This is a genomic window from Lactobacillus sp. W8172, assembly GCF_016102055.1.
GTDB lineage: Bacteria > Bacillota > Bacilli > Lactobacillales > Lactobacillaceae > Lactobacillus > Lactobacillus apis_A.
Map to the genome: position 1 here is coordinate 403,701 of NZ_JACFPG010000001.1, position 230,686 is coordinate 634,386.

Below are 230,686 nucleotides of genomic sequence, written 5' to 3' on the forward strand. Positions count from 1 at the left end.
CTCAAACTTGTACAACCCAAAGCTCAGCCATTTCAGTAAATGACTGAACTTTTTTACATTAAATTTGCTTCCCGAAGTTAAGATTAAGAAGGCTCCTCCGTCATCAACTAGATAATTAGAAGTCTGCCTAAACCCATTTTTTTCATAAAAAGATAATCTCTTTAAGCGTTGTCTATAATTGACCGCTTTTTCATTCACCGGTTCAATGTCAATAATGATAGTCTTGGGTGCAAAACGCTTTTTTAACTGAGTTAAAATTTTTGAGCCATACCCTTGATTTCTTTTGTTCGAAACTGTTGCCAAAAACATCAAATAAACTGCTTCACTGCTCTCTGCAAGAAATACTAAGCCAATAAAGTCGTGCTTGTCATAAACCGCTTCGAAATGAACTTGGCGGTGAAGTGACATTAAAACTAATTGCCATATTGAAAAGCGCTCATTTTTTGGAAAAGCTGTTAAATATAATTTTCTTACGGCAAAATAATTCTTTGTTCCCCAAACAACATTCTTAAATTCTAAAATAATATTCTAACTTCCTTTAATGCATGAGCTACTCTATTAAGCATAATAAAAGCAGTTAACATCTTTTCATGAATATCAAACTGCTCTATTTTATATTAAGTTTTATTTTAAAAAGCGTCAAATGAACCATTTTTTCGTTCATACTTAATGCTATAGGAAAAAACAATTATTCCAGCAATTAACCAAGCTGCATTGACCAATAAAAAGATTAAAAACTGATGCATAACAAACCCCTGACCCAATACTATGTTTCTTACAAGCTCAACGCCGCACACATAAGGGATAATTTCTTGAATACCAAGAAAAGCTGGAGAAAAAACATTAGAAAACATCATTAAAAGTGATGATATAATTACTGACCACTGCCCCATTTTCTTAAATCGAATAGAACCTGACGCTAAGAACATCCCCATGCCAAACATTCCTAAGTTTGAAATTTGCGAAAAAACAAAAGTAAGAAGCAAAGAAGAAATTAAGTCATTGAAAGTAAAGTGCGACAAAAAACATGTGACTATGCTTATGACTAATAACTCAAGCCAAACAATAATGTTTTCTCCAAGAATTTGAAATAGGTAAATTAACCACAAAGGGTATGCAGATTGCATTTCACTTTCTAAGGTTCCTTCCCGCTCATCTATTTCAACTGCATTACTGCACGATTGAAAAGAAGAAATTCCGATACTCCAAAACAAATAGCCGATCATTGCAACTAGTACCCCTGCATTAGAATTATAATATCGAGCCATTTTGGAAGTATCTGTTACAAATAAAACAATTAAGAAAGCACCCGCATACAAAAACATTTGACTAACTGTAGAATTTAAGTATCTTATATTTAACTTTATGACAGATTCCAATTGAACAATAAACAACATCCAAAGCTGCTTTATTTTCTTCATTTTTTCCACCCACTTTAGCGATATACATTTTGGTAAGTTCTAATTAGTTCTTCTTCACTAAAATGGTGATTTACTTGTTTTACAATCTGGCCATTTTTAAAAAACAGATAGCAGTTAACCACACCAGACAGCATTTGTGTATCATGTGAAGAAACAAAAATCATCTTGTGATATAGATCTTTCAGCTTCACAATGAACCTAGCTAAATCATCCTGAGCATTAATGTCTAAGCCATTCGATGGCTCATCAAGTAGCAAAACACTGGTTTCCAGTGAGGCACCTACTAAAATTGCTGCTTTCTTCTTTTGTCCTGTCGATAATTCTTGAAATTTTTTATCCAATAATTCCGAAAAGTCTAATGATTCAGCCAAAGATCTCAGTACCTTTTCTGCTTTGTGTAGATTAATTCCTTTAAAAGATGCAAAATATCGCAAGTTTTCAATTGTAGTTAAACGATATATCAAGCCTCTTTCACCTGAGGGGACAAAAGTGCTGTGGACACATGCCCACTTGTAATATGTTTCTTTAACTTTGTCATTTAAAATCTCACCATCAGTTGGAATCAGCACTCCCGCCAATAATCTAAGCATGGTCGACTTTCCTACTCCATTGGGGCCAATTAGACCAACAATAGTAGGCTGCTCAGGAATTTCGAAACTGATATCATGTAGAACTTGTTTTTTACCATAGTTCTTAGAAAGATTTTTTGCTATGATTGCCATGCTATACCGCCTATATCTACATATAATTTAATCGAGTTTTAATCATTTAAGCATAATCTCAGCGCGATGACAAGAAGAATTACTTACTGTATTAACCTAGGTAAGATACGGCAACTACTAATTGGGTTAGCTTCATAATCGTTGCAATGACATTAGCTCGACTTACTTCTTTCCAAATTTCTCCAGTATTGTAATCAAAATCAAAGCCTGCAGACTTAGCAACTTCCTCCGTCATAGCATACAATTCTTCATCACTTGCACTTGGGTCAATTTTAAACAATGTTCTACTGTCATCACCTATCCGATACACATCATTACTTTTCTGGATAAAGCAGTATATTGTTTCTCCCAAAGAGTCTTTTTCACTAGTTGCAATTTCAAGTGTATCATCACTAATAAAGCAAACCTGAGTGTGATTAACTACCCAGTTTCCAATTTGATCTTTTATGATTTGCTCAATTTCTTTACTCATTATTTTTCTCCAAGCTATTTTGCTTATTGTTGAACACCTAATTTAATTCCTTGCATGCCAATCATTGGATCTATTTGACCTGAATAAATTAATTCTGAAGTTAAAACGTAATCTTCATCTTTTGGCAAGTCAGTGGTGCTACTTGCAAGATTACTATCTTCTTTTTCATCAACCACTTCTGTATTAACTTTCTTACCTAGCTGTTCACACAGTTTGGCGCTTAAGCCAGTTTTACGGTCATTTCCTGGTGTATTAAAAGCCATTGCGTATGCACGCGGGTCTCCAATTAACACAAGATTTTTCTCCGCTCGGGTAACGGCTGTATATAAAAGATTTCGTTTCAACATGACATAGTTTTGCATGGTCAAGCTTAAAATAACCAAGGGAAATTCAGAACCTTGTGCTTTGTGAATCGTAATCGCATAAGCTCTAGTAAGGTCAAACAGATCTTTCTTACTAAAGTTAATTTCACGTCCATCAAAATCAGCTGTCATACACTTTTGCGGATTTTTTTCATCGATGGAGATTATTTTTCCTATTTGTCCATTGTAAATATCTTTTTCAGGGTTATTTTGCAGTTGTAGCACCCTGTCGCCAATTCGAAAAATTTCATCATGAGCTTCGAGAATTTTACTATTAGGTTTAGCTGGATTCATAATTTCCTGAATCACATTATTTAGGTTAGTTACGCCACCAGAACCTTGATACATTGCGCCCAATACTTGAATATCATCCTGATCAAAACCACGTTTAAGAGCACGCTCAACAATTTGACTAACTACGTGATCAACTTCATGTGGCGGACATGAAATGAAAGAATAATTCTTAGTTTTATTAAATAATGCGTCTTGATCCTGTCCCTCATTTATATCGTGGGCAAGTGTAATAATACTTGAATCGTCACCCTGACGGTGAATTTGCTTTAGAACAGTCGTTGGAAAAACATCTGCACTAATTAAGTCACTAAAAACATTTCCAGCACCAACTGATGGCAGCTGATCCTTGTCTCCAACAAATACAACGTGTCGTGTTTCAGCTATGCAAGAAACTAGTTCTTTAAAAAGAAACATATCAACCATCGACATTTCATCAATGATTAGAATTTCGCCATTAAGTTCGTTGAGGTCAAGAGTATCACTATCGCCAATTCCTAGGCCCAGCATGCGGTGAATTGTTTTTGCTGTAATACCAGTTATTTCTTCCATGCGCTTTGCTGCTCGGCCAGTTGGAGCTGCCAGTAAGAATGGCGGATCACTACTATAAAGTGCTGATGCAGGAATATCAGCAAGTTCACGTAAAGCTAACAAGATACCATTAATAATAGTTGTTTTACCGGTTCCGGGTCCACCCGTTAAAATCGATATTGGATTAGTTAGAGCATTTTTTATTGCAAGCTTTTGCGTTTGGTCATATTTAATTTTTAGCTTTTTCTCAGCATTTTTTATTGCTTTGTCGATTGCCTTATCTTCAAAATGCTCACTTTCATCTTTACGATCAACTAAGTTTTTCATCATTAAAGCAATGTCGTTTTCTGTTGCATAAATGTTTTGTAGTGCAGCATTCTCACCAGAAACCACAACTTTGCCTTCATGCTGCAATTCATTGACTGCATTGGCAATTGGATCAAAATGCTTAAATTGCAATAATTCGCTAGCTGACGTTAGAAGCTGTTCTAACTTGATATAGGTATTTCCAGCTTGGCTAAGCTCATCCATTAGAACCTGAAAAACTGCACCCTTAATTCTGCGGGGATCATCAACCTCTATCCCCAACTTATTTCCTATTTGATCCGCACTTTTAAAAGCATAACCTGTCACTTCTGAAATTGCAGCATAGGGATCATTCTCTAATTTAGTTAAAGTATCACCATGATAAAGTTGATAAAGCCGGCCAGCAACCTTTTTATTTAAGCCAAATTGGGCAAGCTTTAGAACAATCTCTGAATATGAATCCATTGACTGAACCCCATTTAATAGACTATCCTTTTGCTTCTTAGTTAACGGTAAAACTGAAACTTTTTCAGGTTTTTCTTTTAAAACTGATAATGCATCAACACCTAAAACCGAAATAATAGAGTCTGCTGCCTTTTTACCAATTCCGGGGAATTTATTTGAACTCAAATAGCGCGTTAAACTACCCTTTTCGTGTGGAACTGATTGCTTATAGCTATCGCATCGAAATTGTAAACCAAACTTATTGTGAACAACGAGCTTCCCTTCAAAGCTATAAATAGTATTTTCTTGAATTTCGCCAAAACTACCAGTTACTTTAATTTCCTCGCGATCATAGTCTTCCAATTTGCCAATGATTGTTACATCAAGGATTTTATATAAATCTTGATCGTTTTCGAAAACGATTCTGTTCACTTTTCCAACAAACTTAGTCATTTTTCTTTTCCGCTTCGTTAACCATTTTTAAAATTGCACCATATTGTTCCTGGGCTTGCTTAAAATATTTAGGATCTTTTTCTTTTGCATTTTTAAGATAACTAGTTGCTTTTTTACGGTCACTATCCAAAATACTAATCCCAAGCATAAAATAAACTTTTGCCGTCCTTTTGTTAGGAGAAATCTTTTCATAACAGGTACGAGCTTCGCTTAATTCACCAAGACTTAGCCAGATATCACCTAATAATTCTAGAACCTTATCATCAACTTGCTTAATCGTTAACGCATGAGCTAATGCCTTTTGTCCTTGACCAAGTTTTAAAAAAACTAGTGCTTTCTGGTATAAAACTAAATCATCATTAGGAATTTGATTAAGTAAGGTAAGAGACTTATCAAAATCACCTTGCATGTAGTAGCAAACTGCTAAATTATAGTCTAAGTCCTGTGGGTGCTTAACAAGATGTTTAGCTTGCTCAAGAAGTTGAGTTGCTTGAGCAAAACTTCCCTGCTCAATTAATTCTGTCGCTAGTTTTAGATAATTTTCTGTTTTTTGTGGATACTGATCTATTTTCTCGATTAACTTGTGTACACGCTGATTAACTGCAGCGTCCTCTTTCATACTTTTACTTTGTTTATCTGTCATAATGCATCAGTTCCTGAAGTATCCCTTTCCAAAAAGCTTGTATCATTCCACACAATTAACTTAAAGGTTGCACCTTGATCAAGTGTTTCCAAAATCGTCAAACTAGTATTACTTAATGGACCATTACACCTAACATCTTTTAATGGATATCCTAGTAATCCCCCCATAATAGCACCCAAAGCAGCACCATGACTAACAGCAAGCACTTTATCGTCAACACCAGTAAATTGTCTGGCTTTTTCAGTAGCAAAGCTCTTTCCACGCGAAATTACATCTGGATAGTTTTCACCTTGAATGCTTTGACCATCATATTTATCAGGTCTATTCCAGATATCGTCAACCTGTTTAGGAAATTTTGCGCTCGCTTCATCAAACTTTAAGCCTTCCATTAGCCCCATGTCAAATTCACGTAGACGCTCATCTTTTTTGACACTTAAATCCGAAGATATAGCTTTTTTCACGCCATTAGCTGTATCAAAAGCACGTTTTAATGGACTAGAATAGATTCCATTGAAATTAGTTCCTTTTAAGTGATCGCCAAGTTTTTCTATATCATTTAAGCTTTCTGCTAACAATGGAGAATCACCATGTGCGCCCTGGAAACGACGCTCCAAATTCCACTCGGTTTTTCCATGTCTTACAAAATAAATCTGCATCTATTACTAGTCCTATTCTTTATTAGCATTACTTTTCTAGTTTATCATTTAATTAATATAAATGAAAAAGCAGAATCAACGGCCTGTAAATATATTTCAGAGTATAAAAAAAGAAAGAACTAAGTCTTTCTTTATAGCTATTCTAAACTAATTGTAATTTCCGCTCTTCCTGGTATGCACAATCAATGTTGCCACCACCTAGACATTCTTCACCGTTATATAAAACTAGAGCCTGTCCGGGTGTTACTGCACGAGCTGGCTCATCGAAGTAAACAGTAGCTGAATTATTAGCGGCATGATATTCAACAGTAACTGCAACATCAGGCTGGCGATATCGGAATTTTGCACTACAACGAATCTTGAAGTCACGGTCAGGCTGACCAGTGAAAAATGACATGCCGCTTGCTTCAAGCTTAGTAGCGTAAAGCAATTCACTATCATATCCTTGCTCAACAATTAATTCGTTCTTTTTCAAGTCCTTACCAACAACAAACCATGGAGCAGTCGATTGCTTAGTAGAACCTAGACCCAAGCCAGAACGCTGGCCAATAGTATAGTACATTAATCCGGCATGCTCACCGATAACGTTTCCATCAGGTGTGACCATTTTACCAGACTTTGCCGGTAAAAACTCACTTAGAAACTTGCGGAAGTTTCTCTCTCCAATAAAGCAAATTCCAGTGGAGTCCTTCTTTTTTGCGTTAACTAAATTATTTTCAATTGCAATTTCACGCACCTGTGGCTTAGTCAAATTAGCCAATGGAAAAATCACCTTACTGATTTGTTTTTGGCTCAGTTGACTCAAAAAGTAAGTTTGGTCTTTATTGCCATCTTTTGGCCGCATCATATGCGTAATGCCATTTTTATCAGTAATCGTTTTTGCATAATGTCCCATTGCAATATAATCTGCATCTAAGTCCATTGCGAAATCCAAAAATGATTTAAATTTAATTTGGCTATTACACATTACGTCGGGATTAGGTGTGCGCCCCTTTTTGTATTCACTTAAAAAATATTCAAAAACACGGTGCCAATATTCTTTTTCAAAATTGATTGAATAATATGGAATACCAATTTGATCAGCTACCTTTTTGACGTCTTCATAATCTTCTGTTGCGGTACAAACACCTGCATCATCAGTGTCATCCCAGTTTTTCATAAAAACGCCAATTACATCATAGCCTTGCTTCTTAAGTAGTAATGCAGAAACAGAGGAATCAACTCCACCACTCATACCTACTACTACTCGACCCTTTTTTGCCAATTAACTCAGTCCTTTACAGCAACAATAATATTTCGCTCTTCTAAGTCTTTTAGAATATAATCTAACAGCTCCACCGTAGGTGCTAATTGTTGGTTTTTAAAAATATTAACCTTCTTAAGACCATTGCGGTCAGTCACAACCATTGTTAAATGACTCATTTCTTTGTCAATCGTCATTTTCAATTTGGTAGGAGCATTATATGGTGAATCATTATAAAGTGGATGTTCGTAATTAAAATTACCTTTAGCCGTTTTAACAAAGCCAGCGTCAATAAGCGCGTACAGCTTCAAGTCAGGACTAAGTGTAAACTTACGCGTATCACCATTAATTTCTACAGTATTTGCCATAATTATACCTCACGCTTACTAATAATAAGTTAAATTAAATTAAAAAGCAACTATTTTTCTTTTTTCTGGACTTTCTGAGCAATTTTCACTAGTTGTTGAGCAAAGCTAGTAATTTCTTCATCAGTCGTATATCTACCAAATGAAATTCTAATTGACTCTAGAACACGCGCAGACTTTTTACCAAAGCATGCACATAAAACATGTGACGGTTCGAGTGAACCTGCTGTACAAGCTGAGCCACCTGAAACGGCAAAACCAGCTAAATCAAGATTTGCTTGTAAAAGTGTTGTAGATATACCATCAATGCGCAAGTTCAAAATATGATGCGAAACATTTTCACCTAAGCCTCCATTAACCTGATAAGCAATTTTTGCTTGATCAAGTTCAGTCAAAATTATTTTTTGGAAGTGATGATACTTTTCTTGCAATTTTTGCTTGTCTATTTCAGCAATTTCGCTTACAGCTTCGCCCAAACCAGCAATTCCAGGAACGTTTTCAGTACCTGCCCGTCGCTTCGTTTCCTGCTCTCCACCATAGACTAATGGTGGTAATTTCACATCAGTTTTTTCATACAAAAAGCCAAGAAACTTTGGCCCATTTATTTTATGAGCAGATGAAGATAGTAAATCGATTTTCATTTTAGCAACATCAATGTCAATGTTCCCTAATCCCTGAACCGCGTCAACATGGAAATATGCGTTACTCTTTGCGACAATTTCACCTATTTCAGCAATCGGATTAATTGTTCCTATTTCATTATTGACTGCCATGATCGAAACTAAAATTGTTTCAGGAGCTAAGTTCTTTTTCAACTCTTCAAGTGAAATATGGCCTGTTTCATCAACATTAAGATAAACTACATCGAAGCCCTCACGTTCGAGTTGCATCATTGGCTGTAAAACAGATGGATGCTCAATCTTAGTAGTTATAATGCGCTTGCCTATATCAGATCTACTATGAGCGGTACCGAAAATTGCCGTATTGTTACTTTCCGAACCACCAGAAGTAAAAATTATCTCGTTATCCTTAGCATTAATTGCTTTAGCAACCTTTGAGCGCGCTTGGTCGACTACATGACGCGCTTTTCTTCCCAGCTCATAAGTACTAGAAGCATTACCAAAATCGTTCTTCATTTCTTCAGTAACCACATCAATTACTTTTGGAGACATTGGAGTAGTCGCTGCATTGTCTAAATAAATTTCTTCCATAAGCTATTTCACTTTGTCTAGATAGGCACAAATTAACTTTGCAGCTTTAGCGCCAACTTTTTTGGCAAACTGATCAAAATCTTCGTTTGCATTATCATTTCCATTATCCGAAATCGCACGTAATGCAATAAGAGGTTTAGCAAAATGATAAGCTACTTGAGCAAAAGCCGCACCTTCCATTTCAACACCAAGAGCATTCGCAAAATTGCGTTTAATTTCGTCCTTCTGCTTATCAGAACCGATGAAGGAATCACCAGTGACTACTAATCCTTCTTGATACGATACTTCCTCTTTATTTAAGAAGCTAATAAATTCATTTCTAGCAGATGAATCTAGTTCAAATACTGCTGGTTCACCGGGAATTTGTCCCTCTACGTAGTCCCCAGCAAGCGTATTATGAGCATCATGGTAAGCAAAAGAACTAGCTAAAACTAAATCACCTTTATGAACAGTTTGCTGTAAAGAACCTGCTGTTCCCGTCATAAAAATCAAATCAATATCTACACTGCTCAGCAAACTTGCTAAGTTCATCGCAGCTTGTACTTTACCTATTCCACTCAATCCAATGTAAATTTCATTGCCGTTAACGCAAAAATGCTCGAACTGTGTAGATCCGAACATTTCTGTGCTACCAGAGTGAAAATACTTACGATAATATTCTGCCTCAATTTCCATTGGGACAATAATTGCTATCTTCATTTTCCCCTCGATTATTTATAAATGAAATAACGCTAATAATACCAAAACAATCAATACAATCACAATTAATATTGCAATGTTTAAACGCCTTTTTAGTCTTAAACCTTTCTCTATCCAAGTCTTAGGTTGAGCTTTCTGCTTATTTTGATACTTGGAATTATTCTCATCACTAGAAGTTTGCGCTTCCCTTTGAGATTCTCTTCTAGTTTTTAAGCTTGGCTCATCATTAAAAGGACGGTCAGTTGAGTCACGTGTAAATTCTGGATTTACATCTACTTCTTCCTCGTTATCAAAAGCCGATTTAATTGTCTTAAAAAAGCTGTTTTTCTTTTTTCGTTGATTCTTTTTTCGGTAATCAGATCGCTTTTCAGTCATTTTATTCCTTTGCGCTTGCGCCAGTTAACAACATGTTTTCCCAAACACTCATTGCGTACAACGTTTTTGCGTCAACAAGTTTACCTTGAGCAAAAAGACGCTTTAGTTCTTCCAAATTATACCAATGACTAGTCAAAAATTCATCTGAATCTAATGGTCTTTTATCATCAAGCTTTGTCAAAGTGTCACAATAAAATAAATGTAGTTTCTCATCAGTAAAGCCAGGTGAAGAATAAAATTCGGTAATTTTTTCCCAATAATCGGCATGATAACCACCTTCTTCATTCAGCTCGCGTTTCATTGCATCCAATGGACTCGCATCGGTCTCATCAATTAAACCAGCTGGAATTTCCAAGGTTAATTCTTTAATTGGTTCGCGCCATTGTTCAACTAGCAGCATTTCTTGCTTATCATTTACTGCAATCGCTGCAGCAGCAGGTTGATGTTTAACTACTTCTCTTGTTGCAGTTTCACCATTAGGCAATTTAATTGTTCTAACAGAGAGATCAACAATTCGCCCCGAAAAAATCTGTTTTGAAGAAATTTCAGTTTCTGTTAAATCCATTTATTCACTTTCCTATTAATTAGCTAGATATACATTCACACATTGCAAGCCATTTTTTCCTTGAGCAAGTTGGTATTTGACTTTTTGACCAACTTGAAGGCGACGATATCCTTCTTCTTTAATTGCAGTGTAAAAAACAAAATAAGATTTGTGGTTTTCGTCATCTTCAATGAATCCAAAACTGCTTTTTGGATCAAATTGCTTTACTGTACCTAAACGCATTATTCTTCTAGTCCTTCTTGAGCTGTTTCTGGATAATCAGCCTTGACTATCTCAGCACAGCGTCCACAAAGCATTGGAAGGTCGTTATCCTGACCAATGTCATTTCTAATCATTCGGCATCGTGGACAAACTTCACCTTCAGCTCGTTCAACAATGAAAGCACCATTTTGTAGTTTCTCAGCATTTTCAGGAGCTGGACCATCAGCGATAGTTAATTTAGAGACAATTAAAATCTGTCTGAAATTGGCATCTAGTGAATCTAAAACCGACTTCATTTCTTCAGTAGGATAAATAGTCACAGCTGCCTCAAATGATTTACCAATTAGCTTCTTGTCACGTGCTTCTTCTAGGACCTTTAAGACATCATCTCTTAATGACATGAACTTTTGCCATTTAGCAAGTAGCTCTCCACTATTTTCATATTCTTCAACTTTAGGCATATTCGTCAATTGGATGTAGTCTTCTTTTTCTTTTAAGAATGACCAGATTTCTTCCATTGTGTGCGGAAGGATAGGTGTCAAAACCTTGGCTAATTTAACCGCAGCATCGTAAATGACCGTTTGCATTGAACGTCTTGCATGACTATTCTTGCCTTCAATGTATAAAACATCTTTTGCAAAGTCCAAGTAAAATGCTGATAAATCGTTAGAAATAAACGAAAAGATCTTTTTATAGACGTTATTGAAATCATATTTTTCATAACTTTCCAAACAGGTCTTAACAAGTTCATTCAAACGAACTTCAAGATATTGATCAATCGAATTAAGACCTTCATATGCAATACGGTCTTTTTCTGGATCAAAATCTGAAGTGTTAGCCAACATATAACGGAAAGTGTTTCTTATTTTACGGTAGCTTTCAGAAGTTTGCTGCAAAATGTCTTGGGAAACTGCTACATCTGAAGTTGCATCAACTGAAGCAACCCATAAACGAATTATCTCAGCACCCATCTTTTTAATTATATCGTTTGGTGCAATGATGTTACCAAGCGATTTAGACATTTTATGACCTTTATCATCTAAAACGAACCCTTGAGATAGGATGTTGCGATATGGGGCCTGACCAGTTGTTGCAACTGAAGTAATCAAACTAGAATTGAACCAACCACGATATTGATCACTCCCCTCAAGGTACATGTCTGCTGGAAAACGTAAATCTTCTCTTGCAGCCATTACTGCTCGATGTGAAGACCCAGAATCAAACCAAACATCTAAAATATCTGTTTCTTTTCTGAATTCTCCATTAGGAGAATGTGGAGAAGTAAATCCATCTGGTAAAAGTTCTTTAGCAGTGCGTTTATACCAAGCATTTGAACCTTCCTTGGCAAAAATCTGCGCAATGTGTTCAATTGTTTCTGGAGTAACAATTGGAGTATCATCTTCTGCGTAAAAAATTGGTAGAGGAACACCCCAAGCACGTTGACGTGAAATTACCCAGTCGCCACGATCTTTGATCATGTTGTGCAAACGAACTTTACCCCATTCTGGCATAAAGTTAACCTGATCAATTTGTTCAAGAATTTGTTTACGACATTTTTCGATTGATGCAAACCATTGGGTTGTTGCACGATAGATAACTGGCTTCTTAGTTCTCCAGTCATGTGGGTATGAGTGCGTGAAAAAGCTTAGTTTCAATAAGTTACCAGAATGCTTTAATTTTTCGCTGACAACTTTATTAGCATCATCATAAAACATGCCAACTAATTCAGGGTCAGGAACTTCATCTGTATAACAACCCTTATTATCCAAGGGACTAAAGACTGGCAAGTCATAACGTTGAGCAACATTATAGTCGTCTTCACCAAAGCCAGAAGCAGTGTGAACTAAACCCGTACCGTCAGCAGCAGTAACATGCATCGCATTCATTACCAAAACATCTTGTCCATATAGTGGATGTGAAGCAAGCATGCGATCCATCTCAGAGCCTTTTACATGTTGTACAACTTCATAATTTTCCCAATCAAGTGCTTCTGCTACTGCTTCAAGTCGATCAGTACCTACCACATATCTTTTATCGCCAACTTTGACTACTGAATAGTCAAAGCCTGGGTTAACTGTAATCCCTTGATTAGCCGGTATAGTCCAAGGTGTTGTAGTCCAGATTACGAAATAAGTATCCTTTGGGTCAATGATGCCCTTACCATCCTTAACAGGAAAGGCAACATAAATTGAAGGAGACTTTACATCGTGATATTCAACCTCGGCTTCAGCCAACGTTGACTCACTAGAAGGTGACCAGTAGACTGGCTTCTTACCCTTGTAAATGTATCCTTGTTCATACATTTTACCAAACACACGAATTTCTTCTGCTTCGTATTCAGGCTGTAAAGTAATGTATGGATGATCCCAGTCACCCATCACTCCTAAACGCTTAAAATCAGCTTTTTGTTTACTGATTTCTTTTTTAGCATAGTCTTCACACAATTGACGGTATTCCGCACGATTCATTTTTTTACGGTCAACGCCTTGTTTTGCTAATTGTTGCTCAATTGGCAAGCCGTGTGTATCCCATCCGGGAACATAAGGTGCGTAATAGCCATCCATATTTTTAAAGCGAACAATAATATCTTTAGAAATCTTGTTTAACGCATGTCCCATGTGAATATTACCGTTGGCAAATGGAGGACCATCATGCAAGTCAAAACGAGGTTTACCCTCATTTAGTTTTAGTCTTTGTTCATATAATTTATTTTCATCCCATTCTTTTTGCCATTCTGCTTCTCTAACGGGAAGATTTCCACGCATTTTAAATTTAGTTTTTCCTAAATTTAGCGTATCCTTTACTCTCATTATTTATTCCTTTCTGCAAAAAAACCTCGTCCTTATTAGGGCGAGGTTTAATATCGTGGTACCACCTAAATTGAGCCAATTAAGCTCCACTTAAAGATTGCGTAACGTGCAATTGACGAAATAAACTGTATCGCGATAGCTGATCAACCATCAAGCACTTAATACTAGTCTCACACCACCACTAGATCGCTGAATTGTCTTTCGGTTTTACTATCCGTTTATTAATTTCTTTTTTTATAATCCTCTGGAAAAACGATTGAAGTTCCCGAAACTTGTACTTCAGGTCCTTCTTCATTATTCAGATCAATTGTTTCAGAATTTGAATTGTCACCAGTCATTGGCTGTGGATCATCTTCTTCATCAAAGTTTACTTCATAGTCATCATCTTTGTCAACTATTCCCGTATCCTCTTCATCGTCATCAACAATTTCTTCTTCGTCGGTTAAAGTAATTGGCTCTGCACCGTCTGGTGGATAAAAGCGCTCTGTCCCAAAGTACTTATCAAGCGCCTTTTGCCAATCTTCATCATTGAGGTTTTCAATTGCTTTTTGCAGCAATTCTTGAATATATGTACGATAGCCAGCGACCTCTTTCTTAACTCGCTCGTAATCATCTTTGATCGTATCCAATTGCTGCTTTTGGTAGTCAACATCTACTCTTGCTTGAGCAGTTTCGTTATGCGCTTGCTCTGTTGCCGTATTGATTATCTCTTGTGCACGAACATGTGCATCAGCAAGTTGATGCTTAGCTGCTTCTTCGTTCTGCTCATATTTCGTAACTTTAGCTTGTAAGTCATTAACTTGCGTTTTTAGCCGAGCTACTTCATTTTTTAAATCAATTGTTTCATCAAGTGCATCACCATAGTCATCCACAACACGATCTAAAAAAGAATCAACTTCGCGACGATCATAGCCACTAAGTCCACGTTTTTTAAATTCCTCATTATGAATATCCATTGGCGTTAATTTCTTTGTTTGTGTTTTTTTGTCTGCCAAAGTTTCAGCACCACCTTATATTTGCCTTTTCTCGTTGTTCTAATATCCTCAACTTTGCATCGACCAAAATGCCTTAAGCTGAGAACATCATCTACTTTTACTATTATATTAGAATCTTTGATACCATGCCAATTTAATTTAACCAAATTTGTCGAAATACTATTTTGAATTTGGCTACGGCTTTGGTTGCTAATTCCTGATAAAATTGCATCAACTCGAAGTGAAGTTACAATAATCGAAGTTTCACTACTATCATCTTCTGGGACTATGACATTTCTAAAGTCTACAGGTTCAACTTTAACTTTGACTCGCCCTATTCTAGTAATTTCTTTTTGAAAAAAATCAGTTAGTTCACTTTTTCCAAAAAACTGCCATTGCCCATTTCCGTCAGTAATGATATCACCAAATGTTTCAGTCTCAATTCCTGAATTTGCTAAGCTACCCAAAATGGCACTATGAGATAATTTTTCAAACTTATTCGGATAGTTAATTGAAAATGCAGTTACACCATAATCGGATAAATCAAAATTAGTCCAGTCTTCGGTTAGATAAACTCTTTTCTTCTCAGCAGCTTGATAACCACCAAAATCCTGCATAAAAAGATCATTTCCTGCAATTGTGCGTAAAATATCTCTTTGAGCAGGATCCAAGAACTCAGTAAGCAATGGTTGCTGCTTAAAAACCACACTATTGAAAAAACCGGTCATTTTATCAATGACCGATTTTTCTTCAACGTCAAAATACGGATAAAACTTACTTGCTTGTCTCTTTTCCATTACGCAAAGATCCTAAACAAAATATTGTATAGCCATCCTATAGCATATTCTTGCACAAAATACAGCAATAACAAGGCTAAAAGAAATGAAAAATCTATGCCAGTAGAATTTGATAGCTGTTCGATAGGTCCTTTACGAAAAATACTCACATATGGATCAATTATGCGATTAATTATTTGTCCAATAGCTGAATCACGTAAAAAAGGTATCCAACTCATAATCGCATCGATAACCATCACAATACTGTATAACCAAATAATCCAATTTAGAATATTTATTATATAACGAATTGCTTCAAACATTAACTCAAGTTATCTTTCTTATCGACTAAATCGCTGATTTTTCCATCAGTGACAAATTTAGGTGGCGTAGCGAGAAAAATTTTGTCACCTATACGTTGTATTTCACCATTTAATGCATAAACCGTACCGGTAATAAAATCAACAATTCTTCTCGAAGAAGCATCTTCCATTCGACTAAAATTAATAATTACTGCTTTATTATTTAGTAAATTTTGAGCAACATCTTTTGCATCCGAATATACACGAGGTTCATATAAAACAATATTGCTTTTAGCAGAACTGCTTCCTGATTTAATTGAAACTATTTTATCATGGTCAATTGAACCACTGGGAATACTGTTTTCAAGTTCGTCTTGAGATTCAAGATATTCTTCGTTATCTAACATCTCATTTTCTTCATCTGAGATACCGAAAAACTTACCTATTTTACTAAAAGCCATTTCTTTTACCTCCTATTAGTTTTCGCCACGGTGCCTAAAGAATGGAATGTCATCTGTATTGTCATCATCAAAAGCACTAGTTTCAATCTGTGAAATATTGCTTTGATCATCATCAAATGAACTTGGTTGTTCATTTTGCTCAGCCTCGCTTGGAGTTGAACGACGGTTAACTTGATCATCGCTGTCTAAACCCCAAACACTTGTTGGATCAACCATTGTTCGATGCTTAGGTGCAGGCTCAACATCAGAAGCTTGATCAACAACTTGTGCTTCGCCAACTGGTTCAGAAACATTTTGATCAGCTGATTGACTAGGTGCCTGCTTGTTCTGATTTGCCTTGACTTGATGACTTTGACCAGGTAATTGCTTTGAGGCCTCTTCTTCTGCTAAAGAACTAATCCCAGTCGCAATCACAGTAACAACAACTTCATCGCCTAAGTTAGGGTTAATGGATGTACCAAAGATAATGTTGACGTCATCGCCAGCAGCCTTTGAAACAATTTCAGAAGCATCTTGAGCTTCAAACAATGTTAAGTCTGGTCCACCAGTAATGTTTAGTAAAACTTGTTTTGCACCATCAATTGAAACTTCAAGAAGTGGCGAAGAAATTGCCAATTTTGTAGCTTCAACAGTTCTGTTTTCACCACTAGCACGTCCGATTCCCATCAAGGCAGCACCTTGATTTGCCATTACAGTTTTAACATCCGCAAAGTCTAAGTTTACGTAGTCAGTAGAAGTAATTAAATCAGAAATTCCCTGAACACCTTGCTTCAGGACATTATCAGCCTCTTTGAAAGCATCCATCATTGGAGTCTTCTTATCAACCATTTCCAATAAACGATTATTAGCAATGATAACTAGCGTATCAACATATTGCTTTAATTGAGCGATTCCTTCAGTTGCATTTTTCGAACGCTTAGGTCCTTCAAATGTAAATGGTCTAGTAACAACACCAACTGTTAATGCTCCTGTCTCACGAGCAATTTTAGCAACAACAGAAGCTGCACCAGTACCTGTACCACCACCCATTCCAGCAGTGATAAAAATCATGTCAGCACCCTTAAGTGCATCTTCTATTGTTTGCTCACTTTCTTCAGCAGCCTTTTGACCAACTTCAGGATGAGAACCCGCTCCTAACCCTCTTGTTAGTTTTGGCCCAAGCTGAATTTTAGTTTCTGCTTTATTACTATTTAACGCTTGAACATCTGTGTTAGCAGCAACAAAGGAAACCCCTTGAACGCCGTCATCGATCATTCGATTAACAGCATTACCACCAGCACCACCAACACCAATCACTTTGATGACAGCATTTTTATTGTCGTCTGAATCGAATGTGAAATCCATTTAATTAACCACCCTTTAATCAAAGAATTTTTTAAAGAAATTCTTTATTCCTTTTTCTTTATTTTTCATATCTTTATTTGATTTACTTTGCGTTCTTCGTTCCCGCTTCAGTAACTCAGTTCTATTATATTCTTCTTTACCCTTTGCTTCATTACTGGTACCTGTTCTTTTTGACTTCTTATTATTTTTTTCAGGCATCTCAGTTTTTTCTCCAAGTGTATTCTTGCCATAAATTGCACTTATTACTAAAAAGTCAATATCAGACATCTTATACGCATAGTTGACAATGCCATATGCAGCTGAATAAACAGGATTACGCATCCCAATTTGATCTGGTTGATAAATGCGGGTTTTAATATTTAATTTTGTTGCAATAATATCGTCAATTCCCTGTAGTAAACTGCTACCACCAGTAATAATAACACCACCAGGAAGTTTTAAAGCGTCATGCTTAATTAGTCCCTTCTCAATCCGGTTAACTATTTGCATAATACGCGCATTAATAATCTGACTTAAGTAAACTTCATCCACCATCTGTTGACCATTTGAGCCAACACTATTAATGGCAAACTCATTCTTCCCAGAAGCAAGCTTAGGCTCGGCATAACCGTAATCAAGTTTAAGTTGCTCGGCATCTTTTTTGGAGGTACTCAAGACGGTTGAAATATCATTTGTAATGTCGCTACCACCTTCAAAATCAATGTTGGCATACTTAATCTGACCATTATGAATAACAGTTGCAGTAGTTATGCCTCCGCCCAAATCTAAAATAATAGAGCCAAATGTCCGTTCACTTTCATTTAGGGCAACACTTGAAATTGCTAGTGGCGTTGGAATAAAGAAATTATTTTGATAGCCAGCACGTTCAATTGCCTTTTTTATATTGTGCAATGGGCTTGCAGGAGCAGTCAGTACTATACCTTGGACAGCTAACGAGTGCGCAATCATCTTTCGCGGATCGTCAACTTCATTTCTACCATCAATTAAAAAACGGCTCGGTAAAAAAGCAATCGGTTCACGCTCGCTTTTTACAGCAGATCTAATTGCAGCTCCTACAACGCGCCTAACGTCATTATTGCCAACTTCTTGACCATTATCACTAACATTGATTAAATCACTTGCAGTTTCCAGCTGCAACATTCCAACTGGAATACCAGTTACAACCCGATAAATGTTAGCGTTAGTCTTTTTACTTATTTCTTTTAGCGCATAACTGATTGCACTTGCAGTCTCATCAATATCAACGATATTACCGTGACGCATTCCCTTATTTGGAACTGCGACAGCTCCAATAACTTTTCCGGAATCAGCTACAACTGCTTTTACACTTGTAGTACCTATGTCAAGTCCCACCAGTAAATTTGTGTTGTCCAAGATTAACCCCCCGTCGATGCCTTTTTGAAAATTTTAACATAAAACAATTATAAATACAGCTTATATTAAGCCATAAGCCCTCTTTTCACTTGATGTCAGCGGGCGACTATATGCACCCACTTCTAAGTCAATCAAGCTATTTCTCTTCACTTTATTATTTATTTTATTATAGTACTTTAATTTCTTTTTGATTGTGGAAATGTTGCCAATTACTACATTTCCATTTTTCATTACAAAAATGACCTGTGATTTTCGACGAGTATTTCCACTCAAGAGTTTTATTTGATTCTGAAACTCTTCAGGTAGACTATTAAATAACTGTAAATTATTTTTCAAAGAAACCTCATGATTATAACCAATAAAAACAGGCTTATCCTGATCTATTTTATTCCAAGAAATAAGCTGTGTCCCTAGTTTACCATTTGATAGAATTTTACAATAGCCTTTTTCTTTTTTTATATAACCAATTGTTTTAAATTCAACAATATTTAAGTTTAATTGATTGAAATGATTTACTTTTATATCAACATTTTTAACTTCTGTGTATCTATTAGCTAGATCTTCATCTACATCGTTCCAATGTAGCAAATAGTCGATTACTCTATCGCTTGCCTTAATATCAGCAGTTTTAACCACTTCTTCAGCAGGTAAATCATCCGCTCCCTCAACCCTAACACTGCGAACATTTGCAAGGGGGGAAATGTAATAGCCAAGGCAAATTAAGCAAATTATTGAGATAGTTATTATTAAGCCAAGCCGTTTAACCAACGCAGACTTACGCTCACTATGCAAATTAGAAAGTGAAGCAGAAATTTTATTTTGACTTTTTCTTTTTTTCTGATTAGATTGATGGTCTAAGTAGTGCGATAATTTCTCTTCCGGATCAATCTTAGTTATGCGTTTCTTGGTCAACTACCTCACCTGCTTTTATTTTTTGGCTATTTCTTCCATCACTTTAATAACCTGATCTGACGCATCTGGTACGCCCAATTTCTTAGACGCTGAACTCATTTCATCAGCATATTTCTGATCTAGTAAAATGTGATCAATTGAAGAAATAAAATTGTTAGGATTTAAATCATCTTCAGCAATAACCGTTGCTGCTCCAGCTTTTTCAAGGTCAAGAGCGTTTTTCATTTGATGATTATGGGTAACATTGGGACTAGGAATCAAAATTGCTGGTACGCCCAATGCCGTAAATTCTGCGATACTAGTCGCCCCAGATCTTGAAACAACACAAGTCATCTTGGGTAAGAGAGCTGGCATGTCCTCAACATAAGCCAGTACTTTGATGCTTGGACCATAGTTAAAGTCGGCTAATTTCTTTTGAATTTCATCATAGTAGTATGTACCTGTCACCCAGATCACTTGATACGGTTTTTTCATTAACTTAGTCAGTGATTTTAGCATAATCCGATTCAGAGCTAAAGCACCTCTAGAACCACCGAAAACTAGTACCGTTGGGGTGTCAGGATTAAGTGCCAATTTGCTTTGCAAGTCAACTTTTGTCGAAGCAAGACCTAACACCTGCTGCGAACGAGGGTTACCAGTTTTTACCAGCTTTTTCTTTTCGGTAAACTGGGCAGCTGCATCATCAAAGGTATAACAAATTTTATCAACATAATGACCTAAAAACTTATTTGCGACACCAACAACGGAATTAGATTCATGAATCATCGTGGGAATATTCATTTTGGCAGCAGCGTAGACCATTGCTCCACTCACATAGCCACCCGTGCCTACAACAACATCTGGCTTAAAATCATCAATTATCGTTCTAGCCTTTTTAGTCGCCTTAATGAATAAGTTGACCGTTGTAAAGTTACTTAGTAAGTGCTTTCTAGTAAAACCCTGCAATTCAAGTGTCTTAAAGTTTACTCCAGCCGCAGGAACGATTTTTGCTTCAAGCCCTTTTTGCGTTCCGACAAACAAAATCTCATCATCGGTTGCTAAATTACGCTCTTTAAGTCGTTCTATTAATGCCATTATTGGATAAATGTGGCCACCCGTGCCACCACCTGTAAAAATAATTCTCATTTTATTTAGTTTTCAGTTCCTTAACAAAATTTATAAAACAGTCGCCACGTTCTTCAAAAGTACGGAATTGATCCCACGAGGCACATGCTGGTGAAAATAGTAAAACATCGCCCGGTTGGGTTAACTCATATGCTTTGGGCACCGCCTCTTGTAAGCTGTTTTCAATCACAATATCAGTGATACCAGCCTTACGAGCAGCGTCTGCTAACAAGTATCTTGTTTCACCATAAAGAACAACTGCTTTTACGTGCTTTTTTAATAATGGTACTAAGTCATCAAATGTAAATCCACGATCTAAACCTCCTGCAATCAAAACTTCTGGTTCTTGAAAAGATGGGATAGCAACTGATGCAGCCTCTATATTAGTGGATTTAGAATCATTATAAATCTTTCGACCATCAAGTGTCATGACATACTGTAAGCGGTGTTTAGCACCGGTAAAAGTTGCCAAGACTGCTTGAATGTCTTCATTTTCTGCCCCCATGATCTTAGCGATAGCAATTGCCACTAAGGCATTTTGTTGGTTATGGATTCCTGGCAGCTTCATTTGCTTAGTTGCCATAATCTTTTCGTTTTGATCTTGCAAATATCCGTCAGCGATAAAGTAATCTGCTATTTGATCTTTTTCTGAAAAAGTTTGTATTTTGGCCTTGGTAATTGCCTTTTCCTTTTCTAAGATGTCTTTTTGATCAGAATTAGCTAAAAAATAGTTATCTGCTGATTGTGTCTTTGTAACATTTAACTTAGCAGCTACGTAATTCGCAAAGGTTTTATGATAATCAAGGTGAACATTATCATAAATGTCAATAATTGCTGCAACGCGTGGATTTATATCAGTCACACCCATCAATTGGAAGCTTGACATTTCAACAACCAGGACATCATCCTTAGTAGCCTCAGTAACAGCTTCTGCAATTGGTCGTCCAATATTGCCTACCGCGTATGCATGATGTCCACTTTTTACTAAATGATGCTCCAAAATTTGTTGAGTCAACATTACCGTTGTTGTTTTACCATTAGAACCGGTAACACAGATATATGGAGCATCACTGACACTTAAAGCAACCTCCGGCTCGGTGATAATTGGTAAGTCTAGTTTGGTTGCTTCCTTTACCATTGGGTTGTCATATGGAATACCTGGGTTTTTAACCAAATAATCAAAGTGCTCTTTTGAAAGCAAACCAACTGGATGTTGGCCACCAATAACCCTTACACCAAGCTTCTTTAATTCTTGTGCATGAGGATTTTGATCGAGATCAGCCTTATCGTTTAAAGTTAATTTTGCACCAAGTTTAAGCAACAATTCACTTACAGCAAAGCCACTTTTTCCTAATCCTAAGACTAAAATATTTTTATTTTTATATGTCTCAATCTGCCTCATTTTGTTTTATCCCCAAATAACTAAATATAAAATACTGCCAATTAAACCAGTTAGCCAGAAAATAATATCAACTTTCCATTCAGAATAGCCTAACATTTCAAAATGATGATGAATAGGTGTCATTTTAAAAATTCTCTTACCAGTTGTTTGGAAAGAAATTACTTGTAAGATTACACTTGCCGTTTCGCAGACAAACACGATTCCAACTAGTAACAACGACCATGGTCTATTTAAAAAGATACTTACGGCAGCTAAACCACCACCTAGAGCGAGTGAACCAGCATCACCCATAAAAATTTTGGCTGGTTTGTGGTTAAAAATAAAGAAAGAAATAAGTCCACCCATTACACTCATGCAAAAAATTAGTACAGCAAAGTTCTTTTGCTTTAGTGCTAAATACGCATACGTACCGTAGGCGATAATTGATAAACCGGTAGCTAAACCGTCCAGCCCGTCAGACAGGTTAACTGCATTTGAAAAACCAACCAACCAGAAAATAACAAAGATTGTAAACAGAATTGCGCTTGTCACAATGCCAAAAAATGGAATATAAAGACCAAATTTAAAATTATCAGTTGCTGCAATTAGTACAATTAAAGCCGCAATTAAGATTTGCAAAGTGAACTTTTGCCAAGCCTTTAAACCTAAGTTTCGCTTATAAAACAGTTTAATTCCATCATCTAAAAAACCAATAATACCGTAACCTAATAAACTAATTACCAAAATCCAAATTAACTTATTCAACTGGTTTTGCCAAGCAGCTACCCATACTGTTGAAATAACGGCAGAAAGGACAAAGATCACACCACCCATTGTCGGCGTTCCCGATTTTTTCTCATGCCATTTAGGGCCTTCATCACGAATTTCTTGTCCCTCATGGTGACTTCTCATAAAGATAATCATCCATGGAAGAAAAATTCCTGTTAATGCTAACGAACTAACTAATGCAATAATGCTAATGATAAGCATAAAAATGCTACTCCTTTAATTTGATTTTTATTTTAGTACCTGGCTTAATAGTGACACCAGGTTTCACGCTTTGCCGGCTAGCTCTACCAGCGCCCTGAATATCCAACTTCACGTCAGTTAAATTTTCAAATTGACGCAATTCTTCAACTGTCCAGCCATTCATTTTTGGACATTCTATTTTACCGGAAGTTAAAACAAAGATTTTGTTACCTGCTTCTTGTTTTTGTCCTTTGGCAATTGACTGCCCGCTTATTTTATCACCACTGCCTACCTTAGCAAGCTTCAGTCCTATTTGACGTGCCTTTTTCTCAGCTTCTGAATATGACATTCCTTTAAAATCAGGTGTCTTAATGATAGTTGTGTCATTTACCTCGTTTTTTGACATTAAAATGACGCGTTTCATCATCGGCTTGAAAATTGAAGCTAAGATAACTTCTGCAGGTTTGCTCATCCGCCGAGGCTGTTTCACAGTTATATAAATACAATAACGTGGGTGTTTGGCTGGGGTGACGCCAACAACAGAAAAAGTATAGTTATTGTCGCCCTTAAGGTAGCCTCCACCCTTGGTATTTGCAATTTGAGCAGTTCCAGTCTTGACCGCAATACTTTCGCCTTTAATGCGGTAAACAGAACCTGTGCCTATTTTCTTATTTAATACACGTTGCATATTTTCAAGAACTACTTGCGCAGTTTCTTTCGAATAAATTGGTTCACCAACGTTTTTGATTTGATAATTGGTAATTGTCTTACCTTCAGAATCCGTTACTTTCTCAACAAACTGTGGCTTTACCATTTGACCGCCATTAGCCAAACTACTAAAGGCTTGCATCATCTGCATAACATTAACATTTACGCCTTGACCAAAACTTGTAACAGCTTGATCAATTGGTGATTTAAAAGCAATCATTCCTGGTTGCTCACCTGGCAAAGTTACGCCAGTATTTTGCCCAATATGAAATTCATTCAAATACTTACGCCAAGTTTTTGCACCCATTTGTTGTTCAAGATGAACAAAACCAGTATTACTTGATCGAGGAAAAGCTTGAGAAAATGGGATACTTCCCCACCCATGAATTTCCCAGTCATGAATTACTGAACCACTAACTGTTACCGAACCAGAATTGTAGTATTGATTTGGGTGATAATTTCCACTATTAACTGCCGCAGATAAAGTTAATACCTTAAATACAGAGCCTGGTTCATATGTATCTTGTACCAAAATGTTCCGGTATGACTTTTCCATTCCCTTTTTTGTTTGCGGGTTAAAAGTAGGTCTTTGTGAAGCGGCCAGGACTTTACCAGTTTTCATATCTTCTACAACGGCAGTAATTGAAACTGGATTAAAATTGCTTTGAACATACGACAAGCGATTTTCAAGATACTCTTGCAATTGTGAATCAATGGTCAAATAAATGTTATTACCATCTTTTGGTGCCTGATAATTTTGAACACTATTAGGTGTTTGAAAGTTTGAAGCATCAACTGACGAAATTTGGTATCCATCCTTGCCTGATAAAACATCATTATACCAAGCTTCAAGTCCCATGGTTCCAATCAGGTCTTGGGTCTTAGTTTTTTTGTTATACTCTGGCGTAGCCAAACCAACAATGTGAGAAGCAAAATTACCATTAGGATAGAGTCTCGATTGAGTTTCAAAAAACTTAATTCCTGGTAACTTCATCTTTTCAATTCGTTCTTTTTCTTTTCGGGTCAATCCAACACCAGCAGTTCCAAATTGAACCTGAAAGGCCGGATGACTCGGATTTAAATACTGCAAAACCTTGTCAGCAGAAAGCGGTAGGACCTTCGCTAATTTTTCTGCAGTTTCTGCTTTATTTACAACGTATTCGGGCTTATTTTTATAATTGATCGAAGATTTATCCAAAATTGCATAAATTGTATATAGGTGAGAATCCTGAGCAACCGCAAGACCATTACGATCATAAATTGTCCCACGAGTTGCTTTTAAAATTTGATTTCTCATGTATAACTGCTCAGTTTTTTTAGTCAAGTCTTGACCGCTAACTGTTTTAGATATTCCTATATATAAAAATCTGCCCGTAAATACAAGAAAAACCAAAGCTACAGCTACCTGAAGGAATCTTCCTACAGTAAAACGATATTTGTGAGCTTTGGATTTCTGTAAATTTAAATTACTAATGTGTTTTTTCATTAGTGAATAGTCCTAATATTTTTTTCAATCAAAGCTAACCCCTTATCTTTGGCAATCTTGTTAAGTCTTGCACTTGAGGTTAACTCGCCTAATTCTTGGTGTAAATCACTTACTTGACTTTGCTTTTTAGCAACTGCACGTTGCACACTAGTAAGTTCATGTTGAGCTGAAGTAGCGGAAATGCTTGAAGACACTAACATTGTCATCAAGCCAATTGTGATTAAGGTGCCCACGGCAAGTAAAGTTCGCTCTAACCAATTCCAAGCAACATGGCGATGGTCAAGAACTTGTCTTTTTCTTTTTTGGGGCTCTTCTTGATTATTAGGATTAAATTCTATTTTTCTTGCTAAACTATCAGCCATTGCTATTTCCTCTTCACAATTTTTCTGCAACTCGCAACTTTGCACTGTGTGAGCGGTTATTGTTTTCCAACTCTTCTTTTGAAGCAACAATTGGTTTCCGATTGACCAGGCGAAGTGTTGGCTTCATACTATCTGGTATCATTGGCATTCCTCTTGGTACTTCAACTTCAGAATACTTTCTAAAAATATTCTTTACGATTTTGTCTTCATCAGACTGAAAGGTAATTACACTAATTCTGCCACCGGGCTTTAAGAGCTCAATAGCTTCCTCAAGTGACTCCCGCAACACATCAAGCTCATGGTTAACAGCCACGCGTAATGCTTGAAATGTCTTTTTAGCAGGATGTCCCCCAGTTCGACGTGCAAACGCAGGAATTGCTTCCTTAATAACCTCTACCAATTCAAAAGTTGTTTCTATTGGTCTGTTTTGTCTTCTTTCAACGATTTTGCGAGCAATTTGTCGTGAATATTTTTCATCACCAAACTTGTACAAAATATCTGCTAGCTCTTTTTGGCTGGAGTTGTTCACTAACTGGTATGCATCAAGACTTTGACTTTGATCCATACGCATATCCAATCTAGCATCAAAACGGTAAGAGAAACCGCGTCCTGCCTGATCAAATTGCGGGGATGAAACACCCAAATCATAGTATATGCCGTCAATGCCATTTTGATAACCTAGCTCAACCAGATTCTTCTTTAAATGACTAAAATTGTCGTGTACCAACTGTAACTTAGGGTCACTATTAGGATCTAATAAACTAGCAAAGTTTAACTGTGCTGATTTTATTGCATATTCATCTTGATCGAAACCAATAAGCGTTCCATTTTCAAGCTTGCTTAGCAAATATTTTGCATGTCCGCCACCGCCAAAAGTTGCGTCTACGTATAGACCACCGTTTTGGGGATTTAAATTTTCAATTGTTTCATGTAAGAGTACACTGGTGTGTTTGAATTCCATAGTCATTTTTATAGTTCAATATCATCCAAATCTTCTGCGATATCATCATAGTTTCCATTAGCATCTTCACTAAATTCTTCCCAGCGTTCCTTGGCCCAAATTTCGATTCGGTCAGATACACCAACGATGACACATTCTTTAACCAAGGAAGCGTGTTCCTTCAATGTTGTGGTCAGATTAACACGTCCTTGTTTATCAAACTCGCATTCCATTGCACCAGAGTAAAACAATCGCGTAAAACTACGCGCGTTCCTCTTAGTTAATGGAAGTTTTGCTAGCTTAGCTTCAATTTTTTGCCACTCATCAAGTGTGTAGCCAAAAATGCAGCCTTCCATCCCACGAGTAAATACCATCTTATCACCAATTTGAGTACGCAAACGAGCGGGAATAATTAAACGCCCTTTGCTGTCAAGATTGTGATGGAATTCACCCATGAACATGGTCTAGCCCCCTTCCAGATAATAATTTACCACATTCCACCACTTTCTACCACCTTTTAGTACACTTTTCTACTTTTTTATTTTTTCACGTTTAAAAATAAAAAAAGATTGAAATCTTTTTGCAAGATTTCAATCTTTTAAGCTTATTTCGCTGGTGGTGAATTATGCCCACTTAAATCATCAAAAATAATAAACCAACATACCAAAAAATGGTATTCATAGTTAAAAAATCCCAAATTTCTCTCATTGTTCTACCCAATGAAATGTTTTTATTTTTTATTGCCTCACTAACTGCAACAATTATTACTAAAATAAAAAACATGAAAAAGCCATATGGCAAAAAATCTGGTCTCTCTTCTTGAACGACTATCAAATGACAAGCTGCAATTAAAAAAAACGGCAAAATATCGTAGCCTCTAAATTTTGCTTTTGGAAAAAGCTTATTTAGTAAGGCAGCTATTACTATTCCAATAACTGGTAACATAAAGATTAAAAGCATATTTGTTCTTCCTCTACTTACTTTGTTTCTATTTTATCCTATTAGCCGTTTGAAAAAAATAATTAAGTAGAATAAAATATTGTTCAAACAGGAGGTCAACAAATGACGCGAAGACGTAAAAAGAAAAAATCAGGCTTTGAAAAGTTAACTATTTTTATGGCATGGCTAATGGCTATTATTACTTTAGCAGCTGTTGTCGTTCAGGCATTAAGTCAAATCGGCTTTTTCGAATAAAAAACGTGAGAAACAATCTCACGTTTTTTTATTTACCCAAAATTTAAGAACGATAATTCTCTTGTTTCACCATAAATGGAAACTTTACAGCTAACCAATTCCAAATCCAGTACGTTAGTATAATGAAAACAGCTGACCATAAAAGAGTTGGTAGCAATCCTTTTACTAACATCCCTAGTGATACTCTAATGATACCAGTTAGGTTAAAGAACAACCAGTTATAAACAATCAAAAAAATTGTCCCAATTAATGTAAAGACAGCTCTAGTCCAAAATAACTCTGGCAAAAAACGGGCTGCTTTTTGCAAAAGCCAGCAGACACACGGCAAACTAACTGTATATGCACCAATGGCACCAAAGAAAAAAACATCACTTACAATGCCTGTACCGAATGCTAACCAAAGTTCTCTTCGGTTAATATCATCAATTAATGCAACTAGCATCATCCCAATTGGTAGTAATAAATTAGCTCCACTATTAAAGCCAAACAACTGATGTAGATATAATGAAAGACTACCATTTAAAGCTAAGGTAATGAATAAAGCAAATGCTAGTGTATATTTCTTTAACGCGCTCATCAGTCCACCGTCCTCTTAATTACGGTTACTGTTGTTGGGTCATTCAACTCACCAGCAGGATTTACTTTTATCAAGTCAGATAAACCAAAAGAATCGTGAGTTGTAGCCGCAACTTCCCCGATTAATAAACCTTTAGGAAAATTGCCGCCCATTCCACTAGTATATATCCTAGTGCCTTGCTTTAATTTTTTACTATCAACTGCCTGAGTGAATGCCAGTGTCTTATCTCCGATAACAGTGATAATGCCATGAACCTTTTTCCCGTTGGTAGCCTCAGCTTCCACGGCGAAACGATTGGTAGACTTGTCAGTAGTTGTAATTAATTCAACCTTAGCTGATGCAACGTCTGCTTCGACAATTCGTCCGATAACACCACCGCCAGACATTACGGCCATATTTTTATGTAAGCCAGAAGTTGTCCCTTTGTTAATAACCAGGATATCTGTCCAACTATCAGGAGAACGAGCAATTACTGATGCATTAACTTGCTCAAAATCAGTAAGAGTTTTCTTAAGTTTTAAAGCTGACTTCAGCTGCTTATTTTCCGCTTCAAGGCAAGAATTACGTGCTTTCGTTTGCTCTAGTTCAGACACACGACTTTTTAAGTAATTATTCTCATTTTGTGTATTTAGCAACTCATTAACATTGTTGAATCCACCAGAAATTATACCGATTGGAAAATCGACAATTCTGGCACCTAATGCAACAATATCATTACCTAAACTTTGAATTACAAGTGGAGTATTTCTTTTGTTACGCAAACTAACAGAGCCACCAATCACTGCAAAAAGAGCAATGACAACAATGCAAACTGATAATATTTTTTTATTTTGTAGAAATTTCTTCATCTGGAATGATCCCTAAAGAAAAGCCGGCAAAAATAGCCGGCTTTTAAAATTTTATCTGCGACTTCTACGCATTATTTCAATGTTTTTGAGAGATTCACCTGTTCCAACTGCAACACAGTCCAGTGGGTCTTGAGCAATGAACACAGGAACTTTCGTAGCCTCAGAAATAACATCAGGTAAATTTTTAAGTAAGGCGCCACCACCGGTTAAGACAATACCATGGTCGATAACATCAGCAGCAATTTCTGGTGATGTTTGTTCAAGTGTTTCTTTAATAGCAACAATAATATCTTGAACAACGTCTTGAATGGCACGTGACACATCTTCTGCTTTGATATCAACAGATTTTGGTAGACCAGTAACTAAGTCTCTACCACGAATATTGACTGACTCAATTTCTTTTGCTTTTTCAACTGATGCAGATCCAATTTGAATCTTAATATCTTCAGCAGTACGTTCACCGATTAGCAGATTAAAGTTGGAATGAACATAATTTACAATAGCGGCGTTGAACTTATCGCCTGCTTGACGAATTGAGGTTGAAGATACAATTCCGCCTAGTGAAATAGTTGCAACATCTGTTGTTCCACCACCAATATCAACTACCATTGAACCGGTAGGATCCATTACTGGTAATCCAGCACCAATTGCAGCAGCAAATGGTTCTTCAATCACATAAGCTTCACGTGCACCAGCTACTCGAGCAGCATCAATTACTGCTCGTTTTTCCACTTCAGTTACACCAGATGGAACACAAATCATTACTGAAGGCTTAGAATCGCCAACGGTCTTCTCAATAAAATACTTTAACATTGAAGCAGTTGTATCGTAATCGGCAATAACACCATCTTTCATCGGTCTAATTGCAACGATGCTTGATGGGGTTCTACCAATCATTTCTCTGGCTTCTGAACCAACAGCGATTACTTTATTAGTATGAGTATTTTTAGCAACAACAGAAGGTTCTCTTAAAACTATCCCTTTACCTTCTATATAGACAAGTGTATTTGCTGTACCCAAGTCGATACCAATATTTTTTGCTCCTAATCCAAACACGAAAATCTCTCCTTATTACTGCAGTCTCTAAATCTTGAATCATTATAGCATAAACTCAGACTTAAAAAAGAAGCGCAGTATAAACTTTAAGACGAACTTAAAACAATTGATGCTCGCGCATGCTTAAATAGTGCCCTTTTCCAACGATAAAATGATCCAAAAAGTCGATATGTAGCATATCACTTGCGCTGTGCAACAACTTGGTCAACTCTAAATCGCTTTTTGATGGTACTAATTTGCCGCTTGGATGGTTATGAACAACAAAAACACCAGCACATGCATATATCAATGCCCAACGAAAAATTTCACGCGGATGGGCCACAGACTTATCTAGTGTGCCTCTGAACAAACATTTTTCAGCAATTATATGGTTGCTATTATCTATATAAATAGCCCACAGTTCCTCTTGCTTACGATTCGCCAGCTTGTCCGTTAAATACATCCCCACTTCATTACTAGAAGTCAGCACTGCATCACGATCATAGACAGCCATCCGTAAACGCTCAAGCACCATTTCGCCCATCACTGCAACTTTATCATCACATTTGAAATCAGACAAATATTCAAGTAAATCGTCAAAGCTAACAATATTCAACTGATTTAGTCTCTTAATTAACTGATCATAATCAGTTATTCCAACTTTCTTCAGCTGGTCAAACAGCTTAGTCAAAATCACAATATCAGTGTCTATCAAATAGTGTCTGGACTTAATAAATTTCATTAAATCATTCCTTTCACTATTTAATACGCAAAAAGACGTTAAACTTTTTTTAAGAAAGCGAAAAAGTCACTGCAAACTTCTACCGCAATTTTTTTATCACTCTCTCCTGCTGGAATTAAATCAGGCACCATGACGCACTTGATTCCTGCAGCAACAGCAGATTGCAAACCGGCTGATGAATCTTCAAATGCCAAAATATTATTTTGCGGTATTCCTAATTTTTTAGCAGCCAACAGATAAATATCGGGTGCTGGTTTAGGCTTTACGTGATTTTTCTTTACATCATCATAATTCAAGTGAAATTGGAAATAATTCCTAATTCCCGTCATCCATAAATTATGCTCTACCACATCCTCGGTATTACTTGTAACAACCGCCATTGGTATCTGCTTTTTCTGAAATAAATCAAGTGCTTGTTGGACACCAGGACGTAATTTCAACTTTCCTTCGTTCGTCCACTGCCATACCAGTTCATCGGTCCGCTTAATAAAACAATCACGTTGCTCATCACCAGAGAAGTACTTTTGGTAAAAATCCTGCATATCATTATTGGTTGAGCCAACAAGTTTGAGATATGTGTCGTCTGGAATGCCCAAATTTGCTTCTTTAGCGGCTTGAATGTTAGCCTTCCAATACAAATTTTCAGAATTAACGAGCAAGCCATCCATATCGAAAAGGATACCGTTAATTTCTGCATCAATACCATTAATTTTCATTTTTGGCGTTCTCCTCTAAATGTAAAATTTCTCCCACCAAATAAAACGATCCTGTTACTAATAGTATATCATTTGCTTGACTTTCAAGTTTTAATTGCTTATAGGCTGATTGCCAATTTTCTTGGTATGGATACTTCTGCACAACCCAATCTGGAAAGTCTTTTTTCTTAGCGGCACGAGGATAATCAATCGTTGTCAATTCTACTTGATCTGTTGGCTGGAATAATGAGAAAACCTCGTCTAAATCTTTATCACGCATCATCATCATTAAAATGCGAACCGTGCCATGACGAAGATGTGCTTGCTCATGAATAAAATTAAGCAAGTTCTGCATTGCTTGAATATTGTGAGCTCCATCTAAAATGATTAATGGCTCAGACTGCAATACTTGATAACGACCAGGAATAATTGTCTGATTAATCGCCTCTTCAATTTCATCAGACGCTAAAGGCAAATGTAAAAGCGAAAATGCTTGAATCGCGATAGCAATGTCAAAGCCCTCAACTTCTGGTCTAAGATTGAAAGATAACTTTTTCTTGTTATCCCTATAACGTATTTTTTGGTCACCCGAAACGAAAAAGTCCTTACCCAATTTACTTATTGGAGAACTTTTTTCGCGAGCTCTCTCCTCAATAATTGGCATTACTTCCTTAGGTAGATTACCTAGAACAACTGGACGCTTGGTTTTGATAACTCCACTTTTTTCACGAGCAATATCAAGTAGTGTGGGACCAATTACATCTTCGTGATCAAGTCCGACAGTTGTAATGATGCTAACTTCCGGGGTAATAACATTGGTTTTATCATGTTCACCACCTATTCCAACTTCAATCACGGCATAGTCACATTTAACTTGTTCAAAGTAAACAAAGGCAGCGACAACTTCATATTCAAACGTCACTAAAGCAAAATTAGGATCTTCGATTCTAATTTGGTCGAGTGCGTTTTCAACTAGATTGGCAATTCTAACCAATTCAGAATCACTAATATTCTGGCCGTTTAACTGTATTCGCTCATTAAACTCAAAAATGTACGGTGAAACAAAAAGGCCAGTCTTTTGACCAGCCTTTTGCAACAAATTACTCAAATAATAAGAAGTAGATCCTTTACCATTTGTGCCCGTAACATGAATCGTTTTCACCTGATCTTGTGGATCTCCTAATAGTTTTAAGACGTGCTTAATATAGGTTAGGTCAGCTTTTTCATGTAGTTTAGGAAGTGAATATAAGTGCTTAATCACATCTTGAGCGTTGGTAAAAAACAATTTTATTCACCCTTCTTTAATTCTTCAATTCGTTGACGTACACTTTCAAGTTGATTTTCATAGTCAGCTTTCTTAGCTTTTTCTTTAGCGATTACTTCTTCTGGCGCATGGGCAACGAAACCTTGATTGCCTAATTTCTTAGTTGAACGATCAACTTCAGTTTGAAGACTCTTTTCTTCCTTTTCCATCCGCTTAATTTCGTCATCAACATTCACTAAGTCAGCCAATGGGATAAAGACTTGTGCACCTGAAATAACAGCAGTTTTAGCAAGTTTCGGTGCAGCAATTTGGGTCGAAATAGTCAATTCCTTTGGATGCAAGAAGTTCTTAACGTAATCTTCATTATCAGTTAAAATTCTTTCATTCTTAGCGTCTTCAAGTTGAATCATAATGTCAATTGAAGATGATAATGGCGCATTTACTTCGGTACGAATATTTCTAACTGCCTTGATAATTTCAATCAAGAACGCCATATCATGACGCGCTTGCTCATTTTCAAACTCAGCATGTGCCTCAGGATACTTAGCCACCATAATTGACTCACCATCGTGTGGCATTGAGAGCCAAAGCTTTTCAGTTACAAATGGCATAATTGGGTGTAGTAAACGCAAGATTTGATCAAGAATCCAAATTAAATTATCTTGTTTTCTTGCTTTTAATTCTTCATCATTACCATTCAAAGCTACTTTGGCCATTTCGATGTACCAGTCACAGAAGTCGTTCCAAATGAAGTTGTATAATTCACGACCAGCTTCACCAAATTGATAGTCATCAAATAACCGAATAACTTCACTAACAGTATGATTTAGGCGGTCAAAAATCCAACCATCTGCTAAATCAAATTTAGCTGTATCTGGCATATGAGCAGGTTGTGCATCTTCTGGTAAATTCATAATTACGAATCTAGCAGCATTCCAAATCTTATTGATAAAGTTCCAAGCAGATGCAAGTTGCTTTGGATTGTAACGTGTGTCTTGGCCAGGAGCTGTACCATTAAGTAAGAACCAGCGTAAGGCATCGGCACCGTATTCATCAATTACATCCATTGGGTCAACACCGTTACCCAATGATTTACTCATCTTGCGCCCTTGCTCATCCCTGATTAGTCCATGAAAGACAGCATCTTTAAATGGACGTTGATGAGTGAAGTGTAAGCCTTGAAATATCATTCTGGCTACCCAAAACGGTAAAATGTCATAACCTGTAACCAAAGCATTGGTTGGGAAATAACGTTTATAATCGGCTGAATCTTCATCTGGCCAGCCCATCGTTGAAAATGGCCATAATGCGCTTGAGAACCAGGTATCTAATACATCTGGATCTTGGTTCCAGTTTTCAATGTCCTTTGGCGCTTCTTCACCAACGTACATTTCACCAGTCTTCTTGTTATACCAAGCTGGAATCTGGTGACCCCACCATAACTGACGAGAAATAACCCAATCATGGATGTTTTCCATCCATTGTTTAAAAGTACGCTCAAATCTTTCAGGAACAAAAGTAATCTTATTGTCAGTTTCCTGATTTTTTAATGCAGCTTCAGCTAATGGCTTCATCTTAACAAACCATTGCGTTGATAGACGAGGTTCTACTTGAACACCAGAACGCTCAGAGTGTCCAACCGAGTGAACGATTGGCTTAACTTTAATTAGATAGCCTTGCTTCTTTAAATCCTCAACTACTGCTTTACGGCATTCGAAACGATCCATGCCTTCATATTTACCAGCATTCTCATTCATTGTACCGTCATCGTTCATTACGTTGATTCGTTCTAAATTATGACGATTACCTACAGCAAAGTCATTAGGATCATGAGCTGGAGTGATTTTTACCAAACCTGTTCCAAATTCAGGATCAACGTGTTGATCCTCAATAATAGGAATGTGACGTCCTACTAATGGCAAAACTAATTCTTTACCAACGATGTCTTTGTAGCGTTCATCACCGTGAGCAACTGCAACAGCAGTATCACCAAACATTGTTTCAGGACGAGTAGTTGCAATTTCAACAAAACCAGAGCCGTCAGCAAATGGATATTTGATATGATAGAACGCACCTTGATCATCCTGGTGGATAACTTCGATATCACTTAAAGCCGTCTGTAATTCTGGGTCCCAGTTAATGATATATTCGCCACGGTAAATTAAGCCTTCATTATATAATTGGACAAAAACGCGACGAACAGCTTTTGACAAACCTTCATCAAGCGTAAAACGCTCACGGGAATAATCAAGTGACAAGCCTAACTTAGCCCATTGGCTCTTAATTATTCCAGCATATTCATCTTTCCAGTCCCAAACTTGCTTAACAAAGGCTTCACGTCCCATTTCATGACGATCTTTGCCTTGTTTACGTAACTTAGCTTCAACCTTAGCTTGTGTAGCAATACCAGCATGATCCATCCCTGGCAAATACAAAGTGTCATAACCTTGCATTCTCTTATACCGAATCAAAGTATCTTGAATTGCAGTATCCCAAGCGTGACCCAAATGCAGTTTTCCAGTTACATTTGGAGGTGGGATAACAATTGAATACGGATGTGCCTTTTTGTCACCCGATGGCTTAAACAAATCTTGATCTAGCCATTTTTGATATCTGCCCTCTTCAACCTCACGGGGGTCATATTTAGGTGCTAAATCTTTCATATTTTTCCTCCCAATAAAAAAAGTCCTAAACAATTTAAAAATTGTTTAGGACGATCTAATTAACCGCGGTACCACCTAAGTTAGGTAAGACTAGGTCCTACCTCTCTTAAAACATGATAACGGCAAATCACCGGACTAGCTTACTACCAGTTCAGCTAATCAGTTTTCAATCAAGCTACCAACTAATCTTCCTTCGGTCTTTCACCAACAATGGACCTTTCTCTATTTATAAGATTAATACCTCTTGATTATTACTTTGTTGCCATTATAGCATGTTTTTTACAGTAATGCAGTATCTTCCTCAGCTTTATTAGCCAGGAATTTCTCATCTGGGTAGATTGGTGTAACTTCAATACCATCAAGCGCACGTTCTATCAAACCATCGACATCCAGTCTAGCTTCATATTCACGTGCTTTATCCATTTTAGGTTTTGTCTTTGGACGTGGTGGTGCAAAAATAGTACAGCAATCTTCAAACGGTTGAATTGACAAATCAAAAGTGCCAATTTTTTCAGCTAAACTGATAATTTCTGTCTTATCCATTGTTGCAACAGGACGAAGGACAGGGGTAGTCGTCACATCATTAATTGCAGCCATTGATTCCAATGTTTGTGAAGCAACCTGACCAACAGATTCTCCGTTAAAAATCGCTAAATCTTTACGCTTCTCACGAATCAAATCAGCAAGTCTTAACATAAAACGACGTTGAACTGTCATCAAGTAACCTTCAGGAATTTTTTCTTTAATAGTTTCTTGAATCTCAGCAAATGGAACAGCGATGAAGTTAATTCGACCAGCATAATTTGCCAATATTCCAGTCAATTCTTTTGCCTTATTCAAAGCCTTCTCAGTTGTGTATGGTGGGCTATAAAAATGAACCATTTCAATGTCAACACCACGTTTTAATGCTAAGTAGGAAGCAACTGGAGAGTCAATTCCACCGGAAAGCATCATTACTGCTCTTCCACCCGTTCCAACCGGCATTCCGCCAGCACCATGAAGCAACTCATCAGAGATGTAAACTGCATCTTGACGAACTTCAATTCTCAAAACAATGTCGGGATGCTTCATTTCAACTTTTAAGTTGGACATGTGGTCAAACAAATAGTCACCAACCATTAAATTCAATTCGTTGGTATCATATGTGAAATGGTGATCACTGCGCTTAGTATTAACCTTAAAGGTCATCCCTTCATGATAGGTTTCCTTCATTAATGCTAACGCTGTTTCCTCAATATCCTTTAAAGTCTTCTCAGTCTTAATCGTTGGGGAATAGGTTTGAATACCAAAAACCTTTTTTAAGTGTTGATCAACTTGTTCAAATGGCGCACCATTTAAAACAATATGCATGCGGTCATGCTTGGGATGAATTTCGACTTGCGGAAAGTCACGCAGAACTTTAGTTACATTTCCTGCTAAGCGACCAATGAAATCCTTCCTATTCTTTCCCTTGGTTGAAAGCTCGCCGTAGCGAATCATAATTTCCGTATATTCCATTAAAAACTACTCTCCTAAATGATTTATCTGAGCGAAGTGACGATAAATTTGATCAAAAACTTTAATAAATTCATCTGCTTCATCCAGTGTGTTAGTTTCATCAAAACTCATGCGGATTGCACTTGTAGCTATTTTGTCATCAACATTCATTGCAATCAAAGTACTTGCTTCATCTACTTTAGTTGAAGCACAAGCAGACGTTGTTGAAGTATAGATATCATGATCTTCAAGCGTGTGAACAAGAGTCTCACCTCGAATGCCTTCAAGCGAAAAACAAAGAACATGTGGCGCAAAGCCTGTTGAAACTGGTGAAAAAATTGTAATACCAGGTTTATCTTGCAAGTAATTAACAATTTTCGCCTTAATTGCCTCTTCACGTGCCGCCTTTTCAGGTTCGTCAGCCAAAATCAGACGCATTGCTTTCGCCATTGCAGCAATTGCAGGCAAATTTTCAGTACCTGAACGAAGACTCTTTTCTTGTCCCCCACCATCATGGAGCGGAGCAATCATTTTGCCTTCTTTTTTATAAAAAACACCAGTACCACGAGGGCCATGAAACTTATGTGCAGATAGACTTGAAAAATCAACACGTGGCGTAAAAACACGTGACCAAATATTTTTACCTAATGCCTGCACATTATCAACATGAAACATGATATTTGGATAATTAGATAGTAAGTCACTAATCTCTTCAATTGGTTGAATAGTGCCAATTTCATTGTTAACACCCATAATCGAAACTAGAGTTGTATCAGAATCAATTGCGTTACGCAGATCATTGACATTAACTCTACCTTCTTTATCCACTGGCAGTCTTGTAACATTAAAGCCCAAGTACTCCAAAGTATTAAAAGCATTGGTAACAGAAGCATGTTCAACACTAGAAGTAATTAAATGCTTACCAAATTTACGTTTTTGAAAAGCCGTTCCTTTAATAGCCCAATTATTTGATTCAGTTCCACCAGAAGTAAAGAAAATTTCATCTGCTTGCGTACCCAATAGGTTAGCAATTTGTTTTCGCGAACTCTCCAATAATTGAAATGCCCGGTCACCTAATTTGTGCAAACTTGATGGATTACCCCAGATTGTTTGCGCAACCTGATCATAAGTCGCCAAAACTGAAGGGTCAATTTTAGTGGTGGCACTGTTGTCAAAATATATCACAAGCTTTTACTCCCTTCTAAGCCCAATTGACTTGAATGTCCATTAACTAATAAATTTTAGCTTAAATCAAATCTAGCTTCAATGCAATAATTTAAATACAAGTCGCTCATCCCTAATTCTTCCGTTTAAATTACCAAAAGAGCCTCGCTATAAAACCATTTACAAGTAAAAAGCCGTATTTAGATAAATACAGCTTTTTATTTATATCAGATTGTCTAATTGTTCTTCTTGTCAGAATAATAAAGATTCTCAAGTCGTTGATATGATCCAGGCTCGACCTTTTCAATTGCTGTTGCAATCGTATCAAGTGCATCCTTATAGTTATAATCCATACTGTAAAGTTGCATTGTTTTCTTTTGTGCCTGTTTAATTGAATCATGTTTAGAGTACTTGTTGGAATATTGCAAAGTTAATTCAACTAAGTCAGCACAATTGATAATTTCATCTGCTTCTCTTTTTAGTCGTTCAACGTCGTCTGAAATCTGAATTAACTCGTTAGAAATTTTTTCCATATTAATTCTAACTTCACTCAACTCTTTTGCAACATGACCAATTTCATTAACTACCAACGTGTACATTTGAATAAATGTATCAGGATTACCAGGTAACTTCTTACGTTCCAAACGGCGATAGACTAACGAAACTTCTTGCTTAAAGCGATTGATTGAATCATTAGCTACGTTTTCAGCATCGTAAAGCCCATCAACGTCTTGTGACATTCTCTTCTGTTCATCGCTAATTTCACGTAATCGCTCTATCATGCTGAGCCAAGAAGTCTTGATTTCGGAATAAACGCCCTTTCCATCAGCAATATTCTGAGTATCTACAGTATATTGCCGATTCATATCGTTTACTTCTTGTTCCAGTTTTCGACTTTCAGCTAGTTCGCCATGAGTTAGCTCATAGCTTTCATCGATATGCCGCAATTTTTCAACTAGCTTTTTGGATTCAACTTGTGCATGAGCAAGTAAGCGTTGAATTTTATCTTGATTCTTTTCAACAAACGGACGAGCTTTGTATTCTAGCGTTAAAACATCATATAGGCCATCTATTTCAGACTTAATTTGCTTAAGCTCCTTCTTGAGATCTGCCATTTTTAATTCAGCTAATAGCTTTTCAGCATCATCAACTTGAACACGAATTTGTTTAATTTCTTCTAAAACATTTACCTTAGTAATGCAATATTTTGAAGAAGCCATTTTTTTGTAGGTATCAGTTAGTTCACTTAACTGTTCACGAAAAACCGTGTCAAGCTCATGCTGGGCCTCGCGAACTTCAGGTAATTTTGTACCAATCGAATTAATTGCTGCTTTTATTTTGGATAAAACGCGCTTAGCTTCAACCTGATCCCCCTGCGCAGTTAAGCTTTTAGCCTCAGTAAAATCAGTTTCAATTGCACCAAGTTCAGTTTCAATTTGATCAAGCGCAACACCATATTTAAAGGAATCTGCTAAAACCTCTTTACGCATCTCCTGGTAGCTCTTGTTCAAATCATCATATTCCATTTGATTTTCGCGATTTGACTCAAGCAATTCTGTAAAAACGTCTTTTGTGTTTTTAGAATCATCATAAGTTGGCTTCATAATTTCTTGAGCCTGCTTAATATTTTTGTTTGCCTTAAAAAGCTGATAATGTGCGTTTTGTTCTGCAGCTTGCTCTAGTAACTCCTGAACTTCCGGAATTTTCTTACTAGTTGCTTGTTCATAGTTTTTACGCCATGTTGTTAAAGTTGTTAGACTTTCACCCGCAAGATCAATCTTATCAAGCTTAGCAATATCATTGCCCAAGTCCATTTTGTCAATCTTGGTAATCATATCGTCAAGCTCAATAATTTCTCGCAATTGCCTCCGATTAATGATGAGCATAAATGCTACAATAAGAATGATAATTAAAATTGCAATTATTACAATTATGGACTGAGTTGATGTCATATTTTTCCTCCAAAACTACCCTCAATTATACCAAACTTCTTTAACGGAGTGCGGATTGATTTGAAAGAAGTTAACTATCTTAATTGAATGCTAAAATCTACTATTAAATATGACCTTTTTCTAACGTTTTAATTTATCAATATAATAATTACCAAACTGGCCTAAATTTAACTTGTTTTTTTAAAAACAGCTTAGAAACATCCGGTTTTCCTTGCTTAAATAGCCCAAGGTAGCTATAATAGACTTCGTGTAAAATATTTGCAGCTATAAGTGGCAAGAACGTCAACATCTTAATACGTTTTAGTGAACGAGTAACCGACGCTGCAAGAGGCGAAAATGAAAATTAAGATGCACGAATGCTAAACTTATACGTAACTATTTTACTCCAAAAACTGTTATCAGATTTTATTGGAGGATTTTATGTCAAGATATACAGGTCCAAGCTGGAAACGTTCCAGAAGATTAGGAATTTCACTTTCAGGCACTGGTAAAGAACTTAGTCGTCGTAACTATGCACCAGGTCAACACGGTCCTAATTCACGTGGTCGTTTATCAGAATATGGTGAGCAATTACACGAAAAGCAAAAGCTACGTTGGATGTACGGCTTAAACGAACGCCAATTTAGAACTTTGTTCAAACGTGCTGGTAAGATCCGTGAAGGTGAACACGGTACTAACTTCATGATTTTACTTGAATGTCGCTTAGACAGTCTTGTTTACCGCCTAGGTTTAGCTACTACTAGAGAACAAGCTAGACAATTAGTTAACCATGGTCACATTACTGTTGATGGTAAACGTGTTGATATTCCTTCATACGATGTTAAGGTTGGCCAAGTAATCGGTCTTAGAGAAAAGTCAAAGAACTTACAACAAGTTAAAGATGCACTTGAAGCAGTTGTTTCTCGTCCATCATTTGTTACATTTGATGACAATAAACTTGAAGGTTCTCTTGTACGTCTTCCAGAACGTGATGAAATGGAACCAGAAATTAACGAAGCTTTGGTTGTTGAATACTACAACAAGTTACTTTAATTTCTTTTATTCGCAAAAGCCCTTTCCTTCTTGGGAAGGGTTTTTTGTTACTTGAAAGGGAAAATAATAACTATGTCAGACGATTTAAACACACGAGTTGCAAATGCAGCCCAGGGAATTACCCCACAAACAAAGCCTGATGAACGTAGAAGATATCTCGGTTCACTACGAGAGCGCGTCTTTGTTAGAATGAATAACACTGAAGTTAAAGACCCTGCCCTAACCCAATTATTTTTGACGCACTTCAACGATTACACTGGATTTTCAATCCTGATTAACGGTAATTTAAATGATGAATTTTTAAATCAGGTTGAGGCACAATGTGGAAAAACAAACATTCCTTTTACGATTGTTACTAACGAGACCGCTAAAACTGGTCCTGATGATACGGCAATTTTAGTAGTTTCAAACACAGCAATTAACAAAATGCGAATAGAAATAGCCCAAGTTTACCCGCCCGAAATTCCTAAAACTGAGTTAACTCATGATGCTAAAAAAGATAAAAATGGTTTTTGGCATCGCTTATTCCATGGAGATAAATAATGAAACCATTAGCTTATCGCATGCGGCCACGTACACTAGATGAGGTTGTGGGTCAACAGCACTTAATTGGCCATGGAAAAATTATTAGACGAATGGTTGAAGCCAAACTGTTGTCATCCATGATTTTATATGGCCCACCAGGCATTGGAAAAACCAGTATCGCAAGTGCAATCGCTGGTTCAACTAAATATGCTTTTCGCATGCTTAATGCTGCTACCGATAGTAAAAAGCAATTGGAACAAGTAGCTGCAGAAGGTAAATTAAGTGGAACTGTTATCCTTTTACTAGATGAAATTCATCGGTTGGATAAAACTAAGCAAGACTTTCTTTTGCCTCTGCTTGAGTCTGGCGAAATTATTCTGATTGGTGCAACAACCGAAAATCCCTATATTGCTATTTCTCCAGCGATAAGATCACGTTGCCAAATTTTTGAATTAAAACCTTTAGCTGAAGAAGATGTTAATCAAGCAATTAGCCGCGCACTTAGGGATTCAGAAAATGGCTTGGGTTCATACCATGTTGAGCTTACAGATGATGCAAGAAAATTATTAATTCAAAAAGGAAATGGTGACTTACGAACCACCTTAAACGGCTTAGAGTTAGCCGTTCGCTCAACTAAGCAAGAAAAAATTGCTGCAGGTAAAAATGAAGATGACCAACTAATAATTGACCAAGAAGAAATGGCAAATTCAATTCAGATGCGCAGCCAAAACTTTGATGCAAAAGGCGATGGACATTATGACTTAGTCTCCGCCTTTCAAAAATCAATTCGCGGTTCCGATACTGATGCTGCACTGCATTATTTGGCTCGTTTAATTGAATCTGGTGACCTTATTTCAATTTGCCGCAGACTGAGTGTAATTGCATATGAAGATATTGGCCTAGCAAATCCAGCAGCTGTGCAACACGCACAGCTTGCAATACAGGCAGCACAAAGTCTAGGCTTTCCTGAAGCGAGGATTCCCCTAGCAAACGCTGTGATTGAACTTGCACTTTCACCAAAAAGCAATAGTGCAATCAGTGCAATTGATCAAGCACTAGACGATGTGCAAAATAAAAACTACGGTCCAATTCCTGACGACCTTAAGGACACCCACTATAAAGGTGCTAAGAAACTAGGTCACGGTAAAGGATATGCATACCCTCATTCATTTGCTAATGACTGGATTGCGCAACAATATCTGCCGGACAACTTAGTTGGAACGCAGTATTTCAATCCTAAAGGCAATTCTAAAATCGAGAGTGGCCTAAAAAAGCAGTATGAAATACTGCATGAAATGCAAGAAAAAGGATTAAAAAAATAAATAAAGTGACACAATTGTTATTTCTAACAATTGTGTCACTTTTATTTTGGTCTAAAAGTTAACTTTTTAATTTAAAAATTAGCCTTTTTAACATATTTATTTTGCGCAACGATATAATACTTTTTATTCTTAATAGAAACAGGATCACCATAGGTCGAAATCGATTTCTTCTTTCTCAATACCTTTTTACCTAGACGATTACCATATTTGCTATAAAGATAAGCATTATGTCTCAGCTTTAAGTTCTTACCATCGACGTTACCTGCATTAATTAGTAAACCATTTGGCAGAATATAGTAGTTAGTTCCACTAATTGCTTTTTGCCCGGTTACGCTAATTATAGATCCAGCTAGATAAATTAATTGGTTAGCACGATGACCACTTTCATCATAAAGATACGCATTGTGCATCAACATTTTTTCAAAGGTTGTCTCAGATTCTTCTTTAGACTCATTAGCAGACATTGCTTCAACCTTTGCAGATTGATTAGAAACAACCACTGCAACATTTGTAGCTTTAACATAGCGGTTCTTATCAATGATAAAGTATTTTTCGCCACGAAGTTTAACACTATCACCATAAGTTTTAACAATGCTACCCTTCTTTAGAACACCAGCTTTCTTTACACGCTGTCCGAATTTGTTATAAACATAAGCATTATGCTTTAACTTTTGCTCAGTTGCCAATCCGTTACCAACGGCAACATAATATTTCTTATTGTTATCATGTGTGTCAATTAGTACATAGTATTCATGGCCGGCAATAGTAACAGTACCATAAGTTGAAAGAATTGAGCCAGCACCAAGTGTAACTTTGTTAGCACGTTTGCCTGAATTATCATATAGATAAGCATTATGCATTAAGGTCACGTTAGTACTTTCGCCTAAATCATTTGCTGCACCATTTTCTTTATCAGTAGTTGGTTGCTTAGCTGGATTTGCAGGGTTAGAAGTTGTATCACCATTACCGTTAGAAGTAGAATTACCTCCATTGTTGTTAGTATTATCATTGTTGCCATTATTTCCGTTATTGCTGTTGTTGGCACTATCTTTAATAATTTTATCAATGACAGTTGAATCTGATGATGCCTTATTAATCGCTTCAATACCATCGTCACGCTTACCATCAACATCGGTCAGAGTATTATTTTGATTAATCTTTTTCTGAGCATCTGTTAGAATACGATCGATTTCAGTCTTAATCACAGCTTTTTCATCATCAGTATAGTTATCACCATTTTCATGCTTTACTTTGTTATTATCAATTTTCTTCTTAGCATTAGTAGCAGCATCAGAAACAGCAGCTTTGGCAATTTCTCGTATTCCAGTTATTCTATTATTCGAAACTTCATCGTAAGAATTACCAGATATATATTTATATTTGTCATGCTCACTGTTAGTTGAATAAATCCATGCAGAATCACCAAAGTATTTTTGGTTCTGAGCAACTGCACCTTTGTATTCAGCCTCAATATCCCTATTGGCAGAACTCTTAACTGTGTACAATGCTTGTTGCATTAATTGATCAATTGCTTGCCTCGTCATGTCAATATCATGGTTCATCTGATTGGCAATACTTTCATAAGATGCATCAGCTTGAGCATCCTGGGTAAGCACATTATCTACACTTCCATGTATTCCATCAAGTCTATTTTTGAAATGATCTCTATCTGGAGGAAGAAGGCTATCTATATCATTAAGCTTATCCTTTGCCTTATTGAACATATCCTTAACTTGTTCTTTAGCCATTAGCTCATTATAAGCATTGATTCCGTTGCTATACGATTGGGTTGTAGAGCCAATGTTTGTTGAATGCTTAATTGAATCAATTGCTTCACGTATAGCTTGAATATTCCTTTGATAATCAGGATTTGCTTTTTGTTCTTCAGTTAACCCATTGTATCCAGCTTCTAGACCTGTTACTTCATTTCCAGCACCCTTTAAGGCATTAGTTTGATTATAATCAAACCATTCAGAAGTATTTTGATAAGTATCAGTTAGCTTAGTACCAATTTGATTTTCGTCAGTCGGAATTTTGTTAATATCAGTTTGCTGCTCTATGCTTGCTTTTTCATTTGCATATAGGTCATCAACTATCTTGTTTAATGCTTTCTTTTGATTGGCAGTTAGTTGAGATAACCCAATAATGTTGTGAGTTGTTGCATATTTTCTTTGTAAAATATCCTCTGCCTTTGCTTTTGCAGCAGCAAGATCAGTATCTTTTTCAACATCAGCAAATCCAGGAATGTGACTACCGGAATCACTATCAGAATATCCTTGAGTTGCGTCGCTGACAATCTGATCAACATCCTTTTGGATGTCATCAGTAGAGCGATCATTTCCGTTCTTATCTGTAGTTGGAACTGCATTAATCTTTGCTTTGCTCTGATCGTAAATATCTTGGAGCTTCTGCTTTTGCTTTTGTAAATCAGAGTTTACTAAACCAGAACTTTCAAGCTTTTTATCAGCTTCTGCTTTTTGCTCAAGAAGATTATTAATGGCATTTTGCTTGATTTGATAGATTTCTTCTTTATTTTGAGCTGTTTGATAAAGTTGATTAATTCCAGCTTCACCCAAGTTGGTTGAGTGTCCTTCGCTATCCAATCCCTTTTCAATAGACTGCAATTTCTTTTTAGCATTTTCGAGATCAGTTGTTGTCGGACTGTTTGGTAAAGCAACTTTACTAATTTCATCCTTGGTCTTTTGAACCAACTGATTAAGTTGATCCTGCAAGTCAGCCTTTTGTTGATCAGTTAAATGACTCGCAACCTGACCAATACTGCCCTTATCTTTGACATATTTATCAATAGCGGCAATTTGCTTGTTCTTTTCGCTAAGTAAATTAGCTGGAATACCGGCCTGATCTATCGCAGCTTCACCAGCTTTTTCAACTTGATCTAATTTTGCATTATCATCAGCACCATATAAGTCACTAACACCTTTTTGCATCGCGTCATTTATTGCAGCTTCATTTTTGCTTATCTCAGTTGGATCAAGACCTAAACTTGGTAATTTTGCCTTAGCAGCTTCAGCATATTCTTTCAGAGTATTAATTTGTTTGTTCTTTTCCTCGAATCTCTGAGTTAAACCAGTAATTGCATCATTACCAGCTTGTGCTGCTTGATTCATTGCACTATTTGCATCTGTTGAATTGTTTTGAGCAGCTTGAATATTTTGGGCAGCTTTGTCACGCTCTGACTTAATTCGGTCTCTCATCTGATCTGCAAGACTAGGATTATCTTTGGCGATCTTATCGGCAGATTCGTTTGCCTTATTGACTGCATCTTGCAACTTAGTCAATGCATTATTAACAGATTCTGCCTTGATAATTTCATTATTAACTTTATCCAAATCCGCATTATTCTGATCTTTAGCGTCAGCTAGTTGATCCTTATTTACAGTAGAGTTAATTCTTGACTCGCCAGATTGCCGAGCTTGATCAAGTTTGTTCTTCAAATCATTATATTGATCTTGACCTAACTTTTTATTAGCTAAATCTTGATCAATTTGTTGTTGTAATTTACCAATTGAGTCAGCCAAGTCATTCTTAGCAGAGTCTTTAGCAGCGTTCATGTTCTTATCATTGACGGTGTCAATGATTCCTTTCATAATGTCATGGCCCTCATCTTGGGCTTTTTGAACGTCATCTTGGTTTTTAGCCTTATCTACCTTGGCCTTTGCCTTATCCCGCTCGCTATTAATCATGTCCGCATCTCTAGGGTCATTTTGAATGGCTCCTTTAGCATACTCATCCAAAAATGAATTTGCCTTATTTTTAACTGATTGCAGTTTAGCATCGGCTAAAGCCTGATAAATATTGTTTAGACCAGCATTTTTCTCTGTGTCAATATTTTCTGCAATAGCACCATTAACGCTTGCAACGGCATGATTATAAGCATCTTGTGCTTGCTGTTTAAACTTAGCTAACTGATCTGAAGTTAAACTTGGTAATCCATTAATTTCTGGTAGAACACCGGTATCTGTTGAGCCCTTTCCAAGAGCTTTATCAAGTTCTTTAATTGCTTGATCTCTTTGGTTACGGATATCATCTGCATCACTCTTACTTGCATTTGTGATAACATTACTAATTCCCTGCAAAGTATTATTTTTAATCTTTTCAACTGTATCACTATCATTTGCAGCGTCAATATCTTTAAGGCCTAAATCAGCTACTTCAAAAACTGCATTTTGGTCTCGTGAATCATGTAGTTTATCGCGAGCTTCAAGTGCTGTCTTTTGAATCAAATCTTTAGCAATAACTTTATCACTAGCCAACTTTGCAGCTGATTCGACATCATTAATTTTATTTAGTGTATCTTGATAAATCCCAGTTAATTGATCTTTATTCGTTGTAGCATCAATTTTACTGTTTGCATCTGTTGGGATTGTATCAAGTTGACTAATTGCATCATTAAATTTATCTTTTACTTCATTTCTTTGGTCTGTCGATAATTTGCTATAAATGTCACTTAAACGACTCTTGGCACTGGTAGCAGCATTAGCAATACTATTCTTAATGTCGGTTTTAGATGCGTTGAAACCATTACCTGTAGCTTCTGCAGCATCAATAGCAGATTCACCTTTTTTCTCAGCTGTGTTAGCATCGGAAATGGCATCTGTAGAATCAACTACTGATTTAGCATTATCACGTGCAGCTGTAATGTTATTAATAGTGGTTGTCTTGGTATCATTAGTAATATCCGAAGAATTATTGATTCGCTCAACCGCCTTTTGAGCATAATCATCAAGCTTTTGCTTATTAAGAATCTTATTAACATTTACATCACTAATCACATTGTCAATTAATGACTTACCATTTTGAACGATTTCATTAAGCTGCCCATTAGTAGTGGTGTTCTTATTATTAATTCCATTAACACCGATATCATATGTAGCATCCACCTTTGCACGTAAGTCTGCTTTGTTGGCACTTGTAATCTGATCCATATTGCCAATTTGTTCTTTAACTTTATTTCGCTCAGCCATTAAAGTTGCTAAAGCTTGGTCTTTTGCAGACTGCAAGTTAGCAGCAGTTTGAATGCTTGCTAAATCATTTTTACCTTTAGCTAGTGCTGCATCTATATCATCTTTATTTGCACCTTGAATAGCAGTTTGAGCTTGATTAAAGACACTTGTAATCTGATTATAGTAGTCGTTCTTTTCTGTTACTCCTAAATTAGGATCATTAGTAATTTGACTATTTGCGGAATCGCGCGCATTTTTTAATTTCTCGATTGCGGAATTACGTTGCTTTTCTAGAGCTTGGGCGTTGATATCTGATGAAAGAGAATTAATAACAGAATTAATGGCATCAATTCCTGTTTGAGCATCATCATTAATATCAGTTACTGTATGGTCATTAGTAATAGCTTGAATTGCTTGATCATATCCTGCATCAATTTGATCCCGTTTAGCTTGAACTGTTGCAGGATCAAGTTGTTCATTCTGCTGAGCATTTGTAAGGGCCTCTTTAGCTTTAGTTTTGGCCTGTTGTAATCTACTAATTGCCTGAGCTCTAGTGGCTGTAATCTGAGCAGCACCTAAATCTTTTAGAATATTATTTTGACCTTCTTGTCTAGCCGAAGCAATATCAGAGATACTTTGAGCCGAAGTGATTTTTGCCTTTGCAGCCTGTGCATCTTGATCAATTTGATCTTCATAATATTTCTTATTTGAGGGACTGAGTTGACTATCATCAATGTTTTCAATTTTGGTTTTTGCATCATTAACTGCTGTATCAATGTCTTGAGCTGCCTTTGTTCTAGCTTCTTCTATCTCCTTATCTGCAGTGCCTCGAGCATCGCTTACAATATTCTCAATACTACTTTTAGCATTAGTGACTGTCTCAGCGATTTTTGAACTATCAACTTTGTTTAAGGTATCTATACTATCTTCAGCTACCTTACTGATTTGGTCATGATATGCTTTCTTTTGTTCATCAGTCAGATTGCTTGTTTGATCAATTCTTGAATTAGCGTTAGTTTGCTCTTGTCTAATCTGCTTGATAGCATCATCTAAGGAATTGTTACGCTCACCCTTAGCTTTAGCCGAAAGCAGTAGGTTATTCAAAGCAGTAATACCATCATTTCGTGCTGAGTCGATTGCGGTTAAACTATCTGCTTGGTCAATGCGTTGGTTATACCCAAGAGGAGTTGTTAAATTATTGAGTAACTTCTGTGCAGCCGCAACGCTATCATCAATATCATTTGCAGACAAGCCTGGTAAACTACGCAATTGGGTTTCAATATCGCTTTCAGATTTAGCTAGTTTAATCTTAGAAAGCTGTCTTAAAATTGACCTCTTAGTAGCCTCCTCAGTCGTTGAAACAGTTGCGGAATCGCTTGCTTTACTAATATTAGTCAGTCCATCATTTACTGTTTTCTCTATATCAGAGTTTGAAGCAATCCCTAACGAATTTTCATTAGCGCTTGCATAGCCCAAAATTTCAGCCTTTGCAGCATTTTGATCAAAAATAGTTTGTGCAGCTGCTTCTCTTTGGCTGATTACAGTATTATCAGTAGTTCCGTATATCGACTTTTGCTCATCATACATAGAACTTCCAGGTTTAGCAGTTGCAACTTGTGCAGCCTGATCAATTGCGTCTAATAGAGGAACCTGCTGATCTGAACTAATGCCTGAGTTCTGTACCCGCTTTTTAGCGGCTTCAGCTGCAGCATTAATTTTACTTGCTTCTTGATCAGCATTTATATCCTTAATAGACTCCTTACCCTTAGAACCATCAGGATCATCACCAGTGATAATGTTGTGAACTGCTTGATTATAAGAATCTTTTATTTCTGCAGTTTTATCGGCATGGTTTTTAATTTCATCTTGAGCAACAGCCTGTAAGTCCTTTAGGGCCTGAATTGTTTTGTTAACTTGATCAATTATACCTTGAGCTTCTTTTTGGTGCCCATCCACTGATACTTGATCAAGGTCTTTTTCAATGTCACCTTCCGGTTGAGCGATAGCCTGAGCGCGAGACAAACGACCAGTTAGCTTTAAGACTTCGTCCTTTTCTTCTTTACTCAAGTTAGGATCGTTTGCAAGTTTGTAAGTATCGACATAGACCTGATCAATTTTTTGCTTAAGATCGGTTTCAATACTCTTTTTATAGCCATAAGCTGCTTGATCAATCGCGTTAATACCATTCTTTTCTGCTTCTGTAATATCTTTATCTGTTTGAAAAGCTTTCACAGTATTAATTGCTTTGTCACGAGCAGCATTAATCGCATCTATCATTGTAGGAAATCGCTTTGACTGCAATGTAGCTTCATTATTTAAATTCGTTATCGCACTATCACGAGATGTTTCAATCGTTGAAGAACTTTGTGCTTGGCTTACGATGTTCTTAATCGCATCAAGGGCAGCATTCTTACGATTGTTAATCTCTGTTAATGTGTTTGAACTTGAGGAATAAACTGAAGTTTTTTCGTTATCGGCATTAATTGTTTTAGATGCAGCAGTCGCAACTTTATCTAATTGATTATTAAAGTCGCTAACTTGAGCTTCAGATAGGTTGTTAGGTCTACGAATTTTTGCATCACTAATTGCGTCAGTAATTGCCTTAGCAGCTTGATCTTGTGCATCAGACAAAGTTAAAATATCTAAGTTTTTAATAATTGGGCGACGTCCCATAGCTACACTAGATGGATCGTAGCTAACAAAGTTAGCATTTGGTGCTAGTTCTACAGAGTAACCCTTATCAAACTTAATTGTTTGGTCTGCGGGAATAGTAAAAATAAATGAACCGTCATCATTTACAATTGCCGCATACTGTGTTGGTAAAGGATTCAAAGAACTGTTGCTTGAATCTCTTATAGTGTCTTTTGTTTGCGCATATGGATTGTCAATTACGTTCTTACCATCTTGATCTTTTGGTGTCCATGCTGTCTTTCTACCCATGCTATCAATCAAATTAGCCATAATGTATGCTTTAGTTGCAACAGGTAGAATTAAACTAAATGGATTTTTCAAATTTTGTGGATCTGAATCAGGACCATCAACAGCAGAATTGTAATTAATTACGCTGCCTGGCTCACCAGAAATTGTTTGTGAACCATCAGCATTTCTAGTTATTTTAACCTTACCAGGATCAATATCCAAAAAACCGCTTGGATTGGCTGGAACAAAACTAATGTTGTTATAGCCAAAATTGTTACTATTATTAAATGCCTTTTGAATAATATCCGAAAAAATCTGATCGTAAGTCCAACCGTTTTTGATACCATCAGCCAATGAGGTTTGAACGTCTTCAGGCAATTTATCGAATGAAATATTAGCTTTAGCCGCTTGCGCCTTAATTTCTGCCAATCTATCTGCAGTTAACTTCTCTTGGCCATTAAGCAATTCGATATTATCCACTGCAATCGTGCTATCAGTTTTCCTAACAGTTAAAACGTGAAACGGTGGCAAAGTTACTTTACCTAGCCCGCTTTGAATTGAGCTCAAATCAAACTGCTGCCGAACATTAGTTAAGGTAATTGGCATTGTGCCAATGATACTGGTATTAGGATTAGTATTACCTTGGGCATTTAAAATTAATGAAGTAGGATTATTAACAACTAGTTTTCCACCTTGGACGTCTACCAATAGTATTTGACCAGTACCGCCGTTTACATATTTGCCGCTTGGATCCGGTTGACCAAGAATAATATTGAAGCCACCGTTTTCAATGTTTGCCGTACCCTTAATTTGAACTAACGTGCCAGAATAGTCACCCATATTTGAGCCGTTAATGTTTAACGAACCTCGCGGCAAGATGTTAAAGTTACCACCATCATAAATCAGGTTTCTGTTGCCCCAGTTATTGGCTATATCACCGTTAGTCGTAATATTGACTTTCGCATCGCTATTAATATTGAAAACAGAATTGCCATCATTGATAAGAATCGCACTAGACTGATCATTGTCATTTGTTCCATTATAGTGATCACTACCAACTATGATGTTTAATTCACCATCAACATTCACTGCTTCATTATTACCTAACATGGCAATAGCCAACGGAAGCCCAGTATGCTCAGCCGCATTCGAGCCTAAACCATTATTAGGAAAATAGATTCGCGGCGAAAGTGTAACCTTAGCGTCCTTAGCAATGTTAACAACGTTGTTGCTGCCTGCCATTTCGAGCACATTACCACCAACAGTTTTACCGGTAAAAGTACCGCTAAAATCGATTGAGTTATTTGAACCAGTAAATTCAAATAGTTGTTGAACGTCACCACTTGAAATTGTAATCCCTGGATACGGTGTATGCGTTACTTCACCGTAGTTAGTCCCTGTGAAATAAATTTTAGTATTATTACCACAGTGAACCATTTGCGATCCATGGAAATTAACATTATTAAAGGTGATTTTTGAAAAATGGCCGTCTTGGTTGTAATCATCAGTCATGATTACGCCCCAAATATCAGCACTCCATAAATCAAGATTATCGTAAGTAATATCCAAGTCTTTCGTACTTCCACTATTTAATTGGAGGTGATTACCTTTCAAATCAACTTTAAATCTGGTATTACCGTTACCACCAGATTTAATCAACATTTTCCTTCCGTAAAAGTAGAAGGCTTGTGATCCATTCTCTGGTCCGTCTGTAATATCGTTCATGACATCAATTTCTGAAATAGACTCATTCTGAAAAGCAGCTATAAGTTCAGTAAAGCTATGGACCTGCGCTACACTAGCATCCTTAGTTTTAATTTCTGTCTTTTTAGCAGTATCTGGAACTTTAGCCGCTGGATCACTTGGATCAACGGGTTTAGTCGTCGTACCTCCTTTACCTGAGGTGTCAGTGGTTCCACCAGTTTGATTGGTATCAGAATTACCTGTACTAGTTTGGTCCTTAGAATCAGCTGTGTCAGAACCAGGTTTTTGATTAGCACTATTTTGCTGATCAGAGCCATTTGTTGCATTGGTCTTTCCTGTCTGACTAGTTGAAGAACTTGAATTAGTAGTTGGAGGCACACTGCCATCTCTTAAAAATGAGCTTAAACCTGAATAGGTACTTACATCAACCAAGTGATTAGCATTTTGAGTGTTATCATCTTGGGAGTTAGCCTTTTGACTATCAGAAGTACTCAAACTATCTGTCTTCTTGCTAACTTCTTGAGAAGCATCTACCGTATCTGCTTTAGCAGTTTGGGTATTTAGGCCAAAAAAGGTAAAGCCCAATAGCACGGAAGCAGTACCAATTGTCAATTTTCGAATTGAAAAGTGGTCCTGCTTATCTTGCATTTCCATTTTCTTTAATCTTTCATTGTTATTATTTTTCCCTAGCATGATATTCCTTTCTCAAAATCTATGTTACAACTACATTGTATGACCACTATTAATAATTTGCTAATATAGTGCTTACACTTGATATGCATTTTATAAATAATGAGTTAAGTGATTTTTCAAAAGGGAAACTGCGATGTGCTTTCTGCAAGAAATTACTATTATATAAGGTTTTGTTGCTATACTCCAGGATTGATACCTAATACTTCAAATATAAAAAAGTGCATTTTATTTGACAATTACTCGTTTGCTTAAATTTTATTTTAACATCTTTATTATGTATAAATATTAAAATATGAATAACAGCAACAGTTCAACTCATAACATTGTGTTTTTTTTACAATACTATCTGCTAACTGTTTAAATCTTGACAAATACTGTGATGGTAGGTAGTATAATAATTGATCTGAGTTGATCGTCTAGCTTAATTGTATATAGTTGACCGGTCAAACATAAGACATGCGAGATTGTAAATAACTTTTGAATCGGAATACTATTATTTAGTTAATAGGATCCATATTCATTGCGATACGTCTCATTTTTTTGAACACTGCGGGTTCAACAAGCATTCTTTTGCTATATTCGGTCGACTCGGATTTCTTTAGAAATTTAGGAAGCGGTCTATTGACCGCTTTTTTATTTGGAGACTTTTATGATCTTAAAAATTGTTATTATTCTGTATTTAGCCGTGCTTCTTCTAACCGCCTTCTATCTTTGGCATAACCGAGATAGACACTTTTTGGTTTTTAGTAGTAAAAGTAATACGAATTTCCGCCCTATTATGTCTTGGACAGCAATTATCTTATTGTTGGAATGCATTATTGGGATCATCATCTTATTCCAAAGTAATAAGTATTTGAATTTGGTTACCCTACTTCTTAGTTCAATTACTATTCTAATTTTTAGCTTATTAATTAATCACGAAAATGATTAATTGGCCAAAAGTTTGGTAAAATGAATATATAAGAGAGGTGTTTTAAATGATGAAACAATATCACCGCATACAAGTCGCCGTTGATGGATCAAAAGAAGCAGATTTAGCTTTTAAAAAAGCAATTTTACTAGCTAAAGGTAATAATGCAGGCTTAGAAATTTTGCATGTCATTGATACTAGATCTTTCCAAAATGTTTCAAGCTTTGACTCCGAAATGGTTGAGCAAGTTTCAAATGATGCTAAGGAAAAGCTGCAAAAATATTACAATGATGCAAAAGAAGCGGGAATTGACGATGTTCACTTTTCAATTGAATTCGGTTCTCCTAAGGCAATTATTGCACACGACTTTCCTAAAAAGCATCAAATTGATTTAATCGTAGTTGGTGCAACTGGCTTAAATGCTGTAGAACGAATTTTAGTCGGTAGCGTAACCGAGTATGTAACCAGAACAGCAGATTGCGATGTACTAGTTTGTCGTACCGCCGAAAATCAAAATTAAAATAAACTGGGCATACAAAAAAGGCACTTCTTTGAAAAGAAGTGTCTTTTATTTTTAATTAAAAGTCGCCTGCCTGGCTAAACATATAATCTTTATTATGAAACTTCATCGATAAAATCATACCAATACCAATCATATTCCCAATTAAGGCTGAACCACCTTGGGAAATAAATGGCAATGGTATACCTGTCAACGGCAAGAGATCAATACTCATTCCTATATTTTCAAAAACATGGAACAAGATCATCATAATGACCCCAGTCGATACATATGAGTAAAATGCATTTTTGGTATCAAATGTGATACGCACCATCTGAATAATCAGGTATAAGTAAAGCAAGATAACTGCTACACTACCAACAAAACCAAATGATTCACCAATTACTGAATAAACCATATCCGAACCACGAACTGGTACGTAAACACTTAGATTTCCAAACCCATTACCCAAAATCTGTCCAGATCCAATCGCTTGCATACTCTGCCACAACTGATATGCTGCTTTAGATGTATCTGTAGATGGATTCAGCCAAGACATGATACGAGCAAATTGGTACGGTTGAAAAGAATGGCTTAGAATAACTTGGCCGCCTGGTGTAGTGACCATAAAAATCACTACCACACCTATAATTGCAACTATGATAAACATTGGTGTTATTATCTTCCAAGATATTCCTGAAACAATAATTACTCCACCAACTATAGCAAAGAAGACAAGCATCGTACCAAAGTCATTTTGTAATTTCAGTAGAACTGCAATTGGTAGCATCCAACCAACTATTTTACCAATTAAAACCCAGTCATTTCGAATTGTGTGTGCGAACTTCTGATTGTGCTCTCTAACTACTCTAGCTAACATTAGAATAAACGCTGGTTTCATTACCTCGGATGGCTGAAAGGAAATTGGCCCTAGCTTAAACCAATTTTTGGCACCAGCATCAGCAGCTAAACTTCGATTATAAAAGAATAAAACTGCAATCAAAAGGACAATTCCTAGACCGTAGGCATATGGTGCAATTCGAAATAACTGTTCTGCATCAAATTGAATTACAAAAACAACTATTACTAAAGAAATCAAATACCAAAGCCCTTGCATTAAAACTGCTTTTACTGGGCTTCCCATATGACTTGGATCATCTATTGCAGCAAAGTAAATCGAGTATAAACCAACAGCAGCCAGAAGCAGCACTGGAACAACAATATTCCAGGCTATTTGATCATACAAATCAGTTTTATTTTGTACTTTTACCATTAATCATCACTGTCCACTATTTTTCATGTAAAGCAAAGTACGATAGCAAGTCATTGATGCTACTTTCTAACGTCTTTGCATATAGAACACTATTAGTTTTATTAGTAGTTGCACGATAACGTCCATCAATTTTTTCAATTAAACCAATAGGTTTTTTCTTCTGTGGAATGACTACTTCCCAAGTCGGATTATCTTTTCCGTTGATTTCATTAATTTCAATATTAATATTCTCTGGTTTCTTTGACATAAATACTCCTATTTCACATCAGGATGAAATTTTTTAGCAATAATTTCATCTTCATATCTCTCTGGGTGGGGGTTACGGAAAATAGTAAACTTATCAGGTACCGGATCAACCCCTCCGCGAACAAAGGGATTGCACCGCAAAATCCTGCTAATACCCATAATTAATCCTAAAAAAGGACCAAATTTGGTCAATGCATCAATCATGTAAGTTGAGCAAGTAGGATAATAACGGCAAGACTTAGGTAAAGCCGGCGAAATAAATTTCTGATAAATTCTAACTAGATAAATTAAAATCTTACGCAAACCACACCTCCAGTTGAATTAATGACGTTGATGCTTTTCGATATTTTTAAGCAAAATGCCTGTTCCCAATGCAACAGCTTCAAGAGGATGATCAGCAGTCAAAACTGGAACCTTAAGATAGTACGAAATTAGTTTATCCATGTTCTTTAACATCGCACCACCACCAGTTAGCATAATACCACGATCAATAATGTCGGCAGATAACTCAGGCGGAGTCTTCTCTAAAACATCTTTAGTTGCTGCAATAATTGTCATTAAACCATCATGCAAAGCTTCTTGAATTTCAGGAGCAGAAACAGTCGCCTGCTTAGGAAGACCATCCACTACATCACGTCCACGAACAGTGATCGTCTGATCCTTATCCGGTTCAAACGCACTACCAATTTCAATTTTAATTTGTTCAGCTGTTCTTGAACCAATAAGCAAATTATGCTTGTTTTTAATGTAAGAAACAACAGCTTGGTTCATATGGTCTCCAGCATAGCGAAGAGATTGGCTAGTAACAATTTCACCCATTGATAAAACAGCAATATCAGTAGTACCACCACCAATATCGATAACAATGTTACCTTGTGGCTTAAAAATATCTAGCCCTGCACCAACAGCTGCAACCTTAGGTTCAAAATCAAGGTAAACCTTACCACCACCTGATTTTTCAGCTGCTTGAATAATTGCTTTCTGTTCAATTGAAGTTACTCCAGTTGGAGCACAAATCAAAATGTTAGGTTTTGACATAAAGCCCTTAACATTTAATTTTTCAATGAAGTAAGATAGCATCGCTTCTGTAATGTCAAAATCGGCAATTACCCCATTCTTTAATGGGCGAATCACACGAATGTTACCAGGCGTTCTACCTACCATTTTGTATGCTTCAGTTCCAACAGCTACTACTTTATTTGTACTTGTATTGACAGCAACTACTGATGGTTCATTCAAAACGATTCCCTTACCAGAAACGTTAATGAGCACGTTGGCTGTCCCTAAATCAATTCCTATATCTCGTGCCACGATAATCCTCCATAAATATTCATTGTACATTTTACCATAAAGAAAGCTAGTTTGCTGCACTCTTCAGGCGTTTTAACAAGTCTTAAAAGAAATTACTTAATTGTAAAGAAGTATCTATCAGCGTAATGAAAAAGTTCCCTACTAAAAAGCCTAGCGCAATTGCCGCAAAAATCAGTAGCAATTGCGCTTCAAAAACCTTATTAGTTCTGATGATTTTTTCGATTCTGACACTCTTCATAATTTGAAATGATAGCCCTATTGTTATCAGGTAAATAATAATACTGATCAGAGCATGAACACCAAGTTGAAACATTTAATTTCCCACTTTTCTTTAGTCAAATAAAAAACGGATACACGCTTTTGTGTATCCGTTAAACTTTAATACTATTTACCTGAATTGTAAACACTAATCCGGTTGACAGCCCTTCTCAATGCAACTTGTGCTCTTTCGAGCGATCTTTGATCATGCGTTGCTTTTGCTTCCTTCAAAGCATCTTGAGCACGCTTTCGAGCTGCTTCAGCACGAGACACATCAATTTTATTTGAACGTTCCGCACTATCAGCAATAATCGTTGCTACATTATCAGAAAACTCAAAGTAACCACCGCTTACTGCTATGTGATTAACAACTTCATTCATCTCACGACTTCTTTTAACCCTAATTTCACCAATTGAAAGTGGAGTTAAAATAGGCAAGTGATTATACATGATTGAGCGTTGTCCATCGATTGCACGCATCTCAACAATACTACAATGATGAGAAAAAACTACGCCATCAGGTGTTACAACATTTACCATGAAAAGTTTTTCTGGATCTGCCATTTGACATCACCCTACTTTTCTAATAATGCTTTTGCTTCAGGATCACTGGCGGTTACACCCATATCTTGAGCTTTTTTCAAAACATCTTCGATAGGACCCACGCTACGGAAAGCATCTTCTGGTAAATCGTCTAAATGACCATCCAAAATCATCTTAAAGCCTTTAATTGTCTCTTTGATTGGAACATATGAACCAGGTACACCAGTAAATTGTTCAGCAACAAAGAAGTTTTGGGATAAAAAGAACTGAATCTTACGGGCACGACTAACAATTACCTTCTCTTCATCAGATAATTCATCCATACCCAACACTGAGATAATGTCTTGTAATTCGTGGTAGCGTTGCAAAATGTGCTGTACACGTGTAGCAACTTCGTAATGTTCTTGACCAACTACTTCAGGATCCAACGCACTAGAAGTTGATTCCAATGGATCAACGGCTGGATAAATACCCTGCTCAACTAAGCTACGTTCCAAGTTGGTTGTAGCATCAAGGTGAGCAAAAGTTGTAGCTGGGGCTGGGTCGGTATAGTCATCGGCAGGAACATAAACGGCTTGAATTGAAGTAATTGAACCCTTCTTAGTTGAAGTGATTCTTTCTTGCAATTGACCCATTTCAGTTGCAAGTGTTGGTTGATAACCAACGGCACTAGGCATTCTTCCTAACAGAGCTGAAACCTCAGAACCAGCTTGAGTAAACCGGAAAATGTTGTCGATAAAGAGCAAAACGTCTTGTCCTTCAACATCTCTAAAGTACTCAGCTAGGGTTAATCCAGTTAAAGCTACACGCATTCTGGCACCAGGCGGCTCATTCATTTGACCAAAGACCATCGCTGTTTTGCTTAAAACACCAGATGCCTTCATTTCAAAGTAAAGGTCATTACCTTCACGTGTTCTTTCACCAACACCAGTAAAGACCGAAATACCACCATGCTCTTGAGCAATATTGTGAATTAACTCTTGGATAATAGTAGTCTTACCAACTCCGGCACCACCAAACAAACCAACCTTACCACCACGAACATAAGGTTCAAGTAAATCAATAACCTTAATCCCTGTTTCCAGAATTTCTTGGCTGGTAGTTAATTCATCATATTTTGGTGCATTTCGATGGATACTGTTACGAGGATGATCCTTATCAAATTTTGGACCATTATCGATTGGTTCACCTAAAACGTTAAAAACACGTCCTAAGGTATCAGAACCAACAGGTACTGAAATAGGACCTCCAGTATCTTGGACCTTCATTCCGCGCCGGAGTCCGTTGGTAGATTCCATCGCAATTGTTCTTAATACCCCGTCACCGAGTTCAAGTGTAACTTCAAGAACAATTGATTCATCATCCGATTTAACGACGCGCAAAGCATTGTTAATATCAGGTAGGTTTTTGTCAAGTGGAAATTTCACATCGACTACAGGGCCGATTACTTGAACAACTTCACCTTCACTCAAAACATCTACCTCCTTTTCTCTTAATTATTTCAAAGCATTTGCACCACTGACAATTTCGGTAATTTCAGTAGTGATCTCAGCTTGTCTTGCACGGTTTAATTTTGTAGTTAAACTTGAAACCAAGTCATTTACGTTATCGGTTGCACTCTGCATTGCTGTCATTGAACTAGCATGTTCTGCAGTTTTTGCATCCAGAATTGCCCCATAAATAGTTGAACGGGCATATTGAGGAATTAGTGTAGTCAACACAGTATTAATGTCTGGCTCAATATCATATTCTAGATCTCGGTGTTCTTTTGCTTCTTTAAGGCCGATATCGATATCAACAATAGGAAGCATTTTTTCAACACGAAATGCTGATGATAAAGAGTTTATGTGGTGCGTATAACAAACGTATAGCTCATCATAAACTCCGTTTAAGTACATTTTGATTGCAGTTGAAACAATTGGTAAAACTTCATCAAAAGTTGGCACATCAGAAATTGCAGCATTTTCATAAACAACATTCAAATTGTTTTTCTTGAAAAATTCAGCTCCTACAGAGCCAACAGCAAGAATTTTAATGTCTTTATTTTCTGCTTTTGCATCTTCAGCTAAGCCCATCATATTTTTAATGACGGCACTATTATATGATCCAACAAGTCCTCGATCACCTGTAACTACAAGATAACCAGTAGACTTTACTTCTTTACGAGCTTGAACCATGTCTGAAATGACACCTAGGCCAAAAACATTTTCATAGTCAATCTTACTGATGCTGTCTTCATCGATTGCAACATTTTCTTTGTGCAAGTGACTAATCACTTGCGCACTCATCAAACGCGAAAGAGTTTGTCGAACATGGTCATTATAAACCGTATATCCTTCATCTCTTTTTTCTGTTTGATTTAGTTTTGATGCAGAAACCATTCTCATTGCTTCTGTGATTTTACCAGTTTGCTTAACTGAAGCAATTTTCTTCTTCAACTCAAGTAAAGATGCAGGCATAAGCTACCTCCTATTTATTACTTGGTGAAAAACTATCTGCAAATTTAGAAATTGCAGTCTTTAACTCACTTTCATCCGGCAGTTCACCTGTCTCACGGATGTGATCCAATAAGTCTGAATGTTGACTATCAAAGTTATCATACAATTCTTTTTCAAATCGACCGATATCTTCAACAGGAACAGAATCCAAATAGCCATGAGTCAGTGAGTATAGTAAGACAACTTGCTTTTCAACTGGAATTGGGTCATGTAATGGTTGCTTTAAAACTTCAACAACTCTGCGACCACGGTTTAATTTAGCCTGGGTTGCCTGATCCAAATCACTGCCAAATTGAGCGAAACTCTCTAATTCATGATAAGCTGCCAAATCAGTACGTAACGTACCGGCAACTTTTTTCATTGCTTTTATCTGAGCGCTACCACCAACACGGGAAACAGAATTACCAGCGTCAATAGCTGGACGAGTTCCTGCAAAGAACAAATCACTTTGCAAGAAAATCTGACCATCCGTAATCGAAATTACGTTGGTTGGAATATACGCTGAAATATCTCCCGCTTCAGTTTGGATAAACGGAATGGCAGTCATTGAACCTCCACCAAGTTCATCACTCAACTTCGCACTACGCTCCAACAGACGGGAATGCAGATAGAAAACGTCACCAGGATAAGCTTCACGACCAGGCGGACGACGGAGGAGCAAAGAGAGTTCACGATAAGCAACGGCTTGTTTGGATAAATCATCAAAAATGACTAAAACATCCTTACCGTTGTACATAAATTCTTCACCCATTGCTGTACCAGCATATGGCGCTATATAAAGCATTGGGGCCGGTTCACTTGGTCCAGCTTCGACAACAATTGTATAATCCATTGCGCCAAAGCGTTTCAAAGTTTCTACTTGCGTTCTAACAGTTGACTCTTTTTGACCAATAAAGACATAAATACAAATTACATCTTGTCCTTTTTGATTCAAAATAGTATCAACAGCCAAGCTTGTTTTACCAGTTTTACGGTCACCAATGATTAATTCACGCTGACCTCGACCAATTGGAACCAATGCATCGATTGCTTTAATACCAGTTTGAAGTGGTTGATTAACTGATTGTCGTTGCATAACTCCAGGTGCAGCATCTTCAATTGGACGAGTCTTAGTGGTTTTAATTTCACCAAGTCCGTCAACTGGCTGACCCAGAGGATTAACTACACGACCAATCAGTTCTTCGCCAACTGGCACACGCATGATTTCACCGGTTCTCTTTACTTGGTCACCTTCGCGAATATCATCAAAGTTACCCAAGATAATGATACCAACATCATTTGACTCAAGGTTTTGAGCAATACCATACGAACCGTTGTCAAATTCCAACAGTTCATTAGATAGAACATTGTCCAATCCGTGAGCCCGGGCGATACCATCACCTATGTAAGTTACAACCCCAACCTCATTAATGTCGAGTTTGTCATCATAGTGTTCAAGCTGTTGCTTGATTAAAGAGCTAATTTCTTCTGCTTTAATGCTCAATGGTTTCACCTCTTTTAATCTTTACTAATTAACTGCGCACGAATCTTTTTCAGTTTGTTCTTTACTGAACCGTCGATAACGCAATCGCCAACTTTTAGAATTACACCGCCGATTATCTCAGGATCAACTTTATTTTCTAGAGTAACACTAGCTAAACCAAATTTTTTAGCATAGCTATCTCCTAGAGCACTTAATTGATCTTCATCGAGTTTAACCGCAGTTATTGCAGTTCCAACCATTATTTTTTTGCTGTCATTATACAATTTATTAAAGAAATCGATAATATCAACAAGTTCAAGAAAATGATTATAATCTAGCAGCAAATTTAAAAAAGTTTGAACCTCAGTACTGAAGTCCTGTTCAATTGCTGACAACGATTTTTTCTTTTCATCACTGTTTAAAATTGGATCACTAAAAACACTAAGGATCTGTGGATTTGTACAAACGGCTTTTCTTAATTCACATAATTCTTCTTTAACAGTATCCAAAGCGTTCATGTCCTGCGCATAATTAAATAGCGCATTTCCATAACGTGCAACAATTTCTTCTCTACTTAAGGCCATTATTTATTCAGCCCCTTAATAAACTGATCAACCAAATCTTTTTGATCATCAGCAGATAGGTTTTTAGCAATTACCTTTTCAGCAATTGTAACTGATATATCAGCTACCTGCGCACGTGCTTCATCTAATGCATCTGCTTTGGCTTGTGCAGCATCTGCTTTCGCCTTTTCATGAATCGAAGCAGCGTCATCGTTTGCCTCAGCTACGATTTGACTACTTGTCTTCTGCGCATTAGCTTTTGCATCAGAGAGAATTTGTGTTGCTTCTTGTCTTGAATTTTTCAAGGCAGCTTCACGTTCATTAGCCAAAACTTCGGCTTTTTTGCGGTTGTCTGCAGCTGAATCTAAATCGCTAATTATTTTTTGCCGTCTTTTTTCCATCATTTCGGAAACTGGTCCCCAAGCATAGTGCTTAACCAAGACAAGCAAAATTGCAAAAACAATTAAATACCAAATGGTATTACCAATGTAAATATGACCTGATGAGGCTGCAAATAAAGTTTGAAATGTCATTTACTGCCCTTCTCTCTTTTCAACTTAATTACTTTTAAAAATTAAAGGAAGAGAATCAGAAAAGCAACAACAATTGCCAAAATTGGAACAGCTTCAATCAAACCAACACCGATGAACATTGTTGATCTCAAGTTACCTGCACTTTCAGGTTGACGAGCCATACTTTCGACAGTCTTAGTAATAACTTTACCGTTACCCCAAGAAGCAGCTAAAGCGGCAATACCAGCGGCTAACGCTGCAGAAATATATTTAAATGCTTGTGACATATTTAAACCTCCGAAAAATTATTCTTTTGTAACTTTCTTACCAATATAAACCATTGATAGGGTTACGAAAACATATGCCTGGATAGAGCCAATGAAGACAGAGAAACCTTGCCAAATCATCGCAAGTGGGGCAGCTAAAACCATAGTTGTAATACCAAAGCTAGGAGCTAAGCTATTTCCAATCAATGTCAATAGAACTTCCCCAGCATAAATGTTGCCGTATAAACGTAAAGACAAAGTCAAAAAGTTAGTTATTTCCTCAATCATATTGATTGGGAACAAAAAGCTAACTGGCTCTGCATAATTGCGCCAATAGCCACCCACGCCAAATTTTTGCATTCCAAATGTGAATGATAGAAGCAAGGTCATCATTGCAAACGACATCGTCGTTACTGGATCAGCTGTTGGTGACTTAACAAACATATTGTCACCAACTTTGACTTCTAAGAAGAGTCCCAATTGATTCATGCAAAAGATAAATAGGAACAAAACAAAAGCATAAAGTGATAGATGCTTACGTGCATCAGGATCACTGACATTATCTTTAACAATGCCATCAGTGAAATCCAATAAATATTCAATCACATTTTGCTTCTTGTTCGGTCTCAATTCAACTTTGCGTGAGAGCCAAATGCAGACAAATAAAACCACTGCAGCCATTAAAGTTGAGCCAATCATCCCAGTGAGATCAAAGTTTAAACCCAAAAATTTAAAAACAAATGATTTCTCCATTACTTCGTGACCTCCCTTCTTGTGCCCAGTTTATCGAACACTCCTACAATATTAACACCAAACAAACCTTTTGTGAAAAATTGTAAGCGAATTCCGTATACTATTTGTAAAACATGGCTATTTAGTGCCAAACAAGCGGTCACCGGCATCACCCAGACCTGGAGTGATATAGCCATTTGGTAATAGCTTCTCGTCTTCTGCTGCGGCATAAATGTCTACATCAGGATTTTCTTCCTGAATAGCTTTTACTCCTTCAGGTGCAGCAACTAAAACGGCAAGTTTAATATCTTTGACACCACGTTTTTTCAAGGCGCCAATAGCCATATTAGCCGAACCACCAGTTGCAAGCATTGGGTCAACCACTAAACACTCACGGTCTGCTACATCCTTAGGCATCTTGCAGAAGTACTCGTGTGGTTCTAATGTTTCTTCATCACGGTACATCCCAATAACACCAACTTTAGCTGAAGGAATCATTTCCATCACTCCATTGAGCATACCAATACCTGCGCGCAAAATAGGAACAATCGTCATCTTTTTACCAGCTATTTCCTTTTGCGTTGTTTTACCCATTGGTGTTTCGATTTCAACATCCTTTAGTGGTAAATCCCTAGTAATTTCATATGTCATCAATCCGCCAATCTCACCAACAATTTGACGAAACTCATTGGAGCTTGTTTCCTTACGTCTAATGATTGTTAACTTGTGTTGAATCAACGGATGATCTAACACTGTAAATTTACCCATTCTTTTCCTCCTATAAAACAAATATACTTTCTCGCTTATTTTAATCAAAAAAGCAGAGGGTTTAAAGCCCTTTGCTTTATTTTTTCACTTTACATGAAAATGGTTCTCAGCCGCAGCCTTATTTAAGCGGTTCATATATGCCAAGGTGGCCTCGCTACCACTAAAGCCTTGAACATAAATTTGATCAATTGACTGCTTATCATCAAAATAGCGCAATGCACCAAATAAGTTATGATCAGCATCTACCAGATTTTTACCCAAACTGAACTTATTTTGCTCTGGTACATTCAACCCAACTAAAACAGAATCTAAAGCTGCTACGCCAGTATGCTCATTAAACTCAATTTTTGCAAAATCACTCGTGTCATCGACAATTATTACTGGTTCACTTGGAGCATAATGACGATACTTCATCCCCGGAGCCTTTGGTACACCTTGGTCTTCTACTTGCCCACTGTTAATCAAGACCTTTTCACCAAGTACTTCGCTTAGCTCTTGTGGCGTAATTTCACCAGGCCGTAAGACAACTGGCGTTTCGACGGACAAATCAATAATGGTTGATTCCAAACCTACTCTGGTTGGCCCACCATCGATTATGCCCGCAATTTTACCATTTAAATCATGATAAACGTGCTGTGCAGTGGTTGGACTTGGTTTAGTAGAAGTATTCGCAGAAGGCCCAACTATTGGATAGCCCAGTTTAGAAATCAAATCGTGTGTCAACTTATCATCTGGGCAACGAAAAGCTACAGTATCTAACCCACCAGTAACAGCTTTTGGCAAAGCACTAGGTTTAACAAAAAGCAAAATGGTCAGCGGACCCGGCCAAAAATGCTTCATTAATTTTTGCGCACGTTCAGGAATTTCTTTCGCATAATCCGAAACCATTGCTTCATCTGAAACAGTTACAATTAATGGATTATCACTAGGTCTTCCCTTGGCGGCATAAACACTCTTCACAGCCTTTTCATTAGTTGCGATAGCGCCAAGACCATAAACTGTTTCGGTCGGAAAAGCCACTAATTTACCAGCTGCTAAAAGTTTAACGGCCTCGTCAATTTGGTCTTGCTGAAAAATTTTCGTTTCCATTACTTATTCCACTTCCCAAATATCATTCGTGGTTTATTTGCCATATCATCCTTAAATTCAATTGTAAAATCAGGTAATTCTTTGGCAAACATTTCTTGTAATTGCTGTTTTTCACTAAAGCCAAATTCTAAAAAGAATTCGCCACCTGGGTTCAAATGCTCACGTACCTGCTTGGCAAATTTTTGATAAAAGGCAATACCACTTTTACCACCAAATAATGCCTCCTTAGGTTCATTTTGTAAAACATTTTGATCCATCACATCTTTTTCGGATTCTTTGATATATGGCGGATTAGAAATTATCTTATCGAACTTTTCTAATCCAATTAAAACGTTAGCTTTGCGCACAGTGACATCTAAATCATAGACTAAGAAGTTTTCTTCCGCTGTTCTTAAAGCAGCATCTGTCACATCAGAAGCGAACAAATTTAAATCTGTAATTCCTTTTTTTGCTGCTTCTTTTGCTAAGGCTACAGTAATACAGCCTGAACCAGTACCCAAATCAAGTACAGTCTCACCGCTTTTTAGTTTTTCAAGCGTCCAAGCAACTAGTTCTTCTGTCTCAAAACGCGGAATTAAAACACCTTGCTCAACTAATATCTTATAACCATAAAACCATGAATAACCCAAAATGTACTGAGGTGAAATTCCTTTAGCAAGTTTTTTGACATCTTTTTGGGCTTGTTTAATTTGAGCGTCAGTTAGTACCATTTCTTGTTTTAACTCAAATTCGCTTGGACTTAATCCAAGTCTTTCAGCCAAAAGAAAATCAACGTCTTCTTGACGCTGTTTGGCAGCCGTTTCGGTTGCCCAAATACTTAAGTCCTTCAAAGTAGCAATTTTAGCCATTCTGATCAGCCAACTCCTCTAATTGCTTAGTTTGGTTATATAAAATCAATGCATCAATGACTTCGTCCAACTCACCATTCATAATTCGATCTAACTTGTTGAGTGTTAGACCAATTCGGTGGTCAGTTACACGGTTTTGCGGATAGTTATAGGTTCTAATTCTTTCAGAACGATCCCCAGTGCCAACCGCATTTTTCCTCTTTTCGTCATATTGATCACGATTTTCACTTTCATAGTAATCATAAACACGTGAGGTTAAAATTTGCATTGCTTTTTCCCGGTTTTGTTGCTGACTACGTTGATCCTGCATTGCCACCACAATTCCAGTAGGCAAGTGGGTCATTCTAACAGCACTTGAAGTCTTGTTAATGTGCTGACCACCAGCACCACTAGCACGGTAAACATCAACTCTGATATCTTTTGGATCAAGCTCAAAATCAACTTGCTCATATTCTGGCATTACAGCAACAGTCGCAGTTGAAGTATGTACTCGTCCTTGAGATTCAGTTACAGGAATACGTTGTACACGGTGTGCCCCATTTTCATACTTTAATTTAGAATAAACTTTGTCACCCGTAATCATAATTGCAACACGCTTATAGCCACCAACTTCAGTAGGTTCACTATCAACAATGGAGACCTGCCAATTTTGCCGTTCAGCATACTTTTCATACATTCTGAGTAAGTCACCAGCAAAAAGTGATGCTTCATCACCACCAGCAGCACCTCTGATTTCCATAATGATATCTTTATCATCGTTAGGATCTTTAGGAAGCATTAAAATTTTGATTTCATCCTCCAAATCAACTATTTCCTGCTCCAGACTACTGTTTTCTTCTTTAGCCATATCAACTAAATCAGAGTCACTTTCACTTGAAATAATTTCGTTATTATCTTTTATTTCTTTTTTATCTGCTTTGTATTTTTGATATTTTTCTACAACATCATGTAAGTCAGATGCTTCTTTGGAAATTTCCATATACCGTTTGGTATCGTTGATAACCTCTGGATCTGCCATCATTTCTTGCAATTCATCATAATGAGCCACAAGTCCTTCAAGCTGTGCCATAATTTTATCCATATTTTATCAGTCCCTCTCTATCTTTGTTCATTTGGGTGAAAATAATGAAAACGACAAACCGGATAGTAACTTTCATCACCACCAATTTGGACCTGCTCACCTTCATAAACTGGTTTCCCTTCGTGAATACGCAAGTTCATTGTAGCCTTACGTCCACAATAGTGGCAAATGGTTTTTATTTCGTTGATTTTATCAGCAACAATCAACAGGTTTTTTGAACCTTCAAATAGGTTATTCTGAAAATCATTTTTTAGTCCAAAAGCCATTACTGGTATGCCTAATTCGTCAACAATTCTAGCACACTCAAAAACATGGTGCCGCTCCAAAAACTGTGCTTCATCAACAAAAACGCAAGCAATTGGACCATCACCAAGCTCTTTTTCCTGATCATTGATTTTTTCGATATAAGCAAAAATATCCATGTCATGCTCAATTGGAATAGCCTTACGATGAAGACCTATCCTCGAAGCAACAGTTCCTACCCCACTCCGATTATCTACACCACTTGTCATCAGCACAATTTTTCGACCCTGAGCCTCATAGTTATGTGCGTCTTTCAGAATTTCAAGCGTTTTACCACTACTCATCGTGCCGTAGTGAAAAAATAATTGTGCCATTTTTGCTCCTTTGTATAATTATATCCACCTGACTTTATCTAGTATAGATGAAAATCAAAATAAGTGCAGTTAAAATAGTAGTTAAAAACTCGTTTTCGTTTGCGTGCTATGCTATAGTTGTTACAGATTTTAAAGCGAGGGATAAACATGAATCTAAAATCTGATGTTGCCAAATTTGCCGGAAAATCAAGTTACTGGTTTCTTCATAATGTACTAAAAGGTGGAACTAGTTTCCCAGGAAAAATTGCAATGAAACTTGATCCAGATATTTTGAACACACTTGCTCAAAATTACGAAACAGTTATTGTAACCGGGACAAATGGTAAGACCATGACCACTGCATTGATAGTTGAAGCCTTACGAGAAAAATACGGCGAGGTTTTGACAAATCCGTCTGGTTCTAACATGCAGCAAGGAATTGTTACTGCTTTTTTAGCAAATAAAAAGAGCAAAGCAAAGCGCCCTATTGCTGTTTTAGAAGTTGATGAAGCCAACGTCAAAATGGTTACTAAACTAGTTAAGCCGAGTGTTTTTGTTTTAACTAATATCTTTCGTGATCAAATGGATCGCTACGGCGAAATTTATACTACCTATAATAAGATTATTGAAGGTATTAAGTTAGCTCCTGATGCAACCATCATCGCGAACGGTGATGCTAGTATTTTTTCATCAGTTGATCTGCCAAACCCTAAAATTTTTTATGGCTTCAAACTTCCGAGTGATCATTCACAAAATGATGTTAAAGCTCCAGTTAATACTGACGGTGTCCTTTGCTCTGAATGCGATCATATATTACACTACCATGACCGAATTTACGCTAACTTAGGCGATTTTTTCTGCCCCAACTGTGGCTATCGCCGTCCGGAGTTAACATATTCAGTCAGTGAGATTATCGATCAGGATCCAAATCATCTTAGCTTTCGAATGGGAACCAAAGATTATCACATCAATATTGGTGGAACATATAACATTTACAATGCCTTAGCAGCCTATTCTGTCGCACGTCATTTTGATCTTGACGATGAAGAAATTGCTAGTGCCTTTGCCAAAAACAAACGCGTTTTTGGTCGCCAAGAGTTAATTCAATACGCTGATAAGGACATTGATCTCATTTTGGTTAAAAATCCAGTTGGTCTAGACGAAGTTTTACATATGCTTAACACCGAAAAGGATGACTATTCTCTAGTTACCCTACTTAATGCTAATCACGCTGATGGAATTGATACTTCATGGATTTGGGATGGTCAGTTTGAAGATTTGAATCACGAGCAAATTAAACAAATTCTAGTTGGTGGACAGCGTTGGCATGACATGGGATTTCGCTTAGAAGTTGCTGGCTTTTCACCAGAACAAATGACTACCTGTCCGGATAACGAAGCAGTAATTGAAGAAATTGCCAAGCTTCCAACTAAAAAGGTTTACATTTTATCTACCTACACTGCCCTTCTTTCACTCCGCAAGACAATGGCAGAGAAAAAGATAATTAAGGCTGGCATGTAATTGACATAATTAACAGCTAAAAACTATTTTTGTAAAGTTTTTAAAGATAGCGCTTGCAAAAAAATAATTTTTTTGTTAACTTTAAAAGAGTTAATGATAGCGCATGTTACTGGTAATGCAGGCAAGACTACATTGATAACTAACATTTTGCTTTTTTAAGTATTAGTTATTTTTGTCGTCCTGTCTGCATTTTTTGATGGGTACAAGAATGAATAAAATTAAAAAGATACTAAATGTTAATGTTGTAATTATTGATCACGATGGAAATGAATATATTGCTTTTGGTAAAGGGATTGGCTACCACGCCAAAGTTGGCAGCGAAGTGCCTGAAGAAAAAATTAGTCGGAAGTACATTCCGGTTGATGACACCAAACAAAACGAGCTCGTTCAGTCACTACAAAAAATTCCAGCAAAAATCATTGAAACAACAACTGAAATAGTTGAATATGCAGAGCGAAGTCTGCACGAAAAACTTGATGCAAGTATTTATTATGCCTTGTCCGACCATTTATATTTTGCAATTCAACGTTTGCAAAACAATTTATCGTTAGGCAACCGTATATATTTGGAAATGAAAACTTATTATCGGCCTGAGTTCAAAGTGGGATTGCATGCACTTGATATTATCGAAGACAATTTAGGCGTAAAATTGCCGCAAGAAGAAGCTGCTAACATTGCTTTTCACATTATTAATGCTTCCAGTAAGCAGGAAAGCAGTAATGTACTTGAAGTTTCTCGCCTAATTGATAATATCTTGCAAACCTTGCGCGTTCTTTGTCACGGTAATCTGGCAACTGAAGGTTTAAACTATGAACGTTTCGTTACTCATATTAAGTTTTTTGCTGAAAGATATATCAGTCATCAGATGCTCTCAGATGATCCAGAATTACTAGAACAAGTGATGAATCTCTATCCTGAGGCTAGCAAAATTGCCATGAAGCTTAAGCAAACAATTGAAATTATTTACAGTAAGCCTATTACTAAAGAAGAACTTGCTTATTTAATTATTCATATCCACCGTGTGACCGTGTATTGAAAGGAAAAGAACAAATGAGAAGTAACAAAGAAGTTACCGATATGATCGTCAAAAATGTTGGCGGTCCCGATAACATTTCTAGCTTTTATCATTGTGCAACGAGAATACGCTTCACATTAAAGGATAAAAGTAAATTTAATGCCGAATTTTTAAAGCAACAACCTGAAATCTTGGGGGCTGTTCAAGCTGGTGAAGAATCACAAGTTATCATTGGCGCAAAAGTTGGTGAGTACTTTAAACAGATTGAAACTGATTATCACATTTCTAGTGATAGTTCTTCGGAACCTTCACCTGATAAGGAAAAAGTTGGCTTTTTCAGAAACTTAATTAATGTTATCGTTACAATTATGGCCCCAATCATCACGCCTTTAATTGCTGGCGGTATGTTTAAAGTGGTTATTTCACTTTTAACTACTTTTAATCTAATTTCAGTCAAGTCCCAGAACTATGCTATTTTGAGCTTTATGGCTGATGCCGTCTTTTACTTCCTGCCGATGATGCTGGCAGTTAGTGCTGCAGAACACTTTAAGACAAATAAGTTTTTGTCAATTGCTATTGCAGGTGTGCTTTTACATCCCAACTGGGCAGCGTTAGTTGCTGCAGGCAAACCAGTAACTCTGTTTGGAGCACCAATAACTTTAGCTACATACAGTAGCACTGTTATTCCAATCATTTTATGTGTTTGGATTCAATCCTACGTTGAAAAATTCGCTGAAAAAGTCTCCCCTAACGTCATTAAAACAATGCTTAAGCCACTTTTGATTTTTATCATCATGGCTCCTCTTGCTTTAATTGTCATTGGACCAATCGGTTCATGGTTAGGTGACTTATTAGCATTATTAATCAATAGTTTGAACAAATATGCTCCTTGGCTGGTTCCAACTTTAATGGGTGCTTTCTCACCTCTTCTAGTTATGGTTGGAATGCATGTTGCCCTGATGCCAATAGCATCTTTAGGTATTGCTAGTCCCGCAAGAAGCGAGAATATTCTTGGGCCTGGTATGCTAGCTTCGAATATCGCTCAAGCTGGCTGTTCATTTGCCATTGCCTTAAAAGATAAACGTTCACAAAATCGCCAATTAGCACTTTCTGCTGGTGTAACTGCCCTATCAGGAATCACTGAACCTGCTCTTTACGGTGTTACCTTAAAATACCAACGAGCAATTTACGCTGTTATGGCAGCTGGTGGATTAGCTGGCTTTTACGCTGGTATCACTCAAGTTGTTAGATATTCATTCGGTTCACCTGGTATTTTCACCATTGTTAACTTTGTTGGTAAACCAGGTAACTTCTTAAATGCAATCATTACTGCAGTTATTGCCTTTATTTTAGGTTTTATCTTCACCTTTATACTCGCAAAAGTTGAAAAAAATGATTCAAGTGCTTCAAAAACATCAGATACATTAAATTCATCTAATACTGAAAATTACGCTGAATTTGAAGCTGTTAACGCTCCAGTTGATGGTAAAGTTATTCCTCTAGATCAAGTTAACGATGAAGTGTTCGCAAGTGGATCGCTTGGTTCAGGTCGTGGGATTGACCCTGAAACTGATCTAATTGTTTCTCCCCTAGCCGGTAAAGTTACTATGACCTATCAAACTGGGCATGCAATTGGAATCACGTCAGATAATGGTAATGAATATCTGATTCATATTGGAATTAACACAGTTAACTTAAAGGGCGAAGGTTTTGACGTCCAAGTTAAAGAACAACAAGAAGTAAAACAGGGAGATCCTTTGGTTCAAGTTGACTTTACTAAAATTAAGCAAGCAGGATATGATCCGACTGTTTTAATAATTGCACTCAATAAACCTGACAACCAGTTAAATTATGACTCAGTAGATCAAGTAACTGTTGATGATCGAATCTTCAGCACTAGAATTAAAGGACAAGATGATAATGAGTAAAACTTATTCGTTTCCTAAAGAATTTTTATGGGGCGGAGCAACAGCCGCTAATCAACTTGAGGGTGCCTATAATGAAGACGGTAAGGGGTTATCCACGATGGATTTACTTACTGGTGGTGATCATCAGACGCCGCGAAGAATCACACGTCAAATCGAAGACAACACCCCCTACCCTAATCATATGGCCGTTGATCACTATCATCATTACAAAGAAGATGTTAAGTTATTTGCCGAAATGGGTTTCAAAACATACCGCTTTTCAATTGCTTGGTCAAGAATTTACCCTAATGGTTTAGAAAGCGAGCCTAATGAAAAAGGTCTGGAATTTTATGATAACTTAATTGCTGAATTGGAAAAATATCATATTGAACCGCTAGTAACCATCTCACATTTTGAAAATCCCATTGGATTAACACAAGAGTTCAATGCTTGGGCCTCTCGTAAAATGATTCCCCAGTATGTTAAATTTGCTAAGACTGTAATCAAACGCTATCACAAAGATGTTAAATATTGGCTTACATTTAATGAAATCAACATGCTTGCCAAACCGCTTGGAGCGTATATGGGTGGCGGAATGTACTTAGGTGATTCAGAGGTCTTCAATAATACTGAGGAAGACTCTACCCAACTACGTTATCAAGCACTACATTATCAGTTCTTAGCGAGCGCCGAAATTGTTGATTGGGCACATCATTATGATTCTTCATTAAAAATGGGCTGCATGATGGCCTACCGCATGATCTATCCTCTAACAAGCCATCCTGACGATGTTCGCTATGCTCAATATATGACTGAAATCAATAATTTTTACTGTGGTGACGTGCAGGTTAAGGGAAAATATCCTTACTTTGCGCAAAAGTTCTGGAATGACCATAATCTTAAGTTAGATATCACTGACGATGATTTAAAATTGTTACAAAAAGGAAAAGTTGATTTTTATACTTTTTCTTATTATCAGTCATCTACTGTCACTGTTACCCAAGACGATGCTGAAAAAGCAGCTGGTAACTTCTTTAACGGTGTTAAAAATCCATATGTTGAACGTAGTGCTTGGGGGTGGGAAATCGATCCTGTTGGCCTTCGAACAGCACTAAATCAAATATACGAACGTTATGAAATTCCACTAATGGTTGTTGAGAATGGACTGGGAGCAGCAGATCAACTAGTTGAAAAAGATGGTCAATATACTGTCGAAGATGATTATCGGATTGATTATCTTCATGATCATATTGTTGAAATGGCTAAAGCAATTGATGACGGCGTTAACTTAGTTGGCTACACCCCTTGGGGCTGTATTGATCTTGTATCAGCAAGTACAGGTGAAATGACTAAACGCTATGGCTTTATCTATGTTGATAAAAATGACGATGGTACTGGAACTTATAACAGATACAAAAAGAAATCATTTAATTGGTATAAAAATGTTATTGCAAACAATGAAATAGACGATTAATAAAACAAAATAAAAGAGCTTCATAATAGTTGGACTTCAATCTGGCTATTTGGAGCTCTTTTTTCATGAGCAAATATGCTAATGGTTTGTGAAATCTGCTAATCCGGATGCAACATAGTAATTACATTTTTGAGCAAACTAAAATACACGATTCGGTTAAATCCAAATCGTGTATCTAAATGTTATCCAATTATACAAATATTTTGCTACTTAACAGACTAGATACGCTTTTTAAATGCTACAACCATTCCTAAGAATGAAACTGCAACGGCAGAAACACCTGCTAATAACGTCGCCAAAGAATTAGTCTTATCAGAACCAGTTTGTGGCAAAACAGCCGATTTAGCTGCTGTATTTACATTGTCACTCTTGTTCTCATCTTTTTTGGCAGTATCAGTTGAAGCTGCTGGGTCCTTCTTATCTTTGCTAGGATCCTTTTGATCAGAACTTGTACCAGGCTTTTCAATTGGGTTTTGAATTTGTCCTGAATTGTCAGTTACATTGGTCTCATTTGAACCATTGTCCTTAGTATAAATGTAGATTACCTCTTTAGGTGTGTCTTCAAAGTAACCTTCAGTTGGTCCTTGCCAATCCTTTAAAGTGTATCCAGGAATTGCCTTACGCATTGTTCCGTAGCTAACTTGTGTATGGCCGGCAATAGTTTGATCGTCAGCAATCTTATTTCCTGCTTCATCTTGATAATGAGCAACAACTGTAGCAGTTCTTCCATCGTTAACTACTGTAGCAGCAGGATTGGTAGCATCAGCTTTAACAACATTAGTTCCATTAACACCAGCAAAAGCAAATGCTGCTGCAGCTGCGGCAGTCAATAAAGCAGAGCTTTTCTTGATTTTTAAGCTTTCAATTTTCTTCATAATTACTCTCCTAATAGCGTTTTCTATTCTTTAATACAATTATAATATCACAACTTGTTCCCCATACCTAGAAATTTTCCAAGTCTAATTTAAACCAGTTATCTCCCACTTCTTTAGTTTCCAAGTATAAAAATTTTTGCTAAAGAACAAATATCATCGTTTTATTCTAAATTCCCGCTTACTGCACACAATATGATTAGAATACCTCGGGTTTAGTGATGCAAAAAATAACACCTACCAAAAGTTTAAATATACATATATAATAGCTACGGTCATGTATTTTTTATTGTCCACAACGCCAGTGACACTAAACCTATGGCATATTTTTGAAGGGAAATCTTAATGATCAAAATAAAAAAAGTACTATCAGTTGTTGGAGTCAGCTTCTTAGCAATCGCATTAGGTGGATGCTCTTCTAATAACAAGTCGAGCAATTCTAACACACTCACTAAGACTGAACTGCAGAAAAAAGCTTTTAAAGAAAAGTATGACGAAATTAAGCTTGGAGATATTTCTAAAAAGGGTGTCGGCGGTGCCTCCATTACTGAAACCACTGAACTCTTAGGGAAACCAAAGTCCACTAAAACCACTTTAGTTAACGGACTAAAAATCAAAACAATAGGTTGGACTAAAACAAGTGCAGCACTTGTTGTTCAGTTTTATAATAAAAAGGCAATAACAAAGACCATTACTAATTTCAAGTGGGAAAAAACAGCTGGTAAATTAACTCTAAAATCATATAATAAAGTTAAAGAAAATAGCTCTTATGCCAGTCTGGTTAAAAAACATGGTCAACCCGATACATTAAACGAGAACATCGTAATGGGAAAAAAGAACAAGATTGCTTTTTATCAAACTAAAACGAAATCAAAATCCGATAACAATAGTAATCGCGTTACTTTTGTTTTTTCAGACAACAAGCTCGTTTCAAAAACAAAAGCTGAGTTGAGTAAATAGTTTTAAATACTCTGCTCAAGCTACTTCTAAATTTATAATTTAACCTCTCTTAATTTATTCAATCAAAAGGGTCACATTCCAACAATTTAATTGTGGACTGTGACCTTTTAATATACTCTGATTACTTTTTATGACAACATTGCTTAGTAAGATTCACTTTTTGGGACTTACAAAGTTGCTTTCTTTAATAAAGCTGTTCACATTTACAATGTAGTATTCCTTATTCTTTATTCTAATAGGTGAGCCATAAGTCATTACCAGTTTGTTTTTCTTTATTTTTGTTTTTGTTCGGTTGCCATATTGATTATAAAGATATGCATTATGTTTCAAATTAGATTGCTTTGCGTCAATGTTTCCCGCTGCAATATACAAACCATTTGACAGTTCATAATAGCTTCTTTCATTATTTATCTTTTTACCGACAACTTTAACTATTGATCCAGCAGTAAGAATTAAACAATTAGCGCGGGTTCCATTTTTACCATATAGATAGGCATTATGCATTAGCAGTTTTCCATCAAAAATCTGCGAAGATTTTGATACAGTTTCAGAAGTAGATGCAGTTTTCTGAGTATTTACTAGTAAGTTGCTCAATTTGACATAGCGGTTTTTAGCAATAATGTAGTATTTAATGCCTCGAATACGAACAGGTGAACCATACGTTTTAATGCTTTGCCCCCTTTTGAGCTTGCCAGTATTGTTAGTTTTTTCTCCATATTGATTATAAAGGTAGGCGTTTTGCTTTAGCTTTCTAACAACAGGCTGAACATTACCAAATCGAACATAGTACTTCATATTATTGTCATTTTTATCGATTACAATATAAAAATCGCGCCCATTGATAGTCTTTTCACCATAAATTGTAATAACTGAACCGACACCCAAAATGACGCCATTAGTACGCTTGCCAGCATCGTCGTATAAATAAGCATTATGCATCAAAGTGTATTTTTGCGTGTTACTTAGATTATCTTCATTCTTGTCGGCTGCTTTATCAGTGTGATCATCAGGTGCAATCTCTGGGACTGGACTTTGACCTTGTCCTGAATTAACGGTGCTTGTATTATTACTGTCATTGCCGTTTGATGATGGTACAAATTTTTTCCAAGTATAGGTGCCAGGCTTAAGTGTGCCAGCTTGAACTTTTTGAAGTAGTTCACTGCTGGTAAGCTGCGGTTCATTGTCGTTTCCCACCATTCGCCATTTATCGATATAGTCGCTCTTGTTGGACAACTTAATAGGATCAGGCTGGCCTAAGGCCACTTCACTTTTTAACTTAGTTTTTGGGCCTAATACTATCGTTGTGATACCAGGAAGGAACTGAGTAACGACATTGCCATTATCCATAACTGCAACTTTTACCACAACATCGTTTGCCAGCATGTTTTTCATGCTAACAACATTCGTAGTATCAAATGAACTTAAATCTAAATAATCTAGACTAAGCATAAAACTTAGCATGTCATCCATATTAGTCACTTTTTCAGTATTGAAATGACTTAAATCTAATTCAGTTAAATTATAAGCACCATGAAACATATTTTTCATCGAAGTTACGGAACTAGTGTTAAGGCTTGATACTCCTTCAATTTTACTCAAACCCACACAGCCGTTGAACATGAAGGTCATATCCTGAACATTCTTTGAATTTTGTCCAAACTTACCTCCAATGTTTATCAGACCATCTTCCCCATCTGCAAACATATCAGTAAACATGTAACTCATATCTGTTACAGAAGAAGTATCCCAGCTAGACAAATCCAGTGCTTTAATTTTGCTTGCGTAGAACATCCCTCGCATATTAGTGACTTGGGAAGTATCTACTTTATCTAATCCACTTATTTCCGTGAGATTCACAAACCGCGTATCTTTTACATATCTAAACCAGTACTGAAAATCGCCGTTCAATTTTATCTGATCTGTAAACTCGATTTTTTTGACGTTTTTTAAAATGTCTTGATCAGCAAAAGCACCACTACTATCATTTTCACCGGTAATTGTACCCCCGTTAATCTTTAAGCAGTCACTGCTGTCATAGCTCCATTTTGGACCATTTTCACCCCACGTACCACTTTTAACAATAGTCGGTTCAGTTTGAGATTTTACCTGTTCACTTTGTTTTCCTAGATTATCAGTATTTTTGCTAACCTGCTCTTGCGTATTAGAAGTGGCAGAATTGCTCTTGTCTGAACTCTCTTCGCTATTTGTCTGGTTAACAGGCAAACTATCGGCTTTAATCACATTATTATTTGTAAAGAGCAATAAGCTAAGTGTAGCCACAGTTAAGCTGCTACCTAACATTGTACTTTTTCTTCTTGTACTCATATATAGCGTCCTCTGCACTAAGCATTCTTAATTATTATCTTTACACTAAACTTAGCACAAACTAGGAAAAGCACCTTAAAATTAGCTTGTGATATTAACTACTAGTAAAATATTTAATCAACGTTTTATAAAGATATCGGACTTAGAACTCAATAATATATGTATATCTAAGAACTTTATAAGACAATATTTGCTAAAAATGTCGCCTACGCACCAAACTTAATTTTTCCTGCTCTACTATTATTTATTAGAATTTGTAAGGCTAAGAAAAAACCTCTGGACATTTTTCAATCCAGAGGTAATAGATAATATTTTAGCCAATTATACTTTTTGCAGTTTTCTTCAACTATTTTATGCAAATGAACCAACAAGTATATTTTTTCCTGTTTAATGCTTTTTAAAGCAAACTTTTTGTTAATAAATCATTTAAAAAGAAACTAATTTTGCTTCTGCAAGATAGTTAATTCCATTTTTATTTTGAATTACGGCATTATTAAATATGATTTCATAGTTATCTTATCCTTATATTTTTAGCTTTTTCCTCAATTTCAAGGTCATGACTAATGATTATAACTAGATTAGTTTGTGCAATTTTTTCCAATAAACATAATAAATCTGATTGCAATTCAGGGTAAATATTAGCTAGTGGCTCGTCTAGTAAAAAGCAGTGCGCTTTCTTTTTCAAAATAGCAGAGTAAAGCTTTACTAATTGTATTTCACCCGTTGAAAGCTCAGTCATTTTCTTATCTAACACTTTTTTTATATTAAATTGAGAAGAGCTAAATACTTTTTGGAAATATTGATCACCAGAAATACAGTTTTCGTTACTCTCATTTACATACATATCTAAATATTCTCTTACAAGACAATTTGGAAGAATCGTATCTTGGAATAAACAGCTCATATTATCTTCTCTCAACTTTTCCTTATTTATTAAGTCAATATTTATATTGTTTATTAAAATTGTCCCTTTTTTTGCAGAAGTATACAGTCCAGTTATCGTCCTTAAAAAAGTAGATTTTCCTATTCCATTTTTGCCTCTAATAACATAAAAACCAGGATTATTAAAAGTACATGTAAGTTCTTTTGAAAATAAAGTATTTTGTGCCTCCAAGCTAATATTGAAATTATGAACTTGTATATTTTCAACATTAGGAATGACTATTGCTCCGTCTACTTCATTCCGGATAGACATCAATTGATCAATTCTCATGTATGCAACTCGAAAAGACTCAAAGTTAAACAAAATAGAAAAGATTTCATCCACTTGTCCTAATAATTGATTAAAGTATTGGAAAAGAACTGAAAAAGATCCAATTGTCATACTTCCTGATATTACGGCCAATCCGCCATTAATAAACAATATTATCTGGAAAATCAATTGTAAGACGATTTCACAAGTAGACATACCCAAATTAAGAAGAAAGTTTTTTCTTGTAATATTTAAAAGAGAAACTTTGGTCTTTTTCCATCTTCTGGATTCTATTTCTTCCCGTTTATTACCTTTAATTTCAACATATCTATTCAGCCATTCAGCAAATCCAGAAAAATATTCATTGTAAATTCGTCTTAATTCTAAGTTTATTTTGAATATTTTTGGTTTTAAAAAAAGGTACAAAATAATATAGGCTGGTAGCAAAATCATTACTAGCAAGAAAAAGCGAGATTTAGCTTTAATAATATAAATAAAAATTATAATTGAGGAAATAGTAATTGAAACGATTTGATTTACCGTTTGAAACAAGAAATTTAAGATTTCATTAGTATCTTCCGTAATTCTATCTGCAGTTTGAATAGGATCAAGTTTTAAGATTTCTAACGTATCTTTTGAATAAAGCTTCTTTATTATAATATCGTTTACTTCTATGTTTATTTTTCTGAACTTTAGAATTTGAATTTTGTTTATAAAAAAAGATAAAAACAATCTTATTAGGTTTAAAACTATTATCACTATTATATTACGTATAAATGATGTCCTATCAGCCTTATATACTAGTGAATTTAATAGCATACCTTCCAAAATAACATTAGATGTCTCAATGCATGTACTAACAGTACTCATTCCTAAAAAGAGAAAATACTCAAACTTGTACTTGCTATTAAGCTCTTTTAGAACAGCACGCATAAAATCACCTACATAATTTAATTAAAGGATAATATCTTCTAAGGATTGAACTTCTTTTTCTACTTTTATTTCAGGGCCACTACTGACTGAGTTACTCTTTTTATAATTTGGCAAAAAAATACCTTCCAAAAAGCACTAAACACTTTAATATTTGGTTAAAATAAAGTTAATTAAAGACTAATTGAGCGACTTTAAATTGTCAATAAATTTTTATTTATATTATGAAATCTGAAAGCACTAAAACTAGCCGGAACCCTTATAGGTTCTGGCTTTTGGTGTCTAAATCAATTAATCAACTGTACCGATTTAGCTAAATATCTAAGATTAGCCCACTTGCACGTCTACTTAAAAATATAAAGTTTTTTAACTTGTCTTGAACTAATTACAGAAAATTCGAAAAAATAAAAAGCCAGATGATTTATTCATCTAGCTTTTTTAACTTAGACACCCTGATGGGCATTTGATAGGCAAACCAGCTTTTCAATTCGTTAAAAACTTGCTGCTAAGCCATTTTTATATTGGGATATCCGGGCTCGAACCGAAACATGCAGGAACCAGAAACCTGTGCCTTACCATTTGGCTATATCCCAGTGTTAATCACCCGTACGAGAATTGAACTCGTAACTCCACCTTGAGAGGGTGGCGTCTTAACCATTTGACCAACGGGCAAAATCAACAGTAACTATTATGCTTTATACAGCCCTTGTTGTCAAGTGCTTTTGACGCATTTACACTAAAGATTTTCAGCTTAAAAATCACATATCCTCAATAGTTTTTGCTTTCTGAGTTTTGATAAACTTCTTCCTAGCATAAAAATGCAATTATTGTCTTTTCGCTACAATTTTATTACTTTAATTGTATATAATAGTAGGTAAAGTATTTTATGAAGGATTTTTTTATGCTTGATTATTCAGCCACACAAAATTTAATTGAATCAATGGTTTCCGAAAGGATTGTTCCAGGCGTTAACTACGCTTTTATTAAAGACAAGCAAATTTTTACTTCAACAATTGGTTTTGCTAGTACATACCCCAAAGTAACTCAACTCAGTCCATTTGCCCAATATGATTTGGCAAGTCTAACTAAAGTGCTAATTACTGAAAATATTTTATTAAGGCTTTATCAAAACGATGAATTAAACTTTACTGAGCCACTTCAAGATTTTATTCCAGAGTTTCAAGACCAACGAGTTCGCCTTTTTCATCTTCTCACCCATACTAGTGGAATTCGCGGTTGGATTGAGAATCGTGACCAGCTAAACCATGATGAGTTAATACATGCAATTATTAACTTACCTGTAACTGATGAATTTGAGCATAAAATGCGGTATGCCGATACCAACTTCATTCTTCTGGGCTTAGTAATTAAAAGAATCTATGGTAAGCCTGTTCAGGAAGTTGGAGTAGATGAAATTATCAGGCCAATGAAACTCACAGAAACCACTTTTTCGCCTGATAAGGATAACTGTGTTCCAACAGCAATGGTAAACGGTTCTGTCCTCCAAGGAGTGCCTCATGACCCTAAAGCAAGACAACTTGGGAGTGATTGTGGCTCTGCTGGTCTCTTTTCCACAATGTCTGATTTAATTAAAATTTCGGAAGGTTACATTGGCTTAGACGATAATATTCTTCCATATGACCAAGAGACTGTAACTAAGCTTTTTGAAAATAAAAATCCTGCCGGTGTTCAGCCACGTTCTTGGGGTTGGGACTTACGCTTTGACCCTGAATTCAATTACCCAATTATCTTACATACAGGTTTCACTGGAACACTAATTCTCCTAGATCGAGTAAAAAAATCCGGAATGATCGTTTTAACTAACCGTGTTCATCCCACGGGACACAACCAAGTTTTTCTTGCCATACGGGAAAAAATCATTCAGAGCTTTTTAAAAGAAAATGACCAGTAAAAAACAGCTTTTTATAGAAAAGCTGTTTTTTAGTATTAACACTTCTTCTTTGGCCAGAAGTGATAAATTAGATCAACTAAGGCTTGAGCAAACATACCGCCTGCCATCCAATACATAGCCATCATCATCTTATCAGTAAATGTAAAGTAAGCAGTAATGCCATAAACAATTACCCAAACAATCTTAAAAAACAAATTATCACACATCATAGGTAAAAACCCCTTTCATTTATTATCCAATTATACCTTTTTTCATAGTAAAAATGGGGCTTTTTTAGGTTATTTAATGGGCTTAACTTTAAAAACCAAAAATTTATTCTAATTAGTGTTATCATTTCAAAATGTTTACATTCGTAGGCAATAAGCAAACTTTTCAAAAATACATTTTGCTATCACAAGACATCATTTATTTCTGGAGTTATGTAATTTAATTAGTATTTAAACAGCAAAAAGGCTTGAACTAGGTTCAAGCCTTTTTAAATCATTAATTAAAAAATCCTGGAATTGTAACAAATGCACATGAATGTGGTGGCATTTCGAGTGTTAGATGTCCATCTTTAACTTCAATGTTTTCTTTCTGTAATTTAGAGCTTTCTCTTAACTGATCAATTTCTGATTGCTTAAGATATTCTGGCTTTCCAATTTCTTCCCACTTTTTCATTGGGTTGGCATGATTGGAATCAATTCGTTCTATCCAGGCATCATACGCATTATCTTTTCCTAAATCAATTTTAACTTCTTCAGTTTCAATTGGCTCACTTGGAACATTATGGTTATATGCTAAGACTTGTAGATCATTACCTTTTTGAACAGCTAAAACTTCAGCAGTACTTTCAGTATCATTTTCCACTTTGATTCGCTTTGTTCCTAGCTCATGGAAAATTTCAAATATACGGTAAACTGGCTTTTCAATACCTTGAACTGTCTGTAAACCATATCCACCATGGAAGACCCCTGGCTTTTGAGATTGTTCTTCAAAAATATCAGTAAAAGTAAAGAATGAGTAACCATCCACTAGGCCGTCATTATCTGCTAAAGTTTTTGCAACCATTGCAGCAGCATATGGTTCATCATGAATCATATCTCCTACCATTGCTGAGACGTTCCACTCAGTATAATACAGTGGATACCCTTTCGCCTGCTCGTGAGATTGAGTCGTCATTTTCTTCAAAACTCCACGGTGATAATCCATTTGTTGTTGTTCAGAATTCTTGAAAAATTCTTCAATACCTAAGCCACTCTTCCACAGCGGATCATCCGTTGGATAGTGATGAGTTGTAATAAAATCAAGTGGAACACCATTTCCTTCACAGAAATTAATCATATCAGGAATCCATGAATTAAATGAAGTTGCAGGTCCACCAACACGTAGATTTTCATCTACCCTTTTAACTGTTTTAGCTGTAATTTCATACAAATGGAAATAGTCCTCTTGCGTTCCAGCAAAGAATAATGGTAAGTTTGGTTCATTCCATACTTCAAAGAACCAAGATTCAACTTCTTTTTTACCATAGCGATCAATAATATGATTTAAAAATCGCTCAACCAAATCTTCCCAAAGTTCATCTGATTTCGGCATAGTATTATTTCCACCATATACAAAGACTCTGCCTTCACCAGAAGCTAAGCATGATGGCATAAAACTAAGTTCAACAAAAGGTTTCATACCAATACCCACAAGAAAGTCAAATACCTTATCGACATTGATAAAGTTGTACGTAATTCCTTGAGAATTGCCTTCAAAATCAAAATTTTCGATGCAAACACTCATTTCGTCATCAAAAATACCATGAAAACGAACATATTTAAATCCCAGCTCATTATGTGCTTTAATCAGCTGCTCGCGATAATCTTCTCGTAAAGCGGTATATGCATGACAGCTCCCGACACATTCTTCCCAGTAGTGTGGAAACTTAGTTTCTACTTTTCCATTAATTTTAAAATTATTCATTTTTGTCTCCTTATTTAGAACACTGCAAGCTCTCAAAAGCAATATAAGGATGCGCTTACAAAGATTAATTAAAGTATACAAGTACTTAACATCCCTTGACCATATTCAAAAAACAGAAGAGTTATAGCTATTTCCCAGTTGCTTGAAAGCGCGTTCAATATTTTTTTGTGATTGTTAAATTTAGAGCCCTAAACTTATTAATTTCTCCAACAAAAAAAGTTTTGAACCTAGTTCAAACCTTTTTATTTGAAGAATCCTGGAATTGTAACAAATGCGCATGAGTGTGGTGGCATTTTGAGCATCAGTTGTCCTTCTTTAATCTCAATGTTTTCTTTCTGCAATTTAGAGCTTTCTCTTAACTGATCAATTTCTGGTTGCTTAAGATATTCTGGCTTTCCAATTTCTTCCCACTTTTTCATTGGATTGGCATGATTGGAATCGATTCGTTCGATCCATGCATCATATGCATTATCCGTTCCTAAATCAATTTTAACTTCTTCAGTTTCAATTGGCTCACTTGGAACATTATGGTTATATACTAAGACTTGTAAGTCGTTACCCTTTTGTGCGGCTAATACCTCGGTAGTACTACTTTGACTACTTTCCACTTTGATTCTCTTTGTTCCTAACTCATGGAAAATTTCAAATATGCGATAGACCGGCTTTTCAACTCCATCAACTGTTTGTAAACCAAACCCTCCATGAAAAACACCTGGCTTTTGAGATTGCTCTTCGAAAATATCACTAAAAGTCCAAAATGAATAACCATCAACTAAACCATCATTATCTGCTAAAGTTTTTGCGACCATTGCAGCAGCATATGGTTCATCATGAATTGTATCGCCAAGCATAGCCGAGACATTCCACTCAGTATAATATAAAGGATAATTTTTCGACTCTTTCTTTGTTCTAGCAGTCATTTCTTTTAAAATGCCACGATGATAGTCTGTTTCTTTTCCACCTGTCTGCTTAAAAAACTCTTCAATATCCAATCCACTCTTCCATAATGGATCATCTGTTGGATAATGATGAGTAGAAACAAAGTCAAGTGGAACATTGTTTTTCTCACAAAAGTCAATCATTTCAGGAATCCAAGAATTGTATGAAGTTGCTGGTCCTCCAAATTTAAGTTTATTATCAATCTTTTTAGCTGTTCTTGCTGTCATCTCATATAGATGGAAATAATCTTCCTGTGAACCAGCAAAGAATAGTGGCAAATTTGGCTCATTCCAAACTTCAAAGAACCAGGTTTCTACTTCTGACTCACCATAACGATCAATGATATGCTTGATAAAACGGCTAATCAACTCTTCCCATGCTTTATCAGACTTAGGCATTGAATTATTTCCACCGTAGGCAAATATTCTACCATTGCCAGACGCAAGACATGAAGGCATAAAACCCAATTCTAAAAATGGTTTCATACCTATTTGAAGTAGAAAATCAATAATCTTGTCAATATTAATAAAATTATACGTGATTCCCTGAGAATTACCTTCAAAATCAAAGTTTTCGATGCACACACTCATTTCGTCATCAAATAAACCACGGAAACGAACATATTTAAAACCTAGTTCATTATGCGCTTTAATTAGCTGCTCGCGATAATCTTCTCGCAAAGCGGTATATGCATGACAACTCCCTACGCACACTTCCCAGTAATGTGGAAAATTAGTTTTTTCATTCTGCTCTGCTTTGAAATTTAACATGTTTTTTCTCCTCTTATTGAGCTAATATGCTCAAATTATCGATGTATCCGTTTTCAATTGTAATTTTATTATAAAGTATGAATTTAAAAGCAGACCATATCCAAAAAACAGGAAATAGCTGTTCTTTTCCCATCTTTCGGAATAATTCGTATAAACTAGAGTAGCCATTTTTTAATTCCAACTTTTAAGCTAAACAAAAAAGGTTTGAACCCAGTTCAAACCTTTTATTAACTTCTAGTATACTTTATTAACTCATTAACTGATATGCTTGATCTAATACTTTGGCTCCATCCATCATACCATATGCTTGCATATCAATTACTGCTAGTCCAATGTTTTTACCATCAACTTTTTGCTTAAATTCGTTTTCCATATAACGAACCTGAGGTCCAAGTAAAATGCAGTCAATTTTGTTTTGCGCAAGGTTGTCATCTGCTTCCGCTGCAGGACAAGCAAAAATTTCCACATCTTTTCCTTGGTCTTCAGCTGCTTTTTGCATTTTAGTAACAAGTAAACTTGTGCTCATTCCTGCAGAACAGCATAGCATAATTGTTTTTTCAGCCATATTAAAACTCCTTATTTATCTATCTCTAATTTAGTAACATTTTTAGCGTTTGTGGCAATTACTTTTTGATAAAAGTAGAAACTATCTTTTGGATAACGCTTCATATCACGTTCAGAATTATTGTCACGATTAACAAAGACTAAGCCATATCGTTTATCCATGCCATCGTTAACACTTAATAAGTCCAAAAATGACCAAGGATTAAATGAAATCACATTTACCCCATCCTTAATTGCTTCACGTAACTCATAAATATGTCCGTTAAGGTACTTAACCCTCTTTGAATCGTGAACTTTTCCATCTTCAAGCTCCTCACGTTCTGGCCAACCACATTCTGTAATAATAATTGGAATGTTTGGATAACGATCATTAACCTTTTGCAAGGCAAAGCGTAACCCAACAGGATCATATGAAAAGTCCCATTCAGAGTTCATTAAGCGGTCATCTCTAACCTTCTCCACATTAGAAATAACACCATCAAGCATTTTAGGGCTTTCTTCATCGCTTAATTTGAATATTGAAGTTGAGTACCAGTTTAAACCTAAGAAATTAGCTCTTCCTTTTTGCAATATCTCAGTATCATCTTCATGTACATCAAGTGTTATATTGCTATCCTTAAGGTAACGTAAATAATAGCTCGGTAATTCACCACGAAGAGCAACGTCCATATCAATGAAGGAAATCATATCTTCCATTGACTTACTCTTTAATGCATTAGCAGAAGTATGATCGTAAGGGAAATTGGTCATATATGATACAGCTGGACCTATTTTGGAATTGGGAAACATTTTATGACACAGTGAGTAAACTTTAGCTTGAGCTAAAAACATATTGTAGTTTGAATTCTCGCCCTTTTCCCTTAAGCGATGCATATCGGTGTCGTTAATTCCATTCATAGCTGGTACATTGGCAATTAGAGACTGTTCATTGATAGTTAACCAGTATTTTACACGGTCGCCAAATTGTTCAAAAACAGTTTTAGCATAGCGGTAGTAATCATCAATGGCTTTTCTATTAGCCCATCCACCATATTGTTTAACCAAATCTTCTGGACAATCAAAATGGAACAATGTAACTATCGGCTCAATTTTATTTTTAACCAATAAGTTGATTAGCTTATTATAAAAATCAATGCCCTTTTGGTTTGGTTCCTCATCATTACCATGAGGATAAATACGTGCCCAAGAAATTGAAAAACGGTAACTTTTTAGGCCAAGCTCAGCCATTAAGGCTACATCTTCTTCAACATGATGATAATGATCAGCTGCAACTGAAGTATCTATATACTTGCTTTTCTGTGAACGTAAATCAGCAACTGTAACGCCTTTACCGTCTTCATTAGCTGCACCTTCAACCTGAAAAGCTGAAGTACTTGCTCCCCACAAAAAGTCAGCTGGAAAATCGTCCTTGAGCTGCTTTTGAATGCTCATTTTTATTTACTTTCCTCCTCTAATGCTTGCTTGTCTGCAACCTTAAAGAATGGAAGATAGATTGCACACATTAATGCAAAGTTGATAATCCAAATAACTGCACCTTGCCAGCCCATAATCATTGCATCAGCAACTAATTTAGGCATTGTCCAAGGCATACCCATTCCTAAACTTGGATTGTAATTAGTAATGAAGCCAATTTTAACAGCTAATAAAGCTACACCACTCGATACAAAACTAGATAAAATAAATGGAATAAACATAATTGGGTTTAATACAATCGGCATACCAAAAATGATTGGCTCGTTGATGTTAAAAATGTTTGGTAAAGCTGAAACTTTGAAAAATTCCTTGTAACGCTTAGACTTACCAAAAACTAGCGCAACTAGAACTAAACTTAGTGTAGCACCAGCAGCATCATTATTTGCAAATGAAAATACAACTAGATTACTTAAATATGGGATAGTTTTCCCAGCTTGATATGCTGGAGTACTACCTACCATCATTGAAATTACAATTGGAATAATAACTGACTGAATAGCAGCTGGATGTATACCAAAGGTAAATAATAGGTTGGATAATACCATAATTAAAATTAATGTAATTGGTGAACCACCTACATGTAATAATGGAGTTGTAATTAGCTTATTAACAAAGTCAAAAACATTTCCAAATGGTGAAAAGTCAAAAATAGCTCTTACAATAAATACGCCAACAAAAATAATAATTCCAATAATTAAAGGTTCAATAGATGAACTAACCATGCTAGGAACTGAATCAGGTAGTTTAATTGTTAACTTCTTGTTTCTACTTAATTTAACATAGAAGACACCAATTAAAATTGATAGCAAAATAGCAACAATTATACCTTCACTACCTAGATAGTTAATCTTAAATGCATTAATTGGTGTTTTGCCTGGAATAACTTGCGGCATCAAAATGAAAAAGCTGGCCAAACTTAATAGACCTGACACAACACCGTTTGCCTTAGACTTTTGAGCATAGTCATAAGCAATTGTAAAGGCAATGAAAACAGCTAAAATGTTCATTGTACCGTTAACGATAGCAGTCATGGATGGTGTAATACCAACTTTAGCAAACCAATCTGCTACTGGTTTAATTGGAAAACTGGCAAAAATAGAGAAAATAGACGCACCAATTGTCACTGGCAGTGTCATAACCATTCCAGATGAAATACTTTGCAGGACCTTATTTTGTCCTAGCTTATTTGAAAATGGAACTAGATACTTTTCTAGCCACTCTTGAAATTTTTTCATTTCTTAAACTCCTTAAATAACATAAATCGCTTTCAGCAAAACAAAGTATATAAGTAAAAAAGAGGCATAACCATATTCAAAAAACAGAAAACATGTGTCCTATTCCCAGTTCTAGTATTTGTAAATATAAAAAGACCAGTTTCAAATTAAAAACTGGTCTTCTGTTTACTTAGATGTATTTTTCTTTGGAGGTGCTGAGCCATTATCAGCACTGGCATATCTAGATTTGGTAATTAAGCTTCTTTTTGTTTGTTCTTTTCTACTCTTGAACCAAAGCGAGTAATGAACAGTGCAGCAGCAGTTACAGCTGAGATTACAATTCCTGCAATATAAGAATCATGTCCTGGTGCAATTTTTACTGCTGCAAGTAACATTGGAACAATCATTCCCGCAATTGAACCAAGTAATGTATTAATTGAAATAGCCAATGGGAATTGCTTCTGGTCTGTCAAAAGTGACATTTCAAATGGAGCTGTGGCATTAACTAGAACAATCCCCATTCCTGAGAAGGCATTACCGATAATGTGAAGCACAACATTTGATGAGAATACAATACAGATGAATGATAGCGCGAATGCAACAAATCCCCAAGCAATTGTATCGCTCTTTGTGAACTTTCTAATATAAGTTAAGAAAGTAGCAGTAATAATACCACCAACGTTACCAAGTGCTGTTACCATTGCCACATATGCAGTTCCTTTTCCTTGAGCAGCCAAAACGATAGATTGGTTTGCAAGGAAAGTCATCATTGCTAATGAAAGCATGAAGTTTACAAGGTAAAGTACATAAACAAGACCACTAAAGTTCTTCAATAGCTTCCAGAAACTTGTCTTTTCGCCAGACTTCTTATCTTTGTCTGAACTTGTAAGCTTACTATCTTGTGGAATCAATAAAAGTGCCAAAATGAAGACAATTAAAGCTAATGCGTATACCCAGAAAAGATTACGCCAATTTGCACTTCCGAGAACTCCACCAAGAGCGGTAAAGATCATCATTCCGACGTTAGTAACACCTGTTGCCCAACCCATTGTTGTAGCGCGAGCTTCACCTTCAAAGTTTTCTTGTAACAGCACTGGCACAACGTTAGTAATTGTTCCTGTACCAAAACCTACTAAAACCATGCAGGCTAAAATAATATTTAAGCTACTGCTGTAGATAGCTGGAATAACTCCAGCAATTCCAACAACAGCAACTGCTAAAAGACCTAAATTCTTTCTGGTCATTTTAAATGTCAAGTAGGCAAATAAAGCAGTAGCAATAATTTGACCTAATTGAGGAATTGAACCAATTAATTGAACTTTAGATATTGGTTCAGATGGAAATGATTTTGCAATCGCAGCTATAGCTGAAGTTACAGCAGTCGAGAGCATTAACAATAGGTTCATACATAGAATACCTATCGCTTTGGATATCTGTTTTTTATTCATTAAATTCTTCTCCTTAGCTAGAATTCGCTTCCAGATTTCACTTAAAAAGTATATTAGCCAGAGCAAGAACTTGACCATATCCAAAAAACAGAAGAATTATATTCATTTCCCAGTTTTGATAAAAAATAACACGTACAAAAAAAGCTGACAAGATATTATATCAGCTATGTTTTCAACTATTTTTATTGCGATATTCGGCTGGTGAAATCCCAAAGTATTTTTTGAAAATTTTATAAAAATATGATGGATTTTCATAACCAACTCGATTTGCGATTCGTTCAATTGGAGCTGTGGTATAAGTCAAATATTCAGCAGCAACATTTATTCTTTGCAGATGAACCAGCTGAATAAAAGTTTTACCTGTTTGTTTCTTAAGATAATCAGACAAATAATTAGGATTAAAACCAAAATGCTTAGCCATTTCTTGTAAGCTTATATGACTATAGTGCTTTTCGATGTATAAAAGAAGTGACAACAGATTATTATTCTTTTTGCGATAATCTTTTACTTTTATTTCTGAATTTGCTGTCTGACGAATTAAACGCGAAAAAAGTGTGAGCATTTCCAACCTAATCAACTGGTCAGATTGAATATCAGGATGATAATATTCATCAATTACATCATAGATAAGCTCAATTATTTTTCGATCATGATTTGTTTTGAATAGACTATATCTTCCTTCACCATATTCTTCATCAGACAAAAGTGAGAAAAGGATATTCGAGATATTTGAACTATTCTTTTTGTTCTTTATATAATCTAGTTCATTTAGTGAAAAAGCTGAACTGCGCAAAGAAATATTAACTACTATGCCATTTTTGCTAATCGGCTTCACTTTATGAACCGTTCGATTGCCCATAAAAATCAAATCATCCTGATTTACCTTGACTTCTGAATGCTCTAATACCACAGTGCAATTCTCCACTAAAGGTATCATAATCTCAATGTAATTGTGAAGATGGTACGGTACGAATGATTCAGTTGGCTGTACCGCAATTGAAATTGAATTACTATTCAAAGTTAAATTATCTGAATACGTATCAAAAAAACGATAAATTGGCTCATCGTTTACTTTACCTACCCTTTTGGTCAAATTACCGCTTTTTTTAACAGTAGCAAGCACATCTTCCCAATCTCTCGGCGCATTGTTCTTCCTAAGTAAACTCAATACTTGGTCTTTCATTTTTACCTCCTTGTTATGATAATTTCCACCTCAAAGCATTTAAAAACAAAACTGTGATATCAACACAACTTTTATGACTTTTGGCAATAGCACAAAAACAAACACTAGATTAAAATAAACTCGAAATCAATTTATATTTATAGCACACGGAGGAAAAATATGACAGACTTATCGAAAAAGCCTTATAACTTGTCTGCTTCACAAATCGACTTTGTAAAGCAAAAAGTAGCAAGCATGTCAACAGAAGCAAAAATTGGACAGTTATTTTTCGTTATTGGTGAAGACGAAGAAAATACAGATTTAAAAGAATTCGTTGAAAAGTATCAACCAGGCGGAATTATGTACCGTCCTGACGCTGCCAAAAAATTGCAACATGAAATTGCCACTTCACAAGAAGTAAGTGATATTCCACTATTAATTGCCGCAAACCTTGAAGCTGGTGGTAACGGCTTGGTTAATGAAGGTACTTGGCTTGGTCGCCCTCTTCAAGTAGCAGCAACTGATAATCAGGAAAACGCATATAATCTCGGTGATGTTTCAGGTTATGAGGCAAAACAAGTTGGTGGCAACATGTCTTTTGCACCAATTGTTGACCTTGACTTAAACTTCCGCAATCCAATTATGAACTCACGTACTTTCGGTAGTGATAAGGACCGCGTAATTAAAATGTCCGATGCAGAAATCGAAGGACTTAATGCTAATCACGTTATTCCTGTTGCTAAACACTTCCCTGGTGACGGTGTTGATGAACGCGACCAACACCTTTTAAGTTCGATTAATTCACTTTCTGCTGATGAATGGATGGAATCATACGGTGAAATATACCATCACTTAATCGAAAATGGCTTGCCAAGTATTATGATTGCTCACATTATGCAACCTGCTTGGGAGCAAAAATTACAACCAGGAATTGAAGATAAAGATTTGCGTCCTGCTTCAACTTCCAAATTGTTAATTGATGGCTTGCTTCGCGACATTTTAAACTTCAACGGTTTAACAATTACGGACGCTACGCCAATGATTGGTTACAATGCAATCATGCCTCGTTCTGAAGCTTTACCAGCTACAATTAACGCAGGAATCGACATGATCTTATTCAACAAAGACATTGACGAAGATTATAAGTTCATTACTGATGCAGTAGCTAACGGCACAATTTCAATGGACAGAGTGAATGAAGCTGTTACTAGGATTATCGGAACTAAGGTGGCACAAGGTGTTATGAACACTGATTGTGAGCTTTGTGAACCTGCTTCAAGTGATATTGACTTAAAGCTTGCTGAGCATGAAAAGTTAGCTGCCAAAGTTGCAACTGAATCAGTTACGCTTGTTAAAGATCGTGACAACTTGTTGCCAATTACACCTAAAAAATACCCTCGTGTTCGCCTAGTAGTTTTAGGTGACAACGATGACGGCGGTTTTAAAGAAGGTGGCCAGGTTACTGCCAAATTTAAGGAAAAGCTTGAAGAAAAAGGCTTTGAAGTTACTGTCTTTGATCACCAACACTTAAATTTCCAAGAAGTATTTGCAGGTGGTGTTCAATACGAAAAAGACCAATTTGACTTAGCTTTTTACGTTGCTAACGTTGAAACTGCTTCTAATCAAACCACTACCCGTCTTGACTGGATTCACTTAATGGCTGCTGATGCTCCATGGTTCATGAAAGACATTCCAACTGTTTTTGTTTCAACTTGCAACCCATATCACCTCTTCGATATTCCAATGGTTTCAACTTATGTCAACGCATATACAGGTAATGACGTTACCATTGATGCATTGCTAAGAAAGATGACCGGCGAAGAAAAATTCATCGGTACTAGCCCAGTTGATCCATTCTGTGGTCGTTTTGATACACGCTTGTAAAGGGAGCTAAAAATGATCGAAATTAGTCAAATTTCAATTAACCATATGACTTCTCCCCTTGGTTTTGACTTAGATAACCATTTACATATTGAATTTAGTGTAAATAGCTCTAAACCTATGACGGAAACCAAGAAAAGAGTCATTATAAAAACCGATGAAGTTGTTTACGATTCTGATTGGCAAAACTATGATAATAACTTTTTTGATTTTGCAATCGAGTTAGAACCTCGTACCCACTATACAGTGTCAGTTTCCGTTCAAAATGCCGGTGATGAAATAACTAAGGATAGTTTTTTTGAAACTGGAAAAATAACTGAACCATTTTCAGCTAACTGGATTGGAAACAGTAACAAGGATTTGCAAAATATTTTGTTAAGAAAAGAATTTGCATTAGATAAAGAAATTACTAGTGCACGTCTTTACATGACTGGTTTAGGTGTTTACGAAGTTTACTTCAACAATGAAAAAATTGGTGACGAGTTGCTTGCTCCTGGTGTAACTGCCTACGATCAAGTAACCCAAGTTCAGACATATGATGTCACTAGCTTTTTACAAAAAACACAAAAGCATGAATTATTGATTTCTCTAGGCGACGGTTGGTATAAGGGAAACTTCGGCTTTGACGGCGGTCAAGAAAATATTTATGGTGATCGTCAAATGGCCATTGCAGAATTGCATTTAACCTTTGCTGATGGTACTGAAGAAGTAATTAACACAGATGATTCATGGCAAACAACTTCGGGAAAAGTTACTAAGTCAGCAATTTACTACGGTGAGGACTTAGATGACACGATAGAAATTACTGGTTGGGAACCAGCAGTAATCATTGATCACTCTAAAGAAATTCTGCATGATCGTTTAAGCTTGCCACTTAAAGTTGAAGAGTACTTACCAGTTAAAGAAATCATTCAAACTCCTGCTGGTGAAACTGTCTTAGATTTTGGGCAAAATCATGCAGGTTGGCCTGAGCTTTTCAACCATGAACCTGCAGGACAAACAATTGAACTTCAAGTTGGAGAAATTTTACAAAACGGTAATTTTTATCGTGACAACCTTCGTGAAGCCCGCGCTGCCTTTAAGTATACTTCTGACGGCAAAGAAAAATGGGTTCGTCCCCACTTTACTTACTATGGTTACCGCTATGCAAAAGTTACAGGTAATACCAAGCCACTTAAGAAGGAAGATTTCCGTTCAGCAGTCATCTACTCCGACATGAAAACGACTGGTGGAATTACGACAAATAATGCGAAAGTCAATCGCCTTTTGCAAAACGTAATTTGGGGCCAAAAGAGTAATTTCTTTGATGTCCCTACTGACTGTCCTCAACGTGATGAACGTCTCGGTTGGACTGGTGATGCAGATGTATTTTCAGCAACAGCCGTTTTGAACATGGATACCTATGCATTCTTTAAGAAATATGCACGTGATATGCAAATCGAACAGAATGCTCATGATGGCATGCTCACAATGTATGCTCCAGCAATGGGTAATGGTAGCGGTGGCGCTGCCATTTGGGGTGATGCTGCAACAATTATTCCATGGACTGTTTACCAAGCATATAATGATCCTGCTATTTTGCGTCAAAATTACTCAAGCATGAAAGCTTGGGTTGAATGGATTGGTAAAAATACTTCAACTAAGAACCTTTGGACAGGCTGCTTCCAATTCGGTGACTGGCTTTCACTTGATGGTGAAAATCCAGCAATGCCAACTGGTAAAACTGATGAAGACTTCATTGCTTCTGTTTACTATTACTACTCTACTTCTATTGTCGCTGAAACAGCACAAATACTTGGTTTTAACGATGATGCTGCTAAGTACTCAAAACAAGCTAAAGCAATTAAAAAAGCTATTTCTAACGAATATATTACTGCAACTGGACGTTTATCAATTGATACACAAACAGCTTATGCGTTGGCTCTAGCCTTTGATTTAGTACCTGACAAGCAAAAGCAACGTGTCGTTAAAGACCTAGTTACTCGCCTTGGTAAAGATAATAACCATCTAAAGACTGGTTTTGTTGGTACACCAATTGTTTGTCGTGTTCTTTCTGAAAACGGCGAACACAAGCTTGCAACACAAATCTTCTTAAATGAAGACTTCCCAAGTTGGCTTTATGCAGTTAATTTAGGTGCAACAACAATTTGGGAACGTTGGAATTCAGTTATGCCTGATGGCTCAATGAATCCTGAAGGAATGAACTCACTTAACCACTACTCTATTGGTGCGATTATGCAGTGGGTTTACCAGCAAGTACTTGGAATCAGTTCTCAAACAAATGGCTATCAAGAAGTCACTTTGGCACCACAATTTGATTACCGTCTCAAGCATGTTCAAGGTCATTATGAAAGTTCATACGGTAATCTTCAAATTGAATACCAACTTGAAACTGATGAACAACACACAATCAAGCTCAACCTGAATATTCCATTTGGTCAACAAGTAACAGTAAAATTACCACGTGCTACAGGTGAAGTTCAGCTTAATGGTGAAGCCACTAGTCTGCCACTTAAGCTAACCGGTGGACAATATTCCATCAGTTATGTTCCAAGTTCTAGCTATATCGAATACTACAACATTGATATGCCAGCTAAAGACCTTATGGCAGATTCTGAATTAATAGAAAAATTGTCACCACTAAATGGTGTCTTTGGTTTCTTACAAGACCAAAACAACCTTAACACATTTGGTGGAAGTTCATTAATTGAAATGAATACAATGTTACCATTTGTTAATATCTCCGATGAAGATTTCGCTAACATCAAAGCTGTTTTAGCAGAGACTCCATTGGCTAGTGAAAGGAAGTTTTTAAATGAAGGGCGTACTATTTGATCTTGATGGTGTAATTGCCGATACTTCGGTTTACCACTTTCAAGCCTGGCGAAAACTCATCAAAGACCACTTTAATCGCGAATTACCTGATGAATTAGAAGTCCAAACTAAAGGCGTAAGTCGTGCTGATTCACTTACTGCAATTCTGAACTATTTAGACATTAAAGTAACTGATTCTGAATTTAACAAAATGACTGAAGAAAAGAATGATGTTTTTCGTGAGTTATTAGCCAACTTAACCCCTACTAATATCCTACCTGGAATATCTGAACTTATTTCTGAACTTAAGGCACATAATGTTAAGCTTTCACTAGCTTCTGCAAGCTTGAACGGTCCTTATATACTAGAAAAATTAGAGCTTATTAATACTTTCGATGCAATTGCAGACCCTAGCAAAGTTGCAGCAGGAAAACCAGCGCCTGATATTTTCATCGCCGCAGCTGACGCCATTAACTTATCTCCTAAAGAATGCGTTGGCATCGAAGATTCAATCGCTGGAATTAAAGCAATAAATTCTTCAGGTGCCTTTTCAGTAGGTGTTGGTAATGAAAATGAACTTAGCGAAGCCTACTTGCTCTATCCTGATACCTCCAAATTAAGCTATGAGCAAATAGATGCCGCATGGAAAAAGCATAATTAAAATAACTTATATCTATCCTTTGAATTAAAAAACTAACTAAAAATCAAATCAAACAAAAATAGCCAATTTCCTTACCGAAATTGGCTATTTTCTTTATTTTTTATTCACCTAAATAAGCAAAAACTACTTTTTCGTCATAAATGTGAAGCACTTTTTCAAATAAAAAGCGACAAATTATTGCAACAATTGCTGGAATAACAATCCAGACAAGCAGTGCCATTATGAAATTCAAACTGTACTTACCTGCATCCATTGAAGCCAGTGGTCCAACAATACCTACAAGACCAAATCCTGCTGATGCAGGAGTACCAGATACATGGAATAATGCGACAGGTATTGCAGACACAATTGCTGTGATTAGTGAAGGCAGCAGAATAATTGGATGTCTAAATAGATTTGGCATCATCATTTTCATTGCGCCTAACGCGATTGCAATTGTTACTCCTGATTTATTTGTGCGCCAAGAATGAACAACTAGCACAATTGTCGTTGCTGCAACACCCATTGCTGCAGCACCAGCTGAAAGCCCGTTTAATTGAATTGCCATGCCAATCGCAACCGTCGAAATTGGTGAAACAATCAAAATACTAAACATGCAGGAAATCAATATACACATTAAAATTGGTTGTAAATCAGTAAATGAATTAATGACGTTTCCTAACCAAGTCGTAATTTTACTTACATAAGGTAAAATTAATAACCCAATCCAGCCTGCGCCAACTCCAATAATAATCGGAGCAGCTACAATTTTCACTGATCCAAAACGTTCCCCTACCAGTAATAGTAGGAAAACAGTTAGACCGGCAGTAATCATAGTATTAATCAAATCACCAGTTCCAGCAGAAACAAACACACCTTGTGCTTTAGTTGCTGGATTGACAATTTGCGGAACAAATTTAGTTACGCCTGATCCGACATATGCTGCTGCAGCTACAATAGCTACATCCAACGGAACCATTTTAAATTGGATTGCAATTAGTGCCCCAATCAACAATGGTGTTGCACATTGGAAAATCAGTAATGCTTGACCGATACTGGCGGTAATTGCATTCTGCCCAAATAACTTTAAAATTGCGCTTACTACTGCATTAGGAATCAAACCAACAATGATCCCAGTTGCAGTTCCTGCCAGAATATTGTTAAAAAATGTTTTGATTGTTAATTTGTTTGTTGTGGTTGTGTCAGCCATGAGAAATACTCCTTCGAATTAATTTTTAATGTTGATTGATTTAAAAATAATTCGTTGCAAGTAAAAACGACTTGAATTCAGCTGCATTCTTTTTTCCTCCCATTCAAAGATATTATCAATAGTTTAACATGATAAATTAAAAAATAAAGGAAAAATTAAATAAAAATGAGTTTGATTCATTAAAAAAAGGAAAGCCATCATATTAAGCTTTCCTTTTCATTTCTATAACAACGCACTTCTATTTATTTCTTGCTTCTAACCTAAATAAATTTAGATAACTTAAGAAAATAATGACACTAATGATTGACATAACTAAGAAAGCAACCTGACTTCCCTGGGCAGTTAAAACAGAATAATTGCCTGGCTTTTTTTGCCATGCTGAAATAATTGTGGCCATAACCGTTGTTCCCATTGAGCCAGCATACTGTTGACCAGTCTGAAAGACAGCTGTAGCGTCAGTATGTAATTCATCAGGTTGCAATTTGGATGCTTCAGCCATTGTATTGTTGAACGCCATTTGTCGCCCAATAATCATAATGCCGTAGAAAACGCCCACCATAACTGTTGAGATTTTTAGACCGAAAATTGTAAATAATATACTTGCCGTAAAGCAAAAGATTGTACCAGTTAAAAATGGAAGTTTTGGCCCTTTTTGATCATAGATATGCCCAAACCATGGATTCAAGAAGCCACTTAAAATGCATCCCGGAAGTAAAACTAACCCGCCAATGAGTGAACTTTCATGATTAACAATTTGAACATAGTTTGGTAACACGAAACTAGTTCCAATATTAATAAACTGCAGCAGTAAATAAGAAATCATCGCGAAAACAAATGGTTTATTTTTGAAAATATCTAAGTTGATTAGCTTCTTTTTGCTCTTCTTCGACAGTTTGATAAAAAGGAATACTAGCGCTGCAACAACAGCCATACTTATCAAAAAATATGGATCACCGAAGCCATTGCTAATTCGATTGAAGCCCAAGTTAAAGATAATCATAGCCGCAGCAATCACAAAGTAACTCGACCAATCAAAGCTTGGATGCTTTTTTTCGTGGTATTGCTCAATTGACAGAGCACCGATGATTAGTACGACTACAGCAATTAAAGCAACAATATAAAAAATTAATGGCCAGCCAAAATAATAAACAACTGTCCCACCAAATGTTGGTCCTAAAGATGGGGCAAGAATAACTACTAGCCCAGTTAATCCCATATAAAAGCCCCATTTTTCCTGCGGCATTAGTTCAACAACCAAATTAAACATCAGTGGAATTGACAAACCAGCTCCCACAGATGAAATGAGTCTTCCTGCAAGCAAAACCCAAAAATTAGGTGCAAATCCAGCAACTACTGAGCCGCCAATAAATGAAATAGCTGCAGTTAAAAACAGCTGTTTAGCCGAAAAGCGCTCGTTTAAATATGAACTTGCAACCATAATAACTGCAATTGTTAAAAGATACCCTGTAGTGGTCCATTGAACAAGTCCTAGACCAATGTGAAATTGTTTCATTAACGTAGGAAAGGTAACGTTCAAACTTGTTTCAGTTAGGATTGATACAAATGCCATCAGTGCACAGCTAACAATTGCTAGAATATGTTTTGGCGACTCTTTTTTTCTTTCCATTCTTGTAAACCTCCCGGTAATAAAAAAGAGTAAAAAGCTAGTTAGCTTTTACCCTTTCCAATCCTTAATCGGTTTTCACCGATCAGATAACAATGTACAGGACAAATTATCCTTATTCTTGCTCAAAACGTGATACTAAGTTATCATGTAGAGCTTCGTAACCTGGTTTGTTTAATAGACCAAACATGTTACGTTTGTATTCTTCAACACCTGGTTGGTTAAATGGATTAATGCCATTGAGGTAACCAGAAATTGAAATGGCCAACTCGAAGAAGTAAATGAGGTAACCTAATGTGTGCTCAGTTTGATCTGGAATATTAACAGTCATAACTGGAACACCACCATCAGTATGAGCCAAAACAACACCTTCGTATGCACGATCGTTAACAAAGTTTAAGCTCTTTCCTTCTAAGAAGTTTAGTTGATCTAAATTACGATCATCTGAAGGAATCTCGACATCGTTTGCAGGATTTTCAACTCTAATAACTGTTTCAAACAAGTTACGTAAACCTTCTTGAATGTATTGACCTAATGAGTGAAGATCAGTTGTAAAGTTTGCACTTGCTGGCCAAATACCCTTGTTATCCTTACCTTCTGATTCACCCATTAATTGCTTGCACCATTCGCTAAACATTCTCAAAGTTGGTTCGTAGTTTTCGACAATTTCAGTAGTGTATCCTTTACGGTACAAGATGTTACGTAAAGCAGCGTATTGGTATGGTGTTGCCTTTGATAAGTCAGTATCAGTATATTCGCTACGCGCATCAGCAGCACCTTGCATAAGTTGATCAATGTCAGCACCAGAAACAGCGATTGGTAATAAACCAACAGCAGAAAGGACACTGAAACGTCCACCAATGTCATCTGGAACAACAAATTCTTCATAGCCTTCAGCATCTGCTTCAGTCTTAAGGGCACCTTTAGCACGGTCAGTTGTAGCAAAGATACGTTTTTGAGCTTCTTCTTTACCGTATTTCTTAATTAACTTATCTTTAAAGATTCTGAACGCAACAGCAGGTTCTGTGGTTGTACCAGATTTAGAAATAACGTTAATGCTAAAGTCCTTATCTCCTAACCATTCAATCAAATCGTGAAGATATGAACCAGAAAGTGAGTTACCACAGAAGACAACAGTTGGGTACTTATCTTTGCCTTTACCATAAAAAGCGCTATTTAAGAATTCAATGGCAGCTTGGGCTCCAAGGTATGAGCCACCAATACCAATACAAATCAGAACTTCTGAATCGGCTTGAATTTTTGCAGCTGCTTTTTTAATACGAGCAAATTCTTCTTTATCGTAATCAACTGGTAAGTCAAGCCAACCTAAAAAGTCGCTACCTGCACCGGTACCTTCCTTTAATTCCTTAGATGCAGCATCAACCATTGCTTGCATTTCGCCTAGTTCATTTTCGTGAACAAATGGTGTTAATTTACTGCTATCGAATTTAATTAAACTCATAAAATACGCTCCCTTTATTGAATTAAATATCTATTTCACAAAACCATTTTAGCAATCTTATTTTATAAATACCAGCGCTTTTTAAATTGTTTTCAGCTTTACTCGTAATTGTTGAAAAAGCCAGTATAGTAAATAACCAAAGGCTGCCCCGCAACTATTAAAAAAGACATCATCAATGTCACTCACACCGGTTGCGAGTAAAAACTGCATTGTTTCAATAAAAACTGAAAATAAGACGCCTGCTACTAACACCCTGATAAAAGTTTGCTTTTTTGAAAAAACAAATGGTGCTAAAAAACCGAAAGGTAAAAAGCAAGCAACATTCCCCAGTGAGTTGTAAATAAAATCCAACCGACTCTGGGCATAGTACATCTTCCAAGTTTCTTTCATAAATACGAGATTAATATCACTTAGCGGTCGATGGAAATTGAAAGAAAGTTGCCATGGGAAATATGTTCGGCGAAAAGTGGTTAACATTAAAATCAAAATTAAATAAAAAGCAAACAGCCATACCGTCGCTTCTGATTTAAGTGTTCGCCTTCGTCTTACCACCATTAACCAAAACAAACGCAAAATCATGAAAACCAAAAAATAAAAAATTGTCTTATCAAATGCCAACATAATTAACTTAATTAAGGCAAAATGATTAACTTTAGTTGCATAACTTTGAGCAATTAAGTTATATAGCGGTCCTAGAAATATCATTTTCAGTTCAAGTCCTATAAATTTAGTGTTCATCTAGATTATACCCAATCTTTGCCAAATTTTTCTTAAAAAAGGACAAACAATTCAGAAATGATTGTCTAAAGTGCGCGAAAATTCTAAAATAATTAAATAAGGAGAGTTCAACTTGAAAAAAAAGAAGCTGATTAATTTTATCCAGACCCGTACAGGCTTTTTTTGTCTGTTGGTTATTTTGTTTACATTAAAATATATTTTTGCTGCCTATCATGATTTTAACCTGGGCATTAGTGATCCTTACCAACACATTATCATGTGGATTAGTCCTATCGGATCGGCCGTTTTATTACTAAGCATTGGATTTTACTTTTCTAAACCAGTTGTATCCTATGTCATCATGTTGATAATGGATTTCGCCAATACTGGTTTGCTTTTTGCTAACATCTTAAATTATCGACAATTTGCAGACTTCATTACTGTCAAAACAATGACTAATGCAGCTAAAGTAGCACCAGGTCTTGGAAAAAGTGCTGTCGCCCTATTAAAGCCCTCTGACCTAATTTTATGGCTTGACTTAATTATTGTGATAGGACTTTTGCTTGCTCATAAAATCAAGATTGATCAAAAATCATACGGATTACTAACTCCATTTACGATTACAACGTGTGGGGCCCTAATTTTAAGTCTCAATGTTTTTTTAGCAGAATCGTCACGTCCACGCCTTTTAGGAACAACTTTTGATCGTTCTTACATTGTTAAGTACTTAGGAATTGACACTTTTACCGTGTACGATGGCGTGAAAAATGAACAAACTGAACAAGTAAATCGTAATGCTAACACCGCTGACTTAAACAAAATATTGGCTTATACACGTAAAAACAAATTGCCAGTTAGCCCTCAGTATTATGGTGCTGCCAAAGGCAAAAACGTCATTGTAATCCACCTAGAGAGTTTCCAGCAATTCGTAATCGATCTCAAAATTAACGGCAAGGAAGTCACACCTTTTCTTAACTCAATCTATCATAGTCGTCATTCACTTAGTTTTTCTAATTTCTACCATCAAGTTGGAATTGGTCGTACTAGTGACGCAGAAAACATGCTTGAAACAAGCACATTTGGTATCTCAGACGGTTCACTTTTTACTGCGCTAGGTAGTTCAAATACCTTCCAAGCTGCTCCACAAATTTTACGCGAAAATGGCAATTACACTTCAGCCGTTTTTCACGGTAATGTTGGTTCATTTTGGAATCGTGACGATGTCTACAAAAATATGGGCTATAACTACTTCTTTGACCAAAATTATTACAGTCATGATCAAAGCGATAGTATTGGTTACGGAATCAAAGATAAAGTCATGTTCGCTGAAAGTGTTAAATATCTTGAGCGCATGCAACAACCTTTTTATAGCAAATTTATCACCGTTACCAATCATACCCCGTTTGATATGGACGAAGAAGATCGTGATCCAAACTTTAAAACTGCGGATACATCTGACAAAGCTATCAACAACTACTTTGAAACGGCCCACTATCTTGATCAAGCAATCAGGGAATTTTTCGACTATTTGAATAAATCCGGTTTAATGAAAAACACAGTAGTAATGATTTATGGTGACCACTACGGCTTAAGTAATTCCGAAAATGAAACCTTGGCTCCTATTATTGGCGAAAGCTCGGATACTTGGAATAGTTATAATAATGTCCAAATGCAACGTGTGCCCTTTATGCTTTACTCCCCTAGCTTAAAGGGCAAGATTATGAATGAAGTTGCAGGAGAAATTGATGTTTTGCCTACACTACTTCACTTACTTGGCATTTCCAATAAGAACTATATTCAGTTTGGTAATGACCTGTTATCACCGAAGTACAAACCGTGGATTGTTTTTAGAAATGGCACAATTGTCAGTCAAAAATATGTTATTATCGGCGGAAAAGGTAAAAAAGGCACTGTTTACGATCGAATTAGTGGCAAAGAAATTATCAATTATACTGAAAAAGAAAACAAAGAAATTGCTGAACTAGCCAAAAAAGGAAAGTTGGCTCTTAAGTACTCTGATTTGCTCAATAACCATAACCTTTTACGTTTTTACACCCCAAAGGGATTTAAACCAGTTGATCCGGAGCAATTCGATTACCTAAGTAACTTCCAGCAAATGGAAGCCTTAAGAGCAAAATTAAAAACCAAATCAACAGCACTAATCTCCACACATAAGCGCTCCACTACTCGCTTTTACCGTACTGATGCCCCTGAATTAAATGGTCGCCACAATGAAATAACTGAAATTCCTGAATCAGTGGCAGAAAATCATTTAGATAAAAAAAGGGATAATGATAGCCAAAAGAAAAAAAGAGAATATAATTAAGACATAGTTAATCTTTTTATAATTTGAGGTGTTTTAAACTATGGTCTATTTAATTTTGGTTATTGTCGTTATCCTTTTATTCCTATCATGTTGCCGAGTTGTTCCTCAAAATAATGAAGGACTCATCGAAACTCTAGGTAAATACTCAAGAACAGTAAAAGCAGGCCTTGTTTTTGTCATACCTGTAATTCAAAGGTTGCGCCGTGTTTCATTAGCAATGTTTCCAGCAGAAATTTCTAAGTACTCAATTATTACTAAGGACAATGCTGAAATCACCACTAGTTTGACGTTAAACTATTTAGTAACTGATTCATATAAGTACTTTTACAACAATACCGATTCAGTTAAGTCGATGGTTGAATTAATTAGAGGACACTTACGCGATATCATTGGTCGGATGGACTTAAACGATGCCCTTGGTTCAACTAGTAAAATCAATTCACAACTTGCTGATGCAATTGGCGATTTGACAGATTTATATGGTATTCGTGTTGTTCGTGTCAATATTGATGAATTACTTCCTAGTGTTGAAATTCAAAAGGCAATGGATAAACAACTAACTGCTGATAGAGAAAAAATTGCAGCAATTGAAAAAGCCGAAGGTGAAGCTAAAAACATTGAATTAACCACTAAGGCCAAAAATGAGGCATTAATTGCCACTGCAAAGGCTAAAGCTGAAGCTGTCAAAACTGAAGCCGATGCTGAGGCATACCGAATTAATCAGCTACAGGCAAGCTTGGATAAAGCTTCAGATGGTTACTTTAGAAACCAAAGCCTAGATAGTTTTAACAAGCTTGCTTCTGGTCCTTCTAACCTAATTGTAGTCGATAAAGATGATATGACTAACTTAGGTGCAGTACCTGCTACAGCAAAAATTTGGCAAAAATCTACTGACAAAAAAGAATAATACCTAAGAGTAAACAAAAAGCACTTCAGTTGAAGTGCTTTTTGTTTATTCAGATAGATACTGTTCAAATCCTTCATCAAAGAAAGTGATTGTGAAAATAGCTCCTTCGTTAGGACTCGAATCTACGCTAATTTTGCCACCATGCTGCTTAATTAGCGAAGAGACAATTGAAAGGCCAAGACCAGATTCACCAGTTCCTTGACGAGCCCTTGACGGATCAGCTTTGAAAAAACGATCAAAGATATACTTCATTTGTTCATCGCTCATTCCAATTCCGTTATCCATAACCACAATTTCTGTAGCATGGTCTTTCCTTCGGCCACTAATTACTATTTGACCATTTTTGGTAAATTGAATTGCATTTTGAACCAAATTGAAAATTATTTGGGTAAAGCGATCCTTGTCCGCATAAACTGACAAATCGCCAGGTGCAGCAATTCGAATCTCATCATGTTCCTTTTCAGCGTTTTGTGAAAGCTGCATTTTCACATCTTCTAATATCTTAGTTGCATTAAATGATGTTTTAATCAACAAAATCTGATTATTGCGAATTTTTTCAAAATCAAGATTTTCATTGACTAATCTGATTAGCCTTTTAGTTTCTTTTTTCATTAGTGAAATTGACTTAGGCTTAGCGTCTTCAGGAATCGCATCATATTGCAATCCTTCCAAAATTCCGTTAATGGTTGTTAGAGGCGTTCTCATTTCATGAGCAGCGTCAGCCATGAACTGATCCCGCCGTTTTTCCTGATTCTTGATTTCTTCATCAGACTGTTTCAGCGACCGTACCATTTGGTTAAAGTTATCGGCTAGCTGATCAATTTCATCGTTTCCCTTATAATTGAGCTGCACATCAAAATTACCGGAAGTAACTTTCTTGGTTGCAATCGAGAGGCGCTTAATTTTGCTAGTAGTGTAATATGACAAAGCTAAACTTAAGGCAGCTCCGACAGTTAACGCAACAATAAAAGCATTTACCAAATTTTGCTTCGCCATTGCTATTGGTCTTTCAACGTTTTTTACCCTAGCGCCAAGCCAAATTGCACCAATCATCTTGTGCTCACTCATCCAAGGAACAAGAACACCAGTACATGGATCATTAGTGTGTCCCATATAAGAATGAGAGTCGTTATTATTTTTAATACGAATTTCTTGCCCTTGTTTCAAAATACCATATATATCAGAAGCAAGGTGCAAGTCTTTAGCAGTCTTCGGATAAATTTGGCGACCATCCGAATCAAAAATACGGAGATGAAGATCATCACCACGTAAGACAAATTCCATTTGCTTTAGGAAATTTGCATTTAACATTAATGTGCCATTCTTTTTATCCGTCGCTGCCAAAGAGCCTAAAGAAGACGCATAGTCTTCCATTCGCTGATAGTTTTGCGAATATGATTGGTTTGTTACATAAGCAATTTCGGAATAGCCAATAATTGCAACAGTTGTTAAAATAATCAGCAAAAAGCTAAGCATGTGCTGATAAATCAATTTCATAATTTATTAAACCTGTGAATCGTCAAATTTGTAACCAATTCCCCAGACCGTTTGAATGACGTTTGCTCCAACTTTTTCTAGTTTATGTCGTAATTTCTTGATGTGTGCGTCGACTGTTCGTTCTTCGCCAAAAAAATTATAGCCCCAAACATAGTCAATTAATTGGCTCCGTGAAAAAACCTGCTTGGGTTTTTCCGCCATTATAGCTAACAAATCAAATTCCTTTGGGGTAATATCAGGTACTTTTTTGTTATCAAACAAGATTTCACGTCTGTCTTTAGAAATTTTGATATGTTCTGTTTCCACATCAAATTTTTCTTTTACTTTATCAGCTTCAGCTTTAACTCTACTTTGGCTTTCTTCTATATCAATTCTTCGCTGAAGAGCCTTGATTCTTGCAATTAAAGCTAATGGACTAAATGGCTTTGAAACATAATCATCTGCGCCTACGCCTAGGCCCAAAATCTGCTCTGCTTCACTATTTCTCGCCGTCAGCATAATAATTGGAATAGTTGGTGATTTTTCTCTAATTTCTCTAGCAACCTGGATCCCGTCTTTTTTTGGTAAATTCAAATCCAGTGTAACTAAATTATACTGATCAGGATTAGCAGAAAATTTTTCAACAGCTTGCTCCCCATCAGTAGCAACCTCCATTGTCCAACCCTCTTTTTTGATGAACATTTCCATCATCTCTGCAACGGACTGGTCATCCTCAACCATTAAGATATTTAATTTCATTTTCGGTCCCTAAATCCCTTAGTTCTCTCATGCTTTACGTCATCAGGATTAACGTAATCATGTGGCAATTCATGGCGATTAATCAAAAACTTCTTTAAGCTTTTCTCTGTTGCCATAATTGGAAATACAAGAAAAAGATAAAATGTGAGTAACCAAATTAGGAAATATCGATCCCAATTCAGCAAATGGACACCGATCCCAATTAGTAACTGCATTCCGCCAAAAAGGATAAAGTAAAGACTAGCCTTTTTTTGAGCAAACTTAAAACTAGTCGAATTAGTCTGAGCAAGGTATGAATAATATCCGTAAAGTGGATGCGGTTTTCGGGGAGGATTAATTAGCCAGATAATTCCCACAACCATAATAACTAATCCACAAGCGATATATATCATACTTTTCCCTCTTTTAATTTTGAAAATCTATTCGTCATTTCCTGGAGCAGAAATAACCATTTTCATTTTACCAGTGAAAGTGAATTTTTTCATCTGATTAGGAATGATCAGATTTGTACCCTTTTTTAATTGGTATGAATCAGATTCAGTTTCTAGCTGACCAGATCCATCAATTACAGTTACTAGCAGATACGGGTGTTCATTTAAGCCCGTTCTCCACTCACCATTTAAATCAATTTGCCATAGATAAAAATGTGGTGATACAGGTGGAGCAACCAAGGTCGTAATTTGTGCATCTTGATCTTGTTCAATCTTGCCGTTAAGCTTAGGATCAACGTGAGGAAGGGTAGTAACATCGATAGATTTCTCAGTATGTAAATCTCTCTTTTGTCCAGTCTTGTCATCGATTCGATCATAGTCATATAAGCGATACGTAACATCACTTGATTGCTGGGTTTCAATTACCATGATTCCCTTAGTTAAGGCGTGAATTGTTCCTGCTGGAACATAAAAGAAATCACCTGCTTTAACTGGAACTTTCCGCAGAAGCTTGTCCCATTGACCTTTATTAATCATATCAGCCAATTCTGCACGTGTTTTTGCAGTATGACCATAGATTAAATAAGAACCAGGATCAGCTTGTAGTACATACCAACTTTCAGTTTTTCCACGATCATTTTCTACTTTTTCAGCATAATCATCATCTGGATGAACTTGGACAGACAAATCATCATTAGCATCAAGAAATTTCACTAATAGTGGAAATTCCTTACTTTTTGGATTACCAAAAAGCTCAGGGTTTTCTTGATAAATCGAGCGCAAGCTCTTACCTTTTAATTCGCCGTTTGTTGCCGTTGAGGCATCGTCCTTATAACCTGAAATAACCCATGCTTCTCCGACTTTTCCATCAGGAATATCGTAGTTAAAGATTGTTTCTAGCTTACGGCCACCCCATATTTTTGATCTAAAATACGGAGTTAAAAAGATCGGTTCCATTCCCTATCACCTCATATATAAGTTTAAACTTTTACACATTAAAATTAAAACAGATTTTCAAATATGAAAACAAGTTGTTGTTACAATAATAATATTTTTTTATAAATCGTTAATTCAAAAATACAGCCCAATTTTAAAAAACAAAAAAGAAATCCCATGGCAACAAGCTAGATAATTGATAAGTAATATTTTGCAGTCACTTTATATTGTTTTTCTTTATATGTTTTTATTAAGCAAATTTGTGTGCTATTTGAAATAACCAGTATAAAAACCTATCATACTATAATTTTAAAGCAATCCATAAGTAATTTTTACTAGATGTGGTTAATTACTAATCATGGATTGCATCACTTATATGTTATAAAGTAAGTCTTGTATTTTCAATAACAAATTAACATTTGTTATTGAAAAACTACAGTAATACTTGGTCATCGTTTTTAAAAAGGCTCTTGATGGTGAATTAGTGTGATTTATGCTATACTATTTCTATCCTGATTGGGGATGTTTTGGGATTCGACAGGCGTAGATTCGCATTGACTGCGATCCGTAGGTCACGTCTGCGTTAACAACGTCAACAGTTTTATAACTGCAAATAAAGAAAATTCTTACGCATTAGCTGCTTAATTTAAGCGCATGTGTTGCTTTTTATCGGATTACTCACGTCTGGTTAAAAGTATCAACTTAGTGAGTTACGTTTAACTACCTCATCTGAATAGTTAAAAAGAGTCATTTCAGGTTAGCTAGTCCATTCTAGCCCTGTTATATGGCGTTTTGGATTAGTGAAATTCAAGTAATATAACTATGATTGTAGATGTCAGTGACGGAATGCGTTTGGACAGGGGTTCAATTCCCCTCATCTCCATATAAAAAGCCTATAACCATGGTGGTTATAGGCTTTTTAAATATCCAATTATATTAGAGTTCATTTTCCTTATATTCTATTTTTATAGTTTTGCCTTATTTTACTATGAAAGATAAAATTTACTGGCTTTTTACAAAACAAATCTATTAAATGCCCGTTCAATTCCATTTTCATCATTTGAAGCAGTTACATAATCTGCATGTTCCTTTGCTGCAGCAGAACCGTTTTCCATTACTACTGAAGTTCCAGCCACTTTAAACATTGGAATATCATTGCGTTCATCCCCGATAGCCATTACTTCAGCAGTTTTGAATCCTAGTTCTTTTTTCAAAAATTCTAGTGCTACTCCCTTGTTAACATCTGGATGCATTATTTCTAAAAAGTTAGCTGCTGCACGCACCACGTAATTTTCTTTTCCAAATGTTTTTACAACGTCAGCTTCAACTTGATCAAGCTTATCTTTTTCATCACCAAAAACCGCCTTAATTACTTGATCACCTTCAGGTAATTCATCAGGCTTTCTGATTAAGACTCCAGCACTGTTTTCCCATGCCTGGACAACAGTAATTCGATTAACATTTAAATTACTTGTAATGATTGCACTATTCTCATCAACAATATTGTAATCCACGCCATGTTCTCTCGAATATTGGTCAATCTTTTCATAAGTTACTTGATCAATTCCAGATTTTTGTAAAGTCTTACCTGTCACCGTCTCAATAACAGCACCATTAAAAGTAACAACATATTGATTATCCTGAACTATTCCTAGCTCATTCAAAAAATGCTTCACACCAGCTAATGGTCGTCCAGAGCATAGCACAACCTTAATATCACGCTCTACTGCTTTTTTAACTACTTCAATAGTAGATTGAAGTAACCTTCCCTGACTATTTAATAATGTGTCATCAACATCGATCGCAACTAATTTAATCATTTATTTTTCCTTTACTATTTTATTCAAGTTTTAAGTTATTTACCGTTGAATCCGACCATGCTTTTGTGAATTATATTGATAGTCAAAATCAATCTAATAATGCGAATCATATAGCCAAACTGGTTTGGCTAGTCTTTCCGGTTCCTCAGTTTGAAATCTGGGAAAGACATGTGCGTGCAATAAATTATTCATATTGCTCAAAATGTCATAATTAATTCTCTATGGCTGAGAGACTTGAAAAATTGAATTGCCTAATAGTGCTGTAACAGTCAAAAAAGCTATTCTCTCCTCTAAATCGTTTAATGACGACACATTTCTTTTAGGCAATAACACATATTTTTTTCTATGTTACAGCATTATTTCCAAATACTATAATATCAAAAATAAACAAAAAAAGTCGCTAAGTTTTTTCTTAGCGGCTTCTTTATTTAATTACAGGTTTTATCGTTAACTCAAGTGAACTAGACGAACAACATCACGTTCAATCATCAATTCTTCATCAGTTGGAATAATCATTGCCTTGATTGCTGAATCTGGTTTAGAAATGAACTTCTCGCCATTAGACTTATTAGCTTCATAATCTGGCTTTAGTCCCATAAATTCAAAGGACTTCATGATTTCTTCACGAATACCTGTATCATGCTCACCGATTCCAGCAGTAAAGATAATTGCATCAACACCCTTTAATTCAACAATGTAAGAACCAATATACTGTCTTATGTGGTTAACAAAGATCTTACGTGCTAATACTGCTTTTTCATCTGAATTATTTTCCAAGTCACGCATATCAGAAGAAATGCCGGAAATACCTAATAAACCAGATTGATCATTCAAAATGTCAATCATTTGATTAATATCAAGGTTTTCCTTATTCATAATATATTGCAAAACGGATGGATCAACATCACCAGAGCGAGTCCCCATAGTAACACCAGCAAGTGGTGTGAAGCCCATTGATGTATCATATGATTTGCCATTTTTTACTGCAGTAACAGATGCACCAGAACCTAAGTGACATACGATTAATTTCAAATCTTTGGCATCACGTTCAAGCATTTCTGCTGCTCTACCAGTAATGTAACGCACAGATGTACCATGTGCACCATACTTACGCACACCATATTTTTCATAGTATTTATAAGGGATTGAATACATGTAGTGTTCTGGATCCAATGTTTGATGGAATGAAGTATCAAAAACCCCTACTTCAGGAACATCGGGTAGTAACTTCATAAAAGCTTCAATCCCCTTTCCTTCAGCCGGATTATGTAATGGGGCATATTCTTTTAAATCGTAAACTTTTTGCAGCTTTTCCTGATCAATAATAGCGGAATCAGTAAAATCTTCACCACCGGCAACAATTCGGTGACCTACTCCAGCAATTTCACTCAAGTCTTCAACAACTTTATATTCTTTTAAAGCCTTTAATAACAAATTGACAGCTGTTTCTTGATCAGGAATTGCAACCCTTTCTTCGTGCTTTTCACCATTGGCTAACTTAATTTCAAAAGATGAGCCATCAATACCAACTCGATCAGCAATCCCCTCTGCCAGTACTTTTTCTTCAGGTACAGCAAATAGTTTATACTTAAATGAAGAACTTCCTGAGTTTATTGCTAAAACTTTTTTCATAAATGAGATTCCTCCATACACTTTAATTTGACTTTTTTCACAAGTTAATGAATATTTTTAGTATACCACTCATTTAGTTTAACATTAAGCTTGATTAGGTCCTCTTCTTTTTTAAGTGTATCTAACTTTGTGAGAAAAACCTCACTACTTTTAGCATTTTTACCATGATTTTGGAAAACTAAAACGGACTTTTGATTAAATTTATTTTGGAACGCATTATCTGGCAGCTCAATTATTGCTCTTAAATAAACTTTTTCTGATAACCATGGCATAAAGTCACTTCCAGTTTTTCCAGACAAAATATCCTTAGGAACAACAAGGAAAGCATATCCACCCTGCGCCAAATTCTTAATTATCTGTTCAATAAACAAAAGATGAGCAAATGAATGACCTTTTTCAGCCTTGGTTGCAAAATTTTCTGCATTTTCATCAATTGGATAATAACCAATTGGTAGATCACTCACAACAACGTCTGGCTCAGAACAAAACCATGGTGTTAACGCATCTTGGTTGAATAGCTCTATTTCAAGGCCATTTAAATGCGCGTTAATATCGGCAAAGTTCAACATATCTTCATCGTTATCAATACCAAATAAGTTAAAAGCTGCTTTTGAATGATTCGCATTTTTGAGCTGATTCACTACTGAGAATAATAAATTGCCTGTACCAATTGCGGGATCAATCATAGTCAGCCCCTGATCTGGTAATAATTTCTGCATAAACATCGCAATAATAGTTGATATCACTGGCGGTGTTGGCATCTGATTAGGATCTAAATCGTCCTCATTAATAGCCTTGAGTGTTAGAAAAGTAAATATTTGCACTTTTGCCTTTTGTGAAAGATCTTCATAATGCAGTTGTTGGTATTTTTCACTTAGTTGGGCCACTGTTTCTTTATCAGGTGCACCTAATTCAACTTTTATCTGCTCATTTTCCAAATTATCAAAAGTCTCTGTTAGTGCTTCACTAAATGATACGTTTAGAGCATTCTGTAATACCTCAACGCAGTCTATAAATTTATTAAATAAGTTTTCAATTTTATCCACTTTGATACCCCGTTTCTTCTAAACATTTTAATAGAAATCAGGTAACAAGCGCAAGTAAATCAATACCGACATAAATATTCGATTAATAGCGTATTGTTTTGCATACTGCTACAATAGGTTTCTTGATAAAACTGTAAAAAAAGCAAACATGTAGTCAAAACTAAAACGCTACTTAATAAAGCACTAGCCTTTAATTTCATCATTTTTTCTCTTTTCATTTTTTGTTGTTTTAGGTTTTGCATCCAATTTGAAATATATTTCAGATGATCGCCCATCTTTTTCGACGACATTAATTTTTATTTGTTGGTCTTTACTAATAAATGAGGCTTTTTTAACGTTTAACAGTAGTGGCATATGCCCTCCTTCAGGCGTCCTCATTCTAATCATGTCTTTATATGAAGCTAAAATATAAACTTGCGTTTTACCGCTTTGACTAACTTTTTTGATAGCAACTTGACGACTGTTTGTTCCAGCTGGAAAAAGATAAACGGCTTTAGCATCTTCTTTCAAAAAATGATCAAATTGAACATAAGCAAATACTATGTCATCGGTTCGATGATGTGCTTTATCAGCCGTTGCTATACTCTTTAACATATTCTGTAAAGTTCCAACTGCTAGCAAGGTTACAAAAACAGCAAATACAGCATCAGCCAATAAGAAGCCATTACTTTTTAACCTTGTACACTTGTTTTTTAGTTGCATCATAAATTTTTGAATCACCTATCGTTTGATAAACATGATCATGAACAATAATTTGCTTAATTCCATTTTCCTTCATTGCTCGCATAGCATAAGTACGATCAACTTCTTGTTCATTTTCTCGTTCAAATGATCTACTTTCGCTCACAATCAATGAAATACTGACAATTCCTAAAAATGTAATAAAGAGTGCGACACAACTTTCAGCCATTAAAAAACCACCTATTTTATGCTGCATCGTCAATCACTCGTCCCCACATCATTTGCAGCCTGATTGTCTTTCTTTCTTGATGATTGGCAATCACAATTGTTCTCGGTGACATTGAGCCGCTCGACGAGATCCATAAATCTGATAATTTATAAATCTTTATTTGGGGTGCAATTTTAACAACTTTTCTATGGCCTGCTCTGGTAACCGTCAACATATTCGAATTAGGATAATACCTGATGTAGCTTGCAACATGTTTAATGGTAGAAATTGTAGCAGCCTGTTCGATTGTGCTTTTAACTTCTTTGGTAGTATTATTTAACATCATTTTTTCACTATAACCGTCAAGACAAACTGTACCCAGCATAATTACCCCGATTGAAATTGCTAAAGTAATTACCATTTCAATAACTGTAAAGCCACGTTGGCTTGCTTTAGTTTGCATTCTTTTGAACAACACCGTTAGTTACTGTATAATCTTGTGTCTTATCAAACTGTTTCTTAGTTAAATAGCCGTCGTCAAACATATTTTTAAAGGAAATTTCCTTACCGTCGCGCTCTTTGTCTTCTTGATATAAATCTGCCTGAGTTTGGAGTGTCGTTTTAAATGCATCATTAGCTTTGTCATTTGCACTTTGCTTTTGTTTAGTCAAATTAGGTGCAATGATTAGTAACAACATAACGATAATAGCAACGACTACTACCATCTCAATCAAAGTAAACCCTTGTGCTTTTCTATTTTTTGCTAGTAAACCCAATAGATATTTTTTTATTGCTTTTTTCATTTTTATATCCTCCTAAATACTTTGCATCATTGCATACATTGGTAGTAATAACTTTAAGTACATTCCGATAATGCATAATCCAATTAAGATGAAGCAAAACGGTTGAACATTAACAATTAACTTTTCAATTTTGTTGGACAAATTAGTAAACAGTGTCTTCCCTAAGAGCAAGCAGCGCTTGCTCAAATCACTCTTTTTCGCACCAGTTTGAACTAGCAATAACAGTTCATTTGGTAAAAAAGGCTCTTTCTTGATAATTTCCTCCAGGCTTTTACCATCCCTAAGCTGGTTACCAACTTTTGCACCAATCACTTGTTGTAGTGACCCTGTTTCTTGTTTAGCAGCATACTCACACATCTTTTGTAGTGAAAACCCACTTGCAAGCAATAAACCAGCATCATAAACAAGTAAGTAATTAACATATAATTTAATAGTCGAACCAATGATTGGATAATGTTCCAACTTAACCAGAGAACGATAGTCCTGTTTCTTCAATAAGGTGGTAACTTTAACTAAAAAATAGATAAAAAGTAGCCCCATAACAAGTAAAACAAATAGCATAATGTCACCAGTATGCTCTCCAGTATTCGCAAACTGACTAGAAACGAAGGTTTGCATAAATGCGAGCAACAAAACCATCATTACAGCTAAAACAAATGGGTAGGACATTTCGGCTTTTAATTTCTTTATCTGTTCATTTTTCAATCTACTCAATGAAGCAAGTTGACCAAGGCATTCGACTAAGTTACCTTGATTCATTGCTAAGTCGATTTGGATAACAACAGTTTTTGAAAAGCCTAGTCGTTCCATTTCTTTGCTCAATTTTGCTCCAGCCTGAAGGTGTTTGTTTAACTGCCCAAGGATCTTTTTCTGCTTTGACCAAACAATTGGCATTAATTCCAAACTTGTACCAAGAGAAAAACCATTAAGTAAACTATTTTGTAAGTAATCCAAAAAGAGAAATCGTTCTTTACTATTTAGCTTACCCTTGCTTGAATTGCTCAAATACTGCCGCACTAATTCTCTCCTCCTGCTTTAACTTCGCCATATTATCTTGCCAGTCAACATAATCCCCCCGTTGAGATTTCAAGATGCTTTTTTGCAAAAAGTTCCCACTTGCAATGTCCATTAGACAAGAAAAACCATCTTTTGTTGGCAATAAACGTTGATAACAAACGGCAGTAAGACAATTTACTAATTCACTTTTAGTAATGTTCAAACTTTCTAGTCTTGAAATTGTTTGCAATGTGCTTTTCGCGTGAACCGTTGCAAAAACTAAGTGACCACTCAGGGCCGCATCAATTGCCAAACGTGCAGTTACTGCATTTCTGATTTCGCCAATAATTAGAATATCTGGACGATGTCGTAAAGCTGCTTCAAGTAGTATCGGGTATGTAATAGCCGCTTCTAAATTAACTTGTGTCTGCAAAAAACTTGCTTCATGGATTTCCACCGGATCTTCAATTGTCATCACCATCTTATCTTGACCAACATACTTAGCAAGTTTATACATAGTGGTTGTTTTTCCTGAGCCCGTTGGACCACTAGTAATAATAAGACCGCGTTTTTGCGCTAAGCTTTTCAGTAATTCGAGTTGCTGGTTAAAGAAATACTTTCCTTCACTCACACGGTAAATAATTCTAATAACCAATGACTCGCAGTCAGTATAATCACCAAGACTAGATAAGCGCATATAGTACACTTGCTTATTGTATTCAAAATCAAATGCCCCAACTTGTGGTCGTCGGTGTTCAGCAATATCCATTTGAGCCGCAAACTTTAAATAATTAATCAACTCCTTTCCTTCATTAATCGAAAAATTCGCTTGATTTGCAATTCCATTAATTGTTCGAAAATTAACCACTAACTTTCCTTTTTGGATTAAAAAGAACAAATCGCTGGCATGACAGTCAATTGCTTCTTGAATTAATGAACTAACCGCTTCTTTAATTCGCATAAATACCTCCTTTTTGCCGCCAATAATAATTACGCAAAAACCCAGAATTTTTTTGTTAAAATCAAATATTATTTTGAATAAACAAAAAAGCAGCACTTTAAGTACTGCTTCTTTATTCTTCTATTCAGTTTTTATAGTAGACAGAATGACAGGATTAGCATAATGACTACACCACCAAGCATTGGCACAGAAGTCCGCTTGATAATTTGAGCTGTATCCAAGTGAGTTGACTCGGAAACGATTAGAACAACTGCCGCAACAGGTGAAACTGCTCTTAATAAATTAGCTGCTAATTGAATTGGAACAGAAAGTTGCTGTGGAGCAATTCCCGCAGATTTTGCTAACGGTACAATCAATGGAATTAATGCAAAGATTAGTGCGATACCACTGCCGCTCAAGATAACAATTACAGCAGTAAAAATTACCATAATTATTGGCAAGAGGATTCCGGCACTTTTAATATCTGTCATTGAATTTTGTAGCATTGTCATGATACCAACAGCATTTAATCCTTGGACATAAGTTTGAGCAGCAACTAAAAGTACGACAATACTCATTGCATTGCCCATCCCTTTAATGAACACATTGCTGTCCTGCAAAACTTGTTTAGCATCTTTGGTATTAATTAGTTCAACGATAATGGCAATAATCCAACTGATAAGCGTCACTTCCTGCACACTCATGGTTGTAGTTACGCCTCTAACAAGATTATAGATGAAGTCAACTATCAAGATGATAATTGGTGCTAAAGGCAAGAGGCCGTATACAAAGCGTACGAATTTTCCACCTTTAACCTTAAGTTTCTGGGTACTCTCTTCTTTTAACCCATATTTCTTTAATTCTTCTTCATAGCTAATTTCTTGTCCATCTTTCTTATCTTCATGTTTTTGCCAGAAATATTGAATTACAGCAATTAAAAGTAAGGTCGGAATTGAAATTAAAGCGTGGTAGCCAAAAACATATTGTGTAGTTGACAAATGTAGGGCTGAAGCCAATGCTACATTATCTGAACCTAATGGTGTTGGAATGATTGTAGCTGAAGTAGCAATCAAAGCAGCAGAAGTTAATCTACTCATTCCTGTTGCTCTTAAAACAGGATACAATGTTGCCAATAAAATAATTGCTAAATTTGAAGCACTTGGAACTACAAGAGAAAGGATGTTTGACATTAAGAAAACAATCGGAACTAATAAGTAAACAGATTTAATTCCCTTCATTGAAGAAGTCAAAGCACTCACTGTCACATCGTTTGCGCCAATGTGACTCATGTAGGCACTATACCCAGCTAAAAGTAGAATTACAAATCCTGCTTGTGACAGCGTCGAAGTAAATTGATCTATTATAACCTGTATAGGTTTTAAAAATTGGTTCGACACTGGTGCTAAAACGGTTATCTTATTGCCCATTAGAACTGCACAATACAAAAGTACAAGTCCTAAAGCAAATAGCACAATTTTAATATCCATTTTCTTGGATAACATGTAAACCAAGATGATTACTGACAACAAAGTTAAGACGATTGCGATTAACTGATTCATTAAAAATTCCCTTCTAATCTAACAAGTTTTTTTGATTGCTTCGATGAACCAAGCAATAAATTCATCAACATTAACCGACTTACCAATTAAGGCATTTACTGGTTTATTCAATTTATTATTGAAGTCCATTAAAGAAGCACCGTTTGTAGGGCCCTGATCGGCTATGATATCGACGTACGCCTCTTCAAAATCAAACATAGTTGGATTTAGTAAAATTCCTGCTGCAAGTGCATCGTAAATTTTTAATCCAGTATTGAAACTACCGCCACGGTAGCGTTTAAATAGGCTATAGAACATATCACCAACACTGCCAAGCGACTTGATTTGCTCACTTATTTCAGGCTTAACAAGTGCTTGGAAGCCAAGCTCTAACGGTGCAACGCGAATCTTGAGTCCACTTTCAAAAACAATTTTTGCTGCTTCAGGATCGCCGGCAATATTAAATTCGGAATAAATGCCGTAATTTCCGCGACCAATGCAGCCACCCATCAATACTAATTCTTCAATATTAGCTAAATCTTCAGGATATAGCCGAATGTAGAGTGCAAAATCTGTTAATGGTGCAATCCCCACCAAAGTAACTTTTTCACTTGAATTAGCCACTACCTTGTGAATAGCTTCGGGTGCTGTTGTATCTTTTAATAGTAAATCTAAATCAGGCTCTGGAAAGTCATAACCATCCATGCCACTTTTACCATGAACGCTAGCCGCATCTACTGGTGCCTTAATTAAAGCGCGTTTACAGCCCTCTACAACAGGAACTTTTTTGCCTAAAAACTTTTCAAGCTTTAACACATTGTTTAGTGTCTGTTCAATTCCCACATTACCAGCAGCTGCCGCAATTAGCTTCACATCTACTTGCGGATCAAATAATAGAATTGAGATTGCAACTGCATCATCAATTCCAGGATCCGTACTTAAAATAACGGGTTTTGTCATCTTAACTCTCCTACTCATTAAAATGTCTTGTAATAAAGAATCTAATTAATTCCAGTAAAACAGTATACTACTTGTATACCTAATATTCCCAATAAATTTGTGATTTATTACTCAAATTTATAAATATCTTTTACTAACTTTGTTAAATAATGCCATGTTTACTAGTACCATTATGATAAGACGCTATTTATTTTTTTGTGAAGCAGTCAACTTTATTTAAAGCAAATCTGATGCTTTTAGTTTAGCCTTTGCACGAACAGTTATTACATTGGTTAAGAAACAACTAATTATGGCAAATAAAAAACCTTCCAGAATAAATCTGGAAGGTTTTATCTTCTATTAATTAGTCTTCCTCAGCTGCAGTATAAACGTTTTGAACATCATCATCGTCTTCAAGTGCATCAACTAAGTTATCAAATTGTTCCTTCTTATCTTCAGGAACAGGTGTTGTATTTTCTGGAATCATTGTCAATTCCGCATTTGCCAATTTGTAACCTGCTTTTTCTAAAGCGTCACGAACTTGAGCAAATTGTTTTGGATCAGTGTAGATTTCGAACGCATCGTCACTAGTTTGTAAATCGTCACCACCAGCATCCATTACGTCAAGAAGCATCTGATCCTCATCTGCGTCAGTAGTAGTACGATCAATTACAATGTAACCTTTGCGATTAAACATGTAAGCAACTGAGCCACTAGCACCAAGAGAACCACCATTACGAGTGAATGCAACACGAACTGCAGAAGCTGTCCGATTTTTGTTATCAGTCAAAGCTTCAACAAATATTGCTACACCACCTGGAGCATAACCTTCATATGTAATTTCATCATAGTGCTCATCTGAATTACCTTCAGCCTTCTTAAGCGCACGATCAATGTTGGTTTTAGGCATATTATTGGCACGTGCCTTATCCATCACCATACGTAGGTTAGGATTCCCAGAGGGATCAGGACCACCAGTCTTTGCAGCCATATATATTTCACGAGATAACTTTTGGAAAATTTTACCTCTCTTTGCGTCTTGCGCATTCTTGCGGCCTTGAATATTGTGCCATTTTGAATGTCCTGACATAAGAATCCTTCTTTCTCTGCTTAAAATATTAACGATATAATCTTAACGCACGGTTTAAGAAAATTCAATACTATCAAGTTAAGCCAAGTAATTTTCTTCCAGTCTAATATAATTACTTACCATAATAATGCAGACGAATTTATTAATTATTCCCTAGTCTTTTTCATTTTTAATGCGTAAAATGTAAATAATTGTTTAAAAAAGGAGAGAACTTTTGTGGAGGAACTAGATTCTAATAAGAAATATATCTCGTGGCCTGTTTTAACCCTAATGGCTTTCTGTACGGTTATTGGCCTCGATGATATCATGTACAATTTCCAAAATCAGGGAATGCCAGTTGTCACCTCATGGATCATAATGTGTCTTTTTTATGTTATTCCATATTCATTAATGGTTGGACAATTAGGCTCAGTCTTTAATCAGGAAGGCGGTGGGCTTTCCTCGTGGGTACGTGGAACCAATGGGGAATTCCTTGGTTACTTTACTGCATGGACATATTGGGCTGCATCTATCCCTTATGCCGTCGATTCAGCTAATGAGATTATTGTCGATATTGGTTGGGCATTAACTGGTTCAGAAAAGTTTCAGAGTCAAATATCTAACACCAAATTTGCTCTCATGACTTTTGCCATGTTTATTATCTTCATCATCATTGAACACTATTTCTCTCGTTCAATGGAAATTTTGTCAACTATTGGTGGTGGCTTGATGTTAATCATGACACTAATGTTTGTTTTCTTAGCTTTCTTAGGTTTAGCTAAATCAGGTGGCCATATGGCAACCCATCCCTTTACTTGGAAAACATTAATTCCTAAGTTTGACATGCATTATTGGACCACTATTGCCATGTTAATTTACGCTTTAAATGGCTGTGAGCTAGTAGCGCCTTACGTTACCAAAATGAAGAAACCAAAAGCTGATTTTCCTAAAGCAATGGTTGCTTTAGCAATTATGACCATTTTCTTAACTGTCTTTGGCTCATTCGCACTTGGTATTTACTTTGACGGTTACCATATTCCAAAAGATTTAAAGATGAACGGTGCCTACTACGCATTTGATATGGTCGGTCACCAATATGGTATGGGTAAAACATTACTTTACATTTGGGCTTGGACATCAGTCTTTTACAATGCAGCCCTTCTGGCCGTTTTACTCGATGCAATGACGAGAATGTTAATTTCCGATACTGGTGACAAATACATGCCACACTTTTTGCAGAAAAAAGATAAAAATGGATTACCAATTAATGGTTACGTTCTAACTGTCGGTCTTTCAGCTTTCATCATGCTTTTAGGAATTTTTCTACCTGATATGAATGATATTTTCAACTGGCTCTTAAACCTTAACGGTATTATTTCACCAGGTGTTACCTGCTGGATTTTCTTCTCATTCATGCAAATCAGGAAGAATTCACAGAAATTCAAGTCTGATTATGTCTTTATTAAAAACGACAAGCTTGGCTATCTGGCTGGACTGTTTTTATTGATTGTCACTGCAGTGGCAACAGTACTCGGCATTGCGCCACAAGACATTAAGCAATTCAGTGGCTATTGGTGGTATGAACTAATTATTAACATTGTCGCAATTGTAGTATTGATTGGTTTGGGTGCGATTCTACCAAGTATCAGGAAACGTGAAGAAGAATACGGAATTGCTTTCAATCGTGGTCAATGGACAACTATGGGTGTTCTAGTAATTGGTTCAATTATTTTTGATTTATACTTAGGAGAAAGAAATCACTTGTTTAATGGCGCTACACTTAGTCTTGGACAGGCTAAACTGGGCATGAACATTGTATTAATTCTGATTGAAACAGTGTTTGCAATTCTGATTTGCTGGCTAGTTGGCAGAAAAAAGCCTACTTCAGCTAAAAAATAGTTATCAAAATTTTAAAACAGGTTCATCGTTAAATGAATCTGTTTTTTTGTTAAATAAAGAAAAAACCAATCTATCTAATATATAATAATATAGAGGATTTTAGACGAAGGAGAACACCGATGACACCAATTCCATTTAAAGCAGTTGCCGTAGATATGGACGGCACTTTTGAAGATGATAATAAGCAGTTTGATCATTACCGGTTTGAACAAGTTTTAACCAAATTACGTGAGCAAAAAGTTCATTTCATTGTCTCTAGTGGGCGCCCTCTTTCGCGTTTGCGACAAGATTTTTTTGAGTTTCTGGATCGAATCGACATTATAGCTGATAATGGTTCAATTCTTACCAAAGATAATCAGGTCATCGCTAGACATGTTTTTACTTATAAAACTGGTATTAAGCTAGTTAATTTCATTCAGACTAATTACCCCCAAATAGAAATTGTTGCGAGTGGTTTGGATAGTGCCTACTTAAACAAACGTGCATCCACCAATTTTAAAAAATTAATGCACTTTTTCTATCCCAACATTGATGAAATCGCAAACTTACTTGACCTTCCAACCAGCGACAGCTTAACCAAGCTGACACTAAGCTGCTCTTCTGAACTAGCTAATGAAATTGAAAAGAAATTCAACGCAGATAATACTGAGCGAATTCACTGCACAACTAGCGGTTTTGATAATATCGACATCATGCCAGTCAACGTTAACAAGGGTCAGGGAATCAAATTCTTTTTACGCTACTTTGAAATCGAGCCTGAAGAGCTGATTGCTTTTGGCGATGGAATGAACGATAAAGAAATGATTGAACTTGCTGGTTACAGTTATGCAATGGAAAATGGTGATGAACGCTTAAAGAAAATTGCCAAATTTGAAGCTCCTAGCAACAATGAAATGGGCGTTTTGCAAGTGTTAGAAGACTATTTAGGCTAAAATTAAGTTGAAATGAAAGCAAAAGACAGATCTAAAAGGAAAATTATTTATGAGTTATATTGAAGTCAAACACAATTTTAAACGTTACCAAACCGGTGACACTGAAATTTTAGCTAATAACGACGTCAATTTTTCCATTGAAAAAGGCGAATTGGCAATTATTTTAGGAGCTTCCGGTGCTGGTAAGTCAACTATCCTCAATATCTTAGGCGGAATGGACACCAACACCTCTGGTGACATCATCATCGATGGCAAAAATATTGCAAATTATAATAAACGCCAATTAACTACGTATCGGCGTAATGACATTGGTTTTGTTTTTCAATTCTACAACTTAATTCAAAACTTAACTGCAAAAGAAAATGTCGAACTAGCATCAGAAATTGTTGCCGATTCACTTGATCCAGTTCAAACCTTAATTGACGTTGGCTTGAAAAATCGAATTAACAGCTTCCCTGCTGAACTATCAGGTGGTGAGCAGCAAAGAGTTGCTATTGCGCGTGCAATTGCTAAAAATCCCAAAATACTTCTGTGTGATGAGCCAACTGGAGCACTTGATTACCAAACAGGAAAGAGCGTCTTACAAACCATTGCCAAAATGAGCCGCGAAAATGGTGCAACAGTAGTTATTGTTACGCACAATAGTGCACTGGCACCAATTGCAGATCGCGTGATTCATTTTCATGACGGCCAAGTAACCAAAATTGAGCAAAACGCTCAACCAGAAGATATTAAAAATATTAAGTGGTAGAAAAGGCAGATCATGAAAAAAATAATTTGGAAAGATTTTTGGCAGTCAATTAAGCACACCAAAGGACAATTCTTGTCAATTATGGGCTTAATGATGATCGGAGCATTCGCGCTGGTCGGACTTTTTGTTACGGGACCTGATATGCGTGATACTGGTAATCACTATGCGCAAGAGCTTAACACTGCTGATTTATCTGTAATGTGTAATTATGGTTTTGACAAAAAAGATACCGTAAAAATCAAGCAAACAAAGGGTCTTGAAGAAGTTGAATTCGGCTATATGACTGACACCGTTTTGAGAAATACCGATGAAAGTTTTCGCGTTTTTTCAAAGCCTAAATCTGTCGGCAAGTACGAAGTGCGCGAAGGTCGCTTACCTAAAAGTAAAAACGAAGTTGCACTTGCTGAGCACTATCATAATCGCTACAAGATTGGTCAAGAAGTCAGTTTTACCGAAAAGAAGAATCTGCTTGGTAGTACCCTTCTAAAAAGAAAGACATTTAAAGTCGTTGGATTTGTCCGTTCAAGTCAAATTCTATCTAATGTTAACTTAGGTCAAAGTAATAGTGGCACTGGCGAACTTAAAGGATATGCTGTTGTTTTGCCAAGTGCTTTTAACCATCAAGTTTACACTGTTGCCAACCTTAGATATCACAATTTACGTAACCTTGATTCATATGGCAAAGTTTATACTGCCCGAGTTAGTGATCACAAAAAGGCATTGCAAAAAACGCTCAAGAAAGATGCCGAGCAACGCCAAAAACGAATTGATGCTAGCTTTAATCAAGTAATAAAGCCAAAGGAACAGCAACTTACTAACGCCAAAAATAAAATAGCCGATACTAAAAAGCAACTGTTACTTGCCCAGCAAGAATTAGATGAGCAGAAAAATGCCTTAGCTGCTCAAGCTTCGAGTGCTACTACACCAGAAGCAAAAATGCAGCTTAAACAGGCTCAAGCAGAATTATCTGCCAAGGCAAAAGTTTTACAAGCAAAAAAGCAAAAAGCAATGACTGCTTCAGCAAGTGCTGAAAAAACAATTGCAAAGAATGAACGTAAATTAGCTAAAGCAAAAAAACAGGCCAAAAAGTTATCAGCACCAAGTTATAGTGTTTACAATCGCCGAGAAGTGCCTGGTGGTGAAGGGAATCTTGTCTATACCACGGTCGCAAGAGTTGTCGAAGACTTAGCGAAAGTCTTTCCTATCTTTTTGTATTTTGTAGCTGCTTTAGTCACATTTACCACTATGAATCGTTTTATCGATGAGGAAAGAATCAATTCTGGAACACTGAAAGCATTGGGCTATAGCGACAATGTTGTTATCAGCAAGTTTGTCTTTTACGGTTTTCTTTCAGGAACCATCGGAACAATTATTGGTGTTTATCTTGGCCATACTTTAATGCCACAGATTGTTTACCATGCTTACTATAAGTCTCTGACGATTCCACCAATTGAAGAACACTTTTACTGGCAGATTAGTTTAATTGCTCTTGTTTTATCTTGGATCAGTTCCGTTCTACCCGCTTATTTAACTGCAAAAGCTGAATTCCGTGAAAAACCAGCTGCATTACTTCTACCTAAGCCACCTGCAGCTGGTTCAAAAATACTTCTTGAAAGAATTCCGTTTATTTGGAACCATCTTAGCTTCACCCACAAGGTAACTGCCCGTAACATCTTCCGTTATAAAAAACGAATGTTAATGACAATCTTTGGTGTTTGTGGTGCAGCTACTCTTCTTTTTACAGGTTTTGCAGTAAAGAACTCTATCAGTAATATGAACAATCGTCAGTTTTCAGGATTAATTCATTACAACATGATAGTGGCTCAAAAATCCCCAATTTCAGCTAATGACCAAGCTACACTCGATGATAAACTAGAAGAAAGTAACATTAAATCCGAACTACCTATCTATTATGAGTCGATGTCAAAAACTGCTGGTAAATCTGGTGACACGCAAGACATTACTTTAATTGCGCCAAAATCAGACCACAAACTTGACCAATATCTTTATTTAAACGTTCGTCGCAGTAAAAAGAAGATTACATTAACCAATGATGGTGTTGTCATTTCCGAACGCCTAGCCAGTCTCCTAAACGTTAATAAAGGTGACTATATGACTTTGACTGATAAAGACAATCATCGTCGAAGAATGAAGATTGCTAATATTACTGAAATGTATATGGGCCACTTTGTTCTAATGAACTCAGACCAGTATGAAAAGATTTTTGCTAAAAAGTATTCTACTAACGCTCATCTGGTTAACTTAAAGAACAGTTCTAATAAGAACACCAAAAAAGTAGCTGCAGATTTTATGAAGCTTAACGGTGTTGCTGGTGTCGTTCAAAACACAGCAATTAGTCAAGAACTAGACGTTGTTGTGCAATCCCTTAACATGATAATGGTTGTTTTAATCATTGTTGCTGGTTTGCTGGCAATTGTTATTTTGTACAATTTGACTAATATCAACATCGCTGAACGAATCCGCGAACTTTCTACCATCAAGGTATTAGGCTTTTACAACAATGAGGTCACAATGTACATCTACCGCGAAACAATTTTGTTAACGGGTATTGGGATTCTAGTGGGATATTTGACTGGTGATTTGCTTTATCGCTACATCCTGTATGTTGTTCCACCTGATAATGTCATGTTCAATCCAGCCCTTTCCGCCTCCAGCTTCTTGTGGCCATTGGGTGTAATTGGATTAATTACAATTATTTTAGGATTTATCGTCAACAAAAAATTAAGAGATTTAGATATGCTAGAAGCATTGAAATCCGTTGATTAATATCCTTTGAATAGTAAAAAAGTCGAGCTAGTATGCTCGGCTTTTTTCAATAGTTTTTTGTAGTCAAATTAAAACCACTTTATTTAAGTGAAAACATCGTTACAAATAACTAATGCTCATACAGAATAAAAAAGGATAGTCGACTAAATTTCGACTATCCTTTTTGCGTTAAATTTTTGCTCTTCCGAGTAAAACAGAACTTATTACAACTGATAATGAACTAAAGGCCATTGCAAGACCAGCTATTTCAGGACTAAGAGTAAAACCAATCCCTGCAAATAACCCCGTGGCAATTGGAATTCCTAAAATGTTATAAATAAATGCCCAAAACAGATTCAACTTAATCCGTTTAAAAGTTTTTTTACTCAATTTAAATGCACGAACAACATCTTCTAAGTCATTTTTGATTAGAACAATTCCGCCTGCATCAATCGCTACATCAGTTCCAGACCCCATTGCTATCCCAACATCTGCTTGCGTTAATGCTGGAGCATCATTAATACCATCACCAACAAAGGCAACCTTATAGTTATGTTGCAACTTTTTAATTTCGTCAGCTTTATCAATCGGTAAAACTTCCGCAATTACTTGATCTATTCCTACTTGTTTAGCAACTGAATTTGCAACTTGCTTATTATCACCGGTAAGCATAACTGTTTTTAAGCCTTCCGCCTTTAAGTCGGAAATTGCCTTAGCTGCTGTTTCCTTTGGAGCATCTTGAATTGCAATCAAACCGATAACCTTATCATCCATAGCAGCAATAACAACGGTCTTTGCTTCTTTTTGCAACTTAGTTATCGCATCAGACATTTTGGTTTCAACAGTATATTGGTCAATTTCGGGTTTACCGACAAAAACAGTTTTCCCATCGATTATCCCCTTAATTCCGTGTCCTTCAATCGCCTTGAAATCAGTTACATCTTTCATCTCAACATTTTCAGTTTGAGCAGCAGTTAGAATTGCTGGTGCAAGTGGATGCTCTGATAATTTTTCTAGGCTTGCAGCTACTTGTAATACTACTAATTTATTCCCAATGACGTCTGTTACTTGCGGTTTTCCTTTAGTAATTGTGCCAGTTTTATCAAAAACTATTGCAGTTAAATTATTAGCAGCTTCAAGAATTTCACCATTTTTAATCAAGATTCCTTTTTTAGCGCCCAAACCTGTTCCGACCATTAAAGCGGTTGGCGTTGCTAATCCTAAAGCACAGGGACAAGCAATTACCATTACGGAAACTGCGTAGTTAAGAGCTGTTGGTACGCTCTTATTTAAAAAGACAAACCAAACTAGAAATGTGATAATAGCAATAATTAAAACAGTTGGAACAAAAACGTTAGCAACTTTATCGGTTAGTTTTTGAATCGGTGCATGGCTATTCTGTGCTTTCTTTACAATTTCAATAATTTGGGCAAGCATTGTGTCATTGCCAACTTTTTCGGCTTCAATGACAAAAGATCCATTTTGATTAATTGTTGAACCAATTACTTGATCTCCAGCTTTTTTGGCAACAGGCATGCTTTCTCCAGTAACCATTGATTCATCAATATTTGAAGTTCCAGAAACTATTTTTCCATCGACAGGTACTTTTTGTCCCGGTAAAACTTGTATTAAATCACCTTTTACAACCTGACTTATCGGAACCTTCACAAACTCAGTTCCGCGTTTTACCAAGGCCTCTTTTGCCCCTAGGTTAACCAGTTTACTAATTGCACTCGAGGCATTACTACGCATTTTTGCTTCCAGGACTTGCCCTAAAAGAACAAACGTAATTACAAACGCTGCTGTCTCAAAAAAGACTGGCCTTCCCGTGAACATGGCATAAATGCTGTAAAGGTAAGTGATCATTGTTCCCAGTGCAACAAGGGTATCCATGTTGGAATGGTGCTTTAGGAATGCTGACCAGGCGCTAGAAACGAATGGACCCGCAGAAATCAACATAATAACTGTCGTAAACGCCAGCATTGTCCAATTACCACCCGGTAACATCCAGCCTGTAAACGGATGGATTATCATCTCAATAAGCATTGGCAGGGAAAGTACCAATGAGGTCCAAAAACGTGTCGTTATCTTCATATACTGAAACCTTTTCCTAGTTATTTAACGATTACCTTGCCATGAAACATGTTCATACTGCATCCCCAGTCATATTCACCTGCTTTAGATGTGTCAATCTTGACCTGCTCAACTTGACCTTTCGGCAATTCCTGATTAATTCCCAAGTCTGAGAAAATGACATGATCTAAGCAGCTTGAAGAATCTAATCGTTTGAAATTCAATGTTGCTGGAACGCCCTTTTTTAGGACAACTTTTTCAGGTGAATAGCCACCCTTTACTTGAATGTTAACCGTTTGATTAGTAGAATTCACTTTTGCCTGTTCAACATTTCCATCATGTTTGCCTAAGAACCACCAAGCAATAAAAGCAATAGCCATAATTCCTACAATTAATGTAATAACCTTCATAATTAACTCCCCTTCAACTTATTTGTTTTATCCTTTTCAAATGTCTACATTTGTAAACTATAATCAATTTACCACTTATATTTACATTTGTAAACATAAACGAATTAAAACAGCCACTAACTCTCGTTAATGGCTGTTTGCGATTTTTACTTTGTCTATCTGACTTATCGATCCTCCAAAATCGATAAAATCGACTCGTGCGTAAAAATTATGTCGCATACGGACTATCAAATTGCGCATAAGCAGCAGGTTAAGCATTATTAAGCATTGATACGCTTTTTTTACTCCATTGCTTTCTAGCGTGAAGCTACTCAACTATTCAGTGATCAACTTGTTTAAATAAAACTTTTGTCTTTCATTTCATTTTCTATCCCATCTTTTAGACTTGGTCAAAAAACCGCAGATCATCAGTCTATGAGGATCGGTAATATCTTTCAAGAAATACCTGCTTACTTCGGTGGTTCTTTAGAAAATCTTTTTAAAAAACATGCGTTATCCTTACCTTCCTTATTGCTTGTATATTTTATATTTGCTATTTAACCATAATAAAAACTAGTAGCACTTAGTATATTTTTTAAAGAAATGCATTAATTCTACCTTGACCAGCTCCCCAATCACTAGTAAAGTAAAATCAATTTATAATTTATCTATAGTTAAACAAGGAGCGTGCAGTAAATGTCAAATTGGTCAACAAAATTTGTAAAAGAAGGATTAACTTTTGATGACGTCTTATTAATTCCGGCTGAAAGTCATGTATTACCCAATGAAGTTAATTTACATACAGAATTAGCACCAAATCTTAAACTTAAAATCCCACTAATTAGTGCTGGTATGGATACGGTTACTGAGGGCGCAATGGCAATTGCAATGGCACTTCAAGGTGGATTAGGTGTTATTCATAAGAACATGTCAATCAACGCACAAGCCGGCGAAGTCGCAAACGTTAAAAATGTTATTGTACCAAGTGATGTTTCTAAAGCAGCTGTTGACGAAAACAATCGTTTATTGGTTGCAGCTGCAATTGGCGTAACTAGTGATACCTTTGAACGTGCTGAAGCACTACTCGAAAACGGCGCTGACGCAATCGTTATTGATACTGCACACGGACATTCCGCTGGTGTATTACGTAAAATCAAAGAAATTCGTGATCATTTTCCAAATGTTACTTTAATTGCAGGTAATATTGCCACTGGTGATGCAGCAAGAGCACTTTTTGATGCTGGAGTCGATGTCGTAAAAGTTGGCATTGGACCTGGATCAATTTGTACAACGAGAGTTGTCGCTGGAGTTGGTGTTCCGCAAATAACTGCAATTTATGATGCTGCAACAGCTGCTCGTGAATACCACAAGCCAATTATTGCCGATGGTGGAATAAAATACTCTGGTGATATTGTTAAAGCTCTCACTGCTGGTGGCAATGCTGTAATGCTAGGAAGCATGCTTTCTGGTACAACTGAAGCACCTGGAGAAATTTTTGAAAGCGATGGCGAAAAATACAAGACCTACCGTGGAATGGGATCTGTAGGGGCAATGGCACAAGCACATGGTTCATCTGACCGTTACTTCCAAGGCGGCGTAAATGAAGCCAATAAGCTTGTTCCAGAAGGTGTAGAAGCACGCGTTGAATATAAAGGTGATGTTTCGGATATCATTTTTCAAATCATTGGTGGTTTGCGTTCCGGAATGGGATACGTTGGGGCATCAACAATCTCTGAACTAATTGAAAATGCTCAATTTGTAAAAATCACTAATGCTGGTTTGAGAGAATCACATCCACATGATGTTCAGATCACTAAAAAAGCACCTAATTACGAAAGATAAATTTTAAATATCAAGTTCAAAAAAGGCTAGTTACACAAGCGTAACTAGCCTTTTTATTTCTCAGATAATATTTGATTTAATTTAAGCAGATTTTGTATCAGCTCTTTTTTTACTTCAGAACCCAAAATTTTCTCAGTTTCTTTCTCAGAAGAAACAAAATATGAGGTTATTTCAGGTTCCATTTTTCGAGCTTTATCTGTCAACTGGATTACCTTTAAACGCGTATCCTTATGATTAACTTCCTTTGTAATCAAATCTTTTTGCTCCATCAAATGCAAAATATTAGTTGCAGTCGACTTTCTGATATTGAACTCATGCTCAATATCCTTTTGATAAATATAGTGTTCTCCAGAAAAAGATGCTAAATATTCAATAATTAGCATTTGCATTCCTGTCAGACCTAATTGTCTAGCAAAATGATCTACATTACGGTTAAAAGTGTTTTGGGCGCGTTGTAGAGTCAAACCCAGTCTTTCCATTAATTATTCTCCTGCTTTAACAGCCTTTGTAGCTTTATAAAGCAAGTATACACCAATAGCAACTAAAATCAGCAAAAAGATTAAGCCAATTTGAGCGGCATCAACCAGTCGTCCAGCTGCAGTTGTTCTAGTACTCATTTGTTGAACAAATTGCATAATTGCTGAAACAATTGAAGTACCCACTGCGCCAGCAAATTGTTGCGCCATATTGAACAATCCATTACCATCAGTGTGTTCTTTTTCAGTTAAAACATTTAGGGAAGCTGTCATGATATTACCCATGATTAAACCAGTTCCAAGCATTGTCACCGTATAAAATAGGATAATCTCAAGTGAGCTAAAGTTAGAAGCAAAAGCACAGAACAGTGCACCGCCAATAAACTCTAGAACCGCACCAGTCATTACTGGTTTTCTGGCACCGTAGTTATCAAGCAAACGTCCACCAACAGGAGATGCAATCGCACCTACAATCCCACCAGTTAGAAGTAAAAGTCCTGCTGTCATTGCAGTTTGCTTGTTAGCAATCTGGACATAGTTTGGCAGAATAAATGATAACCCTAACGTGTTAATTTGAAACACGAAATATGCACTCAAGCCTTGTGTAAATTTATTTTTCTTAAATACTCGAATATCAATCAATGGATTTTCCACTTTTAAAGAGTGCTTAATAAAAATGATCAGTCCAATAATTCCGATGACTAATGGAATAATGAAAGTAAGAGGCTTTTGCATAATCGCTGCCAAGTTACTAAAAGCAAAAATCAAAGCAATAAAAGTTACTGCAATACTTAAAAAGCCAATAAAATCTAATTTAGTGTGCTCAATCTTTTCTGAATCTTTAGTAATTGAGCAAAGACCCATAATTAATGAAATAATCATTACCGGAAGCATGAAGATGAAGATGTAGCGCCAACCCATCGTATTCACAACTAAACCACCAAAAGTTGGTCCAAGTGCTGGGGCAACTGCAGTAATCATTGTTCCAATTCCCATTAATAAACCAATTTTGTCTAATGGGGATTTTTCTAGAATAATGTTAAACATCAGTGGAATTGCAATTCCGGCTGCTGCTCCCTGAACAATTCTTCCTATTACTAAGAGCATAAAATTCTTAGCAACTACATCAATCAAAAGACCAGCAATAAACAAAACTGAAGCTGTAATAAACAGTGCACGTGAACTAAAATTACGTTTTAAATACGCTGAAAGTGGCATAACAATTGAGGCAACCAATAAGTAACCTGTTGTCATCCATTGAACCATCGACATATTAACGTTAAATTCGCTCATTAGGACTGGAAAGGTAACATTTCCTGCCGTTTCAATCAAAACCCCCGAAAATGACATCAATCCTGCTGCAAAGATTGAGCAAATCAATCTCGCATCTAATTTCCTTTGCATAAAATTCCTCCTTCAATTTTAGTTAGCAAGCTAACGATTTACTATCGTAACCTAAAAAAATTTAAAAAGCAATTAATAACGTTTTCAAAACAAAAACCCATCTAAAAAGATGGGTTTTGTTTAATCATTTTTTAACTTATCAGCAAAATTAAGCATTAATAACGTACTTTTCCCAGTACTTCCATACATTATCACTAGAGAACCGTTTTGCACTTTCATACGCACCCTCATTCAATTTCTCCATTAACTCTGGACTAGCAAAGTACTCTTCAATTTTGGCCGCCAAGTCATTTACATTTCCACTTGGAACGAGAAAACCACTTTGGCCATCTTGAATTAAATCAGCTGGCCCATAGTTAATGTCATAAGCGATCACTGGCACACCGTGCGATTGTGCTTCAACAATTGCAAGAGGAGCTCCTTCGTAGCGTGAAGATAGTACTAAAAGCTCCGCTGTATTGTAGACAGTTTCCATATCCTGAGTATAGCCCTTAAATTGAACCACATTTTCTAAACCAAGCTTTTTAACAAGTTGCCTTAGCATCTTTTCTTCCTTAAGGCCATCGCGTCCGTTACCATAACCATAGATGTCAAAGCTTAACATTGGGTTTTCTCTATATACCTTTGCAAAAGCATTAATCGCATCATCTAGACGCTTCTCATAGAACAAGCGCGCCGCTGCTACAATTTTGCCCGGCATACGTTCACTCATTGGAATATGTCTGGTATTCAACTGTTCATCAGGAACAATGCCGACTGGAATTGACACAATTGGTACTTGTGTACGTAAACGTCTCGTCATATCGTCAGCTTGACGTTGAGACGGGGTTATAACCAAGTCAGTCTTACTTAATAACTCATTATTAGAAATTGATGGATACGTTATAGGAGAGTTTGGATCCCCAAAGTCTCTGAAGTGAATATTATGAAAATGTTCAATTTTCCGAGCTGGAGTTTTCATGTTAATCATCGGAACATTCGAACAATTACTTCTGTCAGAAATAAAGGTCGAAATCTCGTCGCCATCTTGCTCATTTAATTCATCGAGCATAATTGTGAATGCCTGTCCAGTGTTCATCAGCGAGTGCATTTTACCGTGCGTATCAGTCAATTGAATATTTGTTGCAGGATAGGAATTAGGTCTTTTTTCATAAGAAGTCTCGTAATAAACGGTATTATTAGGGCGAGAAAATTGTTCATAAATAAGGTGTCCATCTGCCGTATCATACATTTGGGTCATACTCTTGAAACCGCGAGTATCATAAAAATCTTGTTTTGTATGATTGCCGTCACCATTAAAGTAATCAATTGTATCAACACTGCCATTAGGAAACATAGTAATTCGCATAGTTTTGCGATTACCATCATAAACTTCATAACCTTTATCTACTTCTCTTATTTGATACTCATCTGGAATTGATAAATCGGAAACAGTTACCACTTTCGCTGGAAAAGTTACCGTACCAGCAAAAAAGTCAAACATGTTAACATAATCATCATCAGTCATTTCATACAATGGTAAGTTTCGGTGAGCAAGACGATTATATTCACACATGACTATCTTAGCAGGTACACCCTTTTGCTTGAATAGTTTTAACCGCTTAACTTCTGCATGCTCAATACCAGAGCTATTAGCATCTAATCTATTATTTAGAAAATAGTACATCATTTAATTCCCTACCTTGTTAAGATGTGATTTGTACTTTTAATTCTATCATACCAATATTACAATATTACTTATTTCCATAAAAAGGCTAGTAATATCATACTAATTACCTGTAAATAATTCCGCAGTATTTAACTTCATAGTTATAAAAAATTCAAGCAACAAAAAGCACCGTCAATATAGTCACTTCTATAGACGATGCTATTTTAAACTATTCTCTTTTTTTGGTTATTTTTAGGACCACTGGCCAAATAAATGTGAGCACCAATCCCATGGCGAGGCTAAGCCATAAAACAGACGAAGTAGTTAATGAAATTCCATGATAAAGCTCTGTCTGTAAGTTCTGAGTTAGCTGATTTAAATAATATTGCAGTACGCCAAACGATCCTACAGAAACAATCAATAAAACTATCGAAGCCCAAGAACTGCCAAATAGTACAAGCAGAGCTGCAATAGCAAAAAGCAAAATAGCTGCGAAAAAGAAATAATGGAAAACATTAATGGTATCGTTAACTTGCTTACCGTTGTTTTTTAGTTTTTTATTTAACCGCTCTAAAATGACGTAATTGACGGCCTTTTGAACCTGATTTTTTTTAGGTAAATTCAAATTTTGTGCTGTAACTTCACCATTTTCTTGGTAACTCACACTCAAATTATAAAGGTTAATATAAGACAAATCGCGATGATACTTTTTTGGTAATTGCTCAAAAATCTTATCTTCAACACCAAAGTCTTTTGCTAACTGTAGCGATCCCTTTAAATTAGCATCCCCAGTCTTATTAACATTCTTATCAATTACCGTTTTCGCCATTTTGGGAACATTCTGAACATTAATTGTTGCAACGCCCTCAAAGAGAAATAACCCTGATAGACAAATCAATGCGGCAAAAATCAACCGTAGAAAAATACTAGCAAACTTCTTCATTAAGCTTACCTCCTTAGGTAGATTAACTATTGTTCTAGCATTCGTGTTGACCTGAAACTAAGCAGTTGCATTTAATTACTGCAGGCGCCTTGCTCTCCTTACCAGCAAGTTCATCCTCAATCGTTGAGATATCTGACTTAGATAATGGCATATCTTTCAAAAGTTCAATTAAAACTTGTCCTTTATGCATATCACACATATGATCCATCATTTCTTTTGAAACCTGAATCATCATCTGCACTTGAGTAACAGTTGCGGAGTACGCATACCGATGCCCATCTTTTCTAGTCTTTAGCAAGGCTTTCTTAACTAGTCTCCCAATCAATGTCTTGATTGTTGATTCTGACCAGTTCTTTTTAGCTTGTAATTGCTTAATGATATCACCAGTATGAATTTCACCAAGTGTCCACACTATTCTCATGACTTCCCACTCGGCTTCAGAAATATTATGTTCTCTACTTTTTTCTACCATAATAATCAACCTAACTTTATTCTACTACAAAACATATTTTTTTAATGCTTTGGCAATTCCGTCATGGTCATTATCATCAGTTACATAATCTGCACTGTCTTTAATCAGTTCGATTGCGTTTCCCATCGCAACTTTTTTAAAGTTTGGATTGGAAAACATCGAAATATCATTCCCCTGATCACCAAAGACCATTACTTGACTCTGGTCAATCTTCAAGCGATCAGCAAGTACCATAAGAGCATTACCTTTTGAAGCATCTTTAATATTGATTTCAATGTTGGCCGAAAAGCTACGAACAATATCATACTTGGCAAAGGCCCATTCGGGAATATTGTTCCATAATTTTTCAACCTCGTTAACATCTTCGGTCATGCTAAAGCCAACTTTGTTAAAAGCAAAATCTTGTGGAATTTCCTCTGCCCTACGTACTTTAATCATGTTATTGGTCATTGCGGCATTCACTGCAAGGTTAGCCCCTAAATCGCGATCACAGGTCCAAAAACACTCTGGCGTTTCGAAATGTAAATTAACATGAGCAAGTCTTTGAAGTTTGCGCATATTGGAGAAATCCTGATAGTTCATTTCTTGATTCATTAAAACATCGCCGGCCAAGTTTTGAATAACCGCGCCATTAAACACAATGTTATATTGTTTGTTTCCAGCAAGGCCAAGTTGCTTGTTAAAAGGCATTACCCCAGATAAAGGCCGACCTGTCGCGAGAACCACTTGAATTCCTTCGCTAATCGCATTTTTTAAAGTCTTTTCTGTTTCCGGCAAAATCGAGTTAGTACTACTAAGCAAAGTACCGTCTAAATCAACAGCAATTAATTTTATTGACACAGTATTTTCCTCCCACTGCTTTTTGCATCGTCCCCTTATTATACAAAAAGTCGTAATTACTTACGACTTTTTTCGGTATCTAGCTGTTTTGTTAATTCTGAAAATATTTATTCCACCGTAACACTTTTTGCAAGGTTACGTGGCTTATCAACATCCAAACCCTTAGCTTTAGAGGCATAATAGGCAAATAATTGAGCAGCAACGACACTAACAAGTGGAGTTAGGTAATAATCAATATCTGGCAAAATGATATCGTCTTCAGGTTTTGCAAGCTTCTTACTTGCAATGGTAATCACACTAGCCCCCCTTGAGACAACCTCCTCGATATTCCCGCGCATTAGGTCTGCTGTAACCGGATCATTAATTAGCCCAATTACCGGTGTATTCTTTTCAATTAACGAAATTGTGCCATGCTTTAATTCGGCTGCAGCAAAGCCCTCGGTTTGGATGTAAGATACTTCTTTCAACTTGAGTGCCGCTTCAAGAGCAAGTGGATAATCAATTCCGCGTCCAATATAAAAAGCATTACGTGACGTCACTAGATATTCTTTAGCTAACTGCTCAATTTTTTCTTTACTGGAGATTACTTGTTCCACTCCCTCAGCAGCTAAAGCTAAGTTTTCCTTTAGAGCAAAATTTTTCGCTGCGTCATCACCAGTTCTCTCTCCCATTGCTTTTGCTAGTATTGCCTCAACTACCACTTGAGCAGTATAAGCCTTGGTTGACGCAACAGCAATTTCAGGTCCCGCTTCAAGTGACATTGAATAGCTTGCTTCGCGAGCAAGTGTTGATCCAAGAACATTTGTCAATGTAAGAGTCGGTATATTACGCTTGATTGCTTCTTGTAAAACGACACGTGAATCTGCTGTTTCCCCTGATTGCGATAGAAAGATAAATAATGGCTTTTTCGACATCATTGGGAAATGATAACCAGCTTCCGAGGCAAGTCCAACTTCCGTCGGAATATTGGCAAACTTTTCAAACAAAACTTTACCAACTAAACCCGCATGATAACTAGTCCCTGCCGCAAAGATATACAACCGATCTGCTCGTGTAAGTGCATCAACTATTTCTTGATCAACTTTTGGTTTACCCTCTTCATCTAAATAGTATTGAGCCAAATGCCGCAAAACACTTGGCTGCTCACATATTTCTTTTAACATATAAAATTCATAAGTGCCCTTAGAAGCAGCGTTAGGATCAATATTCACCTCATATGGCTTGGCTTGAATTTTCTCTCCGGCAAGATTTTCTAGTACATAGTTAGCTTTAGTGATGTCTCCAACTTGACCATCAGCCAAATCAATAAAAGTCTTGGTTTGATCTAATACTGACAATGCATCTGAAGCAATTACATTAAAGTCTTTTCCTAGTCCAAGCATTAGTGGCGACTTATTTTTAGCAATAAAAATGTGATCAGGACTTGTATTGTCAACTAAGAGAATTGCGTATGAGCCTTTTACTTCTGCCAGCACCATCTTTAAAGCAGTAAAGGTATCGACCTTTTTGTCATTAACTACCTTACTGATTAATTGAACGATAACTTCGGTGTCTGTATCTGATTGAAAATTAACGTCACTTAAATATTTAGCCTTTAGTTCTTGATAATTTTCAATTACCCCATTGTGAACCATGTAAAAACGATTTGTCTCGTCAAATTGTGGATGTGCATTAGCCACAGTTGGTTTGCCATGTGTTGCCCAGCGCGTGTGCCCAATTCCAACAAGTCCATCCTCATCCTGCGTCATCTTAGCACGTAAGTTCTTAATCCGCCCGGTAGTTTTAGTCAAGTATTCTCGCCCATTTAAGTCATTTAAATAAATACCCGCTGAATCATATCCCCGGTATTCCAAGTTTGCTAAACCATCTAATACGACTTCTTTAGCCGATTTACCGATAATTCCAACAATTCCACACATATTATTCTCCTTTGGTATAGTCCTGGTTGTATTTTTTGGACTAGTTAAAGCTTGTTTGTTACGTATGGAATAATAATACTTATCTAAAAATTGGTCAAGTAACTAATGTAATAATTGGTATATACTAAGTCTGAAAAGTGCTGTTGTATACACAAAAAAGACAGGAAAAATATTTTTCCTGCCTTTTGCTTTTAATTGGACTAATTAAATTTAGACGCCCATTTCTTTTTCAACCACGTCAGTAATACGTTTTACATAGGCATCAGTTTCTTCTTGTGTTGGTCCTTCTGCCATCACCCGTAAAAGCTCTTGCGTACCTGAAGGTCTAACCACGACACGACCATCACCATTCATATCATCTTCAACTTCCTTGATAACATCAAGAATTGGTTGATGCTCTTTCCAGCTCTTCTTATCTTTTACAGGAACATTAACAAGACATTGAGGGTAATCCTTGAAATCTTCAAGTAGTTCACTTAGTGATTTACCAGTCTTCTTCATTACTAGCATTAAATGCAAACCTGTTAGCATCCCATCACCAGTATTATGGTAGTCGCTCATAATTACGTGACCAGACTGTTCCCCGCCTAAGTTATAACCGTTTGCCCTCATTTCTTCGGAAACATAACGGTCACCTACTTGAGTACGAATGTTCTTAATGCCCTTTCTCTCAAGTGCCTTAGTAAAACCTAAGTTACTCATCACGGTAGTTACAATCGTGTCCTTTTTTAGACGGCCACCATCTTCCATGTAGCTGCCCAAAACGTACATAATGTGGTCTCCATCAACTTCATTACCATTTTCATCAACAGCAATACAGCGATCAGCATCCCCATCAAAAGCAAGTCCTAATTGGGCACCTTGTTTAACTACTTCTTCTTGTAACTTCTTTGTGTGGGTTGCACCAACGTGATCATTGATGTTTAAGCCATTTGGATGAGTTGCAATCGTAGTAAAATCAACACCACAATCAGCAAATAGACGAGAAATCAAGTTGCTAGCAGCACCATTAGCACCATCAATAACAACTTTAATTCCATCTAAATCAACTGGAATGGTATTTTCAATGAATTGGAGGTATTTTGCACTACCTTCGTGAAAATCAGTTACTGAGCCTAAACCCTCAGCTGAAGGACGAGGTAAGGTATCTTCTTTAGCATCAATTAGCTTTTCGATTTCTTCTTCCATTTCATCAGATAGTTTCAAGCCATCGCTACCAAAGAATTTTATTCCATTATCTTGAACTGGATTATGAGAAGCGGAAATTTGTACGCCGGCATCTGCACCTTGCGCTCTTACTAAGTATGACAAACCTGGAGTCGTAATTACACCAACTTCTAAAACTTCAATTCCAACTGATAGCAAACCAGAAATCAGCGAATATTCTAACATTTGACCAGAGATTCTGGTATCACGAGAAACTAAAACTTTAGCTTGCTCATCTTTATCCTTGTTCTTGGTTAAAATATAACCTCCGTCACGTCCTAATTTAAATGCCAATTCTGGTGATAAATCTTGATTTGCTACTCCACGAACACCGTCGGTGCCAAAATACTTCAACATCTAAAATACCTTCCTTTTACTTAATTTTTTTCACTTTTTACATTTGAATTTGCTACTTTGATATCTATTCCAAGTTGGACGGGATCAGACTTAACTACACCCGTGGGTAAATCTAGTTTAACCACTTTGCTTGTTGACACTGCAACTTCACTAAGGTCGACTGGAACTTTTAGCTTACTTATTTTAGCTAAATCTTCCTTTGCCCCATATATAGTAATATAGTCCGGTTTAGCAGTTAGCGAATATATTTTTCCACTTTGCTCATTTTTTGGTTCTAGCTTAACCCTAACTCGTTTATGAGCGACTGAAACTGGAACTGTTACCTTAGCAGTAGCTGGCTCAATAACCACATTAAGCTGCCTTTTTTTGCGATCTAAAGCAATAAGGTTAACTTGCCGTTCATAGTCATGCTTCATTTCACTTGGAAGAACCACCTTTGCGACTATTTGGTCAATTTGTTCAACCTCACTCCGTGCCCCAGTAACTTCCACTTGTTGCGGATAAACGCTTGGATGACCAACTGTATAACCATGAGCTACAGCATTCTCATTATACTCTATTTGAACAGGCATTGTTGTTGATTTTCTTTTCTGAATATCAACATGAACAACCTTTGGATTGATTGAATACGAAATCTGCCTGCTAATACCGTTAACGTGAACTTTTACTTCGTGACTACCGATTTTCTTCTTGGTCAAATCAATATAGGCCCGAAAGTTTTGCGTATTAACCGTTGATGTCACTAGTGCATTAGAGCCCTCTAATGTAATGCTTACTTTTTCAGGATAGCCGACAACGTAATACTTATCTGTATCAACGGAAACTTGCAGAGGAACGCTGATCGTTTGTGTTTTGTTAGCAGTTTGTTTCGTCCGACTTGACTGTCCCTGCGTTAAAAAACCACCCTGTGTGTCATTAACATAAATTACCAATAAAATTGCAATCAGTAGTGAAACTAACCGAATGAACCAAGATTTTTTCCAAAAGTTTTTCATCGGTCAGCACCCCACTTCCAAACTTTACGAGCAATTTTTTGATACCATTTTTCTGCTTGGTTTTTCTTTGGAACAAGTTCAGCAGTCAGGTATTTCATGTACTCATCACGAGTCATATCAACTAGAAAACGCCCGTTCCGCGTAATTGTCACGCCACCAGTTTCTTCAGAAACAACAATTGTAATCGCATCGGTAACTTCTGAAATTCCGACAGCAGCCCGGTGACGTGTTCCCAAACGCTTCGGAATCATACTGTTATCCGAAAGCGGCAAATAGGCTGCCGCAACGGCAATCTTATGATCATTATTAATAATGACGGCACCATCATGTAACGGGGTATTAGGAATAAAAATATTAATCAATAACTCACCAGTTACATCAGCATTTAACTTGATACCAGTTTCAACATAGTCGTCTAATCCTGTTTCTTGTTGGAGAGTGATTAATGCACCAATTCTTCTTTTCGACATATATTGAATTGCTTTATCAAGTTCGTTAATAAACTTGATTGATTCAGTACGTTCACTGTCTTCTCGACCGGCAAAAATTGGCAAACGTCCTAAGTGCTCCAGTCCACGCCTAATCTCGGGCTGAAAAATAATGATAATCCCGACCACCGACCAAGAAACAATTTGATCGATCAACCAAGTCGTGGTATGTAATTGCAAAATTCCAGCAACTATTCGCACCACAAAAATCAGGACAATTCCCTTGGCAAGCTGAACTGCTTTAGTACCTCGGATTAAAATGACTAAATGGTAAACTAAAAACCAAATGATCAAAACGTCTAAGATAGTTGAGAAGTTCGCCCAAGTAAAAATATGTATTCCGTTAGACTGCATAGATACTCCTTTCTGTTATTGTAACCAGCAAAACTTAATCATTCGGCTTACCAATAATTCTAACTTCAGTCTCTAAATCAAGACCAAATTCCTCTTTAATCTTCTCTTGAATTAAATGGATTAAGTCAAGATAGTCCGTAGCTGTTGCGCCTCCTTTATTAACAATAAAACCGGCATGTTTAGTGGAATCCTGCGCACCACCAATTTGTTTTCCTTGAAGCCCCGCTTTAATGATCATCGGACCAACAAAATGACCAGCTGGACGCTTAAACACGCTACCACAAGAAGGATATTCTAATGGTTGTTTATATTGTCGCAATGCATTGAGATAGTTCATCTGCGCTAAAATTTCACTTTTCTGGCCTTTCTTTAATTCAAAGGTCGCAGATAAGACAATATCATCAGTTTCTTGAACAAGTGAATGCCGGTATGAAAAAGCCATTTCTTCATTTGTATAAGTTTTAAACTCACCTTTTGCAGACATTACGGTAACCGACGCAACAGCCTCACAAGTTTCACCGCCATATGCTCCTGCATTCATAAAAACAGCACCACCAACACTACCAGGAATACCAGCCGCAAATTCCATTCCACTAAGTCCATGGTTGGCTGCCATAAAAGCAGTATCAATAATTCGTGCACCTGCTTGAGCAGTAACTGTCTGATCTTCAACGGTAATCTTATCCATTTTGGTTAAAATAATGACAAGTCCGTCAATGCCGCCATCACGAATAATTAGATTTGATGCATTACCAATAACAGTTAGCGGTATTTGATCAGCATTAGCTGCTCCAACCAGTTTTTGAAGCTCTGTTTGATTTTGCGGAAAAGCCAAATACTCTGCTGGACCACCAGTTTTTGTAAACGTATATTTGCTAAGCGGGACTTGTTGCTTAATTTCTATCCCTTCTTTTGCTAAATCAAATAACTTCAAAGTTAAAATTCTCCTTATTAAATCTTTTGTTTATTTTACCGCATTCAGTGAATTGCTTCATCCTATGTTATACTAAAATTAAGTTTTAAAGGAGAGAAAATGAATTTTATTGCAATGGACTTTGAAACCGCCAACCGCCATCCAGAAAGTGCGTGTTCTCTAGCGCTAGTAATGGTTCGCGACAATCAAATTGTTGACCGGTTCTATACAGTTATAAACCCCCAAATGCCGTTTGATGCGCGAAACATTCAAATTCATGACATTACTGCAGATGATGTAAAGGATGCGCCAACAATGGCAGAAGTTTGGACTCAAATCAAAGACTTGTATCAGCCTGGCATGCTAGTTTGTGCGCATAATGCACGTTTTGATACGAACGTAATGAAGCAAAGTTTAGCGCGTTACGATATTCAAGAACCGCACTATTTTGTAATCGACACCCTACAAACAAGTAAATTATTTGAACCTAATCTAGCTAATCATAAACTAGATACTGTTTCCGAAGCATTAAATGTTGAATTGTGGCACCATCACAATGCGCTTAGCGATAGTGAAGCCTGTGCAGGTATTCTTATCGCCCAAAACAAAGAATTTGGTGATGAGCCAATTAAAAGCCTTGTTTACCAAATCTAATAAATAAGTCAAAAAAGCAGAACTGATTAATTTCAGCTCTGCCTTTTTTATTGCAATTTATTCATGATATCTTTTACCCACAGTTCATTGCGCTTTCCCTGCGGTCTAAATTCTAATCTCCTCTTAGTGGAATCCCAGCTATCATCAACTCTTCTAATTACTACCTGCAAATATTGATCTGGTAGATAGCCCTGAATAACTTCTGGCCATTCAATAATAATCAATCCTGGCTCGGATAGATAACTATTTAAATCGATTGATGATAAATCGCTGTTTTCTAAACGATAAAAATCCATGTGATAAATTGGTAGTTTTGCCTCAGCATACTCACGGACAATCGTAAAGGTTGGACTTTTCACAGGACGTCTTACCCCAAGCGCATAACCAATTCCCTGTGTCAGCGTAGTTTTACCGGCTCCTAAATCACCATTTAGTAAAAGCAAATCGTGTGGCTTAACCGTGGAGGCAATCGCTGCACCAATTTTCTTCATTTCAGCAGCTGAGCTAATCTCTAATTTAGTCATTATTCTTTGTCCTTAAAAAGTGCTTGAGCTGCTGTTAAAACAGCTAAGTCGTAGACATCCTGGCTACTTGCCCCACGTGATAAATCGTTAATTGGTTTATCAAGTCCTTGCAAAATAGGTCCAATTGCTGCAAAGTTACCCAAGCGTTGTGTAATTTTATAAGCAATATTGCCCGATTGTAATTCAGGGAAAATAAAAATGTTTGCACGTCCTGCAAGTTTAGAATCAGGTGCCTTTTTTGCAGCAACTTCCGGAACAAAAGCAGCATCAAATTGTAATTCACCATCTGAAATAATATCAGGGTGCTCTTTAGCAAAAATTTCAGCAGCCTCGACAGTTCTAGTAACCATTTCGCCTTTTGCGGAGCCCTTGGTTGAAAAGCTAAGGAAGGCTACACGTGGCTCAAGGTCAATCATTTTGGCTGTTTCAACAGTTTGATAAGCAATTTCTGCTAACGTTTGACTATCAGGTGCTGGATTGATTGCACAATCTGCAAAAAGATACTTTTCTGTTCCTCGCTCCATAATAAAGCTACCAGAGACGCGATGCATGCCTTCAGCAGTATGAACAAGTTGTAATGCTGGACGAACAGTTTCTGCCGTCGAATGAACTGCACCGGAAACCATTCCATCAGCAATTCCCATCTTAACCATCATTGTGCCAAAATAATTGGCATCCTTTAATGCTTCACGCACCTCGGATTCAGTAATTTCTTTGCCACGAGCTTGAATGAAGCTGACTACCATTTCATTCAGGTTCTCGTAATTATCAATGTCAATTAATAAAAGATTATCGAGTGAAATTCTTTCTTGCTGTGCAACTTGTTTTACTTGTTCTGGATCACCCAAAATAATTGGGCTAACGACATTATCGTCTTTAAGTTTTCTAACGGCTTTTAATATCCTAGGATCATTTCCTTCAGGGAAAACTATGCGATATTGCTTACTAGAATTTTTTACTTTGCTCTTTAATAATTCAAAAATACTCATTATTTCACCTATGCTAAATCAGATTCTGTGACTTGTTGCGGTAATTGCCAATCAATTGGTGTTTCACCAAATTTTTTTAGGGCCTCATTACAACGCGAAAATGGTCGTGAGCCAAAGAAGCCCCGATCTGCCGAGAATGGACTTGGATGAGCTGATTTAATCACATAATTCTTCTCTTGGTCAATTAATGCGATTTTATTTTGCGCATATCTACCCCATAAGATAAAAACAGCCTGACCACGATCGCTCAGGGCTTTAATTGCAGCATCTGTTACTTGCTCCCAGCCTTTGCCCTGATGTCCATTTGCATGTCCATATGGTACCGTTAAAACTGCATTCAGTAGAAGCACACCCTGATCAGCCCACTTTTTCAAATAACCATGTTGAACCGGAACACAGCCCACATCATCATAAAGTTCCTTATAAATATTCTGTAGGGATGGCGGTAATTTAACCCCAGGCATTACGGCAAAACTCATTCCGGTTGCCTGCCCTGGATTATGGTATGGATCTTGGCCTAGAATAACTACTTTAGTCTTAGCAAATGGGGTTAATTTAAAAGCAGTGAAAATATGGTACATATCTGGAAATATCCGCTTAGTTTGGTATTCTTTTTTCAAAAACTCATGAAGTGCATGGTATTCATTACTTTTAAATACAGGAGCTAATACTTCATCCCAGTCATTGCCAATAAACTTTTTCATTATCAAGACACCCTCTCTTTCACAGCCTATATGGTATCATGAAACTAATTCTGATTGAAAATAACTTAGACAATTTTAACGATTTTTACCATAACAAAACGCATTTATTAAAAAAATAATAAACGGCATGTTCTCTACTTATGTTAAGATGATTATGAAATAATAAAACGCTTCAGTTACGAAGGAGGCTCATTCTTATCTTGATTAAATTAGTAGCTTGTGACCTTGATGGCACATTATTTAACAGTAATATTACCGTCTCAGACGAAAACGTAGCCGCAATTAAAGCGGCCCAAAAAAGTGGAATTGAGTTCTTGGTGGCAACCGGACGTTCACCTGAACAATCGCGTAAAGTAATTAAAGATTTTGGTATTAACACAGGTTTTATTAACATTAATGGTGCACTTGTATTTGATGCAAATGGTAAGCTCCAAGTTAAAAATCCGTTGCCAACAGCCAAAGCGAAACAAGTAGCGGACATTTTGGATCGGCACCACATTTATTATGAACTTGTAACCTCAGACTTGATTTTTTCAAAAGACATTAGCCAACGAGTAGTTAATTTAGCTCGTGCATTAACTGCGCTTAATCCCCGCCTAAGTTTTAAAAAAGCAGTAGCAACAGCAGCAGGAAGTAATGCAATGTTAAGCATGACTTATGTTGACAGTTTTACTGACCTATTAAACGATCCAGAGCTTGAAGTAATGAAGATAATTTCCTTCGACGGACATGGACCTGAAGCTTTTGTTGAGGCAAAAAAGGAAATCATGGCTTTAGGAGACGTGGCAGTGACTTCAAGTTCCCCCGCTAATATCGAGATTAATGATGCTAAGGCACAAAAAGGTCCTGCATTGATGGAATATGCGAAAAAGAAAGGCCTGAAGCGAGAAGAAGTAGCTGCAATTGGCGATAACCTTAATGATGAGAGTATGATTAGGGATGCCGGTACAGGTGTAGCTATGGGCAACGCGGTTCCAGCAATTAAGAAATTAGCCCAAGTACAAACAAAAACTAATGATGAAAATGGAGTAGCTTATATTTTAAAACAGTTTATTAGCGAAAATGCTAAAGAATAGAGGTGCTTAAATGCGCTATTTACTAGAACTAACTCAAAAGCAAGAATACGGTCAGATTCCCGTTGCAAATGAAAAAGGCAAAATCAAATACTTAATTCAAGGTAATCTTGATAATCCTAACCATACACTTTATTTGAAGACGTATAAGCAAACTGAAATTGGTCGGCTTTATACTGATGGTAATGGCATAATTTCATCCTATACTATTGACGTTGTCAATCATTCTTTAGTTAAAGTTAAACGCTTTAACAACTCTGTGTCGAATCTTTTTTATATTACTAGACTTAATTACTTAGTTACAGGTAGTATCAAAAACGGAAAATATCGCTTTTTATCTGGGGTTAAAACAGTGGCTACGGTTGAAACGGATATCAAGAAAAATGGAGTCGTTTTAACTTGTAATATTGCTCGCCCAGAAGATGTACCGTTTATTTTACTGTGTGCCACCCTCTTTACACAATGGCATACAACGCCTCTGCGATTACCAACATTCCCACCTATTGGACGTAAATATAATGTTAAATTCAACTAAGCAAAAGGAGCACTACTAATTGTAGTACTCCTTTTGTTAATCTACCTTTTTCTCATAAGCCAACTTTTCATTTTCAAATGTCAGAAGTTGGTCGGCAAAATGATCAATTTTATAAGTTAAATAGTTAATTGTCTTTTGAATATCATGTGTTTGCTTTATTAGTTCGTCACGTTGCATTTCTAATAATTCGCGACGCTTTTTTCTGGTTTGTGGTTCATGCAAATACAATGCGACAAATTGCTTCAGCTTTTTAACCGGCATCCCAGCTTTACGCAAAACTAAAATATAAAAAATCCAGTTTTGATCGTATTCACTATAAACGCGATAACCATTTTGATCACGCTTTATCGCAGGGATTAATCCTTCTTTTTCCCAATACCTTAATGTATCTTTTGGTAAACTAAACTTTTTGCTCACTTCATTGATATTCAAACTTTTATTTCCTTAATCAACATTTCGTACTAAATCATGGATATTTTGAACAGCTGCTGGATCACGATGATCAAAAAACTGACTTTTATTTTCATCTAGTGTTTTAATTTGCGTCATTTCTTCTTGAGTCAATTCAAAATCAAAGATTTGGCTGTTTTCAACTATTCTATCATGATGAACTGATTTTGGAATCACAACAATTTTTCTTTGAAGTAGCCAACGTAGAATAACTTGCCCTACGGTCTTATGATACTTCTGTCCAATTTCAGCAATCAGTTGATTAGTAAATATTTGCTGCTTTCCTTCAGCAAATGGAGCCCATGCTTCCGGTTGAATATTGCGCTCCTGCAAAAAAGGAACATCATCTTTTTGTTGCATCCATGGATTAACTTCAATTTGATCAACAGCGGGACAAATCTTATTGTATAGCTCTAGATCCAAAACACGGTCTGCTGTAAAATTTGAAACACCAATTGCTCTAATTGTACCTGCTTGATATGCTTCTTCCATTGCTCGCCAAGAGCCGTAAACATCACCATACGGTTGATGAATTAAATATAAATCTAAATAGTCTAACTGAAGTTTCTTTAAAGAAGTTAAAATTGCTCTCTTTGTTGCTTCATAACCGGTGTCCGATAACCATAGTTTTGTTGTAACAAATATATCAGCACGACCAACTTCACTATTTTTTATTGCTTGTCCTATCGCCTCTTCGTTGCCATATGAAGAGGCTGTATCAATTAAGCGATACCCTGATCTAATTGCATCTTCTACTACCTGTTCAGCTAAGGTTAAATCAGTAATTTGAAAAGCACCGAACCCTAAAAGGGGCATCTCTACCCCATTATTTAATGTTATTTTCTCCATTTTTAACTCTCCCAAAAATTCTTTTGTTAGAGTTAGTATAAACGTTAGAGTTAACTCCATAGCAAGGTTAAATCTACTATTTATTGCCAATTTTAGCTATTATTATTAAGTTCTTTAATAATTAAGTCAGCCAATAACTCATACCCTATAGCACCAAAATGTAAACCATCATCTAATTGGCCTTGACAAAGAGTTGTTAAGCTTCCTTGCTTAGCCATTTTTTCAAAAAGGTTAATAAAATGTATTTTATAATTATTTGCTACTTGTTCCAATTCTGCTGTATAAGCAGCAACTTCATCATTAGTTCGCTTTTCCTGTTTATGCTCATCAACTGCAGGCGGAGAAATCATTATAAAATTATTTGGATAATATAAACAAACGATGCTTGAAATAATTAATGCCATGTTTTGCTTAAACTGCTCCAATGGAACCTTTTTATGCAGCGCCAAATCGTTTGTTCCAAGTAATAGAATCAACTTATCACAGTGGTCTATCTTAAGGACAAGGTCAGAAATCGAAGCAAAAAATGCACCTGAGTTAATTCTTGGTACTGTGGTATTAATCGTCTCTATATTAGAATTTTTCTTCTTTAGAGTGTAGTCAAGTCGTGGCCCTTTCAAACCTTCTTTTCTAGCAATGATGCTATCACCTGTTAAAAGCAATTTCATTTGAAGCTTCTCCAATTAAAACCAATAAAAAACTGTAGTTACAGTTAAATTGTAACTACAGTCTATTTTAATTTCTAGGATTTACTTTACTATACTTCATGTTCTTGAATTCATGAGCAGCATATTTTTTAGCTAATCCTTCAGTTCTGAAGTATTGGTTAGTAACTTCACCCACTTGAGGATGTGATTGGAATAAAACAGATTCTTTCTTTCCATCAATCACTTCGGTTTTTACAGTAAAAGCATAACCCATCTTAGTTGACTTCTCATCGACTGGACTCACAATTGTCCACTTGTCGCCGTTCATTGTCTTAGTTGTTACTCTTGCATACTTAGCAAATAAATCAGCGTTCTTTGACTTCCAAGCTCTGGACATTTGCCAAGGGTACTTTTTCGTTCCCTTAACTGTTCCAACTTCAACAGCCTTAACATGGTCATTTGCCCATGGCGTATCGAATGAATTCTTTTGAATATTCATTGGATTAGGTGTCAAATTGTTGGTGCTGTACCACTTACCACGCCAAGTTTTGGGGAAAGTATATAGTTTGTTAAAACCATATTTATTTTTCTTAACTGTGGCAGCTTGAACTTGAGCTGGTTGATTTACCAGTGCTGGTGTAGCAGTAGTTAAAGCAACTGTTGCGGCTGCAAGCATTGTTAAAATCTTCTTACTTTTCATTTTTTCGGCCTCCTGAGAACCTGAGATAATTTAATATTATATCAGTTATTTTCAACAATAAAAGTGTCTTTTGTGATTTAAATATATAATTATATATATTATTCCTGTTAACTAAAACAATTCCAAGTAAAAAGCCTCTGCAAATAGCAGAGGCTTTTTCATTTATACAGTTAAAATTAGTCTTGGTAATTTACCAAAGCTAAATATGAATCAGGTTTAAGTGATGCACCACCAACTAAACCTCCATCAATATTTGGCTTACCCATCAATTCTTTAACATTAGCTGGGTTAACTGAACCACCATATTGGATACGAACATTTTCAGCAGTTTCATCATCGTACAAGTCCTTGACAGTCTCACGGATTGTCTTGCACATTTCTTCTGCTTGTTCTGAACTAGCAGTCTTACCAGTTCCGATTGCCCAAATTGGTTCATAAGCAATAACAAGGTTTGAAACTTGTTCAGCAGTTAAACCATCCAAATCAGCTTTAATTTGGCCAACTACCCATTCTTCTTGCTTGTTAGCTTCACGAGTTTCAAGTGATTCACCACAGCAAACGATTGGAGTTACGTTATTAGCAAATAAAACTTTAGCTTTCTTGTTAATATCTTCATCAGTTTCGTGGAAGTATTCACGACGCTCTGAGTGACCAATAATGCAGTAATCGATTCCCATTTCGTTAAGAACTTTAGGAGAAGTTTCACCAGTAAAAGCACCTTCAGTTTCGAAGTAGGCATTTTCTGCACCTACATGTAATTCTGAACCTTCAGCAGCCTTTTTCAATGCATCAAGGTCAACGGCTGGAGCACAAATTACTGATTCTACTTTACTTGATTCTGGTAACTCATTTTTAATAGAAGCTACGAACTCAGCAGTTTGTTCTGGGTTCATGTTTAGTTTCCAGTTACCAGCAATAATTGGTGTACGCATTTAATTATTGTCCTTTCTGATAGCTTATTTGTCTGAAATGCAGGCAATTCCTGGCAATTCTTTACCTTCAAGGTATTCCAATGAAGCTCCACCACCAGTTGAGATGTGAGTAATCTTAGGAGCAATACCTAATTGCTTAGCAGCTGCTGTTGAGTCACCACCACCGATAATAGTAGTAGCGTCAGTCAAATCAGCTAATGCTTTACCAACTTCTAGAGTACCTTCAGCGAAGTTAGGCATTTCAAATGCACCCATTGGTCCATTCCAAACAACAGTCTTAGCATCTTTCAAGATGTCCTTGAACTTTTCAACAGTCTTAGGACCAATATCAAGACCCATCATGTTTTCAGGAATGTCGTCACCAACAACTTTACGAGCAGCATCATTTGAGAATTCAGTTGCAGCCAAGTTATCTACTGGTAAAACAATCTTACCATCTGCTTTTTCAAGCAATTCTTTAGCCAAGTCAACCTTATCTGGTTCAAATAATGACTTACCAATTTCATGACCTTGTGCTGCTAAGAAAGTATAAGCCATACCACCACCGATCAAGATGTGGTCAGACTTAGGAATCAAGTTAGTGATAACGTCAATCTTATCAGAAACCTTTGCACCACCTAAGATAGTAACAAATGGGTGAACTGGATTTGCAACAGCATCACCTAAGAACTTGATTTCCTTTTCCATTAGGAAACCAGCTGCAGCAGGCTTACCAGCCTTCTTCATTGCTTCGGCAATTCCAACATTTGAAGCATGGCTTCTATGTGCAGTACCAAAGGCATCGTTAACGTAAACGTCACCTAATGATGCCCAGTATTCACCAAGCTTAGGATCGTTTTTGCTTTCACGCTTGCCAAAGTCGTTGTCGATATCTTGGAAACGAGTGTTTTCAAGAACAACAACATCGCCATCTTGCATGTTGTTAATAGCATCTTCAACTTCTTTACCTTCGTTTTCAGGAACAAAGGTAACAGGTTTCTTCAATAATTCACTCAAACGATCAGCGATTGGTTTAAGTGATAAGTCCTTCTTGTCTGCATCTGACTTAATACGACCTAAGTGACTTAGTAAGATTGCCTTACCACCATTGTCAATAATGTAGTTAATAGTTGGAAGTGCAGCAACGATTCTGTTGTCGTCACCAATCACACCATCTTTAATAGGAACATTAAAGTCAACACGAACTAATACCTTTTTATCTTTAACATCAACGTCTGAAACGATTAATTTAGCCATCTATATCCTCCGATAACTTAATTATTTTTCTTGAAAAAAAGGCGGAAGGAAGAATTTCCCTCCGCCTTCTCTTTACTACTTATTCAGTAATCTAATTTACAGATTAAAGAGTAGCAAATTTCAACAAAGTACGAACCATTTGGCAAGTGAATGAGTATTCATTGTCGTACCAAGCAACAGTCTTAACTAATTGGTTGTCACCGGCAGTGGTTACCATAGTTTGAGTTGGGTCAAAGATTGAACCAGCAGTCATACCTACAACATCACTTGAAACGATTTCATCATCGTTGTATGCAAATGATGGGCTTTCGTATTTCTTCAATGCTGAGTTAACTTCGTCAGCAGTTACCTTCTTGTCAAGGATTGAAACTAATTCAGTCAATGAACCATCAGTAACTGGTACACGTTGTGCGTGACCGTTAACTTTACCGTTCAATTCTGGAACAACAAGACCAATAGCCTTAGCAGCACCAGTTGAGTGAGGAATAATGTTAACTGCAGCAGCACGAGCAGCACGCTTGTTACCACCACGAACAGGTCCATCCAAAAGCATTTGAGTTGAAGTGTAAGCGTGAATAGTAGTCATAGTAGCTACCTTAACACCAAATTCTTTTTGCAAAGCGTCAACCATTGGTGCCAATGAGTTAGTAGTACATGAACCAGCAGATACGATTGTGTCGCTTGCATCTAAGGTATCATCGTTTACTGAGTAAACAATAGTCTTCAAGTCGTTACCAGCAGGAGCTGAAATTAAGACTCTCTTTGCACCGGCGTCAAGGTGAGCTTGTGACTTAGCCTTGCTAGTGTAGAAACCAGTACATTCAAGAACAAAGTCAACACCATCGTTCTTAACCCATGGAATGTTTTGAGCTTGTGGTTCTGCGTATACACGGTATTTCTTACCATCTACAACGATTGAATCATCAGTAGCTGAAACTTCATGGTTGAAAGTACCATGAGTTGAGTCATACTTCAATAAGTGTGCTAAAAGTGCTGGAGTAGTCAAGTCGTTAATAGCAACAACTTCGATATCCTTTGACTTTTCGCCCAAATCCATGATTCGACGGAATGCTAAACGACCAATACGGCCAAAGCCGTTAATACCAATTTTAACTGTCATATTCTAAAGTCCTCCTTAAGAACTATAAACATCTTTTTATTTTAAATGAGAATTATTTCTCCTTTAAAATCTTCTTTGAGGCTCCCTCATCAGTAATTAACCAGGTTTGATGAGGAGCATTGGGCATATAAGCTTTGATTGCTTTGGCTTTTCTGCCACCACAAGCAAAGGCAAATATGTGAGGTATTTTGTTCAGATTTTCGAACTGCAAGCCAACCTGATGCACGCGGTCGACAATCTTACCATCGCTATCGAAAAAACACCCAAAACATTCGGTAACGACCTTTTTTTCACGCAACTCAGACAAACGAACCGAATCGTATCCTCTGCGCCGCGCCATATCTTGAGCTAGCCCTATTCCATGAATGACAACATCAGTTTTTGAAATATCTTCAAGCACATCAGCAACAGTTGATTCACGAATCAGTGACTTATAGGCTTCTGTAGAAACCTGCTCAGGTAAATATAAAGTTCTATATTTACCACCTGTTTTCAGTGCCATCTCCTGAACAATTGTATTGCTTTGAATCGCAACATTTTCACCCAGGGCACCTCTACCAGGTACAAACTCTAATTGCCGATTCTTACCTAAATTTCTAGACAAATTTTTTGCTGACTTCGCAAGTGCAGCTCCACCTAAAACAGTGATAATTGCGTGTCCTAGAGGCAAAAGCAAGTCAAGAGCTGAATTGAGTTCTTCACCCATTCGCTCATAAACAAGTTCTTGCAAGTCACTATCACCAGGAACAATAATCGTCCGTTCAATTCCAAGCTTACGAGCTAAATCAACCTCAGTCTCACGTGCATTGAATAGTCGATCAATCACCGGCGCTGCATCCTGCAACATCTTCTGACCTTTTTCTGTCATAAACATTCCAAAGCTTTTAATCTCGATTAAGCCGAGATCACGAAGATACTCCGTTTCAGTTCGAACGTTCCTTTCAGAAAGTCCTAAAGACTGAGCAACACTTCTACGCCCAATTGGGGCTTTAAGTGATATCTGCTCTAGAACAAGATATCTTTGTCGAAAAACTTTTAAAATGTCAGGAACGAGAGCTTCTAGCACAGGAATTTCCGAGTACATCGACTTCTCTCCTTCTCCTGGGACGTTTTTGACCTAGCTATTGTCATTTTTTGTCCCAGATTGTCTAAAAATATAAGAGAAACGTGAACTTATATCAATTAAATTCTTCATTCCTCAATCGACATCTATAGTATATCAACCACCCAAAAATAATTCAAGCAAAAATGAACCGATTAGAAAGTCTTAATAATTTAACTGCTTTTTCCTTAGTTTTAAGTAATAACTAAGTCTTGCTTAGCTTTTAGAACAAAAAGAATTCAATTTTTTGCTTTTTTCTGCTATACTTGTTCAAGTGTTAATTGGGTCCTTAGTGTAATGGATCGCACGTAAGATTCCGGTTCTTAAAATCTGAGTTCGACTCTCAGGGGACCCATAATTAAACAATAAAAGAGCTAAATGATTTGTTGTCATTTAGCTCTTTTTGCTTTTACGGTCTTTGTTCTAGTATTTCTTGCAATTCACTTTGATACTGACTAGCAATCTTGATTGAATCAGCGTCTGTAGCAAAATTGGCATTAAGTAAATAAACAAACACTGCGCGCATAGCAGCTTTTTTATTGGCTGCTTGCTCCCACGCAATTGATTTTTCACCTTCAAGAACAGAAGCACTGACCTCTTCGCCCCTATTAGCAGGCAAGCAGTGCATAAATTTAACATTAGGATTTTCGGTTTTTGCAATTAACTCGTCATTAACTTGATATTTAGGGTAAAAGATCTTCATGTATTCATCTTTATTCAGTTCTTGGTCATATAAGCCGTACCAAACATCCGTATAAATGAAGTCTGCGTTTTTTAAAACTGCTTCATCTTCAGATAAAGTGATTGTACCACCTGTTTTGTCAGCAATTTTTTGTGCTTTTTCTACTATTTTCTTTGGCATTTGCTTAGCTTTAGGGCCATATTGCACAAATTGCATACCCATTTGCGCACACAGATAAATTGCTGAAACAGCTATTTGCGTAGCATCCCCGACAAAAACAAGCTTTACTTCAGATAGTTTCTTACCTTCAGGCAAATACTCCTTAATGGTAATCAAATCACCTAATGCTTGAGTAGGATGATCATCATCGGTCATAAAGTTAACAACAGGTACCCGAGAATTTTGAGCTATCTCTTCAACATCTTCTTGGCTAGCCGTTCTAACTCCAATAATATCGAGCAAGTCTCCTAGAGCACGACTGGTATCCGCTAATCCTTCATGACCACCCTCGCCTAATTGAATTTGACCAGGTGCTAAATATAATGCATGGCCACCTAATTCAGTCATTGCAGCTTCAGCAGAGCAGCGCGTTCTTGTTGAGGATTGATCGAAAATCATCCCCAAACTCTTGCCCTTTAGTAATGGTGGATAATATCCATGTTCAATTGCCGCTTTTAGCTTCAAGCCCAGTTCGGCCATATATTGCATTTCAACTTGTGAAAAATTACAGCTATCAATAAAATCTCTTTTAGTCAAAAGGTTCTCCTTAATCAAAATACTTGGTTTTATCAAATTAAGATGATAACTGATATCTTTCCTTTGAAAAATGATTTTATTGAAATTATAAAAAGTCTTAAACATTGCCATACATAGCAATATTATTTTTTCACTATCTGAAAAGTTTTTTGGAATTTAAACTTGCAACAATTTCTAATCATGTTTATTGACCGCAAGGTAAATTTCCTTATCCAATTTTAAAAAAATAGTTCATCGGATCTATGCCCACCTTCTTTTAGAGCAGACTCTAAAACTTGATCTGAAAAGACCAAAACTCAAATCTTAGCGAACAGTGTCACTAAACGCTTAAGGTACATGTCATCTAAGATAACCCACTTTTATCAGTAAAACAAAAACAGTCTTCCTTTCGGAAAACTGTTTTATTCATTTTATTTTGTCTTACCAACCGTTAATTCTCCACGTTGAGCAAATTCAGCGTAAATCTTATCGCCGGAAATTGATAGACCCTCAAGCTCACGTTTTACGCGGAAACGATGTGTCTTCTTATAAGTTCCGTCTTTGGCCACTTTGAAAATGTAATCGTTAAAGCCGACGTAGAATTGGTCATGCGATGGATCATAAGTAAATCCTTGAACAGGTGAGTGATTGCTTACGAAGTTACCCTTTGTCGCACCGACTTCTTCTGGTGTCCAAGAATCACCGGTCCGCGTTACTTTCCAGTATTCATAACGGTTGTTGCCACCATTATGGAATAAGCAATACATCGTGTTATCGTCAGGGAATGTTGCATTGTGAATGTATCTTGGTGATGAACCACTCCAAATTCTGAAGCTCCAAATTTGTTTAACCATCATGTCTGACTTACGAATTTGATAAATCTCTTCAGAAGCAGTGGAATTCTTCATCTTGTTATCATTAGCAATTACATAAATATAATTTGCTGATGAGCCGATTGCTTGTCCGTGTCCAAGCTTAATGTATGGGCTGACTTTAATATGAGAGGCATATTTTTTGAAAGTTGACCATTTTAGACCTGGTAAATTCTGCGCACCATACTTGCTAACATGGTTTAAATCATATGAAACCAAGTGGCCGTACTGATCACTACTTGAATTGAAAACAGCGACTGTAAAGTTGGAGCCGCGTACCGTTATTCCTTGAGGTATCACCCCAACTTGCCCCATTTTATCAGCTGCCTTGTTGTAATCTAAACTGACAAAACGAGGTTGGAAAAACTTAGTTTTAAGAGTTAAGCCATTTGATTTAAAAGTATTTGGTCTGGTTTCAAAAGTATAATTGTGCGCTGCGTTCCAATTTCTTGAACTAGATTTTGAACTACCCTTCCAAGTAGAAACCTCTTTAGGACCATTTTTAGGCGTAATAGAAGCTTTAGTTATACCTTCATTTTTGTCAGCACGAACAGTTACTACTGTACTTGCCTTTGCATTGCCGTAACTGTAACTAACTGTTGTCGTGCCAGGGGTAGCAGAACTAACACTAGACGTTGAAACTTTAACTTTATTTGCGTTAACAGCTGTTCCCTCACTGTTTGTAGCATAGTTAATTGCATCTCTTGTATCAAATGAAAAACTAGGATTTTGTACTAGGCTTACTTTAGAAACAACTGCAATTTTGTTTCTTGCAAAAAAGTCTTGGCTGACCCAGCCAACTGTACGTCCATCAACAATAATTTTCCAAAACTTACCCTTTTTAGTATCAAGTGATTGCTTTGATTGAATTTGAGCATGCTTAAAATACTTAGTTGAAGTAAATTTACCTGATGGACCTTTTTTGCTTGCCTTATGGTAAATAGCATAGTTACCATTGCCAGCAATTTTAGTCACAGCTTTGTGGTAGCTCTTGGCATTTACTTCAGTTGTGTTACTCCCGACAAATAAGCCAGTTACCATAATTGAGCAGGCAACTAGCAACTTACTTATAAACTTTTTCTTCATTAAATTCTTTACCCTTCTAATAAAACATATATAGATAGTTTCACACTTTTAAAAAGTTAAATCAATAGAGTATTTTTAGGATTCTAACAAAAATTAGATTTTTATAATCCTCTGCGTTACAATATCAAAGTTATTACTTTTTCTGTAAGGAGAACTAGGTTATGAAAACATCGCAAGAAAATTCCAAAAAAATGATGTGGCCTACCCTAGCAACTATGGCCTTCTCAATTGTTTGGGGCTTTGGTAATGTTGTTAATGGGTTCATTTATTTTGATGGAACAAAAGTTATTCTCAGTTGGATTATTATTTTCCTTCTGTTTTTCATCCCTTATGCATTAATGGTTGGTGAGCTCGGCTCTGTCTTTCAAAATTCCGAAGGTGGAGTCTCATCATGGATTAATGCTACAATCGGTCCAAAATGGGCATACTACGCTGGCTGGACTTTCTGGGCTGTTCATGTCGTTTATATTTCTAGTAAAGGTACTGGTGGCTTAAGAGGTATGTCATGGGGTATTTTTGGCAATACCACTTGGTATGACAGTTTACCTACTACTTGTACTCAATTAGCAACGCTTGCTGTCTTTTTATTCTTCTGCTGGGTTGCTAGTCGTGGTGTGCCAGTTATTAAAACTTTGTCAACGATTGCTGGTTCCTCAATGTTCATCATGTCAATTTTATTCATTATCATGATGTATGCAGCACCAATGATTAATCCTCACGCAGGTTTTAATAGTATTAGCTGGAACTGGAAGAATTTTGTACCTGACTTTAACCTCAAGTACTTTACTTCACTATCAATTTTAGTATTCGCTGTTGGTGGTGCTGAAAAGATTTCACCATATGTAAATAAGTTGAAAGATCCCTCTCGTAACTTCCCTAAATCAATGCTAGGTTTAGCCGCAATGGTTATGATTTCCGCAATTTTAGGAACAATTGCTTTGGCAATGATGTTTGATCCTAAGGTTGTTAACGCTAATTTAAACGAATATATCTCTAACGGACCTTACATGGCCTTTGACAAGTTGGGCCAATACTACGGTGTTGGTGGATTGTTCATGTACATTTATGCTTGGTGCAACGTTATTGGACAATTCTCAGCTTTAGTAATTAGTATCGATGCTCCATTACGTATTCTATTAGGTAGTAAGGAAGCTAAAGATTACATCCCTAAAAAGCTATTGAAAGTTAACAAACACGGTGCCTACATCAACGGTATTTGGATGATTGTTTGCTTATCCGGTGGTCTAATTGTTTTACAAGCTATCATGCCAAATGCTCAAGCAGTCATGGCTCAATTAGTTAAGTTAAACTCCATCGTGATGCCAATGCGTTACCTATGGGTATTCATTGCTTACATTGCATTACGTAAGCAAGCCGCTAAGTTCCACAATGGCCAAAACTACGAAATGACTAAGCATCAATGGCTTGCATATACGCTTGGTGTTTGGGGATTAATTGTTACAGTTGCATGTTGCTTAATGGGAATGTACTCTGATGATCCATTTACATTATGCTTGAACATTGCTACCCCAATTGTTTTATTCTTACTTGGTATGATTTTACCAACGATTAAGCACCATCAAGATGCTAAAGAACAGTAAATACTAATTAAAGATTAATTAAGTCGCCTAATAAAAGGCGACTTTTTTTGTGCATTTAATGCTAAACTATACTTAATAAACTAAGGAGATGAAACCTGTGCCAAACTACTTAAAAGAAACAGAAGATTTACTACGTGAGCATAATTTGAAAGTCACCAAGCCACGGCTTAAAATCTTGAAATATCTGCGGACACATCATAATCATCCTACTGCAGCTACTATTTTTAAAGCAATTAGCGGCGACGAGCCAGCCTATCGAGCAACAGTCTACAACACACTAAACAAATTAGTTGACGCAGGCATTGTTATCGAAATTAAAAATAGTGATGATTCCATTCACTATGACTACTTTGTAGAGCCTCATTTCCACATTATTTGTAAACAATGCGATAACATAGCTGACGTCTATTATCCTGACTTTGAAGCAGTTGAAAATCGTATGCGTGCAGAAGCAGAAAAACAAACGGGCTATGTTACTTCGGCAAGTCACCTAGAAATTTTTGGTATTTGTCCTGAATGTCAAAAAAAGAAGAGCTAGATAGCTCTTCTTTTTATTTACTTTAAACGTTGCTTATTTAATTGATGTCCATGCTTACTAACAGCTCTGCGCGCTGCGCTAAGTTAACGTATAGTTTACCATCGCTAACTGAAATACCTTCAATTTCGCGACCAGTATCAAATGAATAGTGATCCTTTAAAGTTCCGTTGCGACCAATTTTGAAGATTAAATCATTAAATGCTAAGTAAAAGTTCTTATGATCCGGATCATAAGCAAAACCTTGAACAGGTGAGTTGTTATTAACAAAATTGCCATCTGTTTTACCAACTAGTTTTGGATACCAGTTGTCACCGGTACGAGTTAATTGCCAGTACTCATAGCAGTTATTCTTCGTATCATGATATACGGTGTACATTTCATAATCGTTCATGATTACTCCGTTGTGGAAGTAACGCGGACTATTTTGGTCACCTACCCAAGTTTTCATTGTCCAAATTTTGTTAATTTGTAAATCACTCTTACGGATTTGAACAATTTCTTCTGAATCGGTTGTTTCGTTTAATTTATTATTATTATTAATTACGTAGATATACTTGTCACTTGCACCCATTGCTTGACCGTGACCAATTGGGATATATGGACTAACTTTAATATGCTTAACGTAATGGTTAAAGTCTTTTTGTGACATGTCTAAAAGATGTTGAGCATTATATGGATTAGTTAACTTATTCAAGTTATAACCAACAACATGTCCAGAACTTAAATAAGTGTGGCTCAATAAACTAGTGTAAGCCCAGCCGTTTGAAACAGTTACACCTTCTGGAATATGGCCAACACGATTAATATTGTCATCGGTTGGATCCTTTACGCTAAGAAGAACCGGTTGATAAAATCTTGTCTTCAGAGTCAGATTACCACTTGTTAGAGTATGTGATTCTGTTTCAGGTGTGTATTCTGTAGGACTAATGTAATTAACTGAAGAACCATAATGTGTCTTCCATGCTTGGTGCTCATTTGTACCAGGCTGAGCAGGGAATGAATTAGTTACATCAGGATCAGCGATTCCTTCAGTAGTACTTTTTCTAACAGTTATTTTGACGCTTGCTGTCGCATCGCCATATGTATATTTAACCGTATAGGTTTTTGGAGTTGCACAAAAGATAGTCTCACGAGAAACTTTCACTTTGTTATTACTAATAACAGTACCCATGTAATTAGTTGCATACGAAATTGCATCCCGGGTAAAAAATTCATAAAACTCGTTATTAACTAAGCTAATAGTCTTAGGAACAGCAATTTGGTTTCTAGCAAAGAATTTTTCATTTACATAACCAACTTTTCGACCATTAACATAAATTCGCCAATAGCGCGCACTTTTAGTTTCAATTAGTTGGTCTGATTGAATATGGCTATATTGAAAATTAATCCCGTCAGCGACTTTTTTGCTAACTTTACCGTCTGTTACATTTGCCCAAACCTTATAGTTTTTGTTACCAGCAACTTTAGTCATCATTGCATAGCCTGTTATTACTTGTTTAGGTGTTTTCTTTTTTACTAGCGGCTGCTTATTATTCTGAGTGCCAGAGTTGGTACTACTAGAATCAGGTTGACTATTGGGGTCACCACTGTCATTTTCCTCATTGGTATTTTCACTCTGATTACCATTCTTGCTAGGAGCGGTTTGAGTTTCTCCTTGCGCTGGTTGTTGCGCTTGATTAGAGTCAGCTACAACCGGTGTAATTGCAAAGCCAGTCGACAATGCCAGTCCAGCAAGCATTGTCGTCGCAAGAATTGCAATTTTCTTAAAAAGCTTCAAAATTATTCCTCCAATATTTTAGTTTACTCTTCGTATTATATAATAAGAATGTTGTAACTTAGAATACAAAATTAATACACTTTCATTGACAGCTTTTAATGTAAGTGATTTAATTAGCACTGTACTTATTAGAGTGCTAACAAAAATGACTTTAATTTTAGGAGGTAAAAAGATGCTTGTACCTACAGTTATTGAACAAACTGCTCGTGGCGAACGCGCTTATGACATATATTCTCGTTTGCTAAAAGATCGAATTATCATGCTCAGTGGAGAAATTAATGATGACATGGCAAATACAATTATTGCCCAATTATTATTCCTTGATGCTCAAGACAACACTAAGGACATCTCCCTTTATATCAACTCACCCGGTGGTGTAATTACTTCTGGCTTAGCAATTATGGATACAATGAACTTCATTAAGTCAGATGTATCAACTATTGCAATCGGAATGGCTGCTTCAATGGCTTCCATTCTATTAACCAGTGGTGCAAAGGGTAAACGCTTTGCTTTACCTAACTCTACTGTTTTGATTCACCAACCTTTAGGTGGTGCTCAAGGTCAACAAACTGATATTCAAATTGCGGCTAATGAAATTTTAAAGAGTCGTGAAAAGATCAACAAGATTCTTCACGAAACTACTGGTCAACCACTTGAAAAGATTCAAAAAGATACTGAACGTGATAACTACTTAACTGCTGAAGAAGCAAAGGATTATGGCTTAATTGATGAAATTATGGTCAACCAAAAGAAGTAGTTAAATAATAATTAGACTAAAAAAATCTCCAAGCTAAAATAGCTCGGAGATTTTTTAGTCTTCTAATTTCTGTGCCATTTCATGGAGTTTAGCAAAACGATGATTTGCACCTGACTTTGAAATAGGTCCATCTGGAACTTGCAGAGCAATTTCTTTTAATGACAGCTCTGGATTGGCCAGCCGTAATCTTGCGATTCCCTGCAGCTTTTCTGGAATATTTTCAAGCCCGATTTTACGTTCTATTAGTTCAATATCCTCAACTTGTTTAGCAGCTGCATTGGCAGTCTTTTTCAAATTTGCCGTATCACAATTAACTAAACGATTAACCGAATTGCGCATATCACGCATAATCCTTAAGTCTTCAAAGGATAACATTGCGTTGACCGCACCAACAACATGAAGAAAATCACCAATTTTTTCTGCTTCTTTGAGATAGACTATGTAACCTCTCCTTCTACTGATTGTTTTGGCGTTAAGGTTAAAATAATGATTCATTAGTTCCAATAAATCATTGTTGTGATCTTCATAAGCAGAATATATTTCCAAATGATATCTGCTCGTTTCCGGATTATTGACACTCCCACTTGCTAAAAAAGCACCACGCAGATACGACATTGCACCTTCGCGCGAATCAATTATTCTTTTTGGTATACGCGTGATTAAACCTGAATCAGGCGCTAAAATCTCCAAATTGGTCAAAATTTCTTTAACATGATTTTGCAGGCGTACCAGATACTGGTTATTCTTCTTCAGCTTCATTTTACGCGAAACGATTAGTAACGGTTCTACACGATACGCAGTTTTTATTAAAGAAAAAATTCGTCGTGCAATTGCTGGGTTTTCAGTTGTGATATCAAGACTAAACATACGATCATGATAGTTTAAAACACCGTTCATCCGCAAAAAAGCAGCTAATTCAGCCTTTGCGTGCTCAGGATGAATTGATAAGGAGGTTAGTTCCTTCTTTACCTCACTTGCATAACTTGCCATTAGTTACTCCGTAGTCTTTCTGGTCGACATTGCCGTAAACGCACGATTAATAATCTCGTTTGCCACTTTTTCACCATCATGGAAAACAAGACCGCTTCGCTGGTCAATAAAGTCATCTGTGATTACCCGGCACCCTTGCTTTCGCAAGCCAACATAGTCATTTTTAACGGGCTCAATGTAGGCATCATAATCCTTAGGATTAAATTTTGACATGTCAATTTTGGCACCATTAACCAAAGTTGTGTTCACATAATGACCACCAAGATGCTTATTGATAACATCAACATGATCACAGTCGGAAAAGTGATCGGTCTCGCCAAGTTGGGTCATGATATTACAAATATAAATAACTTCGGCTTTTGTTTTTCTAACAGCTTCACCGAGGTTAGGTATCATCAAATTAGGAAGAATTGAAGTGAATAAGCTTCCTGGACCCAAAACAACTGCATCAGCTTGCATGATTGCGTCCAGAACAGGTGAAACAGCCTCCGGTTCTTTATTAGAATTCGTATCTGTTACCCAAACACGCTTGATTCGCTTGTCCTTGTTAGTTATTTCCTTTTCTCCCGCTTGGATTGTCCCGTCAATAAATTCCGCATTCAATGTTAACGGCTCGTTGGAAGCTGGGAAAACATGTCCATCAACACGCATCATTTTTGATAATGATTGAACGGCGTCAAAAATATTACCATGCATTTCATTTAAAGCAGCAATAATCAAATTACCTATCGCATGTCCCGAGAAAAATGAGTCTGATGAATCGAAACGGTATTGAAAAACATCTTTTTGTTCTTGTGGTATGTCGCTTAGAGAAACTAATACGTTACGAATATCACCAGGTGGAACAACATTAATGAAGTTACGAATTGTTCCAGAAGAGCCGCCATCATCTGAAACTGTTACAATTGCTGTGATTTGCGCATCTTGCTCTTTTAACGCACTCAAAACAACTGGTAGACCCGTTCCGCCACCAATTACAACAATTTTGGGTCTTCTACTTCTCGTTACCCTAATCACTTTTGAATCGCTATATGTCATATTTTCACCTTTTTCTGGTATACCTGCTAATTTCGCGATGAGTTATATCAACTGGATAGTCTTGTGACAAATCATGTGCAAGCTGCCTAGCAATTGCTACACTACGGTGTTGACCACCTGTACAGCCAATCGCAATAGTTAACTTACTCTTTCCCTCTTTAATATACCCAGGCATGGCCGTTCTCAATAAATCTAACAGTTTTTCATAAAATACTTGTGTAATATCTTTATCCATCACATAATCGAAAACTCGTTGATCAAGTCCCGTGAAAGGTCGTAATTCAGAAATATAAAATGGATTTGGTAAAAAGCGTACATCTATCACAAGATCAGCATCAATCGGCAGACCATATTTAAAGCCAAAAGAAAGAACTTCAATTGAAAATGGCTGCTTTTCTTGATCACTAAATTCTTCAAACATTTTTTCTTTTAATTCTTGAGGAGTAAGATTTGACGTGTCAATAATGTCATTAGCACGATTTTTTATTCCCGCAAGAACGTGTCGCTCTTCGATGATGCCATCAAGTAACCGCCCACCATGAACTAGTGGAGGAACACGCCTTGTTTCTTTATAGCGAGCAACCAATACATCATCGGAAGCATCCAAAAAGATAATCCGTGTTTGAACACAGCTATTATCTTCAAGTGAACTTATTTCATTTATTAAGTCTTTATAGAAACTGCGCACTCTTAAATCGATTACCACTGCTACTTTAGAATAATCATCCGAGTTGACAATTAAATCCCAAAAACTTGAAAGTAAGGTTGGAGGCAAATTATCAACAACAAAATATCCCATATCTTCTAAGGAATGCGAAACGACAGTCTTTCCAGCGCCACTCATTCCAGTAACAATCAACAATTGTTTTTTATTATCAGTCATGTTGCTTACCTCCTCTACTCAAATTATAGCATACCGGGTGTTTCATATTTTAGGGCAAAAAAAAAGTTCATTACGAACTTTTTTAATCTTTTATCTATGAGCAAACGCTGCAATTACTTCGCTTATTCCAAAAATAAATAACCAGAAGGCAACAAGCCAAATTAATGTCAATGCCGAAAGCATTGGGTTGAACATTAATCCTACTGCAATCAAGAGCCCAAAAATACTCAGTATCATGTTTATCCAGAAATAAAAACCAGATAAACTGCGTAAATGCCACGTAAAAATAATTCCAGAAATTGAATCAAACAGGAACCATAAGGCAAATAAGTATGCAATGGTTAAACCTGCTGCGTCGTATGAATATAGGAATAAAATACCAATAATGATATCCAAAACCCCGGTGACGATTGATATCCAACTAAAGGAAACAAAATAACGAAAGCGACTATAAAATGCAAGCCAGACAAAACCCTGGACTATTGAAATAATCGCAAACAGCAAGACAAATGCGTGTAAAGCCTTATTAGGATGACTAATTAAAAATACGCCTGCAATAATCATTAATATGCCAGAGATAAGTGCGGCCCAATTAAAGCCGCGTCTTTCTCTGTAATTTGAAAAATTATCCATTTCTATTCCTCCCTGTCCGATATTTTACACTTTTTGTATTTAAATAAATACTATTTCTTTGCTTTTTTCGCTGCTTCTTTAGTCAGCGCAGTGTCTCTTTTAAGAACAGGGGCAAGGTATTGTCCAGTATAGCTTTCTTTTACTTTAGCGACATCTTCAGGGGTACCAGTTGCAACAATTGTGCCTCCACCTTCACCACCATCAGGACCAAGGTCAATTAGCCAATCAGCGTTTTTAATCACATCAAGGTTATGCTCAATAATTAATACTGTGTTACCTTGATCAACCAGCCTCTGCATGACTTCAAGCAGACGCTTAATATCATCAGTATGAAGACCAGTTGTTGGCTCATCTAGAATATAAAAGTTCTTACCAGTCGAAATTTTTTGCAACTCCGCTGCCAACTTCATTCTTTGCGCCTCTCCACCAGATAAAGTAGTAGCAGACTGCCCTAATTTAACGTAACCCAAACCTACATCGACGATTGTTTGCAACTTACGGGCAATTTTCGGAATATTTTTGAAAAAGTCACAAGCTTCGCTAATGGTCATATCAAGAACCTGGGCAATATTCTTCTTACGATATGTAACTTCAAGGGTTTCTGAATTGTAACGATTGCCGTGGCATACCTCACAAGGTACATAAACATCTGGCAAAAAGTTCATTTCAATTTTAATTATACCGTCACCGCGACAAGCCTCACACCGGCCGCCTTTGACGTTGAATGAAAAGCGAGCTTTGGTATAGCCACGTAATTTTGACTCATTAGTTTGAGCAAATAATGCTCTAATATCATCAAAAACACTAGTATAAGTAGCTGGGTTACTTCGAGGTGTTCTACCAATTGGACTCTGATCAATATCAACTATTTTTTCGATATTTTTATAGCCAGAAATACTCTTATATTTACCTGGTTTAGTCTGATTACGATTCAATTTTTGCGCTAATACGCGTTTTAAAATCATATTAACTAAAGTTGATTTACCAGAACCTGACACACCAGTGACAACAATTAGCTTACCAAGTGGAAACTCAACCTTAAGATTTTTCAAATTGTTCTCTTCGGCACCGGTAATGGTGATCTTTTTCCCATTACCCTTCCGTCTTTCTAATGGAACTGGCACAAATTTTTTACCAGACAAATATTGTCCTGTAAGTGATTTTGGATTAGCTTCAACTTCTTCTGGAGTTCCGGCAGCCGTTACTTCACCACCATAACTACCAGCACCAGGACCCATATCAACGAGGTAGTCGGCTTGGCGCATTGTCTCATCATCGTGTTCAACTACAATCAACGAGTTACCTAGGTCACGCATTCGCTTTAGTGCAGAAATCAAGCGATCATTATCACGTTGATGCAACCCAATCGATGGTTCATCTAGAACATACATTACACCAGATAAGTTTGAGCCAATTTGTGTAGCTAATCTAATTCTTTGAGCTTCCCCACCAGACAGAGTGTTGGCGGAACGAGATAACGTTAAATAATCCAAGCCAACACTATTCAAGAAGGATAGTCGATCGCGTACTTCCTTAAGGATTGGCTTAGCAATAATTGTTTCTTGTTCATTTAATTTAATGTTATTGAAGAATTCTAAAGCCTTAGTAATCGACATTTCAGATGCTTCCGAAATATCTTTTCCCATAACTTTAACTGCTAAAGCTTTTTGGTTAAGGCGCTTGCCGTGACAAGTTGAACACGTTAATTCTGTCATGTATTTACCCATGACATCGCGCATAAATTTGGACATTGGATTCATGTAGCGTCTTTCAACGTTTTCCATTACGCCTTCAAATGGTGCGGTGGTGTTCTTCACGCCAAATTCACCAGATAAATGAAAAGAAATTTCTTTCTTAGAGCCATGCATCAAGATTTCTCTTTGATTTTTGGTCAATTTACTATATGGCTTATCCATTGGAATCTTTAATGCGTCACATGCTTGTTGAAGCATCCCACCATAGTAATTTGAAGTCTTCCAAGGAACAATTGCCCCTTCAGCTAGTGTCTTACTTTTATCAGGAACAACTAAGTCTTCATCAACTGAACGCTTCACTCCCAATCCATCACAATCTGGACAAGCGCCAAACGGTGCATTGAAGGAGAACAAACGTGGTTCCATTTCGCCTACTGTAAAACCACATTTAGGACAAGCATAGAACTCAGAAAAGTTTAGTGTCTCACCATCAATAATATCAACATCCATGTATCCTTCTGACAGCCTTAGCACAGCTTCCACTGAATCAAAAAGACGTGATTTGATACCTTCTTTGACTACCAACCGGTCAACGACAATATCAATGGTGTGGCGTTTATTTTTGTCTAAATCAAAATCCTCACTGATATCATGCATCTCGCCATCAACAATCACACGCACATAACCAGCACGTTGAACCCTTTTAAATACTTCCTTGTGAGCGCCACGCTTAGATCTGATTACAGGTGCGAGTAGCTGAATTTTAGTCCTTTCAGGCAATGCTAAAATTCGATCAACCATCTGCTCAACGGATTGTCTTTCAATTAACGTTCCATCATTCGGACAGATTGGATGACCAACTCTAGCCCATAGTAAACGCAAGTAGTCATTGATTTCAGTAACTGTACCAACCGTTGAACGAGGATTGTGCGAGGTAGTTCTCTGATCAATTGAAATTGCCGGATTTAAGCCATCAATTGAATCAACATCCGGTTTGTCCATTTGACCTAAAAATTGACGAGCATAGCTAGACAATGATTGAACATAACGTCTACGACCTTCAGCGTACAGTGTATCAAAGGCAAGCGAGCTCTTACCAGAACCCGATAAACCAGTGATTACCACCATTTTATCTTTTGGAATTGTTAAATTAATATCTTTTAAATTGTGTTCACGTGCCCCGCGAATTACAATCTTATCATTTGCCATTTAGTGTTTTTCCCTTTTTCTCAATTGGTTTTCTTGTTGAACTTTCAAGCTCCATGATTGCGTCACGCAATGTTGCGGCACCTTCGAAATCAAGTTTCTTAGCGGCTTCTTGCATTTGCTGACGAAGATCTTTAATCATCGTCTTCTTCTGTTTAACAGTTAGTTCATCAAAGTTAAGATCAGCAAAGCTATCAGTCTCAGCAACTTCATCAACAGCCTTGGTAGCAGAAATCACGTCTCTAATCGGCTTAACGATTGTCTTTGGTGTGATACCGTGTTCTTCGTTAAACTTGATTTGCAATTTACGTCTTCTCTGCGTTGCCTCAATTGCTTCCCGCATAGAATCCGTGATTGTGTCGGCATACATAATTACTTCACCATTAGAATTACGCGATGCACGTCCCATTGTTTGAACAAGTGGGCGGTAAGCTCGTAAAAAGCCTTCTTTATCGGCATCAAGAATCGCGACTAATGAAACTTCAGGAACATCGATACCTTCACGAAGAAGGTTAATTCCAATTAGCACATCATACTTGCCCATTCGTAAGTCACGCAGTATTTGCATTCTTTCAAGTGTCTTTACATCAGAGTGCAGATATTGAACCTTAATCCCTAAGTCCTTTAGATAATCGGTCAAGTCTTCTGCCATTTTCTTAGTTAATGTAGTGATAAAGACACGTTCATTACGCTCAATTCGCTTATTAATTTCACCGACCAAATCATCAATTTGACCTTCAACCGGTCGGACTTCAATCTTCGGATCCAACAATCCTGTTGGTCGGATAATCTGCTCAACCTTGTGATCAGTACGCTCGAGTTCATAATCACCAGGTGTAGCAGAAACGTACATAATTTGATTTACGTGCTTTTCAAACTCATCAATTTTTAAAGGCCGGTTATCCAATGCAGATGGTAATCTAAAGCCGTAATCAATTAACGTTTTCTTTCGATTGCGGTCACCATTATACATTGCCCGAATTTCAGGCATCGTGGCGTGGGACTCATCAATTAGAATTAAAAAGTCATCTGGGAAGAAATCAAGTAAAGTATAAGGTGGCTCGCCCTCTTTTCGATTTTCCATATGTCTAGAATAGTTTTCAATTCCACTGGTATAACCAACTTCGCCCATCATTTCCATGTCAAAAGTGGTACGCTGCTTAATTCTTTCTGCTTCAAGGAGCTTACCCTCTCCCTCAAACTTCTTAACTTGAAGTTTCATTTCTTGTGAAATAGCTTTAAGCGCTCTTCGCATTTGTTCTTCATTAGTCATGAAGTGCGTAGCTGGAAAGAGTGAAATACTCTCACGCTCACCAATTACCTCACCTGTTAACGAATCAATTTCAACGATTCGGTCAATTTCATCTCCAAAGAATTCAATTCGGTAAGCATGACTTGAGTTACCAGCTGGAAAGACTTCAACAACATCTCCGCGTACTCTAAAGCGTCCGCGCTGGAAGTCAATATCATTTCGATCATACTGAATATTTACAAGATTGCGCAGCAAAGTATTACGTCCATAGTCGTCTCCTTCATGAACAGTAATCACACTTGCAGAATACTCTTTTGGATCACCCAAACCGTAAATACAAGAAACAGATGCTACGACAATCACATCGTTTCGCTCCATCAAATCACTGGTAGCTTGGTGACGCAACTGATCAATTTCGTCATTGATTGATGAGTCTTTTTCAATATAGGTATCTGACTGGGGTACATAAGCTTCAGGTTGGTAGTAGTCATAGTACGAAACAAAGTAGTCAACTGCATTGTTAGGGAAAAACTCCTTAAACTCGCCATACAACTGACCAACCAAAGTTTTATTATGTGAAATTACTAATGTCGGCTTGTTCAAATTGGCAATAACGTTAGCCATCGTGAAGGTTTTACCTGTACCAGTAGCTCCTTCAAGAATTTGTTCCTTATAACCTTTTTTAAAGCCGTCAGTTAATTTATTAATTGCCTGCTCTTGATCTCCTGCAGGTTTAAACTTTGAGACAAGCTCAAATTTTCGTTTATCTTGTCGTTTAATCATAGATAGGCTCCTCATAAAAAAATTGGACCAAAAAGTCCAACTTTTATTTCGTTTATTCTATTCTACTACCTCGAACGTATTTTCGCACGTCTTTTGTTCTTATTTTAAAAGTTGTGCTAAAGCTTCTTGATAGCCTTGCGCTGCCGCTTCAGCTTGTTTAATGTCAGGCTTGTTAACCCCAACGTATGCTTTAATAACTGGCTCAGTGCCTGATGGTCTTAGAGCAAGCCAAGTTTCATCGGCAAGATAGTACTTCAATACATTGGACTTAGGCAAGTCAGTAAATGGTTGTTTTTGCTCTCCATTAAATTGTTTCTGCAATAAGTAGTCTTCAATTTTAGAAACCCTTACCCCATTTATCTCGGTTAACTGACTTTCACGCAATTTAGCCATTAATTGCGTCATTTTCTTTTGTCCACCGATGCCAGGCATTTCAATTGCACGTGTGATTTCATATGATGTGCCATACTTTTGCCAGATCTCGTTTAAGCCATCCAAAACAGTCATTTGACGAGAAGCATAGTACGAGGCAACCTCTGCAAACATAATTGCGCCCTGCATTGCATCCTTATCGCGTGCAAATGGTTTAAATAAGTAACCATAGCTTTCTTCAAAGCCCATTAGGAAACGGCCATCGTGCTCCTTGTTCATTCGGTCAATTTCTTCGCCGATAAATTTAAAGCCGGTTAACACTGTTTTGGTTCTAATTCCAAAGTCTTGTGCAATTTTCAGTGGCATACTACTTGAAACAATTGAAGTGATTAATTCATAGTCACTTGCTAGTTGATGATTGTCTTTTAAGTTAACTAAAAGATAATAGATCATCAAAGTGGCAATTTGATTACCAGTCAGAACCTGGAATTCGCCATCTTTTGTCCTTACACAAGCTCCCATTCGGTCTGCATCCGGATCCGTCGCAATAATCAAGTCAGCATTTACTTGGTTGGCAAGTTCAATTCCTGGATCAAAAACATCACGATACTCAGGATTAGGCTTCTTAGTTGTTGGAAATTCAGGATCAATAATCGATTGACTTGCTACAGGGTAAACATTGACGAACCCGTTTTGGTTAAAGGCACGCTCATAAAGCATCTTACCTGTACCGTGAAGTGGTGTATAGACAATTTTTAATTGATCTGCATTCTGCTTAATTTGCTTTTTATCGACATTAACTGTTTTTAATTCAGCTAAATAGGCTTCATCAAGATCTTCACCAATTAACTTCAAAGTTCCATTTGCACGTAATTCCTGAACTTCAGCAGTCTTAATTTGAAAAATGTCTGTTATCTTTTGTGCATAGTCAAAAACACGGTCAGCATCGTCTGGTCCCATTTGGGCACCATCTTCACCGTATACTTTATAGCCGTTATATTGCTTGGCATTATGCGAAGCGGTGATGTTAATACCGGCAAATGTATGGAGATAACGGACTGCATAAGACAATTCCGGCGTTGGCCGCAAATCATCGAAAAGGTAGACCTGAATACCATGGGCTCCAAGCACCCGAGCCGCATGTTCAGCAAAGTCACGTGAATGATATCTTGAATCAAAAGAAATGACTACGCCACGTTTTTGCGCCTCAGAACCTTTTTCATCAATTAATCTTGCTAGCCCTTCTGTTACCCAGCCAATTGTAAACAGGTTTATCCGATTAATTCCAGGTTCAAGTCGGCCTCTCATACCGGCAGTTCCAAAATTAATTTCTTGACCAAAAGCATCTTCAATCCATTTAGGATCTTGTCCCAACTGTTCTAGTTGTCTCTTTAAGTAATCGGGCATATTAGGCGCTTTTTGCCAAACTTGAAATATTTCTTTAGCGTTCATTACAGCACTAAACCTCTTTTTCTTGTTTTTAAATGGCTAATTCGTTTTCATAATTTCTATTCTAGCATTTATCAACTTAGCTATCCGCAATAATAAAAAAAGAATCCATTTTTTATGAATCCTTTCATATTTTTATTTATCATTTAAATCTTGTAGATAATTGTAAGCAGCTTGACCAGCTATACTACCGTCACCAACAGCATTAGCAATCTGGCGCAAATCCTTTGCTCGAACATCACCTAAGGCAAAAATACCATCAGCCTTAGTTCTCATGTGATCATCTGTTGGAATCCAGCCCTGCTCATCGGTTATTCCAAGCTCTTTAAAAGGAGCGGTTTGAGGAATCACACCAACGTAAATGAAGACACCACGAGTAGCCAATTGCTTTTCTTCACCAGTTTCTTTGTCCTTGTATGTAACACCTGTTACGCGTTGGCCATCGCCATCGATTGATTCAGTTATCCCATTCCAAATGAAATTGATTTTATCATTGGCAAAAGCACGTTTTTGTAAAGTTGGCTGAGCCCGTAACTGATCCCGACGGTGAATAACAGTCACTGATTTAGCACTCTGAGCCAAATAAATTCCTTCTTCAATCGCTGAATCGCCACCACCGATTACTGCAATGTCTTCATCCTTGAAAAATGCAGCATCACAAACAGCACAATAAGACACTCCCTTACCGGAATATTCTTCTTCTCCTGGTACGTTCAAGTGCCGATGATCAGCACCTGTTGCAATAATCAATGCAGGAGCACTATATTCGCCAGTGTCAGTCTTAACAACCTTATTGTCACCGTCTATAGTTACTGATTGAACATCACCATATTCAAATTCGGAACCAAATTTCATTACTGAATTATACATTTTCTCGCCCAACTCTGGTCCCTTAATTTCAGTAAAACCCGGATAGTTGTCAATTGCATCGGTATTATTCATTTGACCACCATATAAACCGCGGTCCAAGATTAAAACCGAAAGGTTAGCTCGCGAAGCATACAGTGCTGCAGTTAGTCCGCCTGGACCAGCACCAATTACAATTACATCATATTTTTTTGTCATAATTATACCTTAACTATACTCTTATTTTTCGTAAGTAAATCTTACATCTAAAGCCGATTAAAGTCTAATTTCTTGCTTTGGACTTCTTCCCATCATTTTGGTAATTTCAGCGTCAACATTAGAGTTTTCATATAGTACACGATAAATTGCTTCACTGATTGGCATATCAATTTGTTTTTCTTGGCATAATTCATGCACTGCCTTCACGGTTGTGGCACCTTCAACAACTTGTCCCATATTTTGCAAAACATAATCAAGGCTCTTGCCTTCACCAAGTTGTTTACCACAACGCCAATTACGTGAATTAACTGAAGTACAAGTAACGATTAAATCACCGATACCAGATAAACCACTAAAAGTCATTGGATCAGCACCAAAGTAGTTAACGCCAAGTCTAGTGATTTCAGCAAGACCCCTGGTCATTAGAGCTGCTTTAGCATCATCACCATAATGCTTACCAACCAAAATTCCTGCAGCAATTGCAATTACATTTTTAACTGCACCCGCGACTTCAACACCAACTAAATCGCTATTAGTGTATAAACGAAAATAGTCATTTGAAAACATTTCCTGTACGCTTTCGGCGTTTGCTTTACTTGTTGATGCACAAGAAATAGCAGTGAGATCTTTTTGAGCAACACTTTCGGCGTGGCTTGGACCTGAAATTGCCACAATTTTATCAGTGTCATTAGGATAGATTTCTTCGGTAAGAATCTCTGAAATTAATTTCTTAGTCCCTGGTTCAATTCCCTTAGTTGCAGTTACAATTAATGGCTTGCGACCAGTTTCAGTCAAAATTTGACCAACTTGCTTGGCAACAATCCTAATTGCTTGCGTTGGCAACACAAAAAGAATGACTTCAGCGCCATCAAGTGCTTTGTTTAAGTCACCTGTGGCTGTAGCTGTTTCATTAACACTCCAGTTTTTCATGTAAAGCTCGTTGGTATGATGCTCGTTAATTTCTTGGTTAACTTCTTCATTATTACCGTAAAGTACGATTTCATTACCTTTGTCAGCAAGCATCGAACCTAGAACTGTTCCCCATGAACCTGCTCCTAAAACTGCGATTTTTGTCATTGTTTTTCCAATCTTTCTATTTATATTTTTACTAATCTCTTGAATACGGGAATTTTAACCCACTACCGTCAAGATACCATTTAGGTTTGACGACTTTTCTTCGATATATGAATAAAGCAATTACAGCAATAAACAAAATCAAACTTAATAACTGGGAAATTCTTATTCCACTTGTTAAATATAAACTATCTGTACGCAATCCTTCGACAAAAAAGCGCACGATAGAATACCAACCAAGGTACAGCATAAAGACCTCACCTTGTTTAAACAAGTGCTTTCTGTGTCTTAATACCAGAATCAGAATTAACCCGATGAGGTTAAAAAATGATTCATACAAAAATGTCGGCTGATAATAAGTACCGCCAATCTTCATTTGATTAATGATAAAATCTGGCAAATGCAAGCTCTGCAAAAAATGTAAAGTTGTTGGTCCACCGTGAGCTTCTTGATTGAAGAAGTTACCCCAACGCCCAAGAATTTGCGCTGCCATAACCCCTGGTGTAATTACATCTAGCATTAAAAATGGCGGTAACATTCTTCGATAAGAAAATATTAGTAAAACAACCAAGCCAGCAATTAAACCACCATAGATTGCAATGCCACCATTCCAAATTGCAATAATCTGATCAGGATGCTTCGAATAATAACTCCATTCAAAAATCACATAATAGATTCGAGCTCCAACATAACCAAGTGGAACTACCCATAACAATAGGTCAAGAAAGTCCTCACTTTCGATTTGGCGCTTTCTACCTTCAACAATTGCCATTGAAACCGCCAAAATGATTGCAACGGCCATGATAACGCCGTACCATTTTACACTAAAGTTACCAATTACAAAGGCGTCAGGACTAATCACTAACTTCATTTACTTTCACCCTTTGTTGAGTCATCTTTAGAGTTTTCAGCAATCAGACTAGTCAAATTATTGTCAAAAGTAGTCGTGGCATTATAACCCATTCTTTTTGCTCTAAAATTCATTGCGGCAATTTCAATGATATCTTCCATACTGCGACCAACTTTGACCGGAATAGTAATCTGGGGAATTTCAACATTACAAATTTCACGTTTACTTTCTTCGAACCCTAACCGATCATAATTAGCCTTTTCATTCCAATTCACCAGTTTGATTACAAGCTGAATTACCTCGCGATTTTTCACTGCACCGACACCAAACAAATCCATTACATCAATAATGCCGATGCCACGAATTTCCATCAAGTGCTTTAAGATTTGCGGTGCTTCACCCATTACTGTTTCAACATCACGTTGGTAAACATCGACACGATCATCAGCAATTAGCCTGTGGCCCCGATGAATCAAACCAAGAGCAGTTTCTGACTTTCCGACCCCAGAATCTCCTGTTAGCAAAATGCCCATTCCTTTTACTTCAACTAAAACACCATGAACGGTATCTCTAACGGCCAAGCGTTCACGCAAATATTCCGTTAGTCGACTTGAAACATAGGTTGTTGACTCAGTTGAAGACAAAATTGGAATCTTAGCGTCCTCTGCTGCTTCCTTAAGTTCTTTTGGCACAGGCAAAGAACGCGAAACAAAGAAACACGGCGTTTGCGGCGTACATAGCCGTTTAAAAACATTGACCAAGCTCTCGTGATCTAGCCTAGCCGCATAAGATATCTCAGTTCTACCTAAAAGCTGAATTCGCTCTTTGGGATAAAAATCGAAATAACCAGTTAATTCAAGTCCTGGACGGTAAATATCAGAGACCATTATTTCCTTATCATCAATGTATTGCTGTCCTTGGACAACATATGCAATTTTGTTATCTCGAACTAAATTTTTTAATTTAACAGCGTTTACCATTTAAAATTGCCTTTCAGTTATTTGTCAACATCCTTAGTGTGAACATTACGCACTTTTTTCCGTTTGGGCCGCTCATTCGAATTAGAATACCAATTGTTTTTCTCAGAAAAATCTGGTCGTTCACCAAAACTACTTGGTCGCTGATCATCGTCTTTCTTGGTGAAGTGGTTAATCAGCCAGAGAATAGCTGCAATTACCAAAACAGCTGGTAACAGCATAAATAAAATGTGAAAGAAAGCAAATATCGCACTTAGAATGATAACTGCTAATAAAACAATTCCAATAATTCCCCAAAAACTCATTTTTCCACCTACTCCGGATTATCTTGACTAAGTAACCATTGCAAATATGCATAGACAAATGGCTGTAACTTTCCATCCATTACACCACTTGTATCAGAAGTTTCATAGCCTGTACGCAAATCTTTAACTAAATTATAAGGATGAAAAACATAAGACCTAATTTGTGAGCCCCAGCCGTTTTCCATTTGATCACCCTTGAGTTCTTGTTTATGCTGGCGTTTCTTTTCCTCTTCTAAATGAAAAAGCTTGGCCCGTAATTCATTCATTGCCGTTTCACGGTTCTGAAGCTGTGACCGTTGTGCCTGTGATGTGGTCACAAAACCAGTTGGTAAGTGGGTAATTCGCACTGCACTGGAAGTTTTGTTAATGTGTTGTCCACCAGCACCACTAGAACGATAAACATCAATTCTTAAATCTTTCGGGTTAATATCAATTTTGATACTATCATCAATTTCCGGAATGACTTCAACCGAAGCAAACGAGGTGTGACGCCTTTTTGCTGAATCAAACGGTGAAATTCGTACTAAACGATGAACCCCATTTTCTGATTTCAATAAGCCGTAAGCATTTTTTCCACTTATTCGAACGCTAACACTTTTCAGTCCTGCTTCTTCACCTGGCTCATAGTTGTTAATTTCAAACTTAAAGTTTCTGCTATCTGCATATCGTTGGTACATTCTCAGCAGCATTTGTCCCCAATCCATTGCCTCTGTACCACCAGCGCCTGGATGAATTTCTAGCAAAGCATTGTGATTATCATATTTGCCAGACAGTAACAGATCCATTTCATAGTTATGAAATTCTTCTTGTAACTTGGCTAAATCTGCTTCAACCTCTTTTTGCAGTTCTTGATCCGGCTCCTCACGTAAAAGTTCTAAAGCTGTCATTGCATTTTGATAGTTTTCCTGCAGACTTAAAAAAGAGTCACGCTTTTCCTTTAATAGATTATTTTCACTAATTAAAATTTGTGCTTTTTCTTGATCATCCCAAAACGAGGGTTCCTGCATCTTACTTTCATTAACAATAATGCTTTCGTCAATTGTCTCTAAGTCAAAGAGACCCCCTAAAGTGGTCTAACCGCTTTTTTAACTCGTCTAATTGATTTTGGATGTCACTAATTTCCATTAATTTCTCTCCTAAATTAGGTTTAATACAAAAAAGAGAAAGCATAGCCGCTTTCTCTTTAATCTTAATTTTTAACGACTAAGATTTTGTCTGATTTCAGCCTTCATGAATAAACGAGTTACATCAAATTCAATATTTGAAACCATTTCTTCAAACATGTTGTAACCGGAATCCTGGTATTCAACTAGCGGATTAAGTTGTCCATAGCCACGAAGACTAATTGATTGGCGTAATTGATCCATTGCGTCAATATGATCTGTCCAACGATCATCTACCACACGTAGAATAACCACTTTTTCAAATTCCAACATTTGTGAAGGATCAGCCAAAACATCAGCTTTTTCGTTATAGTTCTTTTCAACTTCATCATACAATTTCTCTTTTAATTCAGGAACTGTAATTGTCTTAAAGTCGATTGCATCTGTTTCATCTTCAGATAGAAGACTAGAACTAATGAAGTCACGAAGAGAATCTATCCGCCATTTGCTTCGATCACCTTGTGTGAACATGTCAACTTGACTGTTAATAGTGCGACGAATCATTGGAACTAAAACATCCTTAAGTGAATCTTCTTCACCGATGACTTGCATCCGTTCACCATAAATGATTTCACGCTGAATACGCATCACGTCGTCATATTGCAAGGTCTGCTTACGCGTATCATAGTTATTACCCTCTACTCGTTTTTGAGCAGATTCAATTTGACGAGTAATAAATCTATTTTCGATGACTTTATCATCATCATTATCTGACAAACGATCCAAAAAGTCCTTAACTCGTTCACCACCGAAACGTTTCATCAAATCGTCTTCAAGTGATAGGTAAAAACGAGTTTCACCAGGGTCACCCTGACGACCTGAACGCCCACGAAGCTGGTTATCAATTCTACGTGATTCATGACGCTCTGTACCAATAACTGCCAAACCGCCAATTTCTTTAACGCCAGGTCCTAATTTAATATCAGTACCACGACCAGCCATGTTAGTGGCAATCGTTACAGCACCGCGTTGACCCGCATTCATGATAATTTGTGCTTCTTTAGCGTGGTTTTTAGCGTTCAAAACTGCGTGAGGGATATTCTCTCTATCAAGCAACTCACTTAATCTTTCAGAACTTTCAACCGCAACCGTACCAACTAAAACTGGTTGTCCATTTGCGTGACGCTCTTTAATCTCGTCTACTACCGCAGCATATTTCGAATCCAAGTTAGGATACAAAACATCTGGACGGTCTTTTCTAATTACCGGACGGTTAGTTGGAATTGCAATAACTTGCATATTGTAAATTTCACGGAACTCTTCTTCTTCAGTTTTGGCAGTACCAGTCATTCCGGCAAGCTTTTTGTACATTCTGAAGAAGTTTTGGTAAGTAATCGTTGCTTGTGTCTTAGATTCTTCTTGAATCTTAACATTTTCCTTCGCTTCAATTGCTTGGTGCAAACCGTCTGAATAGCGACGTCCCTTCATCACACGACCAGTGAATGAGTCAACAATCAGAACTTCACCTTCTTGAACAACGTAATCGATGTCCTTAAGCATGATGTAATTTGCACGTAAAGCTTGATCAATGTGGTGAACAAGCTTTTGATTTTCAACATCGTATAAGTTTCTCAAGCCAAAGTGGTCACAAGCCTTTTGAATACCAGTTCTAGTTAAAGAAATGGTCTTAGTTGGCCAGTCAATCTTGTAATCGCCATGGTCCTCTTCATCATCAACGTCATCATCACTCTTATCTTCTTTAAGAGTTTTGACAAAACGATCTGCACGAATATAGTCGCCATTAGCTTGTTCAGCTTCACCAGAGATAATCAAAGGAGTTCTTGCTTCATCGATTAAGATTGAGTCAACCTCATCAAGAATGGCATAGTTAAGTTCACGCTGAACCATTTGTTCTTTATAAACAACCATGTTGTCACGCAAGTAATCAAAACCTAATTCTGAGTTAGTTGAATAAGTAATATCGCACTCATATGCTTCCCGTTTTTCATCAGGAGACATTGCGTTAAGGTTCAAACCAACAGTTAGGCCTAACCATCTATATAATTGGCCCATTTCTTCTTCGTCACGACTCGACAAATATTCGTTAACCGTGACAACGTGAACACCTTTACCTGTCAGTGCATTCAAATAAACTGGCATTGTAGCAGTTAAAGTCTTACCTTCACCTGTCATCATCTCAGAGATGTTACCGTAGTGTAGTGAAATACCACCCAAAATTTGAACGTGAAATGGGTATAATCCCAGAACACGCTTAGCACCTTCACGAGAAACTGCGAAAGCTTCAGGCAAAAGTGAATCCAATGTTTCACCATTTTTCAAGCGTTCACGAAATTCTGGTGTCTTAGCCTGTAGTTGCTCATCAGAAAGTTTACTATATTCATCAGCATAACTTTCTACGCGCTTAGCTAATTTCTCGAATTTCTTTAGTTCTCTTTTATCACCATTGTATATTTTCTTTAAAATATTACCCATTTAATCGATCCTTATATGTACTTAAGTATAAAAACACATCATAATTTTACCATGATTAGCCCTAAATGAAAAATAAACAAAACAAAGACCTCACACTAAATGTGAGGTCCAGTCTTAGAACAGCACTTATTTATTTAGTTTCAATTAAGCCGTAACGACCATCATTCCTACGGTAAACAACACTAGTACCATTTGTTTCAGCATCTTGGAAAACGAAGAAATCGTGTTCCAACATGTTCATTTGCAAAATTGCTTCTTCTGGACTCATTGGCTTTAAACCAATTTGCTTGTTTCGAACAATAGTAAATTCTTTTGTTTCTTTTTCTTGTGCCTCTTCTTCAGCACCCTCAACAAAGAAATCACCAATTCCCTTTTCACGGGTCTTACGATTTACGCGTGTCTTATATTTTCTAATTTGTCTTTCAAGTTTTTCAGAAACAAAGTCGATGCTACGATACATATCATCAGTTGTTTCTTCTGCTCTCAATACTAAGTATGGAAGTGGAATAGTAACCTCAACTTTGGCAGTACGATCACGATACACCTTTAGATTGACGTGCGCAATAATATCTTGGTTCAAGTCAAAATATTTTTCTAGTTTCTTCAAACGTTTTTCAACGTAGCTTCTTAGAGCATCGGTTACTTCGATATTTTCACCACGAACATTATACTTTAACATATGAGATTCTCCTTTCAACTGCATTCGCAGTCTTATCTTATCTATATTATAACAAAACTTGAAAGCGCTGAACAACATATCTCATCGACAAATTGTAAAGCTAGAAATCTGTGCTTGTGGAAAGGCTATTTGAAGTGCATCCCGAGCATAATATAAAGTTCTTCCAGTCGTATAAATATCATCCAAAAGCAGGACTGAGCGTTTATTCACATCAGCCTTAATTCCCTCTTTAACAAAAAAACTTTGTTTGCTTTTCAGCCGCTCACTTCGCGTACGCTCACCTTGGGCACCTTGACCTTCTTTTTTGGCAAGAAGAAACGAAAGTGGCACTAGTTGACTGTAAATCTCAGCAACTGTATCAAACTGCCTTTTTGTGATGTGTTCAGGGGATGTGGGGATAGGAACATAAAAATCGGCTTTAATTTTCTTTAAATGCTCAAAGGACAGTTCTTGCAATACTTCTCGTAAAACATAGTCACCATATCGTTTATAACTTACCATTATTTCGTGAAAAGCATCATTGTAGCGATAAATTGCATGATTATGAAGCAGATTATTCCCATACACTTTTTGCCATTCTAAACAATCAAGACAGAGTTCATTTACAGCAGCTTTACCATAACAAATTTTACAGTGCTCTCCACTTATTGGTGCAAATTTGGTCAAACAATGCTGGCAAAAACATTGTTCATGAAATTTCTTAAAGGAAAAAATCCGCAAAAATGAGGTAGCAGGAATGAAATCTTGCCCACATAACAAGCACTTTTTCATTTATTCATCTCCCTAATTTGCTTAAGTGCATTACGAATATTTTGCGTGTACTTACGGTAACAAAATAAAACAAGTCCATCTGTATCATCTTTTGCCCGGCCGACACGCCCTGCAATTTGAACAAGGCTAGCTGATGTATAAATCTCGTCATCAGCTTGCACAACAATTACCCATACATGCTTAAAAGTTACTCCTCGTTCCAAAATTGTTGTTGTCACAAGAAGTTGCGACTTCCCCCGCCTAAAATTTTCCACTTTTGCCAATCTATTTTTATCCATGGCATGAACGCCCTCAACTATCACACTGCTAAACTGAGCATCATCTTTTAATGCATTCACATAGATGGGTATTTGTTCAATTCTAGGCACAAAAAGCAGTAATTGATGACCACTCTTAATAACTGCGTTAATTTCTTTTAACAATCTAGGATTAATTTTTTGTTTGAGTAAAAATGGGCGGTTAAAAAATAATTCTCGCGGAACTGGTAATAATCCACCATGAAACCGTCGGTTAAGACGTAAAATCTTTAACTGTTTTTTCTTAACCTTTTCAAGCAGATCATTTGTTGGCGTTGCCGTTAAGTAGGTTCTTACACCATCCTCTTTCACAGCATTCTTGGCGGCAAAATGCAGTTGCGTATTTTCAACATATGGAAAAGAGTCCACTTCATCGATTACCAGCAAATCAAAGGCACGATAAAACTTCATTAGTTGGTGTGTAGTACAAATGGTCAGTTGATCCAGTCTGGGTTCGTGATACTCTTTGCCATGATATTTCCCAATTTTTATTGTGTTAAAAGCTGCCTTAAATCTCGGGTACAGCTCATTAACAACATCTATTCTTGGTGTTGCAATACAGCTTCTTTTCCCCTGCGAAATGCATTCCGCAATTGCCGCAAAGAGCATTTCTGTTTTTCCAGCACCAGTAACTGCATGAACTAGCGTATCTGCTCTTTGATTGAAATTTTCAACAAGTTCGCACGAAACAGCTGCCTGACGTTTTGTCAGACTGCCATGCCAGGTTAAACCGCCATTGTTCATTCTTGGAAATTCAGCTAACTCTAGGTTACGAACAAGTAAATCACCTTCTACTATGCGTCCTAATTCAATACAATCGCGGCAATAAAATTTGCCATTTGGCAGCTTCGCATAAACTCTTGCACCGCAACGCATGCAGTGGCCTTGCTGAATTGCGTTAATTTTAGTTAAAGTTTCATTTGTGCTAAAATCCTCTTGACTGCTAATCCACTGGCGGCCAGTGAGGCAAGATGAATTTTCCATTTCTCTGTCCTCCTAATAATAAATACGTCAAAAGGAGGCAAACTTTTTTGGCCAAAGAAGAAAATTATTTAACAATTAAAGAAAATGGTTCAAACGAAATAGTAATTAAAAAGAGTCGCTTTATTGCAAGTCTTTTTCGCACCGAATCAGTAGCTGAAGCTGAAGCAGTAATCGCTGCAACCACAAAAAAATACCGTGATGCAACTCACAACACTTATGCTTATACGATAGGATTAAACGATGAGCAGGTAAAAGCCAGCGATAATGGTGAACCTTCTGGAACCGCTGGTGTTCCTGAGCTAAAAGCCCTACAACTGATGAATTTAAAAAATGTTACTGCTGTAGTTACGCGCTATTTTGGGGGGACTAAACTTGGTGCTGGTGGATTAATTCGGGCATATTCTAACAGCGTTACCGAAGGAGCTGAGGCAATCGGCGTTGTTAAGCGTGTCTTGCAACAAGAGCTTTCTTTTCACGTCGCATATAATCGGTTTGATGAAGTGAACCATTTTCTAAAAGAAGAAAACATTTGGATTGAAAAAGTTACCTATGGGGTCGATGTTGTCATTAGCATTTTTATCGATGAAAATGAGCAGCAAGAGCTTGAAAAAAAGCTCACCAACCTTATGAGCGGTCAAATCGAGTTTACGCCAGGTGATAAACGCTATAATGAAATTCCAATTACCGATCATAATTATCATGATAAATAAAAAGGACTAGTGCCTAGTCCTTTTTATGTTTGCTTTTTAATTGTTCTGGTTTTTCTTGACCCAAATGCCATACTTCAACCGTTGGGTCTTTCTTACTACGTGAATTGATTATTTTTTGTATCAAACTTAAAAGCGGTTTGTATTTTTCACCCAATAAGCCAATTGATTCAACAAATAACTCTAGTGCTACTGCTAACCCTGTAATGAGTAGCCATAGGCCCCACACCGGTGAAAGTAAGAAAAGCAATGAAATGAATGAAAAAATCAGTGAAATTCCATATATTGCTAAAACTGCTTGCCGGTGAGTTAGCCCCATTTTCATTAACTGATGATGCAGATGATGCTTATCCGCCTGTGAAACAGGTTGATTATTAAGCTTACGTCTAATCATCGCATAAATCGTATCAGTGATTGGCACACCCAAAATTGTGACTGGTACTAGCATTGAAATGAAAGTTACATTTTTCAAGCCCTTAAGCGAAAATACCGCAATCATGAAACCAATATAGAGGGCTCCTGTATCGCCTAAAAACATTTTGGCAGGATGAAAATTATACGGTAAAAATCCTAAAAGACATGCGGCTAGCATAAAACAACTAATTGGAATGTATAGCTGACCTGTATGTAAGAAGAAATAGCCAACTATTCCCATTGTTGTCAATGATATCATTGATACACCATCGGCTAAGCCGTCAAGGCCGTCAATTAAATCGACAGCATTAGTCAACGCTAAAATCCAAAAAATTGTTATAGGTAAGCTCCACCAGCCAAGATTTATTTGTTTATTTAAAAATGGCAGGTTTAGTACGCTCATTTTGATTCCGGCCAAAAAGTAAATTACCAATGAACCAATAAAAATACCAAACATTTTTTGCCTTGGCTTAAGTTCCATAATGTCATCAATAATTCCGGTTAGAACAATTACACTCGACCCAAGAAGAACACTAAAAGCTTCATGGGTAGGAAATTGCTCACGCAAGAGAATAAAAACCCCAATATTAAAAGTAACAAAAATACCCAAGCCACCTAGAGTCGGCATTGGTTTTTTGTTTACTCTTCTTTTGTTGGGGATGTCTACTGCCCCTAGAACAAAGGCTAATCTTCTAATAAAAGGTGTGATTGCAGCTTGAATAATCACTAAGAAAAACAGTTCAACGATAATTTTAAACATAATCGGCTACTTTCATAAATTAATTCTCTTAATTATACCGACTTGGCGGAAAATGTACAAATTAGGCTTTTCTTAGCACAAAAAAAGGTCGAATTTTCATTCAACCTCTTTATTTTGCAACTGCAACTACCCTTTTTTCACGAATGACCGTGATCTTAATATTACCTGGGTAATCAAGCTCTTTTTCAACTTGGTTTCGAATATCACGTGCTAAAACAGTGATGCGATCATCAGAGATCTTATCTGGCTCTACCATTACGCGAACTTCACGTCCTGCTTGAATGGCATAAGCCTGTTTAACTCCGTCATACCGATTCGCAATTTGTTCTAGTTCAGTTAACCGTCTAATATAGTTTTCTAAACTTTCACTTCTTGCTCCTGGTCTTGCAGAAGAAATCGTGTCTGCTGCCACTACTAGTTCAGCAATAAACGAAGTCTTCGGTACATCCCCGTGATGAGCAGCAATTGCATTAACTACTACATCTGGTTCATGATATTTTCTTGTTAATTCCACACCTATTTCTACGTGCGAGCCTTCAATATCATGATCGATGGCTTTTCCTATATCGTGTAATAATCCCGCGCGAACCGCTAATTTTTCATTTAAACCTAGCTCAGCCGCCATTGTGCCGGCTAATTTTGCCACTTCAATCGAGTGCCCTAAAACATTTTGTCCATATGATGTCCGATACTTGAGTCGACCTAATGTTTTAACCAATTCAGGATTCATTTTATGAATTCCTAATTCCATTAGGGCGCTTTCACCTGCTTCATAAATATCGTCATTGACCTCTTTACGAGCCTTATCAACCATTTCTTCGATTCTAGCAGGATGAATCCGTCCATCCTTAATTAAGCGTTCCATTGCTCGTTTTGCAATTTCACGTCTAATTGCGTCAAAACCACTTAGTGTAACTACTTTTGGAGTATCATCAATAATTAAATCAACACCAGTAAGGGCTTCAAAAGAACGAATATTTCTACCTTCACGGCCAATAATTCGTCCTTTCATTTCTTCATTAGGTAAATCAACAACTGAGACAGTAGTCTCGGCCACAGTATCAGCTGAGCTATTCTGAATGGCATCAATAATGATCTTATGAGCATAATGGTCAGCCTTTGCCTTAACTTCCTCATTACTATTTTGAATCATTTCCGCACGTTCTTTAACTAGTTCATCAGATAGTTGACTAAGAACCATCTTTTTACCCTGCTCTTTATCCAAATGAGCTACTTCGTAGAGCTTATCTTGGCTTTGCTGTACCAGCTCATCAGCTTTTTTAATTTTTCCATCTAAATCAGCTTTTTGTTTTACTAATTGGTTTTCCTTCTCGGTCAGTCCATCCTCTTTTTCGATCAACAAAGAATTCTTGTGATTGAGTGTATCTTCTCGTTGTTTTAAGCGATTATCATCACGTGCAATTGCGTCACGCTTTGTGTTTAGCTCATCTTCAACTTTTTGTCGATATTCTTGAATCTGTTCTTGAGCTTCAAGAATTTTCTCTTTTTTGGTATTTTGTGCACTTTGCTTAATAGCATCTGCTGCCTGCTTTTGTGCGTTGACTTCAGCTTTTGCAGCATCTACTTGTGCTTTTGCTTCGGTTAAAATATGGTCAGCATCACTTTGCGCATTTTGGACTTTTTTCTCCCAAACGTTCTTTCGAACAGCGTAGCCAATGACTGTACCAACTAAAATTGAAATAATAGCAACCGCGACGGGAATCAATATTGTATTTGTCATGATTACTATCGCCTTTTTTGTTTTTTAGATTATTTACACATAATTAATAATAATGAACCGCGAGAACGATGTCAAACAAGTAGAAAAAAACCTTGATCTAAATTATAGATCAAGGTTAATCTCCTCAACTTTAGTTACTTTTGTTGTCGGTTTCCTTTTTTTCGGAAACCTCCTTTTCAGCATTTTCAGCTTCTTTAGCCTTTTTACTTTTAACTTTTTCAGGGTCTTCACGCTCAGCAATTGACTCTTCATCAATGCCATAGGCTTGTCTTACCTTCTGTTGAATTTCATCATAGATATCAGGATGCTCTTCAAGATACGCTTTGGCATTCTCACGCCCTTGGCCAATTCTTTCATCGTTATATGAATACCAAGAACCCGCTTTAGCAACAATATCTTTATCGGCAGCCATATCAAGTAATTCACCACTTTGTGAAATACCCTTGCCGTACATCATGTCAACTTCAGCGACTTTGAATGGCGGCGCAACCTTGTTTTTAACCACTTTAATTTTTACTCGGTTACCAGTAATTTCGCCACCAGTTTGCTTGATTTTTTCTGCTCTTCTAATCTCTAGTCTAATCGTAGAATAGAACTTAAGGGCACGGCCACCAGGAGTAGTTTCTGGATTACCAAACATAATACCGACTTTTTCACGAATCTGATTAATAAAAATTGCAATCGTTTTTGTCTTATTAATGTTTCCTGACAGCTTACGTAAGGCCTGACTCATCAAACGAGCCTGCAAACCAACGTGACTGTCACCCATTTCACCATCAATTTCTGCTTGAGGTACTAAGGCAGCTACAGAGTCAACAATTAAAATGTCAATCGCGCCACTCGTAATCAGTGTGTCCGCAATTTGCAAACCTTCTTCACCAGTATTTGGCTGGGATAGGATAAGTGAATCAACATCAACACCTAAAGCTTCCGCATATGCTGGATCCATTGCGTTTTCCGCATCAATATACGCAGCCGTTCCGCCACGCTTTTGCACTTCAGCTACGGCATGCAAAGCAACCGTAGTTTTACCTGAAGATTCAGGTCCATAAATTTCAACAATTCTGCCTCGCGGATAGCCGCCAACCCCAAGAGCTGCATCTAATGCAAGCGAGCCGGATGGAACGGTTGAAATTTTGGTATCCGCCTTGTCGCCCATGCGCATAACGGCACCTTTACCAAAATTCTTTTCGATTTTTTTCAGCGCATTTTCCAATGCAGCCTGCTTTTCATCTTTGGCCAAGAATTTTTTCCTCCTCTAGTATCTAGTCCTCAATTTAGTACTTACTAATTATACTTTGATTTAGTGTATATTTGCAAGAAAAAGCGAACAAATGTTTTAAAATTACTTTCTTACTAATAAGTACGCTAGAACTAACAATAATTTTTTGCAATTTAATTTCTTAGCCCTTTTGGTTGCAACCATTTTTGTAAAAAGTTCAGAAGTAAATCTGCCAAAATTGCCATTAACGCGGTTGGCAATGCACCTGCTAAAATAATTGCACTACCGTTAGTTGCATTGGTGCCACGGATAATTATATCGCCTAGTCCTCCTGCACCAACAAAAGAACCAATTGATGTGATTCCAATTGCAATCACGAGAGCATTTTTTAATCCGGCAATAATTACTGACATTGATAACGGAAGTCGCACTAGATAGAGCAACTGCCATTTAGTCATACCCATCCCTTTACCTGAGTCAATGACATTTTTATCAACACTCTTCATTCCAGTATATGTATTTTTAATAATTGGTAATAAAGAATAGAGCGTCACCGTCACTATTACCGTCATTACACCTAGTCCCATCCCAATCATAATTATCGAAAGCAATGCAAGTGACGGAATAGTTTGAATAAAGTTGGCAATTTCTACAACGAAGTTACCTAAGCGTGCATTCCTGGAAATAAAGATTCCAATGGGAATTCCAACTACAGCTGCAAACAGTACGCCGTATATCGAGATTAAAAACGTGCGGTTAAATTGTTGCAAAACATAACTGCCATTGTGCTGGTAATAATAAATAAATTGTTGCCACAAACCTAATTTTGACATTATTTTTGCCCCCTAAAGTAATTGTGCTTGACCAAGAATTGATGAGCGACAGTAGCAGGCTCAAGTAATTTATCATCCACTTGATAATTCATTGCCCTAATTTCATGGACATTAATATTACCTACTAATCTACTTAAAAGTGGCTTTAAATCAGGATGCTCACGTAAAAGATAGTTATTAATCAACATCCCGCAGTTATATGGTGGGAAAAAGTGCTTATCGTCTTTTAGTAAGTGTAATTTATAACTATCAATCCGGCCATCAGTCGAATAGCCTAAAATGACATCCATCTTTCCACTTTTCAAAGCTGAATATACTAGCCCGATATTCATTGGATGTGCCTTTGAAAAGGTAATGCCATACGCTGTCTGAAAGGCAGGATAACCAACACCAGGAGCATTGACCCACTCCGATGCAACTCCGAAAGAAAACTTATCCTTTACTTTTTTTAAATCAGAAATATTATATAAATGATATTTTTCCTGATCCTTCGCTCTTACCATAAAAGCATAGTTGTTCGCGAAACCATAAGTGGGCAGATAAGTTTGATCCCATCTTTTCTTTACTTCTCGCCTAACTGTTTCATTCGCCTTTTTTGAATCCTTAATTGCTGGTAATAGTAAATTAGCTGTTAACTCACCACCATCGTAAGCAGCAGCTTGAATGTCAGCATCGTGCCGATATAAAGCTTGGTGTTGCATTGGCGCTGAACCTAAATTATTGATAATTGAAGTTTTATAATTCGTTTCATGTTCAATCAATTGAGCAACAATGTTAGCCACAATTTGTGATTCAGTAGTCGTTAGAGCTGTAATCCTAATATCATCATTTTGTCCCTGAGTATCCGCTAAACCAGGTAAGCCACAAGCACTGCTGGTCAATACAAGTAAGACTGCAATGAATAACAACAATAAATTTTTAAATTGCTTTTTCATTAGACATACCTCCTTATATTCCCTTCGGCGAAAGCTTCTTCTCTAACAGGCCCAATAAGTAATCTGCCAAAAGTGCCAAGATAATAACTGGAATCGTACCACCAAAAATTAAATCTGGTTGATATAAACTTAAGCCATTGAAGATGAAGTCACCTAATCCACCGGCACCAATATATGATGCTAAAGTAGCCCAAGCAATGACATAGATAGCTGATAAACGAATGCCCGACATAATTACCGGCATTGCTAAGGGGATATCAACCTTAAGAATTAATTGCATTTTCGTCATTCCTAGTCCGCGAGCTGAGTCTATCGTGTCTGGATTTACATCAGTCAAGCCAACGTATGTATTTCGCATTATTGGCATCAGGCTATAAAGAAATAATGCGATAATTGCTGGTACACGTCCCACACCAAAGAAAGGAATCATCATTGCGAGTAGTGCTAAGGCTGGAATGGTCTGCAACATACTCGCAAGTGCGATTACGACTTTAGCAGTCTTAGGAAATTTAAGCAAAATCACACTAATCGGTACCGCAACTATGATTCCCAAAAACAATGAAATTGCGGAAATATAAATTTGTTGCCAAGTTTTCTCAAGCAACTCTGAACCATGTTGTGCAATGAAAGCAGACATACTAATTCGCCTTCTTTTCTAACTCTTCTGTTGCAGGTTTCTTTTCTCCCCAAATTTTTTCATAGACAACATTAACTAAACTAGATCGAGTAACTACTCCAATTAGCTTTCTCTCTGCGTCAACGACAGGAATATATTGACCGTTGCGACTTAAAATTCTGCTGAAGTTATCACGTAAATATTCTTCAGGCCCTACGGTAGCATTAATTGGCAACATAATATCACTAACTGAACTAACATGAGGATACTTTCTTTGTAAGTCAGCAATCGAAATGTAGCCTTTCAAATGATTATCATCATCAATCACAAGCAAAGTATCAACGTGACGTTCCTTCATCATTGCTAACGCATCATTCAAAGAAGCACCCAAATTAATTTTTACGGGTGCTGTCATCACGTTTTTAACCTTAACAGTTTCATACTTTGCTTCAGAAAGTCGCTCTTCACCAATCAGGCTCTCAACAAATTTATTTGCAGGATGATGCAAAATTTCTTCCGGACTTCCTACCTGAATTAACTTGCCGTCATGCAAAACGACAATCTTAGTGGCAAGTTTTAGTGCTTCGTCCATGTCATGTGTCACAAAAACAATCGTTTTACCTAACTGCATTTGTAAATTTTGCACTAAGTTTTGTAAGCTCTCCCGCGTAATTGGATCTAGCGCACCAAAAGGTTCATCCATTAAAATTAAATTTTGATTTGCAGCCAAGGCCCGCACTACACCAATCCGTTGCTGTTGTCCTCCAGAGAGTTCAGCTGGATAGCGATCTAAATAAGGTTCGGGTAATTCAGCCAGTTTAATTAAACGCTCTGCTTCTTCATTGAGCTTTTCTTTCGACCATTTTAAAAGTTTGGGTACTAGAACGATATTTTCACGAATTGTCATATGCGGCATTAAACCATTATTTTGAATTACGTAACCAATCTTTCGACGTAAGTTAACTGAGTTAAGCTTCTTTACGTCCTTGCCGTTAACCAAGACTTGTCCTTTAGTTACGCTATTCATCCGGTTAATCATTCTCATTAACGTCGTTTTACCTGAACCGGAGGTACCGATTAAACAGCAAAATTCACCCTTATTTATTTTAAAGCTAATGTGCTCCACTGCTGGTTGCTTCGACTTAGAGTAAATCTTCGTCACATCTTTGAATTCAACCATTGGAATTTCTTTTACCATAAAATCTCTCCTTTTCATTTTAATCATAATTTAATCTTAACAGTATTATTACTTGTTATCAATCTTGTTGCTCTATACTAGGTTTCATTAACCAATTTTGAGCAAACAAAAAACACTAACTAAGTTAGTGTTTTATATTTATTCAAGTTATTTTTACATAGATCCTTTGAACACACCCCATGAACTGCGGAAGTAATCCCAGCCAGAGTATATTGTAAAAATTAAAGCTAGATATAGCAAAATTGTTCCAATATGGTAAAAATCACCAACTAATAAGAAGATAATTGATAACATTTGGCATGTAGTCTTAATTTTGCCTGGCATAGCAGCTGCCATTACTTGCCCCTTGTTTTCAACAAGTAGCAAACGTAAGCCAGTTACTGCTAACTCCCGGCAAACAATAACTGCAACTATCCATGCTGGAGCTAAATTTAAAGAAATCAACATAATAAAAGCTGTCATTGTCAACATTTTGTCAGCTAAAGGATCAGCAAACTTACCAAAGTTAGTAACTAAGTTACGTGAACGCGCAATATGTCCGTCAAACCAATCTGTTGCCGATGCAACTGCAAAAACAATCGCAGCAACTACTAATCTCCAATAAACAGTTGATCCAGCAACTTTAACACTGGCGTTCCCACCAAAAATAATAATTAATACAAATACCGGTATTAAGAAAATTCTAAAAACCGTTAATTTATTAGGTAAATTCATTCTAAATTACTTCCTTCTAATATTTGGCAGTCTTTTACCGACCGCCATTGCTGTTACTTGTGGACTGGTTAGAATGGTTAGCTTCAGTTCCCTGTCCATTGTTAGTTTGCTGGTTTGTTTCATGACCTGATTGACCATTATTAGTTTGACCGTTCTGCTGGTTATTAGTGGTACCATTTGACTGATTTTGGCCTTGATTATGCTGATTTGTATTAGTATTGGTATTTGAATGCGTAGTCGCTTGGTTATTATTAGTTGGCGTTGAATTGTTCTCAGTTGTCTGAGATTGTTCTTGCTTATACTTACCAATATAGAAAGTCAAAGTACTGCCAGTAATCCGTGGATCAAAGTGCATTCTCTTACCACCAATCCTAATTGTTGCACCATAAGGATTAGTGAATGTCACTATCATAGTTTTAGCAGATTCAGGAATAGCTAAAGTACGTTTCTGATTTGGAGTTAGCAGTTGGCTTGCTTGACTAACGCCGTCAATTACAACGGAAACATTGGTTTGTTGATTACCAGCTCGTACAACTAAGCTGCGGTTTTCCTTTAAGCCAGTTACTTGATATTGATTATTACTCAATTGCTTAATTTTCACATTAGCTTTCTTAACTTGCTTCCGTTTCTTAGGCTTTGTTGTATTGTTATCTGATGAAACAGAAACATCGTTAGCAGAATTGTCAGGTTGATTGTCTCTAGCAGAAAAATGAGCATAAACCATATAACAAACAAGCACAGCCAAAATAATTCCTACACCAACAATAATTCTTGGAAGATACTCTTTCCAAATCTTCTTTTTATTGCTAGTTGTTTTGCTGACTTCTTCACTTTTGTTATCGATTGAATCCTCAACATATTCTTCAGGCTCAGCTTGGGGAATGTCATTGTGGTATTCACTAAGAAGCTGTTTGCCGTCTAATCCGACTACTTGTGCATATTGTCTAATAAAAGCACGTACATAAAAGTCTCCAGGAAGCTTATCAAAGTCATCTTGCTCAATTGCCGTCAGATACCTGCCTTGAATTTTGGTTACTTTTTCAATATCTTCAATTGAAAGTCCCTTTGCCTCTCTGGCACTGCGTAATTTGTCTCCAATATCTGCCATAGTTACCCCTTTTAATTTATAACTTTACACACTGAGTATAACATATATACTACTAATTTCTTTTACCATTATATAAACTAAGTTAACCAGCCACCACTAACATAAAGCGTTTGTCCAGTTAAATAAGTTGAATTGGGATCAAGTAAGGCTTTGACCCAGAATGAAATGTCAGCGCCACTGGCTAATCGTCCAGCCGGAATTTCTCCTACTACTTCTGCCATTTCTTCAACAGAAATCATTTTATTCATTGCTGTGTCAACCGCACCGGGTGCTATAACATTTACCGTTAAGTTAGCCGATGCAACTTCTCTAGCGTATGCCTGGCTAAAGCGACTTAGTCCAGCCTTGGTTGCACTATAAACTGCTTCCATTGCACTGCCCTGAGCTCCATAAACCGAACCGATAAAAATAATTCGACTAAAATCATTTTTTAGCAAGAGCGGCTCAAGCAAGCTAGTCAACTTAATTGGTGTAACTAAATTGACCTGCATTACCTCATCGACTTTATCCAAATTTTGGTCACTGAGAAGATGATAATCTGTAATGCCCTGAGCAAAAATAACTGCATTAATTGGCAGCAAGCTCTGCACCATTTTTTCAAGCTCATTATTTTCTGCAAAAAAACTGAACTTGAGCGGTAGAAATTCCTGCGATGGGTATTGCTTCATGAAGCTTTGACTCATTTCACAAGCAGCTGTCCAATTACTGCTACAATGAATATATAAAGACCAACCGGCTTCAGCTAAATCGGTACAAATCGACCGCCCAATACCACCAGTTGCACCAAAAACTATCGCTCGCTGCATCAAAACATTTCCTTTTTTGTTTTAGTGAACAAAACAACAAAAACAGCATTGCAATTATATAATAATTACTTTTCAGATGCTACAATTTCGGCTAAAGTTCACATTCGAATTAATTTTAACATTATTTTTTCTCAAAACTTGGCAAAAAAACCACATGCTAAACTTTCTTAAAAATTAGCTCTTATCTTCAGTTTTTTGGGGTTGTATTAATACTTGGCGCGGCTTTGATCCTTCAGATGGACCGACTATACCTTTAGCTTCCATCTCATCAACAATGCGGGCAGCACGATTGTAACCAATTCTGAACCGACGTTGCAACATTGACACACTAGCTGATTGTTGTCTTCTAACTAGATCAACAGCTTGATCATATAATTCATCCTCTGGCTCAGCGTCAGCATTATCAGTTGTTTCTTCAGTTTTTTGCGGAATCATGCCCTCATCATATTTTGGCTTTTGCTGTTGACTTACCCATGAAATGACTTTTTCAACTTCATGAGAAGAAATATAGGCACCTTGAATTCGCTCAGGCTTTGAAGCACCCACTGGCATATACAACATGTCTCCACGCCCCAGCAATTTTTCTGCACCGTTTTGGTCAAGAATAGTTCGAGAGTCAATTCCACTTGAAACCGCAAATGAAATTCTGGAAGGCACGTTAGCCTTTATTAGTCCCGTAATAACGTCAACACTTGGTCGTTGCGTTGCTAAAATCATGTGGATACCGGCAGCACGAGCCATTTGTCCTAAACGAACAATTGCACCTTCTACGTCGCGGCCACCAACCATCATTAGGTCACTTAATTCATCAACTACAACTAAGATGTATGGTAAAGGCTGCATCACAGGCTTACTTTTATCCTGATTATTTATTTCCACCTTTTCATTAAATTCAGCCATATTACGTGCACCGCTTGCAGCAAATAGCTTATAGCGACGCTCCATTTCTTTAACTGCTTTACTTAGGGCATTTGCAGCTAATTTTGGATCTGTGACTACCGGAATTAACAGATGGGGTACACCATTATAGACTGAAAGCTCAACCATCTTCGGATCAATTAAAATCAATTTTACTTGATCTGGGGTAGCTTTCATTAAAATACTCGTTAATATCGTATTCACTGCAACAGATTTACCAGAGCCGGTTGAACCAGCAATCAGGAGGTGCGGCATCTTCGTCAAATTGGCAGAAATAATTTGACCACTGACGTCCTTACCAAGTGGAACTTGCATTGGATCAACTTTAGCCTTGCTATCCTGATTCTGCATCACATCTTTAAAAGCCACAACCGAAGTTGCACGATTGGGGACTTCAATTCCAATGTACGGTTTTCCCGGAATCGGTGCTTCAATTCTGATATCTTTTGCTGCAAGAGCCAGCGCAAGATCATCAGCTAAGTTAACTATCCGGCTTACCTTCACACCGACGGCTGGTTGAACTTCATACCGTGTGACCGTGGGCCCCAGAATTGCTTTCTTGATATTGACATTGACGCCAAAGCTCTTAAAAGTAGATTGCAGGGTCTGGGTATTTTTTCTAATCAAAGCTTTGTCAGCACTTTGGTCAATATTTTTAACTGAATCGAGTAATGTCAATGGTGGCTTTTGATATTCGGGGTTAACTACTTCTTTACCATCAAATTCACCATGATCAACTGATCCAAGCTCCTGCATCAATTTCTGGTCTTCGTCTGCAAAAGAATGAGACTTAGGTAATTCAGTTTCTGACTGCTCTTGCTGGTCATCATGACTGGAATATTGAACTTGGCTATCATCTTCAAGCGGCTCCTGATAAGCTGGCTGTTCTTCAATTGGAAGTTCTTCTGCAAAATCATTTTCCTGATTGGACGAAGCATTATTTTCATCTTCGATATCATCTTTTACAGTAAAATCATCAACATTTGGAAAAACTGGTGATTCAGAAGAAAGTGGGTCTTGAAAATCGTCCTTTTTTTCTTCTCTTTTTTGAATCTGCTCCTCACGAATTTCACTGTACTTCTCTTTGATTTTTGAACCAGCCTTTTTATTTTTGGCAATAAACAACTGGCTGACTGCCTGAAACTTCCTGATGACATCAGCAAATTTAACATCAAAGAACATCAAAATGCCAATTGGAATAAACAGAATTGCAAACACCCGCAAACCAATATGTCCAAGTAGTGGATAAAATAGTTGGTAGCAAATAGCACCAATTAATCCTCCACCAATTGACTCAGTAATAGCAGCGCGCCCAAATTCTGCCGACATTTCATGCCAAAAAGCGTTCATGAACGCATTATTGACTAATTCACGTTCAAAATAAACGCTGCTTTGGATAATCAAAAAACCTAAAATTGCTAAGAGCAACCCACATGTTCTTTTCAGTTTAAAGTGCATCGGCTTGTTGTATATCAACATCACTAAGCCGAAAATTGCGAATAGTCCAGCAATTAATAGATAAGAGTCACCAAAAAATAGGCGGAAAGCATTAGCAATTTGTTTACCTAAAATACCAAATTTAGCAAAAGCTAAAATTACAATAATTATTTGGACAAGGCCGATAATAGCCCAAGTTATCCCTGTATTTTGCGCCTTCTTACTTACTTTTGTTGTCTTCTTCTTTTTCTTAGGCATAAAATCACCTAATTAAGCTTTAAAAGTTGGCTTGGAAGTTCAAATTAACTGGTTCATCCAGCGCAATTTGCGTAACTTCATAAGTCAATGTTTCAATATATTCAACCAATGGGCGACTTAAAATTTTGTAATCTGTCTTTGAAAGGTCACTACCATCACCGAAATAATCTTTAATTTTAACAACTTGGCTAATCATGCCACTAACAGTGAATTCACCGGGAGCAGGTGCCACCTCAAAAACAACAGTAATGTCGAAGTAATTACCGTCTTCACCCGGATCAGTGGTTCCATCTTCATTTTGTTTTTCAACTTTTTTCAAACCAAAGTTTACATTATCCTTAGTTTCAAGTTCTTCATTAATGTCGTAGTGAAAATTCTTTACTATGACTGGCGTTTCTTTATTAAATTCCATTATTGCTCTCCTTTTAAATTACGTTCATATCTTTCTGGTCGATTATAGCTGTCCTTAAGCTTATCATTTTCGTAGTGATGCTCTTTTTCCAATCCTGGAAAACCTTGCTGACGAATTGCTTCCAACAGGACAATCGCAACCGAATTAGCTAGGTTATAGCATCTGATATTATCAGACATTGGAATCCGTAAATTGCGTTCATAATATTCTCGCATAAACGTTTCTGGTAAACCAGTTGTTTCCTTACCAAAAACAAAATAATAATTCTTTTTTGGATCTGTGTAACTTACTTCCGCATAGTTTTTTGATGAAAATTTGGAAATCAAGTACATTTCATCGGCTGGGCCAAGACTGTTTAAAAAAGCTGTAAGGTCATCGTGCAGACGCACATCAACCTTATCCCAATAATCAAGTCCGGCACGTTTCATCGTCTTATTATCAATGCGAAAACCAAGTGGTTCAATTAAGTCCAATACAGTGTTGGTACCCGCACAGGTCCGTGCGATATTACCTGTGTTAGCAGGCATTAATGGTTCATATAAAACAACGTGATTAGTCACTTTTTTCTCCTTAACATAAAAAGTGTGGCCCAGTGACCACACTTTACTCTAATTCTTTGTCACTTCTTCGTTATCAACTGTCTTCTTTGGAACTAAAGAAGTTTTTTCGTCTTCATCAAAAACTTTTGAAACCTTACGATAGTAATTATACACACGCATGATGATGATTTTTAAAATTGCGTAAATTGGAATACCAAAAATCACACCCCATAGGCCCCAAACAGCACTTGAACCAATCAAGAGAAGAATAGTTGTAACTGGATGCATTTCCATTTTGTTTCCCATAACCAATGGACTAATCAGACGTGATTCAATTGTTTGCTCAACAGCAAAAACAATTAAAACTTTAATGAACATCGGTAGAGAAATCATGATACCAATTACGATTGCTGGAATGAATGCAATAAAAGTACCAAAATATGGAATTAGGTTTAAAAAGGCACTTAAAACAGCAAGCGCAATCCCATATGGCAGGCCAATGATGCTATAGCCGATTGCAAACATAATTCCTACCCAAAAGGCCACTGTTAATTGACCTCTGATATATGAAGAAAGGGCTGTATTAATATCATATAGCAATTCGCCAAAACTATTTTGCCAGCGTTTAGGGGCGAATTGTGTCAGATAAGGACGTAGATTATGTCCATCTTTTAACATGAAGAATAAGATAAATGGCGCCGTTAATAGCGTCATAAATATCATCGTAACAATACTAATTGCTGACGAAATATTATCTAGTGCAGCATCAATCGCATGCTGACCAGATTTAAATATCATATCCTGCGCACGTGCAATTGCATCATTAATATCATTTTTCACACTATGAAATTGCGGATCACTTAACATATTTTGAACAGCAATTGTTGCATCATTCCAAATATGAGGCCAGTGTCTTATTAAAGAATCGACTTGTGTTTGCACAATTGGCAATAAAGTATTAACAATCCAAACCAGTAATACCGCTACCAGTAAAAACAAGCCAATAATCGTTACAACCCGTGGCACTTTGAACTTACGCTCAAGAATGTCGACCAAGGGATTCATAATGTAATATTGAATTAAGGCTAGTAACAAAGGCGGCAAGATTGCACTTACAAATAGCTTTGCCGGATTCATCACAAAAGATATTTTATTAAAAACCCAAATAATCAGGAAAAATAATAAGACATTGAGTAAGACAACGCTAAAGCGATTATTCAAAAACCACTTTTGAAAAATGCTCTGTTTTCTAGGCTTTTCTTGTGAGTTCATTAAATCCCCCTATTTAAACATGCTCGTAGATAATTTCATCACCTACATTAAACTCTGGGAATGTTTGCTTATCAGCAAACGTCAAGTAGACAGCATTTGCCATGGGATTTTTAGGCTTTTTTTGATCAAAAAAGATTGTAATATGACCTAAAGCTTTCATATTACTTTCAACCATTGCTCCGACATAATCAGCCAGGTAGGTTTGACCATCAATCGTAATTGTGTCGCCCTTTTTGAACACAAACTGACTAACTGGTGTTGTGTCATCAAATTTTTGAATGACTGAAACATCATCTAAATCGGCTGTCACATTATCACTAAATAAAATCACCATTTTGCCGTCTGCTTCAATAGCTTGTTGACCAATTTTGGTAATCGTTGAGTTCCATTTCATTTTATTAAGCTCCTTAGACAATAATTTTAGCATAACAAAAACCGCTTAACTAATATATAAGCGGTTTTTATTTGTCTGATGACTATTTTTCACGATATAACAGCCATTTTTTAATTTCGTCTATGATTACCAATGGAATTGGTAAACAGAATAAGAAGAGCCAGTCAATCGGCATTAATCTTGTAGTGTTAAATAATTGTTGTAAACCTGGAGTTACAGTTAAAACAAGGAACAATAAAATTTCAAAAATAATTCCGTACCAGATATTACGGTTACTGAATAAACCTTTTTTGAAAATTGAAACCTTATTTGTACGACAGTTTAGCACATTAGCAATTTGAGAGAAGATGATTGCTCCAAGTACCATTGTCGTAGCACGCATATAAACTGAACCACTTGAAGCAAGTGCAACTTTTGGCCAACCATATTGCATATTAACAAAGAAGTAAGCACAAATTGAAATAATACTTGAAATCAAGCCGTACCACAAAAATGCTTTGATAATTACACTTCGGTTGAGTAGATGTTCGCTTCGTTTACGTGGTGGTTGCTTCATCACATCTGGATCAACCGGTTCACCACCGAGTCCCAATGCAGGAAGCATATCAGTTCCCAAATCGACCGTTAAAATTTGCATAACTGTCATTGGAAGTGGAATCAAACCACCAGAAAGTAAGAATAAAATTGATGGGAAAGCTTCCGGAACATTCGAGGTCAAGATATAAGTCAAGAATTTACGAATATTACTATAAACCGCACGGCCTTCTTCAATTGCAGCAACAATTGAAGCAAAGTTATCATCAGTCAAGATAATATTGGCAGCATCCTTAGCAACATCTGTACCAGTCATCCCCATTGCAATCCCGATATCAGCCTGTTTCAAAGCAGGAGCATCGTTAACACCATCACCAGTTGAGGCAACAATTTCGCCATTTTCTTGTAAAGTCTTAACAACTTTATATTTTTGCTCAGGTGCAACTCGAGCAAAAATCACTTCGCCCTTAAGTGCCTCACGGAGTTCATCATCGCTCATCTTGTTTAATTCATCACCGGAAATAACTCTCGCTTTATCGGAAGTCAAACCAATTTGAACAGCCACAGTTTTGGCAGTCAACTTGGAGTCACCGGTTACCATGATAATTTTGATTCCTGCTTCATGACAACGTTTAACGGCATTGTAAATTTCAGGACGTGGCGGATCACTCATCGTGGTTAACCCAACAAATACCAAATGTTCTTCGGCAGTTTCAATGGTTAACTTATTAATATCAGTGTCCTTAGAATCAATGATTCTGTAGGCCATTGCCATACTACGTAAGCCTTTAGCAGCATATTCTGCATTACGCTTATCTGCAACATTGCGGTCATCTTCAGTCAGCGACCGAACTTCACCATCAACTTGGATCTGATCACACTGCTTAATTACATCACTAAATGAACCTTTAGTGAAGATAATGGCTTGTGTGTCATTCCAACGATGGATAGTTGACATTCTCTTTCTGTCGGAATCAAACGGTAGTTCACGTAAGCGTGGGTATTTAACCAAGACCTTTTGGCGATCAAAGCCCGCCTTTTCCGCCATTATTATTAATGACGCTTCAGTTGGTGTTCCTAAAATCTTTGGTTTGCCACCCTTGGTTTTACTTGGCTGAACAGCTGTATCGTTATCAAGCGAAGCAATTTGAACCAGCTTATGTAAATCAGGATTTTCTTCGTACCAAAGTTGTTTTTTATTTAATTCTACCTGACCATTATTTTCATAACCATTACCGGTAACTTGGAATTCATTTTTTAGTGTCCAAATGTAATGAATGGTCATTTGATTTTGAGTTAACGTTCCCGTCTTGTCTGAACAAATGACGGTTGTTTCACCCAAAGTTTCTACAGAATTGAGTTCCTTAACCAAAGCATGTTTCTTGGCCATCCTTTTGACCCCTTGGGCCAGACTAAGAGTAACAGTTGGTAAAAGACCTTCTGGGATGAATGCAACAATCATCCCCAAAGCAAAAATGAATGCTTTTGCAAACGGGTATTTAACAAAAGCGATTGCTGCAATCATGAACACAATTCCGATTGAAACCGCAATAATTGATAACTGCTTAGTAAGTCGATTTAATTCTTGTGTAAGTGGACTATCAACCTTGTTCTGCTTTTGGGTAAGCTTGGCAATTTTACCAAACTCGGTATTCATACCAGTTGCAAATGCAATCGCGCGAGCAGTTCCTGCTCCAACTGTAGTACCAGAATATACTAAGTTAGTTTCCGCGTAACTACCTTCACCAGGTGAATAGTCAGTTGTCTTTGATTCTGGAACGGACTCACCATTTAAAGCACTTTGGTCAACCTGCATCGAACTTGCAGAAATCAAGCGTGCATCAGCTGGAATCGAGTTTCCAGCCTGCAAAACAAAAACATCCCCAGGAACTAATTCCTTAGCATCAATTTGGACCTTTTTGCCATCACGAATGGCTTCGACATATGTTGGCAGCATGTTGTTCAAAGCATCGGTTGCTTTTTTAGCTGCTCGCTCTTGCCAAAAACTAAATAACCCGTTGATGATATTAACCATCCAAATAGCAATTCCCAATTCCAGTGTGCCACTAAACATGGCAACCGCGCCTGAAATCCAAAGCAAAATGGCCATCATACTAATAAAGTTTTTAAAAAAAGCCTTCCATTCAGATTCTTCTTTAGCTTTCTGAATTTGATTCGGACCATACTTCTCTAATCTACTAGCAGCTTCTTCGGAACTCAAACCGTCCGTAGAAGACTGTAAATTAGTAAAAACTTCAGAAATACCATTCTGGGCATATAGCTCCCGAATTTTATTTTCGTCCATTCATTTGTACCTCTTAATAAAAATGTGATTTAATCGGAATGTTCCGATACCATACTTTACCACTTTTAAACTAATGTAATCATGCAAATTTTTTACAAATAAATGGCATGTTATACTTATCTCATTAGTTCATATCACTGAAATTAAATGGAGGCTGAAAAATGAAATTATTAATTGGTGGTTACACCAAAAAAAAGGCTACAGGAATTTACGAATTACCGCTTTATAATTCTGATAACGGCTTAAAAGTTGAACTGGGAACAGCAAAAGAAATAATCAAAATTGGTGGTCCTACTTACTTTGTTCAAGACCAAGATTTGATTTTCACAATTAACAATGCTGGTGATGAAGGCGGAATTAGTTCTTTCCAGTTAGTTGATGGTGCATACCAAGAAAAAGATTCTTATTTAACTGCTGGTTCTTCACCAGCTTACATTGGAATTGATTCAGTAAAGCACCTGCTATACACAGCAAACTATCACACTGGCGTTTTAGCTGTCTTTTCCTATACAGCTGAAGGTCAACTAACCCTAATCGATTCCGCCACACATACTGCAGATACACTTGGACCTCGTCCAGAACAAGTTGACGGACCTCACCCACACTTTTTTGATGAAACACCCGCACAAAACTTGGTAAGTTGTGACTTGGGTAACGACTGCGTTGATTTTTATCGCCTTCAAAACAACAAGCTTGAACACTTGGCTAAATATCAAAATGAAGCCGGTTTTGGAACACGTCATATTGTCTTTAGTCCTGATGGAAATTACTTCTATGTCGTTGGTGAGCTTTCAAGCAAGGTCAATGTAGTTCAATTTAATGAAAAAGATTGGACTTTTAACAATATTGCCTCATATTCAACCATTCCTGACGGTTATACTGATCACAACGGTGCTGCTGCTATTAAAATCAGTCATGATGGTAAGTTCATCTACGTATCTAACCGCGGTCACGACTCAATTACTGTTTTTGCAGTTAAAGAAGATCACACGTTAGAGCTTAAACAACGCGTCTCTACTTTTGGTGAATTCCCTCGTGATTTCAATTGGGATCCAAGTGAGCAATTTGTTGTAGCAACCAACCAAAACACTGACAATGCTACCTTGTACAAGCGTAGTGCTAAAGATGGTTGTCTCACTCCAATTCAAAAAGACATATACGTACCTGAAGGTACTCGTGTTCTCTTTAGTGAATAAAATTTTAACCACACAAAAAGAACTGTTTTACAGTTCTTTTTGTGTGCTATTTTGCCATAAAGTTTGCATATCTTCCGGATCCGTAATTTCAATTTCTACCAGCTGATTGTATGCAAATGGATCGGGAAAGGCTAAGTAAAAGCAGTTCAATGCTTGGCGGTTAAATTCGTCATTTATGCCATACAACGGATCACCAAATAAAGGATGATTAATTGATTGCATATGAAGTCTGATTTGATGAGTCCGTCCAGTATAAAGCCTTAATTCCACTAGACTAATTCCTGGTTCTTGCTTAAGAACTTGATAAGCTGTAATTGCCCGTTTGCCGTCCGGAATAATACTACGCTTGACCGCGTCTCCCCTTTTTCCAATTGCTTTATCAATTACACCCTTTAATTCATTTTCCGCAAAATTACCATGAACAATCGCATGATACTTTTTAACAAACTGATCTTTATCTAGCTTGCTAAAACGCGAATGAGCTATTGCATTTTTGCCAACCAATACTAAGCCTGAGGTTTCACGATCAAGCCTGGTTACAACGTGTGGCTTAACGCCTTGCAACTTTTGTTGCTCAAAATAACCCAAAACACGATTTACAACCGCATTATCATCGTATCTTGAAGGAATTGACAAGAGATTTGCTGGTTTATTTATGACTAAATAGTTTTCCGTTTCTTTAGTAATCACTAAAGGCTTAAACGACGGTTTTAGCCATGGATTCTCCTTTTCGTTTCCTGGAACAAAAATCACTTCGTCACCAAAATGCAACTGATAATTGGTAAAGCGCCGTTTATGATTGACTAAAATCATTCCGTCATTGTTTTTTGCATCATTAACAGCCTTTTTTGAAAAACCGTTTTTCATTAAAAAAGCCCCTAATTCTATGGGAACTTTATTTTCTACTTTAACTTTAAATAGTGTCATGTTTATCCCCAATGAAGGCACTCTGAACTCGAGACCAAAAATGAGTATGTCCAAACCGGTCAAATCGAATTTCTTTGTTTGAAATTCGAAAATCTATCTTTTTGGCATTATGAAGGTTAATCCTATTACCATCAACCGTCATCACAAAATGATCTGAATTAGGGACAATCGTAATCCACTGGTCAGGTGCAATGACAATTGGAGATGAAAGGGTTCTAAAGACGCGATTATTAATCGACGCAATTTCCGTCATCTGCAGCGCCTTTAGTTTCGGATGAATTACTGCCCCACCAATTGACTTATTATAAGCAGTTGAGCCCGTTGGCGTTGAAACGCAGAGACCATCACCACGAAAATTTTCAAATAGCTTTCCATCAATATAAACATTGGCCTCAAGTGTATGGGAAACTCGTTTAACAGCAGACTCATTCAAAGCTAAATAATGTTTGCGTTCATTAGACTCTGTTGTCAGTTCTACTTCTAGTAAAGGATACTTGGCCGATTCAGGTTCACGCAAAAAGAGTGCATCAACCATTTTATCAACATCTTGCCCCTGCCAATCAGTATAAAACCCTAAGTGTCCTGTGTGAATTCCAATAAAGCGAATCGAACTGATTTGTTTTTCATATCGGTGAAAAGCGTTTATTAATGTGCCATCCCCACCCACAGTAATCACTACATCAGGATATTTTGCGTCAAAAACCACGCCCTCTTTTGTGGCAAGAATCTTTTTTAAATGAGCTACTACTTTTAAAGTTTCTTCATTGGTGTTATGAGCAATCGCTATTCTCATTATTTTTCCTTACCTTTGTTTTTGGTAAAAACTTTCTGTGCTTCTTGTACTTCATCCTTGATTAGCGACATTTCTTCATCAAGCTTATAGGCTGTTTCAGCCGTAGACTTTAATCTTCGCGAAATATCTTCAGGATATGAACCTTGATACTTATAGTTTAACGTATGTTCTACGGTAGCCCAAAAGTTCATTGCTAAGGTTCTGATTTGAATTTCAGCCAGCAATTTTTTCGAGCCTTCAGGAAGATAAACTGTATATGAAATTACCATGTGATAAGAACGATAACCTGACGGTTTGGCATTTTGGACATAGTCGCGCTCTTCTAAGACTTCCATGTCATCACGCTCGTGAATCAAATCTACCACTTTGTAAATATCGTCAACAAATTGACAAACAATTCTAATGCCCGCAATATCCTGCATATCGGTTTCAATTACATCGGGACTAATAACGCGCCTTTTCATTTTTTCTTTAATCGAATCTACCGTTTTCACGCGTCCAACAACAAATTCGATTGGTGAGTGCTCACCTTTAGTCAAAAAGCTCTGGCGCAGCGAACGGAATTTTACTTTTAATTCTCGAACGGCTTCAGTATAAGGCCATAAAAAAGTATCCCAGTCAAAATTCATTGAAATATTTCCTTTCTTAGTTGCTTCTTCATTCTAACATAAAACAAATGATAGCAATTTCATATTGGTAACAGAAGCTATTATCTTGCTTGCTTTTTTTAATAACAAAAGTGGAAAAAGTGCGATTAATTAGCTTTTTCAGTAAATTGATTTTTTTAAAAGTTATTCTTTAACAATCCTCTGAAATTATGATAAATTTATTAAATAAAGTCAAAAAAGTTGCTCACTTTGCTTTTTTAGCTGTAACTTCACATTTGCTTTATAACAATAGTTTGGATAACTCCACTCTAAAAAAACAACTTTCGTTAAGCTTATTCTTTGACTCTTATGGCAAAAGTAGTTCACAATGAAAAACGTTGCCGCATTATAATAAATGTGATTAAATTAGAAAAAAGTTGACTATAATATAGATAGGTAAGATTGCTAGTTGTAATTTTCCTATGATAGCTTTTAAAGTGAGATTAGCTACTATAGCTAAATTGTTGATATACATTGGGGTAGATTAATGTCAGAGAATAATGAAATTGAAGCCAAGATAATTTTGCCCAAAGCAACGTATTCCCAGTTATGTGAAAGTTTCCCTGTTAAAAGCGATTTTAAGCAAGAAAACTACTACTTCGACACTGATAACGGTTTATTAAAGCAATCACATATCAGCTGCCGGATACGTTTGTTTGAAGATCATGCCGAGCAAACATTGAAAGTACCAGATAAAAATCCCGTACAGCATCGCTATCATGAAGCAATCGAAATCAATGATGACTTGAAACTGGAGAAAGCACATGATCTTCTAAAAAATGCTGAAGAAAAAGGCAAAATCATCTTTACTGGTTCAGTTGGTGATTATCTTAAAGAACACTTCGGTTCCGAAGCAAATTTACGCTTGCAGACATTCAGTAAAACACATCGAATTCTTGCTCAAGGACCACAAAATTGTGAACTTACATTTGACGACACAAGATATCCTGATGGATTTGAAGACTTTGAACTAGAAGTAGAAAATGATGATCCTGCTTTAATTGAAGCAACACTGAAATTGCTTAAGCAACAGTATGGGTTAGTGCAAAACTCTGCTAACACAAATCGAGCAAAAATTGCACGCGCTTTCAATCATCGTGGTAAAATTTAATAGTATGGATTTTTTCATTTTTAAAGGATAGATATTTGGTAAAGTTATATTGATTAATCAAGTTATGGAGGAGCCTGATCATGTTTGAGATATTTCTTTTTGTCAATCCAATTGGCGTATATTGCTATGATACAGAAGTATCTGTTAAGAAAACGGTCGGTGAACTTGATATCAGTTCTTCCTTCCATTTTATTCCTATTACCAACTCAAAAGTAATTAGAGACGACATTATTCGAAGGAAAACTTGCGGTCAAACGATAAACGATATTCCTGAATACACAATGGCTGCTTATCAAGCATTGCGTAATTATCATGCAATAAAACTCAAATATGGCAATAAAAAAGCACGTTCTTATTTAGTTAACTTGCAACAGGCTGTAAGTAAGAATTTTAGTGTTTATTCGCAGAATCTGCCTAAAAGCGTTGCAGTTGATTTAGGTCTAAACTACAAAAGGATCTGCGATCCTAAAATTAATAAATATATCGACGATTCGATTGAGCAAGACAAAGAGCTCGCACGAAAATTTAATATTCAAACCATTCCTACAACAATCTTTTTTAATGAAAGTGGCGACGACAATGGACTTTTAGTTGAAGGAACAATTGCTCACGATAAGTTGCTGGCTTTGCTAAAAAATATTTATTGCAATGAACCTCAAAAAGAAGAACAAGAGAAAGAGCAGGTGGGAAATAGTTACCGCCCTAGAAGGCATCTTCGCTTGATGTAAAGTATGTTGTAGCATTATCAGCTGAATTGATAGAACGAACTTGGCTAAACACCCATTGTGGTAGTTCATCAACTGTCATCTGTTTTTGGTACAACTTTGCACCTATCTGCAGTCCCTTGATACTTTTATGTGCTAATTGCATTTTAAGATAGTTCTTCTGAATGCTAGAATCAATCTGGTATTTCTTCAAACGTGGCTTAAAATACCATAACTTTTCTAATCCAACCGCATCCAAACTAAAACTAGCAGTTTGAAAATGTAACCTATCCGTTAGTGGTTCAAGCTTGACATTATATTTCAAGCGCAAACTCCTTTGATACGGATTAACTTCTAAATAATAATTATTCCACAACTTGTTTTCACGAAAGAAAATGAGTTGTGTTTCTTTGAGATAATGTCGGAGAAAGTGCATTTTTCCTACAATCCAAATGTCCTTAATGCCAATTTGCTGATACAAAAGATGTCGGTGCATAAATTCTGATTTATTGAGCGGTGCACATTGCACCTCAAAAGCCAGCTTAGGACTCGCTAGCACATCTGCCCGTAATCTACCACTTGCAAGTGCAACTTCAGTCTGTGCGGCAAATTTAGCCCCTCGTAAGGCATCTTTGAGTAGTTCCTTACTTTGTGCATGCTCATCTTTTTCTCCTGCCATATTAATAGTCTGTGGCAAGTGCTTAAAGTAAGCCGTCTTCTTTTTTACAATTAACTGAACCTCTCTTTTGCAATGCGGACAAAAATAATGTCGCTCTGTAAACTTTTTTGGGTCAATACCCTCTTTTACCGCTTCTTCTTTGGCAGTAATTAATTCACTATTTAAAAGTGCTGCGTACAAAATAATCACCTATTATGAAGTACGCAAAAAACGACAGGTTTCCTCCTGTCGTTTTTTATTAGTTTTATTTTTTCGCAAAAGTCTGGCGTAATTGCTCTAATGCATCCTGTTTAATAAGACACTTTGCAGTGGTCCGGACACGTCCCATTTCCTCAGGCTTTACCTTGGTACCATATTCATTAGCAATTGCCCACGCATCAGCAGGTTTAAGTTCAGAATAGTTTTCATTATCAAACGCTAAGTCAAGGTAAAAACGATTTCGTTCATAGTAAAGACTTGAAGAAAGATCCGGTGCCAATAAGTTATCGGCAAGTTCAACTACAAATTCAAGGTCAGAAAAGCTGTAGCCCTGCTTTGTCTGCAACTTCCAAAACGACTTTTTAACTTTTGGAACCGTAGTTTCATCAGTGTCCCGACTATCATCGTCTTCGTCATCCAAGTCTTCTTCATCATCGTCTTCTAAATCAAGGAAAGAGCGACGTGCATCATCAGTCTTTTCGTTTTTAATATCGTCAAAATCTTTCTCAAACAGTTTTGATAAGCTCTCTGGATCCTGATTCGTTGCCTTAGTGATCAATAGGTCAAGTCCACCATTATTTGGCATTACTTGAAAAGTGACTGGAGCATCTTGGCTAAAAGAATGGTCGGTGTCAATTTCGTCTAAAATTGAATAGAAAAATTGTTGGATCTTACCTTTATCGCCCAGCAAATCTAGAACTTTCAGACCACGCTTAGCTAATTCAGACTTATTAATTCTCACGCGGATAGTATTTTCATTAATATGTTCTACTTGCATGAGTCATTCACCTCCATCAGATCCTTTGTTCTATTGTAGCGTATTTTACGCATAAAATAAAAGCGTTAGTTCTAAAACTAGCGCTTTTTTTAAAAGATTCCAAATTATAAATCTGCGATTTTTTGCATTTCCTCAAGTTCAAGTCGACGAACTTTTCTAGGCAAAAATCGTCTAATTTCGTCCTCGTTGTAACCTACTTGAAGACGACGATCATCCATAATAATTGGTCTTCTTAAAAGACTGGGGTCCTTTTCAACCATATCTAGTAATTGATCAATTGACAGATCATCCAAATTGACTTTAAGTTGTTGAAATGCCCTAGATCGAGTAGAGATAATCTCTTCAGTACCGTTCTCAGTCATCCGCAAAATTTGGATAAGTTCCCCTTTTGTAAGTGGCTCAGAAAAAATATTTCTTTCCTTAAAGTCAATATCATGTTGCTTCAACCATGCCTTCGCTTTTCGACACGAGGTACAACTTGGAGATATATATAAATTTACCATATATTTCGCGCTCCTTCTGATCAAAAAATGACTCATTACCTCTAGTATTATATCACATTACTTTCTTTTTATAAGTAACGTATCTATGCTATCTATTTTTTATGATAGTAAGTAAAAGTGAATAAACTGTGAAGAATCTCTCAAGAAAAAGTAAAGAAATAAAAAGAGTACATCAATAAATAATGTACTCTTGGTTAATTTAATAAACTTAATTATTAAATTTCTTCATTAAATCATCAACCAATTTTTCGTTTTCTTCAGCAGTTTCTGAAATAAAACAAGCAGTATTAGCTAATTCCTTAATATCTTCAGTGTTTAGCTTCTTCATCAAGCTTCTAATTCTTAAAATTGAGGTTGCACTCATTGAGTATTCATCAAGACCCATTGAAAGCAAAATTGGGAACATGGTGCTGTCGCCAGCGGCTTCACCACACATACCACACCAAATGCCATTTTCATGAGCAGCATCAATTGTGTGCTTAATCAAGCGCAATACTGAAGGACTAGCTGGCTGGTATAGATATGAAACGTTATCATTACCACGGTCAGCTGCCATTGTGTATTGGATTAAGTCATTGGTACCGATTGAGAAGAAGTCAACTTCTTTAGCGAATTGGTCAGCAATAACTGCAGCAGCAGGAACTTCAATCATCATTCCAACTTGTAAGTCTTCGCCAACCTTGACACCGCTTTTAACTAACTTATCTTTTTCTTCAGCCAAAATTGCCTTAGCCTTACGCAATTCACCCAAAGTACCGATCATTGGGAACATGATGCCCAACTTACCGAATGCTGATGCACGTAAAAGCGCACGTAATTGTGTACGGAAGATTTCTTCATTTTGCAATGACAATCTGATAGCACGAACACCTAAGAATGGGTTCATCTCTTCTGGAAGATCCCAGTAGTCTAAGTGCTTGTCACCACCGATATCCATTGTTCTAATGACAACTTGCTTGCCATTCATTCCTTCGATAACTTCTTTATAAGCTTCGAATTGGTCTTCTTCACTTGGGAAGTCCTTGGAATCCATGTACAAGAATTCAGTTCTATACAAACCAATAGCTTCAGCGCCGTTCTCATTAACGCCTTCCATATCATTTGGTGTACCAATGTTAGCTGCAATAATGAATTGCTTACCATCAGCAGTTACAGAAGGTTCGTTCTTGAGTTTCTTCCATTCAGCCTTTTGCTTTAGGAATGCTTCACTCTTAACTTTGTAATCAGCAACTTGTTCATCAGTTGGTTCAATTACTGCATCACCGTTCAAACCGTCAACAACTAATATTTGACCGTTTTCAACATCTTTAGTAATTGAATCTGTACCAACAACAGCAGGCAATTCAAGCGAACGAGCCATGATTGCTGAGTGAGCAGTACGACCACCGATATCAGTAACAAAGCCTTTAACAAACTTCTTGTTTAATTGAGCAGTATCACTTGGAGTAAGGTCATGAGCAACAACAACAACTTCATGATCAATTGAAGCAGGATTAGGTAATTCCTTACCTAATAAATGAGCCATGATTCGTTTTGAAACATCACGAACGTCAGCAGCACGTTGTTGCATATATTCGTTATCTGTCATGCCTTCAAAAATTGTAATGAACTTTTGAGCGGTTTCATCAAGTGCAGCTTCACTGTTGATTTTTTGCTCCTTGATTTCATTTTCAATTGCACCTGTAAATTCAGGGTCATTCAAAATCATCAAGTGAGCTTCAAAAACTTGTGCTTCTTCTTCACCTAAACTCCCTTTGGCACTGTCACGAATTTTTTCAACTTCTTCAGTTGATACTGAAATAGCTTCATGGTAACGAGTTAATTCACTGTCAACATCTGAAACAGTTGTCTTCGTGAAAGAAAGATCTGGTTCGACCAAGAGATAGGCTGGTGCTACAGCAATACCATCACTAGCAGCAATTCCTTTTAATGTCTTGGTCATTATTCAGCTAATCCTTCTTTTTTCATTGTTTCTGAAATAGCGTTGATTGCATCTTTTTCATCATCACCATCAGCACTAATTGTAACGTCAGCGTTCTTGCCAACACCGAGTGACATAACACCCATGATTGACTTCAAGTTAACTGATTTGCCATTGTATTCCAAGTTGATGTCTGAACCAAACTTTGAAGCAGCTTGTACTAACAAAGTTGCTGGACGAGCATGAATACCTGTTTCTGCAATAACATGAAAATCGCGTTTTTCCATTATAAATATCTCCTTTGAATTGAAAAATCAAACCGGTAGTAACTACCTATTCGCTTACTTAGACTATCATTTTTTTGTGAATTAGACAACATAAATGTAACAGTTTACATCATCAAAGTTCCGTCGTTGATTGCTTGTAAACTATTTTTCCGCCACGTAGGGCTTTACCAGTTATGTTCTGCCTTTTGCCAAAAGATCTTAAAGCAGCCTGAAACGCAAATGCATCTTTAGGTTCAACTTCATAATGATCTAGTTCACCACTTGCTAACTGCTCTAAAATTTTTTGATAATCCAAATATACCACCGCTTTTCTAAAACATACACTAAAAATCAAGCATTTTTGCTTTTACAAGTGATTATTTTAGCATATTTGGTTCTAATAGATAAAAATGTATCTTATTCCAAGTTTTAGCACTTGATTATTGAGAGTGCTAATTATATAATTTAATCATTGAAAAGAAAGGCGGTAATGTAATGCTTTGTCAAAACTGTCAAAAACGACCTGCCTCTATTCATCTTTTTGCAAAGGTAAATGGAGAAAGCCGCGAAATCAATTTATGTGGACAATGTTATCAAGAACTTAAACAACAAGGAAATATTAACATGAGTAATGACAACAACGGTTTCTTTGGCGACTTTAACGATCTCTTTAATTTTAATAATGAAAATGCAATGAACAACAATCCTAATAACCCAGGTAACCCTGGAATGAACAATGGTAATCCTAATAATGGTGGTGGAGGCCGTTCACTACTTGATCAATACGGTACAGATTTAACTGCTCTTGCTAAAAAAGGCAAAATCGACCCCGTAATCGGTCGTGACAAAGAGATTGCACGTGTCATCGAGATTTTAAATAGAAGAACAAAAAACAATCCTGTCTTAATTGGTGAAGCCGGAGTTGGTAAAACTGCGGTTGTCGAAGGATTGGCGCAACAAATAGTCGATGGTTCAGTACCTGCAAAATTACAAGATAAACGAATTATTTCATTAAACGTTGTTTCTCTTGTTCAAGGAACTGGAATTCGCGGTCAATTCGAGCAACGGATGCAGCAATTGATCAAGGAACTACAAGATCATGACAACATCATCTTGTTTATTGATGAAATTCATGAAATAGTTGGCGCCGGAAATGCTGAAGGCGGCATGGATGCTGGTAACATCATTAAGCCTGCCCTTGCCCGTGGTGACTTGCAACTAGTCGGTGCAACTACCTTGAACGAATATCGTGAAATTGAAAAAGACTCTGCTTTGTCACGTCGTTTCCAACCAGTTGATGTTAAAGAACCATCAGTTGCAGAAACTATTCAAATTCTAAAAGGTATTCAGAAACGTTACGAAGACTATCATCACGTTCACTACACTGATGATGCAATCAAATCTGCAGCTGAATTATCTGAGCGTTATATTCAAGATCGTTTCTTACCTGATAAGGCCATTGACTTACTCGATGAAGCTGGTTCAAGAATGAACTTAACCATCCCTTACGTTGATAAAGAAAAACTGCAGGAAAGAATTGCAGCAGCTGAAAAATTAAAGCAGGAATCATTGCAAAATGAAGACTACGAAAAAGCTGCTTACTATCGTGATCAAATTGAAAAATATAATAAGGTAAAAGACCAAAAGGTTGATCCTGATAAATCACCAGTTATTACCAGCAAGATTATGAATAAGATTGTTGAAGAAAAAACTGGTATCCCAGTAGGTGACTTACAAAAACAAGAAGAAAATCAACTGCAAAACTTGGCTTCTAACTTAAAAGAACATGTAATTGGTCAGGATAAGGCTGTCGACAAGGTAGCACGTGCTATTCGTCGTAACCGGATTGGTTTCAACGAATCCGGACGACCAATTGGCTCCTTCCTCTTTGTTGGTCCAACTGGTGTTGGTAAGACTGAGCTTGCTAAACAATTAGCCAAGCAAATGTTTGGTTCAGAAGATGCCATGATTCGTTTTGATATGTCAGAATATATGGAATCCTATTCAGTTTCTAAACTAATTGGTTCTGCACCTGGCTACGTTGGCTATGAAGAAGCAGGTCAATTAACTGAACAGGTTCGTCGTAATCCATACAGTCTAATCTTGTTAGATGAAATTGAAAAAGCTGATCCTTCTGTAATGAACTTGTTCTTACAAATTCTAGATGATGGTCGCCTAACTGATTCTCAAGGTCGTACTGTTTCATTCAAAGACACAATCATCATCATGACATCTAATGCGGGACAAGGCATTAAGGAAACTAGCGTGGGCTTTACAGCTGAAAATGCTAGTGATGAGCCAGATGCTGCTCGCTCTTCAATGAGTCAGTTCTTTAAACCTGAATTCTTAAACCGCTTAGACGACGTAATCGAGTTCAACGAACTATCTAAGGAAGATTTGGTTAAGATTGTTGACCTAATGCTTAACAGTGTAAACAACATGGTTAAGAGCCGTGGAATGCAAATTACTGTTACTGACGAAGCAAAGAAAAAGTTAGTTGAGGAAGGCTACAATCCTGCTATGGGTGCACGTCCACTTCGCAGAACTATTCAAGAAGAAATTGAAGATAAAGTGGCTGATTACAAGCTTGATCATCCTACTGCTAAAAACTTAATCGCAAGTGTTAAAGATCAAAAGATTGTTATTAGCAATGAAGAAAATAATTCTTCTGATGAGGAAATTGATCATTAATCTCTCGGCTTTATGCAATAAAATTTTAATTAATTACAATATAATTGCCTTTTTGCAAAGAAAAATGTTGTAATTAGCGTTATACTAAAGTAAAAGACAACTACTAGAAGAAACGGGTGAAATCCATGCACTTAATAGATGTAACCAATAGTTATAAGGATCTAGTTCACAGTCAACTGAATTCGACTAACGTTAATTATGTAAAAGTTTATTCATTAGGAAATACCTCTGTCATCTATACCGAAAGTAATGAAGCAATCGAAATTGCTTTGGAAAACCATGATCGTCGTATTCGTAAAGAAGAAGCTGAATTTGTCATTAAGCGACTAATTAAGGAAGATAATCCTTCCTACGTTATAACCTTTGACAAAAACCAACAGTTAATTGAAATCAATATTGATAAATAGAAAAAAGGTTGATAAATTTTATCAACCTTTTTTGTTTGCTTATAATTTTTCAGTCAATTTAACATCTGGATACTTATCTTGGAAAAAGCGCTCAGCAAACTGATTTTCAAAGAGAAACAGTGGCTGATCATAACGATCTTTAACCAATAAGTTACGACTATTCGACATAGCCGGATCAAGTTGTTCCGGATCAATCCAACGGGCCACGCGATGACCGATACTATTTAGTTCTACATCTGAATTATATTCGTTCTTCATTCTGAACTTAAAAACTTCAAATTGCAGTTGACCAACGGCACCTAAAATATATTCATCAGTTTGATAGTTGCGGTATAACTGAATCGCACCCTCTTGAACTAGTTGCGTCATTCCTTTATGGAACGATTTTTGCTTCATCACATTTTTTGCAGTTACACGCACAAACAATTCCGGTGTAAATTCTGGTAATGATGGGTAAACGATTTTCTTTTTACCAGCATAGATACTATCACCTATTTGGAAATTACCAGTATCATAGAGACCAACGATATCTCCGGCAACGGCATCAGCAACTTGAACACGTTCACTAGACATGAACTCAGTCGCATTATTTAGCCTAATTGGCTTATCAGTCCGTGCAAGAGTGACATCTAAGCCCTTTTTAAATTCCCCACTACCAATTCTAATGAAAGCAATTCGATCCCGGTGATTTGGATTCATATTAGCTTGAATCTTAAAGACAAAGCCTGAAAATTCTGGGTCATCTGGACTTAACTCTTCGTCATCATTAACTGTGTGTGCTTGTGGAGCTGGAGCCAATTTTACAAAACTCTTTAAAAAGGTTTCAACGCCAAAGTTAGTTAAGGCAGAACCAAAGAATACAGGGGTCTGATCACCTCTGCGAATCTTCTCAGAATCAAAAGTATTACCAGCTTCTTTGATCAATTCAATTTCATCTAAAGTATCCTTAAATTGTGGGTTCTGGCTTAATGGTTCGCTTTCAGGCAAGTTGCCATCTTGATCAAGTGGCAAGAAACGGTCTTCACCGTCCTTGTGATAAAGCTCAACTTGATTATTGGCAATATCATAAAGACCCTGCAAAGTTTGGCCGGAACCAATTGGCCAGTTCATCGCAACACCTTCGATGCCAAGAAGATCTTCCAATTCCGCAATTAAATCTAATGGCGGACGACCATCACGATCCAACTTGTTCATAAACGTGAAGATTGGAATACCACGTTGTTTGACAACTTTGAACAGTTTTTTCGTTTGTGGCTCAATACCCTTAGCCGAGTCAATTACCATGACTGCTGCATCGACCGCCATCAATGTTCGATAAGTGTCTTCTGAAAAATCCTCGTGTCCTGGTGTATCAAGAATATTGATTCTTTTACCATCGTATTCAAACTGCATTACGGAACTAGTAACGGAAATACCACGTTGCTTTTCGATTTCCATCCAGTCACTAGTTGCATAATGGCCTGTCTTACGTGCTTTAACGGTACCAGCACTACGAATAACGCCACCAAAAAGAAGCATTTGCTCCGTAATCGTTGTTTTACCCGCATCAGGGTGCGATATGATAGCAAATGTTCTTCTTTGTTCTACCTTATTTTTAAGTTCATCACTCATTAATTACTTTGCTCTTCTTCCTTTTGTCCTTTGTCTGGTATCGTCAACAAGACCGTGAGTAATCTTGACCGGTTCATTCTTCTTGTGGTCAAAACCATCCCATTGTCTAATTTGACTGATAGTTTTTCTCCTTTGGCAGGAATAATTCCCAATTTAGTGATTACGTATCCGGCTACTGTATCAACGTCTTCCATTTCAAGATTAGTACCAAACTGTTCGTTAAATTCGTCAAGCGGCATTTTCCCGTAAATCACATATTTATTCGGAGCGATTTGTTCGGATAAAACTTCAGTATGATCGACTTCATCGTCAATGTTACCAACAATTTCTTCGATCAAATCTTCAATGGTTGCAATACCAACAACTCCACCATATTCATCGGTTAAAATTGCTAATTGTTGTTGTGTTCGCTGCATCTCAACTAGTAATTCAGCCAAATCAGTCGTTTCTGGAACAAATAGCGGTGGATTCATAACATCTTCATAGTCAATCTTATCAAAGCCCTTTTCCCAAGCCTTTCTAAGCACAGTTCTGATATGAATGACACCAACAATCTTGTCCTTGTCCTGCTTGTAAACAGGAATTCTTGAATATGGCTCGTGCAAAATTTCTTTAAGGTTATCCTGCAAGCTATCGCCATAATCGACCATAAATGCATCGATTCTAGAAACCATGACCTCGCGGACCATCCGTCCTTGAAAATCCAAAACATTATTCAACATCGAAAATTCAGTGTCACTCACTTTTTTCTGATCGTGCAGTTCCTTTATTTCCTCAGTTAAATGTTCTTTCGTCTCTCCATCGCTTGAAGAGGATAATTTATTTTTGAAAATTTGAAATAAATTCCCCTTATCAGGGTCGCTAGCCATAGTTTTTTCTCTCTTTCTAAAAATACGAAGTTTAATAGTGCCATTATATCATGTACGCACAGGATATGTTAAAATAGCACGTAAGAAATGAGGTTTATTAATGAAAAAAAGTCATGTTTTACTTGTTTTTACGTTTTTATTGCTAATACCATACATCTGCAGTCTTACTATTATTGGTATCGGTTACGATGCATTAGTACTGCATTCAGCTGACTTGTTCAGAACCTCAATTGGTGCATTTGTCGGCGCCCTAATCATGTTTGCAATTAAGGCAACCATTCAACGTCCGGTCGACCTCTTGGCTGTGGAAGTTGATGATGGTTTACTAAAACAACTTTTACGTTTCTTTAGTATTAGACGGCGTCCACTTTTGCAATTAGCCAATATGATTTTGGACTTTATTCTTTGTTTTTGCGCAACATTTGTTGTCCGCCAATTCCTAACTTTGGATCAGATTGTTGGCAAGTCGGCAGGAATCGTAATGTTAGTTATGTTACTTTCAACCTGCTTAGGTGCCTACGTTGAATACGACAATTTATCAATCGATCCTAACCAGCATTAAGAATTTTACTCACTGGCATCCAGATATAACATCTGTGCCAGTTTTTTTGTCGCTAAATTTAACGTTTGAACAAAATATGGTGTTAGGCTATCACCTGGATTTTCATACATTTGAATGCCTTCATCGCCCACTTTTTGTAAAAATGTTGGCAAAACTGAATTAAGTGGTTGGCTGAAAAAAGCAAGATTTTGTTGGCCAAGTTCTTCAAGTGCGACGTCATTTTGAGGTAAAACAAATCTCATTAGACCACTAGGAACTTCCACTTCATCTGGAACTAGCACACCGTACCAGTACATGAAATTTTCTGGCCCGAAAACGATCATGCTAGCCCGTTGATCAGTTAATTCATGCTCGTCTAAAAACGCTTGAAAAACCTGATTTTGCTCCATTTCCACATTACAACTAGAAAATGTTCTTTGGTCATCCATTAATTGATCGGAAAAAGGACGACCAACAAATGTACTTTTTTCTTGTAACTTTTTCATAAAAACTCCTTAATAGTCTGCTAATTCGTCAAGCGGGATAATTTCTCCTGCTAAAAAAGAATCAATTTCATTGCTGGCAAAACCATGTGTATAAAGATAATTACGGATCTTACTGTTGCGCTCTTGTTCGGGTAACCTTCTGAAACGCTTATAAGCCTTAACGCCTTGCTTTTTCAAAGCATCAAGTTGCTCACTTTCATCTTGCGCAAGATCCAGTTCGGCAATTATTTCATCAGCAATTGCACTAGAAAAGCCATGGCTCATCAACTTGGTCCTCATTTTACGTTCAAGTTCACGTTGTGAAATTCTGGCAATTTTACTTTTCATTGACTTCAAAACCCGTTGTCCCGCATCTTGCCATTCACTATCATCAATCTGCTCTAAGCCAATTTGGACTAATTTCGGATCAATTCCCTTTTGCGTAAGTTTGCGTGAAATCGTCATTGGCCCATCAGTACCAATTCGCAAGTTTTGCCTAATTGCCAAATCCACGTACTTTTGATCGTCCAAAAAGCCCATTTCAGTTAACTGACTAACCGCAGCTTGCGCAGGTTCATTATCAATCCCATGGTCCTTTAAGTATTGTAAAACTTCATAAACCGTTCGAGGTTCATAATTTAAATATCTTGATGCTAAATTAGTTGCTTTTGCATCCTCATCATATTGCTTTACTTCATTTACTTTTTCATCAGTCAGCTCTTGTCCTTTTAAAAGAACAAATTCCGCGACAGTTTGCTCACTGGCAGAAAAAGCGTACTTGCCATCTAAAAAAATGTTATACCGGCCCGGACGTTTTTGACTGCTTACTTTAGTAATTATTGGCATTTTACTCACCTTTCTACTAGGTTATAGTTACATGCTAGCAAATTTCTTTCATTCTTGCGAAAAACTTTTGTTAGGTAGTACAATAAATTGTTAACATTGTAACGTTTTATTGTAGAAAGAAAATTATGTACAAAAATTTTAAGCAAAAAGAAACAAAAGAAAAAGACGTTATCATCACGATTAAACGCTTAGGAATTAATGGTGAAGGTATTGGCTATTATCGCAAGAAAATCATTTTTATTCCAGGCGCACTGCCAAACGAAGTTGTTGTGGCAAAAATTATCAAGGAATATCCGCACTACATTGACGCTGAACTAGTTCGCATTAAGGAAAAAAGTCCAGACCGTGTTCCTTATCCTAAAGGCGTTGATCCAGCAATCGGCGGACTTGAGCTGGCACATTTAAGTTACGAAAAACAGCTTGAATTCAAGCGTGACAATGTTTTGGAAGCATTAAGAAAATATCATCCACGCGGTTACAATAAGTATAAAGTCAAAAAGACAATCCCTGCTCCAAGTGAATGGCACTACCGTAATAAGGCTCAATATCAAATTGAGCAAGATCATTGCCAAACTAAACTCGGTTTGTTTGCTCCAAATTCACATGAACTATACGATTTACCTGTCATGCCAACGCAAAACAAAGCAACGCAAGAGACTGAACGTAAAATAAAAGAGCTGGTTGACAAGTTACACGTAGCAGTTGCCGATCCTTTCAGACATTATGATGGTTTAAAGACAATCGTTGTTCGCCAAGCGGAAGCAACCAAAGAAATTCAGGTAACACTGATAACGGTTGGACACAAAATTAAGAACTTACCTGCTTTAAGTAAGGAAATCATTAACTTGCCTAACGTTGTTAGCGTTTTTCAGAACGAAACTGATTGGCGCAACCCTCAAGTTTGGGGGAATAAGACAGAAAAATTGGCCGGCAAAAATCAAATTATTGATGAAATTTTAGGCAAGAAGTTTGCTCTTTCACCACGCGCATTTTTCCAATTAAACCCAGTTCAAACTGCAACCTTGTATTCTGAAGCACTTAAATTCCTCGACTTAAAGCCTGAAGACACTTTAATTGATGCATATAGCGGTGTCGGTACCCTAGGAATTTTGGCAGCGGATCAAGTCAAACAAGTAGTTGGAATTGAAACTATTCCTGAAGCTGTTGAGGATGCTAAGCACAATGTTGAGCTTAATCATTTGCGTAATGCAGATTACTTTCAAGGCAGTGTAGAAAAAGTGCTGCCTGAGTTGCAGAAAAATGGTGTTCCAATTGATGCCTTAATCGTCGATCCACCCAGAACCGGACTTGCAAAAAGCTTAATTAAGACCTTATTGAAAATTAAACCTAAAACTTTTGTTTACATTTCATGTAATCCCTCTACTCTTGCACAAGACTTAGTGCTATTGAGTGAAGCATATGATGTCCGCTTAATTGAAAATGTTGATATGCTACCTCAAACACCACGCTGTGAATGTGTCGTCAAATTAACCTTACACTAATATAAAAAAGTTGTCGCAAATTGCGGCAACTTTTTTGTTTGTGGATGGAGGTATTTCAATGCTTTAGGTGAATAAATAAAGACCAACCTTTATTATTTGATAAACCGATCTCCTTAAGTAAAGATCATTATCCCTTAACTATTAGAAAGCCAACTCATATATGACATATACTTTACTTTAATAATATACAGAATATGGAAATAAATTAGGTTATTTGTTTCCCCTTTCCACAATTTGATCATAGCATTTTACTGCTAGTACTCGCTACCAAAATGCACTTATTATTTAACATAATCTTTCAAAAAGCTTGCGATACGCTTACGGTACTCCTTCGGGTGATCCGCAAATGAATCTGCATGTTTGGAATTTGGTGTAACCCATAATTGTTTAGGACCTTTAGTCGCTAAATAATTATGGTATACCATTTTAGTTGGAACAAATGTATCATGACTACCATGAATAAAGAACATTGGTCGATGATTTTTATGTAGTTGCTTAATACTCGAAGCATCTTTCATAAAGTAACCAACTTTTATGCGATTGATGCCGCTCAAGATTTCTACTAATGGAAAACGTGGAAAAGAAGGCATATTATATAATGCTTCGGCTTCGTGTTCAATTTCATCTTTAACGCTGGTATAGCCACAATCCTCAATAAAGGCCTTAACCTGCCCTGGAAGTTTTAAGCCACTGGTCATCATCGCGGTAGCTGCGCCCATACTCAGACCATAGACGACAATTTGTTGCTGACTACCTTTGCGCTTGAGTACTAAATTAATCCACTTCTTGACATCATCTTTTTCTGGCCAACCATAGCCGATATATTTCCCTTCACTTTTACCTTGAGCACGTGGATCAGGTGTTAGAGTATTGTAGCCCATTTCGTGGAATAGCGCATCATATTCGGCCATGTCTTCCTTGGTATTCATATATCCAGGTAAAATGATTACCGTTTTATTGGAATCAGCAGCAGGGATATAGTTTGCAACTAATTTATATTGGTTATCAGCCGACTGCATGTACCATTTTTGCTTGGCAGTTTTTTTAAACCACATTTTTTCTTTGTACAGAGGATCAGACTTTTTTAGCGTTTCACTGGACGACCCTAAAAAACTTTTTGGTCCTGGTACACAGGCCATTTTAAAGAAATAATAGCCTGCACCTGTAAGAATTACGCAAACTAGCAAAACAATAATTATTAATGAAAGCCATAGCTTTTTATGCTTTAATTGTTTCAAAGAAATGTCACCTTTTCTAAAAATAATATCAATAGTATAACACTTTAAAAACGTATAGGAATCATTATTATGAAATTGACTAATTTATTGCAATTAACGAATGATATAGACAGCAAAACCAAGCTGTTTTTAACAATCAATCAACAAGTTTACCCCTTGGCAAAATTAAAAATTTCTAGCAAAGAGTGTCTGTTGTATCCAGGAAAACAGGCGATGACCAAGGGTAAAATGATTCATTTAGTAAAAAACATCCATGGCTTTGATATCCCCACATACATGGTCAACCAGCAAGAACTCCTTCCGGTATTTGGAATTCAAATATTGCCCGAACAAAATTCAGTTAGATTAACTTAGTTTTGATTAAAGACCAAGCTAGGTCCATCACGTCCACTAGTTTATTTATTTCAGATAAATATGAGTAGTTAAAGACAGCAAAAAAACAGTTAGTCCCATTCGACTAACTGTTTTTTATATTCTTACTTCATCTAAACCAAGAAAATTTGAAAAGCACATTTAAAATGGCTAGTTTGTTCAAAATAGTTATACAATAAACAATTCTAAATTAATCCTACTAAAATCTGATACACTTTGGTAAATTCAAAAGTGCTTAGTATCTCTTATCATTTCCTAAGTAGTTAATGACCGACTGTTCTTAGAAAAAGAAAGTTATTTTGAAGGTACCCACCAGTCGTGGATTATATCAATCAGGGCTAATAAACCTAAAATGTTCATGATGATTCCCTTAGTTTGCGCATGTCTGATCTTAGCGTCAATATCTACTTCTTTTTCTTTACCAGATTTTTTACTTGAAAGTTAGCATCATAAGATGTGTCACGTTCTACAGTTAGTGGCATACGTAACGCATTTTGTTTTTAGACATATTCAAGTCGCTCACTTGTTGTTAGCTTATAGAATCTTCATCAGTTAGGATACCTTCTCGTTTAAAGGCTTCTCTTTGATTCTTTTTTAATTCTTCCTGCTGGCCCATGTTGCTTTCCGCTTATCATTTTTAGTGCCTCTATTTTCAACCCTCTTTTAATATTATATATTAGTCTCACTATTTTGATTTAACAACCATCTAAAACCAATTTTTTATCATCAGTTTTTAATATTGTCTCATCAAAAACATTTCCGGCAACTATCAAAATATTCTTCGTCAACCAAACAATCTCGTAATTGCGAAAAACACGCTTTTGAATTAAAAATTAGCTACATTTTTAGTTCAAAAACTTTTAGACTAAAATTAAATCACCTAAATTATAGCACAAGGGTTAATTAGCTTAATGCTTTGATTTCACATTTTATAAAAATAGGTACAAAAAAAGACCCAACTTTAGGGTCTAAGTTTATTTTTGCTTGTATTGACGAACATGGTCTTTAGTACCAGCAAAGTACCAATAACCTGTTTCTTCATCGCTCTCTAATTCAAAGTTATCTTGAGGAAGTTCAAGTGCTTGAGTAAAAATTTGCTCGTATTCTGAAACACTAACTTTTTGACGACGGGCAATCATTTCCTGGTCGCCGGCAAAATCAAGCGCATTTTGATAGCCTTCCATTACTTGACCAGCATAAAACTCACCCATTGCGCCCGAGCCATAAGAAAATAGTCCGACTAACGCTTCAGGTGCCAAATTACCATTTTCTAATAAGCTTAAAAGACTTAAGTATAGGGACGCAGTATAAATATTACCAATTTCACGGCTGTATTGCGCAGAAGCCGTAAAGTTGTTAGCTAATCTTTCTGCAGTTTCTTGTTCCTGTTTTTCAATTGCCAATTGATTTGCTTTAAATCCCATCTTAACAAAAGGTAGATGATAAATTAGTGCCGCAAAATCGGCAGTATGACAGTCATTTTGTGCTTGATAATTGGTAAATGTCCGTTTGAAAAAGTCAAGATAGACTTCGGTAGAATATTTACCATTAACTAGAGCAACAGCAGAATCGTTTGGACGCCAAAAATCATTAATATCAGCACTGTAGGCGCTGTGACCATTTTTTAAGGCTAAAATTCGTGGCTCTGCCTTAATTAACATGCTGACGCTTCCGGCGCCTTGCGTCACTTCACCACCAGTGTTTAAACCGTAACGCGCGATATCACTACCAATAACGATTGCACTGTGATGTGGGTGAAGTCGAACATAATCTCGCGCAATCATAATTCCTGCGCTCATTCCAAAACAAGCTTCTTTTATTTCAAAAGTTCGCACTTCAGGTGCAAGCTCTAGCGCACTCTTAACAAAAAGTGATGCAGACTTGGATTGATCCACTCCACTTTCCGTTCCAATGACTAACAGACCAACTTGTTCACGATCAATTTCATCAATATAGCGCATAGTTGCGTTAATTCCCATTGAAACAGCATCCTGCGTTTGATCAGCCACGCTCATTTTGCTTTGACCAATTCCAATCAAAAATTTATTAGGATCTTGATTACGCGCATGTGCTAAATCCACCATATCAACGTATTTATTAGGGGTGTAAAAACCAATTCGATCTATTCCAACTTGCATTATTGTCCCTCTCTTATTTGTTTTAAAAACTGCTCCGCAGCTGCTAATGAATACTCTTTTTTGTCAATCATCATTTGCCGTACCTGCTCCTTTTCTCGCAAAGTGGCAGTTAAATTGGCAACAGTATTTTTAGCTTGCAATTTCATGTGTCCCGCTTGAATTCCCGTGGTCGATATTGCTAGCAAAGCAGCTAAATTGTTAGCTAAGCCGACGGCTGCAATTACGTTAGCCAGTTCACTACTTGTAATGCCTTGGCCTAAAAGACGGTAACTTTGCTTCACATCAGTTCGGGAGTTAATTGAACCCCCGACAGTCCCAATTGCTAGAGGAATTGTCAAAGAACCGATCAGCTTGTCATCTTTGACATTCCATTGACTCAGACTACTGTACTTGCCCTTTTCATTGGCCCAAACACCGCAAGCCGCTTCAACGGCTCTGGCATCATTACCAGTTGCTAACAGAACCGCATCAACACCATTCATGATGCCTTTGTTATTTGTAACGGCGCGAAATGAATCGTTTTGCCCAATTTTGCTCAGTAAGGCAATTCGTTCAGCCACTTTTACTCCGCCAACTGTGGCAACACCTAATTCAACTTGTGCGGTAGTGAATTGACTCGGATAATTCGATAAAATGGCGAATAACTTATCAACAACTCCTGGAAAAGTGGCTAATTTGTTAGCGATAAACTCCAAAATTGAATTTACACGGTTAGCACCCATTGATTCAGCTGGATCGACCAATACCCTGAGCATTACTAAGTCATCTTTTTGCTGTAGATTAATTTGACGAACACCACCACCGTGTTTAACCAAGCTGGCAAATTGAGAGTTTGCTTGCTCGATTATCATCGGAAAAAGTTGAGAAAGCTTACTTGCATCAAATTTAGCGTCAACTTCTAGAGTGATTTGACCGTAAATTCCGGTACGCTTACTTTTTGCCTTAACACCACCGTTTTTTGCAAAAATACTTGCTCCATGATTGGCGGCAGCAACGACCGATGGCTCTTCTGTTGCCAGTGGAACAAAATGCGACTTGCCATTTACCAGCAAATTTTGCACAATCCCTACCGGAAAACGCAATTGTCCAATGACATTTTCACTCAGGTTATCCAATTCGTGCAAGGTAATTTCGTCGATATCGTCTAATTCTATCCCTTGATTAATCAAATATTCTCGTCTTTTTTCAGGCGTTAATTCATAAAACTTCATTCGTTAAAAGTCCCGAATTAATTCACAGGCAATAGCCTGACCTCCACCAATACAGAGTGTGACTAAAGCTTTGTGCCCATTAATGTGCTTTAATTCATTGATTGCCGTTCCGACCAGTCTAGTTCCCGTTGCGGCTAAAGGGTGCCCTAAAGCGATGGCCCCACCATACATGTTCAACTTTTCACGTGGGATTGCTAAAGCTTGTTCTACCGCCACGCATTGAACCGCAAAGGCCTCGTTTAGTTCAATTACATCATAGTCCGTAATCGTGTTACCCGTGTTTTTCAATAGTTTTTGCACTGCATGATACGGTGCAAATCCCATTTCAGCAGGATCATTCCCTGATTCCGCAAAAGAACCTAGTTTAGCAAGTGGCTGCAAACCTAATTCTTCCACCTTGTTTGCAGTTGCCAGAATTACGATGCTGGCTCCATCACTTAAAGGCGACGCATTACCAGCTGTTACAGTACCGTCTTCCTTGAAAACTGGCTTTAAGGTGCTAAGCTTGGCAACATTTGTATCTTCGCGGATATTTTCGTCGTGCACTAAGTCATTATTTTCATCAAAAACTTCAATTAACTCATCTTTAAAACAATCATTTTGCACTGCTGCCGTAGCCTTTTCATGTGACCCGCTACTGAACTCGTCCATTTCTTGCCGAGAAATTTGATACTTGTCGGCAAGTCGTTCAGCGGTCAATCCCATCGGCATCCCTGAAAAAGCGTCCGTTAGTCCGTTAGCAAACATTTCATTTTTCAAATTGCTGCCAGCTTTATCTTCAGCGATAAAAGCTGCGTTAGTCATGCTCTCTGCACCACCGACTGCAACTAATTCAAAGTCGCCGAGCTCCATTTGTCCTTGAGCCAAGCGCATTGCCTTTAAACTCGAGCCACAAACCTCATTTACTGTCACACTGCTGCTGGTTTCTTTCATTCCAACATTCAGCGCAACTTGTCGAGCCATATTTTGTCCAAGTCCTGCACTTAGCACGTTACCCATAAATAGTGCATCTAGTTCCTGTGGCTGCATATCAATGCTTTCAAGTGCCCCAGTCAGTGCTAATTCGCCAAGTTCAGTTGCATTTTTTTCATTCCACAAACTGCGGTAGCGGCCAAAAGGTGTTCTTTTAGCTGCAACAACATAAATATCTTTCATAAGTTAATCTCCTCACAAAATATTCAAGTTGAATCTTACCTAAAAATCACGCAGAAAAATAGTAATTTGGCCCACGTTAAGAAAAATTTTACACAAAAAAAGAAACCATTAAGATTTGGTTTCTTTAAATTGTTATTTATTTTTTCTTATCTTCAGCCTGCAACTTTTTAGCTAAATCAATAATATATTGACGTAACTGATCCTTAGTCTCAGGATGTTGCAACCCGTATTCAATTGATGTTTCGAGGTAATTCTCTTTATTACCAACATCATGACGAACACCTTCAAACACATGCGCAAAAACGCGCTGTGTTTTATTCATTGTGTCAATTGCATCAGTTAATTGAATTTCGCCACCCTTATCCGGTTTTTGTTCTTCTAAAATTGCAAAAATTTCAGGAGTAAGCAGATAGCGACCAATAATCGCATAATCACTTGGCGCCTTGTCAATTTCTGGTTTTTCCACAAATGACTTAACATTAATCAAACCAGGCATAATTTCATTTTCGGGTTCAATAATACCGTATTTTGAAACCTCTTTATGTGGTACTGGCATTACTGCAATAGTCGAAGCATGAGTTTCATTGTAGCGATCAATCAATTGCTTGGTTAATGGCTCTTTGTCCATCATTAAATCGTCACCAAGCATTACCACAAAGGGTTCATCGCCGACAAAACTGCGTCCGCGCGCAATTGCGTCACCCAAACCAGCTGGATAAGGCTGTCTAGTGTAGTAAATATTAATTCCTAAGTGGGTAATTTCTTGCGATAGTTTAAGTAAGCCAGTCTTACCTTTTTCTTGTAAGTTTTGTTCAAGTTCTGGGTTAGAGTCAAAATGGTCTTCAATTGTTCGTTTGTTTTTACCTGTAACAATTAAGATATCTTCAATTCCAGAATGTTTTGCTTCTTCAACAATAAATTGAATTGTTGGTTTATCAACAATTGGTAGCATTTCCTTTGGCATCGCTTTAGTGACAGGTAAAAATCTTGTACCCAATCCAGCCGCAGGAATAATTGCTTTCCTTACTTTCATCCCTTGTACGCTTTCTTTAATAATCTCAAAAATAATATAACAGATTAGTGCATCTGATGCTAGTTTTTCCGGTGGCGCTTTCCTTGCACATATTCAGCCAAGTGACCTACCGAATAACTCACTTCACCGTAGTTCATTGCCACAATTGCTGCATTCACACAGGTTCCAACCAAAAATAAAATGGAAGCAATATTGAGCCACAACATAAAAATGATGAAAGTGCCAACAATGCCATAGTTTTCCCAGCTAATATGGAAATTATGTAAATAGTAACTAAAGAGCCACGACAGTGCCACCCAACCAATTAAAGTTGTAAAAACCCCAGGCCAAATGACACGTTTTTTTAATTTTATATTGGGCAAAAAATAATTTAAGTAATACAATGCACCAATTAAAGTAATAATGACCACAGGATAGCGGTAACTAAAGATTTTTTCAATTTCACCGACTGATAATGAAAAAATTGGACGTAAAAATTCCAATACCTGCTGACCAAAAATAAAAGTCAAAATAAGTAAAGCAAAAATCAATATCATCAAGTTGGTTAAAACGATGGTAATCGATCTTGTCCAGACAGTAATCTGCCACTTCTGCTTCAGCTCAACTTCACGTACACCGTAAATCCGATTCATGCCAATTCTGATAGCATTTACAAAAGACGAGACCGACCAAAATGCCAGCAAAATACCAAACGAAATATAACCAGTTGAGTTACTTTTTAACAGTGAATCAATGATTGGCATAATAAATTTGGCAATCCGATCAGGAAAAATCAATTTTAGATAGCTAGCAATCGGTGCCGTATTAATGTGAAATAATGGCAAAATGTTTCCGATAATAATGATCAACGGAAAAATTGAGAATAAAACATAGTACGCAATTGAAATTGCACTAGTTAAAACTTCGCCCTGAGTGAACTTGTTAGAAACGGTTTTATAAAATAAAGCAACACGTTGACTGGCTGCGCTCGCTTTTCTACCCATTCAACTTAATCATCCATTTCGTCAAAGTGTGGCAAATACTTCTCATAACCATCATATGGCT

The 230,686-nt window shown here is 36.8% G+C and carries 206 protein-coding genes, 2 tRNA genes and 1 other RNA gene (2 of these 209 only partly in view); 37 read left to right on the forward strand and 172 right to left on the reverse strand.

What is annotated here, in order from left to right; translation table 11 throughout:
- From H3R21_RS01870 to H3R21_RS02015, 30 genes are all read right to left on the reverse strand, one after another.
- A protein-coding gene (locus H3R21_RS01870) for a GNAT family N-acetyltransferase (RefSeq protein ID WP_198182593.1) crosses the window boundary here: on the reverse strand, positions 1–408 show its 5' portion. 9 nt of this gene lie to the left of the window's left edge; only the first 408 of its 417 coding nucleotides appear in the window; the start codon lies at positions 406–408; its stop codon lies beyond the left edge, outside the window.
- A gap of 221 nt (positions 409–629) precedes the next feature.
- Complete coding sequence (locus tag H3R21_RS01875; RefSeq protein WP_198182595.1) at positions 630–1,421, reverse strand: ABC transporter permease; 792 nt, start codon at positions 1,419–1,421, stop codon at positions 630–632.
- Positions 1,422–1,435: 14 nt separating this feature from the next.
- On the reverse strand, positions 1,436–2,143 hold the full coding sequence (locus H3R21_RS01880) for an ATP-binding cassette domain-containing protein (RefSeq protein ID WP_074425441.1): 708 nt from the start codon (positions 2,141–2,143) through the stop codon (positions 1,436–1,438).
- Between the two features lie 91 nt (positions 2,144–2,234).
- The gene (locus tag H3R21_RS01885) at positions 2,235–2,615 is read right to left on the reverse strand and encodes a DUF1828 domain-containing protein (RefSeq protein ID WP_232349888.1); all 381 of its coding nucleotides are present in this window, start codon (positions 2,613–2,615) and stop codon (positions 2,235–2,237) included.
- 23 nt (positions 2,616–2,638) lie between these two features.
- The gene (locus H3R21_RS01890; RefSeq protein ID WP_198182597.1) at positions 2,639–5,002 is read right to left on the reverse strand and encodes an ATP-dependent RecD-like DNA helicase; all 2,364 of its coding nucleotides are present in this window, start codon (positions 5,000–5,002) and stop codon (positions 2,639–2,641) included.
- Positions 4,995–5,645, reverse strand: a complete 651-nt coding sequence (locus H3R21_RS01895) for a tetratricopeptide repeat protein (RefSeq protein ID WP_198182599.1) — start codon at positions 5,643–5,645, stop codon at positions 4,995–4,997. Before H3R21_RS01895 ends, H3R21_RS01890 begins: the two co-directional genes overlap by 8 nt.
- Positions 5,642–6,301, reverse strand: a complete 660-nt coding sequence (locus H3R21_RS01900; protein ID WP_198182601.1) for a histidine phosphatase family protein — start codon at positions 6,299–6,301, stop codon at positions 5,642–5,644. Before H3R21_RS01900 ends, H3R21_RS01895 begins: the two co-directional genes overlap by 4 nt.
- 142 nt (positions 6,302–6,443) lie before the next feature.
- Positions 6,444–7,565 (reverse strand): tRNA 2-thiouridine(34) synthase MnmA, encoded by a 1,122-nt coding sequence (gene mnmA, locus H3R21_RS01905; protein WP_255524805.1) that lies wholly within the window; start codon positions 7,563–7,565, stop codon positions 6,444–6,446.
- A 5-nt stretch (positions 7,566–7,570) separates the two neighbouring features.
- Positions 7,571–7,912: a DUF1831 domain-containing protein gene (locus tag H3R21_RS01910; RefSeq protein ID WP_046306739.1), complete on the reverse strand. Its 342-nt coding sequence runs from the start codon at positions 7,910–7,912 to the stop codon at positions 7,571–7,573.
- Between the two features lie 50 nt (positions 7,913–7,962).
- The gene (locus tag H3R21_RS01915) at positions 7,963–9,120 is read right to left on the reverse strand and encodes a cysteine desulfurase family protein (protein WP_198182603.1); all 1,158 of its coding nucleotides are present in this window, start codon (positions 9,118–9,120) and stop codon (positions 7,963–7,965) included.
- A gap of 3 nt (positions 9,121–9,123) precedes the next feature.
- Positions 9,124–9,819 (reverse strand): 5'-methylthioadenosine/adenosylhomocysteine nucleosidase, encoded by a 696-nt coding sequence (locus tag H3R21_RS01920; protein WP_198182605.1) that lies wholly within the window; start codon positions 9,817–9,819, stop codon positions 9,124–9,126.
- Between the two features lie 15 nt (positions 9,820–9,834).
- The gene (locus tag H3R21_RS01925; protein WP_198182607.1) at positions 9,835–10,194 is read right to left on the reverse strand and encodes a hypothetical protein; all 360 of its coding nucleotides are present in this window, start codon (positions 10,192–10,194) and stop codon (positions 9,835–9,837) included.
- Position 10,195: 1 nt separating this feature from the next.
- Positions 10,196–10,759 (reverse strand): NUDIX hydrolase, encoded by a 564-nt coding sequence (locus H3R21_RS01930; protein WP_046306730.1) that lies wholly within the window; start codon positions 10,757–10,759, stop codon positions 10,196–10,198.
- Positions 10,760–10,774: 15 nt separating this feature from the next.
- Positions 10,775–10,981, reverse strand: a complete 207-nt coding sequence (locus H3R21_RS01935) for a cold-shock protein (RefSeq protein ID WP_046306729.1) — start codon at positions 10,979–10,981, stop codon at positions 10,775–10,777.
- A complete protein-coding gene (gene ileS / locus H3R21_RS01940) occupies positions 10,981–13,770 on the reverse strand; it encodes an isoleucine--tRNA ligase (RefSeq protein WP_198182609.1) in 2,790 nt (929 codons plus the stop codon). Before ileS ends, H3R21_RS01935 begins: the two co-directional genes overlap by 1 nt.
- 221 nt (positions 13,771–13,991) lie before the next feature.
- Positions 13,992–14,765, reverse strand: coding sequence for a DivIVA domain-containing protein (locus H3R21_RS01945; protein WP_198182611.1), 774 nt, complete (start codon positions 14,763–14,765; stop codon positions 13,992–13,994).
- The gene (locus H3R21_RS01950) at positions 14,732–15,541 is read right to left on the reverse strand and encodes an RNA-binding protein (RefSeq protein ID WP_198182613.1); all 810 of its coding nucleotides are present in this window, start codon (positions 15,539–15,541) and stop codon (positions 14,732–14,734) included. The genes H3R21_RS01945 and H3R21_RS01950 overlap by 34 nt, the downstream gene beginning before the upstream one ends.
- The gene (locus H3R21_RS01955) at positions 15,541–15,843 is read right to left on the reverse strand and encodes a YggT family protein (protein WP_198182615.1); all 303 of its coding nucleotides are present in this window, start codon (positions 15,841–15,843) and stop codon (positions 15,541–15,543) included. The genes H3R21_RS01950 and H3R21_RS01955 overlap by 1 nt, the downstream gene beginning before the upstream one ends.
- A complete protein-coding gene (locus H3R21_RS01960; RefSeq protein ID WP_228150048.1) occupies positions 15,843–16,229 on the reverse strand; it encodes a cell division protein SepF in 387 nt (128 codons plus the stop codon). The genes H3R21_RS01955 and H3R21_RS01960 overlap by 1 nt, the downstream gene beginning before the upstream one ends.
- 69 nt (positions 16,230–16,298) lie before the next feature.
- On the reverse strand, positions 16,299–17,627 hold the full coding sequence (gene ftsZ / locus H3R21_RS01965; RefSeq protein WP_198182617.1) for a cell division protein FtsZ: 1,329 nt from the start codon (positions 17,625–17,627) through the stop codon (positions 16,299–16,301).
- A 15-nt stretch (positions 17,628–17,642) separates the two neighbouring features.
- Complete coding sequence (ftsA, locus tag H3R21_RS01970; RefSeq protein WP_198182619.1) at positions 17,643–19,001, reverse strand: cell division protein FtsA; 1,359 nt, start codon at positions 18,999–19,001, stop codon at positions 17,643–17,645.
- Positions 19,002–19,061: 60 nt separating this feature from the next.
- Positions 19,062–19,913, reverse strand: a complete 852-nt coding sequence (locus H3R21_RS01975) for a cell division protein FtsQ/DivIB (protein WP_198182621.1) — start codon at positions 19,911–19,913, stop codon at positions 19,062–19,064.
- 15 nt (positions 19,914–19,928) lie between these two features.
- On the reverse strand, positions 19,929–21,038 hold the full coding sequence (gene murG / locus H3R21_RS01980) for an undecaprenyldiphospho-muramoylpentapeptide beta-N-acetylglucosaminyltransferase (RefSeq protein WP_198182623.1): 1,110 nt from the start codon (positions 21,036–21,038) through the stop codon (positions 19,929–19,931).
- 1 nt (position 21,039) lies between these two features.
- Positions 21,040–22,419 carry a UDP-N-acetylmuramoyl-L-alanine--D-glutamate ligase gene (gene murD, locus H3R21_RS01985; protein WP_198182625.1) on the reverse strand — a complete coding sequence of 460 codons (1,380 nt, stop codon included), beginning with the start codon at positions 22,417–22,419 and terminating at the stop codon, positions 21,040–21,042.
- A gap of 6 nt (positions 22,420–22,425) precedes the next feature.
- A complete protein-coding gene (mraY, locus tag H3R21_RS01990) occupies positions 22,426–23,388 on the reverse strand; it encodes a phospho-N-acetylmuramoyl-pentapeptide-transferase (protein ID WP_232352284.1) in 963 nt (320 codons plus the stop codon).
- A gap of 7 nt (positions 23,389–23,395) precedes the next feature.
- Positions 23,396–25,561, reverse strand: a complete 2,166-nt coding sequence (locus H3R21_RS01995; protein WP_198182627.1) for a penicillin-binding protein — start codon at positions 25,559–25,561, stop codon at positions 23,396–23,398.
- Positions 25,561–25,923 carry a cell division protein FtsL gene (gene ftsL / locus H3R21_RS02000; RefSeq protein WP_046306708.1) on the reverse strand — a complete coding sequence of 121 codons (363 nt, stop codon included), beginning with the start codon at positions 25,921–25,923 and terminating at the stop codon, positions 25,561–25,563. Before ftsL ends, H3R21_RS01995 begins: the two co-directional genes overlap by 1 nt.
- 13 nt (positions 25,924–25,936) lie before the next feature.
- Positions 25,937–26,884, reverse strand: coding sequence for a 16S rRNA (cytosine(1402)-N(4))-methyltransferase RsmH (rsmH, locus tag H3R21_RS02005; RefSeq protein ID WP_198182629.1), 948 nt, complete (start codon positions 26,882–26,884; stop codon positions 25,937–25,939).
- 8 nt (positions 26,885–26,892) lie between these two features.
- Positions 26,893–27,324, reverse strand: coding sequence for a division/cell wall cluster transcriptional repressor MraZ (gene mraZ, locus H3R21_RS02010; protein WP_198182631.1), 432 nt, complete (start codon positions 27,322–27,324; stop codon positions 26,893–26,895).
- 172 nt (positions 27,325–27,496) lie between these two features.
- Complete coding sequence (locus H3R21_RS02015) at positions 27,497–27,823, reverse strand: DUF3397 domain-containing protein (RefSeq protein ID WP_046306705.1); 327 nt, start codon at positions 27,821–27,823, stop codon at positions 27,497–27,499.
- 102 nt (positions 27,824–27,925) lie between these two features.
- On the opposite strand from H3R21_RS02015, the gene H3R21_RS02020 reads away from it, so the two are divergent.
- Positions 27,926–28,057 carry a DUF4044 domain-containing protein gene (locus H3R21_RS02020; protein WP_122035000.1) on the forward strand — a complete coding sequence of 44 codons (132 nt, stop codon included), beginning with the start codon at positions 27,926–27,928 and terminating at the stop codon, positions 28,055–28,057.
- Positions 28,058–28,100: 43 nt separating this feature from the next.
- Here H3R21_RS02020 and mreD read toward each other — a convergent pair whose 3' ends face one another.
- From mreD to ezrA, 10 genes are all read right to left on the reverse strand, one after another.
- Complete coding sequence (gene mreD, locus H3R21_RS02025; RefSeq protein ID WP_198182634.1) at positions 28,101–28,634, reverse strand: rod shape-determining protein MreD; 534 nt, start codon at positions 28,632–28,634, stop codon at positions 28,101–28,103.
- Positions 28,634–29,482, reverse strand: a complete 849-nt coding sequence (mreC, locus tag H3R21_RS02030) for a rod shape-determining protein MreC (RefSeq protein ID WP_198182636.1) — start codon at positions 29,480–29,482, stop codon at positions 28,634–28,636. The genes mreD and mreC overlap by 1 nt, the downstream gene beginning before the upstream one ends.
- A gap of 51 nt (positions 29,483–29,533) precedes the next feature.
- Positions 29,534–30,538 carry a rod shape-determining protein gene (locus H3R21_RS02035; protein WP_198182638.1) on the reverse strand — a complete coding sequence of 335 codons (1,005 nt, stop codon included), beginning with the start codon at positions 30,536–30,538 and terminating at the stop codon, positions 29,534–29,536.
- Positions 30,539–30,635: 97 nt separating this feature from the next.
- The gene (locus H3R21_RS02040; protein WP_046306698.1) at positions 30,636–31,259 is read right to left on the reverse strand and encodes a RadC family protein; all 624 of its coding nucleotides are present in this window, start codon (positions 31,257–31,259) and stop codon (positions 30,636–30,638) included.
- Positions 31,260–31,297: 38 nt separating this feature from the next.
- Positions 31,298–31,975: an HAD family phosphatase gene (locus H3R21_RS02045; RefSeq protein WP_109715406.1), complete on the reverse strand. Its 678-nt coding sequence runs from the start codon at positions 31,973–31,975 to the stop codon at positions 31,298–31,300.
- Positions 31,965–33,239 (reverse strand): folylpolyglutamate synthase/dihydrofolate synthase family protein, encoded by a 1,275-nt coding sequence (locus tag H3R21_RS02050; RefSeq protein ID WP_198182640.1) that lies wholly within the window; start codon positions 33,237–33,239, stop codon positions 31,965–31,967. Before H3R21_RS02050 ends, H3R21_RS02045 begins: the two co-directional genes overlap by 11 nt.
- Positions 33,240–33,241: 2 nt before the next feature.
- The gene (locus H3R21_RS02055) at positions 33,242–35,881 is read right to left on the reverse strand and encodes a valine--tRNA ligase (protein WP_198182642.1); all 2,640 of its coding nucleotides are present in this window, start codon (positions 35,879–35,881) and stop codon (positions 33,242–33,244) included.
- A gap of 279 nt (positions 35,882–36,160) precedes the next feature.
- Entirely contained in the window at positions 36,161–37,378 is a 1,218-nt protein-coding gene (thiI, locus tag H3R21_RS02060) for a tRNA uracil 4-sulfurtransferase ThiI (RefSeq protein WP_198182644.1), read from the reverse strand.
- A gap of 6 nt (positions 37,379–37,384) precedes the next feature.
- On the reverse strand, positions 37,385–38,542 hold the full coding sequence (locus H3R21_RS02065; RefSeq protein ID WP_198182645.1) for a cysteine desulfurase family protein: 1,158 nt from the start codon (positions 38,540–38,542) through the stop codon (positions 37,385–37,387).
- A 215-nt stretch (positions 38,543–38,757) separates the two neighbouring features.
- Positions 38,758–40,473: a septation ring formation regulator EzrA gene (gene ezrA / locus H3R21_RS02070; RefSeq protein WP_198182648.1), complete on the reverse strand. Its 1,716-nt coding sequence runs from the start codon at positions 40,471–40,473 to the stop codon at positions 38,758–38,760.
- Positions 40,474–40,893: 420 nt separating this feature from the next.
- Between ezrA and rpsD the strand changes: the two genes are divergently transcribed.
- The 3 genes from rpsD to H3R21_RS02085 all read left to right on the forward strand — a co-directional run bounded on the left by rpsD (position 40,894) and on the right by H3R21_RS02085 (position 43,352).
- Entirely contained in the window at positions 40,894–41,505 is a 612-nt protein-coding gene (gene rpsD, locus H3R21_RS02075; RefSeq protein WP_046306681.1) for a 30S ribosomal protein S4, read from the forward strand.
- Positions 41,506–41,577: 72 nt separating this feature from the next.
- Entirely contained in the window at positions 41,578–42,048 is a 471-nt protein-coding gene (locus H3R21_RS02080) for a YueI family protein (protein WP_198182650.1), read from the forward strand.
- The gene (locus H3R21_RS02085; RefSeq protein WP_198182652.1) at positions 42,048–43,352 is read left to right on the forward strand and encodes a replication-associated recombination protein A; all 1,305 of its coding nucleotides are present in this window, start codon (positions 42,048–42,050) and stop codon (positions 43,350–43,352) included. Before H3R21_RS02080 ends, H3R21_RS02085 begins: the two co-directional genes overlap by 1 nt.
- Positions 43,353–43,423: 71 nt before the next feature.
- On the opposite strand, the gene H3R21_RS02090 is transcribed toward H3R21_RS02085, so the two are convergent.
- On the reverse strand, positions 43,424–53,632 hold the full coding sequence (locus tag H3R21_RS02090) for an SLAP domain-containing protein (protein WP_198182654.1): 10,209 nt from the start codon (positions 53,630–53,632) through the stop codon (positions 43,424–43,426).
- A 977-nt stretch (positions 53,633–54,609) separates the two neighbouring features.
- Here H3R21_RS02090 and H3R21_RS02095 point away from each other — a divergent pair.
- Positions 54,610–55,062: a universal stress protein gene (locus tag H3R21_RS02095; protein ID WP_109715396.1), complete on the forward strand. Its 453-nt coding sequence runs from the start codon at positions 54,610–54,612 to the stop codon at positions 55,060–55,062.
- A gap of 58 nt (positions 55,063–55,120) precedes the next feature.
- Here H3R21_RS02095 and H3R21_RS02100 read toward each other — a convergent pair whose 3' ends face one another.
- From H3R21_RS02100 to H3R21_RS02185, 18 genes are all read right to left on the reverse strand, one after another.
- A complete protein-coding gene (locus tag H3R21_RS02100; RefSeq protein ID WP_198182656.1) occupies positions 55,121–56,314 on the reverse strand; it encodes an FtsW/RodA/SpoVE family cell cycle protein in 1,194 nt (397 codons plus the stop codon).
- A gap of 16 nt (positions 56,315–56,330) precedes the next feature.
- Positions 56,331–56,561: a DUF2969 family protein gene (locus tag H3R21_RS02105; protein ID WP_198182658.1), complete on the reverse strand. Its 231-nt coding sequence runs from the start codon at positions 56,559–56,561 to the stop codon at positions 56,331–56,333.
- A gap of 8 nt (positions 56,562–56,569) precedes the next feature.
- Entirely contained in the window at positions 56,570–56,863 is a 294-nt protein-coding gene (gene yidD, locus H3R21_RS02110; RefSeq protein WP_046306665.1) for a membrane protein insertion efficiency factor YidD, read from the reverse strand.
- Positions 56,864–56,881: 18 nt separating this feature from the next.
- Positions 56,882–57,871 carry a rod shape-determining protein gene (locus tag H3R21_RS02115; RefSeq protein ID WP_198182660.1) on the reverse strand — a complete coding sequence of 330 codons (990 nt, stop codon included), beginning with the start codon at positions 57,869–57,871 and terminating at the stop codon, positions 56,882–56,884.
- A gap of 82 nt (positions 57,872–57,953) precedes the next feature.
- Positions 57,954–58,184, reverse strand: coding sequence for a DUF1146 family protein (locus tag H3R21_RS02120; RefSeq protein ID WP_046306660.1), 231 nt, complete (start codon positions 58,182–58,184; stop codon positions 57,954–57,956).
- A gap of 71 nt (positions 58,185–58,255) precedes the next feature.
- A complete protein-coding gene (locus tag H3R21_RS02125; protein WP_046306658.1) occupies positions 58,256–58,693 on the reverse strand; it encodes a F0F1 ATP synthase subunit epsilon in 438 nt (145 codons plus the stop codon).
- A gap of 11 nt (positions 58,694–58,704) precedes the next feature.
- Positions 58,705–60,144, reverse strand: a complete 1,440-nt coding sequence (gene atpD / locus H3R21_RS02130) for a F0F1 ATP synthase subunit beta (protein WP_109715392.1) — start codon at positions 60,142–60,144, stop codon at positions 58,705–58,707.
- A 24-nt stretch (positions 60,145–60,168) separates the two neighbouring features.
- Positions 60,169–61,131: a F0F1 ATP synthase subunit gamma gene (locus H3R21_RS02135; RefSeq protein ID WP_198182662.1), complete on the reverse strand. Its 963-nt coding sequence runs from the start codon at positions 61,129–61,131 to the stop codon at positions 60,169–60,171.
- Positions 61,132–61,141: 10 nt separating this feature from the next.
- On the reverse strand, positions 61,142–62,653 hold the full coding sequence (gene atpA, locus H3R21_RS02140; RefSeq protein WP_046306652.1) for a F0F1 ATP synthase subunit alpha: 1,512 nt from the start codon (positions 62,651–62,653) through the stop codon (positions 61,142–61,144).
- A gap of 14 nt (positions 62,654–62,667) precedes the next feature.
- The gene (atpH, locus tag H3R21_RS02145; protein WP_198182664.1) at positions 62,668–63,216 is read right to left on the reverse strand and encodes an ATP synthase F1 subunit delta; all 549 of its coding nucleotides are present in this window, start codon (positions 63,214–63,216) and stop codon (positions 62,668–62,670) included.
- Positions 63,216–63,728, reverse strand: coding sequence for a F0F1 ATP synthase subunit B (gene atpF, locus H3R21_RS02150; protein WP_198182666.1), 513 nt, complete (start codon positions 63,726–63,728; stop codon positions 63,216–63,218). The genes atpH and atpF overlap by 1 nt, the downstream gene beginning before the upstream one ends.
- A 41-nt stretch (positions 63,729–63,769) precedes the next feature.
- Entirely contained in the window at positions 63,770–63,994 is a 225-nt protein-coding gene (gene atpE, locus H3R21_RS02155) for a F0F1 ATP synthase subunit C (protein WP_046306646.1), read from the reverse strand.
- An 18-nt stretch (positions 63,995–64,012) separates the two neighbouring features.
- Positions 64,013–64,726: a F0F1 ATP synthase subunit A gene (gene atpB, locus H3R21_RS02160; protein ID WP_046306644.1), complete on the reverse strand. Its 714-nt coding sequence runs from the start codon at positions 64,724–64,726 to the stop codon at positions 64,013–64,015.
- A gap of 117 nt (positions 64,727–64,843) precedes the next feature.
- The gene (gene upp, locus H3R21_RS02165) at positions 64,844–65,473 is read right to left on the reverse strand and encodes a uracil phosphoribosyltransferase (protein WP_046306643.1); all 630 of its coding nucleotides are present in this window, start codon (positions 65,471–65,473) and stop codon (positions 64,844–64,846) included.
- 84 nt (positions 65,474–65,557) lie between these two features.
- The gene (locus H3R21_RS02170) at positions 65,558–66,562 is read right to left on the reverse strand and encodes an L-threonylcarbamoyladenylate synthase (RefSeq protein ID WP_198182668.1); all 1,005 of its coding nucleotides are present in this window, start codon (positions 66,560–66,562) and stop codon (positions 65,558–65,560) included.
- The gene (gene prmC, locus H3R21_RS02175) at positions 66,562–67,410 is read right to left on the reverse strand and encodes a peptide chain release factor N(5)-glutamine methyltransferase (protein WP_198182670.1); all 849 of its coding nucleotides are present in this window, start codon (positions 67,408–67,410) and stop codon (positions 66,562–66,564) included. Before prmC ends, H3R21_RS02170 begins: the two co-directional genes overlap by 1 nt.
- On the reverse strand, positions 67,403–68,491 hold the full coding sequence (gene prfA / locus H3R21_RS02180; protein ID WP_046306637.1) for a peptide chain release factor 1: 1,089 nt from the start codon (positions 68,489–68,491) through the stop codon (positions 67,403–67,405). The genes prmC and prfA overlap by 8 nt, the downstream gene beginning before the upstream one ends.
- Positions 68,492–68,508: 17 nt before the next feature.
- Positions 68,509–69,108, reverse strand: a complete 600-nt coding sequence (locus H3R21_RS02185) for a thymidine kinase (protein WP_198182672.1) — start codon at positions 69,106–69,108, stop codon at positions 68,509–68,511.
- Between the two features lie 147 nt (positions 69,109–69,255).
- On the opposite strand from H3R21_RS02185, the gene H3R21_RS02190 reads away from it, so the two are divergent.
- The 4 genes from H3R21_RS02190 to H3R21_RS02205 all read left to right on the forward strand — a co-directional run bounded on the left by H3R21_RS02190 (position 69,256) and on the right by H3R21_RS02205 (position 75,004).
- Positions 69,256–70,608, forward strand: coding sequence for a Mur ligase family protein (locus H3R21_RS02190; protein WP_198182674.1), 1,353 nt, complete (start codon positions 69,256–69,258; stop codon positions 70,606–70,608).
- 208 nt (positions 70,609–70,816) lie between these two features.
- The gene (locus H3R21_RS02195) at positions 70,817–71,644 is read left to right on the forward strand and encodes a PRD domain-containing protein (RefSeq protein ID WP_198182676.1); all 828 of its coding nucleotides are present in this window, start codon (positions 70,817–70,819) and stop codon (positions 71,642–71,644) included.
- Between the two features lie 14 nt (positions 71,645–71,658).
- On the forward strand, positions 71,659–73,551 hold the full coding sequence (locus H3R21_RS02200) for a beta-glucoside-specific PTS transporter subunit IIABC (protein ID WP_198182678.1): 1,893 nt from the start codon (positions 71,659–71,661) through the stop codon (positions 73,549–73,551).
- Entirely contained in the window at positions 73,544–75,004 is a 1,461-nt protein-coding gene (locus H3R21_RS02205; protein ID WP_198182680.1) for a glycoside hydrolase family 1 protein, read from the forward strand. Before H3R21_RS02200 ends, H3R21_RS02205 begins: the two co-directional genes overlap by 8 nt.
- Positions 75,005–75,222: 218 nt before the next feature.
- Here H3R21_RS02205 and H3R21_RS02210 read toward each other — a convergent pair whose 3' ends face one another.
- Complete coding sequence (locus H3R21_RS02210; protein ID WP_198182682.1) at positions 75,223–75,879, reverse strand: MucBP domain-containing protein; 657 nt, start codon at positions 75,877–75,879, stop codon at positions 75,223–75,225.
- Positions 75,880–76,221: 342 nt separating this feature from the next.
- Here H3R21_RS02210 and H3R21_RS02215 point away from each other — a divergent pair, with 342 nt between their 5' ends.
- Positions 76,222–76,836, forward strand: coding sequence for a DUF3862 domain-containing protein (locus H3R21_RS02215; RefSeq protein WP_198182684.1), 615 nt, complete (start codon positions 76,222–76,224; stop codon positions 76,834–76,836).
- Between the two features lie 153 nt (positions 76,837–76,989).
- On the opposite strand, the gene H3R21_RS02220 is transcribed toward H3R21_RS02215, so the two are convergent.
- The 4 genes from H3R21_RS02220 to H3R21_RS02235 form a co-directional block, all read right to left on the reverse strand.
- Positions 76,990–79,161 (reverse strand): SLAP domain-containing protein, encoded by a 2,172-nt coding sequence (locus tag H3R21_RS02220; RefSeq protein WP_198182687.1) that lies wholly within the window; start codon positions 79,159–79,161, stop codon positions 76,990–76,992.
- A gap of 511 nt (positions 79,162–79,672) precedes the next feature.
- Positions 79,673–81,286, reverse strand: coding sequence for an ABC transporter ATP-binding protein (locus tag H3R21_RS02225; RefSeq protein WP_198182689.1), 1,614 nt, complete (start codon positions 81,284–81,286; stop codon positions 79,673–79,675).
- 518 nt (positions 81,287–81,804) lie between these two features.
- Positions 81,805–81,876, reverse strand: a tRNA-Gln gene (locus H3R21_RS02230).
- Between the two features lie 7 nt (positions 81,877–81,883).
- Positions 81,884–81,955 (reverse strand) — tRNA-Glu (locus H3R21_RS02235).
- 229 nt (positions 81,956–82,184) lie between these two features.
- Between H3R21_RS02235 and H3R21_RS02240 the strand changes: the two genes are divergently transcribed.
- Positions 82,185–83,195, forward strand: coding sequence for a serine hydrolase (locus H3R21_RS02240; RefSeq protein ID WP_198182691.1), 1,011 nt, complete (start codon positions 82,185–82,187; stop codon positions 83,193–83,195).
- Between the two features lie 35 nt (positions 83,196–83,230).
- On the opposite strand, the gene H3R21_RS02245 is transcribed toward H3R21_RS02240, so the two are convergent.
- The 8 genes from H3R21_RS02245 to H3R21_RS02280 all read right to left on the reverse strand — a co-directional run bounded on the left by H3R21_RS02245 (position 83,231) and on the right by H3R21_RS02280 (position 92,736).
- A complete protein-coding gene (locus tag H3R21_RS02245) occupies positions 83,231–83,404 on the reverse strand; it encodes a hypothetical protein (RefSeq protein ID WP_165775957.1) in 174 nt (57 codons plus the stop codon).
- A gap of 274 nt (positions 83,405–83,678) precedes the next feature.
- Complete coding sequence (locus H3R21_RS02250; RefSeq protein WP_198182693.1) at positions 83,679–85,145, reverse strand: hypothetical protein; 1,467 nt, start codon at positions 85,143–85,145, stop codon at positions 83,679–83,681.
- 242 nt (positions 85,146–85,387) lie between these two features.
- On the reverse strand, positions 85,388–86,854 hold the full coding sequence (locus H3R21_RS02255) for a hypothetical protein (RefSeq protein ID WP_198182695.1): 1,467 nt from the start codon (positions 86,852–86,854) through the stop codon (positions 85,388–85,390).
- A 247-nt stretch (positions 86,855–87,101) separates the two neighbouring features.
- Positions 87,102–87,419: a PTS sugar transporter subunit IIB gene (locus tag H3R21_RS02260; protein WP_074425497.1), complete on the reverse strand. Its 318-nt coding sequence runs from the start codon at positions 87,417–87,419 to the stop codon at positions 87,102–87,104.
- 11 nt (positions 87,420–87,430) lie between these two features.
- On the reverse strand, positions 87,431–88,849 hold the full coding sequence (locus tag H3R21_RS02265) for a glycoside hydrolase family 1 protein (protein ID WP_198182697.1): 1,419 nt from the start codon (positions 88,847–88,849) through the stop codon (positions 87,431–87,433).
- Positions 88,850–88,851: 2 nt separating this feature from the next.
- On the reverse strand, positions 88,852–90,126 hold the full coding sequence (locus H3R21_RS02270) for a PTS sugar transporter subunit IIC (protein ID WP_046306619.1): 1,275 nt from the start codon (positions 90,124–90,126) through the stop codon (positions 88,852–88,854).
- Positions 90,127–90,359: 233 nt separating this feature from the next.
- Complete coding sequence (locus tag H3R21_RS02275) at positions 90,360–91,553, reverse strand: MFS transporter (protein WP_198182699.1); 1,194 nt, start codon at positions 91,551–91,553, stop codon at positions 90,360–90,362.
- 172 nt (positions 91,554–91,725) lie between these two features.
- A complete protein-coding gene (locus tag H3R21_RS02280; RefSeq protein ID WP_198182701.1) occupies positions 91,726–92,736 on the reverse strand; it encodes an AraC family transcriptional regulator in 1,011 nt (336 codons plus the stop codon).
- A gap of 159 nt (positions 92,737–92,895) precedes the next feature.
- On the opposite strand from H3R21_RS02280, the gene H3R21_RS02285 reads away from it, so the two are divergent.
- The 3 genes from H3R21_RS02285 to pgmB are packed head-to-tail and all read left to right on the forward strand — an operon-like array spanning position 92,896 to position 98,071.
- Positions 92,896–94,599, forward strand: coding sequence for a glycoside hydrolase family 3 protein (locus H3R21_RS02285; protein WP_198182703.1), 1,704 nt, complete (start codon positions 92,896–92,898; stop codon positions 94,597–94,599).
- Positions 94,600–94,614: 15 nt separating this feature from the next.
- The gene (locus H3R21_RS02290; RefSeq protein WP_198183065.1) at positions 94,615–97,431 is read left to right on the forward strand and encodes an alpha-L-rhamnosidase; all 2,817 of its coding nucleotides are present in this window, start codon (positions 94,615–94,617) and stop codon (positions 97,429–97,431) included.
- Positions 97,412–98,071 (forward strand): beta-phosphoglucomutase, encoded by a 660-nt coding sequence (gene pgmB / locus H3R21_RS02295; RefSeq protein WP_198182705.1) that lies wholly within the window; start codon positions 97,412–97,414, stop codon positions 98,069–98,071. Before H3R21_RS02290 ends, pgmB begins: the two co-directional genes overlap by 20 nt.
- A 100-nt stretch (positions 98,072–98,171) precedes the next feature.
- On the opposite strand, the gene H3R21_RS02300 is transcribed toward pgmB, so the two are convergent.
- The 4 genes from H3R21_RS02300 to H3R21_RS02315 form a co-directional block, all read right to left on the reverse strand.
- Positions 98,172–99,260, reverse strand: coding sequence for a PTS sugar transporter subunit IIC (locus H3R21_RS02300; protein ID WP_198182707.1), 1,089 nt, complete (start codon positions 99,258–99,260; stop codon positions 98,172–98,174).
- Positions 99,261–99,498: 238 nt separating this feature from the next.
- Positions 99,499–100,887: an MFS transporter gene (locus H3R21_RS02305; protein ID WP_198182710.1), complete on the reverse strand. Its 1,389-nt coding sequence runs from the start codon at positions 100,885–100,887 to the stop codon at positions 99,499–99,501.
- A gap of 112 nt (positions 100,888–100,999) precedes the next feature.
- Positions 101,000–102,346, reverse strand: coding sequence for a glucose-6-phosphate isomerase (locus tag H3R21_RS02310; RefSeq protein ID WP_198182712.1), 1,347 nt, complete (start codon positions 102,344–102,346; stop codon positions 101,000–101,002).
- 81 nt (positions 102,347–102,427) lie between these two features.
- Positions 102,428–103,051 carry a VanZ family protein gene (locus tag H3R21_RS02315; protein ID WP_122034830.1) on the reverse strand — a complete coding sequence of 208 codons (624 nt, stop codon included), beginning with the start codon at positions 103,049–103,051 and terminating at the stop codon, positions 102,428–102,430.
- 145 nt (positions 103,052–103,196) lie between these two features.
- Here H3R21_RS02315 and H3R21_RS02320 point away from each other — a divergent pair, with 145 nt between their 5' ends.
- Together H3R21_RS02320 and H3R21_RS02325 are read left to right on the forward strand one after the other, a co-directional pair.
- On the forward strand, positions 103,197–105,389 hold the full coding sequence (locus tag H3R21_RS02320; protein ID WP_198182714.1) for an LTA synthase family protein: 2,193 nt from the start codon (positions 103,197–103,199) through the stop codon (positions 105,387–105,389).
- A 40-nt stretch (positions 105,390–105,429) separates the two neighbouring features.
- A complete protein-coding gene (locus H3R21_RS02325; RefSeq protein ID WP_046306603.1) occupies positions 105,430–106,296 on the forward strand; it encodes an SPFH domain-containing protein in 867 nt (288 codons plus the stop codon).
- A gap of 45 nt (positions 106,297–106,341) precedes the next feature.
- On the opposite strand, the gene H3R21_RS02330 is transcribed toward H3R21_RS02325, so the two are convergent.
- The 4 genes from H3R21_RS02330 to manA are packed head-to-tail and all read right to left on the reverse strand — an operon-like array spanning position 106,342 to position 109,919.
- A complete protein-coding gene (locus H3R21_RS02330; RefSeq protein ID WP_198182716.1) occupies positions 106,342–107,793 on the reverse strand; it encodes a HAMP domain-containing sensor histidine kinase in 1,452 nt (483 codons plus the stop codon).
- 6 nt (positions 107,794–107,799) lie between these two features.
- Positions 107,800–108,531: a response regulator transcription factor gene (locus tag H3R21_RS02335; protein ID WP_198182718.1), complete on the reverse strand. Its 732-nt coding sequence runs from the start codon at positions 108,529–108,531 to the stop codon at positions 107,800–107,802.
- Positions 108,528–108,923, reverse strand: coding sequence for an SdpI family protein (locus H3R21_RS02340; protein WP_198182720.1), 396 nt, complete (start codon positions 108,921–108,923; stop codon positions 108,528–108,530). The genes H3R21_RS02335 and H3R21_RS02340 overlap by 4 nt, the downstream gene beginning before the upstream one ends.
- A gap of 27 nt (positions 108,924–108,950) precedes the next feature.
- Positions 108,951–109,919 (reverse strand): mannose-6-phosphate isomerase, class I, encoded by a 969-nt coding sequence (gene manA / locus H3R21_RS02345; protein WP_198182722.1) that lies wholly within the window; start codon positions 109,917–109,919, stop codon positions 108,951–108,953.
- A 497-nt stretch (positions 109,920–110,416) separates the two neighbouring features.
- On the opposite strand from manA, the gene ssrA reads away from it, so the two are divergent.
- Positions 110,417–110,784, forward strand: a transfer-messenger RNA (tmRNA) gene (ssrA, locus tag H3R21_RS02350).
- Positions 110,785–110,911: 127 nt separating this feature from the next.
- On the opposite strand, the gene H3R21_RS02355 is transcribed toward ssrA, so the two are convergent.
- The 12 genes from H3R21_RS02355 to H3R21_RS02410 all read right to left on the reverse strand — a co-directional run bounded on the left by H3R21_RS02355 (position 110,912) and on the right by H3R21_RS02410 (position 121,591).
- Positions 110,912–111,718, reverse strand: coding sequence for a Cof-type HAD-IIB family hydrolase (locus H3R21_RS02355; RefSeq protein ID WP_198182724.1), 807 nt, complete (start codon positions 111,716–111,718; stop codon positions 110,912–110,914).
- A gap of 447 nt (positions 111,719–112,165) precedes the next feature.
- Complete coding sequence (locus H3R21_RS02360) at positions 112,166–113,350, reverse strand: acetate/propionate family kinase (RefSeq protein ID WP_198182726.1); 1,185 nt, start codon at positions 113,348–113,350, stop codon at positions 112,166–112,168.
- Between the two features lie 44 nt (positions 113,351–113,394).
- On the reverse strand, positions 113,395–114,396 hold the full coding sequence (locus H3R21_RS02365) for a class I SAM-dependent methyltransferase (RefSeq protein WP_198182727.1): 1,002 nt from the start codon (positions 114,394–114,396) through the stop codon (positions 113,395–113,397).
- 183 nt (positions 114,397–114,579) lie between these two features.
- A complete protein-coding gene (locus H3R21_RS02370; RefSeq protein ID WP_198182729.1) occupies positions 114,580–115,101 on the reverse strand; it encodes a ComGF family competence protein in 522 nt (173 codons plus the stop codon).
- Positions 115,061–115,306, reverse strand: coding sequence for a hypothetical protein (locus H3R21_RS02375; protein WP_198182731.1), 246 nt, complete (start codon positions 115,304–115,306; stop codon positions 115,061–115,063). Before H3R21_RS02375 ends, H3R21_RS02370 begins: the two co-directional genes overlap by 41 nt.
- A 16-nt stretch (positions 115,307–115,322) precedes the next feature.
- Positions 115,323–115,748, reverse strand: a complete 426-nt coding sequence (locus tag H3R21_RS02380) for a Tfp pilus assembly protein FimT/FimU (RefSeq protein ID WP_198182733.1) — start codon at positions 115,746–115,748, stop codon at positions 115,323–115,325.
- Positions 115,738–116,088: a competence type IV pilus major pilin ComGC gene (comGC, locus tag H3R21_RS02385; protein WP_046306587.1), complete on the reverse strand. Its 351-nt coding sequence runs from the start codon at positions 116,086–116,088 to the stop codon at positions 115,738–115,740. The genes H3R21_RS02380 and comGC overlap by 11 nt, the downstream gene beginning before the upstream one ends.
- Positions 116,089–116,100: 12 nt before the next feature.
- Positions 116,101–117,105, reverse strand: a complete 1,005-nt coding sequence (locus tag H3R21_RS02390) for a type II secretion system F family protein (RefSeq protein ID WP_046306586.1) — start codon at positions 117,103–117,105, stop codon at positions 116,101–116,103.
- Positions 117,071–118,045, reverse strand: a complete 975-nt coding sequence (comGA, locus tag H3R21_RS02395) for a competence type IV pilus ATPase ComGA (RefSeq protein WP_198182735.1) — start codon at positions 118,043–118,045, stop codon at positions 117,071–117,073. The genes H3R21_RS02390 and comGA overlap by 35 nt, the downstream gene beginning before the upstream one ends.
- Positions 118,046–118,176: 131 nt before the next feature.
- On the reverse strand, positions 118,177–119,583 hold the full coding sequence (dcuC, locus tag H3R21_RS02400) for a C4-dicarboxylate transporter DcuC (RefSeq protein WP_046306582.1): 1,407 nt from the start codon (positions 119,581–119,583) through the stop codon (positions 118,177–118,179).
- Between the two features lie 18 nt (positions 119,584–119,601).
- The gene (locus H3R21_RS02405) at positions 119,602–120,522 is read right to left on the reverse strand and encodes a nucleoside hydrolase (RefSeq protein WP_198182737.1); all 921 of its coding nucleotides are present in this window, start codon (positions 120,520–120,522) and stop codon (positions 119,602–119,604) included.
- 343 nt (positions 120,523–120,865) lie between these two features.
- Positions 120,866–121,591, reverse strand: coding sequence for a YebC/PmpR family DNA-binding transcriptional regulator (locus H3R21_RS02410; RefSeq protein WP_046306578.1), 726 nt, complete (start codon positions 121,589–121,591; stop codon positions 120,866–120,868).
- Positions 121,592–121,861: 270 nt separating this feature from the next.
- Between H3R21_RS02410 and H3R21_RS02415 the strand changes: the two genes are divergently transcribed.
- The 4 genes from H3R21_RS02415 (at position 121,862) to H3R21_RS02430 (ending at position 127,939) form a co-directional block, all read left to right on the forward strand.
- On the forward strand, positions 121,862–123,469 hold the full coding sequence (locus tag H3R21_RS02415) for an APC family permease (RefSeq protein ID WP_232352304.1): 1,608 nt from the start codon (positions 121,862–121,864) through the stop codon (positions 123,467–123,469).
- Between the two features lie 119 nt (positions 123,470–123,588).
- A complete protein-coding gene (locus tag H3R21_RS02420) occupies positions 123,589–124,401 on the forward strand; it encodes a Cof-type HAD-IIB family hydrolase (protein ID WP_198182739.1) in 813 nt (270 codons plus the stop codon).
- 49 nt (positions 124,402–124,450) lie between these two features.
- Positions 124,451–125,152 (forward strand): ABC transporter ATP-binding protein, encoded by a 702-nt coding sequence (locus H3R21_RS02425; protein WP_198182741.1) that lies wholly within the window; start codon positions 124,451–124,453, stop codon positions 125,150–125,152.
- 12 nt (positions 125,153–125,164) lie between these two features.
- A complete protein-coding gene (locus H3R21_RS02430) occupies positions 125,165–127,939 on the forward strand; it encodes an FtsX-like permease family protein (protein ID WP_198182743.1) in 2,775 nt (924 codons plus the stop codon).
- 168 nt (positions 127,940–128,107) lie between these two features.
- Here H3R21_RS02430 and H3R21_RS02435 read toward each other — a convergent pair whose 3' ends face one another.
- Both H3R21_RS02435 and H3R21_RS02440 read right to left on the reverse strand, forming a co-directional pair.
- Positions 128,108–130,012, reverse strand: coding sequence for a copper-translocating P-type ATPase (locus tag H3R21_RS02435; RefSeq protein WP_198182745.1), 1,905 nt, complete (start codon positions 130,010–130,012; stop codon positions 128,108–128,110).
- A gap of 20 nt (positions 130,013–130,032) precedes the next feature.
- Positions 130,033–130,401 (reverse strand): cupredoxin domain-containing protein, encoded by a 369-nt coding sequence (locus H3R21_RS02440; RefSeq protein ID WP_198182747.1) that lies wholly within the window; start codon positions 130,399–130,401, stop codon positions 130,033–130,035.
- Between the two features lie 675 nt (positions 130,402–131,076).
- On the opposite strand from H3R21_RS02440, the gene H3R21_RS02445 reads away from it, so the two are divergent.
- Positions 131,077–132,222, forward strand: coding sequence for an IMP dehydrogenase (locus tag H3R21_RS02445; protein WP_198182749.1), 1,146 nt, complete (start codon positions 131,077–131,079; stop codon positions 132,220–132,222).
- A 53-nt stretch (positions 132,223–132,275) separates the two neighbouring features.
- Here the strand turns inward: H3R21_RS02445 and H3R21_RS02450 are convergent, their stop codons facing one another.
- From H3R21_RS02450 to murB, 11 genes are all read right to left on the reverse strand, one after another.
- On the reverse strand, positions 132,276–132,701 hold the full coding sequence (locus tag H3R21_RS02450; RefSeq protein WP_046306563.1) for a MarR family winged helix-turn-helix transcriptional regulator: 426 nt from the start codon (positions 132,699–132,701) through the stop codon (positions 132,276–132,278).
- 3 nt (positions 132,702–132,704) lie between these two features.
- Complete coding sequence (locus tag H3R21_RS02455) at positions 132,705–134,102, reverse strand: DHA2 family efflux MFS transporter permease subunit (protein ID WP_046306561.1); 1,398 nt, start codon at positions 134,100–134,102, stop codon at positions 132,705–132,707.
- 148 nt (positions 134,103–134,250) lie between these two features.
- Complete coding sequence (locus H3R21_RS02460) at positions 134,251–135,771, reverse strand: glycosyltransferase (protein WP_198182751.1); 1,521 nt, start codon at positions 135,769–135,771, stop codon at positions 134,251–134,253.
- 208 nt (positions 135,772–135,979) lie between these two features.
- Positions 135,980–136,693 carry a hypothetical protein gene (locus H3R21_RS02465; protein ID WP_198182753.1) on the reverse strand — a complete coding sequence of 238 codons (714 nt, stop codon included), beginning with the start codon at positions 136,691–136,693 and terminating at the stop codon, positions 135,980–135,982.
- Positions 136,694–136,727: 34 nt separating this feature from the next.
- A complete protein-coding gene (locus H3R21_RS02470; RefSeq protein WP_046306556.1) occupies positions 136,728–137,165 on the reverse strand; it encodes a CopY/TcrY family copper transport repressor in 438 nt (145 codons plus the stop codon).
- 24 nt (positions 137,166–137,189) lie between these two features.
- A complete protein-coding gene (locus tag H3R21_RS02475) occupies positions 137,190–138,005 on the reverse strand; it encodes a Cof-type HAD-IIB family hydrolase (protein WP_198182755.1) in 816 nt (271 codons plus the stop codon).
- A 107-nt stretch (positions 138,006–138,112) separates the two neighbouring features.
- Complete coding sequence (gene glmS, locus H3R21_RS02480) at positions 138,113–139,924, reverse strand: glutamine--fructose-6-phosphate transaminase (isomerizing) (protein WP_198182757.1); 1,812 nt, start codon at positions 139,922–139,924, stop codon at positions 138,113–138,115.
- 210 nt (positions 139,925–140,134) lie between these two features.
- On the reverse strand, positions 140,135–141,487 hold the full coding sequence (gene glmM / locus H3R21_RS02485) for a phosphoglucosamine mutase (protein WP_187157786.1): 1,353 nt from the start codon (positions 141,485–141,487) through the stop codon (positions 140,135–140,137).
- Positions 141,488–141,507: 20 nt separating this feature from the next.
- On the reverse strand, positions 141,508–142,482 hold the full coding sequence (locus tag H3R21_RS02490; RefSeq protein WP_198182759.1) for a YbbR-like domain-containing protein: 975 nt from the start codon (positions 142,480–142,482) through the stop codon (positions 141,508–141,510).
- Positions 142,479–143,324 carry a diadenylate cyclase CdaA gene (gene cdaA / locus H3R21_RS02495; protein WP_074425541.1) on the reverse strand — a complete coding sequence of 282 codons (846 nt, stop codon included), beginning with the start codon at positions 143,322–143,324 and terminating at the stop codon, positions 142,479–142,481. The genes H3R21_RS02490 and cdaA overlap by 4 nt, the downstream gene beginning before the upstream one ends.
- A gap of 34 nt (positions 143,325–143,358) precedes the next feature.
- Complete coding sequence (gene murB, locus H3R21_RS02500) at positions 143,359–144,258, reverse strand: UDP-N-acetylmuramate dehydrogenase (RefSeq protein WP_046306544.1); 900 nt, start codon at positions 144,256–144,258, stop codon at positions 143,359–143,361.
- A 99-nt stretch (positions 144,259–144,357) separates the two neighbouring features.
- Here murB and H3R21_RS02505 point away from each other — a divergent pair, with 99 nt between their 5' ends.
- Entirely contained in the window at positions 144,358–144,891 is a 534-nt protein-coding gene (locus tag H3R21_RS02505; protein WP_198182761.1) for a 3'-5' exonuclease, read from the forward strand.
- 47 nt (positions 144,892–144,938) lie between these two features.
- On the opposite strand, the gene tsaE is transcribed toward H3R21_RS02505, so the two are convergent.
- Genes tsaE through H3R21_RS02520 form a run of 3 tightly spaced genes read right to left on the reverse strand, consistent with a single transcriptional unit; the run spans position 144,939 to position 147,111 of the window.
- Positions 144,939–145,415, reverse strand: a complete 477-nt coding sequence (tsaE, locus tag H3R21_RS02510) for a tRNA (adenosine(37)-N6)-threonylcarbamoyltransferase complex ATPase subunit type 1 TsaE (protein ID WP_198182763.1) — start codon at positions 145,413–145,415, stop codon at positions 144,939–144,941.
- Positions 145,415–146,404, reverse strand: a complete 990-nt coding sequence (gene pta, locus H3R21_RS02515; RefSeq protein WP_198182765.1) for a phosphate acetyltransferase — start codon at positions 146,402–146,404, stop codon at positions 145,415–145,417. The genes tsaE and pta overlap by 1 nt, the downstream gene beginning before the upstream one ends.
- 8 nt (positions 146,405–146,412) lie before the next feature.
- Positions 146,413–147,111 carry a uracil-DNA glycosylase gene (locus H3R21_RS02520; protein ID WP_198183067.1) on the reverse strand — a complete coding sequence of 233 codons (699 nt, stop codon included), beginning with the start codon at positions 147,109–147,111 and terminating at the stop codon, positions 146,413–146,415.
- Between the two features lie 197 nt (positions 147,112–147,308).
- On the opposite strand from H3R21_RS02520, the gene H3R21_RS02525 reads away from it, so the two are divergent.
- Together H3R21_RS02525 and H3R21_RS02530 are read left to right on the forward strand one after the other, a co-directional pair.
- Positions 147,309–148,184 (forward strand): Cof-type HAD-IIB family hydrolase, encoded by an 876-nt coding sequence (locus H3R21_RS02525; RefSeq protein ID WP_046306536.1) that lies wholly within the window; start codon positions 147,309–147,311, stop codon positions 148,182–148,184.
- Positions 148,185–148,194: 10 nt separating this feature from the next.
- On the forward strand, positions 148,195–148,716 hold the full coding sequence (locus H3R21_RS02530; protein ID WP_046306534.1) for a hypothetical protein: 522 nt from the start codon (positions 148,195–148,197) through the stop codon (positions 148,714–148,716).
- A gap of 36 nt (positions 148,717–148,752) precedes the next feature.
- Here the strand turns inward: H3R21_RS02530 and H3R21_RS02535 are convergent, their stop codons facing one another.
- From H3R21_RS02535 to H3R21_RS02580, 10 genes are all read right to left on the reverse strand, one after another.
- The gene (locus H3R21_RS02535; protein WP_198182767.1) at positions 148,753–149,148 is read right to left on the reverse strand and encodes a MerR family transcriptional regulator; all 396 of its coding nucleotides are present in this window, start codon (positions 149,146–149,148) and stop codon (positions 148,753–148,755) included.
- 12 nt (positions 149,149–149,160) lie between these two features.
- A complete protein-coding gene (locus H3R21_RS02540) occupies positions 149,161–150,015 on the reverse strand; it encodes an aldo/keto reductase (protein WP_198182769.1) in 855 nt (284 codons plus the stop codon).
- Positions 150,016–150,107: 92 nt separating this feature from the next.
- On the reverse strand, positions 150,108–150,683 hold the full coding sequence (locus H3R21_RS02545) for a GDSL-type esterase/lipase family protein (RefSeq protein WP_198182771.1): 576 nt from the start codon (positions 150,681–150,683) through the stop codon (positions 150,108–150,110).
- A 67-nt stretch (positions 150,684–150,750) separates the two neighbouring features.
- Positions 150,751–151,362: a hypothetical protein gene (locus H3R21_RS02550; RefSeq protein WP_198182773.1), complete on the reverse strand. Its 612-nt coding sequence runs from the start codon at positions 151,360–151,362 to the stop codon at positions 150,751–150,753.
- A 176-nt stretch (positions 151,363–151,538) separates the two neighbouring features.
- Positions 151,539–152,294, reverse strand: coding sequence for a triose-phosphate isomerase (tpiA, locus tag H3R21_RS02555; RefSeq protein WP_074425556.1), 756 nt, complete (start codon positions 152,292–152,294; stop codon positions 151,539–151,541).
- 24 nt (positions 152,295–152,318) lie between these two features.
- Entirely contained in the window at positions 152,319–153,530 is a 1,212-nt protein-coding gene (pgk, locus tag H3R21_RS02560) for a phosphoglycerate kinase (RefSeq protein WP_046306517.1), read from the reverse strand.
- Between the two features lie 103 nt (positions 153,531–153,633).
- Positions 153,634–154,650 carry a type I glyceraldehyde-3-phosphate dehydrogenase gene (gene gap, locus H3R21_RS02565; protein WP_046306516.1) on the reverse strand — a complete coding sequence of 339 codons (1,017 nt, stop codon included), beginning with the start codon at positions 154,648–154,650 and terminating at the stop codon, positions 153,634–153,636.
- A 52-nt stretch (positions 154,651–154,702) separates the two neighbouring features.
- On the reverse strand, positions 154,703–155,734 hold the full coding sequence (locus H3R21_RS02570) for a sugar-binding transcriptional regulator (protein ID WP_198182775.1): 1,032 nt from the start codon (positions 155,732–155,734) through the stop codon (positions 154,703–154,705).
- Positions 155,735–156,161: 427 nt separating this feature from the next.
- The gene (gene argF, locus H3R21_RS02575) at positions 156,162–157,190 is read right to left on the reverse strand and encodes an ornithine carbamoyltransferase (protein ID WP_198182777.1); all 1,029 of its coding nucleotides are present in this window, start codon (positions 157,188–157,190) and stop codon (positions 156,162–156,164) included.
- A 410-nt stretch (positions 157,191–157,600) separates the two neighbouring features.
- Positions 157,601–159,127, reverse strand: coding sequence for an SH3-like domain-containing protein (locus H3R21_RS02580; RefSeq protein ID WP_198182780.1), 1,527 nt, complete (start codon positions 159,125–159,127; stop codon positions 157,601–157,603).
- A 161-nt stretch (positions 159,128–159,288) separates the two neighbouring features.
- Here H3R21_RS02580 and H3R21_RS02585 point away from each other — a divergent pair, with 161 nt between their 5' ends.
- On the forward strand, positions 159,289–160,728 hold the full coding sequence (locus tag H3R21_RS02585) for an APC family permease (protein ID WP_046306502.1): 1,440 nt from the start codon (positions 159,289–159,291) through the stop codon (positions 160,726–160,728).
- 97 nt (positions 160,729–160,825) lie between these two features.
- A complete protein-coding gene (locus H3R21_RS02590; protein WP_257011560.1) occupies positions 160,826–161,266 on the forward strand; it encodes a Fur family transcriptional regulator in 441 nt (146 codons plus the stop codon).
- Between the two features lie 37 nt (positions 161,267–161,303).
- On the opposite strand, the gene H3R21_RS02595 is transcribed toward H3R21_RS02590, so the two are convergent.
- Positions 161,304–163,043, reverse strand: a complete 1,740-nt coding sequence (locus tag H3R21_RS02595; RefSeq protein WP_232352287.1) for an SH3-like domain-containing protein — start codon at positions 163,041–163,043, stop codon at positions 161,304–161,306.
- 172 nt (positions 163,044–163,215) lie between these two features.
- Here H3R21_RS02595 and clpP point away from each other — a divergent pair, with 172 nt between their 5' ends.
- Complete coding sequence (gene clpP / locus H3R21_RS02600) at positions 163,216–163,800, forward strand: ATP-dependent Clp endopeptidase proteolytic subunit ClpP (RefSeq protein WP_046306499.1); 585 nt, start codon at positions 163,216–163,218, stop codon at positions 163,798–163,800.
- 54 nt (positions 163,801–163,854) lie between these two features.
- Here the strand turns inward: clpP and whiA are convergent, their stop codons facing one another.
- From whiA to H3R21_RS02685, 17 genes are all read right to left on the reverse strand, one after another.
- Positions 163,855–164,790: a DNA-binding protein WhiA gene (whiA, locus tag H3R21_RS02605; protein WP_198182782.1), complete on the reverse strand. Its 936-nt coding sequence runs from the start codon at positions 164,788–164,790 to the stop codon at positions 163,855–163,857.
- A gap of 3 nt (positions 164,791–164,793) precedes the next feature.
- Positions 164,794–165,828, reverse strand: a complete 1,035-nt coding sequence (gene yvcK, locus H3R21_RS02610; protein WP_198182784.1) for a gluconeogenesis factor YvcK family protein — start codon at positions 165,826–165,828, stop codon at positions 164,794–164,796.
- Between the two features lie 4 nt (positions 165,829–165,832).
- Complete coding sequence (rapZ, locus tag H3R21_RS02615) at positions 165,833–166,711, reverse strand: RNase adapter RapZ (RefSeq protein WP_198182786.1); 879 nt, start codon at positions 166,709–166,711, stop codon at positions 165,833–165,835.
- A gap of 90 nt (positions 166,712–166,801) precedes the next feature.
- Positions 166,802–167,344: an HdeD family acid-resistance protein gene (locus H3R21_RS02620; protein WP_046306494.1), complete on the reverse strand. Its 543-nt coding sequence runs from the start codon at positions 167,342–167,344 to the stop codon at positions 166,802–166,804.
- Between the two features lie 50 nt (positions 167,345–167,394).
- Positions 167,395–170,247 (reverse strand): excinuclease ABC subunit UvrA, encoded by a 2,853-nt coding sequence (gene uvrA / locus H3R21_RS02625; protein ID WP_198182788.1) that lies wholly within the window; start codon positions 170,245–170,247, stop codon positions 167,395–167,397.
- Entirely contained in the window at positions 170,237–172,279 is a 2,043-nt protein-coding gene (gene uvrB, locus H3R21_RS02630) for an excinuclease ABC subunit UvrB (protein ID WP_198182791.1), read from the reverse strand. The genes uvrA and uvrB overlap by 11 nt, the downstream gene beginning before the upstream one ends.
- A 99-nt stretch (positions 172,280–172,378) precedes the next feature.
- Complete coding sequence (locus H3R21_RS02635) at positions 172,379–174,103, reverse strand: phospho-sugar mutase (RefSeq protein ID WP_198182793.1); 1,725 nt, start codon at positions 174,101–174,103, stop codon at positions 172,379–172,381.
- A 132-nt stretch (positions 174,104–174,235) separates the two neighbouring features.
- Positions 174,236–175,165 (reverse strand): thioredoxin-disulfide reductase, encoded by a 930-nt coding sequence (gene trxB, locus H3R21_RS02640; RefSeq protein WP_198182795.1) that lies wholly within the window; start codon positions 175,163–175,165, stop codon positions 174,236–174,238.
- Between the two features lie 57 nt (positions 175,166–175,222).
- Positions 175,223–176,242 (reverse strand): NAD(P)H-dependent glycerol-3-phosphate dehydrogenase, encoded by a 1,020-nt coding sequence (locus H3R21_RS02645; protein ID WP_198182797.1) that lies wholly within the window; start codon positions 176,240–176,242, stop codon positions 175,223–175,225.
- 31 nt (positions 176,243–176,273) lie between these two features.
- Positions 176,274–177,110, reverse strand: coding sequence for a prolipoprotein diacylglyceryl transferase (lgt, locus tag H3R21_RS02650; RefSeq protein WP_122034715.1), 837 nt, complete (start codon positions 177,108–177,110; stop codon positions 176,274–176,276).
- Complete coding sequence (gene hprK / locus H3R21_RS02655; RefSeq protein ID WP_074425575.1) at positions 177,107–178,069, reverse strand: HPr(Ser) kinase/phosphatase; 963 nt, start codon at positions 178,067–178,069, stop codon at positions 177,107–177,109. The genes lgt and hprK overlap by 4 nt, the downstream gene beginning before the upstream one ends.
- Before the next feature lie 17 nt (positions 178,070–178,086).
- Positions 178,087–178,371, reverse strand: coding sequence for a hypothetical protein (locus H3R21_RS02660; protein WP_046306483.1), 285 nt, complete (start codon positions 178,369–178,371; stop codon positions 178,087–178,089).
- Positions 178,372–178,379: 8 nt separating this feature from the next.
- Positions 178,380–179,496 (reverse strand): peptide chain release factor 2 gene (prfB, locus tag H3R21_RS02665; protein WP_198182799.1). Its coding sequence is split into 2 segments (ribosomal slippage): positions 178,380–179,423 and positions 179,425–179,496, totalling 1,116 coding nucleotides; the frame shifts between segments, so codons are not numbered across the junction.
- Between the two features lie 71 nt (positions 179,497–179,567).
- Positions 179,568–181,967 (reverse strand): preprotein translocase subunit SecA, encoded by a 2,400-nt coding sequence (gene secA, locus H3R21_RS02670; protein ID WP_198182801.1) that lies wholly within the window; start codon positions 181,965–181,967, stop codon positions 179,568–179,570.
- A 130-nt stretch (positions 181,968–182,097) separates the two neighbouring features.
- A complete protein-coding gene (gene hpf, locus H3R21_RS02675; RefSeq protein ID WP_122034706.1) occupies positions 182,098–182,646 on the reverse strand; it encodes a ribosome hibernation-promoting factor, HPF/YfiA family in 549 nt (182 codons plus the stop codon).
- Positions 182,647–182,727: 81 nt separating this feature from the next.
- On the reverse strand, positions 182,728–183,417 hold the full coding sequence (locus tag H3R21_RS02680) for a ComF family protein (protein ID WP_198182803.1): 690 nt from the start codon (positions 183,415–183,417) through the stop codon (positions 182,728–182,730).
- Positions 183,414–184,697: a helicase-related protein gene (locus H3R21_RS02685; protein ID WP_198182805.1), complete on the reverse strand. Its 1,284-nt coding sequence runs from the start codon at positions 184,695–184,697 to the stop codon at positions 183,414–183,416. The genes H3R21_RS02680 and H3R21_RS02685 overlap by 4 nt, the downstream gene beginning before the upstream one ends.
- A gap of 47 nt (positions 184,698–184,744) precedes the next feature.
- Here H3R21_RS02685 and H3R21_RS02690 point away from each other — a divergent pair, with 47 nt between their 5' ends.
- Positions 184,745–185,407 carry a YigZ family protein gene (locus H3R21_RS02690; protein WP_198182807.1) on the forward strand — a complete coding sequence of 221 codons (663 nt, stop codon included), beginning with the start codon at positions 184,745–184,747 and terminating at the stop codon, positions 185,405–185,407.
- A 13-nt stretch (positions 185,408–185,420) separates the two neighbouring features.
- On the opposite strand, the gene H3R21_RS02695 is transcribed toward H3R21_RS02690, so the two are convergent.
- The 16 genes from H3R21_RS02695 to H3R21_RS02770 all read right to left on the reverse strand — a co-directional run bounded on the left by H3R21_RS02695 (position 185,421) and on the right by H3R21_RS02770 (position 203,820).
- The gene (locus H3R21_RS02695; protein WP_198182809.1) at positions 185,421–186,578 is read right to left on the reverse strand and encodes a glycosyltransferase family 4 protein; all 1,158 of its coding nucleotides are present in this window, start codon (positions 186,576–186,578) and stop codon (positions 185,421–185,423) included.
- A gap of 109 nt (positions 186,579–186,687) precedes the next feature.
- The gene (rny, locus tag H3R21_RS02700) at positions 186,688–188,319 is read right to left on the reverse strand and encodes a ribonuclease Y (protein ID WP_198182811.1); all 1,632 of its coding nucleotides are present in this window, start codon (positions 188,317–188,319) and stop codon (positions 186,688–186,690) included.
- A 130-nt stretch (positions 188,320–188,449) separates the two neighbouring features.
- Positions 188,450–189,562 (reverse strand): recombinase RecA, encoded by a 1,113-nt coding sequence (recA, locus tag H3R21_RS02705; protein WP_198182813.1) that lies wholly within the window; start codon positions 189,560–189,562, stop codon positions 188,450–188,452.
- Between the two features lie 152 nt (positions 189,563–189,714).
- Positions 189,715–190,374, reverse strand: a complete 660-nt coding sequence (locus tag H3R21_RS02710) for an ABC transporter permease (RefSeq protein WP_198182815.1) — start codon at positions 190,372–190,374, stop codon at positions 189,715–189,717.
- Positions 190,374–191,309, reverse strand: a complete 936-nt coding sequence (locus H3R21_RS02715) for an osmoprotectant ABC transporter substrate-binding protein (protein WP_198182817.1) — start codon at positions 191,307–191,309, stop codon at positions 190,374–190,376. Before H3R21_RS02715 ends, H3R21_RS02710 begins: the two co-directional genes overlap by 1 nt.
- A gap of 13 nt (positions 191,310–191,322) precedes the next feature.
- On the reverse strand, positions 191,323–191,946 hold the full coding sequence (locus H3R21_RS02720) for an ABC transporter permease (protein ID WP_198182819.1): 624 nt from the start codon (positions 191,944–191,946) through the stop codon (positions 191,323–191,325).
- Between the two features lies 1 nt (position 191,947).
- Positions 191,948–193,123 (reverse strand): ABC transporter ATP-binding protein, encoded by a 1,176-nt coding sequence (locus H3R21_RS02725; RefSeq protein ID WP_278952355.1) that lies wholly within the window; start codon positions 193,121–193,123, stop codon positions 191,948–191,950.
- Between the two features lie 153 nt (positions 193,124–193,276).
- The gene (gene pgsA, locus H3R21_RS02730) at positions 193,277–193,837 is read right to left on the reverse strand and encodes a CDP-diacylglycerol--glycerol-3-phosphate 3-phosphatidyltransferase (protein WP_198182821.1); all 561 of its coding nucleotides are present in this window, start codon (positions 193,835–193,837) and stop codon (positions 193,277–193,279) included.
- A 34-nt stretch (positions 193,838–193,871) separates the two neighbouring features.
- Positions 193,872–194,945 (reverse strand): RodZ family helix-turn-helix domain-containing protein, encoded by a 1,074-nt coding sequence (locus H3R21_RS02735; protein WP_198182823.1) that lies wholly within the window; start codon positions 194,943–194,945, stop codon positions 193,872–193,874.
- 77 nt (positions 194,946–195,022) lie between these two features.
- Positions 195,023–195,751, reverse strand: a complete 729-nt coding sequence (gene ymfI, locus H3R21_RS02740) for an elongation factor P 5-aminopentanone reductase (protein WP_198182825.1) — start codon at positions 195,749–195,751, stop codon at positions 195,023–195,025.
- A 174-nt stretch (positions 195,752–195,925) separates the two neighbouring features.
- On the reverse strand, positions 195,926–198,364 hold the full coding sequence (locus tag H3R21_RS02745; protein ID WP_198182827.1) for a DNA translocase FtsK: 2,439 nt from the start codon (positions 198,362–198,364) through the stop codon (positions 195,926–195,928).
- Positions 198,365–198,383: 19 nt separating this feature from the next.
- Positions 198,384–198,776, reverse strand: coding sequence for a DUF1149 family protein (locus tag H3R21_RS02750; RefSeq protein ID WP_046306452.1), 393 nt, complete (start codon positions 198,774–198,776; stop codon positions 198,384–198,386).
- Complete coding sequence (locus H3R21_RS02755) at positions 198,776–199,336, reverse strand: tRNA (cytidine(34)-2'-O)-methyltransferase (RefSeq protein ID WP_198182829.1); 561 nt, start codon at positions 199,334–199,336, stop codon at positions 198,776–198,778. Before H3R21_RS02755 ends, H3R21_RS02750 begins: the two co-directional genes overlap by 1 nt.
- Positions 199,337–199,384: 48 nt before the next feature.
- Positions 199,385–200,587, reverse strand: coding sequence for an AI-2E family transporter (locus H3R21_RS02760; RefSeq protein ID WP_198182831.1), 1,203 nt, complete (start codon positions 200,585–200,587; stop codon positions 199,385–199,387).
- A gap of 13 nt (positions 200,588–200,600) precedes the next feature.
- On the reverse strand, positions 200,601–200,981 hold the full coding sequence (locus tag H3R21_RS02765) for a PTS glucitol/sorbitol transporter subunit IIA (protein ID WP_198182832.1): 381 nt from the start codon (positions 200,979–200,981) through the stop codon (positions 200,601–200,603).
- Between the two features lie 82 nt (positions 200,982–201,063).
- The gene (locus tag H3R21_RS02770) at positions 201,064–203,820 is read right to left on the reverse strand and encodes a cation-transporting P-type ATPase (protein ID WP_198182834.1); all 2,757 of its coding nucleotides are present in this window, start codon (positions 203,818–203,820) and stop codon (positions 201,064–201,066) included.
- Between the two features lie 161 nt (positions 203,821–203,981).
- On the opposite strand from H3R21_RS02770, the gene H3R21_RS02775 reads away from it, so the two are divergent.
- Entirely contained in the window at positions 203,982–205,016 is a 1,035-nt protein-coding gene (locus H3R21_RS02775) for a lactonase family protein (RefSeq protein WP_198182836.1), read from the forward strand.
- Positions 205,017–205,043: 27 nt separating this feature from the next.
- Here H3R21_RS02775 and H3R21_RS02780 read toward each other — a convergent pair whose 3' ends face one another.
- From H3R21_RS02780 to H3R21_RS02790, 3 genes are read right to left on the reverse strand one after another with little or no spacing between them, the layout of a single operon-like run.
- Positions 205,044–205,943 (reverse strand): RluA family pseudouridine synthase, encoded by a 900-nt coding sequence (locus H3R21_RS02780; protein WP_198182839.1) that lies wholly within the window; start codon positions 205,941–205,943, stop codon positions 205,044–205,046.
- The gene (locus H3R21_RS02785) at positions 205,930–206,736 is read right to left on the reverse strand and encodes an NAD kinase (protein ID WP_046306442.1); all 807 of its coding nucleotides are present in this window, start codon (positions 206,734–206,736) and stop codon (positions 205,930–205,932) included. The genes H3R21_RS02780 and H3R21_RS02785 overlap by 14 nt, the downstream gene beginning before the upstream one ends.
- The gene (locus H3R21_RS02790; protein WP_198182841.1) at positions 206,736–207,365 is read right to left on the reverse strand and encodes a GTP pyrophosphokinase family protein; all 630 of its coding nucleotides are present in this window, start codon (positions 207,363–207,365) and stop codon (positions 206,736–206,738) included. The genes H3R21_RS02785 and H3R21_RS02790 overlap by 1 nt, the downstream gene beginning before the upstream one ends.
- A gap of 505 nt (positions 207,366–207,870) precedes the next feature.
- Between H3R21_RS02790 and H3R21_RS02795 the strand changes: the two genes are divergently transcribed.
- Together H3R21_RS02795 and H3R21_RS02800 are read left to right on the forward strand one after the other, a co-directional pair.
- Positions 207,871–208,494, forward strand: coding sequence for a CYTH domain-containing protein (locus tag H3R21_RS02795; RefSeq protein WP_198182843.1), 624 nt, complete (start codon positions 207,871–207,873; stop codon positions 208,492–208,494).
- A gap of 80 nt (positions 208,495–208,574) precedes the next feature.
- A complete protein-coding gene (locus H3R21_RS02800) occupies positions 208,575–209,222 on the forward strand; it encodes a DsbA family protein (RefSeq protein ID WP_198182845.1) in 648 nt (215 codons plus the stop codon).
- Here H3R21_RS02800 and H3R21_RS02805 read toward each other — a convergent pair.
- From H3R21_RS02805 to H3R21_RS02830, 6 genes are all read right to left on the reverse strand, one after another.
- Positions 209,197–210,066 (reverse strand): competence protein CoiA, encoded by an 870-nt coding sequence (locus H3R21_RS02805; RefSeq protein WP_370628080.1) that lies wholly within the window; start codon positions 210,064–210,066, stop codon positions 209,197–209,199. The two genes, H3R21_RS02800 and H3R21_RS02805, sit on opposite strands and share 26 nt — an antisense overlap.
- A gap of 55 nt (positions 210,067–210,121) precedes the next feature.
- The gene (locus H3R21_RS02810) at positions 210,122–210,853 is read right to left on the reverse strand and encodes an adaptor protein MecA (protein WP_198182849.1); all 732 of its coding nucleotides are present in this window, start codon (positions 210,851–210,853) and stop codon (positions 210,122–210,124) included.
- Positions 210,854–210,957: 104 nt separating this feature from the next.
- Positions 210,958–211,356 (reverse strand): transcriptional regulator SpxA, encoded by a 399-nt coding sequence (gene spxA, locus H3R21_RS02815; RefSeq protein WP_198182851.1) that lies wholly within the window; start codon positions 211,354–211,356, stop codon positions 210,958–210,960.
- Between the two features lie 208 nt (positions 211,357–211,564).
- The gene (ptsP, locus tag H3R21_RS02820; protein WP_198182853.1) at positions 211,565–213,298 is read right to left on the reverse strand and encodes a phosphoenolpyruvate--protein phosphotransferase; all 1,734 of its coding nucleotides are present in this window, start codon (positions 213,296–213,298) and stop codon (positions 211,565–211,567) included.
- Positions 213,298–213,564: a phosphocarrier protein HPr gene (locus tag H3R21_RS02825; protein WP_046306433.1), complete on the reverse strand. Its 267-nt coding sequence runs from the start codon at positions 213,562–213,564 to the stop codon at positions 213,298–213,300. Before H3R21_RS02825 ends, ptsP begins: the two co-directional genes overlap by 1 nt.
- Before the next feature lie 112 nt (positions 213,565–213,676).
- Positions 213,677–213,859 carry a hypothetical protein gene (locus H3R21_RS02830; protein WP_046306432.1) on the reverse strand — a complete coding sequence of 61 codons (183 nt, stop codon included), beginning with the start codon at positions 213,857–213,859 and terminating at the stop codon, positions 213,677–213,679.
- Positions 213,860–214,038: 179 nt separating this feature from the next.
- Here H3R21_RS02830 and H3R21_RS02835 point away from each other — a divergent pair, with 179 nt between their 5' ends.
- Together H3R21_RS02835 and H3R21_RS02840 are read left to right on the forward strand one after the other, a co-directional pair.
- Entirely contained in the window at positions 214,039–216,234 is a 2,196-nt protein-coding gene (locus H3R21_RS02835; RefSeq protein WP_198182855.1) for an ATP-dependent Clp protease ATP-binding subunit, read from the forward strand.
- Between the two features lie 125 nt (positions 216,235–216,359).
- Positions 216,360–216,641 (forward strand): DUF1827 family protein, encoded by a 282-nt coding sequence (locus H3R21_RS02840; protein WP_198182857.1) that lies wholly within the window; start codon positions 216,360–216,362, stop codon positions 216,639–216,641.
- A 39-nt stretch (positions 216,642–216,680) separates the two neighbouring features.
- Here H3R21_RS02840 and H3R21_RS02845 read toward each other — a convergent pair whose 3' ends face one another.
- Together H3R21_RS02845 and H3R21_RS02850 are read right to left on the reverse strand one after the other, a co-directional pair.
- Positions 216,681–218,252 (reverse strand): peptide chain release factor 3, encoded by a 1,572-nt coding sequence (locus H3R21_RS02845; protein WP_198182859.1) that lies wholly within the window; start codon positions 218,250–218,252, stop codon positions 216,681–216,683.
- The gene (locus H3R21_RS02850) at positions 218,252–219,121 is read right to left on the reverse strand and encodes a hemolysin family protein (protein ID WP_198182861.1); all 870 of its coding nucleotides are present in this window, start codon (positions 219,119–219,121) and stop codon (positions 218,252–218,254) included. The genes H3R21_RS02845 and H3R21_RS02850 overlap by 1 nt, the downstream gene beginning before the upstream one ends.
- A 100-nt stretch (positions 219,122–219,221) precedes the next feature.
- Between H3R21_RS02850 and H3R21_RS02855 the strand changes: the two genes are divergently transcribed.
- The gene (locus H3R21_RS02855; RefSeq protein WP_198182863.1) at positions 219,222–219,683 is read left to right on the forward strand and encodes a hypothetical protein; all 462 of its coding nucleotides are present in this window, start codon (positions 219,222–219,224) and stop codon (positions 219,681–219,683) included.
- Positions 219,684–219,688: 5 nt separating this feature from the next.
- Here H3R21_RS02855 and H3R21_RS02860 read toward each other — a convergent pair whose 3' ends face one another.
- Positions 219,689–220,168 carry a hypothetical protein gene (locus H3R21_RS02860; protein ID WP_198182865.1) on the reverse strand — a complete coding sequence of 160 codons (480 nt, stop codon included), beginning with the start codon at positions 220,166–220,168 and terminating at the stop codon, positions 219,689–219,691.
- A gap of 9 nt (positions 220,169–220,177) precedes the next feature.
- The gene (gene recX, locus H3R21_RS02865) at positions 220,178–220,993 is read right to left on the reverse strand and encodes a recombination regulator RecX (protein WP_198182867.1); all 816 of its coding nucleotides are present in this window, start codon (positions 220,991–220,993) and stop codon (positions 220,178–220,180) included.
- A gap of 125 nt (positions 220,994–221,118) precedes the next feature.
- Between recX and rlmD the strand changes: the two genes are divergently transcribed.
- Positions 221,119–222,495 (forward strand): 23S rRNA (uracil(1939)-C(5))-methyltransferase RlmD, encoded by a 1,377-nt coding sequence (gene rlmD / locus H3R21_RS02870; protein WP_198182869.1) that lies wholly within the window; start codon positions 221,119–221,121, stop codon positions 222,493–222,495.
- A 281-nt stretch (positions 222,496–222,776) separates the two neighbouring features.
- On the opposite strand, the gene H3R21_RS02875 is transcribed toward rlmD, so the two are convergent.
- Positions 222,777–223,739, reverse strand: coding sequence for an alpha/beta hydrolase (locus H3R21_RS02875; protein ID WP_370628083.1), 963 nt, complete (start codon positions 223,737–223,739; stop codon positions 222,777–222,779).
- 63 nt (positions 223,740–223,802) lie between these two features.
- On the opposite strand from H3R21_RS02875, the gene H3R21_RS02880 reads away from it, so the two are divergent.
- On the forward strand, positions 223,803–224,087 hold the full coding sequence (locus H3R21_RS02880) for a hypothetical protein (protein ID WP_198182873.1): 285 nt from the start codon (positions 223,803–223,805) through the stop codon (positions 224,085–224,087).
- A gap of 992 nt (positions 224,088–225,079) precedes the next feature.
- On the opposite strand, the gene H3R21_RS02885 is transcribed toward H3R21_RS02880, so the two are convergent.
- The 6 genes from H3R21_RS02885 to map form a co-directional block, all read right to left on the reverse strand.
- The gene (locus H3R21_RS02885; protein ID WP_198182875.1) at positions 225,080–226,243 is read right to left on the reverse strand and encodes a hydroxymethylglutaryl-CoA synthase; all 1,164 of its coding nucleotides are present in this window, start codon (positions 226,241–226,243) and stop codon (positions 225,080–225,082) included.
- The gene (locus H3R21_RS02890; RefSeq protein ID WP_198182877.1) at positions 226,243–227,454 is read right to left on the reverse strand and encodes a hydroxymethylglutaryl-CoA reductase, degradative; all 1,212 of its coding nucleotides are present in this window, start codon (positions 227,452–227,454) and stop codon (positions 226,243–226,245) included. The genes H3R21_RS02885 and H3R21_RS02890 overlap by 1 nt, the downstream gene beginning before the upstream one ends.
- Before the next feature lie 3 nt (positions 227,455–227,457).
- Complete coding sequence (locus H3R21_RS02895) at positions 227,458–228,609, reverse strand: thiolase family protein (RefSeq protein ID WP_198182879.1); 1,152 nt, start codon at positions 228,607–228,609, stop codon at positions 227,458–227,460.
- 136 nt (positions 228,610–228,745) lie between these two features.
- Positions 228,746–229,642, reverse strand: a complete 897-nt coding sequence (galU, locus tag H3R21_RS02900) for a UTP--glucose-1-phosphate uridylyltransferase GalU (RefSeq protein ID WP_046306400.1) — start codon at positions 229,640–229,642, stop codon at positions 228,746–228,748.
- 59 nt (positions 229,643–229,701) lie between these two features.
- Positions 229,702–230,625 (reverse strand): YihY/virulence factor BrkB family protein, encoded by a 924-nt coding sequence (locus H3R21_RS02905; RefSeq protein ID WP_198182881.1) that lies wholly within the window; start codon positions 230,623–230,625, stop codon positions 229,702–229,704.
- A 5-nt stretch (positions 230,626–230,630) separates the two neighbouring features.
- A protein-coding gene (gene map, locus H3R21_RS02910) for a type I methionyl aminopeptidase (protein WP_046306396.1) crosses the window boundary here: on the reverse strand, positions 230,631–230,686 show its final stretch. Its footprint extends 772 nt past the window's final position; the window shows 56 of its 828 coding nt (coding positions 773–828); its start codon lies beyond the right edge, outside the window; it ends in the stop codon at positions 230,631–230,633.

What these genes read in the sequence shown, in the direction of transcription:
- H3R21_RS01875 (WP_198182595.1), bottom strand. Translation starts at nt 1,421, where the DNA reads ATGAAGAAAATAAAGCAGCTTTGGATGTTGTTTATTGTTCAATTGGAA.
- H3R21_RS01880 (WP_074425441.1), bottom strand. Translation starts at nt 2,143, where the DNA reads ATGGCAATCATAGCAAAAAATCTTTCTAAGAACTATGGTAAAAAACAA.
- H3R21_RS01885 (WP_232349888.1), bottom strand. Translation starts at nt 2,615, where the DNA reads ATGAGTAAAGAAATTGAGCAAATCATAAAAGATCAAATTGGAAACTGG.
- H3R21_RS01890 (WP_198182597.1), bottom strand. Translation starts at nt 5,002, where the DNA reads ATGACTAAGTTTGTTGGAAAAGTGAACAGAATCGTTTTCGAAAACGAT.
- H3R21_RS01895 (WP_198182599.1), bottom strand. Translation starts at nt 5,645, where the DNA reads ATGACAGATAAACAAAGTAAAAGTATGAAAGAGGACGCTGCAGTTAAT.
- H3R21_RS01900 (WP_198182601.1), bottom strand. Translation starts at nt 6,301, where the DNA reads ATGCAGATTTATTTTGTAAGACATGGAAAAACCGAGTGGAATTTGGAG.
- H3R21_RS01910 (WP_046306739.1), bottom strand. Translation starts at nt 7,912, where the DNA reads ATGGCAAATACTGTAGAAATTAATGGTGATACGCGTAAGTTTACACTT.
- H3R21_RS01915 (WP_198182603.1), bottom strand. Translation starts at nt 9,120, where the DNA reads ATGGAAGAAATTTATTTAGACAATGCAGCGACTACTCCAATGTCTCCA.
- H3R21_RS01920 (WP_198182605.1), bottom strand. Translation starts at nt 9,819, where the DNA reads ATGAAGATAGCAATTATTGTCCCAATGGAAATTGAGGCAGAATATTAT.
- H3R21_RS01925 (WP_198182607.1), bottom strand. Translation starts at nt 10,194, where the DNA reads ATGACTGAAAAGCGATCTGATTACCGAAAAAAGAATCAACGAAAAAAG.
- H3R21_RS01930 (WP_046306730.1), bottom strand. Translation starts at nt 10,759, where the DNA reads ATGGATTTAACAGAAACTGAAATTTCTTCAAAACAGATTTTTTCGGGG.
- H3R21_RS01935 (WP_046306729.1), bottom strand. Translation starts at nt 10,981, where the DNA reads ATGCGTTTAGGTACAGTAAAGCAATTTGATCCAAAAAGCAGTTTTGGA.
- ileS (WP_198182609.1), bottom strand. Translation starts at nt 13,770, where the DNA reads ATGAGAGTAAAGGATACGCTAAATTTAGGAAAAACTAAATTTAAAATG.
- H3R21_RS01950 (WP_198182613.1), bottom strand. Translation starts at nt 15,541, where the DNA reads ATGGAAAAGAGACAAGCAAGTAAGTTTTATCCGTATTTTGACGTTGAA.
- H3R21_RS01955 (WP_198182615.1), bottom strand. Translation starts at nt 15,843, where the DNA reads ATGTTTGAAGCAATTCGTTATATAATAAATATTCTAAATTGGATTATT.
- H3R21_RS01960 (WP_228150048.1), bottom strand. Translation starts at nt 16,229, where the DNA reads ATGTTAGATAACGAAGAATATCTTGAATCTCAAGACGAACTTGAAAAC.
- ftsZ (WP_198182617.1), bottom strand. Translation starts at nt 17,627, where the DNA reads ATGGATTTCACATTCGATTCAGACGACAATAAAAATGCTGTCATCAAA.
- murG (WP_198182623.1), bottom strand. Translation starts at nt 21,038, where the DNA reads ATGAGAATTATTTTTACAGGTGGTGGCACGGGTGGCCACATTTATCCA.
- murD (WP_198182625.1), bottom strand. Translation starts at nt 22,419, where the DNA reads ATGAGGCAGATTGAGACATATAAAAATAAAAATATTTTAGTCTTAGGA.
- mraY (WP_232352284.1), bottom strand. Translation starts at nt 23,388, where the DNA reads ATGCTTATCATTAGCATTATTGCATTAGTTAGTTCGTTAGCATTAACA.
- H3R21_RS01995 (WP_198182627.1), bottom strand. Translation starts at nt 25,561, where the DNA reads ATGAAAAAACACATTAGTAATTTAAATTTACAGAAATCCAAAGCTCAC.
- ftsL (WP_046306708.1), bottom strand. Translation starts at nt 25,923, where the DNA reads ATGGCTGATAGTTTAGCAAGAAAAATAGAATTTAATCCTAATAATCAA.
- rsmH (WP_198182629.1), bottom strand. Translation starts at nt 26,884, where the DNA reads ATGGAATTCAAACACACCAGTGTACTCTTACATGAAACAATTGAAAAT.
- mraZ (WP_198182631.1), bottom strand. Translation starts at nt 27,324, where the DNA reads ATGTTCATGGGTGAATTCCATCACAATCTTGACAGCAAAGGGCGTTTA.
- H3R21_RS02015 (WP_046306705.1), bottom strand. Translation starts at nt 27,823, where the DNA reads ATGCTTTTAATCTTTATGTTACCAGTTATTGGAATAGTAATAGCTGCC.
- H3R21_RS02020 (WP_122035000.1), top strand. Translation starts at nt 27,926, where the DNA reads ATGACGCGAAGACGTAAAAAGAAAAAATCAGGCTTTGAAAAGTTAACT.
- mreD (WP_198182634.1), bottom strand. Translation starts at nt 28,634, where the DNA reads ATGAGCGCGTTAAAGAAATATACACTAGCATTTGCTTTATTCATTACC.
- mreC (WP_198182636.1), bottom strand. Translation starts at nt 29,482, where the DNA reads ATGAAGAAATTTCTACAAAATAAAAAAATATTATCAGTTTGCATTGTT.
- H3R21_RS02040 (WP_046306698.1), bottom strand. Translation starts at nt 31,259, where the DNA reads ATGAAATTTATTAAGTCCAGACACTATTTGATAGACACTGATATTGTG.
- H3R21_RS02045 (WP_109715406.1), bottom strand. Translation starts at nt 31,975, where the DNA reads ATGAAAATTAATGGTATTGATGCAGAAATTAACGGTATCCTTTTCGAT.
- H3R21_RS02055 (WP_198182642.1), bottom strand. Translation starts at nt 35,881, where the DNA reads ATGAAAGATTTAGCACCTAAATATGACCCCCGTGAGGTTGAAGAGGGC.
- thiI (WP_198182644.1), bottom strand. Translation starts at nt 37,378, where the DNA reads ATGGAATATACGGAAATTATGATTCGCTACGGCGAGCTTTCAACCAAG.
- ezrA (WP_198182648.1), bottom strand. Translation starts at nt 40,473, where the DNA reads ATGACATCAACTCAGTCCATAATTGTAATAATTGCAATTTTAATTATC.
- rpsD (WP_046306681.1), top strand. Translation starts at nt 40,894, where the DNA reads ATGTCAAGATATACAGGTCCAAGCTGGAAACGTTCCAGAAGATTAGGA.
- H3R21_RS02080 (WP_198182650.1), top strand. Translation starts at nt 41,578, where the DNA reads ATGTCAGACGATTTAAACACACGAGTTGCAAATGCAGCCCAGGGAATT.
- H3R21_RS02085 (WP_198182652.1), top strand. Translation starts at nt 42,048, where the DNA reads ATGAAACCATTAGCTTATCGCATGCGGCCACGTACACTAGATGAGGTT.
- H3R21_RS02090 (WP_198182654.1), bottom strand. Translation starts at nt 53,632, where the DNA reads ATGCTAGGGAAAAATAATAACAATGAAAGATTAAAGAAAATGGAAATG.
- H3R21_RS02095 (WP_109715396.1), top strand. Translation starts at nt 54,610, where the DNA reads ATGATGAAACAATATCACCGCATACAAGTCGCCGTTGATGGATCAAAA.
- H3R21_RS02100 (WP_198182656.1), bottom strand. Translation starts at nt 56,314, where the DNA reads ATGGTAAAAGTACAAAATAAAACTGATTTGTATGATCAAATAGCCTGG.
- H3R21_RS02105 (WP_198182658.1), bottom strand. Translation starts at nt 56,561, where the DNA reads ATGTCAAAGAAACCAGAGAATATTAATATTGAAATTAATGAAATCAAC.
- H3R21_RS02120 (WP_046306660.1), bottom strand. Translation starts at nt 58,184, where the DNA reads ATGTTTCAACTTGGTGTTCATGCTCTGATCAGTATTATTATTTACCTG.
- H3R21_RS02125 (WP_046306658.1), bottom strand. Translation starts at nt 58,693, where the DNA reads ATGGCAGATCCAGAAAAACTTTTCATGGTAAATGTTGTAACACCTGAT.
- H3R21_RS02135 (WP_198182662.1), bottom strand. Translation starts at nt 61,131, where the DNA reads ATGCCTGCATCTTTACTTGAGTTGAAGAAGAAAATTGCTTCAGTTAAG.
- atpH (WP_198182664.1), bottom strand. Translation starts at nt 63,216, where the DNA reads ATGGCCTTAAGTAGAGAAGAAATTGTTGCACGTTATGGAAATGCGCTA.
- atpF (WP_198182666.1), bottom strand. Translation starts at nt 63,728, where the DNA reads ATGACATTTCAAACTTTATTTGCAGCCTCATCAGGTCATATTTACATT.
- atpE (WP_046306646.1), bottom strand. Translation starts at nt 63,994, where the DNA reads ATGTCACAAGCATTTAAATATATTTCTGCAGCGTTAGCCGCTGGTATT.
- atpB (WP_046306644.1), bottom strand. Translation starts at nt 64,726, where the DNA reads ATGGAGAAATCATTTGTTTTTAAATTTTTGGGTTTAAACTTTGATCTC.
- upp (WP_046306643.1), bottom strand. Translation starts at nt 65,473, where the DNA reads ATGGGTAAATTTACAGTGTTAGATCATCCGTTGATTCAACACAAGTTA.
- H3R21_RS02170 (WP_198182668.1), bottom strand. Translation starts at nt 66,562, where the DNA reads ATGGAAACGAAAATTTTTCAGCAAGACCAAATTGACGAGGCCGTTAAA.
- prmC (WP_198182670.1), bottom strand. Translation starts at nt 67,410, where the DNA reads ATGGCTAAAATTGCTACTTTGAAGGACTTAAGTATTTGGGCAACCGAA.
- prfA (WP_046306637.1), bottom strand. Translation starts at nt 68,491, where the DNA reads ATGGATAAAATTATGGCACAGCTTGAAGGACTTGTGGCTCATTATGAT.
- H3R21_RS02185 (WP_198182672.1), bottom strand. Translation starts at nt 69,108, where the DNA reads ATGGCACAATTATTTTTTCACTACGGCACGATGAGTAGTGGTAAAACG.
- H3R21_RS02190 (WP_198182674.1), top strand. Translation starts at nt 69,256, where the DNA reads ATGAATCTAAAATCTGATGTTGCCAAATTTGCCGGAAAATCAAGTTAC.
- H3R21_RS02195 (WP_198182676.1), top strand. Translation starts at nt 70,817, where the DNA reads ATGAATAAAATTAAAAAGATACTAAATGTTAATGTTGTAATTATTGAT.
- H3R21_RS02200 (WP_198182678.1), top strand. Translation starts at nt 71,659, where the DNA reads ATGAGAAGTAACAAAGAAGTTACCGATATGATCGTCAAAAATGTTGGC.
- H3R21_RS02205 (WP_198182680.1), top strand. Translation starts at nt 73,544, where the DNA reads ATGAGTAAAACTTATTCGTTTCCTAAAGAATTTTTATGGGGCGGAGCA.
- H3R21_RS02210 (WP_198182682.1), bottom strand. Translation starts at nt 75,879, where the DNA reads ATGAAGAAAATTGAAAGCTTAAAAATCAAGAAAAGCTCTGCTTTATTG.
- H3R21_RS02215 (WP_198182684.1), top strand. Translation starts at nt 76,222, where the DNA reads ATGATCAAAATAAAAAAAGTACTATCAGTTGTTGGAGTCAGCTTCTTA.
- H3R21_RS02220 (WP_198182687.1), bottom strand. Translation starts at nt 79,161, where the DNA reads ATGAGTACAAGAAGAAAAAGTACAATGTTAGGTAGCAGCTTAACTGTG.
- H3R21_RS02225 (WP_198182689.1), bottom strand. Translation starts at nt 81,286, where the DNA reads ATGCGTGCTGTTCTAAAAGAGCTTAATAGCAAGTACAAGTTTGAGTAT.
- H3R21_RS02240 (WP_198182691.1), top strand. Translation starts at nt 82,185, where the DNA reads ATGCTTGATTATTCAGCCACACAAAATTTAATTGAATCAATGGTTTCC.
- H3R21_RS02245 (WP_165775957.1), bottom strand. Translation starts at nt 83,404, where the DNA reads ATGATGTGTGATAATTTGTTTTTTAAGATTGTTTGGGTAATTGTTTAT.
- H3R21_RS02250 (WP_198182693.1), bottom strand. Translation starts at nt 85,145, where the DNA reads ATGAATAATTTTAAAATTAATGGAAAAGTAGAAACTAAGTTTCCACAC.
- H3R21_RS02255 (WP_198182695.1), bottom strand. Translation starts at nt 86,854, where the DNA reads ATGTTAAATTTCAAAGCAGAGCAGAATGAAAAAACTAATTTTCCACAT.
- H3R21_RS02260 (WP_074425497.1), bottom strand. Translation starts at nt 87,419, where the DNA reads ATGGCTGAAAAAACAATTATGCTATGCTGTTCTGCAGGAATGAGCACA.
- H3R21_RS02265 (WP_198182697.1), bottom strand. Translation starts at nt 88,849, where the DNA reads ATGAGCATTCAAAAGCAGCTCAAGGACGATTTTCCAGCTGACTTTTTG.
- H3R21_RS02270 (WP_046306619.1), bottom strand. Translation starts at nt 90,126, where the DNA reads ATGAAAAAATTTCAAGAGTGGCTAGAAAAGTATCTAGTTCCATTTTCA.
- H3R21_RS02275 (WP_198182699.1), bottom strand. Translation starts at nt 91,553, where the DNA reads ATGAATAAAAAACAGATATCCAAAGCGATAGGTATTCTATGTATGAAC.
- H3R21_RS02280 (WP_198182701.1), bottom strand. Translation starts at nt 92,736, where the DNA reads ATGAAAGACCAAGTATTGAGTTTACTTAGGAAGAACAATGCGCCGAGA.
- H3R21_RS02285 (WP_198182703.1), top strand. Translation starts at nt 92,896, where the DNA reads ATGACAGACTTATCGAAAAAGCCTTATAACTTGTCTGCTTCACAAATC.
- pgmB (WP_198182705.1), top strand. Translation starts at nt 97,412, where the DNA reads ATGAAGGGCGTACTATTTGATCTTGATGGTGTAATTGCCGATACTTCG.
- H3R21_RS02300 (WP_198182707.1), bottom strand. Translation starts at nt 99,260, where the DNA reads ATGGCTGACACAACCACAACAAACAAATTAACAATCAAAACATTTTTT.
- H3R21_RS02305 (WP_198182710.1), bottom strand. Translation starts at nt 100,887, where the DNA reads ATGGAAAGAAAAAAAGAGTCGCCAAAACATATTCTAGCAATTGTTAGC.
- H3R21_RS02310 (WP_198182712.1), bottom strand. Translation starts at nt 102,346, where the DNA reads ATGAGTTTAATTAAATTCGATAGCAGTAAATTAACACCATTTGTTCAC.
- H3R21_RS02315 (WP_122034830.1), bottom strand. Translation starts at nt 103,051, where the DNA reads ATGATATTTCTAGGACCGCTATATAACTTAATTGCTCAAAGTTATGCA.
- H3R21_RS02325 (WP_046306603.1), top strand. Translation starts at nt 105,430, where the DNA reads ATGGTCTATTTAATTTTGGTTATTGTCGTTATCCTTTTATTCCTATCA.
- H3R21_RS02330 (WP_198182716.1), bottom strand. Translation starts at nt 107,793, where the DNA reads ATGAAATTGATTTATCAGCACATGCTTAGCTTTTTGCTGATTATTTTA.
- H3R21_RS02335 (WP_198182718.1), bottom strand. Translation starts at nt 108,531, where the DNA reads ATGAAATTAAATATCTTAATGGTTGAGGATGACCAGTCCGTTGCAGAG.
- H3R21_RS02340 (WP_198182720.1), bottom strand. Translation starts at nt 108,923, where the DNA reads ATGATATATATCGCTTGTGGATTAGTTATTATGGTTGTGGGAATTATC.
- manA (WP_198182722.1), bottom strand. Translation starts at nt 109,919, where the DNA reads ATGGAACCGATCTTTTTAACTCCGTATTTTAGATCAAAAATATGGGGT.
- H3R21_RS02355 (WP_198182724.1), bottom strand. Translation starts at nt 111,718, where the DNA reads ATGATTAAATTAGTTGCGATCGATGTTGATGACACATTATTAAATAGT.
- H3R21_RS02360 (WP_198182726.1), bottom strand. Translation starts at nt 113,350, where the DNA reads ATGAAAAAAGTTTTAGCAATAAACTCAGGAAGTTCTTCATTTAAGTAT.
- H3R21_RS02370 (WP_198182729.1), bottom strand. Translation starts at nt 115,101, where the DNA reads ATGATGCAACTAAAAAACAAGTGTACAAGGTTAAAAAGTAATGGCTTC.
- H3R21_RS02375 (WP_198182731.1), bottom strand. Translation starts at nt 115,306, where the DNA reads ATGGCTGAAAGTTGTGTCGCACTCTTTATTACATTTTTAGGAATTGTC.
- H3R21_RS02380 (WP_198182733.1), bottom strand. Translation starts at nt 115,748, where the DNA reads ATGCAAACTAAAGCAAGCCAACGTGGCTTTACAGTTATTGAAATGGTA.
- comGC (WP_046306587.1), bottom strand. Translation starts at nt 116,088, where the DNA reads ATGAAAAAAGCAATAAAAAAATATCTATTGGGTTTACTAGCAAAAAAT.
- comGA (WP_198182735.1), bottom strand. Translation starts at nt 118,045, where the DNA reads ATGCGAATTAAAGAAGCGGTTAGTTCATTAATTCAAGAAGCAATTGAC.
- dcuC (WP_046306582.1), bottom strand. Translation starts at nt 119,583, where the DNA reads ATGAATCAGTTAATCGCAATCGTCTTAACTTTGTTGTCAGTAATCATC.
- H3R21_RS02405 (WP_198182737.1), bottom strand. Translation starts at nt 120,522, where the DNA reads ATGACAAAACCCGTTATTTTAAGTACGGATCCTGGAATTGATGATGCA.
- H3R21_RS02410 (WP_046306578.1), bottom strand. Translation starts at nt 121,591, where the DNA reads ATGTCAGGACATTCAAAATGGCACAATATTCAAGGCCGCAAGAATGCG.
- H3R21_RS02415 (WP_232352304.1), top strand. Translation starts at nt 121,862, where the DNA reads ATGGCTTTCTGTACGGTTATTGGCCTCGATGATATCATGTACAATTTC.
- H3R21_RS02420 (WP_198182739.1), top strand. Translation starts at nt 123,589, where the DNA reads ATGACACCAATTCCATTTAAAGCAGTTGCCGTAGATATGGACGGCACT.
- H3R21_RS02425 (WP_198182741.1), top strand. Translation starts at nt 124,451, where the DNA reads ATGAGTTATATTGAAGTCAAACACAATTTTAAACGTTACCAAACCGGT.
- H3R21_RS02430 (WP_198182743.1), top strand. Translation starts at nt 125,165, where the DNA reads ATGAAAAAAATAATTTGGAAAGATTTTTGGCAGTCAATTAAGCACACC.
- H3R21_RS02435 (WP_198182745.1), bottom strand. Translation starts at nt 130,012, where the DNA reads ATGAAGATAACGACACGTTTTTGGACCTCATTGGTACTTTCCCTGCCA.
- H3R21_RS02440 (WP_198182747.1), bottom strand. Translation starts at nt 130,401, where the DNA reads ATGAAGGTTATTACATTAATTGTAGGAATTATGGCTATTGCTTTTATT.
- H3R21_RS02445 (WP_198182749.1), top strand. Translation starts at nt 131,077, where the DNA reads ATGTCAAATTGGTCAACAAAATTTGTAAAAGAAGGATTAACTTTTGAT.
- H3R21_RS02450 (WP_046306563.1), bottom strand. Translation starts at nt 132,701, where the DNA reads ATGGAAAGACTGGGTTTGACTCTACAACGCGCCCAAAACACTTTTAAC.
- H3R21_RS02455 (WP_046306561.1), bottom strand. Translation starts at nt 134,102, where the DNA reads ATGCAAAGGAAATTAGATGCGAGATTGATTTGCTCAATCTTTGCAGCA.
- H3R21_RS02460 (WP_198182751.1), bottom strand. Translation starts at nt 135,771, where the DNA reads ATGATGTACTATTTTCTAAATAATAGATTAGATGCTAATAGCTCTGGT.
- H3R21_RS02465 (WP_198182753.1), bottom strand. Translation starts at nt 136,693, where the DNA reads ATGAAGAAGTTTGCTAGTATTTTTCTACGGTTGATTTTTGCCGCATTG.
- H3R21_RS02470 (WP_046306556.1), bottom strand. Translation starts at nt 137,165, where the DNA reads ATGGTAGAAAAAAGTAGAGAACATAATATTTCTGAAGCCGAGTGGGAA.
- glmS (WP_198182757.1), bottom strand. Translation starts at nt 139,924, where the DNA reads ATGTGTGGAATTGTTGGAATTATCGGTAAATCGGCTAAAGAAGTCGTA.
- glmM (WP_187157786.1), bottom strand. Translation starts at nt 141,487, where the DNA reads ATGTTGAAGTATTTTGGCACCGACGGTGTTCGTGGAGTAGCAAATCAA.
- H3R21_RS02490 (WP_198182759.1), bottom strand. Translation starts at nt 142,482, where the DNA reads ATGAAAAACTTTTGGAAAAAATCTTGGTTCATTCGGTTAGTTTCACTA.
- cdaA (WP_074425541.1), bottom strand. Translation starts at nt 143,324, where the DNA reads ATGCAGTCTAACGGAATACATATTTTTACTTGGGCGAACTTCTCAACT.
- H3R21_RS02505 (WP_198182761.1), top strand. Translation starts at nt 144,358, where the DNA reads ATGAATTTTATTGCAATGGACTTTGAAACCGCCAACCGCCATCCAGAA.
- tsaE (WP_198182763.1), bottom strand. Translation starts at nt 145,415, where the DNA reads ATGACTAAATTAGAGATTAGCTCAGCTGCTGAAATGAAGAAAATTGGT.
- pta (WP_198182765.1), bottom strand. Translation starts at nt 146,404, where the DNA reads ATGAGTATTTTTGAATTATTAAAGAGCAAAGTAAAAAATTCTAGTAAG.
- H3R21_RS02530 (WP_046306534.1), top strand. Translation starts at nt 148,195, where the DNA reads ATGCGCTATTTACTAGAACTAACTCAAAAGCAAGAATACGGTCAGATT.
- H3R21_RS02540 (WP_198182769.1), bottom strand. Translation starts at nt 150,015, where the DNA reads ATGGAGAAAATAACATTAAATAATGGGGTAGAGATGCCCCTTTTAGGG.
- H3R21_RS02545 (WP_198182771.1), bottom strand. Translation starts at nt 150,683, where the DNA reads ATGAAATTGCTTTTAACAGGTGATAGCATCATTGCTAGAAAAGAAGGT.
- H3R21_RS02550 (WP_198182773.1), bottom strand. Translation starts at nt 151,362, where the DNA reads ATGAAAAGTAAGAAGATTTTAACAATGCTTGCAGCCGCAACAGTTGCT.
- tpiA (WP_074425556.1), bottom strand. Translation starts at nt 152,294, where the DNA reads ATGCGTACACCAATTATTGCTGGTAACTGGAAACTAAACATGAACCCA.
- pgk (WP_046306517.1), bottom strand. Translation starts at nt 153,530, where the DNA reads ATGGCTAAATTAATCGTTTCAGACGTTGATGTTAAAGATAAAAAGGTA.
- gap (WP_046306516.1), bottom strand. Translation starts at nt 154,650, where the DNA reads ATGACAGTTAAAATTGGTATTAACGGCTTTGGCCGTATTGGTCGTTTA.
- H3R21_RS02570 (WP_198182775.1), bottom strand. Translation starts at nt 155,734, where the DNA reads ATGTACTCGGAAATTCCTGTGCTAGAAGCTCTCGTTCCTGACATTTTA.
- H3R21_RS02580 (WP_198182780.1), bottom strand. Translation starts at nt 159,127, where the DNA reads ATGAAGAAAAAGTTTATAAGTAAGTTGCTAGTTGCCTGCTCAATTATG.
- H3R21_RS02585 (WP_046306502.1), top strand. Translation starts at nt 159,289, where the DNA reads ATGAAAACATCGCAAGAAAATTCCAAAAAAATGATGTGGCCTACCCTA.
- clpP (WP_046306499.1), top strand. Translation starts at nt 163,216, where the DNA reads ATGCTTGTACCTACAGTTATTGAACAAACTGCTCGTGGCGAACGCGCT.
- whiA (WP_198182782.1), bottom strand. Translation starts at nt 164,790, where the DNA reads ATGGCAAGTTATGCAAGTGAGGTAAAGAAGGAACTAACCTCCTTATCA.
- yvcK (WP_198182784.1), bottom strand. Translation starts at nt 165,828, where the DNA reads ATGACATATAGCGATTCAAAAGTGATTAGGGTAACGAGAAGTAGAAGA.
- rapZ (WP_198182786.1), bottom strand. Translation starts at nt 166,711, where the DNA reads ATGACTGATAATAAAAAACAATTGTTGATTGTTACTGGAATGAGTGGC.
- H3R21_RS02620 (WP_046306494.1), bottom strand. Translation starts at nt 167,344, where the DNA reads ATGGATAATTTTTCAAATTACAGAGAAAGACGCGGCTTTAATTGGGCC.
- uvrA (WP_198182788.1), bottom strand. Translation starts at nt 170,247, where the DNA reads ATGGCAAATGATAAGATTGTAATTCGCGGGGCACGTGAACACAATTTA.
- uvrB (WP_198182791.1), bottom strand. Translation starts at nt 172,279, where the DNA reads ATGATTAAACGACAAGATAAACGAAAATTTGAGCTTGTCTCAAAGTTT.
- H3R21_RS02635 (WP_198182793.1), bottom strand. Translation starts at nt 174,103, where the DNA reads ATGAACGCTAAAGAAATATTTCAAGTTTGGCAAAAAGCGCCTAATATG.
- trxB (WP_198182795.1), bottom strand. Translation starts at nt 175,165, where the DNA reads ATGACAAAAAAATATGATGTAATTGTAATTGGTGCTGGTCCAGGCGGA.
- H3R21_RS02645 (WP_198182797.1), bottom strand. Translation starts at nt 176,242, where the DNA reads ATGACAAAAATCGCAGTTTTAGGAGCAGGTTCATGGGGAACAGTTCTA.
- lgt (WP_122034715.1), bottom strand. Translation starts at nt 177,110, where the DNA reads ATGAAGTTAGTGATTAGTCCTGACGCCTTTGTAATTGGTAACTTTAGT.
- hprK (WP_074425575.1), bottom strand. Translation starts at nt 178,069, where the DNA reads ATGGTAAACGCTGTTAAATTAAAAAATTTAGTTCGAGATAACAAAATT.
- H3R21_RS02660 (WP_046306483.1), bottom strand. Translation starts at nt 178,371, where the DNA reads ATGAGTTTTTGGGGAATTATTGGAATTGTTTTATTAGCAGTTATCATT.
- secA (WP_198182801.1), bottom strand. Translation starts at nt 181,967, where the DNA reads ATGGGTAATATTTTAAAGAAAATATACAATGGTGATAAAAGAGAACTA.
- hpf (WP_122034706.1), bottom strand. Translation starts at nt 182,646, where the DNA reads ATGTTAAAGTATAATGTTCGTGGTGAAAATATCGAAGTAACCGATGCT.
- H3R21_RS02680 (WP_198182803.1), bottom strand. Translation starts at nt 183,417, where the DNA reads ATGAAAAAGTGCTTGTTATGTGGGCAAGATTTCATTCCTGCTACCTCA.
- H3R21_RS02685 (WP_198182805.1), bottom strand. Translation starts at nt 184,697, where the DNA reads ATGGAAAATTCATCTTGCCTCACTGGCCGCCAGTGGATTAGCAGTCAA.
- H3R21_RS02695 (WP_198182809.1), bottom strand. Translation starts at nt 186,578, where the DNA reads ATGTTTAAAATTATCGTTGAACTGTTTTTCTTAGTGATTATTCAAGCT.
- rny (WP_198182811.1), bottom strand. Translation starts at nt 188,319, where the DNA reads ATGACAAATACAATATTGATTCCCGTCGCGGTTGCTATTATTTCAATT.
- H3R21_RS02710 (WP_198182815.1), bottom strand. Translation starts at nt 190,374, where the DNA reads ATGTCAAAATTAGGTTTGTGGCAACAATTTATTTATTATTACCAGCAC.
- H3R21_RS02715 (WP_198182817.1), bottom strand. Translation starts at nt 191,309, where the DNA reads ATGAAAAAGCAATTTAAAAATTTATTGTTGTTATTCATTGCAGTCTTA.
- H3R21_RS02720 (WP_198182819.1), bottom strand. Translation starts at nt 191,946, where the DNA reads ATGTCTGCTTTCATTGCACAACATGGTTCAGAGTTGCTTGAGAAAACT.
- H3R21_RS02725 (WP_278952355.1), bottom strand. Translation starts at nt 193,123, where the DNA reads ATGGTAAAAGAAATTCCAATGGTTGAATTCAAAGATGTGACGAAGATT.
- pgsA (WP_198182821.1), bottom strand. Translation starts at nt 193,837, where the DNA reads ATGAATTTACCTAATAAATTAACGGTTTTTAGAATTTTCTTAATACCG.
- H3R21_RS02735 (WP_198182823.1), bottom strand. Translation starts at nt 194,945, where the DNA reads ATGGCAGATATTGGAGACAAATTACGCAGTGCCAGAGAGGCAAAGGGA.
- ymfI (WP_198182825.1), bottom strand. Translation starts at nt 195,751, where the DNA reads ATGCAGCGAGCGATAGTTTTTGGTGCAACTGGTGGTATTGGGCGGTCG.
- H3R21_RS02745 (WP_198182827.1), bottom strand. Translation starts at nt 198,364, where the DNA reads ATGCCTAAGAAAAAGAAGAAGACAACAAAAGTAAGTAAGAAGGCGCAA.
- H3R21_RS02750 (WP_046306452.1), bottom strand. Translation starts at nt 198,776, where the DNA reads ATGGAATTTAATAAAGAAACGCCAGTCATAGTAAAGAATTTTCACTAC.
- H3R21_RS02760 (WP_198182831.1), bottom strand. Translation starts at nt 200,587, where the DNA reads ATGAACTCACAAGAAAAGCCTAGAAAACAGAGCATTTTTCAAAAGTGG.
- H3R21_RS02765 (WP_198182832.1), bottom strand. Translation starts at nt 200,981, where the DNA reads ATGAAATGGAACTCAACGATTACCAAAATTGGTCAACAAGCTATTGAA.
- H3R21_RS02770 (WP_198182834.1), bottom strand. Translation starts at nt 203,820, where the DNA reads ATGGACGAAAATAAAATTCGGGAGCTATATGCCCAGAATGGTATTTCT.
- H3R21_RS02775 (WP_198182836.1), top strand. Translation starts at nt 203,982, where the DNA reads ATGAAATTATTAATTGGTGGTTACACCAAAAAAAAGGCTACAGGAATT.
- H3R21_RS02780 (WP_198182839.1), bottom strand. Translation starts at nt 205,943, where the DNA reads ATGACACTATTTAAAGTTAAAGTAGAAAATAAAGTTCCCATAGAATTA.
- H3R21_RS02785 (WP_046306442.1), bottom strand. Translation starts at nt 206,736, where the DNA reads ATGAGAATAGCGATTGCTCATAACACCAATGAAGAAACTTTAAAAGTA.
- H3R21_RS02790 (WP_198182841.1), bottom strand. Translation starts at nt 207,365, where the DNA reads ATGAATTTTGACTGGGATACTTTTTTATGGCCTTATACTGAAGCCGTT.
- H3R21_RS02795 (WP_198182843.1), top strand. Translation starts at nt 207,871, where the DNA reads ATGTCAGAGAATAATGAAATTGAAGCCAAGATAATTTTGCCCAAAGCA.
- H3R21_RS02800 (WP_198182845.1), top strand. Translation starts at nt 208,575, where the DNA reads ATGTTTGAGATATTTCTTTTTGTCAATCCAATTGGCGTATATTGCTAT.
- H3R21_RS02810 (WP_198182849.1), bottom strand. Translation starts at nt 210,853, where the DNA reads ATGCAAGTAGAACATATTAATGAAAATACTATCCGCGTGAGAATTAAT.
- spxA (WP_198182851.1), bottom strand. Translation starts at nt 211,356, where the DNA reads ATGGTAAATTTATATATATCTCCAAGTTGTACCTCGTGTCGAAAAGCG.
- ptsP (WP_198182853.1), bottom strand. Translation starts at nt 213,298, where the DNA reads ATGACCAAGACATTAAAAGGAATTGCTGCTAGTGATGGTATTGCTGTA.
- H3R21_RS02825 (WP_046306433.1), bottom strand. Translation starts at nt 213,564, where the DNA reads ATGGAAAAACGCGATTTTCATGTTATTGCAGAAACAGGTATTCATGCT.
- H3R21_RS02835 (WP_198182855.1), top strand. Translation starts at nt 214,039, where the DNA reads ATGCTTTGTCAAAACTGTCAAAAACGACCTGCCTCTATTCATCTTTTT.
- H3R21_RS02840 (WP_198182857.1), top strand. Translation starts at nt 216,360, where the DNA reads ATGCACTTAATAGATGTAACCAATAGTTATAAGGATCTAGTTCACAGT.
- H3R21_RS02845 (WP_198182859.1), bottom strand. Translation starts at nt 218,252, where the DNA reads ATGAGTGATGAACTTAAAAATAAGGTAGAACAAAGAAGAACATTTGCT.
- H3R21_RS02850 (WP_198182861.1), bottom strand. Translation starts at nt 219,121, where the DNA reads ATGGCTAGCGACCCTGATAAGGGGAATTTATTTCAAATTTTCAAAAAT.
- H3R21_RS02855 (WP_198182863.1), top strand. Translation starts at nt 219,222, where the DNA reads ATGAAAAAAAGTCATGTTTTACTTGTTTTTACGTTTTTATTGCTAATA.
- H3R21_RS02860 (WP_198182865.1), bottom strand. Translation starts at nt 220,168, where the DNA reads ATGAAAAAGTTACAAGAAAAAAGTACATTTGTTGGTCGTCCTTTTTCC.
- recX (WP_198182867.1), bottom strand. Translation starts at nt 220,993, where the DNA reads ATGCCAATAATTACTAAAGTAAGCAGTCAAAAACGTCCGGGCCGGTAT.
- rlmD (WP_198182869.1), top strand. Translation starts at nt 221,119, where the DNA reads ATGTACAAAAATTTTAAGCAAAAAGAAACAAAAGAAAAAGACGTTATC.
- H3R21_RS02880 (WP_198182873.1), top strand. Translation starts at nt 223,803, where the DNA reads ATGAAATTGACTAATTTATTGCAATTAACGAATGATATAGACAGCAAA.
- H3R21_RS02885 (WP_198182875.1), bottom strand. Translation starts at nt 226,243, where the DNA reads ATGCAAGTTGGAATAGATCGAATTGGTTTTTACACCCCTAATAAATAC.
- H3R21_RS02890 (WP_198182877.1), bottom strand. Translation starts at nt 227,454, where the DNA reads ATGAAGTTTTATGAATTAACGCCTGAAAAAAGACGAGAATATTTGATT.
- H3R21_RS02895 (WP_198182879.1), bottom strand. Translation starts at nt 228,609, where the DNA reads ATGAAAGATATTTATGTTGTTGCAGCTAAAAGAACACCTTTTGGCCGC.
- galU (WP_046306400.1), bottom strand. Translation starts at nt 229,642, where the DNA reads ATGAAAGTAAGGAAAGCAATTATTCCTGCGGCTGGATTGGGTACAAGA.
- H3R21_RS02905 (WP_198182881.1), bottom strand. Translation starts at nt 230,625, where the DNA reads ATGGGTAGAAAAGCGAGCGCAGCCAGTCAACGTGTTGCTTTATTTTAT.